The 224401-nt window shown below is 64.8% G+C and carries 203 protein-coding genes and 5 pseudogenes (1 of these 208 cut by a window edge); 92 read left to right on the top strand and 116 right to left on the bottom strand.

What is annotated here, in order from left to right; all coding sequences use genetic code 11:
- Both BRAGE_RS0107100 and BRAGE_RS0107095 read right to left on the bottom strand, forming a co-directional pair.
- Positions 1 to 1437, bottom strand: partial view of a pyrroloquinoline quinone-dependent dehydrogenase gene (locus tag BRAGE_RS0107100; protein ID WP_027560282.1) — the 5' portion only. It extends 603 nt beyond the left edge of the window; 1437 of the gene's 2040 nt are visible here — the first part of the coding sequence; the start codon lies at positions 1435 to 1437; its stop codon lies beyond the left edge, outside the window.
- A gap of 13 nt (positions 1438 to 1450) precedes the next feature.
- Positions 1451 to 1681, bottom strand: coding sequence for a hypothetical protein (locus BRAGE_RS0107095; RefSeq protein ID WP_027560283.1), 231 nt, complete (start codon positions 1679 to 1681; stop codon positions 1451 to 1453).
- Positions 1682 to 1834: 153 nt separating this feature from the next.
- Here BRAGE_RS0107095 and BRAGE_RS0107090 point away from each other — a divergent pair, with 153 nt between their 5' ends.
- Together BRAGE_RS0107090 and BRAGE_RS0107085 are read left to right on the top strand one after the other, a co-directional pair.
- Positions 1835 to 2239: a hypothetical protein gene (locus BRAGE_RS0107090; protein ID WP_027560284.1), complete on the top strand. Its 405-nt coding sequence runs from the start codon at positions 1835 to 1837 to the stop codon at positions 2237 to 2239.
- A 104-nt stretch (positions 2240 to 2343) separates the two neighbouring features.
- The gene (locus BRAGE_RS0107085) at positions 2344 to 2670 is read left to right on the top strand and encodes a hypothetical protein (RefSeq protein WP_027560285.1); all 327 of its coding nucleotides are present in this window, start codon (positions 2344 to 2346) and stop codon (positions 2668 to 2670) included.
- Positions 2671 to 2727: 57 nt separating this feature from the next.
- On the opposite strand, the gene BRAGE_RS0107080 is transcribed toward BRAGE_RS0107085, so the two are convergent.
- Both BRAGE_RS0107080 and BRAGE_RS0107075 read right to left on the bottom strand, forming a co-directional pair.
- Positions 2728 to 3195, bottom strand: coding sequence for a YeeE/YedE family protein (locus BRAGE_RS0107080; RefSeq protein WP_027560286.1), 468 nt, complete (start codon positions 3193 to 3195; stop codon positions 2728 to 2730).
- Between the two features lie 5 nt (positions 3196 to 3200).
- On the bottom strand, positions 3201 to 3629 hold the full coding sequence (locus BRAGE_RS0107075) for a YeeE/YedE family protein (protein WP_027560287.1): 429 nt from the start codon (positions 3627 to 3629) through the stop codon (positions 3201 to 3203).
- A gap of 169 nt (positions 3630 to 3798) precedes the next feature.
- On the opposite strand from BRAGE_RS0107075, the gene BRAGE_RS0107070 reads away from it, so the two are divergent.
- Positions 3799 to 4968 carry a GNAT family N-acetyltransferase gene (locus tag BRAGE_RS0107070; RefSeq protein WP_027560288.1) on the top strand — a complete coding sequence of 390 codons (1170 nt, stop codon included), beginning with the start codon at positions 3799 to 3801 and terminating at the stop codon, positions 4966 to 4968.
- Between the two features lie 5 nt (positions 4969 to 4973).
- On the opposite strand, the gene BRAGE_RS0107065 is transcribed toward BRAGE_RS0107070, so the two are convergent.
- Complete coding sequence (locus BRAGE_RS0107065; RefSeq protein WP_027560289.1) at positions 4974 to 5639, bottom strand: DsbA family oxidoreductase; 666 nt, start codon at positions 5637 to 5639, stop codon at positions 4974 to 4976.
- 81 nt (positions 5640 to 5720) lie between these two features.
- Positions 5721 to 6542 (bottom strand): helix-turn-helix domain-containing protein, encoded by an 822-nt coding sequence (locus tag BRAGE_RS0107060; protein WP_027560290.1) that lies wholly within the window; start codon positions 6540 to 6542, stop codon positions 5721 to 5723.
- A gap of 101 nt (positions 6543 to 6643) precedes the next feature.
- Between BRAGE_RS0107060 and BRAGE_RS0107055 the strand changes: the two genes are divergently transcribed.
- Both BRAGE_RS0107055 and BRAGE_RS0107050 read left to right on the top strand, forming a co-directional pair.
- Complete coding sequence (locus BRAGE_RS0107055; RefSeq protein WP_028146219.1) at positions 6644 to 6874, top strand: hypothetical protein; 231 nt, start codon at positions 6644 to 6646, stop codon at positions 6872 to 6874.
- 37 nt (positions 6875 to 6911) lie between these two features.
- Positions 6912 to 7310: a hypothetical protein gene (locus tag BRAGE_RS0107050; protein ID WP_027560292.1), complete on the top strand. Its 399-nt coding sequence runs from the start codon at positions 6912 to 6914 to the stop codon at positions 7308 to 7310.
- A gap of 149 nt (positions 7311 to 7459) precedes the next feature.
- Here the strand turns inward: BRAGE_RS0107050 and BRAGE_RS0107045 are convergent, their stop codons facing one another.
- The gene (locus tag BRAGE_RS0107045; protein WP_027560293.1) at positions 7460 to 8014 is read right to left on the bottom strand and encodes an SET domain-containing protein; all 555 of its coding nucleotides are present in this window, start codon (positions 8012 to 8014) and stop codon (positions 7460 to 7462) included.
- 159 nt (positions 8015 to 8173) lie between these two features.
- On the opposite strand from BRAGE_RS0107045, the gene BRAGE_RS0107040 reads away from it, so the two are divergent.
- Complete coding sequence (locus tag BRAGE_RS0107040) at positions 8174 to 8779, top strand: hypothetical protein (protein WP_027560294.1); 606 nt, start codon at positions 8174 to 8176, stop codon at positions 8777 to 8779.
- Positions 8780 to 8782: 3 nt separating this feature from the next.
- Here BRAGE_RS0107040 and BRAGE_RS0107035 read toward each other — a convergent pair whose 3' ends face one another.
- Complete coding sequence (locus BRAGE_RS0107035) at positions 8783 to 9397, bottom strand: DUF6321 domain-containing protein (RefSeq protein ID WP_027560295.1); 615 nt, start codon at positions 9395 to 9397, stop codon at positions 8783 to 8785.
- A 45-nt stretch (positions 9398 to 9442) separates the two neighbouring features.
- Entirely contained in the window at positions 9443 to 10174 is a 732-nt protein-coding gene (locus BRAGE_RS0107030) for a TetR/AcrR family transcriptional regulator (protein WP_027560296.1), read from the bottom strand.
- 106 nt (positions 10175 to 10280) lie between these two features.
- On the opposite strand from BRAGE_RS0107030, the gene BRAGE_RS0107025 reads away from it, so the two are divergent.
- From BRAGE_RS0107025 to BRAGE_RS0107000, 6 genes are all read left to right on the top strand, one after another.
- Positions 10281 to 11678 (top strand): carotenoid oxygenase family protein, encoded by a 1398-nt coding sequence (locus BRAGE_RS0107025; protein WP_027560297.1) that lies wholly within the window; start codon positions 10281 to 10283, stop codon positions 11676 to 11678.
- A 63-nt stretch (positions 11679 to 11741) separates the two neighbouring features.
- A complete protein-coding gene (locus BRAGE_RS0107020) occupies positions 11742 to 12005 on the top strand; it encodes a hypothetical protein (protein WP_027560298.1) in 264 nt (87 codons plus the stop codon).
- A gap of 76 nt (positions 12006 to 12081) precedes the next feature.
- Positions 12082 to 12657, top strand: coding sequence for a hypothetical protein (locus BRAGE_RS0107015; protein ID WP_027560299.1), 576 nt, complete (start codon positions 12082 to 12084; stop codon positions 12655 to 12657).
- 12 nt (positions 12658 to 12669) lie between these two features.
- Positions 12670 to 13224, top strand: coding sequence for an inner membrane-spanning protein YciB (locus BRAGE_RS0107010; protein WP_027560300.1), 555 nt, complete (start codon positions 12670 to 12672; stop codon positions 13222 to 13224).
- Between the two features lie 107 nt (positions 13225 to 13331).
- The gene (locus tag BRAGE_RS0107005) at positions 13332 to 13628 is read left to right on the top strand and encodes a hypothetical protein (RefSeq protein WP_027560301.1); all 297 of its coding nucleotides are present in this window, start codon (positions 13332 to 13334) and stop codon (positions 13626 to 13628) included.
- A 15-nt stretch (positions 13629 to 13643) separates the two neighbouring features.
- Positions 13644 to 14564, top strand: a complete 921-nt coding sequence (locus tag BRAGE_RS0107000; protein WP_027560302.1) for an SH3 domain-containing protein — start codon at positions 13644 to 13646, stop codon at positions 14562 to 14564.
- A 95-nt stretch (positions 14565 to 14659) separates the two neighbouring features.
- Here the strand turns inward: BRAGE_RS0107000 and BRAGE_RS0106995 are convergent, their stop codons facing one another.
- Positions 14660 to 16315 carry a fumarate hydratase gene (locus BRAGE_RS0106995; RefSeq protein WP_027560303.1) on the bottom strand — a complete coding sequence of 552 codons (1656 nt, stop codon included), beginning with the start codon at positions 16313 to 16315 and terminating at the stop codon, positions 14660 to 14662.
- 242 nt (positions 16316 to 16557) lie between these two features.
- On the opposite strand from BRAGE_RS0106995, the gene BRAGE_RS0106990 reads away from it, so the two are divergent.
- The 4 genes from BRAGE_RS0106990 to BRAGE_RS0106975 all read left to right on the top strand — a co-directional run bounded on the left by BRAGE_RS0106990 (position 16558) and on the right by BRAGE_RS0106975 (position 19741).
- Positions 16558 to 17031: a hypothetical protein gene (locus tag BRAGE_RS0106990; protein WP_027560304.1), complete on the top strand. Its 474-nt coding sequence runs from the start codon at positions 16558 to 16560 to the stop codon at positions 17029 to 17031.
- Between the two features lie 257 nt (positions 17032 to 17288).
- On the top strand, positions 17289 to 17462 hold the full coding sequence (locus BRAGE_RS55710) for a hypothetical protein (protein ID WP_167336486.1): 174 nt from the start codon (positions 17289 to 17291) through the stop codon (positions 17460 to 17462).
- Positions 17463 to 17867: 405 nt separating this feature from the next.
- Positions 17868 to 18989: a helix-turn-helix transcriptional regulator gene (locus BRAGE_RS0106980; protein WP_027560305.1), complete on the top strand. Its 1122-nt coding sequence runs from the start codon at positions 17868 to 17870 to the stop codon at positions 18987 to 18989.
- Positions 18990 to 19066: 77 nt separating this feature from the next.
- Positions 19067 to 19741: a methyltransferase family protein gene (locus BRAGE_RS0106975; protein WP_027560306.1), complete on the top strand. Its 675-nt coding sequence runs from the start codon at positions 19067 to 19069 to the stop codon at positions 19739 to 19741.
- 295 nt (positions 19742 to 20036) lie between these two features.
- On the opposite strand, the gene BRAGE_RS0106970 is transcribed toward BRAGE_RS0106975, so the two are convergent.
- The 10 genes from BRAGE_RS0106970 to flgB form a co-directional block, all read right to left on the bottom strand.
- Positions 20037 to 20744: a glutathione S-transferase gene (locus tag BRAGE_RS0106970; protein WP_027560307.1), complete on the bottom strand. Its 708-nt coding sequence runs from the start codon at positions 20742 to 20744 to the stop codon at positions 20037 to 20039.
- A 255-nt stretch (positions 20745 to 20999) separates the two neighbouring features.
- The gene (locus BRAGE_RS0106965; protein WP_027560308.1) at positions 21000 to 21680 is read right to left on the bottom strand and encodes a lectin; all 681 of its coding nucleotides are present in this window, start codon (positions 21678 to 21680) and stop codon (positions 21000 to 21002) included.
- A gap of 145 nt (positions 21681 to 21825) precedes the next feature.
- Positions 21826 to 22836 carry a Tim44 domain-containing protein gene (locus tag BRAGE_RS0106960; protein ID WP_027560309.1) on the bottom strand — a complete coding sequence of 337 codons (1011 nt, stop codon included), beginning with the start codon at positions 22834 to 22836 and terminating at the stop codon, positions 21826 to 21828.
- Between the two features lie 327 nt (positions 22837 to 23163).
- Positions 23164 to 25752 carry a cell cycle histidine kinase CckA gene (gene cckA / locus BRAGE_RS0106955; protein WP_027560310.1) on the bottom strand — a complete coding sequence of 863 codons (2589 nt, stop codon included), beginning with the start codon at positions 25750 to 25752 and terminating at the stop codon, positions 23164 to 23166.
- A gap of 154 nt (positions 25753 to 25906) precedes the next feature.
- Positions 25907 to 26986 carry a flagellar biosynthesis protein FlhB gene (gene flhB / locus BRAGE_RS0106950; RefSeq protein ID WP_027560311.1) on the bottom strand — a complete coding sequence of 360 codons (1080 nt, stop codon included), beginning with the start codon at positions 26984 to 26986 and terminating at the stop codon, positions 25907 to 25909.
- Positions 26987 to 26993: 7 nt separating this feature from the next.
- The gene (gene fliR, locus BRAGE_RS0106945; RefSeq protein ID WP_027560312.1) at positions 26994 to 27764 is read right to left on the bottom strand and encodes a flagellar biosynthetic protein FliR; all 771 of its coding nucleotides are present in this window, start codon (positions 27762 to 27764) and stop codon (positions 26994 to 26996) included.
- Between the two features lie 17 nt (positions 27765 to 27781).
- A complete protein-coding gene (gene fliQ / locus BRAGE_RS0106940) occupies positions 27782 to 28045 on the bottom strand; it encodes a flagellar biosynthesis protein FliQ (RefSeq protein ID WP_011088555.1) in 264 nt (87 codons plus the stop codon).
- Positions 28046 to 28161: 116 nt separating this feature from the next.
- Positions 28162 to 28470, bottom strand: coding sequence for a flagellar hook-basal body complex protein FliE (fliE, locus tag BRAGE_RS0106935; RefSeq protein ID WP_027560313.1), 309 nt, complete (start codon positions 28468 to 28470; stop codon positions 28162 to 28164).
- Positions 28471 to 28486: 16 nt separating this feature from the next.
- Entirely contained in the window at positions 28487 to 28912 is a 426-nt protein-coding gene (flgC, locus tag BRAGE_RS0106930) for a flagellar basal body rod protein FlgC (RefSeq protein ID WP_027560314.1), read from the bottom strand.
- 14 nt (positions 28913 to 28926) lie between these two features.
- Positions 28927 to 29331: a flagellar basal body rod protein FlgB gene (gene flgB, locus BRAGE_RS0106925; RefSeq protein WP_027560315.1), complete on the bottom strand. Its 405-nt coding sequence runs from the start codon at positions 29329 to 29331 to the stop codon at positions 28927 to 28929.
- Positions 29332 to 29689: 358 nt separating this feature from the next.
- Between flgB and BRAGE_RS0106920 the strand changes: the two genes are divergently transcribed.
- Positions 29690 to 30661, top strand: coding sequence for a flagellar biosynthetic protein FliO (locus tag BRAGE_RS0106920; RefSeq protein WP_027560316.1), 972 nt, complete (start codon positions 29690 to 29692; stop codon positions 30659 to 30661).
- Positions 30658 to 31416, top strand: a complete 759-nt coding sequence (fliP, locus tag BRAGE_RS0106915) for a flagellar type III secretion system pore protein FliP (protein WP_027560317.1) — start codon at positions 30658 to 30660, stop codon at positions 31414 to 31416. Before BRAGE_RS0106920 ends, fliP begins: the two co-directional genes overlap by 4 nt.
- Positions 31417 to 31523: 107 nt before the next feature.
- Here the strand turns inward: fliP and BRAGE_RS0106910 are convergent, their stop codons facing one another.
- From BRAGE_RS0106910 to fliL, 6 genes are all read right to left on the bottom strand, one after another.
- Positions 31524 to 31760 (bottom strand): hypothetical protein, encoded by a 237-nt coding sequence (locus tag BRAGE_RS0106910; protein ID WP_027560318.1) that lies wholly within the window; start codon positions 31758 to 31760, stop codon positions 31524 to 31526.
- 185 nt (positions 31761 to 31945) lie between these two features.
- Entirely contained in the window at positions 31946 to 35707 is a 3762-nt protein-coding gene (locus BRAGE_RS0106905) for a tetratricopeptide repeat protein (protein ID WP_416207763.1), read from the bottom strand.
- Between the two features lie 94 nt (positions 35708 to 35801).
- The gene (locus BRAGE_RS0106900) at positions 35802 to 36563 is read right to left on the bottom strand and encodes a MotE family protein (RefSeq protein ID WP_027560320.1); all 762 of its coding nucleotides are present in this window, start codon (positions 36561 to 36563) and stop codon (positions 35802 to 35804) included.
- Between the two features lie 9 nt (positions 36564 to 36572).
- On the bottom strand, positions 36573 to 37019 hold the full coding sequence (locus BRAGE_RS0106895) for a DUF6468 domain-containing protein (protein ID WP_027560321.1): 447 nt from the start codon (positions 37017 to 37019) through the stop codon (positions 36573 to 36575).
- The gene (gene fliM / locus BRAGE_RS0106890; RefSeq protein ID WP_027560322.1) at positions 37016 to 38218 is read right to left on the bottom strand and encodes a flagellar motor switch protein FliM; all 1203 of its coding nucleotides are present in this window, start codon (positions 38216 to 38218) and stop codon (positions 37016 to 37018) included. Before fliM ends, BRAGE_RS0106895 begins: the two co-directional genes overlap by 4 nt.
- 18 nt (positions 38219 to 38236) lie before the next feature.
- A complete protein-coding gene (gene fliL / locus BRAGE_RS0106885) occupies positions 38237 to 38737 on the bottom strand; it encodes a flagellar basal body-associated protein FliL (RefSeq protein ID WP_027560323.1) in 501 nt (166 codons plus the stop codon).
- Between the two features lie 379 nt (positions 38738 to 39116).
- Between fliL and flgF the strand changes: the two genes are divergently transcribed.
- From flgF to flgH, 4 genes are read left to right on the top strand one after another with little or no spacing between them, the layout of a single operon-like run.
- On the top strand, positions 39117 to 39878 hold the full coding sequence (flgF, locus tag BRAGE_RS0106880) for a flagellar basal-body rod protein FlgF (RefSeq protein WP_027560324.1): 762 nt from the start codon (positions 39117 to 39119) through the stop codon (positions 39876 to 39878).
- Positions 39879 to 39894: 16 nt separating this feature from the next.
- Positions 39895 to 40683, top strand: coding sequence for a flagellar basal-body rod protein FlgG (gene flgG, locus BRAGE_RS0106875; RefSeq protein WP_027560325.1), 789 nt, complete (start codon positions 39895 to 39897; stop codon positions 40681 to 40683).
- Between the two features lie 10 nt (positions 40684 to 40693).
- Positions 40694 to 41833: a flagellar basal body P-ring formation chaperone FlgA gene (gene flgA, locus BRAGE_RS0106870; protein WP_027560326.1), complete on the top strand. Its 1140-nt coding sequence runs from the start codon at positions 40694 to 40696 to the stop codon at positions 41831 to 41833.
- Positions 41834 to 41836: 3 nt separating this feature from the next.
- Positions 41837 to 42598, top strand: coding sequence for a flagellar basal body L-ring protein FlgH (flgH, locus tag BRAGE_RS0106865; protein ID WP_027560327.1), 762 nt, complete (start codon positions 41837 to 41839; stop codon positions 42596 to 42598).
- 262 nt (positions 42599 to 42860) lie between these two features.
- On the opposite strand, the gene BRAGE_RS0106860 is transcribed toward flgH, so the two are convergent.
- Entirely contained in the window at positions 42861 to 43640 is a 780-nt protein-coding gene (locus BRAGE_RS0106860) for a 2-keto-4-pentenoate hydratase (RefSeq protein ID WP_027560328.1), read from the bottom strand.
- An 85-nt stretch (positions 43641 to 43725) separates the two neighbouring features.
- Positions 43726 to 44754: an SDR family oxidoreductase gene (locus BRAGE_RS0106855; RefSeq protein ID WP_027560329.1), complete on the bottom strand. Its 1029-nt coding sequence runs from the start codon at positions 44752 to 44754 to the stop codon at positions 43726 to 43728.
- Between the two features lie 98 nt (positions 44755 to 44852).
- Here BRAGE_RS0106855 and BRAGE_RS0106850 point away from each other — a divergent pair, with 98 nt between their 5' ends.
- The gene (locus BRAGE_RS0106850) at positions 44853 to 45251 is read left to right on the top strand and encodes a winged helix-turn-helix transcriptional regulator (RefSeq protein WP_027560330.1); all 399 of its coding nucleotides are present in this window, start codon (positions 44853 to 44855) and stop codon (positions 45249 to 45251) included.
- 284 nt (positions 45252 to 45535) lie between these two features.
- Here the strand turns inward: BRAGE_RS0106850 and dksA are convergent, their stop codons facing one another.
- Together dksA and BRAGE_RS0106840 are read right to left on the bottom strand one after the other, a co-directional pair.
- On the bottom strand, positions 45536 to 45901 hold the full coding sequence (gene dksA, locus BRAGE_RS0106845; protein ID WP_008554760.1) for an RNA polymerase-binding protein DksA: 366 nt from the start codon (positions 45899 to 45901) through the stop codon (positions 45536 to 45538).
- A gap of 216 nt (positions 45902 to 46117) precedes the next feature.
- Positions 46118 to 46729: an NAD(P)-dependent oxidoreductase gene (locus tag BRAGE_RS0106840; RefSeq protein WP_027560331.1), complete on the bottom strand. Its 612-nt coding sequence runs from the start codon at positions 46727 to 46729 to the stop codon at positions 46118 to 46120.
- 146 nt (positions 46730 to 46875) lie between these two features.
- Between BRAGE_RS0106840 and BRAGE_RS0106835 the strand changes: the two genes are divergently transcribed.
- Positions 46876 to 47247: a winged helix-turn-helix transcriptional regulator gene (locus BRAGE_RS0106835; RefSeq protein WP_092213791.1), complete on the top strand. Its 372-nt coding sequence runs from the start codon at positions 46876 to 46878 to the stop codon at positions 47245 to 47247.
- A gap of 185 nt (positions 47248 to 47432) precedes the next feature.
- Here BRAGE_RS0106835 and BRAGE_RS0106830 read toward each other — a convergent pair whose 3' ends face one another.
- Positions 47433 to 47846 carry a flagellar assembly protein FliX gene (locus tag BRAGE_RS0106830; RefSeq protein WP_027560333.1) on the bottom strand — a complete coding sequence of 138 codons (414 nt, stop codon included), beginning with the start codon at positions 47844 to 47846 and terminating at the stop codon, positions 47433 to 47435.
- A 284-nt stretch (positions 47847 to 48130) separates the two neighbouring features.
- Here BRAGE_RS0106830 and BRAGE_RS0106825 point away from each other — a divergent pair, with 284 nt between their 5' ends.
- From BRAGE_RS0106825 to BRAGE_RS0106810, 4 genes are all read left to right on the top strand, one after another.
- A complete protein-coding gene (locus BRAGE_RS0106825; protein WP_027560334.1) occupies positions 48131 to 49255 on the top strand; it encodes a flagellar basal body P-ring protein FlgI in 1125 nt (374 codons plus the stop codon).
- Positions 49255 to 49626 (top strand): flagellar assembly peptidoglycan hydrolase FlgJ, encoded by a 372-nt coding sequence (gene flgJ, locus BRAGE_RS0106820; protein WP_027560335.1) that lies wholly within the window; start codon positions 49255 to 49257, stop codon positions 49624 to 49626. The genes BRAGE_RS0106825 and flgJ overlap by 1 nt, the downstream gene beginning before the upstream one ends.
- 12 nt (positions 49627 to 49638) lie before the next feature.
- Complete coding sequence (locus tag BRAGE_RS0106815) at positions 49639 to 50136, top strand: hypothetical protein (RefSeq protein WP_027560336.1); 498 nt, start codon at positions 49639 to 49641, stop codon at positions 50134 to 50136.
- A 159-nt stretch (positions 50137 to 50295) separates the two neighbouring features.
- Positions 50296 to 50655, top strand: coding sequence for a hypothetical protein (locus BRAGE_RS0106810; RefSeq protein WP_027560337.1), 360 nt, complete (start codon positions 50296 to 50298; stop codon positions 50653 to 50655).
- Between the two features lie 68 nt (positions 50656 to 50723).
- On the opposite strand, the gene flaF is transcribed toward BRAGE_RS0106810, so the two are convergent.
- The 3 genes from flaF to BRAGE_RS0106795 all read right to left on the bottom strand — a co-directional run bounded on the left by flaF (position 50724) and on the right by BRAGE_RS0106795 (position 56110).
- Positions 50724 to 51092: a flagellar biosynthesis regulator FlaF gene (gene flaF / locus BRAGE_RS0106805; RefSeq protein WP_027560338.1), complete on the bottom strand. Its 369-nt coding sequence runs from the start codon at positions 51090 to 51092 to the stop codon at positions 50724 to 50726.
- 291 nt (positions 51093 to 51383) lie between these two features.
- On the bottom strand, positions 51384 to 53624 hold the full coding sequence (locus tag BRAGE_RS0106800; protein ID WP_027560339.1) for a DUF1522 domain-containing protein: 2241 nt from the start codon (positions 53622 to 53624) through the stop codon (positions 51384 to 51386).
- 242 nt (positions 53625 to 53866) lie between these two features.
- Positions 53867 to 56110 (bottom strand): DUF1522 domain-containing protein, encoded by a 2244-nt coding sequence (locus BRAGE_RS0106795; protein ID WP_028146218.1) that lies wholly within the window; start codon positions 56108 to 56110, stop codon positions 53867 to 53869.
- 323 nt (positions 56111 to 56433) lie between these two features.
- Here BRAGE_RS0106795 and flbT point away from each other — a divergent pair, with 323 nt between their 5' ends.
- On the top strand, positions 56434 to 56859 hold the full coding sequence (gene flbT, locus BRAGE_RS0106790; protein WP_027560342.1) for a flagellar biosynthesis repressor FlbT: 426 nt from the start codon (positions 56434 to 56436) through the stop codon (positions 56857 to 56859).
- Between the two features lie 79 nt (positions 56860 to 56938).
- On the opposite strand, the gene BRAGE_RS0106785 is transcribed toward flbT, so the two are convergent.
- The 9 genes from BRAGE_RS0106785 to BRAGE_RS0106745 form a co-directional block, all read right to left on the bottom strand.
- Positions 56939 to 58435 (bottom strand): pyridoxal phosphate-dependent decarboxylase family protein, encoded by a 1497-nt coding sequence (locus BRAGE_RS0106785; RefSeq protein ID WP_027560343.1) that lies wholly within the window; start codon positions 58433 to 58435, stop codon positions 56939 to 56941.
- Entirely contained in the window at positions 58432 to 59685 is a 1254-nt protein-coding gene (locus BRAGE_RS0106780) for an ATP-grasp domain-containing protein (RefSeq protein WP_027560344.1), read from the bottom strand. The genes BRAGE_RS0106785 and BRAGE_RS0106780 overlap by 4 nt, the downstream gene beginning before the upstream one ends.
- Positions 59679 to 61310, bottom strand: a complete 1632-nt coding sequence (locus BRAGE_RS0106775; RefSeq protein WP_027560345.1) for a hypothetical protein — start codon at positions 61308 to 61310, stop codon at positions 59679 to 59681. The genes BRAGE_RS0106780 and BRAGE_RS0106775 overlap by 7 nt, the downstream gene beginning before the upstream one ends.
- A gap of 10 nt (positions 61311 to 61320) precedes the next feature.
- Positions 61321 to 62103, bottom strand: coding sequence for a hypothetical protein (locus BRAGE_RS0106770; protein WP_027560346.1), 783 nt, complete (start codon positions 62101 to 62103; stop codon positions 61321 to 61323).
- A 71-nt stretch (positions 62104 to 62174) separates the two neighbouring features.
- On the bottom strand, positions 62175 to 64076 hold the full coding sequence (locus BRAGE_RS0106765) for a flagellar protein (RefSeq protein WP_027560347.1): 1902 nt from the start codon (positions 64074 to 64076) through the stop codon (positions 62175 to 62177).
- A gap of 20 nt (positions 64077 to 64096) precedes the next feature.
- A complete protein-coding gene (gene flgK, locus BRAGE_RS0106760; protein WP_027560348.1) occupies positions 64097 to 65980 on the bottom strand; it encodes a flagellar hook-associated protein FlgK in 1884 nt (627 codons plus the stop codon).
- A gap of 35 nt (positions 65981 to 66015) precedes the next feature.
- Positions 66016 to 68301: a flagellar hook-basal body complex protein gene (locus BRAGE_RS0106755; protein ID WP_027560349.1), complete on the bottom strand. Its 2286-nt coding sequence runs from the start codon at positions 68299 to 68301 to the stop codon at positions 66016 to 66018.
- Between the two features lie 270 nt (positions 68302 to 68571).
- Positions 68572 to 69084, bottom strand: a complete 513-nt coding sequence (msrB, locus tag BRAGE_RS0106750) for a peptide-methionine (R)-S-oxide reductase MsrB (protein ID WP_027560350.1) — start codon at positions 69082 to 69084, stop codon at positions 68572 to 68574.
- 86 nt (positions 69085 to 69170) lie between these two features.
- On the bottom strand, positions 69171 to 70628 hold the full coding sequence (locus BRAGE_RS0106745; protein WP_027560351.1) for an NAD(P)/FAD-dependent oxidoreductase: 1458 nt from the start codon (positions 70626 to 70628) through the stop codon (positions 69171 to 69173).
- A gap of 195 nt (positions 70629 to 70823) precedes the next feature.
- Between BRAGE_RS0106745 and BRAGE_RS0106740 the strand changes: the two genes are divergently transcribed.
- Genes BRAGE_RS0106740 through BRAGE_RS0106730 form a run of 3 tightly spaced genes read left to right on the top strand, consistent with a single transcriptional unit; the run spans position 70824 to position 72320 of the window.
- Positions 70824 to 71360 carry a SixA phosphatase family protein gene (locus tag BRAGE_RS0106740; protein WP_027560352.1) on the top strand — a complete coding sequence of 179 codons (537 nt, stop codon included), beginning with the start codon at positions 70824 to 70826 and terminating at the stop codon, positions 71358 to 71360.
- A gap of 57 nt (positions 71361 to 71417) precedes the next feature.
- Positions 71418 to 71843 carry a universal stress protein gene (locus BRAGE_RS0106735; RefSeq protein WP_027560353.1) on the top strand — a complete coding sequence of 142 codons (426 nt, stop codon included), beginning with the start codon at positions 71418 to 71420 and terminating at the stop codon, positions 71841 to 71843.
- A gap of 15 nt (positions 71844 to 71858) precedes the next feature.
- Positions 71859 to 72320, top strand: a complete 462-nt coding sequence (locus BRAGE_RS0106730) for a hypothetical protein (RefSeq protein WP_027560354.1) — start codon at positions 71859 to 71861, stop codon at positions 72318 to 72320.
- A gap of 26 nt (positions 72321 to 72346) precedes the next feature.
- On the opposite strand, the gene BRAGE_RS0106725 is transcribed toward BRAGE_RS0106730, so the two are convergent.
- Complete coding sequence (locus tag BRAGE_RS0106725) at positions 72347 to 72583, bottom strand: DUF1127 domain-containing protein (protein ID WP_027560355.1); 237 nt, start codon at positions 72581 to 72583, stop codon at positions 72347 to 72349.
- A 186-nt stretch (positions 72584 to 72769) separates the two neighbouring features.
- Between BRAGE_RS0106725 and BRAGE_RS0106720 the strand changes: the two genes are divergently transcribed.
- Positions 72770 to 74113 carry a PLP-dependent aminotransferase family protein gene (locus BRAGE_RS0106720; protein WP_027560356.1) on the top strand — a complete coding sequence of 448 codons (1344 nt, stop codon included), beginning with the start codon at positions 72770 to 72772 and terminating at the stop codon, positions 74111 to 74113.
- Between the two features lie 13 nt (positions 74114 to 74126).
- Here BRAGE_RS0106720 and BRAGE_RS0106715 read toward each other — a convergent pair whose 3' ends face one another.
- Positions 74127 to 74708, bottom strand: coding sequence for a hypothetical protein (locus BRAGE_RS0106715; RefSeq protein ID WP_027560357.1), 582 nt, complete (start codon positions 74706 to 74708; stop codon positions 74127 to 74129).
- Between the two features lie 64 nt (positions 74709 to 74772).
- On the opposite strand from BRAGE_RS0106715, the gene BRAGE_RS0106710 reads away from it, so the two are divergent.
- The gene (locus BRAGE_RS0106710) at positions 74773 to 75207 is read left to right on the top strand and encodes a hypothetical protein (protein ID WP_027560358.1); all 435 of its coding nucleotides are present in this window, start codon (positions 74773 to 74775) and stop codon (positions 75205 to 75207) included.
- A 4-nt stretch (positions 75208 to 75211) separates the two neighbouring features.
- Here BRAGE_RS0106710 and BRAGE_RS0106705 read toward each other — a convergent pair whose 3' ends face one another.
- Together BRAGE_RS0106705 and BRAGE_RS0106700 are read right to left on the bottom strand one after the other, a co-directional pair.
- Positions 75212 to 77611, bottom strand: a complete 2400-nt coding sequence (locus BRAGE_RS0106705; protein ID WP_027560359.1) for a bifunctional diguanylate cyclase/phosphodiesterase — start codon at positions 77609 to 77611, stop codon at positions 75212 to 75214.
- Between the two features lie 105 nt (positions 77612 to 77716).
- Positions 77717 to 79135 carry an MFS transporter gene (locus BRAGE_RS0106700; protein WP_027560360.1) on the bottom strand — a complete coding sequence of 473 codons (1419 nt, stop codon included), beginning with the start codon at positions 79133 to 79135 and terminating at the stop codon, positions 77717 to 77719.
- 222 nt (positions 79136 to 79357) lie between these two features.
- Between BRAGE_RS0106700 and BRAGE_RS0106695 the strand changes: the two genes are divergently transcribed.
- Positions 79358 to 80599 (top strand): MFS transporter, encoded by a 1242-nt coding sequence (locus BRAGE_RS0106695; protein ID WP_108914456.1) that lies wholly within the window; start codon positions 79358 to 79360, stop codon positions 80597 to 80599.
- A gap of 49 nt (positions 80600 to 80648) precedes the next feature.
- Here the strand turns inward: BRAGE_RS0106695 and BRAGE_RS0106690 are convergent, their stop codons facing one another.
- Complete coding sequence (locus BRAGE_RS0106690) at positions 80649 to 81155, bottom strand: ferritin-like domain-containing protein (RefSeq protein ID WP_027560362.1); 507 nt, start codon at positions 81153 to 81155, stop codon at positions 80649 to 80651.
- Between the two features lie 426 nt (positions 81156 to 81581).
- Here BRAGE_RS0106690 and BRAGE_RS0106685 point away from each other — a divergent pair, with 426 nt between their 5' ends.
- The 8 genes from BRAGE_RS0106685 (at position 81582) to garD (ending at position 92980) form a co-directional block, all read left to right on the top strand.
- Positions 81582 to 82664, top strand: a complete 1083-nt coding sequence (locus BRAGE_RS0106685; protein ID WP_027560363.1) for a lysylphosphatidylglycerol synthase transmembrane domain-containing protein — start codon at positions 81582 to 81584, stop codon at positions 82662 to 82664.
- A gap of 95 nt (positions 82665 to 82759) precedes the next feature.
- A complete protein-coding gene (locus tag BRAGE_RS0106680) occupies positions 82760 to 84712 on the top strand; it encodes a hypothetical protein (RefSeq protein WP_027560364.1) in 1953 nt (650 codons plus the stop codon).
- A gap of 315 nt (positions 84713 to 85027) precedes the next feature.
- Positions 85028 to 86380, top strand: a complete 1353-nt coding sequence (locus tag BRAGE_RS0106675; protein WP_027560365.1) for an MFS transporter — start codon at positions 85028 to 85030, stop codon at positions 86378 to 86380.
- Between the two features lie 125 nt (positions 86381 to 86505).
- A complete protein-coding gene (locus BRAGE_RS0106670) occupies positions 86506 to 87411 on the top strand; it encodes a LysR substrate-binding domain-containing protein (RefSeq protein ID WP_027560366.1) in 906 nt (301 codons plus the stop codon).
- Between the two features lie 129 nt (positions 87412 to 87540).
- Positions 87541 to 88485, top strand: a complete 945-nt coding sequence (kdgD, locus tag BRAGE_RS0106665) for a 5-dehydro-4-deoxyglucarate dehydratase (protein ID WP_027560367.1) — start codon at positions 87541 to 87543, stop codon at positions 88483 to 88485.
- Between the two features lie 26 nt (positions 88486 to 88511).
- Positions 88512 to 89855: a glucarate dehydratase gene (gene gudD / locus BRAGE_RS0106660; protein ID WP_027560368.1), complete on the top strand. Its 1344-nt coding sequence runs from the start codon at positions 88512 to 88514 to the stop codon at positions 89853 to 89855.
- A gap of 21 nt (positions 89856 to 89876) precedes the next feature.
- Positions 89877 to 91325 (top strand): aldehyde dehydrogenase family protein, encoded by a 1449-nt coding sequence (locus tag BRAGE_RS0106655; protein WP_027560369.1) that lies wholly within the window; start codon positions 89877 to 89879, stop codon positions 91323 to 91325.
- A gap of 113 nt (positions 91326 to 91438) precedes the next feature.
- Positions 91439 to 92980 (top strand): galactarate dehydratase, encoded by a 1542-nt coding sequence (garD, locus tag BRAGE_RS0106650; protein ID WP_027560370.1) that lies wholly within the window; start codon positions 91439 to 91441, stop codon positions 92978 to 92980.
- A 3-nt stretch (positions 92981 to 92983) separates the two neighbouring features.
- Here the strand turns inward: garD and BRAGE_RS0106645 are convergent, their stop codons facing one another.
- Positions 92984 to 93724 carry a hypothetical protein gene (locus BRAGE_RS0106645; protein ID WP_027560371.1) on the bottom strand — a complete coding sequence of 247 codons (741 nt, stop codon included), beginning with the start codon at positions 93722 to 93724 and terminating at the stop codon, positions 92984 to 92986.
- A 3-nt stretch (positions 93725 to 93727) separates the two neighbouring features.
- Positions 93728 to 94615, bottom strand: a complete 888-nt coding sequence (locus BRAGE_RS0106640) for a MipA/OmpV family protein (RefSeq protein WP_027560372.1) — start codon at positions 94613 to 94615, stop codon at positions 93728 to 93730.
- A gap of 341 nt (positions 94616 to 94956) precedes the next feature.
- Between BRAGE_RS0106640 and BRAGE_RS0106635 the strand changes: the two genes are divergently transcribed.
- Both BRAGE_RS0106635 and BRAGE_RS0106630 read left to right on the top strand, forming a co-directional pair.
- On the top strand, positions 94957 to 95637 hold the full coding sequence (locus tag BRAGE_RS0106635) for a response regulator transcription factor (protein WP_027560373.1): 681 nt from the start codon (positions 94957 to 94959) through the stop codon (positions 95635 to 95637).
- On the top strand, positions 95634 to 96998 hold the full coding sequence (locus BRAGE_RS0106630; RefSeq protein ID WP_027560374.1) for a sensor histidine kinase: 1365 nt from the start codon (positions 95634 to 95636) through the stop codon (positions 96996 to 96998). The genes BRAGE_RS0106635 and BRAGE_RS0106630 overlap by 4 nt, the downstream gene beginning before the upstream one ends.
- A gap of 18 nt (positions 96999 to 97016) precedes the next feature.
- Here BRAGE_RS0106630 and BRAGE_RS0106625 read toward each other — a convergent pair whose 3' ends face one another.
- The gene (locus BRAGE_RS0106625) at positions 97017 to 98453 is read right to left on the bottom strand and encodes an outer membrane protein (RefSeq protein WP_027560375.1); all 1437 of its coding nucleotides are present in this window, start codon (positions 98451 to 98453) and stop codon (positions 97017 to 97019) included.
- Positions 98454 to 98609: 156 nt separating this feature from the next.
- Here BRAGE_RS0106625 and BRAGE_RS47945 point away from each other — a divergent pair, with 156 nt between their 5' ends.
- On the top strand, positions 98610 to 99659 hold the full coding sequence (locus BRAGE_RS47945) for an AraC family transcriptional regulator (protein ID WP_051377713.1): 1050 nt from the start codon (positions 98610 to 98612) through the stop codon (positions 99657 to 99659).
- A 198-nt stretch (positions 99660 to 99857) separates the two neighbouring features.
- Positions 99858 to 100127, top strand: coding sequence for a hypothetical protein (locus tag BRAGE_RS0106615; protein WP_027560376.1), 270 nt, complete (start codon positions 99858 to 99860; stop codon positions 100125 to 100127).
- 48 nt (positions 100128 to 100175) lie between these two features.
- Here the strand turns inward: BRAGE_RS0106615 and BRAGE_RS0106610 are convergent, their stop codons facing one another.
- Positions 100176 to 101402: an L-dopachrome tautomerase-related protein gene (locus BRAGE_RS0106610; RefSeq protein ID WP_084334463.1), complete on the bottom strand. Its 1227-nt coding sequence runs from the start codon at positions 101400 to 101402 to the stop codon at positions 100176 to 100178.
- Between the two features lie 122 nt (positions 101403 to 101524).
- Between BRAGE_RS0106610 and BRAGE_RS47940 the strand changes: the two genes are divergently transcribed.
- Positions 101525 to 101941 carry a winged helix-turn-helix transcriptional regulator gene (locus tag BRAGE_RS47940; RefSeq protein ID WP_084334465.1) on the top strand — a complete coding sequence of 139 codons (417 nt, stop codon included), beginning with the start codon at positions 101525 to 101527 and terminating at the stop codon, positions 101939 to 101941.
- A gap of 209 nt (positions 101942 to 102150) precedes the next feature.
- Positions 102151 to 104409, top strand: coding sequence for a TonB-dependent siderophore receptor (locus BRAGE_RS0106600; protein WP_027560378.1), 2259 nt, complete (start codon positions 102151 to 102153; stop codon positions 104407 to 104409).
- 106 nt (positions 104410 to 104515) lie between these two features.
- Here the strand turns inward: BRAGE_RS0106600 and BRAGE_RS0106595 are convergent, their stop codons facing one another.
- From BRAGE_RS0106595 to BRAGE_RS0106585, 3 genes are all read right to left on the bottom strand, one after another.
- The gene (locus tag BRAGE_RS0106595) at positions 104516 to 104863 is read right to left on the bottom strand and encodes a hypothetical protein (protein ID WP_027560379.1); all 348 of its coding nucleotides are present in this window, start codon (positions 104861 to 104863) and stop codon (positions 104516 to 104518) included.
- Between the two features lie 248 nt (positions 104864 to 105111).
- Positions 105112 to 105711, bottom strand: a complete 600-nt coding sequence (locus tag BRAGE_RS0106590) for a DUF2147 domain-containing protein (protein WP_027560380.1) — start codon at positions 105709 to 105711, stop codon at positions 105112 to 105114.
- 106 nt (positions 105712 to 105817) lie between these two features.
- Positions 105818 to 106846, bottom strand: coding sequence for an NAD(P)/FAD-dependent oxidoreductase (locus BRAGE_RS0106585; RefSeq protein WP_027560381.1), 1029 nt, complete (start codon positions 106844 to 106846; stop codon positions 105818 to 105820).
- 182 nt (positions 106847 to 107028) lie between these two features.
- Between BRAGE_RS0106585 and BRAGE_RS0106580 the strand changes: the two genes are divergently transcribed.
- Positions 107029 to 107496 (top strand): acyl-CoA thioesterase, encoded by a 468-nt coding sequence (locus BRAGE_RS0106580; RefSeq protein ID WP_027560382.1) that lies wholly within the window; start codon positions 107029 to 107031, stop codon positions 107494 to 107496.
- Positions 107497 to 107576: 80 nt separating this feature from the next.
- On the opposite strand, the gene BRAGE_RS0106575 is transcribed toward BRAGE_RS0106580, so the two are convergent.
- Both BRAGE_RS0106575 and BRAGE_RS0106570 read right to left on the bottom strand, forming a co-directional pair.
- Positions 107577 to 107897, bottom strand: coding sequence for a 2Fe-2S iron-sulfur cluster-binding protein (locus BRAGE_RS0106575; protein WP_027560383.1), 321 nt, complete (start codon positions 107895 to 107897; stop codon positions 107577 to 107579).
- Between the two features lie 178 nt (positions 107898 to 108075).
- Entirely contained in the window at positions 108076 to 108450 is a 375-nt protein-coding gene (locus tag BRAGE_RS0106570) for an Hpt domain-containing protein (protein ID WP_027560384.1), read from the bottom strand.
- 397 nt (positions 108451 to 108847) lie between these two features.
- Here BRAGE_RS0106570 and BRAGE_RS0106560 point away from each other — a divergent pair, with 397 nt between their 5' ends.
- Positions 108848 to 114499: a negative regulator of septation ring formation gene (locus BRAGE_RS0106560; protein ID WP_027560385.1), complete on the top strand. Its 5652-nt coding sequence runs from the start codon at positions 108848 to 108850 to the stop codon at positions 114497 to 114499.
- Between the two features lie 340 nt (positions 114500 to 114839).
- Here BRAGE_RS0106560 and BRAGE_RS0106555 read toward each other — a convergent pair whose 3' ends face one another.
- Genes BRAGE_RS0106555 through BRAGE_RS0106545 form a run of 3 tightly spaced genes read right to left on the bottom strand, consistent with a single transcriptional unit; the run spans position 114840 to position 117656 of the window.
- Positions 114840 to 115709 carry an MlaD family protein gene (locus BRAGE_RS0106555; RefSeq protein WP_027560386.1) on the bottom strand — a complete coding sequence of 290 codons (870 nt, stop codon included), beginning with the start codon at positions 115707 to 115709 and terminating at the stop codon, positions 114840 to 114842.
- Between the two features lie 25 nt (positions 115710 to 115734).
- Positions 115735 to 116520 carry an ABC transporter ATP-binding protein gene (locus BRAGE_RS0106550; protein ID WP_035729442.1) on the bottom strand — a complete coding sequence of 262 codons (786 nt, stop codon included), beginning with the start codon at positions 116518 to 116520 and terminating at the stop codon, positions 115735 to 115737.
- A 2-nt stretch (positions 116521 to 116522) separates the two neighbouring features.
- Positions 116523 to 117656, bottom strand: a complete 1134-nt coding sequence (locus BRAGE_RS0106545; protein ID WP_028146217.1) for an MlaE family ABC transporter permease — start codon at positions 117654 to 117656, stop codon at positions 116523 to 116525.
- Between the two features lie 134 nt (positions 117657 to 117790).
- Between BRAGE_RS0106545 and dgcA the strand changes: the two genes are divergently transcribed.
- Positions 117791 to 118786 carry an N-acetyl-D-Glu racemase DgcA gene (dgcA, locus tag BRAGE_RS0106540; protein WP_027560389.1) on the top strand — a complete coding sequence of 332 codons (996 nt, stop codon included), beginning with the start codon at positions 117791 to 117793 and terminating at the stop codon, positions 118784 to 118786.
- Here dgcA and BRAGE_RS0106535 read toward each other — a convergent pair.
- Entirely contained in the window at positions 118756 to 119952 is a 1197-nt protein-coding gene (locus BRAGE_RS0106535) for an MFS transporter (protein ID WP_027560390.1), read from the bottom strand. The genes dgcA and BRAGE_RS0106535 overlap by 31 nt on opposite strands.
- 75 nt (positions 119953 to 120027) lie before the next feature.
- On the opposite strand from BRAGE_RS0106535, the gene BRAGE_RS0106530 reads away from it, so the two are divergent.
- The 3 genes from BRAGE_RS0106530 (at position 120028) to BRAGE_RS47935 (ending at position 123402) form a co-directional block, all read left to right on the top strand.
- A complete protein-coding gene (locus BRAGE_RS0106530; RefSeq protein ID WP_027560391.1) occupies positions 120028 to 121404 on the top strand; it encodes a hypothetical protein in 1377 nt (458 codons plus the stop codon).
- 264 nt (positions 121405 to 121668) lie between these two features.
- The gene (locus BRAGE_RS0106525) at positions 121669 to 122424 is read left to right on the top strand and encodes an outer membrane protein (protein ID WP_035729441.1); all 756 of its coding nucleotides are present in this window, start codon (positions 121669 to 121671) and stop codon (positions 122422 to 122424) included.
- A gap of 168 nt (positions 122425 to 122592) precedes the next feature.
- Positions 122593 to 123402, top strand: coding sequence for a Hint domain-containing protein (locus tag BRAGE_RS47935; RefSeq protein ID WP_051395250.1), 810 nt, complete (start codon positions 122593 to 122595; stop codon positions 123400 to 123402).
- Between the two features lie 102 nt (positions 123403 to 123504).
- Here BRAGE_RS47935 and BRAGE_RS0106510 read toward each other — a convergent pair whose 3' ends face one another.
- On the bottom strand, positions 123505 to 123864 hold the full coding sequence (locus tag BRAGE_RS0106510) for a hypothetical protein (protein ID WP_035729440.1): 360 nt from the start codon (positions 123862 to 123864) through the stop codon (positions 123505 to 123507).
- A 263-nt stretch (positions 123865 to 124127) separates the two neighbouring features.
- On the opposite strand from BRAGE_RS0106510, the gene BRAGE_RS0106505 reads away from it, so the two are divergent.
- On the top strand, positions 124128 to 125816 hold the full coding sequence (locus BRAGE_RS0106505; RefSeq protein WP_027560394.1) for a Na/Pi cotransporter family protein: 1689 nt from the start codon (positions 124128 to 124130) through the stop codon (positions 125814 to 125816).
- Between the two features lie 145 nt (positions 125817 to 125961).
- Here BRAGE_RS0106505 and BRAGE_RS0106500 read toward each other — a convergent pair whose 3' ends face one another.
- Entirely contained in the window at positions 125962 to 126402 is a 441-nt protein-coding gene (locus tag BRAGE_RS0106500) for an RbsD/FucU family protein (protein WP_027560395.1), read from the bottom strand.
- A gap of 164 nt (positions 126403 to 126566) precedes the next feature.
- Between BRAGE_RS0106500 and BRAGE_RS0106495 the strand changes: the two genes are divergently transcribed.
- A complete protein-coding gene (locus BRAGE_RS0106495) occupies positions 126567 to 128408 on the top strand; it encodes a caspase family protein (RefSeq protein ID WP_027560396.1) in 1842 nt (613 codons plus the stop codon).
- 273 nt (positions 128409 to 128681) lie between these two features.
- Here BRAGE_RS0106495 and BRAGE_RS0106490 read toward each other — a convergent pair whose 3' ends face one another.
- From BRAGE_RS0106490 to thiD, 4 genes are all read right to left on the bottom strand, one after another.
- Entirely contained in the window at positions 128682 to 129665 is a 984-nt protein-coding gene (locus BRAGE_RS0106490) for a threonine/serine dehydratase (RefSeq protein ID WP_027560397.1), read from the bottom strand.
- Between the two features lie 64 nt (positions 129666 to 129729).
- The gene (locus tag BRAGE_RS0106485) at positions 129730 to 130773 is read right to left on the bottom strand and encodes a glycosyltransferase family 4 protein (protein WP_027560398.1); all 1044 of its coding nucleotides are present in this window, start codon (positions 130771 to 130773) and stop codon (positions 129730 to 129732) included.
- Positions 130774 to 130786: 13 nt separating this feature from the next.
- Complete coding sequence (locus BRAGE_RS0106480; protein WP_027560399.1) at positions 130787 to 131599, bottom strand: UDP-2,3-diacylglucosamine diphosphatase; 813 nt, start codon at positions 131597 to 131599, stop codon at positions 130787 to 130789.
- A gap of 216 nt (positions 131600 to 131815) precedes the next feature.
- Entirely contained in the window at positions 131816 to 132616 is an 801-nt protein-coding gene (thiD, locus tag BRAGE_RS0106475) for a bifunctional hydroxymethylpyrimidine kinase/phosphomethylpyrimidine kinase (RefSeq protein ID WP_027560400.1), read from the bottom strand.
- A 325-nt stretch (positions 132617 to 132941) separates the two neighbouring features.
- On the opposite strand from thiD, the gene BRAGE_RS47930 reads away from it, so the two are divergent.
- Together BRAGE_RS47930 and BRAGE_RS0106465 are read left to right on the top strand one after the other, a co-directional pair.
- Positions 132942 to 134921 carry a hybrid sensor histidine kinase/response regulator gene (locus tag BRAGE_RS47930; protein ID WP_231164080.1) on the top strand — a complete coding sequence of 660 codons (1980 nt, stop codon included), beginning with the start codon at positions 132942 to 132944 and terminating at the stop codon, positions 134919 to 134921.
- Between the two features lie 247 nt (positions 134922 to 135168).
- A complete protein-coding gene (locus BRAGE_RS0106465) occupies positions 135169 to 135414 on the top strand; it encodes an Lrp/AsnC ligand binding domain-containing protein (RefSeq protein ID WP_027560402.1) in 246 nt (81 codons plus the stop codon).
- 120 nt (positions 135415 to 135534) lie between these two features.
- Here the strand turns inward: BRAGE_RS0106465 and BRAGE_RS0106460 are convergent, their stop codons facing one another.
- Positions 135535 to 136461: a c-type cytochrome gene (locus BRAGE_RS0106460; RefSeq protein WP_027560403.1), complete on the bottom strand. Its 927-nt coding sequence runs from the start codon at positions 136459 to 136461 to the stop codon at positions 135535 to 135537.
- Between the two features lie 154 nt (positions 136462 to 136615).
- Here BRAGE_RS0106460 and BRAGE_RS0106455 point away from each other — a divergent pair, with 154 nt between their 5' ends.
- On the top strand, positions 136616 to 137032 hold the full coding sequence (locus BRAGE_RS0106455) for a CHRD domain-containing protein (protein ID WP_027560404.1): 417 nt from the start codon (positions 136616 to 136618) through the stop codon (positions 137030 to 137032).
- A gap of 163 nt (positions 137033 to 137195) precedes the next feature.
- Positions 137196 to 137570: a VF_A0006 family four-cysteine protein gene (locus BRAGE_RS0106450; protein WP_027560405.1), complete on the top strand. Its 375-nt coding sequence runs from the start codon at positions 137196 to 137198 to the stop codon at positions 137568 to 137570.
- Between the two features lie 7 nt (positions 137571 to 137577).
- Here BRAGE_RS0106450 and BRAGE_RS0106445 read toward each other — a convergent pair whose 3' ends face one another.
- From BRAGE_RS0106445 to BRAGE_RS0106415, 6 genes are all read right to left on the bottom strand, one after another.
- Positions 137578 to 138861, bottom strand: a complete 1284-nt coding sequence (locus tag BRAGE_RS0106445; RefSeq protein WP_027560406.1) for a cystathionine gamma-synthase family protein — start codon at positions 138859 to 138861, stop codon at positions 137578 to 137580.
- Positions 138862 to 139039: 178 nt separating this feature from the next.
- A complete protein-coding gene (locus BRAGE_RS0106440) occupies positions 139040 to 139828 on the bottom strand; it encodes a substrate-binding domain-containing protein (RefSeq protein WP_231164081.1) in 789 nt (262 codons plus the stop codon).
- Positions 139829 to 140004: 176 nt separating this feature from the next.
- A complete protein-coding gene (locus BRAGE_RS0106435; RefSeq protein ID WP_027560407.1) occupies positions 140005 to 140451 on the bottom strand; it encodes a c-type cytochrome in 447 nt (148 codons plus the stop codon).
- 132 nt (positions 140452 to 140583) lie between these two features.
- Positions 140584 to 142893 carry a xanthine dehydrogenase family protein molybdopterin-binding subunit gene (locus BRAGE_RS0106430; RefSeq protein WP_027560408.1) on the bottom strand — a complete coding sequence of 770 codons (2310 nt, stop codon included), beginning with the start codon at positions 142891 to 142893 and terminating at the stop codon, positions 140584 to 140586.
- Between the two features lie 337 nt (positions 142894 to 143230).
- Complete coding sequence (locus BRAGE_RS0106420) at positions 143231 to 144148, bottom strand: NADP-dependent oxidoreductase (RefSeq protein WP_027560409.1); 918 nt, start codon at positions 144146 to 144148, stop codon at positions 143231 to 143233.
- Between the two features lie 322 nt (positions 144149 to 144470).
- Positions 144471 to 144746, bottom strand: coding sequence for a DUF1127 domain-containing protein (locus tag BRAGE_RS0106415; RefSeq protein ID WP_027560410.1), 276 nt, complete (start codon positions 144744 to 144746; stop codon positions 144471 to 144473).
- Between the two features lie 39 nt (positions 144747 to 144785).
- Between BRAGE_RS0106415 and BRAGE_RS0106410 the strand changes: the two genes are divergently transcribed.
- Positions 144786 to 145589: a hypothetical protein gene (locus BRAGE_RS0106410; protein ID WP_084560360.1), complete on the top strand. Its 804-nt coding sequence runs from the start codon at positions 144786 to 144788 to the stop codon at positions 145587 to 145589.
- Positions 145590 to 145764: 175 nt separating this feature from the next.
- On the opposite strand, the gene BRAGE_RS56650 is transcribed toward BRAGE_RS0106410, so the two are convergent.
- The 5 genes from BRAGE_RS56650 to BRAGE_RS0106380 form a co-directional block, all read right to left on the bottom strand.
- Positions 145765 to 145887 carry a DUF2839 family protein gene (locus BRAGE_RS56650; RefSeq protein WP_231164082.1) on the bottom strand — a complete coding sequence of 41 codons (123 nt, stop codon included), beginning with the start codon at positions 145885 to 145887 and terminating at the stop codon, positions 145765 to 145767.
- Between the two features lie 76 nt (positions 145888 to 145963).
- Entirely contained in the window at positions 145964 to 146680 is a 717-nt protein-coding gene (locus BRAGE_RS52450; protein WP_084334471.1) for an IS5 family transposase, read from the bottom strand.
- A gap of 203 nt (positions 146681 to 146883) precedes the next feature.
- On the bottom strand, positions 146884 to 147249 hold the full coding sequence (locus tag BRAGE_RS0106390; protein ID WP_027560413.1) for a hypothetical protein: 366 nt from the start codon (positions 147247 to 147249) through the stop codon (positions 146884 to 146886).
- Entirely contained in the window at positions 147246 to 147653 is a 408-nt protein-coding gene (locus BRAGE_RS0106385) for a hypothetical protein (protein ID WP_027560414.1), read from the bottom strand. The genes BRAGE_RS0106390 and BRAGE_RS0106385 overlap by 4 nt, the downstream gene beginning before the upstream one ends.
- Before the next feature lie 88 nt (positions 147654 to 147741).
- Entirely contained in the window at positions 147742 to 149082 is a 1341-nt protein-coding gene (locus BRAGE_RS0106380; protein WP_231164392.1) for a metallophosphoesterase family protein, read from the bottom strand.
- Between the two features lie 523 nt (positions 149083 to 149605).
- On the opposite strand from BRAGE_RS0106380, the pseudogene BRAGE_RS52445 reads away from it, so the two are divergent.
- Together BRAGE_RS52445 and BRAGE_RS0106370 are read left to right on the top strand one after the other, a co-directional pair.
- Positions 149606 to 149761, top strand: a pseudogene (locus BRAGE_RS52445) (formylglycine-generating enzyme family protein); the annotation flags it as partial.
- The gene (locus tag BRAGE_RS0106370) at positions 149758 to 151473 is read left to right on the top strand and encodes an arylsulfatase (RefSeq protein WP_027560416.1); all 1716 of its coding nucleotides are present in this window, start codon (positions 149758 to 149760) and stop codon (positions 151471 to 151473) included. The pseudogene BRAGE_RS52445 and the gene BRAGE_RS0106370, both read left to right, overlap by 4 nt.
- Before the next feature lie 436 nt (positions 151474 to 151909).
- On the opposite strand, the gene BRAGE_RS0106365 is transcribed toward BRAGE_RS0106370, so the two are convergent.
- Complete coding sequence (locus BRAGE_RS0106365) at positions 151910 to 152935, bottom strand: IS110 family transposase (protein ID WP_027560417.1); 1026 nt, start codon at positions 152933 to 152935, stop codon at positions 151910 to 151912.
- A gap of 437 nt (positions 152936 to 153372) precedes the next feature.
- On the opposite strand from BRAGE_RS0106365, the gene BRAGE_RS47920 reads away from it, so the two are divergent.
- Both BRAGE_RS47920 and BRAGE_RS47915 read left to right on the top strand, forming a co-directional pair.
- Complete coding sequence (locus BRAGE_RS47920; RefSeq protein ID WP_063617187.1) at positions 153373 to 153849, top strand: DUF3302 domain-containing protein; 477 nt, start codon at positions 153373 to 153375, stop codon at positions 153847 to 153849.
- A gap of 116 nt (positions 153850 to 153965) precedes the next feature.
- Entirely contained in the window at positions 153966 to 155033 is a 1068-nt protein-coding gene (locus tag BRAGE_RS47915; protein ID WP_051377710.1) for an HlyD family secretion protein, read from the top strand.
- Between the two features lie 75 nt (positions 155034 to 155108).
- On the opposite strand, the pseudogene murJ (BRAGE_RS47910) reads toward BRAGE_RS47915, so the two are convergent.
- A pseudogene (gene murJ, locus BRAGE_RS47910) lies at positions 155109 to 156146 on the bottom strand (murein biosynthesis integral membrane protein MurJ); the annotation flags it as partial.
- An 88-nt stretch (positions 156147 to 156234) separates the two neighbouring features.
- On the bottom strand, positions 156235 to 157275 hold the full coding sequence (locus BRAGE_RS0106345; protein WP_027565189.1) for a glycosyltransferase family 2 protein: 1041 nt from the start codon (positions 157273 to 157275) through the stop codon (positions 156235 to 156237).
- A gap of 197 nt (positions 157276 to 157472) precedes the next feature.
- On the opposite strand from BRAGE_RS0106345, the gene BRAGE_RS0106340 reads away from it, so the two are divergent.
- Complete coding sequence (locus BRAGE_RS0106340) at positions 157473 to 158168, top strand: class I SAM-dependent methyltransferase (protein WP_027565188.1); 696 nt, start codon at positions 157473 to 157475, stop codon at positions 158166 to 158168.
- Positions 158169 to 158263: 95 nt separating this feature from the next.
- On the opposite strand, the gene BRAGE_RS47905 is transcribed toward BRAGE_RS0106340, so the two are convergent.
- The 6 genes from BRAGE_RS47905 to BRAGE_RS0106310 form a co-directional block, all read right to left on the bottom strand.
- Positions 158264 to 158482, bottom strand: coding sequence for a DUF1127 domain-containing protein (locus BRAGE_RS47905; protein WP_108914763.1), 219 nt, complete (start codon positions 158480 to 158482; stop codon positions 158264 to 158266).
- Between the two features lie 309 nt (positions 158483 to 158791).
- Complete coding sequence (gene murJ / locus BRAGE_RS0106330) at positions 158792 to 160318, bottom strand: murein biosynthesis integral membrane protein MurJ (protein WP_028146215.1); 1527 nt, start codon at positions 160316 to 160318, stop codon at positions 158792 to 158794.
- Positions 160319 to 160538: 220 nt separating this feature from the next.
- Entirely contained in the window at positions 160539 to 161726 is a 1188-nt protein-coding gene (locus BRAGE_RS0106325) for a DegT/DnrJ/EryC1/StrS family aminotransferase (protein WP_027564873.1), read from the bottom strand.
- 10 nt (positions 161727 to 161736) lie between these two features.
- Positions 161737 to 162741 (bottom strand): Gfo/Idh/MocA family protein, encoded by a 1005-nt coding sequence (locus tag BRAGE_RS0106320; protein WP_027564874.1) that lies wholly within the window; start codon positions 162739 to 162741, stop codon positions 161737 to 161739.
- Positions 162742 to 162923: 182 nt separating this feature from the next.
- Positions 162924 to 164336, bottom strand: coding sequence for a mannose-1-phosphate guanylyltransferase/mannose-6-phosphate isomerase (locus BRAGE_RS0106315; protein WP_027564875.1), 1413 nt, complete (start codon positions 164334 to 164336; stop codon positions 162924 to 162926).
- 7 nt (positions 164337 to 164343) lie between these two features.
- Positions 164344 to 165333, bottom strand: a complete 990-nt coding sequence (locus BRAGE_RS0106310; RefSeq protein ID WP_027564876.1) for an NAD-dependent epimerase/dehydratase family protein — start codon at positions 165331 to 165333, stop codon at positions 164344 to 164346.
- 191 nt (positions 165334 to 165524) lie between these two features.
- On the opposite strand from BRAGE_RS0106310, the gene BRAGE_RS0106305 reads away from it, so the two are divergent.
- Entirely contained in the window at positions 165525 to 166484 is a 960-nt protein-coding gene (locus tag BRAGE_RS0106305) for a lysylphosphatidylglycerol synthase transmembrane domain-containing protein (protein WP_027564877.1), read from the top strand.
- Positions 166485 to 166507: 23 nt separating this feature from the next.
- On the top strand, positions 166508 to 167512 hold the full coding sequence (locus BRAGE_RS0106300; protein WP_035730985.1) for an MraY family glycosyltransferase: 1005 nt from the start codon (positions 166508 to 166510) through the stop codon (positions 167510 to 167512).
- Between the two features lie 96 nt (positions 167513 to 167608).
- Here the strand turns inward: BRAGE_RS0106300 and BRAGE_RS0106295 are convergent, their stop codons facing one another.
- From BRAGE_RS0106295 to rfaD, 4 genes are all read right to left on the bottom strand, one after another.
- On the bottom strand, positions 167609 to 169522 hold the full coding sequence (locus BRAGE_RS0106295) for a nucleoside-diphosphate sugar epimerase/dehydratase (RefSeq protein ID WP_027564879.1): 1914 nt from the start codon (positions 169520 to 169522) through the stop codon (positions 167609 to 167611).
- 118 nt (positions 169523 to 169640) lie between these two features.
- A complete protein-coding gene (locus BRAGE_RS0106290) occupies positions 169641 to 170927 on the bottom strand; it encodes an O-antigen ligase family protein (RefSeq protein ID WP_027564880.1) in 1287 nt (428 codons plus the stop codon).
- The gene (gene rfaE1, locus BRAGE_RS0106285) at positions 170924 to 172408 is read right to left on the bottom strand and encodes a D-glycero-beta-D-manno-heptose-7-phosphate kinase (RefSeq protein WP_027564881.1); all 1485 of its coding nucleotides are present in this window, start codon (positions 172406 to 172408) and stop codon (positions 170924 to 170926) included. The genes BRAGE_RS0106290 and rfaE1 overlap by 4 nt, the downstream gene beginning before the upstream one ends.
- 13 nt (positions 172409 to 172421) lie before the next feature.
- The gene (gene rfaD / locus BRAGE_RS0106280) at positions 172422 to 173402 is read right to left on the bottom strand and encodes an ADP-glyceromanno-heptose 6-epimerase (protein ID WP_027564882.1); all 981 of its coding nucleotides are present in this window, start codon (positions 173400 to 173402) and stop codon (positions 172422 to 172424) included.
- Between the two features lie 158 nt (positions 173403 to 173560).
- Here rfaD and waaF point away from each other — a divergent pair, with 158 nt between their 5' ends.
- Entirely contained in the window at positions 173561 to 174628 is a 1068-nt protein-coding gene (gene waaF, locus BRAGE_RS0106275; RefSeq protein WP_027564883.1) for a lipopolysaccharide heptosyltransferase II, read from the top strand.
- A 140-nt stretch (positions 174629 to 174768) separates the two neighbouring features.
- On the opposite strand, the pseudogene BRAGE_RS0106270 reads toward waaF, so the two are convergent.
- Positions 174769 to 174963, bottom strand: a pseudogene (locus tag BRAGE_RS0106270) (arylsulfatase); the annotation flags it as partial.
- A gap of 274 nt (positions 174964 to 175237) precedes the next feature.
- On the opposite strand from BRAGE_RS0106270, the gene BRAGE_RS0106265 reads away from it, so the two are divergent.
- The gene (locus BRAGE_RS0106265; protein ID WP_027564885.1) at positions 175238 to 175636 is read left to right on the top strand and encodes a hypothetical protein; all 399 of its coding nucleotides are present in this window, start codon (positions 175238 to 175240) and stop codon (positions 175634 to 175636) included.
- A 186-nt stretch (positions 175637 to 175822) separates the two neighbouring features.
- Here the strand turns inward: BRAGE_RS0106265 and BRAGE_RS0106260 are convergent, their stop codons facing one another.
- The gene (locus BRAGE_RS0106260; RefSeq protein WP_027564886.1) at positions 175823 to 176860 is read right to left on the bottom strand and encodes a glycosyltransferase family 4 protein; all 1038 of its coding nucleotides are present in this window, start codon (positions 176858 to 176860) and stop codon (positions 175823 to 175825) included.
- A gap of 126 nt (positions 176861 to 176986) precedes the next feature.
- On the opposite strand from BRAGE_RS0106260, the gene galE reads away from it, so the two are divergent.
- From galE to BRAGE_RS0106245, 3 genes are all read left to right on the top strand, one after another.
- Positions 176987 to 178000, top strand: a complete 1014-nt coding sequence (gene galE / locus BRAGE_RS0106255; protein WP_027564887.1) for a UDP-glucose 4-epimerase GalE — start codon at positions 176987 to 176989, stop codon at positions 177998 to 178000.
- A gap of 118 nt (positions 178001 to 178118) precedes the next feature.
- Positions 178119 to 179921: an ABC transporter ATP-binding protein gene (locus tag BRAGE_RS0106250; protein ID WP_027564888.1), complete on the top strand. Its 1803-nt coding sequence runs from the start codon at positions 178119 to 178121 to the stop codon at positions 179919 to 179921.
- Between the two features lie 37 nt (positions 179922 to 179958).
- Positions 179959 to 180660, top strand: a complete 702-nt coding sequence (locus BRAGE_RS0106245) for a fumarylacetoacetate hydrolase family protein (protein ID WP_027564889.1) — start codon at positions 179959 to 179961, stop codon at positions 180658 to 180660.
- Between the two features lie 455 nt (positions 180661 to 181115).
- Here the strand turns inward: BRAGE_RS0106245 and BRAGE_RS0106240 are convergent, their stop codons facing one another.
- Positions 181116 to 181574 (bottom strand): YybH family protein, encoded by a 459-nt coding sequence (locus tag BRAGE_RS0106240; RefSeq protein ID WP_027564890.1) that lies wholly within the window; start codon positions 181572 to 181574, stop codon positions 181116 to 181118.
- Between the two features lie 136 nt (positions 181575 to 181710).
- Here BRAGE_RS0106240 and BRAGE_RS0106235 point away from each other — a divergent pair, with 136 nt between their 5' ends.
- Complete coding sequence (locus BRAGE_RS0106235) at positions 181711 to 182523, top strand: uridine kinase (RefSeq protein ID WP_027564891.1); 813 nt, start codon at positions 181711 to 181713, stop codon at positions 182521 to 182523.
- Positions 182524 to 182536: 13 nt separating this feature from the next.
- Positions 182537 to 183364 carry a molybdenum storage protein subunit alpha gene (locus BRAGE_RS0106230; protein WP_027564892.1) on the top strand — a complete coding sequence of 276 codons (828 nt, stop codon included), beginning with the start codon at positions 182537 to 182539 and terminating at the stop codon, positions 183362 to 183364.
- Between the two features lie 78 nt (positions 183365 to 183442).
- On the opposite strand, the gene BRAGE_RS0106225 is transcribed toward BRAGE_RS0106230, so the two are convergent.
- The 3 genes from BRAGE_RS0106225 to BRAGE_RS0106215 all read right to left on the bottom strand — a co-directional run bounded on the left by BRAGE_RS0106225 (position 183443) and on the right by BRAGE_RS0106215 (position 185741).
- Positions 183443 to 184372, bottom strand: a complete 930-nt coding sequence (locus BRAGE_RS0106225) for an aspartyl/asparaginyl beta-hydroxylase domain-containing protein (protein ID WP_027564893.1) — start codon at positions 184370 to 184372, stop codon at positions 183443 to 183445.
- Positions 184373 to 184515: 143 nt separating this feature from the next.
- Entirely contained in the window at positions 184516 to 184671 is a 156-nt protein-coding gene (locus tag BRAGE_RS55705; RefSeq protein WP_014493894.1) for a hypothetical protein, read from the bottom strand.
- Positions 184672 to 184817: 146 nt separating this feature from the next.
- Complete coding sequence (locus tag BRAGE_RS0106215) at positions 184818 to 185741, bottom strand: LysR family transcriptional regulator (RefSeq protein WP_027564894.1); 924 nt, start codon at positions 185739 to 185741, stop codon at positions 184818 to 184820.
- A 207-nt stretch (positions 185742 to 185948) separates the two neighbouring features.
- Between BRAGE_RS0106215 and BRAGE_RS0106210 the strand changes: the two genes are divergently transcribed.
- Entirely contained in the window at positions 185949 to 186659 is a 711-nt protein-coding gene (locus tag BRAGE_RS0106210; RefSeq protein WP_027564895.1) for an SDR family NAD(P)-dependent oxidoreductase, read from the top strand.
- 106 nt (positions 186660 to 186765) lie between these two features.
- A complete protein-coding gene (locus tag BRAGE_RS0106205; protein WP_027564896.1) occupies positions 186766 to 187989 on the top strand; it encodes an MFS transporter in 1224 nt (407 codons plus the stop codon).
- Between the two features lie 18 nt (positions 187990 to 188007).
- On the opposite strand, the gene BRAGE_RS0106200 is transcribed toward BRAGE_RS0106205, so the two are convergent.
- The 4 genes from BRAGE_RS0106200 to BRAGE_RS0106185 all read right to left on the bottom strand — a co-directional run bounded on the left by BRAGE_RS0106200 (position 188008) and on the right by BRAGE_RS0106185 (position 193791).
- Positions 188008 to 189468 carry a flavin-containing monooxygenase gene (locus BRAGE_RS0106200; protein ID WP_027564897.1) on the bottom strand — a complete coding sequence of 487 codons (1461 nt, stop codon included), beginning with the start codon at positions 189466 to 189468 and terminating at the stop codon, positions 188008 to 188010.
- 160 nt (positions 189469 to 189628) lie between these two features.
- Complete coding sequence (gene ahcY / locus BRAGE_RS0106195) at positions 189629 to 191050, bottom strand: adenosylhomocysteinase (protein WP_027564898.1); 1422 nt, start codon at positions 191048 to 191050, stop codon at positions 189629 to 189631.
- 123 nt (positions 191051 to 191173) lie between these two features.
- Complete coding sequence (gene metK, locus BRAGE_RS0106190; RefSeq protein WP_027564899.1) at positions 191174 to 192370, bottom strand: methionine adenosyltransferase; 1197 nt, start codon at positions 192368 to 192370, stop codon at positions 191174 to 191176.
- A gap of 65 nt (positions 192371 to 192435) precedes the next feature.
- The gene (locus BRAGE_RS0106185; RefSeq protein WP_027564900.1) at positions 192436 to 193791 is read right to left on the bottom strand and encodes a hypothetical protein; all 1356 of its coding nucleotides are present in this window, start codon (positions 193789 to 193791) and stop codon (positions 192436 to 192438) included.
- A 167-nt stretch (positions 193792 to 193958) separates the two neighbouring features.
- On the opposite strand from BRAGE_RS0106185, the gene BRAGE_RS0106180 reads away from it, so the two are divergent.
- The 3 genes from BRAGE_RS0106180 (at position 193959) to BRAGE_RS0106170 (ending at position 197633) form a co-directional block, all read left to right on the top strand.
- Positions 193959 to 195677, top strand: coding sequence for a caspase family protein (locus BRAGE_RS0106180; protein ID WP_027564901.1), 1719 nt, complete (start codon positions 193959 to 193961; stop codon positions 195675 to 195677).
- Between the two features lie 301 nt (positions 195678 to 195978).
- Positions 195979 to 196908 carry a DUF2167 domain-containing protein gene (locus tag BRAGE_RS0106175; protein ID WP_027564902.1) on the top strand — a complete coding sequence of 310 codons (930 nt, stop codon included), beginning with the start codon at positions 195979 to 195981 and terminating at the stop codon, positions 196906 to 196908.
- The gene (locus BRAGE_RS0106170; protein WP_027564903.1) at positions 196905 to 197633 is read left to right on the top strand and encodes a site-2 protease family protein; all 729 of its coding nucleotides are present in this window, start codon (positions 196905 to 196907) and stop codon (positions 197631 to 197633) included. The genes BRAGE_RS0106175 and BRAGE_RS0106170 overlap by 4 nt, the downstream gene beginning before the upstream one ends.
- A gap of 211 nt (positions 197634 to 197844) precedes the next feature.
- Here BRAGE_RS0106170 and BRAGE_RS0106165 read toward each other — a convergent pair whose 3' ends face one another.
- The 6 genes from BRAGE_RS0106165 to BRAGE_RS0106140 all read right to left on the bottom strand — a co-directional run bounded on the left by BRAGE_RS0106165 (position 197845) and on the right by BRAGE_RS0106140 (position 203665).
- Positions 197845 to 198963: a cobalamin-independent methionine synthase II family protein gene (locus BRAGE_RS0106165; RefSeq protein WP_027564904.1), complete on the bottom strand. Its 1119-nt coding sequence runs from the start codon at positions 198961 to 198963 to the stop codon at positions 197845 to 197847.
- 20 nt (positions 198964 to 198983) lie between these two features.
- A complete protein-coding gene (locus BRAGE_RS0106160; RefSeq protein WP_027564905.1) occupies positions 198984 to 199700 on the bottom strand; it encodes an ABC transporter ATP-binding protein in 717 nt (238 codons plus the stop codon).
- Positions 199693 to 200448 carry an ABC transporter ATP-binding protein gene (locus BRAGE_RS0106155; RefSeq protein ID WP_027564906.1) on the bottom strand — a complete coding sequence of 252 codons (756 nt, stop codon included), beginning with the start codon at positions 200446 to 200448 and terminating at the stop codon, positions 199693 to 199695. The genes BRAGE_RS0106160 and BRAGE_RS0106155 overlap by 8 nt, the downstream gene beginning before the upstream one ends.
- Positions 200445 to 201473: a branched-chain amino acid ABC transporter permease gene (locus BRAGE_RS0106150; RefSeq protein WP_027564907.1), complete on the bottom strand. Its 1029-nt coding sequence runs from the start codon at positions 201471 to 201473 to the stop codon at positions 200445 to 200447. The genes BRAGE_RS0106155 and BRAGE_RS0106150 overlap by 4 nt, the downstream gene beginning before the upstream one ends.
- 8 nt (positions 201474 to 201481) lie before the next feature.
- On the bottom strand, positions 201482 to 202351 hold the full coding sequence (locus BRAGE_RS0106145) for a branched-chain amino acid ABC transporter permease (RefSeq protein WP_027564908.1): 870 nt from the start codon (positions 202349 to 202351) through the stop codon (positions 201482 to 201484).
- A gap of 135 nt (positions 202352 to 202486) precedes the next feature.
- Complete coding sequence (locus BRAGE_RS0106140; RefSeq protein WP_027564909.1) at positions 202487 to 203665, bottom strand: ABC transporter substrate-binding protein; 1179 nt, start codon at positions 203663 to 203665, stop codon at positions 202487 to 202489.
- 522 nt (positions 203666 to 204187) lie between these two features.
- Here BRAGE_RS0106140 and BRAGE_RS0106135 point away from each other — a divergent pair.
- Positions 204188 to 204472: a hypothetical protein gene (locus BRAGE_RS0106135; RefSeq protein WP_027564910.1), complete on the top strand. Its 285-nt coding sequence runs from the start codon at positions 204188 to 204190 to the stop codon at positions 204470 to 204472.
- Between the two features lie 73 nt (positions 204473 to 204545).
- Here BRAGE_RS0106135 and purU read toward each other — a convergent pair whose 3' ends face one another.
- Positions 204546 to 205409, bottom strand: coding sequence for a formyltetrahydrofolate deformylase (gene purU, locus BRAGE_RS0106130; protein ID WP_027564911.1), 864 nt, complete (start codon positions 205407 to 205409; stop codon positions 204546 to 204548).
- A gap of 144 nt (positions 205410 to 205553) precedes the next feature.
- On the opposite strand from purU, the gene BRAGE_RS0106125 reads away from it, so the two are divergent.
- Positions 205554 to 206393 carry a uroporphyrinogen-III synthase gene (locus tag BRAGE_RS0106125; protein ID WP_027564912.1) on the top strand — a complete coding sequence of 280 codons (840 nt, stop codon included), beginning with the start codon at positions 205554 to 205556 and terminating at the stop codon, positions 206391 to 206393.
- 34 nt (positions 206394 to 206427) lie between these two features.
- Here the strand turns inward: BRAGE_RS0106125 and BRAGE_RS0106120 are convergent, their stop codons facing one another.
- Both BRAGE_RS0106120 and BRAGE_RS0106115 read right to left on the bottom strand, forming a co-directional pair.
- On the bottom strand, positions 206428 to 207108 hold the full coding sequence (locus BRAGE_RS0106120; protein ID WP_027564913.1) for a redoxin family protein: 681 nt from the start codon (positions 207106 to 207108) through the stop codon (positions 206428 to 206430).
- Between the two features lie 21 nt (positions 207109 to 207129).
- Entirely contained in the window at positions 207130 to 210438 is a 3309-nt protein-coding gene (locus tag BRAGE_RS0106115; protein ID WP_027564914.1) for an adenylate/guanylate cyclase domain-containing protein, read from the bottom strand.
- Between the two features lie 296 nt (positions 210439 to 210734).
- On the opposite strand from BRAGE_RS0106115, the gene BRAGE_RS0106110 reads away from it, so the two are divergent.
- Positions 210735 to 211997 (top strand): MFS transporter, encoded by a 1263-nt coding sequence (locus BRAGE_RS0106110; protein WP_028146213.1) that lies wholly within the window; start codon positions 210735 to 210737, stop codon positions 211995 to 211997.
- Here BRAGE_RS0106110 and BRAGE_RS0106105 read toward each other — a convergent pair.
- Positions 211994 to 212668: a Crp/Fnr family transcriptional regulator gene (locus tag BRAGE_RS0106105; protein ID WP_027564916.1), complete on the bottom strand. Its 675-nt coding sequence runs from the start codon at positions 212666 to 212668 to the stop codon at positions 211994 to 211996. The two genes, BRAGE_RS0106110 and BRAGE_RS0106105, sit on opposite strands and share 4 nt — an antisense overlap.
- 339 nt (positions 212669 to 213007) lie before the next feature.
- Between BRAGE_RS0106105 and BRAGE_RS0106100 the strand changes: the two genes are divergently transcribed.
- From BRAGE_RS0106100 to BRAGE_RS0106075, 7 genes are all read left to right on the top strand, one after another.
- Positions 213008 to 213829, top strand: coding sequence for an ABC transporter ATP-binding protein (locus BRAGE_RS0106100; protein ID WP_027564917.1), 822 nt, complete (start codon positions 213008 to 213010; stop codon positions 213827 to 213829).
- Complete coding sequence (locus BRAGE_RS0106095) at positions 213826 to 215757, top strand: long-chain fatty acid--CoA ligase (RefSeq protein WP_027564918.1); 1932 nt, start codon at positions 213826 to 213828, stop codon at positions 215755 to 215757. The genes BRAGE_RS0106100 and BRAGE_RS0106095 overlap by 4 nt, the downstream gene beginning before the upstream one ends.
- Positions 215758 to 215762: 5 nt before the next feature.
- Positions 215763 to 215879: an ABC transporter gene (locus BRAGE_RS54265; RefSeq protein WP_156950839.1), complete on the top strand. Its 117-nt coding sequence runs from the start codon at positions 215763 to 215765 to the stop codon at positions 215877 to 215879.
- Positions 215876 to 216769 (top strand): branched-chain amino acid ABC transporter permease, encoded by an 894-nt coding sequence (locus tag BRAGE_RS0106090; protein ID WP_027564919.1) that lies wholly within the window; start codon positions 215876 to 215878, stop codon positions 216767 to 216769. The genes BRAGE_RS54265 and BRAGE_RS0106090 overlap by 4 nt, the downstream gene beginning before the upstream one ends.
- A gap of 3 nt (positions 216770 to 216772) precedes the next feature.
- A complete protein-coding gene (locus tag BRAGE_RS0106085) occupies positions 216773 to 217846 on the top strand; it encodes a branched-chain amino acid ABC transporter permease (RefSeq protein WP_027564920.1) in 1074 nt (357 codons plus the stop codon).
- 44 nt (positions 217847 to 217890) lie between these two features.
- Complete coding sequence (locus BRAGE_RS0106080) at positions 217891 to 219174, top strand: ABC transporter substrate-binding protein (protein ID WP_027564921.1); 1284 nt, start codon at positions 217891 to 217893, stop codon at positions 219172 to 219174.
- A gap of 90 nt (positions 219175 to 219264) precedes the next feature.
- Entirely contained in the window at positions 219265 to 220104 is an 840-nt protein-coding gene (locus BRAGE_RS0106075) for an ABC transporter ATP-binding protein (protein ID WP_027564922.1), read from the top strand.
- A gap of 3 nt (positions 220105 to 220107) precedes the next feature.
- On the opposite strand, the gene BRAGE_RS0106070 is transcribed toward BRAGE_RS0106075, so the two are convergent.
- Positions 220108 to 221247 (bottom strand): AGE family epimerase/isomerase, encoded by a 1140-nt coding sequence (locus tag BRAGE_RS0106070; RefSeq protein WP_027564923.1) that lies wholly within the window; start codon positions 221245 to 221247, stop codon positions 220108 to 220110.
- Positions 221248 to 221333: 86 nt separating this feature from the next.
- On the opposite strand from BRAGE_RS0106070, the gene BRAGE_RS0106065 reads away from it, so the two are divergent.
- On the top strand, positions 221334 to 222557 hold the full coding sequence (locus BRAGE_RS0106065; protein ID WP_027564924.1) for a phenylacetate--CoA ligase family protein: 1224 nt from the start codon (positions 221334 to 221336) through the stop codon (positions 222555 to 222557).
- A gap of 400 nt (positions 222558 to 222957) precedes the next feature.
- Here BRAGE_RS0106065 and BRAGE_RS54260 read toward each other — a convergent pair whose 3' ends face one another.
- The 3 genes and pseudogenes from BRAGE_RS54260 to BRAGE_RS0106050 all read right to left on the bottom strand — a co-directional run.
- Positions 222958 to 223335: a hypothetical protein gene (locus BRAGE_RS54260; protein WP_141263084.1), complete on the bottom strand. Its 378-nt coding sequence runs from the start codon at positions 223333 to 223335 to the stop codon at positions 222958 to 222960.
- Positions 223336 to 223778: 443 nt separating this feature from the next.
- A pseudogene (locus BRAGE_RS0106055) lies at positions 223779 to 224042 on the bottom strand (NAD-dependent epimerase/dehydratase family protein); the annotation flags it as partial.
- Positions 224023 to 224400: pseudogene (locus BRAGE_RS0106050) on the bottom strand (GDP-mannose 4,6-dehydratase); the annotation flags it as partial. The pseudogenes BRAGE_RS0106050 and BRAGE_RS0106055, both read right to left, overlap by 20 nt.
- Position 224401: the final 1 nt, after the last annotated feature.

The raw sequence follows: 224401 nt of genomic DNA, 5'->3' as shown, positions 1-224401 counted from the left end.
GGGCGGCGGATTGAATCCGGCCGCCTCAGCGCGCGGGATCAGCTTGATGAGATGCACGGCGCGGCTGGTGTTGACATAGAGGATCTGACCAGCCGGATCGAACGCCGCGCTGCCCCAGTTCACACCGCCGCCGGTGAATGGAAATTCCAGCGTACCCTGCACCGAAGGCGGCGTGAACAGTCCCTCGTTGCGCGCCTCTGCGAACTGCCGTTCGCAAGACGAGCGGCCCAGCCCGGGCAAGAGCGAGAGCGCATCATCGGTCGAGATCGTTTGCGACGTCAGCGGCGGAACATGCGTTGGGAACGGCTGCGTCGGCGACAATGCTTCGCCTTCGGCGCCGCCCTGCGGCACGGCGCGCTCCTCGACCGGCCAGACTGGCTTGCCGGTGTCGCGGTCGAGCACGAACACAAAGCCCTGCTTGGTCGGCTGGATCACGACGTCGCGCTGGCCCTCGCCGGTGTCGAGGCGCGCGAGCGTCGGCTGCGCCGCCAGATCGTAGTCCCAGACGTCGTGATGCACGGTCTGGAATGCCCATACGAGCTCGCCGGTCTCGATGCGCAGCGCAACCACCGAATTGGCGTGCTCGTTGTTGCCCGGCCGCTTGCCGCCCCAGAAGTCCGGCGACGGCGATGTCGTCGGCAGGAAAACCAGCCCGCGGGTTTCGTCGACCGACATCGGCGCCCAGACATTGGCATGGCCGGCTTCGATGCCGGCGCGCTGGAGCGGCTCGAAGGTCCAGCGCGCCTCGCCGCTCCGCGCATCGAACGCGCGCACCCTGCCGCTCGGCGCATCGATGCGGCTGTTGTCGGCGATCGCGGAGCCGACCACGACGACACCGCGGCCGACTGCCGGTGGCGAGGTGATCTGGAATTCGCCCGGCCAATCCAGCCGCATGCCGATATCGAGCTTGATCTCACCGCCCTTGCCAAAACCGGCGCAGGGAATGCCAGTCTTCGCATCGAGCGCGATCAGGCGGATATCGTTGGTGCCCATGAAGATACGCGATCGGCAGGCGGCATCCGGCGGCGCCTGATCGTCGATCCACCAGGTGACACCGCGGCAGACATAGCGATTGGCAGGACGCTGATTGGTCGCGATCTTCGGATCATAGCGCCATTTCTGCGCGCCCGTGCCGGGATCGAGTGCGATCACCTCGTTGAACGGCGTGCAGAAAATCAGGCTGCCCTCGACGAACAGCGGCGTCGCCTCGAATTTGGTTCGTCGCATCACCTCGGGCGCGCGCGCGGCGAGATCGCCGGTGTGATATTCGAAGGCGCGGATGAGCTGGCCGACATTGTCGGGCGTGATCTGTCGTAGCGGCGCGAAGCGCGAGCCACCGGCATCGCTGCCCCAGCTCTCCCAGGCCCCGCACGGCGGCGCGGCAAACAAGAGCGCAATGAGCGCGACGACGATATGCAGGCGGGTGCGCAAACGCATCGCCCGCCACGCTTTATTTCGGCTTCTTGGTGGGCTCGGTGGGGCGAGCCCCGCCCCACGGGTCATACTTTTCCTTGGGCTCCGGAATGCGCTCGAGCGCGGCCTTGTAGGCCTTCTCGTCGACCTTGGGCTTGTTGTCCGCTTTCTGGCCGCCTTCATTGGGCTGACCTCTGCCGCGCCCCTGCGCCTCGGCCGAGACAGCCGTCAGTGCCAGCACGGCGGCCGCAATGACCAAAATCCTCATTGGAGCAATCCCCCACCTCTGGGGGTACAAACTAGCCTGCAATCCCGTAATAGCCAATGCCGCGACATCGCGGCCTTCAGCAAATCTTGATCGACCGGGACTTCGCCGGATCGCATTCGTGCCTATCTCTTGGCCCGCGGGGGACCTCCAGGGATGTTGCGGATCATTGCTCATGCGGCGCTGCTCGCCGGCGCGCTCGCGCTCGGTGCCTGCGGCTTTGCCGACAGCCGGGCGCCCGTGCCCGAGTTCATGCGCATGAAGGAAGCCGAGGTGCCGCCGCCCGAGGCGCCCCCTGACGTCAAGCGCGTGGTGCGCGAGCAGATCGACGTGGTCTTCCTCAACACCTCCTATCCGCGCGAGGTGCATGTGGCCCCACCCCATCATCAGGTGCGAGGACCCGGCTGGACCGCCTGCGTCCGCGCACAGCTCACCTCGGCGACCGGCACGGCGCTCGGCATGCAGACCTACATTGTGACGATATCAAGTGGAAAGGTGGTCGATCGCCGGCGTGCCGAAACCGACGACACCTGCGGAACGGAAACCTACGAGCCCATCTAGGACCGACACGCATAGCGCAGTTCCGGGAAAAACCTGTAAATGGGCCGGAACGATCCCCGCCTCCCCTTCTTGTTACCGCCGAGGGCAGTATCGAGGAGGACGTGATGAGGACGTTTACGATTGCACTGCTGGCTGGCGTCGGAGCCCTGGCAGCGGCGAGCGGCGCAAAGGCCGCTGACATCTATACGACCAGCGAATACACCAACCCGGATCTGATCCAGGAAGTGCGGCTCGTCTGCGACGATGCCGGCAATTGCTATCGCACCCGTGGCGGCGCGCGCGTGATCGTGCGCGACTCCTACGCCCGGATGCCGCGTGAGCGCTATTATGAGCGCCGCGCCTATCGCGACTGGGATGACGGTCCGCGTGGCGGCGTCGGCATTCACACGCCGGGCGTCAGCGTGGGCGTCGGTGTCGGCGACCGCTGGTAATCGATGAAGCGATGAAGGGCGGGACCGGGCGAGACAGCTCGCCCGGTCCCGTCGATGTCAGGTCTCGAGCGGATCGGTCGGCGCGGCGACGCGCGCCGATGACGGAAGGTTCGCGATGAAGCGCGCGAGCATCATGCCAGCGCACATCGCAGCGACGAAGACGAAGGCCGACCGCGAACCGAATCCGAGCGCGGTGAGCGCCGGACCGGGACAGAAGCCTGCCAATCCCCAGCCGATGCCGAAGATCGCGGGACCAACAACAATCCTGGGGTCGATGTCCTTTCGCGTCGGAACGTAGAAGCGCTCGGCGAAGAACGGACGCGGAAGCTTCAGGACATGGCTGAAGCCGATGAAGGTCACTGCGACCGCACCGGCCATCACGAAGGCGAGGCTGGCGTCCCAAGTGCCCGCAGGGATGCCGCCGACGTCCAGGAAGTTCAGCACCTTCGCCGGGTTGGACATGCCGGAGATGATGAGGCCGAGGCCGAAGATCAGGCCGATCGCGAATTGAACGAGGATTGTCATCGTCGTCAGCTCCAGTGACGGATCACAAAGACGGTGGCGATGCCCGTCGCCATGAAGGTGATGGTCGCAACCAGCGAGCGCACCGACAGTCGCGACAGGCCGCAGACGCCATGGCCGGACGTGCAGCCGCTGCCCCACACCGAGCCGAAGCCCACGAGCAATCCGGCGATGACCAGCACCGGCGTTGTCGCGGCGATCGTTTGCGCCGGCAGGCGTCCGGTCACAAGCAGAACCAGCAGTGGCGCGGCGACGAGGCCTACGACGAAGGCGAGCCGGCCGGCGAGCTCGCGGTCCTCGTAAGGCGGAAATAGCCGCGCCGCGATGCCGCTGACCCCGGCGATCCGTCCCGTCGCCCACATCAGGAGCACGGCAGACAGACCGATCAACGCGCCGCCAACGAGCGAAGCAACCGGCGTGAAAGATGTCGCGATCATGATGATCCTCCGGAGCGAGAGCAATCGTTCATCCACCGATACGGCCGGCGATCGTCCGCCCGGATGCTGAACGGGGTGTTAATATTACCACTCGAATTGAAGCGGCGTCCCAACGGTATTTTCCAATCTTTGCGCTAAGCATGACCTCCTGAACGGGGAACGACGGGACGTGGTCGATATCGCGCACCAGGCTGCGATCAATCCGGCATCGGCAAGGCATGCCGCGGCCATGGGCGCGCGCGTCCCGCTCACTGCGATCGACCCCGGCCAATGGCGTGCGCTGGCGCAGCGCGCGGTCGAGCCGAACGGATATTATCTGCCCGCCTGGGAGCTCGCTGTCAGCGCAAGTGCGCGCGGCCGCACGGATGCCTCCGCGCTTGCCGCATATGATGGATCCTCAGTGCGGCTGACCGGGCTGATGCCGGTGATCTCGCTCTGGCGCGCCCTGAAGATCCCCCTGCCCGCGCTGGTGAGCGCGCATCCCTACGGCACGCTGTGCAGCCCGCTGATCGACCGCGACGCTCCGGTCGAGGCGGCCGCGCGCTTGTTGCAGCAGGCACGCGAGGCCGGCGCGCATGCGCTCGTGCTGAACGACGTCGCCCTCGACGGCGCGGCGATGAATTCACTCCAGCAAGTTCTCAACCGCGACGGCCTGAAGCCGCGCGTGCTCGGTTCCTACATCCGCGCCAGCCTCGACGCGACGCAGGATGGCGAGACGCTGCTGCGCGAGGCGCTCGGCACCAAAAAGCTCAAGGAGCTGCGCCGCCAGCGACATCGTCTCGAAGAGCATGGGCCCGTCGCATTCGAAGTCGCGCGCAATCCTGACGAGATCAGGCTCGCGCTCGAAACATTCTTGCAGCTTGAAGCCAGCGGCTGGAAAGGCAAGCGCGGCACTGCGCTAATCCAGGATGCGGGTGACGCAACCTTCATCCGCCGCGCCGTGCCGGCTCTGGCAGAAACCGCACAGTGCGAGATCGTCAGCTTGCGCGCCGGCACGACGCCGGTCGCCGCCGGCATCGTGCTACGTCACCGGGACCGCGCCTTCTTCTTCAAGCTCGGCATCGACGAGCGTTTTGCAAAATATTCGCCGGGCGTGCAGCTCACGCTCGACCTCACCCGCCATCTCTGCGCCGATCCGGCCATTGCGAGCGCGGATTCCACCGCGAGTGCCGACCATCCCATGATCAATCCGATCTGGCGCGGACGCTTCGCGATCGGCGACGTGCTGATCCCGCTGCGGCGGAACGATCCGGTTGTGGCGCTCATTCACGGAGCGCTCGCAGCGCACGGCGCCGCCTACGCGGCGGCGCGCCGGGCAGTTCACCTGCTCCGCAAATAGGCCAGTTACTCCGCCGCCTGCGCGTTGATCTCCTCCAACACCTGGCGGATGGCACGGGCGAGCAGGTTCGGATCCTGCGCGCCGGAGACGGCATATTTCTGCGCGAAGACGTAGGTCGGCACGCCGGAGATGCCCTTTTCGGCGGCCTCCTGCGCGTCGGCAGAAACGCGCGCAACGTCCTCGTCGGTGGCGAGGCGCTTGCGCACGTCGTCGGCGTCAAGGCCGATATCGGCGGCCGCCTGCACCAGCACGTTGACGTCGGTGAGATCGCCGCCGTCGCGGAAGTACAGCTCCATCAGGCGCTGCTTCATCTCGGGCGCCTTGCCGATCGCCTCGGCCCAGAGGATCAGGCGATGGCAATCGGTCGTGTTGGGCTGCCGCGCCACCAGCTCTGGCTTGTAGACGAGGCCCTCTTCGCTGGCAGCCGCGACGACGCGCCCGGCAATGCCCTTGTACGCTTCGACCGAGCCGAACTTCTGGGTGAGATAGGCCTCGCGGCTGATGCCCTCGCGCGGCACCCAGGGATTGAGGAAGAAGGGACGGAAATTGAGCTTGACGGGAACGTCGGGCACGAGCGCCAGCGCGCTCTCGATCCTGTGCTTGCCGATATAGCACCACGGGCACACCACGTCGGAGACGACGTCGATCTGGAGCGGTTTGAGCGTGCTCATGTCAGGCGCCTCCTTCGGGCGGTGCGAGTTCGCCCCAAGATAAGCCGAACACGCCCTGAGGCAAGGGCGCCGGATATAGCACTAGGACATGGCTGCGGCCATCTGCTTGAGCCGCTCGGCCGTGCGTTCATCCGCCGGGAAGAACGTCTCCAGCGCCAGCTCGGACAGGGTGATGTCCACGGGAGTGCCGAACACCATGGTGGTGGAGAAGAAACTTAGTATCTCTCCATCATGGCGCAGCTTGAAGGGGATCGCGACGGCGTCGCTGGACAACGGCGCCGAGCGCGCTGGAATGGGATAGCTCTTGAGGTCGTGATAGAGCTTGATCAGCTCGGGATCGGCGCTGGCCTCGCATTGACGGTGCAGCCGCTCGAGCAGATGCGCGCACCATTCCGCGAGATTGACGGTGCGCGGCGCCAGCCCCTCCGGGTGAAAGGCGAGCCGGAGCACGTTGAAGGGCTGGCCGAGCAGCCGCTCCGGGATGCCCTCGAGCAGCGGCGCGACCATGCGATTGGCGGAGACCAGGTTCCAGTGCCGATCATAGGCCAGCGCCGGATTGGGCTCATGCGCCTTGAGGACGAGGTCGATCGCCTGGCGGGCTGATTTCAAGGCGGGATCCTCCAGCGGGCGCTGCGGGAACGCGGGCGCGAAACCGGCCGCGACCAGCAGCACGTTGCGCTCGCGCAAGGGCACATCGAGACGCTCCGCGAGCCTGAGCACCATGTCGCGCGAGGGTGCGGCTCGTCCGGTCTCGACGAAGCTCAAATGCCGCGCCGAGATTTCGGCCTCGCCCGCCAGATCGAGCTGGCTCATCCGGCGGCGCTGCCGCCATTCGCGCAAATGATCGCCGATATGGACCGGCTGGCTGCGTTCGGCCTGTGCCGTGGATGCGTGTGCGTTCATGGTCGAAAACCTAGCATGCGGATTTCAGCCCTTCCATTACCCGCGAGGTAATCGAATTGGGGCGCGGGCGCGCGCATCTTGGGTCGCAACAGGAGATGACCATGATCGCGCTGCTGCTCTACCGAACCGTCGTGGACCACCTTCTTCCATGGGCGATCGCGCTCGCCACCCGCATGCTGGCGCGCAGCCTCAACATGCCGGAGCCGCTGGTGCATTCGACCGGCGACTATGTCGTCGCCCAGGTTGTCGCCTTCGAGCACGGCGTCGGCAGGAGCCTCTGCCCGTACCGCATCGCCCGCTTGCTTCGCGCCTGGTGGCGCGGACTGCGCTGAATTCCACCCCGAGCCCAACCAGCCAAGGAGACCTACGATGATCGACGCATCCACCTTCCTGCGCCGCGCCCTGCTCGCCGATGCCATCTTCAGCGGCATCGCCGCCCTCGGCTTCACCTTCGGCGCAGGCGCGTTTGCTTCGCTGTTCAACCTGCCCGAAGCGCTGCTGCGCGAGACCGGCCTGTTCCTGATCGCCTACACCGCTCTGGTCGGCTGGCTCGCCTCGCGCGCCTGCCTTGCAAAGCCGCTCGTGCTGCTGGTCGTGATCGGCAACGCAGCCTGGACGATCGCCAGCATCGCGCTGCTGCTTTCGGGCGCGGTGTCGCCGAACCTTGCCGGCGAGCTCATGATCGTGGCGCAGGCGGTCGCAACCGGCGTGTTCGCCGAGCTGCAATATGTGGGATTGCGGAAGAGCGGGAGTGTTGTGGCGGCGTAAGGCCACATCCGCGGCTGTCGGCGCCCGGCCTTGTGCGCAACTGTGCACTGGACCGGGGCGACCCAGTATTCCAGAGACGCCGCGGATACGGAGAAGCTGCGGCGTACTGGATGCCGCGCTTTCGCGGGGCATGACACCTCGGTTAAAGGCTATGCCCCCGCGCGGGCCTTGACGAACGCGTGACCGTTCAGCTTCTTCTTTTTGGCGCCCTTGACGCGCGCCTTCTTGGCCTTGGCTTCCGTGCGCGCCTTCACCTTGGCGCGTTCGACCCGCGCCTCGGCACGCAGCTTCTTGCGCTTGTTCTCGCAGGAGGCGCATTTGCAGCCGATCGGCTTCAGATACGCCTTGAAATAGTCGGTACCGTAATCGTAGTTGATCTCGTCGCCGGGCTCGATGTTCTTGATGGCGCGGATGAACACCTTGCGCTCGCGCGGGCGGACATCCGACTCCGCGTTGGGCCGGCAGGAATGGTTGATGTAGCGTGCGAGATTCTTGCGCACTGAGCCGTCGATGGTCCAGCGGCCGTTGAGCTCGAACAGATATTTGTTCTCGATCTCGTCATGCGCGGGAATGCGCGAGTCCAGGATCGGCCCGAAATAGCGGATAATCCGGGTGCCCTTCTTGATCGGCATGGTGGCGAAGAGGCCAAGGCCGGTCTTGGAACGGCCGACGCGATAAGCTTTGCTGGAAGCGATGGCTGGCATGATCGAATGAGTGACGCGAACGAGATGCGGCAAGCGCGGGCGGAAGCCGCCCTTCTAGAACGATTCCGCGCCGCTGTCAGGTCTATCGCGCCGTTGTTTGAACCTTGCCCACAATGAAGACGTCTGATGGAAAGGTTCCCGCGACTTGAAGGTGTCATCATGAACCGTATGACCCGCACCGGCTTGGCCGTCCTGATCAGCTGCATCGGCCTCAATAGCGCAGTCGCCCAATCCATGGGCAGCTCCTACACGTCGACAGCGCCAAAGGACTGCCGTCAGGTCGGCAAACCCAGCGAGCTCGACGGCAGCACGACGCGAGTCTGCCCGGGCAAGGGCGGCCTGATCGTGCTGATCGACGAGGACGATCTGCGCGAGATCGTCTCGGTCGGCCGCAGCCGCAAGGTCGCTGCAGAGGAACCGGCGGCACAGACCTGGTTCGCCTCGTTCAATTCATCCGAGACCACCGTCGAATGGCGGACTGCGGGCGCAAAGCCGTTTGCGATCATCCAGCGCTGGCACATCGCCGACAACAACGATCCCGACAAGAAGGGACGGCCGAACACCAAAGCCCTGCTGGTCGTGACGCGGCTGCCGCCGGGCCCGGTCTGCCATGTCGCCTATGTCGATGCAGTCGCCAACCCCGACGCCAACAAGCTTGCGCGCAAGGCCGCCGACGATTTCGCCCGCAGCTTCACTTGCGGCAAGGACGAGGTGAAGATCATCGGCAATCGCGGCCGCGCTGTCGAGCTCGCAACGATGCGCTAGGCACTACCCCCTGGCCTTGGCGCGGCGATAGCGCGCCAGCAGACGCTCGCCCTTTGCCGCGATGCGCCGTGCCGCCGCAACCGTCCTCGGGACGGGCTCGCCCCAGGCATGCGCCGAGAGCGCGTGACGGGTCGGCTTCCCGTTTTCATCGACGAGAGGCGGCAGCTTCGCGCGGCCGTAGAAGCGAACTGCCCAGCTGCCCTTGCGCCGCATCTCCTGCGGCGTCATCTCGGACTCCTTCTTGGTGACGCCGGGCCGCAAGTGAGCGCCCTGCTTGCGCGCAAAAGCTTTGCGGCCGGCTGCGGTCAGGCCGCCGCGCGGATCCTTTCCCCGCGCCGGTGACTTGCGCTTGCGCGAGGACTTTGCCGTCTTCTTCGCGGTGCGCTTGCGGCTCTTCTTCGTTGATCTTTTCTTCGCTGACGTCTTTGCCTTCGAGGATTTGGAAGTCTTCTTCGCTGCCATGCGCATGTTGTCCACGAGGTTGGGATAGCGGCGGCCGGCGCGGCGGGCGCGCGTCTTCGCCGCCGATTTCTGCGCGGGCGTGAGGTGCTTGGATGCCTTGCCCGCGCGCTTGCGCGGATTGGGGCGTTTCCAGGGAGCGCGCGGTGATCTTGCCATGCGGCGTCAACGCCTGACCACGGCAAGGGTTGCCTCGGCCGTCGATCAGGGCCCTGGCAGCTTGCCCGTGATGGGCGCGGTCAGCATTGCCTCGAGCAGCCGTTCGGCCGTCGTGCCCTCGGGCAGACGCTCCAGAATGTCCTCGAGGCGCCCGTCGAGCAGCAGCATGGTGAAGCCGTGCACCATCGACCAGGCGCGCGCGATCGCCGCGCCCTGGTTCAACGTCAGCGCATCGCCGCTGATCTGCTCCTGGCGCATCGCGCCGATGGCATTGGCAAGTCCGGCAAACGAAGCCTCAGCCGCCTCTTGCAACGACGGTCTGGAATAATCGAGCCGCTCGGTCCGGAACATGATGCCGTACATGCCGGGATGCGCCTGCGCATAGGCGACATAGGCCTTCGGACGCGCCAGCGCGCGCTCGAGCGGCGTGGCGGCGGCCTCGCAGGACGAGGCCATCGCCGCGTTGAACTGGCGGAAGCCGACGGCCGCGAGCTCGCTGACGAGACCGGTGAGATCGCCGAAATGATGCGTCGGCGCGGCATGCGAGACGCCGGCCTCGCGCGCCACCGCCCGCAACGTCAGGCCGCCAAGCCCGTCGCGCTCCAGCACCCGTTCGGCGGCCTGGAGCAGCGCCTCGCGCAGGGCGCCGTGATGATAGGGCGTATCGGTCTTCGCACTCGCTGGGCGGCGCGCCGGGCGCGACGCCGCGGTCGACGTTGTTCGTCCGGGGGCACGTGGGTGACGCGCTGTTTCGCCCTTGGTGTCGCTCTTGGCCATTTGCAAGCTATATGACGCAATATTTACAGTGTAAAGATTTCACTTGACGGAAGCCGCGATCGGCCCTATCGAATCTTGACGATGTAAAGATATGGAGGGCAACGCCGTGCAGCAGGACGCTATCGCCGAGCGCCGCCATAACCTCGGCCCGATTCCATTCGAGGCCGACGCGCCCTTCCTCAAGATCGTCGGCGAATTGCCGCGCGAGCTGAACGGCACGCTCTATCGCAACGGGCCCAATCCGCAGTTCGATTCCCCCGGTGCGCACTGGTTCGTCGGCGACGGCATGCTGCATGCCTTTCATCTGGAGAACGGCCGCGCCAGCTATCGCAACCGCTGGGTCCGCACGCCGAAATGGCTCGCCGAGCATGATGCCGGCCGTGCGCTGTTCGGCGGCTTCGGCCGCAAGCTGCCGGATGCCCCGGCAAACCTCACTGACGGCGGCGTCGCCAACACCAACATCATCTTCCATGCCGGCAAGCTGCTTGCGCTGGAAGAAGCGCATCTGCCGACCGAGATCGAGCCGGGCACGCTCGCGACACGCGGCTATCACAACTACCAGGGCCGCGTCGCCGGCAGTTTCACCGCGCATCCGAAGGTCGATCCCGTCACAGGCGAGCTCGTGTTCTTCGGCTACAACGCCGCGGGGCCGCTGACGCCTGCCCTCTCCTACGGATCGATCGATCCCTCCGGCAAGGCAACGCGCTTTGAACGTTTCGAGGCGCCCTATGCCAGCATGGTGCACGACTTCATCGTCACCGCGAACCATGTGTTGTTTCCGATCCTGCCCATCACCGGCAGCATGGAGCGCGCGATGAGCGGACGGCCGCCTTATGCCTGGGAGCCGGACAAGGGCGCCTATGTCGGCGTGATGAAGCGCAGCGGCACGGCGAAGGACATCGTCTGGTTCCGGGCTGAAGCCTGCTACGTCTTCCACGTCATGAACGCGTGGGAGGAGGAGAACCGCATCATCGCCGACGTCATGCAGTTCGAGGAAGCGCCGCTGTTTCCGCATCCCGACGGACGGCCGACCGATCCGGAGAAATCGCGCGCCCGACACTGCCGCTGGACGTTCGATCTCTCAGGGAATACCGACCGCTTCCAGCAGACATATCTGGACGATCTCACCGGCGAATTCCCGCGCATCGACGATCGCCGCGCCGGGTTGAAGAGCCGTCACGGCTGGTACGCCTGCGCCAATCCAAAACTGCCGATGTTCGGCGCGCTCTCGGGCATCGTCCATGTTGACGGCAACGGCCGGCGGCTCGGCCATTATCTGCTGCCCACCGGCGATACCATCTCCGAGCCGGTGTTCGTCGAACGCTCGCAAGATGCGCCCGAGGGCGACGGCTGGCTGCTCGCCGTGGTCTGGCGCGCGCGGGAGAACCGCAGCGACCTCGCGGTGTTCAACGCCTCCGATATCGAGGTCGGGCCCGTCGCACTGGTGCAGCTCGGCCACCGCGTGCCCGATGGCTTTCACGGCAACTGGGTGGGAGCGGCGTAGCGCCCGGTCATTCCGGGCGCGACGAAGTTGCGAACCAGGAAACGACGGAAAGAGGAGTTTCCCATGCACATTTCCTCGGTCACCGCGGGCTGCCTTGCCGTCCTCGCCCTGACCGGCGCCGTGCTCGCGCTCCAGATGATCCGGCTGCGGCGACGGGACCATGCCATTTTCAACGGAGGCATCCTGCTGGCCGTCGGCCTCCTGGTTGCCTCCGCGCTGCCGGTCCTGTCGCGCCTGCCCTGGGCGGAATTGGCCGACGAGGCGTCCGACCAAGCCGTTGCAGCACTTCACTTTCTGGAAGTCACCTACACGATTTTGACACTGTAAAGATTTTGCTTGACCCAACGTCGCGCCTGGACTACTGATCTTTACATCGTAAAGATCGACCTGACCGAGGCGGCCCATGGCGATTTTCTTGATCCTCGCGCCCTACGGCGCCTTCACCTTCCTTATGCTGGTGACGTCGGCCGCGGTCAGCGTGTTCGCGGCATCCGCGATCTGCCTCGCCACCGTTGCGATCGACGTGGCGCGCGGCCGCTCGGTGAAGATCCTGGCCACGGGCTCGGCGATCATGTTCGCCGCGATCGGCCTCCATCTCACGCTGCTCGACCCCGCGCTTGGGACGCTCGGCGTGAAGCTGTCGGTCGATATCGGCATCTTCGTCATCTCGCTCGGCTCGATGCTGGTCCGCCATCCTTTCACGCTGCAATATGCGCTTGAATCGGTCCCGGCCGAGACCGCGGCGATGCCCGGCTTCCGCTATGCCAATTACATCATCACCGGCGCCTGGACCGCGGCCGCGCTGCTCATGGCAGGCGCCAATCTCGTGTTGCTCTACGTCCCCGGCCTGCCGCTCTGGTCGAGCCTTGCGGTGGCCTTCGCCGCCCGCAACAGCGCGATCTACTTCACAAAGTGGTATCCTGAGTATCGCCAGATCAAGTACGGTACGCCGTCCGGCGCACTGCCCGCCCCTCGCTGAACAGGACCGACGATGAAGGACGTATTCGCCCGCCTCGCCTCCGACTTCCTCTCCGCGATCATCTTCTTAGTCATCTATCTCGTCACCGACAACGTCATCCTGGCGACGTCGGTGGCGATTGCCGGCGCGGTCGCGCAGGTGATCTACGCCCGCATCAAGGGGCAGCAGTTGAACTTCATGACTTACGCGAGCGTCGCGCTCGTTGTCGTGTTGGGAGCCGTCACGCTTTTGACTAACGATCCCCGCTTCATGCTGGCAAAGCCCTCGATCGCGCATTTCGCGATCGGTGCCATCATGCTCAAGCGCGGCTGGATGCTGCGCTACATGCCGCCGATCGTCACCGAGACCGTCCCGGAATATGTGACGGCCGCAGGCTATGCGTGGGCGGCGCTGATGTTCGCGATCGGCGCGGGCATGATCTTCGTGGCTTCGACCGGCGATCTGAAGCTGTGGGCGTTCTACATCACAGTGGTCGCGGGTGGCGCCAAGATCCTGGCCTTTGCCGTGCAATATGTGGTTCTCAGGCTCATCGTCACCAGCCGCCGTCGCGCGGCCGCCCGCGCCTAAATGCCTCCAATGCAGGGTTAGGCAGGCCCCGCGAGTTGCGCTATACGCTCGACCCAGGACTGGCCGCGGATCGTCGCGGCCCGCCGAGATTTGTTCGGGAGACGGGAATGGCCGTAGACGGCAACTGGAATCTGACGATGACGACGCCGATGGGCGAGCGGCAGGCGACACTGACCCTGCTGAGCTCCGGCGGCACGCTGACGGGCACGCAGGGCGCCGATGGTAATTCCGCCGAGATCTTTGACGGCACCATCAGCGGCGACGCCATCAACTGGAAGGTCTCGATCACCAATCCGATGCCGTTGACCCTCGAGTTCATCGGAAAGGTCTCCGGCGATAGCATGAACGGCGAAATGGGCATCGGCCCGATGGGCAGCTTCCCGTTCACGGGCGCGCGGGCGTAAAGACCGCGCTGCATCATGCGTGCGCTCCGTCTCATCGCGGCAACGATCCTGTGTGTCGCGACACTGGCGGCGCGCGCGGATGACACCGAACCGGCGTGGCGTGCAAGCGCGCTCGCCATGGTGCCGGCGGGCTACGTCGCAGGCCTCGCCTACCGCACCGAAGGCTCGACCGGCTATCTCGCGATCTATCCGGCGCCATCAAACGATCCGAAGACGCCGGCAAGCGTGTTCGCCGCGCGCCAAGTCCTCGTCGTCACGCTGACGGCGGACGCGACGCGCGCGATCTCGGCCGCGTTGAAGCCGCGCACCGAGCAGGCGCCCGACAACGACGACGCCGACTTCGCAAAACTGCACGCCGATCTCGCCGCAAAACGCGCCAGCCTGCCCGAAGGCACCGAGCCGTGCGATCTCGGCGCCTGGTCCATCGACAAGGACCCGAGCGGCCTCAACGTGCGGGCTGAACCTTCAGTGAAAGCACGCGTGCTCGGCACGCTGCCGCCGCCCTACCGGCTCAAGCTCGGCGGCGCCGAGAACACGCCCGACGGCGGCTGGCTCACCGAATTCCGCATCGTCGGCTTCAGGGACGGCTGGTTCCTGATCGAAGGCGCGAGGGCCCCGGGCAAGGACTACGAGGACGAGAAGCGATATCCGCGCAGCGCGCCAAAACCCTATGCGGGCCGCGGCTGGGTCGCGTCGAACAAGGTCGGCGCGAATTACGCCAATGGCGCCACGCGCATGGGCGGACTTTTCCAGGCGCCCTTCGTCGATGCCAAATGGATGCCAGCTCAGCACGAGCTTGGCGGCCCGATTGACGGCGACGGCGGACCGAAGCGGCTCATGGCGTGCAGCGGCGTCTGGGGCCTCGTCGAGAGCTACGACGGCGTCCACGGCTGGTGGCGCGCGCTGTGCTCCAACCAGGTCACGAATTGTAGTTAGAGGCTTCGCCGATAATACATCTCGTCATACGCGGGCCTGCCCCGCGTATCCATCAAAGAACGATGGATGGCCGGGTCAAGCCCGGCCATGACAGCTCAGCCCAAATTCAATTCCTTGAAGAAGTCGTTCCCCTTGTCATCGATGATGATGAACGCCGGGAAGTCGACGACTTCGATGCGCCAGATGGCTTCCATGCCGAGCTCGGGATATTCGAGCACCTCGACCTTCTTGATGCAGTGCTCGGCAAGGTTCGCCGCGGCACCGCCGATCGAGCCGAGATAGAAGCCACCATACTTCTTGCAGGCCTCGCGCACCGCCGGCGCGCGGTTGCCCTTGGCCACCATCACCATCGAGCCGCCGGCAGCCTGGAACTGGTCGACGAAAGAATCCATGCGGCCCGCAGTGGTCGGACCGAACGCGCCGGAGGCGTAGCCCTCGGGCGTCTTGGCGGGGCCGGCGTAATAGACCGGATGGTTCTTGAAATAGTCAGGCAGCGGCTCGCCCTTCTCCAGCCGCTCGCGCAGCTTGGCATGGGCAGAGTCGCGCGCGACGATCATGGTGCCGGTCATCGATACGCGGGTCTTGATCGGGTACTTCGAGAACGTCGCCAGGATGTCCTTCATCGGCTGGTCGAGGTCGATCTTGACGACCTCGCCGCCGAGCGACTGCTCGACCTGCGGCAGATACTGCGCCGGATTGTGCTCGAGCTCCTCGAGATAGATGCCGTCCTTGGTGATCTTGCCCAGCACCTGGCGGTCGGCGGAGCAGGACACGCCAAGCCCGATCGGCAGCGAAGCGCCATGACGTGGCATGCGGATCACGCGCACGTCGTGGCAGAAATATTTTCCGCCGAACTGCGCGCCCACACCCAGGCTTTGCGTCATCTTGTGGATTTCCTTCTCCATCTCGACGTCGCGGAAGGCGTTGCCGTCAGGCGAACCGTGGGTTGGCAGCGCATCAAGATAGCGGGCGGAAGCGAGCTTCACCGTCTTCATGCAGAGCTCGGCAGAGGTGCCGCCGATGACGATGGCGAGGTGATAAGGCGGGCACGCGGCGGTGCCGAGCGTCAGGATCTTTTCCTTCAGGAACGCGAGCAGCCGGTCCTTGGTCAGCACCGAGGGCGTCGCCTGGAACAGGAAGCTCTTGTTGGCGGAGCCGCCGCCCTTGGCCATGAACATGAACTTGTAGGCGTCGTCACCCTCGGCGTAGATCTCGCACTGCGCCGGCATGTTGTTGGCGGTGTTCTTCTCCTCGTACATCGAGAGCGGAGCCACCTGCGAGTAGCGCAGATTGCGGCGCAAGTAAGCATCGCGCGCGCCTTCCGACAGCGCGGCCTCGTCGTCGCCGTCGGTGATGACGTTGCAGCCCTTCTTGCCCATGATGATCGCGGTGCCGGTGTCCTGGCACATCGGCAGCACGCCGCCGGCCGCGATGTTGGCGTTCTTCAAAAAGTCCAGCGCGACGAACTTGTCGTTCGGGCTCGCCTCGCCGTCTTCGAGGATCGCGCGAAGCTGCTTCAGATGGCCGGGGCGCAGATAGTGATTGATGTCGCCAAAAGCCGCCTCCGACAGCGCCCGCAGCGCTTCGCGCGACACCACCAGCATGTCCTTGCCCAGAACCTTCTCGACCCTGACACCCTCGGACGAAATCTTCTTGTAGGGCGTCTCGTCCTTGCCCAGGGGAAACAGCGGGGTATGCTTGTAGGGCGGAACGGGCTTTGACGGGTCGGGGAAGGCGGTGGGAGCGTTCATGGGGCAAATCTCGGGGTTTTGGAGCCCTGGCGGGCCCTAGCATAGAAGCGTTCTAAGCTTTTTTGACGCAAAGGGAAGGCGTTCCGGCGCGGCCGGGGCATCCGGATTCGGCAGCCTGACGGCCCTCTTTCTGCGATGTCAGCGGAGCCGCATGGCCATCATGATGCTCGGAAGACCTGGGTGCACCCCTTGCGCTCCGGGCGCGACAAAGGTTGAATGCGCGCCCTCAGGGGCTTTTCATCATGATTTTCAAACTGAACCTCCGCGGCGCGATTCTTGTCGCCGCCGCCGTCACCGGCCTTGTGACCCTCACCTCGCCCGCGCGCGCCGACCGCTGCGATGACAGTGCCAAGGAGCTGGCGAACCAGATCGATCGTCTCAAGGTGAATTTCCGCGCCGGCAACATCGTGTACCTGGCGCATCCCTCGGCCAAGGAGCTGTCGGTGGGTTGCCGCGGCGACAAATATTCGATCGAGCTCTATGCCAAGGGCGACCGCAAGCCAACGCCGGAGTTCTTCGCGCTGGTGGGGTCGATGGCGGCGATCGTCTTCACCGTGACCAAGGACGACACCACCACGGGCGCGACACGCTGCCTGAAGCGGATGGGTCTCTTGCGCGGTGACAAGATCACGATGCGTTACCGGCGGCTCAACATGGACTGCACCCGCACCAAGACGGATGCCTCCATCGCGATCACGCGCGGCAAGGACGAGTAGGCAAGCCTCGCTCTCTCCGCACGCTCCGTCATTGCGAGCGCAGCAAAGCAATCCAGAATCCCTCCGCGGAGGCAGACCGGATTGCTTCGCTGCGCTCGCAATGACGAGGAGAGGTTCGTACGCTTCCTTGCACAGCGCGATGAGGCGCGAAAAGGCGCATTCCACCGCACCATTCCTCGCATTTTAACAATTGCCTTGAAGGAAATTTCGCTCCTCCCGGGGCAGGGTCAATTGTTTCCATGTGTGAGGATTTGTGGATGAGCGTTTCTACCGTTGCGCCGCCGCCGATCGCGATCGTGGTGCCGAGCTACGACGCGATCAAGCAGCAGGACGATCAAACCAAGGCCAAGGACAACGACCCGACCTACAAGCCGCAGCCGCCCGCGCCGCTGCCGCCGGGCCAGGGCACGCGGATCGATCAGCTCGTCTGATCGCGTCCTTCTGAACTTGAAACGCCCGATCCCGGTCGATCGGGCCTTTCGTATGTCCGGTCGCATCTTTGCCGGTTAGCCGGGTCGATATCGTGCGCGGTTGACCCCGCCCCCCACGAGCAGAACGCGATCCTCTTCATCCCGGTGGCCCGCTGTTGTTCGCGTCCGCCGTGACCTCCATTGGCCACCGGCCCGGCTGTTCCTCGCCACGTCCGCCCTCCTCGCCGCCAGCACCCGGCCGGCCTCGTTTAGCATCCGCAAAGGCGGCGCTGAACCGAGCGGGCACCTGCCCAGTCACATCAAGTGTGATCCGGCTCATCAAGATTCCGCATCCGGCGTGCTCATCTGCGAGACCGACGAGCCCGTCCGGGCGCCCATGGGACGAGCCAATGGAACTGCAAGCCAATGGAACTGAATGACAAGCTGCTCTCGCTGATGACGGATATCTACGATGCCTCGCTCGACGATTCCCGATGGACGACCACGCTTGGCAGCATCGTCGATCTGGCGGGCGGTCAGAGCGGCGGCCTGGTCCGGATCGGGGCCGGCGGCGAGGCCGTGATTTCGCACGCCGTCGGTGTCGAGCCGGCCTATATTCAGTCCTACATCGAAACCTATGAGCCATTCGATCCATCGCGCGGCGTGCTCCACGCGCCGGTCGGCCAGATCCAGACGATCCGGGACTGGATCGACGTCGACGAATTCCGGACGACCACGTTCTACAACGAATGGACCCGGCCGCAGGGTCTCGAGGACGCCGCCAATATCCTGCTCGACAAGTCCGCCGACGGGATATCCCGCCTCTCGATCATGAAGGCCGGAGGTCCTGTCGATCGCAGGATGTACCAGGTGATCTCTTACCTCACGCCGCACATGCAGCGCGCGATGCTGGTCCGGCAGAAGCTCCAGCAGCAGAACGAACTCGGGACGGCGTCGGCCCGGACGCTCGACGCCCTGCGAACCGCCGTCCTGTTGCTCGATGCCAACGGCCATATCACCCATTCCAATGAAAGCGCGCGGGAGCTTCTCGATGGCGCCGACGTGCTTCGCTCTGTTCACGGCCGGCTCGTGACCTCAGACCTGAATGCCGATCGTGCGCTGCGCCAGGCGCTGGCGGGGACCGCTGTCGGCGACCGCGCGATGACGAGCGCGAGCATCTCGCTGCATCTGGCGGCCCGCGACGGCTCGCATTATGTCGGGCATCTCCTGCCACTCACCGCCGGGCGCCGGAAGATGTTCGGGGCCAGCTTTGAGGCCTGTGCCGTCCTGTTCGTCAGCAACGCAGCGATCGATACGATCGTCGCGCCCGACCTCATCCGCAAGCTGTTCAAGCTGACGCCGACCGAGCTGCGCGTCTTCCTCGCCATCGTCGAAATCGGCGGGGTTCCTGACGTAGCCAGAAGCATGGGCATCGCCGAAACGACCATCAAGACCCATCTCACCAGGATCTTCATCAAGACCGGCACCAAACGGCAGGCGGATCTGGTTCGGCTCATCGCAGCCTTTACACCGCCCATCAAGATCTGAAGCCGGCCCATCGCGCCGGCCGCATGTTCGCCGGAAAAAATCTCTATACAACAGTCCAAGATGGAGCCGGATCGAGCATGATCGCCCGACTGCTGTTGCAGAACATGATCTTCACCGTCGCGATGGGTGCATTGCTATTTGCTTGCGCCGGGACCTTGCACTGGCCTTCGGCCTGGGTGTTCCTCCTCACCTCTGCCTTGCTCGGCCCGCTCTGTGGCTGGTGGCTCTACCGGCTCGACCCGGCGCTGCTCGCCGAGCGTCTGCGTCCGGTCATCCAGCGGGACCAGCCGGCTGCCGACAAGGCGTTCATCACAGTGTTCATCGTTGCGATGCTGGCCTGGCTGGTCGCGATGGGGCTCGACCGGCGGCTGCTTGCATCCGACGTAGCGCTCGCCCTGCAGATCCTCGGCTTCGTGTTGTTCGTGCTCTGCATGCTGTTCACGATGTGGGTGTTCCGCGAGAACTCGTTCGCGGCGCCCGTGGTGAAGCTGCAAGCCGAGCGCGCACAGCGGGTGATCTCGACGGGTCCCTACGCTCATGTGCGCCATCCCATGTACAGCGGCATGGTCCTGTTCTTCGCGGGCCTCCCGCTGCTGCTTGGCTCGTGGTGGGGACTTGCGATGGCGCCCCTCTTCCTCGCGCTGTTTGCGGTCCGCATCGGAATCGAGGAGCGCACGCTGCGCGAGGGCTTGCCGGGCTATGCCGATTATGCGGCGCGAGTGCGCTACCGTTTGCTGCCGGGCGTGTGGTGAGCGCGCATCACGCCTCAGCACCCTAAACGGAAAAACGCTGCCCTCCTTCGATCGACTGACGTCGCCGGATGCGAGCCTCGCTAGAGGAAACGCGCACCCACACAACGAAAGACGCGACAATGTTCTGCGAGCCGCCCTGTCCCGACGAGCACGACCTTGCGCCCGATGAGTCAAGCGAGCGGGCTGGTCACGATCGCTCACAATTTGCCGGAAGCCATCAGGTTTTCGGGCGCTTGATCGCGCCCGAAACGGCCGGTCCGGAACGGGGGCTGCCGCCAGCTTCCGTCCGGACCGGCTAATTGTCGAGCTCGCGATAGCGGCGGAAGATGCCCTGCTCGTTGAAGGAAATGCGGCGCTCGCATGCGAGATAGGCTTTGATGTTCGGCCGCGCGGCGATCCGGTCGTGCAGGCCGACGAGACCCGGAATATCCGTCTCGAACGCCTTCATGCGCTTCGGAAACGCGTAGCGCAGCCCGGCGACGATCTGGAACAGCGAGAGATCGACGTAAGTCAGCCGACGACCCGTCACGTAGGCGCCACCATTGCCGGCGAGCAGTTGCTCGAAATAGCCGAGATATTTCGGGACGCGCTCGTCCCAAAAGTCGGCGGTGCGCTTCTTCGCGGCCGGCCGCGCGTCCTCGTAATAGAGCGAAGGTCCGAGCGGATGATGGGTGTCATGGATCTCGACCACGAGATCGGTGATGGTGAGCTGAAGCTGGTGCACCCAGAGCTGGCCTGCTTCCGTCTTCGGCGCGAGGCCGTGGCGGCTGCCGAGATAGAGCAGGATGTTCGCGGTCTGGCCGATGACGAGCTTGCCGGCTTTGAGGAACGGCGGCGCAAAGGGCGGCGTGCCGGCATCCGCGTCCATCATCTTCATCATCGCACTGGTGCCGCGCGGTCCCCGCGCGACGTCGACGTAAGCTGCCCCCGCCTCCTCCAGCGCCAGCCGCACATATTCGCCGCGGCCCTGGATCTCGGGCCAATAGTAGAGCTCGTATTTCATGGGAGGGGTCCGTGAGCGTGAATGCTGCGGAACCAATGTAGCATGTGGCTCGGGGTTCCGTCAGGGCGAGACGGAACAGCCGCGCCACAAGCACACTGTCATTGCGAGCCAACGGGTCCGCGCGAAGCGCGGCCGGATGACAGGCTCCGCGAAGCAGTCCAGAATCTTTCCACAGAGGCAGTCTGGACTGCTTCGTCGCGGAGTCTGTCATCCGGCCCGCCGAAGGCGGGACGGCTCCTCGCAATAACGGGAGTCTCAATTCGCCGCGAAGCAATACAGCAGCCCGTCGCCGCCGGTGCTCTTCAGATCGGCCTGCGAGCAGCCGCCGTCGGGACCACGCGAGGGGTGAGAGCTGTTCCAGGACTTTGACGGCTCGTCATCGCGCAGACCCTTGCGATCCGCGTGACCGACGACGGCCGCGCCCTGCGTGCTCGACGTCCAGTTCTTGCAGGTCTTGTCGTCGCCGGCCGAAAACGCCGTGCCGTCGGGTTGCGTTCCCGTGAGGATGTCGTGCCGGTTCGGCGTATCGCCGGCGCCGTTGTTGACCTCGCCCTTCTCGCTGAGTGCCGTCTGCTTGGTGAGATTGTTGGCCGGACCATGCAGGTCGGCAACGTCCTTGGCGATGACCGAGCCCTTGGCATTCTGCCACGGTCCCTTGCCGATGCGATCGCGGGCGTTGACGGCCGGCTTGCCGTCGGCGGCCTGCGTCGAGAGATAGGCGCGCCAGGTCTTGGCACCGGCGCCGGCCGCCTGAGCGAGCCTCGCGCACTGCGCATCGGCTCCTTCCAGGCCGCCAAGATCGGCGCCCTTGCCCGGGCCGCTGGAGGTCACGAAGAACGTCATGTCAGCTGACTGCGCGTGCACGGATGGCGCCGCAAGCAAGGCCAGCGTGAGCGCGAGCCCTGAAATCGTCACGGATCTCTCGATACGGATCATCTTGTCCTCCCAGGAGTGTTTTTGGTTCGCCGCCTGACTCCAACCCGAGCCGCACCCGCTTATTCCGATGCCGCGCTGCGGGACGCCCAAAAGAAAAAGGCGCCGTGCCGAAGCACGACGCCCTGATTTCTCATCTCGTCCGCGATCAGTTGGTCTGCTGGATCGCCGACAATTCCCAGCCGCCGCCCGGACGACGGGCGAAGGTCCAGATTTCGGTCGCCTCGCCCGGCTGCTCGCTGCCGGCGACGATCGCGCCGGTGTTGCGGTCCAGCGTCTTGTCGGTGAGCGCGAAGCGCAGCGCCACGGTGGCGTACTCGGTCTCGCCTTCGCGCCAGGCTTCCGCGAGGTCGCCCTGGAGCAGCTTCACGTTGGTGACCTTGTTCACGGCGTTCCGCGCACGGTTCTGGGCAAGGTCCTGCTCGAAATAGGAGACCATTTCCGGCGTCGCGAGCGTGTGCAGCTTGGCCACGTCCTCGTTCGACCAGGCGGTCTGGATATCGCCGAGCAGGCGCTCGAACGCCTCATAGTCGTCGGGCTTGATCTCGAGCGGCGCATTGTTGTTGGCGCCGAAGCCGAAGCCGCCGAGACCACCGCCAAGTCCGCCACCGAGGCCGCTGCGATAGTTCGTCTGCGGTCCGGGACCTGCGCCTGCGTCAGCATTGGCATAGGCCGCCTGCGGACTGTGGCGGCGCTGCCACCACGACATCGCCAGCCGCACCACGAACACCACGAGCACGATCTGGATGATCAGGCCGAGGATCGAGGACAGGCCGCCGAGGCCGCCGAACAGGCCGCCGCCGAACAGCATGCCGAGCAGGCCTGCGCCCAGGAAGCCGGCCGCAAGGCCGCCGAGGAAGCCGCCGCCGCGGCCGAACAGGCCGCCACGCGCCGGCGCGGCCGAATTCATGCCTGCGCCCGGCTGGGTGTAGGTGCGGTTGAACTGCGAGGTCGAGCCCGGCGCGGTCGTGGTTGACGGCGGCGCCGAATAGGTCCGCGAGCCGCGCGACCCCGACGACATGCCGCCGCCGACGCGCGCATCGGCAGACGAGATGGCGAGCGCGGTCGGCAGCGCAAGCGCCAGCACGACAGCGATCGTCTTGAAAAGACTGCGGGAGCGTTGCGAGAAATTCATGTGCGTTTCCCAAATCCCCGGCATGGGGACGTGCCCCTAAGATGGGCAGACTTCCCGAAAAGTGAAGACGGTTTCGGAACCCGCAGCTGCGGCCCTCAGTCGCGGGGATGTGGCAAAAGCCCATATTTGGCGGGGGTTTGCCGGGGTGGCGCGGGGGAACCGTGGTCGCGGGTTACCACTGGCTTAACGAGGTGAATTCCGCTTTTGCACGTGAGTGCGGACGAGCTCTCTCCTCCGTCATTGCGAGGAGCCCTTGCGACGAAGCAATCCAGAATCTTTCCGCGGAGACAGTCTGGATTGCTTCGTCGCTTCGCTCCTCGCATTGACGGAGAGCGTGGAGAGCGCGCGCCCTCACCCCTGCTTCGTCATCGTCTCCTTCACCGCCGCCACGAGCTGGCTGAGGGTGAACGGCTTTGGCAGGAAGTCGAACTGCTGGCCCTCGGGCAGGCTCTTCTCGAACGCGTCCTCGGCGTAGCCGGAGACGAAGATGAACTTGATGTCGGGATTCTTCTCGCGCATTGCCTTGAGCAGCGTCGGGCCGTCCATCTCTGGCATCACGACGTCGGAGACGACGAGATCGATCGCACCGCTCTGCTCGTCCAGCACCTCCATGGCTTCGACGCCGTTCTCGGCCTCGACCACGGTGTAGCCGCGCGAGCGCAGGCCGCGGGCGTTGAGCGCGCGCAGGCCCTCTTCGTCCTCGACGAGAAGGATGGTGCCCTGCCCGGTGAGATCGGTACGGGGCTTCGCCTCCGCGGCCGCGGGCGCGGCCTCCTTCGCGGCGCCATTGGTGGCGCTGACGGCCGTGGCCGGCGGCTGCTCCACCTGCACCTCCGCCTCGGGATGATGGCGCGGCAGGAAGATGTGGAACGAGGTACCCTGCCCCGGCTCCGAGTCCACGTAAATGAAGCCGCCGGTCTGCTTGACGATGCCGTAGACGGTGGAGAGACCGAGGCCGGTGCCTTTGCCCACCTCTTTCGTCGAGAAGAACGGCTCGAAGATCTTGTCGCGGATGTCGGCGGGAATGCCGGTGCCGGTGTCGGCGACCTCGATCCGCACATAGTCCGCGGCCGGCATGCCCTTGTAGGCGAGCTTGGCTGCTTCCTCGGCGGTAACGTTGGCGGTGCGGATGATCAGCTTGCCGCCGTCGGGCATGGCGTCGCGGGCGTTGACCGCGAGGTTGACGATGACCTGCTCGAACTGGGAGACGTCGACCTTGACCGGCCAGAGATCGCGGCCGTGGATGGTCTCGTGCTTGACCTTTTCGCCGATCAGCCGGCGCAGCAGCATGGCAAGGTCGGACAGCGCGTCGCCGAGATCGAGCACCTGCGGCCGGAGCGTCTGCCGCCGCGAGAACGCCAGCAGCTGCCGCACCAATGTGGCGGCGCGCGTCGCGTTCTGCTTGATCTGCATGATGTCCTGGAACGACGGATCGGTCGGCTTGTGCGCGTTCAGCAGGAAGTCGTTCGCCATCATGATGGCGGAGAGCACGTTGTTGAAGTCGTGCGCGATGCCGCCGGCGAGCTGGCCGACCGTCTCCATCTTCTGCGACTGGTTGATCTGGTTTTCCAGCGCACGCCGCTCGGTGGTCTCGAGCATGTGCACGATGGCCGCTTCCGCCTCGTTCTCGGCGGCGTCCACTGGCGTGACGAAGAATTGGCCCCAGCGCTCCTTGGTGCCTTCCAGCGCCACCTCAACCGGCGCGACGTCGGCCTGGCCGTCGGCGGCCTGGTTGATGGCCGCGATCAGGAGCTGGCGGTCGCGCGAATTGACCGCGCGGAAGATCGACTTGGCGGCGCTGTCGAGGCCGAGCGCCTGGCCGAGCTTGGCGTAGCGCGCGTTCGCCCGCACGACATTTCCGGCGCGATCGACGGTGGCGATCGCCATCGGCGTGTGGTCGAAGAAGCGCATGAAGCGCACTTCGGCGGCCCGATCGGGATCGCTGCGCTCGTCGCGGGCGCGGCTGATGACGAGCGTGCGCGACGGCCCCGGCCCACCGTCGGCGCCGAAGGCGAGCTTGTGATAGAGCCGCACCGGCATGGTCTTGCCGGTACGCATGCGCAGATCGATGTCGAAGACCTCGGTCTTCACCTCGCCCGGAACCGCCACGATCGCGGTGAGCAGCGAGGCGCCGTCGCCGGAGACGATGTCGGTGAGCTTCAACCCGCCGGAACCGATCTCGGCGAGGTCGTAGTCGAGCCAGTTCGCCAGCGTCGCGTTGACATAGGCAAGCTCGCCGGCCGGATTGACCGAGAAGAAGCCGCAAGGCGCGTGATCGAGATATTCGATCGCGTGCTGGAGCTCCTGGAACACGTCCTCCTGGCGCTCGCGGTCGCGGGTGATGTCGGCGATCGACCACACCGCGTATTTCGCCTCGCGCTTGCCGCTGCCGAGCGGACGTACCCGCATCCGCAGCCAGCGGCCCTGGCTGCCCTCGTGGCCGGAGATGCGCACCTCTTCCTGCTGCCGCTTGCCCTCGCGGGCAGCCTTCAGCAGGCGGAATACGGCCTCGGAAACGTCAGGGTTGCCGATGAAGACGCGCTCGACGGGCCGCACGTCCTGCGGACCGGCAGCGCCCGTCAATGTCAGATAGGCCGCGTTGGAATAGACCACATGGCCGCGCGGATCGGTCACGGCGAGGCCGTCGAAGGCATGATCGGAGATGCGGGCGATGATGGGATCGTCGAGATTTCGGTCGGCGAAGCGGATGATGCCGGCGGCGAAGGCGAACAGGTTGAACAGGCCGACCATCGCCAGCACGGCGAGGATGCCGAGGATGTAAGGCTGCGCCTGCGCGCGCCCGAGCGTCATCAGCCCGATGGCGACCGCAACGAGACCGGCGGCCACCAGCAGCACCAGCGCAATGCTGCCCGAGCGCGGCGACGGCTCGTGCGCCGCAACGGGCTCGCGTGTGAGGTCGTGGTCGGTCTCAGCAGTCATCTCAAGCTGGCGCAGCCTGTTGGCAGAGAATCAACGCGCCGCCGCGCGCACGGGGCCTTCCCTGCCTCAATCGGACCCGGAGGCGCAAGGGCAGCAGGGGCGAAAGGTACGCTGATTCCCAGATTACGGCCATTTCCGGTACTTTTCGGGTGTTTTATCCCCGCCCGGCGCCAAATCCGCGCTTCAGCCGCATGACGTAGCCGATGACTTCGGCCACCGCATGGTAGTGCTCGGTCGGGATTTCCTGGTCGATATCGACGGTGGCGTAGAGCGCGCGGGCCAGCGGCACGTTCTCGACGATCGGGATGTCGTGCTCGCGCGCGATCTCCCGGATCTTGAAGGCGAGGTTGTCGACGCCCTTGGCGACGCAGATCGGCGCCGACATGCCGCGCTCGTAGGACAGCGCCACCGAATAGTGGGTCGGGTTGGTGATGATCACGGAGGCCTTGGGAACCGCGGCCATCATGCGCTTCTTGGAACGCTGCTGGCGCAATTGCCTGAGCTTGCCCTTGATGTGCGGGTCGCCTTCGGACTGCTTGAACTCTTCCTTGATCTCCTGGAGCGACATCTTCTGCCGCTGGAACCAGCTGCGATACTGGAAGAAATAGTCGCCGATCGCGATGATCGCGAGCGCCGCGACCACCGCCCCGAGCAGATGGATGGTCATGCTGGTGGTAGCGCCCAGCATGGCGGCCGGATCGAGCTTGACCATCGCCTCCATGCGATGCCGCTCCGGCCATAGGACTATGGTCATAACCGCGCCGAGCACGACGAGCTTGCCGAGCCCCTTGAGGAAGTTCGCCGCCGCCTGCTTGCCGAAGATGCGCTTGAAGCCCTCGGCGGGCGAGAGCTTGCTGAATTTTGGCTTGAGGGATTCGGCCGACCACACCAGGCGGTGCTGGAGCATGTTGCCGGCAATCGCCGCCAGCACCAGCATCAAGAGCGGCACGCCGACCGCGGCGAGCACGGCGAACTCGATCTGCTGCATCAGCGCGAGCAGGTTCCTGCCGTCGGTCCTGATCATCCAGGAATTGGCGAGCAGGTTGCGCATCGGCGTCACCAGCCCGCTGCCGACCGATCCCGAAAAGGTCGAGACCACGAGCGTGCCGCCCGCGATCATGAACCAGGTGTTGATCTCCTGGCTTTTCGCAACGTCGCCGCGTTCGAGCGCTTCGTCGAGGCGCTTTTGTGTCGGGTCTTCTGTTTGACTTTCGGGATCGTTGTCTTCCGCCATCGATCACCTATTTGAGCGGCATCATCTGGTGCATGACACCGATGAAGTAATCCAGATACGTGCCCATCATCGCGGTGAGCACCACGGCGAGCACCAGGAAGCCCGCGAAGATCGACAGCGGCACGCCGACGAAGTAGACCTGCATCTGCGGCATCAGCCGCGCCAGCACACCGAGCCCGATATTGAAGACGAGGCCGAACACCAGGAACGGCCCGGAGAGCTGCAGGCCCAGGCGGAACGCGGCGGCGAAGGCGCGCGTCGCCAGCGAAGCGACATCGCCGCTCGACACGGTCTCACCAGGCGAGAAAATTGAGTAGCTGTCGTTCAGCGCCGCGATCACGAGGTGATGGCTGTCGGTGGCGAACAGCAGCGTGACGCCGAGCATGGTCAGGAAGTTGCCGACCAGCACGCCCTGCTGGCCCTGTGTCGGATCGACCGAGGTGACGAAGCCGAGCCCCATCTGCTGCGCGATCACGGAGCCGGCGACTTGCAGGGCCGACAGCGTCACGCGCGCAGTCGCGCCCAGCACGATACCGATCACGATCTCATGCAGCATCAGCACCAGAAGCGGCGCCAGCGATCCCATGTCGACATGATAGGCATTGCGGTGCAACGGCAGGATGATCAGCGTGAGCAGCAGCGCGATCGACAGTTTTATGCGCGTCGGGATGTTGGTCTCGCCGAGGCCTGGCAGCAGCATCACCATCGCGCCGACCCGGGCGAAGGCGAGCATGAAGGACGCGGCGAGCGCCGGCAGCAGCGAGACGTCGATGCGCATGACGGGCGCATTGTGCCTCAGCCGCCGATGATTCGCGACGAGATCCGCAGCATGTGCGCGTGGAGCGAGTCGGCCATGAATGGAAGCGCTAATAGCATCGTGGCAAAGATGGCGAGGATCTTCGGCACGTAGATCAGCGTCTGCTCCTGGATCTGCGTCAGCGCCTGGAACAGCGACACGATGACGCCGACCACGAGGCCGACCACCATCAGGGGCGACGACACGATCACGATGGTCCAGATCGCATCACGGGCGACGTCGAGGGTTTCGGGTCCGGTCATTTTGAATTCTCGCTTCCAGTAGTTTCCGTCATTCCGGGGCTCGCGAACCGAGACCCCGGAATCTCGAGATTCCGGGCTCGGTGCTTCGCACCGCCCCGGAATGACGTGCCCAAAAATCAGATCGGCATCTTCAGGATGTCTTCATACGCGGCGATCACGCGGTCGCGGACCGACACGAGTGTGGACACCGCAACGTCGGTGTCGGCGACCGCCGTCACCACGTCCATCACGTTGGCCTTGCCGGCGGCCATCGCCACCGTCTGCGCGTCGGACTTGCGGCCGGATTCCATGACGCTGCCGACGGCGTCTTTCAGCAGCGAGGCAAAGGACTGCCCGCTCGCTTCGCTGCCCTTGCCGGCGCCGCTGTTCTCCAGCACGCGGGCGAGGTTGGCGTAGGCATTGGCGGCGATTGTCGGTGATGCCATGGCTCAAATGTCCTGTTCAGCTCTTGAGGATGTCGAGCGTGCGCTGGATCATCCGGCGCGTCGCACTGATGATGTTGAGGTTGGCCTCGTAGGACCGCTGCGCATCGCGCATGTCGGTCATCTCGACCACCGAATTCACGTTGGGATATTTAACGTTGCCGGTGGCATCCGCCGCCGGATTGTTCGGCTCGTATTTGACGCGGAAGTTGGACTGGTCGGGCTTGATCTTGCCGAGGGTGACGACCTGGGCGTCGAGCGTGCGATCGAGCGCTGAGGAGAAGGTCGGCACTTTGCGCCGGTAGGGATCGCCACCTGATGTCTGCGAGGTCGAGTCGGCGTTCGCGATGTTTTCCGAGATCACCCGCATGCGCCCGGCTTGCGCGCGCAGGCCGGAGGTCGCGATCGCCATCGAGCGGGCAAAGTCGCTGCTGTCATTCGCCATGACCTACCCCTGCCCTAACCCTTGCCGATCGCGGTCTTGAGCAGATGCAGGCTCTTCGAATAGAGCGAGGTCGCCGCTGCGTAATCCATCTGGTTGCTGGCGGCCTTCATCATCTCCTCTTCGAGATTGACGGCATTGCCCGCGGGGCGGGTCTCGAAGCCCGCATTCTTGTTCTGGTCGAAGCTGGAGGCCGCGCCTGACGGCGTCATGTGCGAGGCGCTGGTCACGGTCATCGCCAGCGGGCCCATCGAGCCGGTCACCGCGGCTGATTTGTCGAGCTTCGGCTCGACCAGGTCGCGCGGCCGGAATTTGGGGGTGTCGGAGTTGGAGACGTTCTCGGACAGGACGCGCTGGCGCTCCTGATGCCACTGCATCTTGGTGCGAAGCGCCGACAGCACCGGGAGGTCGTTGATGGACATCGTTGCGGCTCCTTCCGCCGTCGGACCCGTGTCCGAAGCTAGGCAGAATTTGCCGCGTGTATGGTTAACAGGTGGTTAAGGATGCCGGGAACGCATGATGCTCGCTTGTCCCTTGCCGGGACACGAATTCGCTGCCCCGTGATTCTACGTTCCCAAAAGTGGTATTAACCCAACCGCTTGGCCGGGCGTGCACAGGCCAAGAAGTCGTTTTGGATCGGGCGATTCATAGGTTAATAAGAGTTGGGGACGGCAAAACTTGCCGTGGGACGTTAAGAGATCGCAGTTTGGGGCATCGTACGCCGGTGGTTGGCGCATCTGACCATGGGCGCAAGAGAAGCGCCATTTGTCGGGGACATGTATGCAAGGCAGCCCTATCACCTTCATCCTCGCGTTCATCGTCGTTCTGGCGTTGATCGGCGTCGCTGCATGGCTGGTGCGCCGATTCGCCGGTAACCGGCTCGGCGCCAACACCCAGCGCGGCAGGATGCCCCGGCTCGCCGTGATCGATGCTGCCGCGGTCGACGGCCGGCGTCGCCTGGTGCTGGTCCGGCGCGACAATGTCGAGCACCTCCTGATGATCGGCGGCCCGACCGATATCGTCGTCGAGCCCAATATCGTTCGCGCCGCCCCGGGCCGCGACCAGCTTCCGCAGCGTTCCAACGGCGCCGAACCGCCACGCCTCGCCCCGATGCCGGATGCCGGCGGCTGGGCCGATGAGGCTCCGCGGCCCGAACTGCTCGATCATCCCGAGCCGCCAATACCCGAGCCGCCGCCGCGGCCTGCGCGCCCCTCCTTCGCCGACGAAGTGCGCCGGCCCGCGCCCGCTTTGGCCGAACGCCGCAGCGAGCCGTCACTGCCCGGCTTTCCGCCGGAGCCGATCGCGCCGCGCCCCGAGCGCGAGTCGCGTCCCGAGCCGCTGCCGCCGCCGCGCATTGCCCGCAGCGAGCCGCCGCTAATGCCGCGTCCGCCGCGCCAGAGCGAGCCCGTAAAGGTGCCGCCGGTGCGCGCCGATCGCCCGGCCGCACCGCCGCCGCCCGTGCCCCAGGCACCGCCGGTTCCGCCGCCGGGCCCCGCTGCTGCGCCCTCGAGCGCAGAGCAGAATCTCGCCGAGATGGCGCAGCGTCTCGAAGCTGCGCTGCGCCGCCCGGGCGGCGAGACGGTCGCGCCTCCGGTTGCGCCCGAGCCGCCCGCGCCGCCGCCCCGCGCAGCCCGCAGTGAGCCGCCGGCGCCACCTGCCCCGCCGCCGAAGCCGGCCGCGGAGAAGACCAGCTTTGAGAATCTCGAAGACGAGATGGCCTCCCTGCTCGGCCGTCCGAAGCCGTCTTCGTGAGGCTGCCGGCCCTCCCGCGTAGAGTTGTTTTTCTATCTGTCCTGATCGGCGCGGCTTCGCTCGCGATGCCTGCCTATGCGCAGGACATCAGCATCAATCTCGGCGGCGGTGCTGGCGGCGGCGGCGTCACCGAGCGCGCGATCCAGCTGATCGCGCTTCTCACGGTGCTGTCGATCGCGCCGTCGATCCTGATCATGATGACGTCGTTCACGCGCATCGTGGTGGTGCTGTCGCTGCTGCGCACCGCGATGGGCACAGCGACCGCGCCGCCGAACTCGGTGATCATTGCGCTGGCGATGTTCCTCACCTTCTTCGTGATGGGACCGGTGCTGCAAAAGTCCTACGACGAGGGCATCCGCCCGCTCGTCGCCAACCAGGTCAGCGTCGAGGACGCGCTCCAGCGCGCCTCCGTGCCCTTGCGCGGCTTCATGCAGAAGAACGTGCGCGAGAAGGACCTCAAGCTGTTCCTGGATCTCTCCGGCGAACCGCCGCCCGCCACCCCCGACGAGCTCGCATTGCGCATCCTCGTCCCCGCCTTCATGATCTCCGAGCTGAAACGCGCCTTCGAGATCGGCTTCCTGCTGTTCCTCCCGTTCCTGATCATCGACCTCGTCGTCGCCTCGGTCCTGATGTCGATGGGCATGATGATGCTGCCGCCGGCGACGATCTCGCTGCCGTTCAAGCTCATCTTCTTCGTGCTGGTCGACGGCTGGTCGCTGGTGGCGGGGAGCCTGGTGCAGAGTTACGGGGGGTAGCGGCCGCGATCTCCGCTGTCATGCCCCGCCTAGTGCGCAAGTGCGCACAAGGCGAGCGATGACACCGAGAATGTGGCGCACAGCGAGACGACGTTTACAGTTCGCCCCTACCCCTTCACGTCATACTGCTTGCTGAGGTGATCGCCGATCTGCACCAGCATGGCGACACTTTCCGGGAAGCCTGGCTTGTCCCTCGTCGCCTGATCGGCGTCGGCGCGGAACTCCCAGCTGTCGCCGTCGCGGACGATGGAGATGGCGAGGTCGTCCGGGCCATCGGCATGGGCCTTCAGTTCGGCCCGTGCCATCGCGATGAGTTCGGCTTCGGTCTTGGCAGGCTTGCTCATTTCAACGCTCTCCCGGCATGAAGGGGTACAGGTTGCCGCCTTGCGCGGCACCTGTCGAGAGGCCGAGAGGTAGCAGGGTTCCTAAAGCATGATCCGGAGAAGTGCGAAGCGGTTTTCCGAGAAGATCATGCTCAAACAACAAGAAGCCAAAGCGCGATGACGATTTATCTCAATCTCATCGCGCTTTAGCGCGTCATCTTGATCTGCCGCACGACCGGGATCGTGGGCAGCGAGCCGGTGTGGTCGGTCTCGTCATGGGCCTGCGGCGCGGCCGGCGCGCGGGCGGTGGCGTCGGGGAAGCGCTGCTTCATCTCGCGCAGGAAGCCGTCGAGCGTGTCGACGCTGGCAGCGAGCTTCGCGATCTCGGCGAATTCGGCGCTGGAGGCCGCGGCCGGCTTGCTGGCAATGTCAAAGGCGACGCGGTCGGCGCTCTCGCTCATCAGCGGCGCGTATTTCTCGCGGAAGCGCGACAGGCCGATCGAATCGTCGGCGAGCGCATAGCCGACGGCGGCGCGGATGATGTCGCTCTTCTCCACCGCATTGAGCGGCTTGAAGTCGCGGAAGCGGTCGCCGTAATAGAGCTCGATCTGCTCGGCGGACTCGCGCCAGCGCCGCGCCGCCCAGAAGATGTCAGACCGCAGCCGCAGCACCTCGCGCCCGCTGACGTTGGAGACGATGTCGAGCGCGAGATCGTGGCGGCCGACGTCGCTCTGCGCCCGCGCTTCCAGGAGCAGGCGCTGCTGCCTGAGCTCGCCGGAGAGATCGCTGATGCGGCTCGCGCGCAGCGCCGTGATCGCCATGTCGGGCTTGCGGTTGGCGAGATAGATCATGGAGAGGCGCGCGGCGACCTGCGCGCGCGCGGCGCCCTCGAGGCGGTGGTCGACCTGGTATTGCAGCAGCTCGGCAGCCTGGTCGAGCAGGTCGATCGAGGCGAGACGATCGGCGAGCCGGCGGATCAGCTCGTCGCCGCGGCGGCCGATCGGCGTCAGCTCGCGGAACTCGTAGAACATCCCGAGCGCCTCGACCGGCGGCAGCTCGTCGCCCTTCAGTCCCAGGAATATCTGCGTGAACAGGTCGGAGGCGAGGTCCTGCGCCTGCCGCGAGGCTTCCGCGTTCGGCTGGAGCCTCGTTGCGGTGCGCGCCGCGGCGAGCGCGTCCCGATAACGCCCGTTCTCGGCATACATCTTCGACAGCATCTGGAGCGTCTTGACCTCGATCGAGTCGCCGCGCCAGGTCATCGACAGCGTCTCGAGATCGCGCAGCGCGTCTTCCTTGCTGATCTCGTCGCGCTTCTGGCGCAGCGCCACTTCCAGCTGCTTGGCCTCGGCCGCCGCCTGACGGTCGTTGGAGGCAACTGCAAATTTGTAGTCGTCGAGCGCGTCCTTGTCGTGGCCGAGCGCCTCGGCGAGCCGGCCGCGCAGCACGGAAAAGCCGGGCGCCGCCTCGGGCGGCACACCGACCACCTCGATCTCGCCGCGGCGCTTGGAGGCGCCGGCATAGTCCTTCACCTCGAGCGCGGCGCGCATCGCGTCCATCGTCACGATGCGCTGGATGTCCAATGGCAGCGAGGCGATGGCGAATTCGACGTTCTTGAATTTCTCGCGGGCGTCCGCCCATTTGCCCTGACGCGCATAGGCCAGCGCTTTCCAGAGCTGGGAATCGTGGCTGTTCCCGATAGCGGGATTGGCAAGGTCCTTCAGGCCCTGCGCCGGCCGGCCGATCAGGATGCTCGCGATCGCATGCATGATCAGCGCGCTGCTCTCCTCCTTGTTGAGGGGATCGCTCAGCATCACGTCGGTCACGGACTTGGCTTCGTGGTACATGGCGCGCGACATGTAGAACTGCGCGAGGTCGAGCCGCGGCAGCGAACGCTGCCCCGGCTCGACCGCCGAGATCGCCGTCACCAGATCGCTCTGGCGCGTCCAGAAATTCTCCGACTGGCCCTTGCGCCAGCCCTCGGGGCTGAAGATCGGGCGCACCGCGGTCGGCGCGCGCTCGGACGAGATGTCGACCGGCGACAGCGTCAATCCGCCCTTCTTGCCGAGGATGACCTTGTCGGACCCGACCTCGACGCCGACCTCGTCGGAGTTCGGCCGGATCGCGATGCCGTGCGCGGATTCCAGCAGCGACAGATCGACGAGATCCTGCCGTTTGATGAAGCCGCGCACCGGCCGCTGCGCGGTGACGACATAGAGCGTGTCGCCAGCGTCGGGATCGGTCAGCTTATGCAACAGGCCCGGATTGGCGAACGGGATCGCGAGATTGGCGAGCGCGGGATCGGTGATGTTGCGCGACATCATCAGCGGCAGCGGCGTCGCCTGGATCTTGTCGGCGAGCGTGAGCAGCCAGTTGGTCTCCTTGCCGACCTCCTCGCTGGTCAGCGAATAGACCAGCGGCCGGGTGAGACGGATGCGGACCGCCTGCCCCTTGTCGAGCGGCACGCGGCCGACCTCGCCGATCATCGCGCCGCCCTTGGTGCGGATCGCCTCGACATCGATCGGCTTCGGCGTGTCGAACACCACCCAGACCGTGTCGCCGCGGCGGAACGCCGCCGCAGCCGTTGCGACCTGAATCGGGAACGTCACGCGCAGACCGTCGCTGTCGCGGCGCGCATCGACGCTGGCAATCGCGGGCTGCGGCGCGGCCGGCGCCTCGGCTTTGACAGGCTCCGGAGCAGCTTCCTTGACGATCTCCTTGACGATTTCCTTGGGCGCCTCGGCGACTGCAGGCGCCATTGGCTTGACCGGAGCGACCGGTACGGCGGCTTCCGCCACGGGAGCAACAGGCTTCGGAGTTTCCTTCTGCAAGTCCTTGGGCGCTTCCGCAGCGTGCGCGGCTTCAGCCGCGGGAGCCGGCGCCGGCTTCGGCGCTTCGACGGGCGGCATCGCGGCGGGCGCTTCCGGCTTCACCTCGGGCTTCACTTCGATCTTGGCTTCGCGCGCGATCGTCTCGGACGTCGGCGGCGCGATTTCGCGATGGGCCTCCTTCGGCTTCTCGGCCACAGGCTTTTCCGGCGCAGGCGCAGGTCCATGGCCTTGGGCCGCGGGCTTCGCCTGCGCGATCACGGACTCGGCCGTCGCCGCGGTCTTGCCCTTCTCCGGCTGGAATGAGATGTCGACGACATAATTTTTGTCGTCGCGGAAGGAGTGCACGTCGGAATCGCCGATCAGCGCGATCTCGACATTGGTCTGGTCGATGTCGGCCTTCTGCTTGATCGAAGCGACGTTCGGCGGCGCCGCGACAACGGCATCCGCCAGATCGAAATTCAGGTTGGCATTGAAGGCGAGCGTGAGCTTCTGCTCGTTGAGTACGGAGGAGACACCGACGCCGTCGGGCATCTCGAACACGAAGCGGACGAAGGTCGGCTGGATCGAAGCGCGCACGCGGATCTGCGGACGCTTCTTGCTCTCGGCCGCGGCTCGCTGCGCACGCAGTGCGCGCTCGGCTACACGCGCGCGCTCGGCGAGCTCCTTGACCACGTCCATCGGCAGGCTCGGCGGCGGTCCCTTCCAGCCTTCCGGCAGAAGGTCGATGAAGGTGCGTTCGCCGGCATTCATGGTGTTGACGGTGACGCGCCGGGCCAGCGACATGCGGATGGCGCCGCCATCAGGATCGCGCCGGGCGGAATTGACGTAATCAGGCGCGCCTTCCGGAACGCGGTCGACGGGAACGTCGACCGGCCGGTCGAACCGGACGATGAGGATGGAGCCCGCGGTCGTCACCTCGGAGGGAACGTCCTCGCCGAGCTTGATCACGAGACGGGCAAAGCCGCCGCCGGCCGAGAAGGTCGCCTCGCCGCGGATCGGATCGGCGGCCCGGGCCATGCCGCCGAAGCCGACCATCAGGCAGACTGCCAGCACCGGCGCCTTGCTGACATGACGCGACAGCCCCCGCGCCAAAGCGCGGGCTCGCGACAACAATCCAGCCTCTCGCGCCATTGGCGGCATGTCTTCCGATTTCGACGATCCACGCCGGCGCTAAGGCCGGCCCCTGCCTTCGAATGTAGGTTTTGCCAATTAAGGACTTCTTAAGTATGAGCCTTCAATTCGGCTTTTGGGTCGGCTTGCCGTCGATCTTGGGCAGGTCACCGGCCGAAGCGGAGAGATCGCCGCCGCCATTGGCTCTTCGGGCCATCTCGACCGTCAGCCGCTCGGCGGCTTCCGGCGACATCAATCCGAGGATGTCCGACATCTTGCGCGGCGCAATGGCCGAGGCGATCTCGATCAATACGCCCATCTCCAGCCGGTCGAACACCCGCGCCGCGTCCTTGGGCTTCATGCCCTCATACATGGTCACGAGGCCCTTCATGCGCTGGGCTTCGGCGGCCTTCTGCTCGGCCTGCGTCGCGGAGATGCGGGTCTCCACCGCCTTCATCTCCTCGACCTTGTTCTCGATGCGCTTCTCGGCCGACTTGAGCAGGTTCTCGCGGATGTCGATCTCGCGCTGGCGGGCCTCGATCTCCTGGCGGCGCGCCTGCAAGCGCTCGAGGATCGCGCGCTCGGAGGCAGAGACCTGCGGCTGGGCTTCCTCCACCTTGACCACGGTGCCTTCGGGCTTGGTCTCGGGCGCAGCGGGCTTCGGCGCCTCCTTCGGCGCGCCATGGGTCGATCCCGTGATGTCGGGGTCCTCGCGGCCGGTCGGAAAGTTCAGATTCTCCTGCGCCCAGGATTTCTTGGCCGGGTTCGGCTGATAATCGAACACATAGCCGCCATTGATCACGAGACCCGCGACCTTCAGCGTGGCGAGACCTGCGACGGCGACCAGGACGACCGGAATGACGCGGATGTTACGAAAGGACTTCATACCCTGACTTCATGCGGCAAGGCCGTTGGATCGGCGGCGCTCGGAGAAGGCTTCGGCCGCCGCCGCCACGGCCTTCGCCGAGGCGGGCTTGGCTGCGGGCGCTGCGGCCGTTTCCGGACTGGTGACGGGGCGCGCGGCGATCGCGATCTTGGACAGGCGCCGCACCACGTTATCGGCCTCGCCGAGCTGCTTGTAGAGCTGGTCGGACATCTGCGTCGCCGCCGCGAGCTGGCTGCCGAGGTTCTCGTTGACGTCGCGCACTGCGAGCTTCAGCCCGCCGATCGCGCGCTCGGCGATCTCGGTCGCGGTGATCAACTCGGCGATGACGGCCTTCAGCGAATGCTCGTCGGCCTTCAGCCGCGTCAAGCGCTTGTTGAGCAGGATGCAGTAGCCGATCGTGAGCATCAGCAGGATAGCCACCAGCGTCTCGATCGCCATTCCCAGGGAGTGGTTCATGGGGCCTCCATCATCTTGTTCTGCTCGTCCACCTTCTCGAACATCGCAAGTGTCGTACTTGGCTTGCGCAAGGGTTTCGTCACGCGGATCGCGACGCGATCCCCGACCCGGCCCATCCGTCCCTCGGTCAGGGTGACGTCGCCGCAACGCACGGTGACGTTGGCATCGGCGCGCATGTCGAGCGGCAGGGTGTCGCCGACCTTGAGCCGCATCAGCTGCTTGAGCGGAATGTCGGCCTCGTAGAGCACGGCATCGACGGCGATCTCGGCCTGGACGATCTCGGTGGCGAAATGGCCCTCCCAGATCGGGTCACGGCCGAACTTTTCGCCCATGAACATCTGAAGCAGGACGCCCCGGATGGGTTCGATGGTGGCGTAAGGCAGCAGCAGCTCGATATTGCCGCCGCGGTCTTCCATGTCGATGCGCAGGCGCACCAGGATCGCAGCATTGGCGGGACGGCTGATCGCGGCGAAGCGCGGATTTGTCTCGAGCCGGTCGATGGTGAAGGTCACCGGCGAGAGCGGCCGGAACGCCTGCTCGGCGTCGGCCAGCACCACCTCGACCAGCCGCTTGACCAGCTCGGTCTCGATCGTGGTGTAGGGCCGGCCCTCGATGCGGAGCTGGCTGGTGCCGCGGCGGCCGCCCAGCAGCACGTCGATCATCGAGTAGATCAGGTTGGAATCGACCGTCGCCATCCCGAAATTTTCCCACTCCTCGGCCTTGAACACCGAGAGCACGGCGGGCAGCGGGATCGAGTTCATGTAGTCGCCGAAGCGCACCGACGTGATGCGGTCGAGCGAGACTTCGACGTTGTCGGAGGTGAAATTGCGCAAGGACGTCGTCAACAGCCGCACCAGGCGGTCGAAGACGATTTCGAGCATCGGCAGACGCTCGTAGGAGACCATCGCCGAATCAATGATCGCGCGGATGCCGCTGTGGTCGTCGAGCGTGACGTCGCCGACGGTGAAGCCGAGGAGATTGTCGATCTCCTCCTGCGACAGCACCCGCTCGCCGGAATTCTTGCCGGTGCCGAGATCGCGGCTGCCGTCCTCGACCATGGCCGCCCATTGCAGGGCCATGGTCTCCGATAGTTCGTTTTCGGCAGCGGCCTTCGCGGCCTCTGCGGGATCCTCGGAATCGAGCGACGCCTCCCATTGGGCGGCAATCGCATCCTGGTCCATCTGCTCGTTGCCGGCCATGGTGCTAGCCCATTACCCTCACTGGACCACGACTTCCTTGAACAGCACCGCGCTGACCTGGATCGGCGCGACCGCCGCGTTGACGCGCTTGGTCAGCTCTTCCTTGAGACGGAAGATGCCGGCGGAGCCGTTGAGGTCGGAGGGGCGCAGTTCGCGCACATAGGTCTGGAAGATGTCGGTGACGCGCGGCATCGTCGGCTTGATCGCCTCGATCTGCTTCTCCTCCTTCAGCTCCAGCACGATCTTAAGCCGCAGATATTGCACGCGCTCGCCCGGCGCGCCGGCGAGGTTGACCATCATGTCGGGCACGTCGACGAAGGCCGGCGGCTTAGGCGGCGGCGCCGCCTCGGCATGATGCTCGTCCTCGCCATGGCGGAAGAAGAAGAACCAGGTCGCAGCCCCGCCACCGAGGACGGCGAGCAGGCCGACGGCCATGATGATGAGCTTCAGCTTGTTCTTCGGCGGAGCGGCTTCTGCGCCCTCAGTGGCTGCGCCGCCTTCCGCTTCATTCTCTGCCATGGGTCGCCCGGCTCATCTCTCAAAGGAATCGAAAGAGCGAAGCCTCCTGGCAGACAGTGACGCGATACAAATGCCCCAGCGCAATGCGCTCCTCTTACACGCAAACGCTACGGTAATAATGGTTAACGGAACCTTTCGATTGGGCCTCTGCTAGGAAAAATCTGCCGGGCAAACATGGCTAACAGAACCTTTCTGCCGCCTGCCGGCGCGGCTGAAAAATCGATAAATCATTGTAATATCTAATTTTTATGAGTTGGCACGGCTTTCGCTGAGAGAGGGCCGGGACCGGAAGGTTTGGGAGAACCTGACAGTCTCGTTCACGGGTCCGCCAAGGCGCTTGGGAGAGCGAGGTGGCAGGCCCACTCAGGGGAGATTTCCGATGCAGAACGCGCTTCTGATCGGCCTGTCACGGCAGATGACGTTGGAACGGCAGATGGATGTCATCGCCAACAACGTCGCCAATGCCAACACCAACGGCTTCAAGGCCGACCATTCGCTGTTCGAGGAGTACCTCAACTCGAACGCGCGCGAGGACAATTTCGTCGGCTCCGACCGGCGCGTCTCCTATGTGCAGGACCGCGGCACCTTCCGCGACGTCGGCCAAGGGCCGATGGAGGAGACCAAGAACCCGCTCGACGTGGCGATCTCCGGCAACGCGTTCTTCGCGGTGCAGGCCAACGGCGCCGAGCGCTATACCCGCGACGGCAAGTTCACGCTCAGCAGCACCGGCCAGCTCGTCACCTCCGACGGCAACCTCGTGCTCGGCACCGGCGGACCGATCACGTTCCAGCCGACCGACCACGACATCAACATCGCGCCCGACGGCACCATCACCGTGCTCGAGGGCACCGCCAAGACCGACTCGATCCGCGGCAAGATCCGCATGGTGTCGTTCGACGATCCGGCCAAGCTGAGCAAGCTCGGCGCCAACCTCTACAGCGCGGGATCGGCGACCCAGCAGGCCGACACCAAGTCCACGGCGCAGCAAGGCTACATCGAGAAGTCGAACGTGAATGCGGTCGGCGAGATGAGCCGCATGGTCGAGGTCATGCGCAGCTACACCGCCATCGCCAACCTGCTCCAGCAGCAGAGCGACCTCCACAAATCGGCGATCGAGAAGCTCGCCGACGTTCCGGCCTGATTAGGAGAGAACTGACATGCAGGCGCTTCACACCGCAGCGACCGGAATGGCGGCACAGGAACTCAACGTTCAGGTGATCTCCAACAACATCGCCAACTTGCGCACCACCGGCTTCAAGAAGCAGACCGCGGCGTTCCAGGACCTGATCTACGAGCACGTCCGTCGCGTCGGCGCGCAGGCCTCCGATCAGGGCACCATCGTGCCTGTCGGCGTCGACATCGGCGGCGGCGTCAAGACCGTCGGCACGCCGCGCAGCATGACGCAAGGAACGCTGTCACAGACCGGCAACGATCTCGACCTCGCGGTCTCGGGCGAAGGCTTCTTCAAGATCCTGATGCCCGACGGCACCTACCAGTACACCCGCGACGGCACCTTCCAGATGGACAATCAGGGCCGAGTCGTCACCGCACAGGGCAACCCGGTGCAGCCGACGATCACAATCCCGAACAATGCCTCGGGCCTCGCCGTCAACGAGCAGGGCCAGGTCTCGGTGACGCTGCCGGGCTCGTCGACCTCGACCGTGCTCGGCCAGATCGGCCTCACCCGCTTCATCAACAAGGCCGGCCTTCAGCCGGTCGGCAGCAATCAGTTCACCGAGACGCCCTCCTCCGGTCCGCCGCAGGACGGCACCGCGAACTCCGAGGGCTACGGCAAGATCACGCAAGGCAGCCTGGAGCAGGCCAATGTCGACGTCGTCTCGGAGATGAGCGACCTGATCGCCGCGCAGCGCGCCTACGAGATGAACGCCAAGGTCATCAGCGCCGCCGACCAGATGATGCAATCGACCACGGCGCTGTTCCGCTGAGGTGATGACGATGATCCGCACCACAATCGCCACGATCTCCGCTCTCTTGATGCTGGCCCTGCCGGCGCAGGCCGCCGACGACGTCATCGCCGCGCCGATGCTGCGCGCCAGCGTCACCGTGACGTCGGACGTGGTGCGGGTCGGCGACCTCATCGACAATGCCGGCTCGGCCGCCCTGATCCCGGTCTACCGCTCGCCCGATCTCGGCACCACCGGCGCGCTGCCGGTCGCCCAGGTGCTGAGCGTGCTCCGCGCCAAGCAGGTGATCGGCGTGATGACCGGCGATATCAAGGAGGTCCAGGTCACCCGCCTCGCCCGCACGCTCGCGAACAAGGATCTCGAGATCGCGGTCGCCTCCGCGCTCGAACGCCGCTTCGGCCTTGGGGATGCCGCCAACATCGCCGTGACCTTCGACCGCGGCGTCTCCGACATGCGGCTGGATGCCTCCAACACCGGCGCGCTCCAGCCGGTGGCGACCCGCTACGACGCCCGCAGCGGCCGTTTCGACATCGCCTTCGAGGTCAGCAACGACAGCAATCCGACGCCGACCAAGCTGCGCTTCACCGGCACCGCGATCGAGACGGTGGAAGTGGCCGTGCTGACGCGCGACATCGACCGCGCGGACCTCCTCAAATCCTCCGACATCTCGCTGGAGCGGCGGCCCAAGGCGGAAGTCACCGGCGAGCCCGCCTCGCGCGAGCGCACCATCGGCATGCAGCTGCGCCGGCCGATGCGCGCGGGCACCCCGATCCACGTCGCCGACATCGTCAAGCCCGACTTCGTGCAGCGCGACCAGAGCGTCACCGTCATCTATCAGGTGCCCGGCATCTACCTCACCACCCGCGGCAAGGCGATCGAGAGCGGCGCCGAGGGCGACACCGTGAGCGTCCTCAACCTCCAGACCAAGCGCACCCTGACCGGTGTCGTCACTGGCCGCGGCCAGGTGACGGTCCAGGGCGCGAGCCAATCCGCGCCGATGGCACCTGCGGTCGAGCAGACCTCCTCGCTGAAGCGCGACGAAGCGCCCGCCCCCGTCGACACAGCAGCTCTCGTCCGGAACCTGGTCCAGGCTCCCGCATCACAGGCTCAGGTCGCGCAAGCCCAGATCCCGCAAACTCGCGTCTCGCAAGCTCCAGCCAAGTCAGAGTAAGTCATGTCCTCGTTCAGTTCGGCTTCCCGTCTTCGTCGCATCGCGATCTCGGCCCTGCTGTTGGCAGCCAGCGCGCTGGGCGGCTGCTCCTCGATCGACCGGCTGTCGCAGATCGGCGAGCAACCGAAATTGTCGGCGATCGACAATCCGACGACGCAGCCCGGCTACAAGCCGGTGCAGATGCCGATGCCGAAGCCGGAAGTCGCCTCCTACAATCCGAACTCGCTGTGGCGCAACGGCAGCCGCGCCTTCTTCAAGGACCAGCGCGCACACCAGATCGGCGACCTGCTCACGGTGACCGTGAACATCACCGACAAGGCCAACATCGCCAACGAGACCCAGCGCAGCCGCACCAACTCGGAAGATTCCGGCATTACCGATTTCATCGGGTCCAAGACCATCACGCAGGCGAACAAGATCCTGCCAGGCCGTATCCTCACCGCCGACTCGTCAGCCTCCAGCGACGGCAAGGGCTCGGTCAACCGCACGGAAGCGTTGCAGACCAACGTCGCCGCCGTCGTGACCCAGGTGCTGCCGAACGGCAATCTCGTGGTCGAGGGCAAGCAGGAGATCCGCGTCAATTACGAGATCCGCGAGCTCGTGGTCGCCGGCATCGTCCGCCCCGAAGACATCCAGAGCGACAACACCATCGATTCCACCAAGATCGCGCAGGCCCGCATCGCCTATGGCGGCCGCGGCCAGATCATGGACGTGCAGCAGCCGCGCTACGGCCAGCAAGTCATGGACGTGCTGCTGCCCTTCTAAGTCTCTCCCGAGCTCCCACATCGTGTTCGCGAACCTAGGCGCGAACGACGGTGTACTACGCGGCCCTCGCTAGCTCCCCTGGCGAGGGCCGCATGTGTTTTGGCGATCTATGCTTTGCAGCGCGTGACGTCAGCGCAATTGTAGCGACGTCGCCGCCTCACACCCCGTCATTGCGAGCGCAGCGAAGCAATCTAGTATCCCTCCGCGGAAAGACTCTGGATTGCTTCGTCGCTTCGCTCCTCGCAATGACGACGCGGAGAGCTCACGTAAACTCCACCTCGACCACGCCCAGCCCATCCAGCTCCATCCGCACCTTGTCGCCGGCTTTCAGCCACAGTGTCTTCACAAGACTGCCGGTCAGCACGAGCTGCCCCGCGTGCAGGCCCTTGCCTTCGGCGGCGAGATGATTGGCGAGCCAGGCGAGCGCGTTGTGGGGATGGCCGAGCACGTCGGCGCCGGTGCCGTGGCTGACCTCCTCGCCGTTGACGATGGCGCGGCCCTTGACCGCTTTCAGGTCCGGCACCGACGAGCGCGGCACCGCCTCGCCCAGCACGCAGCCGGCGGCGAAGAAATCGTCGGCGATCAGTGTCGGCGCGCCCATCGTCTCCCATTTCACATAGCGGTCGTCGACGATCTCGATCGCGGGTTGATAGGCCTCGACCGCCTCGCCGACCCATTCGGCCGTGAACGGCGCCTCGCCGGCGGCGAGGTCGCGCTGCAGCCGCACCGCGATCTCGCATTCGACGCCGACACGGACATAGTCCTTGGCGGCAAGCTTCGCGCCGCTGTCATGCACTCCCTTCTCGAACACGCCGCCACCGCAGGGGTGCGGGATGCCGATATAGTCCTGCATCACCTGGCTGGTGCAGCCGATCTTGTAGCCGACCAGCGGCCCGACATGCGGCAGCAGCAGATCGTGCAGCGCCCGCTGGACCCGGTAGCCTTCGGCCTCATCGGCGGGAGGACGCTCCAGCGCCGCCAGCGGCGCATGGTTGCGGCGCGCCAGCGCGATCGCCTTTGCGCCTGCGAGAATCTTGTCCATCGGCGCCGTCTCCCACGCTACCCAATCGAGGACGGCACTTCAGCATCCCCGCCCGGGCCTGACAAGCGCGCCCGGGCGGCCGGCCTCAACTCCTGACCAGGCCAAGCCGGATCAGGCTTTCGGCGGTGGCGAGGATCGCCTCGCCATTGGAGCGCGGCTGCCAGCCGAGCACCGACCTCGCCTTGGCGCTGGTGGAATGCCTGACACGTCCGAGCATCGGCACCACGGCGCGCAGCAGCGGGACCCGGGTCGCGGCCAGCCGCACCAGCCAATCCGGGGCCTGAAACCGCGGAACCCGCCGCGCCCGGGGTCCGAGTTCCCGCCGCAGCACCTTGCCTATATCGAGGATCGACATCGTCTCGCCGGAGACCGCGATGAAACGCTCGCCCTTCGCTTCAGGCGCCGTCATCGCCCGCAGGTGCAGCTCGGCGACGTCGCGCACGTCCACCACGCCGAAATAGACCCGCGGCACGGCCGGCATGGCGCCGTCGAGCAGTGATTTGACGATCTCGATCGAGCCGGAGAAATCCGGCCCCAGCACGGGGCCGAAAATGCCGGCGGGATTGACCACCGACAGCTCCAGCCCGCCGCCCTCACGCGCGATGAAATCCCAGGCCGCCCGCTCGGCCAGCGTCTTGGACTTGATGTAGGGCTGCACGTCGGTGCCCTCGAGATTGGTCCAGTCGGTCTCGTCGAACGGTTTTTCGCGCGGCAGATGGCCATAACCGATCGCCCCCAGCGACGAGGTGATGACGACCCGCCTGACGCCGGCCTCGCGCGCGGCGCGCAGCACCCGCAGCGTGCCGTCACGGGCCGGGATGATCATCTCGTTCTCGTCCTTGGGAACACTGGTCGACAGGGGCGAGGCGACATGAAGCACGTAATCGCAGCCGGCGGCTGCCTCGCGCCAACCGTCGTCCGCGGTGAGGTCGGCGGTGAAGAACGACAGGCTCTCCGGTGCAGCCGCCCCGCCCTCGCGGAGCATGGCCAGCACGCCGTCCCGCCGGTCCGGCCGACGCACCGTGGTCCGCACCTTGTGGCCGGCGGCCATCAGTTGCAGGACGACGTGGACTCCGACAAAGCCCGAGCCGCCAGTGACCAGAACAGTGCTCATTGCCAAACTTCCCTCGCTGCATAGGCCGGCGAATTTGGTTCCGCCATGGCCCTGCTCAAGGCCGCATCTGGTCACTATGTCCTGGGGGAACAAGTAGAATGGATTTCGAGACCGGTATGGAAAATCTGACCAGCGTTTGTGATGGCGACTGCGATTGCAGCCCGGACCCTACCCTGCTCGCCGACTTCAAGCGGGCCATCCATGCCCTCGGCGGCAAGTGGAAGCTGGAGATCCTGTTCGCGCTGATGAACGGCGCGGTTCGTTTCGGTGCGTTGCGACGATCGATCGGCGGCATCACCCAGCACATGCTGACGACGCAACTGCGCGAGCTCGAGCAGGATGGCCTCGTAACGCGAACCGTGTTCGCGGAAAAACCCTTAAGGGTCGAGTACGAGCTGACGGATGCGGCTTACGGCCTGTTGCCGGCGTTTAAGGAAATGTTGAGCTGGTCCAGGCTCTATGGCGATGCGCGCCTTGCGGCGTCGCGACAGGCCTGATTGCAGCGATGCGTGATGCAGCTCGTTCAGCGCCGCAAGCTTGGAGTCGATCTTGTTGACGCGACTCGCAAAATCTTCCCCCACCTGAAGTGAAGGCTGTTTCTCATCCGAACTCACGTGAGCTCGGAGGAAGTGACTCTAGCCCATTGATCGCGATTCACTTTTCGCGATTGCGCTCACACATTGACGTGCGCGGCCGCAGGCGACAGGCAAAAAGCTGGTCCCGGCGCGAAACGGCGCCTTGCGTCCCAAAAACAAAGAGCCGCAACTCTGCGGCTCGGGCTCTATTCGTCGCGATAGACCTTCTCGCGTTTCTCGTGGCGCTCCTGCGCTTCCACCGAGAGCGTCGCGATGGGTCGGGCTTCGAGCCGCTTCAAAGAGATCGGCTCGCCGGTGTCCTCGCAATAGCCGTAGGTGTTGTCCTCGATACGCTGGAGCGCGGCGTCGATCTTGGCGATCAACTTGCGCTGGCGGTCGCGGGCGCGGAGTTCGATGGCGCGGTCGGTTTCGGACGATGCCCGATCGGCAAGATCGGGGTGGTTGACGTTCTCCTCCTGCAACGCTTGCAGGGTGAGCTTGGACTCTTTGAGGATCTCATCCTTCCAGGCGAGGAGCTTCAAACGGAAGTACTCCTTCTGCCGGTCGTTCATGAAAGGCTCTTTTTCGGTTGGTCGGTAGTTTTTCAACTTTTCCAAGGGCGGCCCATCTGTCTAAGCAACGACTCGCTAACGGAACGGGGTCCGTTGAGCGGGGCCTTATATAGCTACGTCCTGTGACAGACAATATTGTCCTGATCGCCCAGGTGCCGCCCCCAAACCCTTGCACAGGAAGGTTTATCCTGGAGAGCCTGGGGGGCGGCCGAAGGCCTAGTAGCCGACCGTGAAGCGCTGCCTCAGATGGGCCGGGCGCTCGATCTCGTCGGCCAGTGCAATGGCGTAGTCGGCAAAGCTGATCCAGCTTTTCCCGTTCGCATCTGCGAGAAGCTGATCGGTCCCGAGCCGGAACTTGCCAATGCGCTCCCCCTCGACGAACAGCGCCGAAGGCGAGATGAAGGTCCAGTTCAGGTCTTTCTCCTGCCGCAGCAGGTCGAGGAAGTCGGAACCCTTCTCGGCCTCGGCCTTGTACTGGGCGGGAAAACCGGGGGTTGTGACCAGCTTCACGCCGGGAGCGACCTCCAGGCTGCCCGCGCCACCGACGACGAGGTAGCGGCTTACGCCGGACTGCTTCGCCGCACCGATCAGCTTGAGCGGGTCGCTGGCGAGGAAGTGCACGGAACTCACCGCAACGTCGTGCCCCGCCCACAGCATGGCGAGGCCGGCCTGGTCGAGCACGTCGCCCTTGGTCGGCGTGACATTCGGCAGAGCCGCGATCTTCTCGGGACTGCGGGCGATGGCCGTGACCGCGTGGCCGCGTCGGGACAGTTCCTTGGTGATCTCCGACCCTGCCCGGCCCGAGGCGCCGGCGACTGCGATTTTCATGGAGGGCTCCTTTGCTTCTATAGTAACTAGCGGTGACTAAATATCGCAAAGAATGCTGGTGTTAAGAGAGCACTTTGTGCTTACCTGATTACGCCGGAGTAACCCGCGTAACCGCCGGAACGGAAATGGATCTGAGGACCCCAATGATGAAACCCGACGTCTATGCAGCGAACTGCCCCACGCGCCAGATCCTCGATCGCGTCGGCGACAAATGGGCAGTGCTGATCCTGTTGCTGCTGCGCGAGGAGCCGATGCGCTTCAATCAGTTGCGCCGGACGATTGAAGGCATTTCGCAGAAGATGCTGAGCCAGGTTCTCAAATCGCTCGAACGCGACGGCCTGATCAAGCGCCGCGCCATCGCGACCGTGCCTGTGACGGTGGAGTATTCGATCACGCAGCTCGGCATAACCCTCGCCGCCGCAGTCGATCCCCTGCGCGACTGGGCCGAGCAAAATCTGAAAGACGTCCTCGCCGCCCAGCGCCGCTACGACGCGCAGCTGAAGGATGAAGCGGCTTAACAGGACGAGTGGCAGACCCGTCATCCTGAGGTGCGAGCGGCGCGATGCAAAGCGTCGCGCCGGGAGCCTCGAAGGATGTACGGCCGAGACTTCTCAGCGGGGCCGTCGCCCTTCGAGGGCCGCTGGAGAAGCGGCCACCTCAGGCGACAACGGCTTCGCCGTTGCGCGGGGGTGACGGATAACGATCAGGCCTGCCCGGCCTTGGCCAGCTCGACCTCGACGCGCAGCTCGATCTCGGCAAGCACGGCATCCAGTCCGGCATCGCCCGAGGACGATTTCAAATTCGCCGCCGCATCGCGCAGCCGCATCACGGTCGAGGCGTCGAGATTGCCGGAGAGAAGCCCCATCTTGAGATCGTCGAGCACGTCGAGCGCGGTCTTGCCGCGGGCGACCGAGCGCTTGCGGCGCTCGACCGGATCCTCCTCGATGCCTTGCAGCGCGATCAGCGCGTCGATATTACCGGCAGCCTTCGGTGCGGCGGCGCTCCGCGTCTCCTGCGCCGACGAGGTGTCGGGCAGCACGAAGGTGCCCGAGCCCGTTCGCCTGGCCTGGCTGGCCGGCGCTCCAAGCGTGGTGCCGTTCGGTCCGTAGATGCGCATCGGAAGCAATCCGGGTGATCGATGCCTCACCTTCGCTGTTTTATGGTTAACGGGACGTAAACAGCCCGGCAAAATCTGCCGACATGCGGCAGTTTCGCTCCTCAGAGACAACGGCCGCTGACACCGGTCGAAACAGATTTATTCAACCTATTCAGCGATCTAGCTCCACTGCGCCGGGTTGGCACAGCGCTCGCAAGGAAAGCGTCGGACCAGCTCGTCATGGGAGTGTCGCAGAAGGTCCTTCGATTTGAGGAGGCTTTTTGAGGGGCCTTGGGGAGCAGAGAATGCCAGGCGTTCGTTGGGTGAGGATTGTTGGGGTGGCCTGCGCCGCGCTGTCGGCGCTGGCGCTGTCGGTCAGTTCGGCGGCTGCGACCTCGCGCATCAAGGACCTCGCCAACATCGAAGGCGTGCGGCAGAACCAGCTCATCGGCTACGGCCTCGTCGTCGGCCTCAACGGCACCGGCGACACGCTCAACAACATCCCCTTCACCAAGCAATCGCTGCAAGCGATGCTCGAGCGCATGGGCGTCAACATCCGCGGCGCCACCATCCGCACCGGCAACGTCGCCGCGGTGATGGTCACGGGCAATCTGCCGGCCTTCGCCACGCAAGGCACGCGCATGGACGTCACCGTCTCCGCGCTCGGCGATGCCAAGAACCTTCAGGGCGGCACCCTCCTCGTCACCCCCCTGCTCGGTGCCGACGGCAACGTCTATGCGGTGGCGCAGGGCTCGCTCGCGATCTCCGGCTTCCAGGCCGAAGGCGAAGCTGCAAAAATCGTGCGCGGCGTGCCGACCGTGGGCCGCATCGCCAACGGCGCCATCATCGAGCGCGAGATCGAGTTCGCGCTCAACCGGCTGCCGAACGTGCGCCTGGCGCTGCGCAACGCCGACTTCACCACCGCCAAACGGATCGCAGCGGCGATCAACGACTATCTCGGCGTCAAGACCGCTGAGCCGATCGATCCCTCGACGGTGCAGCTTTCGATCCCGCCGGAGTTCAAGGGCAACGTCGTCGCCTTCCTCACCGAGATCGAGCAGCTCCAGGTCGACCCTGATCTGGCCGCCAAGATCATCATCGACGAACGCAGCGGCATCATCGTGATGGGCCGCGACGTCCGCGTCGCCACCGTCGCGGTGGCGCAGGGCAATCTCACGGTCACGATCTCGGAGAGCCCGCAGGTCAGCCAGCCCAACCCGCTGTCACGCGGCCGCACCGTGGTCGCGCCGCGTAGCAGCGTCTCCGTCACCGAGGACGGCAGGAAGCTGGCTCTCGTCAAGGACGGCGTCTCGCTCCAGCAGCTCGTCGACGGCCTCAACGGCCTCGGCATCGGCCCGCGCGATCTCATCAGCATCCTCCAGGCGATCAAGGCCGCCGGCGCGATCGAAGCCGACATCGAGGTGATGTGATGCAGACGAGCACGATCAACACCCCGCACCTCACCACCTACTCCCCGGCCTTCTCCGTCGAGAGCCGCAACGGCCGCCCCGATTTCGAGCTCGCCGCCGCGCTGCAGAAGGTCTCGCCGCAGCAGCAGGCCAAGGCGCAGAAGACCGCCACCGATTTCGAGGCGATGTTCCTCAACAGCATGTTCTCGCAGATGACCTCGGGCCTGAAGGGCGAAGGCCCATTCGGCGACACGCCGGGCACCGGCGTGTGGCGCTCGATGCTGACCGAGCAATATTCCAAGAACTTCGCCAAGGCCGGCGGCGTCGGCGTTGCCACCGAGGTCTACCGCACCCTGATCATGCAGCAGGCGAAAACCATCCGCACGGCATAAGGTCAAAACGAGATGAACCAATTCACCGCCGCACGTCAGCCGATGCCAGCGCAGCGCCCGAACACCGCGCCCGGCAGCATTGAAGCGCGCAAGCTCGCCGAGAACCTGATGGATGCGATGAACGCCCTGCTCGGCCTGATCGAACGCGAGACCGAGCTCGTCCGTGCCGGCAAGGTCCGCGAGGCCATGACGCTCGAGAGCAGGAAGCAGGAGCTGTCGAAGAACTATGTCGTCGCCGTCAGTGAATTAAAGGCCAACCAGGCCCAGCTGGCGAAATCCGCACCCGAGCTGCTCTCGACGCTGCATCGTCATCACGACGCGTTCCGCGCCATGCTCCAGGTCAATCTCACGGTGCTTGCCACCGCACATGCGGTCTCCGAGAGCGTCGTGCGGGGCGTCAACGCCGAGATCCAGAAGCGCAACGTCCCGAACACCTATACGGCCGCAGGACGCCGCGCCGCTCCCGGCCCGCGCCACATCACGCCGCTCGCGGTCAGCCGCTCGCTCTGAGCGCGCGCAACAACAAGCTACAATTTTACGAAAAACCGCGCGGCGATCTCGTCGCGCGGTTAGGCACGTTTCCTTACCCGGTCTTCAATCCTGGTGTTCCATGGTTGCGCATTGAGAGGGGTTGGGATTTGACTCGCGTAAGGCAACCAGGAGGCTGCCATGAGTACAGATTTCAGCATCCGGCCGGTGGGGATACCGGCCCCCGCGCAGATCGTGACGACGTCGAATTCGGCGGCGAACGAGGCCGTGCAAACTGATTTGCCGGTGAGCCAGACGGTCGCCGCGAGCGATACAAGCGCGGCCGTGCGCAATGATCTCCAGAACAATCAGAACATCTCGCGCCAGGTCGTGTTCGACCAGGCGGCCGCCTCGTTCGTTTTTCAGGTGGTCAACGAGAAGACCGACGCAGTGGTCAACCAGTTTCCCGACGAGGCGATGCTGCGCCGGCGGGCTTACTTCCATGCGGAGGATCTGAAGGCCCAGCCCTCGCGTCCGCTCAATACGGACCTCAGCGCCTGACGATCAGGTGTCGCGCATAGCAAGCGCGGTGCCGAGATAGGTTGAGCCGGTCGCGGGGAGCACCGTCCTTACGGGCGGCCGGACAGACCGGCGGCAATGTTGCGGTTGATCTCGATCAGCGGACGGAAGTGATCGAACTGCGGGCTCATCTGGAGCGCGGCGGTCTGGCTCAGCACGAACACGCTGATATTGGCGATCTTCTGCCGGACGTCGAGCGGCTGCGGATTGGTGTCGCGCATCGCCTCGCTGAGGAAGATCGTCCAGAGCTTGCGATTGAACATCAGCGCCTGCATGGTCTGCTCGCTGAGCGGATCGGCGCTGTTGACGGCATCCTGAAGCTTGTTGGCGGCCTTCAGCAGGGTTTGCGCTTCGATGTCCCGGGGAGAGGCGGTGGTCGTTGCGACACGCGCGTAAGCCGAGGCAGCGGAATTCGACATCAATCACACCTTGGAGGTTTACCTAGCCCGTTGAACGCGCTTAAGGATTTCTTTCCCAACCCTAGGCAGCACCGCTTAAGATTTGCTTACGTGTCTGCTTGGAAGCCCTCCGGACTATTACGGGTCGCGGAGTCCTTCGTCATCGCGAAGCTAGATGTGCACATGCGCGCTGTAAACACGTCTCGCATGATGCGCATCGATCTCGGCTAATCCTGCCTTAGCGATCTCCATAAAAACGGCGGAGCATGAGCTCCGCCGCGACGTTACGATTCAATTTCTTACGCCGCGAGACTAGCGGAGCAGCTGGAGCACGCTCTGCTGCGACTGGTTGGCGAGCGACAGCGCGGAGACCGCGATCGACTGGCGGGTCGACAGCGCCTGGCTGTTGGCCGCTTCCTCGTTGGTGTCGGCCAGCGTCAAGTTGGACGAGCCGGTCTGCAGCACGTTGATCAGGTTCTTCGAGAAGTCCTGACGCACCTGCACGATCGAGAGGTTGGAGCCGAGCGCGGAACCTTCCGAGCGCAGCGTGCTCGAGGCCGCATTCAGGCTCGCCAGCACCTTGTTGGTCGCACCGTTGTCGATGAAGTCGACGCCGTTGACGAGGTTGCTGAGGCCGAGGCCGGCCGCGTTGAACACCACGCCGTTGATGCTGAGCGTCGAACTGCCGGTCTCGTTGAAGACGAGCTTCAGCGTGTCGCCGTTGAGCAGGTTGACGCCGTTGAACGAAGCGTCCTGCGAAGTGGTGTCGATCTGCGCCAGGATGTTGTTGAACTGATTGACCAGATTGGAGCGCGCCGTCTGCGCCACGGGATCCTGGATCGGCGGCTGTGCGGTGGTGAAGGCAACCGTGCCGGTGATCGTGCCGCCGACGACGCCGCCGGCGGTCACCGAGCCGAGCGTCGAAGAGGCGTATTCGTTGACGGTGGTGATCGTGAGCACGCCGTTGGCGTCGATCGTCGCCGTCAGGTGGTTGGCTTGAAGCTGATTGTTGAGCTGGTCGAGCGTCTTGACCGTGCCGTTGGTGCCGTCGCCGAAGGTGACGTTCACGGGCGTGCCGCCGTTGAAGGAGGTGAAGGTCAGCGTCTTGCCCGAAATGCTGCCCGGACCCGGCGAGCGTCCCGCGGTGAAGGCGGTGCCCGTGCCGGTCGGACCGGTCAGCCCGAACGCGGACAGCGCGTTGCCCGTTCCGGTGATCGACAGATCTGCGGTGGTACCGGTGCTGAGCTTGAGAGCGCCGTTGACGACGGTGGACAGCGACGAACCGCTGGCCGCGACCACGGCGCCGCCACTGACGATACCGGCGCCCGACGCCAGATCGACCGCGTTGAGCGAATCCTGAACGGTTGCGCCCTGGAGGTAGACGACGGAGTTGCCATTGTTGTCGGTGACGATGTTGCCGATCTTGGTCGACCCGGTCGGCGCGGCAGCAGGCGCGGCCGCGTTCTTGAACGTGACCGTCTTGCCGTCGACGTTGAGCGTGGATCCGTCCTGAACGAGCGTGCCCAGCGTGGCTGGGGCGGTCAGACGCGCCTTGGTCACATTGACATTGCCGGAGCCGGTCGCGGTGGTCAGGCCCAGCGCCTTGAGGAAGTCGGCCTTGCCCGTGATGCTGAGATCGGCGCCGGTGCCGGTGGTGAGGGTGAGCTGGCCGCCGGCGATGGAGGCGTTGGCGCCCGAGGAGTTCGACAGCGTTGCGGTGCCACCCGTGATCGCCGCGGTTTGCACGCCGCTTGCGAGATCGATCGCGTCCATCACGTCCTGGACGGAGGCGGCCGGGGCGGCAGCTGTTCCGAGGTAAACCGTGGAGTTGCCATTGCCGTCGGTGACGACGTTGTTGTTCTTGCCTGAGCCGGCGGGAACGTTGGCGACCGCAGGGGCTGCCCCTGCCCGGAAGGTGATGGTCTTGCCGTCGACAATCAACACATCGCCGTCGGATGGTGCGCCGTTCGCCGCAATGGTGGTGGCGCTCGGCGTACCGAGCAACTTGAGATTCGGCGCAAGGCTGGCCGCCGTGCCCGCACCGTCGGGAGCGGCGTTACCGGTCAGGGCTTGCGAAACGCCGCCGAGCGTGGTGCCGGTGGTGATCGGAGTCGTACCGCCGCCCGTGCCGTTGGTGACGACGTTGCCGGTCGCGGTCGCATAAGTGTAGCTCGTGGTGCCGCGCAGATCCGCCGGCGTCGCGCCGGGGATCGTGGTCGAGATGTTCGACTTGGTCGAGTAGCCGACCGTGGTCTGCAGCGCCTGGTTGGCGATCGACTTGGCGCTGTCGATCAGCTTTTGCAGCGAGGTGATGCCGGTGTTGGCCGCCTGAAGCACCTGCACACCGTTGTTGATACCGTCGAGCAGGTTGCTGATGTCGCTTGCCCGGTTGTCCAACCCCTGCGCGGTGAAGAAGTTGGTCGGGTTGTCCAGCGCCGTGTTCACCTTCTTGCCGGTCGACAGTCGGGACTGGGTGGTGGCGAGCAGGTCGGCCGTTGATTGCAGCGACAACAGGTTCTGGCGAACTGACGCCGAGAGAACGATGTTGGACATTGGCGGTCTTCCTTTTGAACCGGATACGAATCGGGCTCGCCGATCTGGAAAGCGGGCTTTTGTCGAGTTTTAGGGGCTGTCCTTTAAAGTATGGTTAACGGCGACTTAAGGGATAGGGTTAATGCCGGGTTAGCGCCCTCCCCGGCCCGGAACACGGGCTCGATCGAGCCCCTGCACGAACGAAAAAAGCGGCGGGGCCGAAGCCCCGCCGCCAGTTTTAGTTCCGTGATTTCAGGCGCTTATTAGCGGAGCAGCTGGAGCACGCTCTGCTGCGACTGGTTGGCGAGCGACAGCGCCGACACTGCGATCGACTGGCGGGTCGACAGCGCCTGGCTGTTGGCCGCTTCCTCGTTGGTGTCGGCCAGCGTCAGGTTGGACGAGCCGGTCTGCAGCACGTTGATCAAGTTCTTGTTGAAGTCCTGACGCACCTGCACCACCGAGAGGTTCGAACCGAGCGTCGAGGCTTCCGAACGTAGCGTGCTCGACGCCGAGTTCAGGTTGGTCAGGACCTTGTTGGTCGCCGCGTTGTCGATGAAGTCGGTGCCCTGCACCAGCGAGGCGAGACCCAGACCCTTCGAGTTGAAGGTCACGCCCGTGATGTTCAGGTTGGACTTACCGGTCTCGTCGAACACCAGCTTGAGCTGGTCGCCGTTGAGCAGGTTGACACCGTTGAACGAGGCGTCCAGCGAGGTCGTGTCGATCTGGGTCAGGATGTTGTTGTACTGGGACACCAGGTTGGTACGGGTGGCCTGAGCAACGGCATCGGCAACCGGCGCGGTGGCGTTCGACCAGGTCAGGGCCGAGGTGATCGTACCACCGATCGTACCACCGGCGGTGGCAGATCCGATCGTCGAGGACGCATAGTCGTTGGTCGCCGAGATCGTGAGCAGGCCGTTGGCGTCGATCGTGGCCGACAGGTTGTTCGCCTGCAGCTGCGTGTTGAGCTGATCGAGCGTCTTGACCGTGCCGCCGGTGCCATCACCAAAGGTGACGTTGACCGCCGAGCCGCCGTTGAAGGAGGAGAAGGTCAAGGTCTTGCCCGAGATGCCACCCGACGCCGCGGAACGGCTCGCGGTGAAGGCGGTGCCGGTGCCGGTGGAGCCGGTCAGGCCGAGCGCCGACAATGCGTTGCCCGAACCTGTGATCGACAGGTCCGCGTTCGCACCGGTCGAGAGGTTGAGCGCGCCNGCCACGATCGACGAGTTCTTGGCGCCTGCGGTCGTCTGCAGGGCACCGGAAGCACCCGCCGTCTTGACGGTCTGCACACCGGTCGCGAGATCGATGGCGTTCAGAANGTCNTTGACGTTGCCGGCCTGAAGGTAAACGGTCGAGTTGCCGTTTCCATCCGTGACCAAATTGCCGACCTGGGTGGAACCCGTTGCGACTGTGGTGGGCGTCTTCGCGTTCGAGAATGTGATCGTCTTGCCGTCCACGTTCAGCGTCGATCCGTCCTGGATCAGGGTTCCGAGCGTGGTCGAAGTGGTCGAACGCGCCTGGGTGACGGTGACCTGGCCGCTGCCGGCCGCGCCCGTCAGGCCGAGGGCCTTCAGAAGGTCGGCCCTGCCGGAAATGCTGAGGTCAGCGCCGGTACCCGTGTTCAGGGTGACCTTGCCGGCGGCGATGCTGTTAGCAGTGCCGCCGCCGCTCAGGGTAGCAGTGCCACTGGCGATCGAGACCGTCTGAGCTCCGCTGGCAATGTCGATGGCATTCAGCAGGTCCTGCGCACTACCCGTGGCAGCCGTAGCGCCAAGATAGACGGTCGAGTTGCCGTTACCGTCCGTGAGGACATTGCCGACGGTGCCGGATCCCGACGGGATATTCGCGCCGGTCGGAACGTCCGCGGCCTTGAAAGTGATCGTGTGGCCATCGACGGTCAGCGTTTCACCGTCGGTTGGTGCCGCACCGGAAGCGATGGTCGTCGCACCGGCGGTACCGGCCAGCTTCAAGGCGCCGGTGAAGGCGGTCGTACCGTCGCCGGCCACTGCAGCCGAGCCGGTCAGGGCAGCGGTGACACCGCCGAGCGTCGTCGTTCCGGTCGCAACGGTCGCGCCACCGGACGCGCCGGAGAACAGCACGTTGGAGAGCGCGGTCGTGCTGGTGTAGGTCGTGGTGCCGCGCAGGTCGGAGGCCGTCGCGCCAGCAATCGTGGTCGAGACGTTCGACTTGGTCGAGTAGCCGACCGTGGTCTGCAGCGCCTGGTTGGCGATCGACTTCGCGGAGTCCAGCAGCTTCTGCAGCGAGGTGATGCCGGTGTTGGCGGCCTGCAGCACCTGCACGCCGTTGGCGATGCCATCGAGCAAATTGTTGATGTCGCTGGCGCGGTTGTCGAGCGACTGGGCGGTGAAGAAGTTGGTGGGGTTATCGAGCGCCGAGTTCACCTTCTTGCCGGTCGACAGACGCGACTGGGTGGTGGCGAGGAGGTCGGCGGTGGACTGGAGGGAGAGGAGGTTCTGACGAACCGAAGAGGAGAGAACGATACCGGACATACTGTTACCTTTCTGGTAGCTACGCGTCCTGTTTGACCGAGATTGATCAAACGACCGGCGGACGGTGCCTCCGAGCCTCTAACAATCCGTGAAATGAAACCGCCGGTTTGTCCGCGTCGGGCCCCAAGCGCCGTCCCGCACGCTTGCAGCGCAGCTCTTTGCAACCGCTCAAGCCATTGAGATCGTTACGCTCTTCAACACGACCGCGAATCTTTACGACCCGTTAACCACATTCAGCAAGGATTGGACCCAAATCAGGGTCGGCAGTTGTCATTCACCGGGACGCGCGCCGCTCGTTACAAAATAGTTGATGGAGAACAGGCATGGCTCTCAAGGTCGAGCTCAAACCGCACGAACGCATCATCGTCGGCAACTCCGTGATCACCAACACGGACCAGCGCGCCCGTCTTCTGATCGACGGCGAGAACGTGCCGATCCTGCGCCAGCGCGATATCCTCACGCCGGAGACCGCCGACAGCCCCGCCAAGCTCGTCTATCTGGCGGTCCAGCTGATGTACATCTCGCCGGATCCGCAGACCCAGCACGGCACCTACTTCAACCTCGTGCGTGACATCGTCACCGCAGTGCCGAGCTCCTGGCCGATCATCGAGGGCATCAACAACAACATCATGAGCGGCGACCTCTACCGGGCCCTCAAGGAGGCCCGCAAGCTGATCGCCTATGAAGACAAGCTGCGCGACCAGTACAAAGCCACCCATCCGAACGGCGACGTCAGTTCGGCCGCTTGATCGAGCCGTATCCTCCGCCTGAACGACAACGGCCCCGGATCACCTCCGGGGCCGTTCGCTTTTCATCGGCGTTTCGTGATCACTGCGCCGCGATTGGCGGCGCCTCGACCTCGATCACGCCGCCGCTGCGCTGCGCGCCGAACTTGAGCACGGCCGCAACCAGCGCATCGATGTCGGTCTCCTCGGTGCGATGATTGACGATCGCCGCGCGGATCGCGAACTTGCCATCCAGCGTCGTGCTCGACGGCGCCGCGATGCCGGACTCCTGGATGTCGGCGACCACCTCGCGGTTGACCGCGTCGGCGGCGCGATAGCGGAAGCAGACGATGTTGAGATTCACCGGCGCCAGCAATTCCAGCCGCGGCTCGGCCAGAATGCGCGCCTCCAGATATTTTGCCAGCGCACAGCTCCGCGCGATCACCGCGCCGAGCCGATCGGTGCCGAACGTCTTCAACGTGAACCAGGTCTTCAGCGCGCGGAAGCCGCGCGACAGATCGGGGCCGAGATCGCAGGGCCAGACCGTGCCGGCCGCAAGCCCCCTCGCCTCGCGGCTGAGATAGGCCGCCGGCTGCGCAAAGGCCTGCCGATGCTGCTCGCCGTCGCGTACCAGCAGGAAGCCAGCATCGTAGGGCACCTGTCCCCATTTGTGGAAATCGAGCGCGATGGAATCGGCGAGCTCGATGCCGCCGAGCAGTGGCGCGAGCTCGGGCGAGAGAATTGCGAGCGCACCGAAGGCACCGTCGACGTGAAACCAGATGCCTTCCTCGCGGCACAGCTGCGCAACCGCCCTGAGGTCGTCGATCGCGCCAATATCGACCGTGCCGGCGGAGGCGACGACAAGGAACGGCTTGAAGCCGATCTCGCGGTCCGCGGCGATCTGCGCGCGCAGCGCGGCGACGTCGATGCGATGATCGGCGTCGACATCGATCTTGCGCAGCGCATCGGTGCCGAGCCCTGCGATGTGCATCGCCCGCGAGACGCAGCCATGCGCGGCCCGCGACGTATAGGCGGCGAGCAGCGCGCCGTCATTGCCGATGCCGTGCTGTCGCGCCAACGTGCCGAGCGCTGCCGTGCGTGCCACCAGCACCGCCATCAGATTGGCCATCGACGTGCCCGTGACGAAGATCCCGCTGGCGCTGTCCGGGAAGGCAAACAAATTGCGCATCCAGCCGACGATCTGGCGCTCGACCTCGATCGGCATGTGGTCGCGCCCGCCGAGATTGGCGTTGAGGCCGGCCGCGAGCATCTCCGCAAGCATGCCGACCGCGGTGCCGCCGCCATGCACCCAGCCCATGAAGCCGGGATGGACGTTGCCCGTCGCATAGGGCGCGACGTGCTCTGCGAATTCGCGATAGACCTCGGCGAGCTCGCTCGCCCCGCGCGGCACGTCGCTCTTCAACGCCGTGCGGACCTCGTCGGGGATCGGTTGCCACACCGGACGCGAGCGAATGTTGGCGATGCCGTCGATGGTCTCATCCAGCATGCGATGGGCGAGCGCGCGAAATTCGCTCCAGTCCTGCGGATCGAGCGAGCCGTTCGTGATCGAGCTCTGCGTGTTGCGGATGATCTCGTTCATGCTGCACTCTCCGCGCCGGCGCTGGCGTGCCGCGACAGCATCGCGGTGAACGCAGCAAAGATCTTGCGCATCTGCGGCGGCTTGTAGGGAAACACGGCCGGCGGATCCATGTTGTGCACGACGGCGGTGTTGTCGGCTTCGAAGACCAGCAGCTCGCCATCGCGGTTCTCGGCGCAATCGACGATGAAATAGTCGAGGCCGACGCGCTTGCTCATCTCGGCGAGTGCGCTGCGATGACGCGCGGCGAAAGCGTTGTCAAAGTCGAGCATGAAGGTGGCTTCTTCAGCGCGCTTCTCCTCGCTGAACGCCATGTAGGCGTTGAGATACCAGATGTCCCAGCGGTCGGCGATCGCCATGTGGCAGGCGTAAGGCTTGCCGTCGACCATGGTGAGACGATATTTGCGGTAGAGCCCGTCGGGGTTCGCATAATCGACGAAACGCGCGACGAAGAAGTCCTGCTCCTGCCGCTCGGCGAGATAGGCCTTGAGCGCCGCTGCATCGTCGACCTTCGCGAGTCCGACACCGGCATGCGTGCCGCGTGGCCGCACGATCATCGGAAAGCGCAGCTCACCGGTGATGTCAGCGCAGGCGATCTTGCCTTCCAGCAATTCGGACAATTGCGCGCGCGTTGTGTGGACGGTCACGGGAATGTCGAGACCGGGGATATCAGCCAGCAACCGGTACAGCTTGTCGCGATCGAGATTGCCGATGAGCTCGGGGCGATTGAGCAGCGGCCGCGGCCAGCGCGGTGCAGCCTGCTCGATCACCGCGAGCGTCTCGCGGCATTCCTCGGAATCGGAGGCGACCACGATGGCGACGTCGTGATCGGGCAACGTCTCGGGCAGACCGACTCCCTTGACCACATACAGCGTCAGCAGCTCGATGTCGGAGCCTTCGAGCAGGAATTCGATCGGGGTGTTGCCGCCCATGTCGATATCGGCCGCGAGCGCGAGCACGCGCAGGCGCGGCTTGGCAACCGCGCACGGCGTGCGAAACAATTGATGGAAGGCGAGCACCTCGGTCTGGATCACGAGCCCGGCCTCCTTCTCACCGAGAAGCTGGGCAATCAACGACAGGTCGAGGCCCTCGCCCGCCTCCGCCGTTCCTTCCGCGATGCGCGCCAGCAGATGCTCGCGCAAAGGATGCAGATCGCCGCCCTCGAAGGCCCGCCGCGTCAACTGCGCAAAGCCGATGCGGTCGGAATAGTTCGGCGTGGTCACGCTATCAGGCGCGGAAACAGGATTCAGCATCTTTGGGCCTCGAGCACAAACTTCCCCGGCGCAGCCGTGACACGGTCAAGCAGCAGCTCGATCTTCACCAGGACGTGGGCGATGCGATCGAGCACATGTTGCAGATTGCGTTGCGCCTGTGCGGGATCCGCCGACCAGGCTTCGGTGACGAGCCGCGCGCCGACGCAAAGCCGCAATGCGGCCTGCGGCGCCTCGCCCTGCCGCTCGAGCCGGACCGGCTGGCCGACCAGGCAGCGTTGTGCGGCGACCTGCCGGTCCGCCGCGCTGCCGCTGAGCTCCTCGTTCATGTCGCGGGCGAGCGCCCGATGAACGGCGCTGGTCTCGGCGAACGAGACAGGTTTGCCGTCGCGCAGCAGCATGAACGGAAGGATCGTGGCGCGGGCGAATTCCTCGTCATCTGCACCGATGTTCTCGGTCGCTGCTGGAATGGAACGCAGCGACGGCGACAGCGCGATCATGCTGTCGATGCCGGCCGCAAGCTCGGCCAGCGCCCTGGCGCGGAAAGCGCCAGGCACTGCGTAGTACCTGCCGATCTCCGCGAGCGCGGCTTCCCACCGCAGCCACTGACCGAAATTCGGCCGGCGCTCGAACCGCGAGCGCAGCACCGTCCAGGCCGTCGGCCAGTCGCCGCGGCCGGCATAATCGAAAATGCCCGGCGCGATCGCGCCGATCCGGTCGATCGACCGCGACAGGCCTTTCGGCACCAGCAGCGCACCGCTGAAGGCAGGTCCGCCGAAGAACTTCGAGCCGGTCATCAGCACCATGTATCCGCGGTCGAGATAGCAGCGCAGCCGGCGGCGGCCGAGCCGCGCCTGACAGGCATCGACGACCACCTGAACCTTGCGCGGCCAGCGCCGCGCGATCTCATCGAGGCAGGCAGCACTCGGCGCGCGCCAGCCGAGTTTTGACGAATCCATGATGTGCAGAAGAACGCAGCGGCCTTGCGCGAGGCTGGTCTCAATGGCACGCATCACCGCAGCATCCGTATCCGCGCGCATCGCGATGCCGGAGGCGGCATCCATCAGCGGAACCGCGATGCTGTCGGCGGAAAGACCCGCAACCGCGGCATCCTTGCGCACCGCAACGCCGCTCGCCGTCATCGAGCTGAAATGGTGTCCACGCGCGGTATGAACCGTGCCGCTGCCGGTCTGATCCGTGCCGACCACGATCGTCACCGGCGGCGCGCCGAGCACCGCGCTCGCCAGGAACAGCGCGTGAAGCTGGGAGTCCGTGCCGGAGGGCGAGAACACGACGTCGACCCTCGGCGAGAGCTGAAGGTGGCCGCGCAGCTCCTCGCGCATACCCTCGCAGCGCGCGTCGAAGGCGATCTCGACCTCGTCGAACAGGCACCTGTGCATCAGCTCCTCGCGCGCCAGCGCGGCGCGGTCATAGGCCGCTTGCGAGATGGTCGACGCGGTCGAGGACGCGAAATTCCAGATCTCTGGCTCGGGCGAGGCCGCACAGCCATAGGCGTTGACACGATCCCGGGGATCGAGCACCAGGCGCGGGTCTCCGCCGGAGACCAGCAGCGTGTCCAATGGCGTGAAGAGATCGCGCAAGAGGTAGCGCGAACCGCCGTCGGGCGCGCGTTCCGAAGCTGACGGACGGGATGCGCCGGTGCTCATCCCGCAAGGCTCACGCCGCGTCGGCCGCCGCCGCAGGCGCGGCTGCGAATTGCGAGGCGATGTCGCCGTGAAACACCGATGGCCCGACATGGTCGAGCGAGCTCTGGATGTCGGCCCAGATCTCGCCGCCGATGTCAGTCCAGCGCTTGCAGAAGGCGAAGTCCTCGGAGAGATACGTGCCGGTCGCAGGATCAATCATGCATTCGAACAGCGCGAACCGGTTCTGGCTCGCCGCCAGCGTGTCGTGCGAATGCTCGCGGAAGAACTGCAGATTCGCGTAGGCCGGATGGCGACACATCGCCTCCAGCACGTGGCGGCGGATCATCAGGAAACCGGTGCCGGCGTAGCGCACGCGGGTGAAACCGTTGACGACCACGATGCGGTCGGGGTCCTCGACCTCGAGCACGTAGTCGAGCGCGGCGGCCGGCAGATCGATGCGGCGGGCCTCGATCGCCCGCTTCGCCTTGTCCCAGTTCACCCGCTTGATCGGATAGCAGCCGGCGACGACGTCCGCCCCGCACTCGATCAGCCGGAACACCCGCTCCGGCCTGAAGCCGATGTCGGCGTCGATGAACAGGAAATGCGTCGCCTTGGGATCGTCCAGGAACATCGCGACCAGATTGGCGCGCGCGCGCGTGATCAGCGCGTCGCCGTCGCGCAGGTGCACCTTGAGATCGAGATTGGACATGCCCTGCACGGCGCGCTGGAGCGCAAAGATCGAGCTGGCATAGATGCTCGAGACCTGGCCGCCGAAGCACGGCGTCGCCACCACCAGCTGCATCCTGTCCGACATCGGCCGCTCCGCCCCGCTCCAATCCTCACCAAGAGGTAAAGAAGCATGGTTAACGACGCCTTAACTTATCCTTACAGGAACTTGACGAGCGAGAGCTGGGCGAGGTTCGAGGTCACCTGATAGGACGCCTGAAGCGCGTTCTGGAGCGCCAGGATCTCGCTCGCCACCTGGTCCTGCGGGGCCGATTCCGCCTGGTCGATGATGGACTGGAGCTGCGCCTTGGCCTGGGTCTGGCGCGTGGTCGCGTCCTTCATCGTGTTCTGGGCCATCGCGATGTCGGTCTGGATGTCCTCAATGCGCTGCTGTCCGGGCTGCTGGGTCAGCGCCTGGGTCGTGCGCAGGCTCAGCGCGGCGACCTGCCCGCCCGAATACTGCCCGCCCGGGGTCGTCGAAAACGTGCCGAACACGGCAATCGCCTGCAACTGCCGGCGGATCGCGTCCTCGTCCGCCTGCGCGCCGTACTGCACCGTGACGGAATCGTCGACCCGCGCGACCGCGGTCGAACGCGGCGAGCCCGGTCCGTCATTGCCTTGGTACCATTTAATGGTGTTCGCCGAGCCATTGACCAGAGTGGTGGCCGAGCTCGCCGGAGAGGAGCCAACGCGCTGCGGCGGCTGCGTGGCGGTCACGGGCGTCGTGCTGAAACCGAGCGAGCCCAGCGCGGCGGTCGCGCCCGGGGTCGAGCCCGTGATGTTCAGGCTCGCCGCATCGTCGGTGTTGATCGTGATCACGCCGCCATGAATCGTCGAAGGCTTGGAAGTGCCGGTGATCTGGTCGATCTTGCTCATCAGCGTCTGGATGCTGTCGGTCACGTTGAGCTGGTTGCCGGTCGCCCCCGAATTGACGAAGGTCAGCGTGGTGCCGTTGACGGTGATGCTGTCGCCGGCGGAAAAGCCCGGCGTGATCGAGTCCGATCCACTTGCGCCGGACAGCGCCGTCGCGCCCGTGGCGATGTTCGAAGCCGGCGGGGCGACCTGATTGGTGACCGCCGTCGTCCCGGTCACCGAGCTTGCCGTGTTGAAGAAGTTGTCACCCGCGGTCACGGCCGAGGCCGCGACCAGCGACGTGTTGGCAAGCTTCTTGATGGCGGTGTTCAGCGCCGTGTTGAGATTCGCCGCGGTATTGTTCGGGTTGACCGGGACGCTCGCATCGATCGCGAAGCTGCCGAGCGGCGTCGGCGTCGCCGTGGACGCGGTCAGGTCGATCTGCTCGGTGGTGCCGTCCGGCAGCGTGAACTGGACGCTCAGCTTGTCGCCATTGTTCGGATTGACGCCGTTGAGATCGACCGAGAACGACACCGGCGAGCCACTTGGACCGGTGACGGTCGCCCCTGTCAGCGTCGAGGACACCGCCTTGATCTTGAGTCCGAACGGCGATCCCGCGGCGTCTTCCGACACCTTCACCGAGCTCGGCGTCGGCTGCGCCTGCACCAGGCGCCCCATGCCGTTGGCGCCGAGATCGGCGGCCTGGCGCTCGGCCATGACGGTCTTGAAGCCCGCCTGCGTCGTGGTGCCGTTGATGATGTCCCCGGCATTGGCGACCGGCTGGGTGTTGTACGCGGTCCCGGAAAACAGATAGCGGTTGCCGGACTGCGTGTTCAGCACGCCGACCATCGAGCCGAACTGGGCCGCGGCCGTGTTCTGCGCCACCGTCTGTCCGTTGACGTTGAGATCCTGCGCCGTGCTGGCCGAACCCGTCTGGGTGTTGGTGCGAATGGTCGTCAGCGACTGGAGCGCGGTATTGGCGAGGTTGATGTTGACGTTGACGTTGGTGATCGTGTCAGTATAGGCGGCGATGTTGGAGAGCTGCGAGCGCCCGGCGATCGCAAATCCCTCGTTGGTGCCCATGCCCGAATAGTTCTGCGACAGCTTGCCGGTCGAGAGCTGCGTCGACAGATCGGTGAGCTGCTGGTTGATGTTGCGGATCTGCGCGCCGAGAACCGACGAGGAGTAGTTGATGCTGCTGATCGACATCTTTCAGAGCCCTGTACTGGTTACGCTTGAGCCTGGATCAAAGTGTTCATCATGCTCTGCACCACCGACATGACGTGGGCGTTGGCGGCATAGGCATTCTGAAGCTGGATGAGGTTCGACATCTCCGAGTCGAGGTTGACGCTGGAGGTCGAGTTGAACTTGGCCTGGAGCGTCGAGACCACGACGCTCTGGCCCTGCTGGAGCTGGGTCGCCTGGGTCGAGGCGTTGGCCTGCACGCTCAGGAACTGCTGGAGATAGTTCGAGACGCTGCCGGTGAAGGGCTGGTTCGCGGAGCCGAGGCCGGTGGTCGGCGAATAGGAGAACACCGCACTGGTGAGCTGCGAGTAGAGATAGTCCGAACGCGTGGTGTCGCCCGGGGGCGTCACCGGCGAGGTGTTGTAGACCGACAGCTTGGTCGGATCGGCGACCAGCTGCGTGTTCACGGCGATGCGCCCGGCAAGGCCGGTCATCTGCGAGCCCGATGCAGTGATCGCGCCGGTGTAGAGCGCCTGCCCGCCGTCGGTGAACAGCGCCAGTTGCGGATTGCCCGAGGCCAGCGACGACATCGTCTTGGAGGTGGAAGCCGAATTGATCTTGGCAAGGCCGGTGTTGTCGTCGGTGACCCGCAGCGTCGTCGCGGTCGCCGGCGACGGCGCGGCGGAGAACGACAGATGCGAGCCTGCCAGCGCGGTGTTGAGCGCGGAGGCGATCGCACCCATGCCGCTAGAGAAATTGACGCCCACCCGCATCGGATTGGCGTTGGTGGCGTTCTGGAGCGGCAGCGCCGCCGGATCGGTCACGTTGACGAGCGTGACCTGGCGCTGGGTGTTGGTCGCCGTGTCCGTGTAGGTGATGTTGACCGTGTTGCCTGCTTGCGCGCCGGCAAGGTCGAGGTCGAAGCCGGCCGGCGGACCGGAGACCGTGCTGCCGGCGGTGGTCTTGTCGGACAGCGCGCTCGACATCGTGGCGGCGAGCTGGTCGATCTGGGTCTGCGCCTGCACCAGCGTCTGGTCGCGGAGCTTCAGATCGGCCGCGATCTGGCCCGAGGAAACCACGTTGTTGGCGACGACGTCGAGCTGCGAGCCGTTCGGCAGCTTGATGTTGAACGCGCCGACGCCGGACTTGGCGGGATCGCTGTTGTAGAGCGAGGTCGCCGACAACGCGCCGGCAGAGGCAAAGGAGAATTGCGAGGCGAGCCCGGCGCCGACCAGCTGGATGCCGGTGGTGGTGTAGATGTTGGCCTGATTGGAGCCGTCGGTGGTGACGCGGACGTCGACATATTTCGACAGCGTGTTGATGGCCTGGTCGCGCTGGTCCATCAGCGTCGCGGCGGAGGGATCGTTGGCCGACAGGCCCTGGAGCTTGGTGTTGATGTCGGCGACCTTCTGCATCGCCGCGTTGGCCGCCTGCGCCGAGGTGCCGAGATCCTGCTCGACATTGGAGCGCAGCGACTGGATGCCCTTGGTGGTGACGTTGAGCTGCTGCGCCAGCGCCTGCGCCGCGCCCAGCGCAACGGTCTGCGCCGACGAGGCGCCTGAGCTCGTCGACAACGCCTGCAGCGCCGTGGTGAATTTGTTCAGCGCGCTTTCGAGCGTGCCGTCGTTGCCGGGCGTGCCATAGACATTCTGAAGCTGCTTCAGAATGTTGGCCATCTGGTCGGCATAGCCGCTGCCGCCGGTCTCGGTGCGGAGCTGGTTCAGCACATAGGTGTCGAGCTCCCGGCTGACGCCGGTCGTCATCGCCGTCGAGCCGAAGTCGCCGGTGGTGACCTCGATCTGGTTCGCCGTCTGGACGACGTAACCCGGCGTCTGCGAGTTGGCGACGTTCGAAGAGACGATCGAGAGCGCGGCCTGGTTGGCACGCAGACCGCTCATCGCACTGGCGAGGGCTGAACTCAAACCCATGTGTACTTACCGCCTTTGGTTACGTCACGCGCCGATCAGCGCAACACGTTCAGGAGGTCCTGCACCATCGAATTGGCCGTCGTGATCACCTTGGTGTTGGCCGAATAGGCCTGCTGGGTCACGATCAGCTTGGTGAACTCGTCGGCGATGTCGGTGTTCGAGCCTTCCAGCGACGAGCCGCTGATGGTGCCCGAAGCGCCGTCGATCGCAGGTCCCGACTGTTCGGTCGCAGCGTAGGCGCCCCCGTCCAGCGCCTTCAAATAGTTGGTGCCGTTGAAATGCGACAACGTCACCTGGGCGAGATCGAGGTTCTGGCCGTTGGAGAAGGTTCCGACCACGAGGCCGCTGTTGTTGACCGACACCGAGCGGAGCTGGCCGGCGGCGTAGCCGTTCTGCGTGATGGTGTTGATGGTCACGGCGCCGCTCGTGCTGGCATATTGCGTCAGCCCGCCCTGGGAGATATTGAAGGCGACCGAGCCGAGCTGCTGGCCGCTGACCGTGACGTTGTTGATGGTGATGCCCGAGCCACTCGGCGAGGTCAGCGAGCCGTCGGCGGCGAAGGTGAAGGCCTGTCCCGTGTTCATCCACGCAACGTTCGTGCCGGTCGCGTTCGGGTCAGTCTGATAGAACAGATTCCAGGTGTCGGAATGACCGGTTCCCAGCGAGGCGCTGTCGGTCTTGGCCCAACGGAGCTGCAGATTCACCGGCGTGCCGGCCGCATTGTAGGCGGTCACCGCGCCACCGCTGATCGTTTCCTTGGTGAAGGTCGCGACGTCGTTGCCGATCACGGTGCCCGTGCCGGCCGTTCCGCCGCCGCCGCGAGGCTTGGAAACGGCTGAGGTGAAGCCGAGCGCCGCGAACGCATTGGGGTTGCTGCTGGAGACGTTCAAAGAGGGGTTTGCGGTGCCGGTATTCAGCGTGATCACTCCGTTGCTGATCGACGAGCCTGAAGTGCCGGCGAGAAAGTCGATCTTCTGAAGCAAGGTCGAGATGTCGTCGTTGACGCTGATCTGGTTCGCGCCGCTCGCAGCACCCGAGACGAAAGTGAGCGTCTGACCGTTCACCGTGATCGTATCGGGATTAACGACGGGCGGCCCCGCCGACCCTGCCTGGAAACCCGAGGAGAGAACTTCCGAAGCGCCGGGCATAGCGGCACCACCGAGCAGCGTATTGCCGGTGATCGCGGGCGTGGACAGCACGTTGCCACCGCGCGTCACGTTGCTGAGGCCGAGCGTGGTCGCCGCGCTACCGCTGATCGCAAGATCGACGAGGGTGCCGCCTGCGATCTGGATGTTGCCGGTACCGGTGATCGTGGCGGTGACGCCGTTGCCGGCGCCACCGGCCGTTTGAATCGCAGTGAGGATATCGTTCACCGTCGTCGTGGCGCCGGCCTTCACGCCGATCACGGTGCTGTTCGCAGTCGTCGTGATGCCCGTCGCGGTGTTGTCGAAGGTGATCGTATAAGGGCCGCTGCCGTTGTTGATGGTCAACGTCTGGCCGGCCAACGACACGCCGAGATGCGGGCTTGCGCTCGGGTCGAGGGACGTACCGGTGCTCGCTGCGGCCGATGCGCTGTTCAGCAGGGCCACCGAGCCGGTTACCGTCGTCGACGTGTAGGCCGAGCGCAGATTGCCGGTAGCGGCGGCGCCGGAGACCGTCGCGTTCACATAAGGCGGCGGCGGCGTGCCGACGATCAGCGGGTTGGCGGCGAAATCCGACGGGTTCAGGCCCCCGGCCGCCAGCAGCGTCTTGGCCGCCGCGGTCGAGCTCGCCGCCGTGTTCGGCTGCGACGGCAGGTTCGCGGCGTACTGGATCGAGGTTGTCGCCTGCGCCGGAATGAAGTTGTTCTGGAATTTCAGGACGGTGGCGACGTTGCCGGTCGGGTTGCCGGTCTTGGGGTCGACCGTGGTGCCCATCAGATAATAGCCGGCGCCGTTGACCAGGTTGCCGTTGGCATTGAGCTGGAAGTCGCCGCGGCGGGTGTAATAGGTGACGCCGCTGAACACCGGGACGTTGTCGACGATCCCGGTCGCCTTCTGGATCGAGAAGAAGCCGTCGCCGGTGATCGCCATGTTGGTGGCGACGGTGGACGAGGAGATCGTGCCCTGCGTCGTGATCGTCGCCTTGGCGTTGGCCGTCACGCCGCCCGCGACCTGCTTGCTGGGGACCGAGGCGTCGGGAATGAGATCGACGAAGCTGGTGCCGATGCCCTTGTAACCGGTGGTGGATGAGTTCGCGATGTTGCCGGAAATGTTCTGCAGCGCGTAGGACTGCGCCTGCAGGCCACCCACCGAGGTGTTCATTGCATCGAAGATACCCATAACTTTGTCTCCAAATCCGATCCCGGCGGCCGGTCGACCATGGCCGCAGTCGGAAGAGACAGTCGCAAGGGCTATGCCAATGCGGGTATCTTCAGGAAATCAATGACTTAAATAGACAGGCCCCGGTCGGGTGACCGGGGCACAATTGCCGGGCCGGCAACAATTGCCGGGACATCCTGTCGTTCCGGGGCGGTCCGCAAGACCGAACCCGGAAGTTCGAGATTCCGGATTCGATGCTCACGCATCGCTCCGGAATGACACCTCAACTCACTACGTCGCCGACGCCGCGGCCGGGTGGAAGACCAACCCGAAACCGTCGATGCAGTAGCGCAAGCCGGTCGGCTTCGGACCGTCGTCGAAGACATGGCCGAGATGGCCGCCACAGCGCCGGCAGTGCACCTCGGTGCGCAGCATGCCGTATGTGCGGTCCTCGGTCTTGCCGACATTGCCTTCGATCGGCTGGTAGAAGCTCGGCCAGCCGGTGCCGCTCTCGAACTTGGTGTCGGACGCGAACAGCGGCAGGTCACAGCCGGCACAGGCGAAAACGCCCTTGCGGTGCTCCTTCAGCAGCGGGCTGGAGCCCGGCCGCTCGGTGCCGTGATTGCGCAGGATCTCATATTGCTGCGGCGTCAGCTGGGCGCGCCATTCGGCCTCCGTCTTCTCGATCTCGAACTTTTCCGCGGCCTTCTCACCAGCCTCGGCGGGGGATCCTCTCAGCCAGCGGAAGGCGGAAAGGCCGAACAGGCCGGCGGCAGTCGTTAGCAGGATGCGGCGGTCAAACATCTCATTCTCCGTGCGCGGGAGTCCACGCCCTGAGATACGGGCTCTAACGGCCGACGTTACACTTCCGGGCGGAATTTTTCTCAGGGTTATTGCGAGACGCTGGCGTCCTGCGGAACCGGTTCCACGGCTTCCGGCGCAGGTTTCGGGGTCGGAGCGAGCCGAGGCCGCACGCCCGGCGGCGGACGGCGCGGGCCGGTGCCGGCGGCGCGGTTGGCTTCGGCCAGCCGTGCCTCGCGTTCCCGGTCCTTGACCCTGGCACGCTCGCGGTAGCGCGCGAGCGAGCCCGCGGCGGCGGAACTCGCCCTGCCCCAGAGCCCGACCAATTGGCCTGCGACACGACCGGTCGCCCCGCCCGCCCAGACCAGCTCGAACGGCGAGAACAGCTTCCAGCGTTCGTCGCCCCACAGGATACTGCGCGCGATCAGCTGCCCGGCCATGGCCGAGGTGTTCATGCCCTGGCGGCCGAACCCGCTCGCCACCCACAGGCCTTTGCGCAACTGGCCGATCTGCGGCATGCCGTGCACGGTCTGGCCGGTGGCGCCGCCGAACATGTCGGTGATCTCGACATCGCCGAGAGCCGGGAAGATGGTGCGGATTCGCCGCTTGACGCCGCCTGCGAAGCGCTGCGGCCGTGCGGCCCAGGTGGTCTCCGGGCTCTCCCACATCAGCCGGTCGCCGTCGACGATGCGGAAATGGTCGACGCCGTCGGTATCCATCACCGATCCCTTGAACGCGACGATCTCGTGCACGCGCTCGCCGAGCGGCGCAGTGATGCCGGCATAGCGCCAGACCGGCAGCAGCGTCTCCGACAGCCGCCGCAAGGGCGCGCCGAGATGGATGTTGCCGGCGAGCACGATGTGGGTCGCGCGCAGCCGCGCCGAGGGCGTGACGATGCGCTTGCGGATGCCGGAATGATCGATGCTGACCACCGGCGTGTCCTCGAAGATGCGGGCCCCTGCCCGCCGCGCCAGTGCCGCAAGGCCGTGCACATATTTGCGTCCGTCGACCTGGAACGCCCTGGGATAGTACACGCCGTGGAAGTAACGATCGGTCTTGAGCGCCTCGCGGACACGATCGACCTGCCAGCCCTCGACCTCGGTGTCGAAATCCTCGTTCAGCATCTGCAACCGGCTGATCAGCCGGTCGCCGGCATCGACATTGGAGACCTCCAGCACGCCTTCGCTGAGGCCGATATCCGGCATGTTCTCCTTGCTGGCATTGGCGCGGACGAACTCGGCGCCCTCCTTCGACAGCGTCCACAATTCGCTGGCGTCCTCGAAACCGATCCGCTCGATCAGGTCGGTGAGCGGCAGGGCAAAGCCCGGCATCACGGTGCCGAGCTGGTTGCCGGAGGCGTTCCAGCCGATATGGCGGCCCTCGAGCACCGCGACGCTGGCCCCGAGCCGGGCGGCCTCCAGCGCGATCGAGAGGCCGGCCAGCCCGGCCCCGATCACGCAGATGTCGGCGTCGAGATCGAACGACAGCCGCACGCGGTCGCGAAAGCCGGCTTCCTGCTGGGACACGCTTGTGAAAGTCTCGCTCATGCAGTTTTCTTAGAGCATGATCCGGAAAAGTGTGCAGCGGTTTTCAGAAAAGATCATGCGCAAAACAACAACTTAAATCGCGATGACGATTTGTTCTAAGCCTCGTCGCGCATTAAAGACCGATCGGGCGCCTGTCACCTTGTCCTCAACGGGCGCCTGTAGATTATTCTGGATGTGGAACGATTCGAGAATGCCATGCGCCGTTTGATGCTGCTGCGTCACGCCAAGACCGAGACTGACGCGCCGAGCGGCCGTGACCAGGACCGCCGGCTTGACGACCGCGGCCACAAGGACGCCGCCCAGATGGGCGACTGGATCGCCGCGCATCCGCCCGTCCCCGAGATCGTGCTGGTGTCGCACGCCGTCCGTGCCAGGCAGACCTGGGACATCGCCTGGGAGGCGATGAAGGACCGCGTTGCGGCGCCTGAGGTCGAGGTCCTTCCGGAACTCTACGGAGCCGATCCCGCGCAGATCCTGGAATCCATTCGCACTGCAACCGCCCCCGCCGACCCCAGGCGTTTGCTGCTGATCGGACACAATCCCGGCATGCATGAGGTCGCCCTGATGCTGATGGGCGGCGGTGATCCCGCCGGCGCCAAGGCGCTCGCCGACAATCTGCCCACCGCGGGACTTGCGATCTTCGACTTTGACGTGAAGGATTGGAGCGACGTGGCCTACCGCCGCGGCAAACTGGTGCTGTTCGTCAGCCCCAAGCTGCTTCGATCGGGCTAGAGACGCGCGGGCGCCGTCTCGACCGGTCGATCCAGCCTGGTTCCTAGGGAGGCGCAGATGTTCAAGTCCATCCTCGTGCCCATCGACCTCGCCGACACCGATCTCGCCAAGCCGGCGATCGCGACCGCGACAACGTTGTCGCAAAACTGGAGCGGATCGGTCCGGCTGCTCAACGTGCTGCCGATGACGCCGGTGATGCTCGCCGAATACGTCCCGGCCGATTTCGACGAACAGCAGCGCCAAACCTCGGAAGAGGCGCTCGCCATCGTCGCGCGCGAGTCCGGCATCGAGCCGGGACGCATTTCCAGCGTGGTGCGCCAGGGCGGCATCTATCACGAGATCCTGGAGGAGGCCGCGCACATGAAGGCCGACCTGATCGTGATGACCTCGCATCGCCCGGCAATGCGCACTTATTTCCTCGGCTCCAATGCCGGGCACGTCGTGCGCTACGCCAAGTGCTCGGTGCTGGTGGTCAGGCACTGAACGCGGAGCAATGCCGTGAAGAACTGGTGGCACAAGTGGAGCTATGAAATCCCGCTCGCGATCGGCGATGCGTTGTGGGAGATCCTGGTCGTGCAATTTGCGGCACTGCTGGACCGGCTGACCTGGCGAAAGGTGGCGGCCCTCGCCCCGGTGGCCGTCCTGCTGCTGGCCTATTACCACAGCGTGCCGCTGCCTCCCGCGCTGATGCTGATCGGGGACCTCGTCGCCTATATCGACATCTTCTCGGTGGTGCTGATGCTCAGCATCCTGAGCCGGGCCGCGACGATCGCGTTTCTCGTGAAGCGGGCGGCGATACGCGCCGCGGCACTGCTTGCGCGCCTTCGCACCGGCATGCGGCGGATCGACGCCAGGCAGCGGCGCGGAGCGGGTTCGGCGCCGAGGCCTCGCCGCAAGCCCAACCAGTCCGAAGATGATCGAGCTTTCGGCGGGATGTGGGGTCAGGCTGCGATTGCCTGAGCCCCGAAGTTTTCTAGAAGGCGCGCTTACAGATAGCGCGTCAGCTCGGCCTTGACCTGCCCGTACACCGCGTCCTCGATCTGGCTGCGGTTGATCCCGATGTCGCGCAGGGCGCGGTCGTCGAGCTCGTTCAATGTCTTGACGGCGGAGCGGCGCTCCAGGCGGTCGAACAGCGCATAGGCGGCGTTGGCGAGCGTTGCAAAAAATCCGCTCGACGAGGATGGGCGTAAGCTCCGCCCGGCAGTTTGCGAGATCGTGGTCATGTTTCTTCTCCGGCGTGTCATTCCGCGCGGCGAAGCAGGTGCCGTTGGCGCAGACGCGGTCAGCGCCTGCACCTCATTTGCCGTCGGATTGCTCTCGCTCTCCTCGGCTCAATCGCGGAACTTGATGGAACTTAAATGCTCCAGTACACTTCTCGGAGCAAGTAAAACATTGCTCTCGGTGCAATAATGTCCAAGTTCGAGTACGTGAAGCTTGCCGATGCCATTGCGGCCGATATCACTAACGGCACGTTAAGGCCCGGCGACCGGCTGCCGCCGCAGCGCAATTTTGCCTATGACCGTGGCATCGCGGTCTCGACCGCGAGCCGGGTTTATACGGAATTGCTCCGCCGCGGCCTCGTCGTCGGCGAGGTCGGCCGCGGCACCTTCATCTCTGGCGACGTCAGGCGCGAGGTCGAGACCATCAGCGAGCCGCGCGATGCGCGGATCGACTTCGAGGTCAATTATCCGCTATTGCCGCAGCAATGGGCGATGATCGCCAAGAGCCTTGCGGGGCTGGAGCGCGTCGATGCGCTCGAATCCGCGCTGCGCGTCTCCACCAGCACCGGCACCAAGAGCGCGCGCAACGCGGCCGCCGCCTATCTCGCGCGCAAGGATTTTGCGCCGCAGGCCGAGCAGATCGTGTTCACCGCCAACGGCAAGCAATCGCTCGCGGCAGCGCTCGCCGCGCTCGTGCCCACCGGCGGCCGCTGCGGCGTCGAGGCGCTGACCTATCCTTACGTCAAGAGCATCGCCGCGCGGCTCGGCATCACGCTGGTGCCGATTCCAATGGACGAATTCGGCGCGCGGCCCGATGCGATCCAGAAGGCCCATCGCGAGGCGCATCTGTCGGCGCTGTATCTCCAGCCCATCATCCAGAACCCGCTCGGCGTCACCATGAACGCGACGCGGCGCGCCGACATCATGCGCGTCGCCGAGAAGCTCGATCTCACCATCATCGAGGACACCGTCTACGGCTTCCTCGCCGACGACACGCCGCTGGCTGCGCTCGGACCGGACCGCTGCATCGTCATCGACAGCCTGTCCAAGAAGGTCGCGCCGGGCCTTGCCCTCGGCATCCTGGTCGCGCCGCCGCACTTGCGCGAGAGCGTGATGAGCGCGGTGCGCACCGGCGGCTGGACCGCCTCCGGCCATGCGCTGGCGGCCGGGCAGCGGCTGATGGCCGACGGCACGGTCGCCGAGCTGACGCGGCTGAAGCGCATCGACGCCACGCGCCGCCAACAGACCGCGGCAAGGCTGCTCGCGGGCTATCAGCACGCCGCCGATCCGCGCTCCTATCATCTCTGGCTGACGCTGCCGCCGCACTGGCGCTCGCAGACTTTCGTGGCCGCCGCAGCCCGTCGCGGCATCGCGCTGACGCCGTCCTCCACCTTCGCGATCGCGCATGGCCATGCGCCGAATGCGGTGCGCCTCGCGCTCGCCCCACCCAGCTTCGAGCAGCTCGATTCGGGCCTGCGCACGATCGTGTCGCTGCTCGGCACCAAGGAAGAAGATTTCGACTCGACGGAGTAGCGCGTCGGGGAGACTAAGGGAGCAGCGCCTTCGGCACGGAATCAAAACTGTAGCTCTGCGGCTGGTTGCGCCGCACGAAGCCGCCGACCTGCCAGGCGAACAGCGCGGCAAAGCCGAGGATGAACAGCACGCCCGCGAACTCGCCGATCATCAGCGCGCGGATCAGGAGTCCCGCCATCGCAACCGTCAGCAGCGCCAGGAACGCGAGCACCGCGGCATAGGTCTTAGCGCCGAGGCCCGCGGTGAGCGCCGCGCGACTGCCCGCCTTCGCCATCCGCGCATGCAATTCGAGGATGAAGTCGCGAAACCCGTTGTCCTGCGGCGCCATCAGCGCGGCGGTCTGCCAGCTCGTCGAGAGGATTGCGATGCGGCCGCCGCCGCTGTGGCTGACATCGGCGCGGAAGCGGTGCTGCTGCATCGAGACCGGGCGGAACGACAGCCTGACAGCACTGATCTCGTCATAGCGCCACAGGCCCGAGCGGCCGGCGATGTGCCAGGACAGCCCCTCCTGCGTCAGCTCGAAGCGATGCGCCGAGCCGATCAGCGATGCCTTGTAGGCGTAGCTCGTGGCCGCCTCGGCTCCGGAAACCTGCATCTCGAAATCAATCCCGTCCGCGATATGCTTGCGCGACCGCCCTCGCCCATCCTACAAGCGAGCCATGGCTGAGACGACCTTTTTTCCGCGTCGCCTGATTCTCGGCGCCGCTGTGATCTCCGGCGTGCTGCTCGCGCTCGCCGTGCACATGCTGGGCGCGCGCTATGGGCTCGACCTCGGCGGCCTCTGGCGTTCCGATACCCACGAATTCATGCCTGCGGGCGCGGCGATCGCCTGGTGGCTGATCGCAACCGTCGGCTTCTCCGGCGGCTATTTCACGGCGAGCCTGATGCAGAGCGCCGTCGACGGCCAGATCCCGCAGCGGATGCGGCAGTTCCTGATCGCGGTCGGCGTGCTCCTGCTCGCAGGCGCGGGCCAGGCGGCCTCGGCACCGAGCCCGATCCCGACCGTCTCGGTCGTGCTCGCCGGGCTCGCCGCCCTGTGCCTCGGCGCCGTGATGGCGTTCTGCGGCGCGCATTTCGCCCTGCGCCGCGGCTGACCGTTCAGGCGGTCGCCCGCAAACGCGGACGCTCCAGCATCAACGCCACGTCCGAGGCAGGCCGCGGCTTGCTGAACAGATAACCCTGCGCCTGGGTGCAGCCCTCGCGCCGCAGGAGCTCGAGCTGCGCATCGTTCTCGACGCCTTCCGCGGTGGTGACGATGCCGAGGCTGCGGCCAAGGCTCGTCACCGCGCGGATGATCGCCATGGAATCCTCCCGCGTTGCGAGCTCCGACACGAACGAGCGGTCGATCTTGATCTTGTCGAACGGGAAGCTGCGCAGATAGCTCAGCGATGAATAGCCGGTGCCGAAATCGTCGAGCGAGATTCGCACGCCCATGGCGCGCAGCTCGTGCAGCGTGGTCAGCGTCGCCTCGCTGTTCTGGAGCAGCACGGATTCGGTGATCTCGAGCTCGAGACGGCGTGCGCTCAGTCCCGAGGCGGCCAGCGCCGCGGTCACCGACGCAATCAGGTTCGGGCTCTTGAACTGCACCGGCGACAGGTTGACGGCGACGTCGATATCGTCAGGCCAGGTGGCCGCATCGGCGCAGGCGCCGCGCAGCACGAACTCGCCGAGCTGGATGATGAGACCGGTCTCCTCGGCCAGCGGAATGAAGTTGACGGGCGAGATCAGTCCGCGCTGCGGATGGTTCCAGCGCAGCAGCGCCTCGAAGGCGACGACGCGATCGCTGGCGACGTCGCGGATCGGTTGGTAGTGCACCTCGAATTCATCGCGTTGCAGCGCCGCGCGCAGATCCATTTCCAACAGCCGCCGCGCCTGCGCGCGCGCGTCCATGCCGGTCTCGAAGAAGCGATAGGTGCCGCGGCCATCGGCCTTGGCGCGGTACAGCGCGAGATCGGCGTTCTTCAAGAGCTCGTCCGGATTGTTGCCGTCCTGCGGCGACAGCGAGATGCCGATCGAGACGCCGATCACGATCTGGTGGTCGTCGATCTCGTAGGGCGCCGAGATCACCTCGACGAGACGGCCGGCGAGCGATCTGGCCGCGGCTTCCTCGGAGCGTCCGATCTGGACCACGGCGAACTCGTCGCCGCCGAGCCGTGCCACGGTATCGTTCTCACCGACGGTGGCCTTCAGCCTGCGGCCGACCTCCTTGAGCAGCGCATCGCCGATCGGATGGCCGAGCGAGTCGTTGATGTCCTTGAAATGATCGAGATCGAGACAGAGCACCGCGAGCTGGTCGCCAGACTTGGTGCGCCGCAGTCCCTGCTCGAGCTGCTCATGGAACAGCACGCGGTTCGGCAGGCTGGTCAGCGCGTCATGGCGCGCCATGTGCGAGATCTTGGCCTGTGCTTCCAGCCATTCGGTGATGTCCTCGAAGGTCGCGACCCAGCCGCCGCCCTGCATCGGCTGGTTGACGACGCGGATGGAGCGGCCGAGCCGGTTGACGACCTGGCTGGTCGTGCGGCCCTCGCGCGCATCGGCGACGAGACGCGCGAAGAACTCGCCCGCATCGCCCTGCCACTGGCCTTTCGCCTGCTCCTCCCGCAGCACGTCGACGAGCAGGCGCCCGGCGAGCGGAATGCCGGTGCGGCCGAGCATCGCGGCGTAGCGTTCGTTGAAGAGCTGGATCTTGCCGTCCGCATCGAACATGCACAGGCCCTGCGACATGTTCTCGAGCGCAGTATCCAGCACGACCTGCTGGCGTCCGAGCTCGCCCTTGGCACGACGGTCGAGCACGGCGGCCGCGAGCGCGATCGCGATGATGGCAGCCGCCGCGCTGGCGGTCAGGATCGACAGCGACGCCGGCGGGATCGAAAGGCCGCTGACCACGAGCGTGGGATCGGGCGTCAGCTCCAGCGCGCCCATGGCGGTGAAATGATGTGAGACGATGGCGACCGTCAGCAGGACCGTCGCGCCGAGGGCACCGGACACGCCGTCGCGCCGTCCCGCGACAAACAGAGCGAGCGAGCCGAAGAGGATGCCGAGCAGGATCGAGACGGTCACGGTACCGGTCGCCCAGCCGACATGAGCCGGAATCTCGAACGCCATCATGCCGGTGTAATGCATGGCGGCCACGCCGCCGCCGACAACGGCGCCACCGAGTGCAACCAGGAGCCCGCGCGTCGTCGACACCGAGATGCTGAGACCGATGAAGGTGACTGCGATCGCAAAGATCAGCGACAGCACCGTCACGGGGATGTTGTAAGCGCCGCCGGCGCCCGGCCCGTACGCCTGCATCGCGATGAAATGGGTCGCCCAGATGCCGCAGCCGGCAACGGCAGCATCGAGCGCAATCCACGCCACGCGAGCGCTCCCACGGGCCGCGCGGGCCCGGTGAAACAGGCTGATCGCTGCAGCGCTCGCGAGCAGACACACCGCGCCGCCAAGCGCAACAAGTCGCCAATCATGCTCGTCGGTGAGACAGTAGAGGACCTGATACATTGCCGATTCCTGTTCCACCCGACATCTGAACCGGCAGAGATGGATAGCAGGTAACCGGCTATTCAGCGGTTCGGAAAATGGTGAACAGACAATGTGTGCGGTCGCTCACATTGTCGGCCCCTGCGCCCTTGCGCCGAGGCCGATCACGGCCGCAGCAAGCAGCAGGACGGCGGCAGAAATGATCAGCGACAGGTGCAGCCCCGTCATGAACGTTGCTTCCGAGACCACCAGCGAGCCGAACAGCGCGACGCCGAGCACGCTGCCGGTCTGCCGCGTCGCGTTCAGGACTCCCGCTGCGATGCCGGAACGCGCTTTCTCGACGCTGCCCAGCAAGGTCGAGGTCAGCGGCGGCACCAGCAGGCCGAGCCCGCCGCTGATCGCAATCATCTGCGCAAAGATCGCGAAGTAGCTTGTCCCGGCTTCGATCCAGACCAGACCGAGGCAGCCGAGCGCCGAGACGCAGGCGCCGACGACGATGGTGGGACATGGGCCGATCCGTTCGGCAAGGCGCGGCGCCAGCAGGTTGACCGGCAGCACCGCCCCCATCATCGGCACGAAGGCCAGACCCGTCCACCACGCCGACAGCCCGTTGATCCGCTGGAAGTACAGGCTGAGCACGAAGATCAGGCCATAGATCGCGACATTGACGAGCAGGCCGACGATCGTGGTCAGGGTAAACAAGCGGTGACCGAACAGCGACAGCGGCAGCATCGGCTGCGCCGCGCGGCTCTCGCGCCAGATGAAGAGCGCAGCGAGAACGGCAGCTCCGACGAAGGCCGCGATCACCGCCGGATGGTCCCAGCCGAGCGCGCCGCCTTCGATGATGGCGCCGGCAAGCGCCCCGAGCGCACCGATCGCGGCAAGCTGGCCGGGCAGATCGATCTCACGCGAGGTCGCTCGCGTGGTCTCGGCCGCATAGCGCCAGCTCAGCCAGAGGCCGCCGAGCCCGATCGGCAGGTTGACCAGGAAGATCGCGCGCCAACCGACCAGCGTGATCAGCGCGCCGCCGACGAACGGGCCGGCGGTGAGTGCGAGACTCGCTCCGGCCGCCCAGACGGCGACGGCGCGGCCGCGCGCACGATCGTCCGTGTAGGCATGATTGAGCAGCGCGAGAGAATTCGGCACCAGGATCGCCGCCGCCAGTCCCTGGACCAGCCGTGCGGCGATCAGGACGATGGCGTTGGGCGACAGCGCGCAGGCCAGCGAGGCCGCGGTGAAGATCGCGAACCCCGCCATGAAGATGCGCTTGGCGCCGATGCGGTCGCCGAGCGCGCCGGCCGTCAAAATGAAGGCGGCGAACGCAATGGTGTAGGCGCTGACCACCCATTGCAGCTCGGCGACGCCGCCGCCGAGCGTCTTGCCCATCGCATCCAGCGCGGTGTTGACGATGGTGACGTCGAGTTGCACCACGCCATAGCCGAGGCTCATCGCCGCCAGCGTGAGCGAGGTCGCAAGAGGCGAGCGGGCTCGCGGCGCGCCGGCTCCGTCGTCGAAGGTTTGATATTTGATGGTGTTAGCTCGCATGCTGCACCTCGATTGCAGCCCCATGCGAAACATACGCTTTCACCGCGCCAACATGATTCGATTATGATCGAAACATCATCGCGCGAGGAATCGTATCCTTCAGCAACAACAACGAAACCTCGCGTCCTGCTCGCCGTGCAAGTCGCATACGCGCGGAAGCATGGGAACAGGGCGAGATTGTTTCTGTTGCCCCCTTCATGTTCCCCTCTCGGCAGTGATCTCATGGCAAGAGTTGGCAACACCTCGATTCCGTCTTGGACAAGATCGGAGTTCGGCAAGCCCGCAACCATCATTGTGGTCGGCTGCCTGATCGGCGTCCTGTTCGCCGGCAGCACCATCGCAACGCCGCTCTACGTCATCTACAAGCAGCAGTTCGGCTTCTCCCAGATCACCTTGACGCTGATCTATGCCGTCTACGTCGTCGGCAACCTAACCGCATTGCTGGTGTTCGGCCGGATGTCGGACGAGGTCGGGCGGCGGCGTACGGCGATCATTGCCATCGGCATCGCCATCACGGGCGCGCTGGTCTTCCTGTTCGCACACGGGATTGCATCGCTTTACGTGGCACGGGTGCTGAGCGGCCTCGCCATCGGGATCGGCGCCGGAACCGGCACGGCGTGGCTCGCCGAACTGATCGCCGAGCAGGACCGCTCCCGCGCCACCGTGATCGCGACGATCGCGAATTTCACTGGTCTCGGCCTCGGCGCGCTCGTCGCCGGCCTGCTTGCCGAATATGTCGCGCTTCCGCTGCGAACGCCGTTCATTGCCTACCTCGCGGTGCTGGTCGTTGTCGCGGCCCTGCTCGCCTTCGCACGCGAGACCGTGGATCGGCCGCTGGCCGCATTCACGCAGCTGTCGATCCGGCCGCGTGCCGGCGTTCCGTCGTCGATCCGGTCGCGCTTCGTGGCGCCCGCGGTGACAGGCTTTGGCGCCATGGCCCTCGTTGCCTTTTTCGCCGCACTTGCACCGAGCGTGCTCGCCAACGAGCTGCATGTCACCAGCCACGCCGTCGCCGGCGCAATCTTCCTCGAGCTTGCGGCAGCCGTGGCGCTGGTCATCGCGCTGACACGCTCACTCTCCAGCCGCACCGCCATGCTGTGGTCGCTCGGCCTGATGTTGCCGAGCCTTGCCCTGCTCGTGACGGCACAATTCGTGGGATCGCTCGGCGTGATGATCGCATCGACCGCGACCTGCGGCGTGGCGGCGGGCCTCGGCTATCGCGGCAGCCTGCAGGTGGTGAACCAGATCGCACCGGATGATCGCCGCGCCGAGGTGGTCTCGGCCTATTTCATCTGCTGCTTTCTCGGAAACGCGCTTCCGGTGATCGGGATCGGCGTGCTCTCGACCCTGACCAGCCTGACCGTGGCGAGCCTGGTGTTTGCCGCCACCATTGCGGCCTTCGCAGTGATCGCCCTGATCTTCGGGCTGAAATACCAGGGCGGGCAGGCCCCGCAAGGCGAATAGAAGGAGACGCCGCACAGCCGCGCGGCGTCTCCAGATCAAGACCGGATCGCTAGCTCGCTGCGCGGAGATTGACCTTGCTCTCGGCGAGCGTCGTCAGCTTCTTGTCGGTCGCCTTCTCCTCCTCCAGCGTCTTGGCCAACACGCTGGCGCAGTCGTTGCGGCCGAGCTGCTTGGCCCAGGCGATCAGGCTGCCATAGCGGACGATCTCGTAATGCTCCGCGGCCTGCGCCGCATTGATCAGCGCGGCGTCCAGCACTGCCTTGTCGGCGACTTCGCCGACGGTCTCATCGGCTTCCTCGATGATGCCGTCGATCGCCGGGCAGTCCACCGCCTTGACGGCGACGCCATGCATCTTGAACACTTCCTCGAGCCGCGTGACGTGCTGCTTGGTTTCCTCGAGGTGCGTCAAAAAGCCCTGCTTCAACTGCGGATCGGTGGCCTTACTTGCCATTTTCGGCAGCGCCTTGGTGAGCTGCTGCTCCGCGTAATAGATGTCCTGGAGCTGGTGCACGAACAGGTCGTTCATGGTCTTGATGTCTTTTGTGAACAGTCCCATCGTTCCAATCCTCTTTCGGTTTTGGGAACACGGAGGCATCGGCTTGCATGAAAAAGCCGCTTATTCCGCCATGTTCGATTGCTGATTGGGCGCTAACGGGTACGCAGCATCGGCGTTCCAAAAAAGCCCGCATCGCTTGCGGTGGAACAAGGACACGGGCGCCAGGATTTGAAACCATGTCAAAATCCGGACGCGCGATCCAAGCCGCGCATTACGACTCATATGCTTAACGCGCCCCGGATGTGAACCGCGTATGACAAAGGTCGCAGGTCCAAAGCAGAACCTATCGTTGTCAAGGGCTGCACAAGCCGCCGTTTTTGCCTTAAATGAGCTACATCATGCTAGCGATCGACGCCCACGGGCCGTGATCGCGGCCGACCGGCCAATGCCTGGCCCTATCGATCTTGCCCCCTGCCGGGAGGATGAATGCACGGACTGCTGACCGCGCTGAAGCGCGGCTTCAAACGATGGATCGGCTGGCGACGGCTCGGAATTGCCGCGAGCGTCTTCATCATCGCCTTCGCGGTCACCACGCTTGTGCGTACCCTCAAAGGCATCGATACCGGCGTCATCCTGACCGCGCTGACCGAGATTCCCCGGGAAAATATCGGGCTCGCGGCGATCTGCGTCGTCTTCGCGTTCTGTACGCTGACCTTCTACGACTTTTTTGCATTGCGAACGATCGGCAAGAAGCACGTGCCCTATCGCATCGCAGCACTGTCCAGCTTCACGTCCTATTCGATCGGCCACAACATCGGCGCCACGGTTTTTACCGGCGGCGCGATCCGTTTCCGGATCTATTCGGATTACGGGCTGAATGCGATCGACGTCGCCAAGATCTGCTTCCTGTCGGGACTGACCTTCTGGCTCGGTAACATCTTCGTGCTCTCGATCGGCATGGCGATCCATCCCGACGCCGCCTCGTACATGGATCAGCTGCCCTCCTCCATCAACCGGCTGATCGCGTTCGGCGGCCTCGCCTCGATCGGCGCCTATCTGGTCTGGCTCTGCATGGGCGAGAAGCGCCGCGAGCTCGGACAGAAGGGCTGGAAGGTGGTGCTGCCGTCGGCGCCCCTGACGCTGGTGCAGATCCTGATCGGCGTGGTCGATCTCGGCTTCTGCGCGCTGGCGATGTACCTCCTGGTGCCGGCCACTCCGCAGATCGATTTCCTCTCGCTCGCCGTCGTGTTCATCCTGGCGACGCTGCTGGGCTTTGCCAGCCATGCCCCCGGGTCGATCGGCGTGTTCGATGCCGCCATGCTGGTGGCGCTGCCCGAATTCGGCCGCGAACAGCTTCTGGCGACGCTGCTGGTGTTCCGCATCCTCTATTTCGTCATCCCGTTCGGCCTCGCCATCTCCATCATGGGCGCCCGCGAGCTCTGGATGAACGTGGTCGAGCCCTGGCAGGAGCGGCGGCGGCTGGCGGAGGCCTGCGCGCAGGCCAATCTGCCCAAGCAGGTGACGCCGATGGAGCGTGAGCGCCTGGTGCGGCAGGCCAGCAAGCGCTGAGCGGCGCCCGCCGCAACACAGGCAGACAAAGGTTGCAGGCGGGGGAGCAATGCTCTCTTATTTCCGCCTCAACTTTGCCGTTGAAGACGCGGGCCATGATCCGACCTTCCCTTCGCACCCTCTCCGCCTGCGCCCTGGTGTTTGCCGGGATTTTGACCGTCTGGCCGTCCGAGCGCGCTGCCGCGCAGGATGCCGGCGCGATGCAGGTCAATTGGGAGGTGCGCAACCGCTTCCGCCTGTTCCGCGAGGAGCGCGACTTCCTGCTCCATGTCGAGAATGCGCGTAATCGCAACATCCTCGCCGCCGAGCAATCGCTGGAGCTCCAGAGCGAGGGCCGCGGCTGGGCTCGCAACATGGTCAACCGGCTCTGCATCGACCTCCAGGGCCGGGTCAACCAGCCCTGCACCCGCGACAACGTCAAAGAGAACTACATCACCCCGATCGACCACCCCATCACCGTGCGCCTGACCGGCGCGGTGCCGGTCGGCGCCACCTGCGCCTGGAGCTTCGACGACGGCGACGGACCGCAACAATCGACCTTCGACTGCGCCGAGCCGGTCAATCTGCGCGTCCGCTACGGCAAGCAGACGGTCGCAACCGTCGACGTCTCCTCCGGCTCCGACCCGACCCAGCGCGTCCAGACCGAAATCCAGGTCCGCGATATCTTCATCGCCGGCCTCGGCGACAGCATCGCCTCGGGCGAAGGCAATCCGGACCGGCCGCTGGCGCTGTCGGACGAAGGCTTCTGCTTCCGCTCCTATCTCGGCACCGCCGGCGCGCAATACTACCGGCCGAGCCGCGCCGGCTACAAAGGCGGTCGCGCCTGCGAGGCGCCGGACACGCTCGCCAACTGGCAGCACTACAGCGCGTTGTGGTTCAATGCGCCGTGCCACCGCTCGCTCTACAGCTACCAGGCCCGCACCGCGCTGGCGCTCGCGGTGCGCTACACCCACATCGCCGTGACCTATCTACCACTCGCCTGCACCGGCGCCAGCATCGGCGACGGGCTGCTCGGCTCGCAGCGCGCCCGCGAATGCCCGCCCGGCAAGACCGGCGTCTGCAACACCAGCGTGAACGCGCAGGTCGCCGAGCTGCGCGAGGCGCTCACCGCGGCGAAGAAACGCCAGCCCGACCGCACGCTCGACCTCGTGCTGCTCTCGGTCGGCGCCAACGACGTCTATTTCTCCGGCCTCGTCGCCGACGTCATCGTCGACACCGCGACCGAGCGCGCGCTGTTCCGCCGCTCCGGCGTGATGGCGAGCGTCGACGATTCCCGCGACGCGCTGGCGCGCGAGCTGCCGCAGAATTTCGTTCGCTTGCGCGAGGCCTTGAAGCCGCTCGTCGGCGGCGACCTCTCGCACGTGGTCTATGTCTCCTACGCCAATCCGGCGCTCGCCGATGGCGGCGTGCCCTGCCGCGGCGGCCGCGCCGGCTTCGACATCCATCCGTCCTTCAACGCCGACCCGCAACGCCTCGCGCGTGTCTCGACCTTCGTCGACACCGAGTTTCTGCCGCAGCTGAAGGGACTTGCCACCTGCACCCGCGGCGCGCTGTGCCGCGATCCCGAATCCGACCGCATGACCTTCGTCGATGCGCATCAGGCCGCTTTCGCCGATCACGGCTTCTGCGCGCATTCGGGCAACGATCCCGAATTCGACCGCACTTGCTTCGCGGAGAACGGCCAGAGCTTCAACCCTGACATCGTGAGCGCGGCGAGCCAGCCGATGCTGTGCGGCCGCGGCGCCTCGGAGTACCGCGCCTACCTGCCCCGCGCGCGCTGGATCCGCGACGCCAATGACAGCTATTTTGCCGCGATGACCTATCCGCAGGGCCTGCCGGCCGCGAGCCAGCCGACCGACATCCACGATGCCACATGGGGCGTGCTCTCCGCGGTCTATGGCGGCGCCGTGCATCCGAGCGCGGAAGGCCATGCGGCGATGGCGGACGCAGCGCTGCCGGCGGCAAGTGCGGTGCTGGGTCTCGACGCCGTGCCGCCCGGCGTGACGAGCGGATTCCTGCCGCAGTTGCTGCCGAGCGCGCGGCAGTAGAAGCGACGCTACCTCCACACACGCCGTCATCGTCCGCCTTGTGCGCAATCGCGCACTGGAGCGGGCGATCCAGTACTCCGTGACAGCGGTGATTTGAATCGAGACGCTGCGGCGTACTGGATTCCCCGCCTTCGCGGGGAATGACAGTTGAGTGCGTGGCACGTGTTCGCCGTCACCACGCATCGTTCCCCCAACCCGCCGTTCCATCAATCCAAAAACGGCATCGATCGATACTCCCTTCAACTTGGACACTTTGCCGCGCGCGCCTCTAGGAGTCGCCTTGAGGAAACGTTTCGAGTTCTAAGGAGGCGCATGATGAGCGCAGTGGTGTCCGCAGCGGACGTGAGGAGGTCTCGCGTCAGGCTGTTCATCGTGACCATGTTGTTCCTGGTCACCACCGTCAATTATGCCGACCGGGCCACGCTGTCGATCGCGGGCCCTGCGCTTTCCAAGGAGCTGCATCTCGATCCCGTCGCCATGGGCTGGATCTTCTCGGCCTTCGGCTGGTCCTATGTCGTTGCCCAAGTGCCGGGCGGCTGGCTGCTCGACCGTTACGGCTCACGCCTCGTCTATGCCTTCAGCATCATCGTCTGGTCGCTGTTCACGCTGATGCAGGGCTGGGTCGGCTTCCTCAGTGCCGGCGCCGCCGTCGCCGTGCTGTTCGCGCTTCGCCTGCTGGTCGGCGTCGCCGAAGCCCCCTCCTTCCCCGCCAATGCCCGCATCGTCGCGGCGTGGTTTCCCGGCAACGAGCGCGGCACCGCATCGGCCTTTTTCAATTCGGGACAGTATTTCGCCACCGTGATCTTCGCGCCGCTAATGGGCTGGATCGCGCATGATTACGGCTGGCGCTATGTGTTCTTCGTGATGGGCGCGCTTGGCGTCGTCATGGGTCTCGCCTGGCTCAAGACCATCTACGGCCCGAAGGAGCACCCCTCGATCAACGAGGCGGAGTTCGACTACATCAAGGAAGGCGGCGCGCTGGTCGATCTCGACGCGCCCAAGGACGATCTGTTGCGCGAGCGTGCGCCCGAGGCTGGCTCCGGCTGGGACCACATCCGCCAGTTGCTCTCCAACCGCATGATGCTCGGCGTCTATCTCGGCCAGTACTGCATCAACACGCTGACGTATTTCTTCCTGACATGGTTTCCCGTCTACCTCGTCAAGGAGCGCGGCCTGTCGATCCTGCAAGCCGGCTTCGTCGCGACGCTGCCTGCGCTGTGCGGCTTCATCGGCGGCGTGCTCGGCGGCATCATCTCCGATGCGATCCTGCGCAGGACCGGCTCGCTGACCATGGCGCGCAAGATCCCGATCGTCGGCGGCATGCTGCTGTCGATGTCGATCATCGCCTGCAACTATGTCGACGGACAGGCGCTGGTGGTCGGCTTCATGGCGCTCGCCTTCTTCGGCAAGGGGATCGGCGCGCTCGGCTGGGCGGTCGTCTCCGACACCTCGCCCAAGGAAGCCGGCGGCGTCTCGGGCGGCCTGTTCAACACCTTCGGCAACCTCTCCTCGATCACCACCCCGATCGTGATCGGCTACATCCTGGCCGCCACCGGCTCGTTCAACGGCGCACTGGTGTTCGTCGGCGCCAACGCGTTGGTGGCCGCCTTCGCCTATCTCGTGATCGTCGGCAAGATCGAGCGGGTGGTGCTCAAACGTTCCTCCTGAGGGCTCCCCATGGGAGCTTGACCAGGCAACTCAACGGCGGCCCTCAAAAGCCGCCGTCTTTGTTTTGGGAGTGATCGATGCTAGAAGTGCCGGGGAAACGCCTTATCCATCTAAGGCATGTATCGATGTTCGACCTCAATCAGCTCCGCTGTTTTGTCACGGTGGCGGAGGAACTGCATTTCGGCCGCGCCGCCGCGCGGCTGAACATGACTCAGCCGCCGCTGTCCCGGCAGATCCAGGTGCTCGAGCACATCATCGACGCGCCGCTGCTGGAGCGCACCAGCCGCTCGGTGCGGCTGACGCCGGCGGGGCGCAGCTTCCTACCCGAGGCGCGGCGCATCCTCAAGCTCGCCGAAAGCGCGTCCCAGGTCGCCCGCCGCATCGCACTCGGCAAGACCGGCTCGCTCAAGATCGGCTTCACCGCGGCCGCCGCCTACGGCTTCCTGCCCGAACTGGTCGCCGCCTGCCGCGCGAAACTGCCCGAAGTCGATTTCTCGCTGAAGGAGATGGTGTCGGGCGACCAGTTCGAGGCGCTGACCTCGGGCCAGATCGACGCCGGCCTGCTGCGGCCGCCGATCGCGCGTCCCGAGCTCACCAGCCGCCGCGTCGTCGCCGAGCCGCTGCTCGCCGCGATCCCGAAGAAGCATCCGCTGGCGAACGCGGACAACATCACCATCAAGGACTTCGACGACCAGCCCTTCGTGATGTATTCGCCCTATGAGAGCCGCTACTTCCACGATCTCCTGGTGGCGCTGTTCACGCGGGCCGACGTGCTGCCGCGCTATGTTCAGCATCTCAGCCAGATTCATTCGATCCTCGCCATGGTGCGCGCGGGGCTCGGCCTTGCCATCGTGCCGGCTGCGGCCGCGAGCCTGAAGATCTCCGACGTGCGGCTGCGGCCGCTCAAGCTGCGGACCCGCGTTCCTGTCGAGCTGTTCATGGTCTGGCGCCGCGACGACGAGAATCCGCTGCTCTCGGCCCTGGTCAAAATCGCCGGCGAATTGTCCTCCGCGGAGGTGGCGGAGGATTGATGCTCAATCCGCATCGGTCGATATAGGCTTTGGCTTGGACGCGCATCGAACGGTCTCCTAAACCACGGCGCATGGACGCGCGGCCTTCTGCTTGCGTCCTCCACAACACGAGGCAAGGGAGCAGCGCCCATGAGCAAGATGACCCCGCAGGAGATGGCCCAGAAGATCGGATCGGGCCTCCTGTCCTTCCCCGTCACGCCGTTCAAGGCGGACTACTCCTTCGACGAGGCGACCTACCGCGCCAACATGGACTGGCTGTGCGGCTATGACGTCGCAGGTCTGTTCGCCGCCGGCGGCACCGGCGAGTTCTTCTCGCTGACCCCGACCGAGGTTCCGCAAGTCGTGAAAGTCGCCGTCGACGAGACCAAGGGCCGCGTGCCCGTGCTCGCCGGCACCGGTTACGGCACCGCGATCGCCCGCGAGATCGCGATTGGCGCGGAAAAAGCCGGCGCCGACGGCCTGCTGTTGCTGCCGCCGTACCTGACCCATTCCGAGCAGGAAGGCCTTGCCGCCCATGTCGAGGCGGTCTGCGCCTCGGTGAAGATCGGCGTCATCGTCTACAACCGCGACAACGCCATCCTCCAGCCCGACACGCTCGCGCGCCTTGCCGAGCGCTGCCCGAACCTCGTCGGCTACAAGGACGGCATCGGCGACATCGAGCTGATGACGCGTGTCTACACCAAGCTCGGCGATCGCCTGACCTATGTCGGCGGCCTGCCGACCGCCGAGACCTTCGCCCTGCCCTATCTCGACATGGGCGTGACGACCTATTCCTCGGCCGTGTTCAACTTCGTGCCGGAATTCGCCACCAATTTCTACGCCGCCGTGCGCAAGCGCGACCATGCAACGATCCACGCCGGGCTGAAGGATTTCATCCTGCCGCTGATCGCGATCCGCAACCGCAAGAAGGGCTATGCGGTCTCGATCATCAAGGCCGGCATGAAGGTGATCGGCCGCGATTCCGGCCCGGTCCGTCCGCCGCTCACCGACCTCACCGAGCAGGAGATCGCGGAGCTGGCCGCGCTGGTGAAGAAGCTGCCCGCCGCACGATCGTCACAACAGGCTGCAGAATAGCAGCAGACAACAGCGAGGAGCGTGCGATGGCCCAGACGGAAATCTCCGGCGCACCGGTCGTCACGGCGATGCAGGTGATCCCGGTCGCGGGCCGCGACAGCATGCTCCTCAACCTCAGCGGCGCGCATGCGCCGTTCTTCACCCGCAACATCGTCATCCTCACCGACAATGCCGGCCACACCGGCGTCGGCGAGGTGCCGGGCGGGCAGAAGATCTGGCAGACACTGCAGGACGCCCGCGATCTCGTGATCGGCAAGACCGTCGGCGCGATGAACAACATCCTGGCCGATATCCGCACCGCCTTCGCCGATCGTGATGCCGGCGGCCGCGGCAAGCAGACCTTTGACCTCCGCGTCATGATCCACGCGGTCACCGCAGTGGAGTCGGCGCTGCTGGACCTGCTCGGCCAGCATCTCGCGCTGCCGGTCGCAGCCCTGCTCGGCGAAGGCCAGCAGCGCAAGAGCGTCGAGACGCTCGGCTACCTGTTCTTCGTCGGCGACCGTCGCAAGAGCAAGCTCGACTATGTCACGGGCGAGACCGGCAAGGCGGAATGGTTCAACCTCCGCCATCAGGAGGCGATGACGCCCGAGACCGTGGTGCGCCTCGCCGAAGCCACCCACGACCATTACGGCTTCGCCGATTTCAAGCTCAAGGGTGGCGTGCTCCGCGGCGAGCAGGAGATCGAGGCCGTCACCGCGATCGCAAAGCGCTTCCCCAACGCGCGCGTCACGCTGGACCCCAACGGGGCCTGGTCACTCGATGAAGCGATCAGCCTCTGCAAGAACATGCACGGCATCCTCGCTTATGCCGAGGATCCCTGCGGCGCCGAGGCCGGCTTCTCGGGCCGCGAGATCATGGCCGAGTTCCGCCGCGCCACGGGGCTGCCGACCGCAACCAACATGATCGCCACCGACTGGCGGCAGCTCTCCCATGCGCTGCGCCTGGGCGCGGTGGACATCCCGCTGGCCGATCCCCATTTCTGGACCATGCAAGGCTCGGTGCGCGTCGCCCAGACCTGCCGTGACAACGGCCTGACCTGGGGCTCGCACTCCAACAATCACTTTGACATCTCGCTCGCCATGTTCACCCATGTCGGCGCCGCCGCCCCCGGCAAGGTCACCGCGATCGACACCCACTGGATCTGGCAGGACGGTCAGGCGCTGACGCAAGAGCCCCTCCAGATCAGGGGCGGCAAGATCGCGGTCCCGGACCGTCCAGGCCTCGGCATCGAGATCGACCGCGCGGCCATCGAGACCGCGCATGAGCTCTACAAGAAGCATGGACTTGGCGCCCGGGATGACGCTATGGCCATGCAGGACCTGATCCCCGGCTGGACCTTCGACGACAAGCGTCCGTGCCTCGTGCGCTAAGAGAAAATCTGGAGGAATGAGATGACAGAAATCCTGAGAAACTTCATCGGCGGCGAATGGATCGAGGGATCCGGCATCACGAAGAACATCAATCCCTCCAACACCAACGATCTCGTCGGCGAATACGCCAAAGCCGACAAGGCGCAGACCGAGAAGGCGATCGCCGCCGCCAAGGCCGCCTTCCCCGCCTGGGCGCAGTCGACCCCGCAGGTGCGCTACGACGCGCTCAACAAGATCTCGACCGAAATCCTCGCCCGCAAGGAAGAGCTCGGTCGCCTGCTCGCCCGCGAGGAAGGCAAGACGCTTCCCGAGGGCATCGGCGAGGTCGCGCGCGCCGGCCAGATCTTTGCGTTCTTCGCCGGCGAGGCGCTGCGCCTGATCGGCGAGAAGGGCGCCTCGGTGCGTCCCGGCCTCGACGTCGAGCTCACCCGTGAGCCGGTCGGCGTCGTCGGCATGATCACGCCCTGGAATTTCCCGATCGCGATCCCCGCCTGGAAGATCGCGCCCGCGCTCTGCTACGGCAACACCGTGGTGTTCAAGCCGGCCGAGCTGGTGCCGGGCTCGGCGCATGCGCTCTCCGAGATCATCACCCGTTCCGGCATTCCCGCCGGCGTATTCAACCTCGTCGTCGGCTCCGGCTCGGTGGTCGGCCAGACCCTGCTCGAACATCCTGACGTCGCCGCGATCTCCTTCACCGGCTCGGTGCAGACCGGCCGCAAGATCGCGCAGGCCTGCGTGCTCTCCAACCCGATGAAGAAGTTCCAGCTCGAGATGGGCGGCAAGAACCCGCTGGTCGTGCTCGACGACGCCGACCTGAAGACCGCCGTCGAGGTCGCCGTCAACGGCGCCTATTTCTCGACCGGTCAGCGCTGCACTGCCTCCTCCCGCCTGATCGTCACCGAAGGCATCCATGACCGCTTCGTCGCGGCGATGGCCGAACGCCTGAACAGCCTGTCGGTGGACGACGCGCTCAAGGCCGGCGTGCATATCGGCCCCGTGGTCGACCAGAGCCAGCTCGACCAGGACCTGCGCTACATCAAGATCGGCCAGGACGAGGGCGCCAAGCTCGCCTTCGGCGGCGAGCTGCTCAAGCGCGAGAACCCCGGCCATTATCTGCAGCCGGCGCTGTTCACCGAAGCCAACAACAGCATGCGCATCGCGCGTGAGGAAATCTTCGGGCCCGTCGCCGCCGTCATCCGCGCCAAGAACTACGAGGAGGCCCTCGCCATCTCCAACGACACCGAGTTCGGCCTCGCCTCCGGCATCTGCACCACCAGCCTGAAATACGCCTCGCACTACAAGCGCAACAGCGAGTCCGGCATGGTGATGGTCAATCTGCCGACCGCAGGCGTCGACTATCACGTCCCGTTCGGCGGCCGGAAAGGCTCGAGCTACGGCGCCCGCGAGCAGGGCTCCTATGCCCGCGAGTTCTATACGACGGTGAAGACGGCTTATACTTTCCCAGGTTGAGACATCGTAGGGTGGGCAAAGCGAAGCGTGCCCACCAGCTACGTTCGACGTGAAACAAGGTGGGCACGGCGCGTGGCGCCTTTGCCCACCCTACGACTTCTGAGGCAAAGCAGATGGACCAGGACGTCGCAGCGAAAGAACAGCCCCGCTACATCAAGCTCAACGAGCGCGACAATGTCGCGATCGTGGTCAATGATTTCGGGCTTCCCGCCGGCTCCCGCTTTGCCAGCGGGCTGACGCTGCGCGCCTTCGTGCCGCAAGGGCACAAGACGGCGCTGGTCGACATCGCGCAAGACGCCCCGATCATCCGCTATGGCGAGATCATCGGCTATGCGCTCTCGCCGATATCAGCCGGCGAATGGGTCGATGAAGCCCGCATCCGCATGCCGGAGGCCCCAGCCCTCGACAAGCTCGAGATCTCGACCGCCGTTCCCGCACCGCTGCCTCCGCTCGAAGGCTTCACCTTCGAAGGCTACCGCAATCCGGACGGCTCGGTCGGAACGAAAAACATCCTCGGCATCTCCTCCTCCGTGCAATGCGTCAAGGGCACGATGGAATATGCGGTCAAGCGCATCCGCGCCGAGCTGCTGCCGAAATATCCGAACGTCGACGACGTTGTCCCGTTGACGCACGCCTATGGCTGCGGCGTCGCGATTACCGCGCCCGACGCAGTCGTGCCGATCCGCACCTTGCAGAACCTCGCACTCAATCCGAATTTCGGGGGCGAGATTCTGGTCGTCGGCCTCGGCTGCGAGAAGCTCGCGCCGGAGCGGCTGGTGCCGGAAGGCGTCAGCGATGCCATCGTGCGCATGCAGGACGAGGCCTTCGACGGCTTTGGTGCGATCGTCGATGCGATCATGACCCAGGCCGAGGCACGGCTGAAGGTGCTCAACACCCGCAAGCGCGAGACCTGCCCAGCCTCCGATCTCGTCATCGGCCTGCAATGCGGCGGCAGCGACGCCTTCTCCGGCGTCACCGCAAACCCCGCCGTCGGCTTCGCCGCGGACCTCCTGGTGCGCGCCGGCGCCACCGTGATGTTCTCTGAAGTGACCGAGGTGCGCGACGCCATCCAGCTCCTGACCCGCCGTGCCATCAACGAGGACGTCGGCCGCGCGCTGGTGCGCGAGATGGCCTGGTACGATTCCTATCTTGCGCGCGGCGGCGCCGACCGCAGCGCCAACACCACGCCCGGCAACAAGAAGGGCGGCCTTGCCAACATCGTCGAGAAGTCGCTCGGCTCGATCGTGAAGTCCGGCTCGAGCGCCATCACCGGCGTGCTCTCGCCCGGCGAGAAGGCGACGCAGAAGGGCATGCTGTTCGCGGCAACGCCGGCCTCCGATTTCATCTGCGGCACGCTCCAGCTCGCCTCTGGCATGACGCTGCAGGTCTTCACCACCGGTCGCGGCACGCCTTACGGCCTTGCGGCTGCGCCCGTGATTAAGGTCGCGACCCGCAGCGAGCTCGCGCGGCGCTGGAAGGACCTGATCGACTTCGATTCAGGCAGCATCGCCACCGGCGAGAAGACCATCGAGGAATGCGGCTGGGACCTGTTCCGCCTGATCCTCGACGTCGCCTCCGGCCGCACCAAGCCGTGGTCGGACCGCTGGGGCATCCACAACGATCTCACGCTGTTCAATCCGGCGCCGGTGACCTGAGGGTCACTGGCTGTCGAGCAGGTGCATGTCGCCGAGCGTGACCGGCAGGCTGCGCGTGATGAGGTCCGCAATCGCCGCGCGCAGCCGTTCGCTCGAAGCCGGACCGTCAAACGTCGCGTCGACTGCGCCGCTCGGGCCGGCAATCCGCATCGTCGCCGTGTTGTCGAGCGGCGCGGCGGCCCGCTTCTCGATCACGTCGAACGACTTGCCATCGATGACGCGGACTTCGTACAGCGCGTGGATCAGGCCGTAATCCGCGAGCAGCGTCCGGTATTCGGCGAGCCCGACGCCCTCGACGTTGCGGCCGTTGCCGAGCTTCGACTTCGCCCGCGTGATCACGATGTAGGCGTCCAGGCCTTGCGGAGAGACATCGCTGCGAACCAGCTCCTTGAACGGATCGCTGCGCAGGAGATTGACGGGCGTAACCGGCGAATCCCTGACAGCGGCGAACGCGACGCGGCGATAGCTCACCGCTTGAACGCGAAAGCGTCCGCTGAGGAGCTTCGTCGCTTGCTGCACGATGAACTCGTCCAGCCCCCACGCGCTGATCGAAGCGCTTTGCCCGGTCTTGCCGAACCCGGTCAGGCCGGCCTGCGTCAGGCTCATCTCCTCGCCGATGGCCGAGATGATGCCGACGGTCTTGATCGCCTGGAGGCGGCTCGCGCGCGTCTCGAACGCGGCGGCGGCGCCGAGAACGGCGGAGGCAAACGCGAGGCCAATCCATAGAACAGCTATGCGGCGCATCGCCTATCGAATCCTGAAGTCGAAGGAATAGGACGCGCCCAGGCCTACCGTGGTCTGGTTCGACGATCCCCGCAGCTTGACCAGCGGACTGTCCGCGGCATCACCCAGCAGCTTCTCGTACTCGACATAGGCATGGACCTCCCATTGCGGATTGATGCGGTAGGAGATCTGGCTGCCGAAGCCGACCGAGTGCGCGCCGCCCCTGGCATCATATAGTGGCAATCCCGACGCTGCCGCCTGCACGGCATCGACGCCGAAATAGGGCGCGGTCGCCTTGGTGCTCTTCCAGGTGAAGCGCGGGCCCGCCGAGATCGTCAGCCTCTGGATCAGCGGCACGATGACGTCGGCGGAGACATCTGCCACGGCGCCGGTGTGGCCACCCAAGCCCTGGCGCAATTCGCTGCGCAGGCGCAGCCAGTCGACCGGATAATATTCGACGAAACCGCCGAGCTCATAGGCCGCCTTGACGTCGCCAAGGCCCGTCAGCTCGGCATATCTGTCGCTCTTGCGCGAGGAGACATATTTGAACGCGGGGCCGGCGCGAAAATTGCCGACGTCGAGCAGCGCAATGCTGGCGCTGTCGCGAGGTCCGCGAAACTGGTCGATGGATCCGGCACGACGGATGGTGAAGATCGGGATCGGGAGAAATCTCCCGTTCTTCGATCCGACGAAGTCAGGCGTGTATTCGCCACCGATGCCGACCATGACGGTCCAGTTGCCGGAGGGCGATGGCAGCATCGGCAGGTCGAATGGCGGCGCCGGCAGCGTGAATGCGGTCTGCGCCGATGCAGCCTGAGGAAGCGCGATGATCGTGCCGAGTGCGGCAAGCAAGGCGGTCGTCCGCCGCGCATTCGCCGTGAGGCGGAGAGCGGCTTCGTCAAGATAAGTCATTACGGGGCCCCGGACCGGCCTTGCTGGCCGAGTCGACTTGATGTGGTTCGGAGCCCCGCATGTGACCCGGCAAAATTGCCCCAAGATTGCAACGGGCGATCGTCGCCGCGACATTTCGCGCGGTCAGCCGTGCAGCCGGACCAACATTGCACGAACATTGCCGGCCCCGCTCACACTCTCAAATTTTGGCCGCCGCAGCCGGTGCAACTCCCCGGCTCCTGCCTTTTATTCGCCTAGCTCGCTGCCTTAATGGAACCTCGCGCACGAACCGAAATGCCGGAATTCGGCCAGGAAGCGTCATGGTCGGGGTTCGATTGCCCCAGCAGAGAAGGACGAGGTGCGTGCGCTCGCTCGTGATCGAAGACGAACCGCAGATCGGCGCCTATGTCAGCCGGCTGCTCGGACAATTGCACGGCGTCGTCGACGTCGTCGGCTCGATTGCCGATGCCCGCCAGGCGCTGGACAATTTCAAATATGATCTCGCGATCGTCGACCGGATGCTGCCTGACGGCGATGCGCTCGAGGTGGTCACCGCGCTGAGCCAATCGCCGGAACGTCCCGCGATCATCATGTTGACCTCCAAGGACGCCAAGGAGGACGTCGTCGACGGCCTCAACGGCGGCGCCGACGACTATCTCGGCAAGCCGTTCGAGCCGCAGGAATTGATCGCGCGCGTGCGTGCGGTCTTGCGCCGGCCTCGCCTGCTCGCGCCCGCGGTGCTGTCGCTCGGCAATGTCGAGCTGCATCTCGGCAGCAACGAGGCGGTGGTCGGCGATACGAAGGTCCTGCTGCGGCGGCGCGAGGCCCTGATCCTGGGCGCGCTGCTGATGCGCCGCGACCGCGTCATCACCCGCGACGCCCTGATCGAGGAAATCTACGGTTTCGACGACGAGATCGAATCCAACACGCTCGAAGCGCAGGTCTCGCGCTTGAGGAAAAAATTGGCGGCATACGGCGGCGACGTCGAGATCCGCAGCATGCGCGGCATCGGTTACATCCTACGGCTGGCCACGCCGCGATGACCTCGATCGCCCGGACCTTTGCGCTGTCGCTCGGCATCGCCGCGACGACGATCTTCCTGATCATGCTCGGCCTCTTCATGTGGCGCTATCCGATGGAGGAGCGCGAGTTCAGGGCGTGCCGGGTCGTGGTTGCCGTTCTCGACCGCGCCACCGAGATCGAAGGGCAGAACCTCACGGTGCGCCCGACGCGCGCTCTCGAAGAGCTCAAGGCGGACAGCCCGAACCTCTGGTACGTCGTGTCCGCAGGCGACATGGTCCGCGAGTACGGCAGCGAACGCCGGCCGGCCCTTCCCTTCGCGTTTCCCTATCACGGGCCCGTCGGCTCATCGGTCTTCAACACGCTCGACCAGAAGAGCACCTTCTGCCTCGCCGTCGTGCAAAGGGGCTCGTTGCAGCTCGCGATGATGATCGGCGAGCCTCAAGTCCGGTTCGGCCGGATTGCACGAAACTTTCTCATCCGCAGTGTCTTTTCGATCATGCTGCTGGCGCTGGCCTTCGCCGCGACCGTCGCCGTCGGCGCGGCGCTGGCCGCGCGTTTCGTCTCACGCGGCATCGAACGGGTGGCGCTTCGCGCGCTCGCGATCGACCCTGCAGCCCCGCAGGGTCTGATATCCCTGTCCGAGGTCCCTCGCGAGCTGAAGCCGCTGGTCGAGGCGCTGAACCGCGCCTTCGGCGAGATCGATGCCTATATCAGGATGCAGCGACGCTTTCTCGGCAACGCCGCCCATCAGCTTCGCACGCCGCTGACGCTGCTGCGCGCGAAGATCGAGGACGTGCCCGAGCCGGCCTTGAAGGCCGAGCTGGTGCGCGACGTCCGCCGCCTGACGTCGCTGGTGTCCGCAATGCTCGACCTGGCGCGCCTGCAAAATCATGCGATCGAAAAGCGGCCGATCGATCTTGCCGAGATCACGCTGGACGTGCTGGCCGATTTCGGTCCCTCGGCGCTGGACGCCGGCATCGAGCTTGCGCTGGAGCGCGCCGAGGAAGGCCCGGTGCTGGTGCAGGGCGTCGATGCCGCCATTCGCAGCGCGCTCGCCAATCTCGTCGGCAACGCGCTGATCCATGCCCATGGCGCCCGACGCATCGTCGTCACGCTCGCCTGCCGCAGCATCGCGGTTGAAGACGACGGCGCAGGCCTGCCCGACGGCGCCGAGCACAAGCTGCTGGAGCCGTTTCAGACCGGCAACACCGCAGGCGGCGGCGCTGGCCTCGGCCTGTCGATCGTCCGCGAGATCATGACCGCCCATGGCGGTGAGCTCGCCATCTTCTCCGCGCCCGGCCACGGCACGACGATGAGCCTGCGCTTTCCCGAACGAGCGGCGGCGACGAAATCTCCGCAGCTCGATCTGGAAGCGCGCTAGCGCGCCCTCGCCGCTCTCTCAATACTTCGCCACCACCGGCGTGTTGAAGTGATAGTTCAGCCCGCTGCGGAAGATGTGCTCCTGGAGGTGGCTGGTGTGGGCGAACGTCGCACCGAAAACGCTGGTGTACTGGTCGGTCACGCTGCCGAGGTCGACGAACAGATATTCCGTCTTCGCGGTCCAGTTCGGACCGAGCAAGCCGAACGGATTGACGGGCGACTCGAGGCCGCCACCGACGGTGTAGCCGCTCTTGGTGTGCCTGGCGGTGATCTGCTGCACGACGAACACACCGAAATTATTGGTGTCGACCAGGGTCGTCTTCACGTCGCCATAGGCGGCGCCGCCTGTCAGATAGAAGAGCGACGAGCCGACCGAATAGCCGATGCGCGCCCGCGCCGTGCCGAGCCAGGTCATCCGCTGGTCGAGGGTGAGATCGAAGCCGATCGGCGGGCCGCACCACAACAGGCAAACCTCGTTGTCGCGCTGGGTCGAGCCCTGGATGTCGGCTTCGAGACCGAACACCCAATTGGCGGCCTGCCAGTTGTAGCCGATCTGTCCGCCGCCGATGAAGCCTTTCGGGCTCAAGTCGTGCCGTCCGGGATCGGTCGAAGCGACGACATCATACGTGCTGGCATTGCGCGCAATTGCGGCACCCGCATTGCCGCCGACATAAAGCCCCGTCCAGTTCGCCGCCGGCTGCTCCCGATAGGGGGTGCCGCCGACACGATAGTTCACGCCGACACGGAAAATGTGCTCGCGGGTATCCGACGAGAAACTCGCAGGCGTGCCCAGCAGGGTGCCTGCGCCCGTCTGGGTGCCGAGATTGAGATAGAGATATTCGATCTTGCCGGTCCAGTTGCCCGCGAGAGCAGCCTCGACACCGCTACCGATGGTCCAGCCGGTGCGGACCTGGCTGATGCTGAAGCTGTCGGGGATCTCGGTGACGCTGGTCCGCACGTCGCCATACGCAAAGCCGCCGGTCACATAACTCAGCACGGGGCCATTGGCCAGGCCAACGCGGCCGCGCACGGTACCGAACCAGCCGAGCCGTTGCGAATAAGTGAGGCCCAGGGCGCTGCAGGCCGGGAGCGAGAAGACGCCGCAACGATCGTCCTTCAGGTCGGCGGCCTGGATATCCGTCTCAACACCGAGGACCACGTTGCCGAGACCGAGATTGCCGCCCTGCCAGTTGTAGCCGGCCTGCGCGCCGCCGAGCCCGCCCTGCGGCCCGAGGCGGTTGATCTCGGTAAAGATCGTGCCGGTAAATCCGGCACTGGTCAGATTGCGGCCAACGCCATAACCGGCATTGACGCCGAGATAGAAGCCGGTCCAGTCATACAGCGTGGCCTCGATCCGCGGCGCCTTGACGTAGGCCGGCCGGGTCAGGTCGGCCGCCCCTGCGGCAGCCGTTCCGCCGATGACCATCACCACGGCGACGAGAGACGCTTTCTTCACGACCGATTCCTTTCGCTCGACTTCAGCTGCGCAAAGCCTAGGAGGTCTCGCGGCACGACTCTTGGACCGATGAGAACAAGTCCGGACAATGATGAACTCGCCCGCCGATTGCCGGCTCAATGGTGCATTCCGACAACACGACGGAAGCGCCGCCGATTGAAAAATAGCGTCATCGGTGATATCGGCTCGAACCGCCGGACGATGGACTGCAACTATTCCTTCATGACACCGCCCAAGTCCCGCTCCACGCCCGTCCATGTCTCCACGGACGAATTTCCGGTCCAGCAACGCCTCGCCAAATGGCGGGAGATCTACGGCCGCAGCATCGCGAATGTGGACATCGAGCCGATCGGCGACGAGCCGTTTCATGCCAGCGTGACCTTCCAGAGCCTGCCCGGCATCGGCATCGTGTCGGGATCGCGGTCGCCGGCACATTACCACCTCACTCGCCAGCATCTCGCCGGCGCACGGGACGGCTTCGGTATCTCCGTGCTCATCAGCGGCGCTTCCACGACGAGACAGCTCGGGCGCGAGATCGTCGGGCGCCCCGGCACCGCCGTCGTGATCTCCGGGACCGATCCGTCGGTCAGCACGATGCACCGCATGGGGCAATTCCTGACCATCGTCCTGCCCCGGCCCGAACTCGCGGTGCTGCTCCGCGATCTGGACTCCGCCTATGCGCGGCAGATTCCGGCCGAGAACGGCGCGCTTCGACTGCTGGTGCAGTACGTGAACACGCTTCACGCGGCCGGCCCGCTCGATGCGCCGCCGCTCGCGCACGCCGTGGCGAGCCACATCATCGATCTGGCAGCGCTCGCGCTCGGCGCGGAGGACGACGTCGCCCATGAAGCGGAAGGGCGCGGCCTCGCGGCCGCCCGGCTTCAGGCCATCAAGACCGACATCCGCAAGAACCTCGGCGATCACGAACTGTCGGCAACGACGCTCGCCTTGCGGCACGGCGTCTCGCCGCGTTACGTGCACAAGCTGTTCGAACGCGACGGCACCGGCTTCTCGGAATTCGTTCTGGCGCGCCGGCTCGACTGCGCGCAGCAAATGCTGAAAGATCCGAGCTTCGCCACCCGCACCATCAGCGCCATCGCGTTCGAGTGCGGCTTCGGCGACATCTCCTATTTCAACAGGACGTTCCGACGCGCCTACAACGCGACTCCGTCCGACATCCGCTCTGCCGCTTTACGGCTCCGATGAACCTGCCGCGGGTCCGGTCGCGTGGCGCGGAACGGTCATGAAACCGAAGCGCGGAAATGTTTCAGGATTGCTTCATCGCTGTCGCCTGACGCAACCAAATAGATCGCCGGCCGCCGTCGAATGTTCGCATGCGAGCGAACCTGCTGCGGCATCGCCGCGACCAAACCTCCGATTGACATCTTCAACGGAGATTCTCCAATGCGTTTTCTTTCGATGATTGCCGTCGCCGGTGCGATGATTGCGAGCTCCACGGCTGCGTTCGCCGGCGAACTTCCCTCTTACGAAATCAAGTCGTTTCCGATCTCGACGACTCAGGTGCAGGTGCTCGGCGGTGCCGGCGTCGAGGAGCAGTCGGCCGCGCCCGCGATGATCGTCGCCGGCATGCCCGCCTCCCCCGCGCAAGTCTCGGTGCTCTCGCCGCGCGTCAAGCGGCTGGCGAGCGCGACCGCGGCGAGCGAGGAACGCTGAGACAATTTGCGACCCCGGCTGTCCTTGCCGGGGTCGTCGCTCTCGCCGTCAGCGTGAGATATAGCCCGATGCGATCGGCTTGAATCGATAGATCAGATACGGCGTCTTGTTTTCTGCTTTCCCGCCATGGAACATGGCGGCTGCGGAGACCTGTGACGCCGATACGTACATATAGCCGTCGGGAGAGGCCGTGATCCCGTCCGGCCACACCATGTCCGCATCGCTCAGATAGGTGCGAAACTTCCGATCGGTCCCGACGACACCAATCGATTTGGTCTCGACCGCAGTCAGGTAGATGTTGCCCGCGTAGTCGATCGACAGGCCGCCATTGTTCGGCTTGTCCGAGTAGCGTTCCACCCTCGCGCTCAGCTCTTCGGCGGGCAGCTTCTCGTTGGCGAGGTCGGCCGCCTTGATGCGGTACAACGAACCGCCGCTGAGCGGCGCGAAATAGACCCACTCGGACCTCGCATCCATCGTGATGCCGTCGCAGCCGACCTTGATGAGCGAAGGCTTGCCGTCCTTGCCGGGCACCGTCAGATCATTGCCATCCACGGTGATTGGCACATTCTCGGGGACCGTGGATCGATCGCCGTCCAGCACGCGCCGGGCGACGCCCGTATCCATATCGATGACGATGATCGCAGCGTGAGATCCGTCGCCACCAGGCCCGATGTTTTCGTCGGCGACGTAGAACTTCCGGTTCTTCTGGTCGATCACGATGTCCTGCGGCTGCGAGCCTTTCACCGTCACCGGCTCCGGCATGTAATAGATGCGTTCCAGCCTGTTGGTGCGCGTATTCCACCCCACCAGCTTCGGCGTGATCTGCGTCCGGAATCCCATGTCGATGATCCACACGACACCGCTTTCGTCGGAACGAAGGCCCAGCACATTGTCCAGGTACTGATCGGTGCCTTTTCGTGGCGTATTCCATTCGGCATTCGGGAACGGCTCGAACGTCGTCGGCGACGTCAGCCGCGCCACGCGTATGTCCGGACTGAAGAAGGGATGGTGGCTGAAGATCAGCTGGTTGTCGGGCGTAAACGCAATGTTGCCGACTGACTGAGGCAGCCTCGCGAAAACTTCAGCGTTGCCGCTTCCGCTTTCCGCACAGGCTGCGCCCGTGACGATTGCCGCCGACAGCAGAGTGACAAGTCGAATTCCTCTCCTCACGCTTCGCACCGTTCGCTCCCTGTGTTTTCTAAGGTTATTCCCGCGCGCGTTCGACCGGTCTTGCGCCGGTTGCCGCCGCAGGATTTTGAATGCAGAGACTTCCATCCAGGCCGAAGCTCGTTCATCACGGCGTCGCTGACATCAGTCTTTGCGAGAGCGACGATGCGCGCTAATTTGGCGACTGACAATTACGCACAGGCCGGTCCTCTAGTATCACGGAGTGAACTATGCAGAAGCTCGGCGGCAAGACGTATGATTGCGCCGTTGGATGTCCCGTCGAGGCCACCCTCGATCTGATCGACGGCAAGTGGAAGGGCGTGATCCTCTATCATCTGCTCGACGACACGATTCGCTTCAACGAGCTCAAGCGGCGCCTGTCCCGCATCACGCAGCGCATGCTGACGCGCCAGCTCCGCGAGCTCGAGGCCGACGGCCTCATTCATCGCGAGATCTACGCCGAAGTCCCGCCGCGGGTCGAGTATTCCTTGACGGCGCTGGGGCGCTCCCTCGAGCCGGTCGTTCGCATGCTCTGGACGTGGGGCAATCAGTATCTCGCGACGGAAGCTGCCCGTGCCGGCGCGGTCAACGGAGCCGTTCCACTCTCGCCGCGGGTCAGACGGAGCCTGCCGTCAGGCCACGCGTAGGGCGGCCCTGCGTCGGTCTACGCCGCGCCAAGGCACACCGCGCCATTTTCACAATCACCGATCCGCGCGCCGCCATCAAGCGGCGTGCGATCTCCTTACATGAATACTAATTCTAAATCTGATGATTGAGGGACCATTGAGTCCTTCCTGCACTTCAAGCCCGAGACTGCGCTTGTTAGTCGTCCGCCCCGCAAATGATGGGGTCGCGAATGACTACATGGCTGAGGACGACGGCAGGATTGATCGGCGGCACATTGCCGATGTTGGCAAGCTTGATGGACGCGGCGCCGGCCGCGGCGCAATCATCGTCGCAGGAGCTGCCCGCTGTCGTCGTCCAGCAATCATCGCCGCGACCAGCGGCGCGCGCCCATCCGCTTCGCTCACGCCAGGCTGTGCAAGCGGCAAGCCGTCGTCGTCAAGCCGAGCGGGCCGCTGCGAACGCCAACACCCCAGCCGCGGGCGCGAGTGCTGGCGCGGAGACCGCGACGGGCCCCGTCCGCGGCTACGTCGCGACCCGAAGCGGCACCGGCACCAAGACCGACACGCCGCTGCGCGAGACGCCCCAGTCGATCAGCGTGGTGACCGCCGATCGCGTCACCGACCAGGGCGTGACCACCGTGCAGGAGGCGCTGCGCTACGTCCCCGGCGTGTTCGCCGACGCATACGGTGCGGATTCGCGCGGCGACTTTCCACGCATCCGCGGCCAGGATCCGAACATCTATCTCGACGGCACGCGCGTGGTGAACACGTTCAACTTCAACGAATGGCGGCCGGAGCCCTACACGCTGGAGCGCATTGAGGTCCTGCGCGGTCCATCCTCGGTGCTTTACGGCGACACCTCGACCGCCGGCCTGTTGAACCTGATCTCGAAGCGCCCCCAAGCCGAATCCGAGAACGAGATCGGCGTGCAATATGGCAGCTTCAACCGCAAGCAGATGCAGCTCGACTCCACGGGCAAGCTGACCAAGGACGGCGAGTGGCTCTATCGCTTCGTCGGCGTGTTCCGCGACAGCAACATGCAGACCGACTACGTCAAGGACGACCGCATCCTGCTGGCGCCGTCGCTGACCTGGCGGCCGACCAACAACACCAGCTGGACCGTGCTCGGCACCTACCAGAAGGACACCACCGGCTCGTCGACGGCCTTCCTGCCGCATGAGGGCACGCTCTATCCCGGTCCCAACGGCTTCATCCCTGTCAACCGCTTCACCAGCGAGCCGGGCTGGGACCGCTATCAGACCGAGACCGGCGCGGTCTCCAGCCTGTTCGAGCACCGCTTCAGCGATGCGCTCGTCGTCAGGCAGAACATGCGCTATACGCATGTGGAGGGCATCTATCACGGGCTTTATCCGGACGTGTACTCCAATCCGGACAATCCGTTCCTCGATGCGGACCGGCGCACAGTGGCGCGCTATATCTGGGCTCGCGACAGCGTCAAGGACAACTTCACGTCGGACAGCAATGCCGAGCTGAAATTTGCAACGGGCTCCGTCCAGCACAAGACGCTGTTCGGCGTCGACTACCGCGGCTACAAGGAGCGCGCTTCGTCCGGCGGAGGTTACGATGCAACGCCGTTCGATCTCTACGCGCCGGTCTACACCGGCGTCACGCCGCCGGACATGTCGGCCGAGCCCGATCTCCGCCAGAGCCAGCTCGGTCTCTACGGTCAAGATCAGCTGCGGCTGGGACCGTGGCTCGCTGTGCTCGGCCTGCGCCACGACTACGTCACCAGCGACACGCAGGGCTCACCGGTCGAGCATTACCAGGCGACCACGGGCCGCGCCGCGCTGATGTACGAGCTGCCGTTCGGCGTAACGCCTTACGTGACCTATGCACAGTCGTTCAATCCTGTGTTCGGCAGTGGTGTCTGCGCGGCGGGTGTCTGCGCGCCGCAGCGCGGCGAGATGGTGGAGCTCGGCTTCAAGTACAATCCGGCGCCCGGCAACGCGATCAACGGCGCGATCTTCGACACCACCGAACGAAACCGCCTGGCCAGCGATCCCGACAATCCGCTGCTCTCGGTCCAGACCGGCAAGGTGCGCATCCGCGGCGCCGAGCTCGAGGTGCTGGCGCGCCTCACGCCGGATCTGGATCTGATCGGTGCCTACACCTATCTCGATGCGCGCGTGGAAAGCGGCGACAACGCCGGCAAGCATGTCGAGACCGTGCCGGATCACCAGGCTTCGCTCTGGGCGAAGTACCGCCTGTCGCTGATCGGCCTTCCCGGCGTCACGCTCGGCGGCGGCGTGCGCTACATCGGCGCCTCCTGGGACGGCACCGACACCATCCGCACGCCCGACTACACGCTGTTCGATGCGATGGTCCGTTACGAGACCGGTCCCTGGCGCCTTCAAGTCAATGCCAGCAACCTGTTCGACAAGCGTCACGTCACCACGTGCCTTGCGCGCGGCGACTGCTTCCTCGGCATCGGCCGCACCGTGCTGGGCAGCGTGACCTATAAGTTCTAGAGCATGATCCGAAAAAGTGCGCAGCGGTTTTTCGAAAAGACCATGCTCAAACAACAACCTGAAGCGCGATGACGATTCATCCTGATCTCATCGCGCCTTAGAGATGCTATGTCATGCTGCCCGGCATGAAGCAGCGCACGCGCGGATGGCCGTCGATATAGTGCTTCCACACCATGGTGCGGCCGATCTTGTTCGGCACGGTGATCACGGCGCCGTCAGGCACCACGACCCATTCGTCGTCGAGATGGACGCGGTACCGTCCCTTGTCGGATTCCCAATCGACATCGGCAACGACATAGCCGTCGGCATCCGAGCAGCACTGTCCGTATTCGCTGTGCAGGCTCTCGAACCAGGGCTTGAGCGGCGAGTTGGCGTAGCGGCCGTCGTCGCGCGCCAGCGCCGGGCTGGTCAGCAGCACTAGCAGCGCTGCCGCACATGGTTTTGCAAATCGCATGTCGTCTTCCCGCGGATCACAATGGCGCCGCGAGGGACAGACGATGTCGCCCGCCGGCCACGCCGTCAGGCAGGCATGGACATGGCGACTCGTTCCCCCAGCAGCTTTGCGACAGCTATGCAAATCCGGCGCCAACGCGCATTCCGGGGAACTACGGCAGAAAGGTGCAACGGTATGCGCCTTTCGACGGATATGGCCGTCGGGACAAGACCGCCGCGGCGACGACTCTCAGGGGATGCGAAAACCGCCTACTGCTTCGGAGCGGGCGCCATCATCGCGCCGCCCTTCTTCGCTGCAGGCGTGGGCGCCGGCTTGGTCGCGGCGGCCTGCGCGGGCAGATACTTCGCGACGATGGCGGGATCGACCTGGGCGATGTTGGCGTCCGGCAGGCGTTGCCAGGTCTCGTCCTTGCCGAACAGGGAAATGCCGAGGAAGCCGCGCATGGTCAGGGTCTGGCCATCGGGACTCACCGTCATCTTGGCCTTCCAGATGTTGCCGTCGCGCGGATTGACGACGTTGCCGCCCTCGTACTTCAAGCCGTCACGCTTCATGTCGCGGATGAAGGAGAGACCGAGCACCGGCTGGTTCTTGCGATCGTCGGTGCACTTCGTGCAGGCCTCGTTCGGATCGTCGCCGGGGCGCGGGAAGGTCTTTGCGATCACGCCTTCGAAGATGCCGTTGTGGTCGATGAAGAGGAACCATCCGACTGTCTTGCCGTCCTCGACCTTCTGCCACAGGCCCGCTGCGGTCGGCTGCTGCGCCTGCGCCGCAGCCGGGCTCACCGCGCCGATCGACAGTGCGAGCGCGAGCAGCGAGAGCAGCCGAAAGCTGGAAAAGAGATTCCGCATTATGATCACCTTGCTAAGCGGCAACTGGAATGGCCGCAGACTACGGCGATTTCGCGAACGGTTCCAGCACCAGAAACATGGGGCATGGCGTTCCCGCCCCTCGCCCTCAGTTGACACCAAGCTTCTTTTGCAGGCTGGAGGACGAGGTCGTGTACTGGAACACCAGCCGCTTATCCGGATAGACGTAGCGATGGGCTTTTTGCGACATCAGCGCGCCCTCATGGAAGCCGCACAGGATCAGCTTGATCTTGCCGGGATAGGTGTTGATGTCGCCGATGGCAAAGATGCCGGGCACGTTGGTCTCGAACGCGGATGTCTCGACCGGCACCAGATTGTTCTCGAGCGCAATGCCCCAGTTCGCGACCGGGCCGAGCTTCATGGTGAGACCGAAGAACGGCAGCATGGTGTCGCAGACCACCTCGGTGATGCTGTTGTCGTTGCCCTTGACGGTGGCACCGCTCAGCTTGCCGTCGGCGCCCGAGAGCGCGGTGACCTGGCCGAGTCTCAGATCCATCTTGCCGCCGGCCACCAGCGCGCGCATCTGCTCGACGCTGTGCGGGGCTGCGCGAAACTCATCGCGCCGGTGCAGCAGCGTGATGCGCTTTGCCACCGGATGCAAATTGAGCGTCCAGTCGAGCGCGGAATCGCCGCCGCCGACGATCAGCACATTCTTGTCGCGGAACGTCTCCATCTTGCGCACGGCGTAATGCACCGAGGTGCCCTCATAGACCTCGATGCCCGGCACCGGCGGACGCTTCGGCTGGAACGAGCCGCCGCCGGCCGCGATCACCACAACCTTGCATTCGAACACCTTGCCGGCATCGGTGGTGCAGCGAAACAGGGGATCGCCGATCTTCTCGACAGTCTCGACCATCTCGCCGAGATGGAATGTCGGATGGAACGGCTTGATCTGCTCCAGCAGCGCGTCGGTGAGGCCTTGCCCCGAGACCTGCGGAATGCCGGGAATGTCGTAGATCGGTTTTTCCGGATAGAGCTCGGCGCACTGGCCGCCGACCTTGTCCAGGATGTCGACGAAATGCGCCTTCATGTCGAGAAGGCCGAGCTCGAAGGCGGCAAACAGGCCACAGGGGCCGGCGCCAATAATCAGCACATCGGTTTTGATCACGTCGCTCATGTCGTCTCTTTATCGGTCGTTATCGGTTGGACGGCGCCCGTTGGGCAGAGGTGACCCTGCCTGTCTAGCCAACGGGGATGGATCAGGGAAGGCATAAAAGCGGGAGCGCCCCGCAGCCGCGCCCACTTGCCGGGTCAGGATAACTGGGCTGTAACGGGCTGCGATATGACGGAGATCAATCGGTGAACGCACCAAGCCGCCTCGACACGACGCCGCGCCTTGAGGACTACCCCTACCGCCTCAGCGACAACGTGCGCTTCGGCGATCTCGATCCCAACCAGCACGTCAACAACGCGGTCTACGCCACCTATTTCGAGACCGGCCGTGTCACGCTGATGAAGCTTCCCGAATACGGGCTGACCCCGCCGGGCCTCGCCTGGATCATGGTGCGGCTCGACATCCATTTCCGCGCCGAGCTGCATTGGCCGAACACGATCGAGCTCGGCCTCGGCGTGGTGAAGCTCGGACGGACGTCAGTAACCTTCGAGCAGGTCGTGTTCTCGCAAGGAAAGTGCATTGCCTCGGCGACGTCCGTCGGCGTCCTGCTCGACGAGGCGACGCGGCGTCCGGCGCCGCTGACTGCAGAGGTGATCGAGAAGCTCAGGCCCTGGCACAAGCGCGGCATCGAGGTCGTGCCGCCGGGCTCATAGTGCATGATCCGGACCCGCAGGGCCCCGACAGCGCAAAGTGTGTAGCGGTTTCCGGGATCATGCACTCCTAGAGTGAAAGATCAGGCCTGGCGTTCGGGCGTCGCAACGACCAGCCCGTCGAGCTCGTCGGAAACCTTGATCTGGCAGGACAGGCGCGAGTTTGGGCGCACGTCGAAGCCGAAGTCGAGCATGTCCTCTTCCATCGGCGTCGGGCTGCCGACCTTCTCGCGCCAGGCTTCGTCGACATAGACATGGCAGGTCGCGCAGGCACAGGCGCCGCCGCATTCGGCCTCGATGCCGGGAATGCTGTTGCGGATCGCAGCTTCCATCACGGTCGCGCCGTTCTCGACTTCCACCGTACGGGTTTCGCCCTTGTGGTCGACAAAGTGAATCTTGGCCATGTGTGCTCGTGCTGCCGCGATGTTGGGGAAAAAGGAGTATCCGGGCTGTCCTATAACGGGTCGGTCAGGGCCGCGCTATAGCGTTTTCAAGCGAAGTGGGCCCCGTTTCGCGCGGAGGAAAACGCGTTCAGACAGAAGGCCAACGCGCAAGGCCCCCGCACGAATCGGGCTTGCGAGCCTAGTGCTTGAGGATCGCCGCGATCGCCGCGCGGACCTCGGCCACGGCCACCTTCAGCGCGGCGAAGGCGTGCGGCCGGTCGTGGCCGGTCCGGATCGCCATCTCGAGGCTGGCGGCCGCGTCGGCAACCGCAAAGGCGCCGATCCCCCTCGCCGAGCCCTTGAGCTTGTGCGCGAGCGCGCCGGTCTCGGCCGGCAACGCAGTCATTGCGGCGAGTAGGCGGACCGCCTGCTCGGCGAACATCGCGAGCACTTCCTGTTCCAGCTCGGCATCGCCGAGCGTCATGCGGGAGAGGTGGTCGAGGTCGAGCGGGCTGTCGATGGGCGCAAGCGGGGGCGAGGGCATCCAGTCCATCCGTTGCAGTTCAGGCGTCATGGCGCAGGCCCCGGCATCGCGCGATGGTTCCGCCGGTTCGGCGGTGACTTCCCCTCCACCCAAGCATGGAAATGGTTAACGAAATGTTTGGGCCGTTTTACGCAATTCTGCCCGTTTATTGACGAAAAGTTGCCGCAATCGACCAAGTTCGGTGGAGAATTGCATTTATTGCTAAGGCTTTACGGCGCGATCCTGTTAACGATGATTAAGATTGTCTTAATCGCGGGCATTTCATTCGCGACGCTCTGCCAATAGGATGTTGCGGAAATTAGCGGACAAGCCGTCCGGGTGGGGACGGCTCGGAGATCCGCGCAAGCGGCATGATCCGGTCTGTGAGCTTGCGTCGCGCGCAGGGCTCGCGGGGGGCGTGTACAAGTAACGAGGGCTCAGACTGAACATGGCGAATACTCCCAAGAAGGTCAAAGACCCGACAGAAGTTGCGCTTTCTGCGATCCAGGAAGCCCTGAACATCAGCGATACGGCCGCGGACACCAGCCGCAACGCCGCAATGCGCAACGAGACCGCGCCTGCGATGACACCGCCGGCGCCTCCCGTGTTCGACGACGAGCCGACCTTCGAGCCGCGCCCGGCCGCCAATGAGCGCGCCACCGTGTTCGATTCGATCGAGGAGCCGCGCACCGCGCGCCGTGCCGCCAATGACGACCGCGAGACCATCGGCCAGCTGCTCCAGGCGCTTCAGAAGGGCCGCCCCGCCCGCAGCGTCTACACCTTCGCCACCATCTTCGCCGGCGTCTGGCTTGCGGCCTGCGCCGCGCTGACCGTCGGCTTCCTGCCCTCGATCCAGGCCGCCATGGGCCAGAGCGGCGGCGTGCTGGTCATCGCCGGCCTGATCGCGATGTTCTTCGCTCCGATCATGCTGTTCTATTTCCTGGCGAGCCTCGTCTGGCGCGGCCAGGAAATGCGCATGATCGCGCAAGCGATGGCGCAGGTCGCGATCCGCTTCTCCGAGCCGGAAGGCTCGGCCTCCGATTCCATGGTCACGGTCGGCCAGGCCATCCGCCGCGAGGTCGCGGCGATGGGCGACGGCATCGAGCGCGCGATCGCGCGCGCCGGCGAGCTCGAGACGCTGGTCGCCAACGAGGTCGCCGCGCTCGAGCGCGCCTATAGCGACAACGAGGTGCGCATCCGCGCCCTGCTCCAGGACATCGCGCATCAGCGCGACAACCTGGTCGGCCAGGCCGAGCAGGTCCGCAGCGCCATCTCCGGCGTGCAGATCGATCTGCGCCACGACATCGCGCTGATCTCGGACGCGATCGCCTCGCGCGTCGACGAGGTCGCAAAATCCATCACCGGCGCGCTGGAAGAGCGCGGCGCCCACATCACCAGCGCCTTGAGCAATGCCGGCGACAACATGATCCTGGCGCTCGGCGAGCGCGGCGGCGACCTGCTCGACCGCCTCGAGGAAGCCAGCAACGAGACCACGCGCGCCGTGCTCGATGCCAGCGAGCGGCTGACCACCAGCCTCAACTTCAAGACCGGCCACGTCCACGACGAGTTCGTCGACCTCGCCGACCGCGTCCACGAAATGCTGAACGAGCGCATCGACCGCATCACCGGCGAGTTCGAGCAGCGCTCCGCCGCCATCGTCGACGGCATCTCCGAGCGCACCGAGCAGGTGCACGACAGCCTGAAGAACTCGTCGGATTCGCTGCTGCTCGAGCTCGAGCTGCGCTCCAACGACCTCTCCGCCAAGATCGACGACGCCGGCAACCGCCTCGCCGGCCACATCATGACCAGCGGCGACAAGGCGAGCGAGGCGCTCGACGCCACCGTCAACGCCCTCGTCGCCAAGGTCGTCAGCCAGACCGAGACCGCGCACGACTCGCTGTCGCTGCAGATGAGCGCGTTCGACGAGCTGGTGAAGAACCAGGGCTCCGAGCTGGTCGAGAAGTTCGCCCGCGACTCCGGCACGCTGGGCGCGCTGATCACCCGCCACATCTCCGAGTTCGACCGCACCGTGAAGACGTTCGGCGGCGAGATCGTCGAGCGCATGGGCCAGCGCACCCAGGACATCCATGAGTCGCTGAAGACCTATGTCGACAATTTCGACACCCGCTTCACCGCCAACGGCGGCGAGATCACGGCCGTGCTCGACCAGCGTCTGGTGCAGTTCGAGACCACGATCGGCGACCGCGTCAGCAATTTCGACGCCTCGCTGAACGGCAAGATCGCCAGCCTCGACGGCACCATCGAAGGCCACATCAAGACCTTCGACGAGCAGCTCGGCGGCCGCGTCAGCTCGCTCGAGCAGTCGTTCGATACCCGCGCGCGGTCCGTCACCGAGACCATCGACGGCCGTCTCAACACGCTCGCGACCTCGCTGACCGACGGTGCCGCGCAGGCGATCCAGTCGATCGACTCGCGCCTCACCCACCTCACGACGTCGCTGACCGACGGCGCATCGCAGACCATCCACACCATCGATACGCGCCTGACGCATCTGACCACCACCCTCACCGGCGGCGCCTCGCAGGCGCTCGAGTCCATCGACACCCGCCTCACCTACCTGACGACCGCGCTGACCAACGGCGCCTCGCATGCCATGCAGTCGATCGACACCCGCCTCGGTCTGTTGACCTCGACGCTGACCGACGGCACCGCGCAGGCGATCGAGGCGGTCGACCGCCGCATCACCGGCGTCACCGAGATCATCGACAGCCGCAGCACGCATCTGACCGACACGGTCACCGCGCGCTTCCAGGACGTCCAGCAGGCCATCGAGACCAAGGTCGGCTCTGTCGCGAGCGACATCGACGTGCGCGTGGCGCAGTTCGAGGACCTGCTCGGCTCGCGCGTCGAGGCCGTCGCCGGCCGCATCGAGAGCAGCGGCCGCCAGGCCAGCGAGGACATGATCTCCCGCGCCGAGATGATCTCGACCGCGATCCGCTCGCACGTCGAGGACGCCGAACGCTCGCTCACCAACCTCGTCGTCAACACCAGCGAGACGATCCAGACCGGTGCGCGCACCGCCCAGCAGTCGCTGATGACGGTCTCCTCCGACGTCAACGCCCAGCTCAAGATGACCTCCGCCGAGGTCGAGCGCGCGCTGACCGCGGTCGGCACGGGAGCAGCGAACTCGATCCTGAGCAGCGCCCGCGAAGCGCAGTCGTCGCTGGTCGCAGCATCCGGCGATGCATCGAACCAGATCAAGGGGCTCGCAGCCGACGTCGAGCGCACGCTGTCGGCGGCCGGTTCCGCCACCGCAGCCTCGATCCTGGCCGGCGCCCGCGAGGTGCAGACCACGCTCGTCACGGCGTCTTCGGACGCGGCCAATCACGTCAAGACGCTCACCGCCGACGTGCAGCGTTCGCTGTCGCTCGCCGGCACCACCACGGCGGAATCGATCACGGCCGGCGCCCGCGATGCGCAGACTTCGCTGATCGCCGCCTCGAGCGAGACTGCCAACCAGATCAAGGCACTCTCCTCCGACGTGCAGCGCTCGCTCTCGATGGCGGGCACTGCGACGGCCGAATCCATCATGGCCGGCGCCCGCGAAGCCCAGAGCACGCTGGTCACGGCGTCCTCGGACGCGGCGAGCCAGGTCAAGTCGCTTGCGGCCGAAGTGCATCGTTCGCTCTCGCAGGTCGGCCAGACCACCGCCGAGACGATCACCACCAGCGCCCGCGACGCCCAGAGCACCCTGCTCTCGGTCTCCGCCGAGCAGACCAGCCAGGTCCGCTCGCTCGCGGCCGAGATGCAGCGCGCGCTGGCGACCGCCGGCGGCGCCACCATCGAGGCGCTGACCAGCGGCGTGCGCGAAGCGCAGGGCACGCTGATCTCCGCATCGACCGATGCGGCGAGCCAGATCAAGTCGCTGACCACGGACATCGAGCGCACGCTGACTGCGGTCGGCGCCGACACCGCCTCGACCATCCTCAACAGCGCGCGTGAGGCGCAGACCTCGCTGACCTCGACCTCCGCGGATGCCGCGAGCCAGATCCGCACGATCTCGACCGAGATCGAGCGTGCACTGAGCGCGGCCACCGCGAATGCGACCAGCGACATCCAGAGCAGCGCGCTCAACGCCCAAAACGCGCTGATCTCCGCCTCCAACGAGGCGAGCTCGCGGGTCAAGTCGAGCTCGGCCGACATCGAGCGCTCGGTGCTTGCCGCCTCAAGCAGCTTCGGCCAGGCCATGACCGGCAAGACCGACGAGATCGTCACCTATGTGCAGCAGCAGGCCGACCGCCTGTCGAACATGATCGACGCCAAGCGCGGCGCGCTGGTCGACGCGATCGGCTCGAAGACCAGCCAGCTCACGCTCGACATCGACCGCGTCACCTCCGACGCGCTGAAGTCGATCGAGACGCGCGGCCACGCCTTCTCGCAGACCATGATGGGCAACGGCTCGGAAGTCGCCCGCACCATCAATGCGGCGAGCGAGATGGCCACCGGCGCGGTCGGCAAGTCGCTCAAGGACCTCGAGCAGGCCTCGCGTTCCGCGATCGACCAGTCGCGCCAGGTCTCGATCGCGGCCGTCACCGAGATGCAGGAGACCAGCAAGATCCTGCGCACCGACACGGTCGCCCTGTTCGAGCGCCTGCGCGAAGGCAACATCCTGCTGCAGGAGGTGCTGACCGGTGCGCACGACAACCTCAACTCGCTCGAGCGGGCGCTGGTGACGCGCGTCGCCGACTTCGTTTCGGCGATGAACGACGTCACCTCGCGCAACGGCGCTGCGACGCAGAACCTCGAAGACCAGCTCAACGTCTTCAACAGCAAGACCACGAAGGCGCTGCAGGATCTCGGCGAGCTGTCGACCCAGTTCGACGCCCACGGCAAGGCGCTCGTCGATGCCGCCCAGGTCGTCGAGCAGAGCAACAAGAACACCACCGCCTCGCTCGCCGAACGCAAGCAAGCGCTGGAATCGCTCGTCACCACGATCGACCTGCGCACGACCGATCTCGACCAACGGCTGTCGCGCTTCACCGGCCTGCTCGATGAATCGCTGGCCGCCGCCGAGGAGCGTGCCCGCGACATCGCCCGCGTCGTCGCGGAGACCGCCGGCGCCGGCTCGGCCGCGATCACCCGCCAGTTCGAGGCGGTGCGATCGGCCTCCGAGGAGGAGCACCGGCAGACCATCGAGGCCATGCACGACATCTACCGCCAGACCACCGACGAGGCGGATGCGATGTTCAAGCAGTCGACCGAGAAGTTCACCAACCTCGTGTCCAGCATGAAGCAGATGGCGTTCGAGATGCACAACGAGCTCGAAGCCACCCGCAACGAGCTGCGCCGCGGCGTGCTCGAGATGCCGCAGGAGGCCGCCGAGAGCACTGCGCAGATGCGCAAGGTGATCGTCGACCAGATCGAGGCCCTCGCCGAGCTCAACCGCATCGTGGCCCAGCACGGCCGCGGCCTCGACGTCTCGACGACGGGCCGCGCCTCTGCCGCCGTCCAGCGCCAGGATGAGCCGTTGATGGCAGCCGCGGGCGGTCGCGGCACCGAGACGCGCATGCGCGACACCGGCAGCGCCTCGACGCTGCCGCCGCCGGACCTCGGCATGCCCGCCCCCTCGCGTCGCACCGAAGCGCCGTCGGTTGCGCCTTCCAGCAACGACCAGAACCGTGACGGCTGGCTGTCGGATCTGCTCAACCGCACCGACGCCAACCAGGGCGCCCCGAACGGTCGCGAGGCTTCCCGTGGCCGCGCTGCACCCGCGCCGCAGCCGCAGGCGCCGCAGAGCAGCAGCAATCCGCTGGAATCGCTGTCGCTCGACATCGGTCGGCTGATGGACCGCAACCTCGCCGCCGAGATGTGGGACCGCTACCAGCGCGGCGAGAACAAGGCCTTCACCAAGCGCCTGTACACGCCCGCCGGCCAGAAGGCCTTTGACGAGGTCGCCCGCAAGTATCGCGCCGACCGCAACTTCAAGGGCACCGTCGACCGCTACGTCGCCGAGTTCGAGCGCCTGCTCGACGAAGTCGCCCGCGACGGCCGCGGCCCGCAGGAACTGCGCAGCCACCTGACCTCGGAGACGGGCCTGGTCTACACCCTGCTCGCGCATGCGGCGGGCCGGCTGGGGTAAGCGGCAATCATCGCGAATAGAAAACGGAGGCCTCACGGCCTCCGTTTTTGTTTGCGATCGTCGTTGCGATGGTAGGAAAGGCCACGCCCTGATCTATCACCGTCACCCTGAGGCGGACGCGCAGCGGCCCTCGAAGGGCAACGGCCCGGCTGCTTCCGGGCCGAGCATCCTTCGAGGCTCGCTGCGCTCGCACCTCAGGATGCCGGGACCAAGAGCGAGGTCGACGTAGCGATCGTCATTGCGAGGAGCGAAGCGACGAAGCAATCCAGACTGTCTCCGCAGAGGTAGTCTGGACTGTTTCGCTTCGCTTGCAATGACGAGTGGAGAGGTCCGTGTCCGCCTACTGCCGCCTCGGCGCCGCTACCGGCTTCGGCGGCTCGGGCGGCGGGGCGGCTTGCGATGAGTTGCTGGCGCCGAACAGCACGCGGGTGGGGTTGCGGTCAAAATTGTTTACGGCGCGGCTGATGTCGCCGAGGGTGCGGCGGCCGTCCGTCATCAGCGCGCCGGAGCGCTTGTCGAAATCTTCGGCGAGTTCGCGGATCGACTTCACCGCCTGGAACAGCTCGCCGCCGTCCTTGCCGCCGGCGAGCGTGTTGAGGCCGAGCATGAGATTGTCGGCCTTGAGCATCACGCCGTCGACCTTGGCCATCACGCCGTCGATCTTCTCGGAGTTGCGGGCGAGCGAGTTGGTGAAGGTCTCCAGGTTCTTCAGCGAGTTCTTCACCGACTCCTGATTGTCGGCGACGATCTTGTTGATGTTCTGGAGCGTGGCGCGGATCGCCTCGGTGACGTCCTGGAGCTTGTTCGGATCGGCCGTCAGCGTGGGAATGCCGTCCTCGTCGAGCGGCGGCGCCGGTGCCGCCTCCTCGCCGCCCTTGAGCGAGATCGCGGCAACGCCCGTCAGGCCCTGGAATTCGAGGCCGACCAGCGTGTCCTTGCGGATCGGCGCGTTGTTCTCGACCATGGCGAGTGCGACAACCCGCCGCGGGTTATCGAGCTTCACCGAGACCACTTCACCTACCCGGATACCGTTGAAGTTGACGCTGCCGCCGTTGCGCAGGCCCGCGGCCGGGCCCTCGAACACGACGCGCAGCGGGCTGCGCTGCTTGGTGGTGTGCAGTGACTGGAACCACAGCACGAAGCCGATCGCCGCGGCAATCACCGCAAGCGTGAACGACCCGATCAATACGTAATTCGCCCGCGTTTCCATCAGGTGCTCCGGCTACTCAACCCAGCTACGAACCCATGACCGCGCGGGCGCGCTTGCCATGGAAATACTGCCTCAGCCAGGGATGCTGCGAGGCCTGCATGTCGGCCATCGACCCTGCAGCAATGATCTTACCGTTCCCTAAAACGGCGATGCGGTCACATGCTGTGTAGAGGCTGTCGAGGTCGTGCGTTACCATGAAAACCGTCAGCCCCAAAGTGCGCTGGAGCGTCCTCACCAGTTCGTCAAAATCGCCGGCGCCGATCGGGTCGAGGCCCGAGGTCGGCTCGTCCAGGAACACGAGGTCAGGATCGAGCGAGAGCGCGCGGGCCAGCGCCACGCGCTTGATCATGCCGCCCGACAATTCCGACGGAAAGCGCTCAGCAACCTCGGGCTTGAGGCCCACCATCGTGAGCTTGGCCATGGTGATCTCGTCCATCAGCCGCTGCGACACGCGAAGATATTCGCGCATCGGAAACTGGATGTTCTGCCGCACGGTGAGCGAAGAGAACAGCGCGCCCTGCTGGAACAGCACGCCCCAGCGCCGCTCGACATTGCGGCGCTGCGATGTGCTGGAGGAATCGAGGTCGACGCCGAAGACCTCGATGGAGCCTGCGACCTTCGGCACGAGGCCGATGATGGTGCGCGTCAAAACCGATTTGCCCGCGCCAGAGGGGCCGACGAAGCCGAGGATCTCGCCGCGCTTGACGTCGAGGTTGAGGCCGTCGAGCACGCGCGTCGATCCGAACTGCACGGTGATGTCGCGGACGCGGATGATCGGGTTTTGAACAGCGTTTTGGATGTCTTGCGCCATCGTCACATCCCGATCGAGGCGAAGAAGATGGCGAACACGCCGTCCATGACGATGACGAAGAAGATGCCCTTCACCACCGAGGCTGTCGTGTGCTGTCCGAGCGATTCCGCGCTGCCCTGCACCGCGAGCCCTTCGACGCAGGCGACGATGCCGATCACGGCGGCCATGACAGGTGCCTTGACGATGCCGACGATGAAATGGTCGATCGAGATGGCGTCGCGCAGCCGCAGCAGGAAGGCCTCGGGATCGACACCGCCATAGAGCCAGGCGACGAGCCCGCCGCCATAGAGCGCGGCCATCGCGCCGAGGAAGGCGAGGATCGGCAGCGCCAACACCAGCGCCAGCATGCGCGGCAGCACCAGCACCTCGATCGGATCGAAGCCCATGGTGCGCAGTGCGTCGATCTCCTCGCGCATCTTCATCGAGCCGAGCTCGGCGGTGTAGGCGCTGCCCGAGCGGCCCGCGACCATGATCGCGACCAAGAGCACGCCGATCTCGCGCAGCACCAGCACGCCGAGCATGTCGACCACGAAGATGTCGGCGCCGAAACGGCGGAAATGAAAGATGCCCTGCTGGGCTATGATGCAGCCGATCAGGAAGGTGATCAGCACGATGATCGGCACCGCGCGCCAGCACACCTGCTCCAAATGGTGCACGGTCGAAGTCAGGCGGAACGAGCGTGGATGGATCAGCACGCGAAAGCCTGCGGCGAGCACCGCGCCAAGCATGTCGATGAGGCCGGTCATCGTGCCGGTAAGGCCGGCCACGGCGCGGCCGATCTGCTCCAGCATGCCGGTGATGGTGATCGTGCTGCTCTCGATCACGGGGGTCGCCCTGACCCGCCGCACCTCGTCGACGAGGCTGGAATAATTGGCGGAGAGGCCGGCGATCTGCGCCTCGACCGGCCCTTGCGTCAGGCTGCGGCGCAGCCGCTCGATCAGCCAGGCGCCGAAGGTGTCGAGCTTGGCGACCTCGGAGACGTCGATGAAGATGCTTTGCGGGCCGCCGGCGAGCTTCTCGGCGTCAGCCACCATCCGCTCCAGCACCGGCGCGAAGCTCGCGGTCCAGGTTCCGGTGGCGCAGAGGGCCAGCGCGTTGCCTTTGGCAATCCGCTCCAGCTTGGGATCGCCGTTCAAGATGTCCGCTCCCTTGCCGAGGCGGAGAAAATCAGATCGTTGCGCACGCGCCCTTACCTAGAGAAGGTACCCCCAACTGGCCATTGTTAGTTGCTAGAGGTAACTAGCAGGTTCAGATTTCGCCAGAGTTCAAAATGACTTCCAGCAAAGTTCCGGCACTTAGGGCGCAAATCGAGCGCTTTCCGATTGCCGGCAGTTTCACCATCAGCCGGGGCGCCAAGACCGAGGCGGTGACCGTCGTGGCCGAGGTGAGCCGGGACGGCCTGACCGGCCGCGGCGAGTGCGTGCCCTATCCCCGCTATGGCGAGACCCCTGAGGCGACGCTAGCCGCGATCCAGGCCATGGAGGACGCGATCCGGGGCGGTCTCGACCGGGAGGCCCTCCAGGCCGCCATGAAGCCTGGCGCGGCCCGCAACGCCCTGGATTGCGCGTTCATCGATCTGGAAGCCAAAACGGCGGACCTGCGGGCCTGGAGCCTGCTCGGCCGCCCCTCGCCGGGCGAGCGCACCACCGCCTTCACGATTTCGTTGGGTACGCCCGAGGCGATGGCGGCGGCGGCCGCCAAGGCCGCGCACCGGCCCCTGCTCAAGATCAAGCTCGGCGGCGATGGCGATCCGGAGCGCATTGCGGCGGTGCGCAGGGCCGCCCCGGAGTCCGAGCTGATCGTCGACGCCAACGAGGCCTGGGCCGAGGCCAATCTGGAAGCCAACCTCGCCGCCTGCGCCGCCGCCGGCGTCACGCTCGTGGAGCAGCCGCTGCCAGCCGGCAAGGACGACGCGCTGGCGCGGATCGAGCGGCCGCTCGCGGTCTGCGCCGACGAGAGCGTGCATGACCGTGGTTCGCTCGCGCCATTGCGAGATCGCTACGACGCCGTGAACATCAAGCTCGACAAGACCGGCGGCCTCACCGAAGCCCTCGCGATGGCCGATGACGCGCAGGCGCTCGGCTTCGAGATCATGATCGGCTGCATGGTCGCAACCTCGCTGTCGATGGCCCCCGCCATGCTGGTGACGCCGCAGGCGCGCTTCGTCGATCTTGACGGCCCGCTGCTGCTGGCGCGCGACCGCGATCACGCCCTGCGTTACGACGGCAGCCTGGTCTATCCGCCGGAGTCCTCGCTCTGGGGGTGAGCGATCAGCCGATGCCGCGCCGACCAGATCACGAGCGCGCCGGCCGCGGCCATTGCGGCCATGACGTAATAGAGGCCGTCGCCGATGCGGGCGTAGATCGCGCCTGACGCGATCGAGGTCGCAGCACCGAGCAGTCCGTTGCAGGCGGCGTAGTAGCCCTGCCCGCGCGCGATCTGGTGCGAGGGCACACGCTGCACCAGCAGGCTCATGGTGCCGAGAATGGTCATGCCGAAGGTGAATCCGTGGCCGAGCTGCGCGATCGCGAGCAGCGCGAGCGGCGGCTCGTTGGCGGTAACGATCCAGCGCAGCACGGCGCTCAGGCCCCCGATCGCGATCATCGTGGACGGATGCAGCGAGAAGCGCGGCGACAGCGCGAACACGACAATCTCGGCGATCACGCCCAGCGTCCACAGCCCCGCGATCGTCAGGCCGCCGAGACCATGGAGCTGCCAGTTGATGGCCGAGAACGTGTAATAGGCGACGTGGCTGCCCTGGATCAGCGCGGCCGAGGCGATCACGGCCCAGAAACCGAGATCGCGCAGCAGCGCCGTGTCGGCACGCGGCTCGGCGCTCTTGCGCCTGACATCATCGAGCGGCTGCAGCAACAGGCTGGCGAGGATGGCAACGACGGCCCAGGCGACGATGACCCAGATCAGGTCGCGCGCCGCGATGACGTCGACGAGATAGCCGCAGGCGAGCGAGCCCGCGGCGAACGCCGCCGAGCCCCACAGCCGCAACGGGCCGTAATCGAGCCCGTAGCGCGCGACGCCGCGCAGCGCATAGGCATCGGTCAGCGGCATCGTCGGTGTCCACATCATGCAAGTCAGCGCATAGATCAGGAACAGCGCCAGCGGCTGCTGCTGCAAGCCCACGGCCGCAAACCCGATGGCGGTCGCCAGCACTGACACCATCATGCCGGCGCGGATGGCGTGCCGCTTTTCGGCAAAGGCGGTCACTTGCGGCAGCGTGGTGAAGCGCGTGATCGCCGGCAGCGCGTTGATGAGGCCGATCCAGCTTGCGTCGATGCCGATCGCCTTCAGCCAGACCGGAAAGAACGGCAGATGCGTTCCCGATACCGCGAACACCGCCGAGTAGAACAGCGCGAGGCTGACGGCGAATCGCCGCTTCACGGCTGCTGGCGTGGGGATTTGTGATTCGGACTGCATCAAACCAATTGCGATTCGGTCGATATCGTGGTGATCGTTAGTGTAACGCGTGGTGATTTGCGCGACGAGATTGTCATGGCCAACGAAGCATTCGCCCTTTCGCCCATGTCTGCCCGCGCGGCCGAGCCGAACGAGCAGGATTACGACGCGATCCGCGAAGCCTTCATGGAGACTGCGCGCGGCCGCTGGTTCCTCGGCGAATATGCCAAGCGCAACCGCAATGCCGACACCCGCATGGTGCTGGATGCGGTCGCGAAAATCGAAGAAACCCTTGCGGCACAGCGACAACCCGTCGTCGAAGACCGCCTGCCCGAGGCGCTGGTCGAGATCCGCCGCGCCATCCGCGAGGCCGAGACCATCGCGATCGCGGCGTGCGATCCCGCCGCGATCGAGGCCAGCCTCGCCCCGATTCCGCGCGGGGTGCGCATCATCAAGGAGATCTCCTGGCGCTGGCGCGAGATCGGCGCCGATGGGCGAATCTGCGACCTCATTGATTCGCAGCTTGCCTCGATCGAGGCCGCCTGCGGGCAGATTTCGACCATCGACCCCCGCGTCGAGCTCAAGGCCGCATTCGATCTGCTCAGGGAACGCATCGAGCAGACCGAGGGCGGCGCAACGCCGCAGGCCGCGCATCCCTCGCCGGTGCCTGCGCAGGACACACCGCCACCGGCCACAGAGACTCGGGCTGCCGAGCCCTCCGCGATGGCGAGCGACGCACCGGTGGCTTTTCCGGAGACGCAGCCGGACATCGCGGCGGCTCCCGAGCCCGAAGCAGTGGCGGAGACGACCGGGACGGCTGAGGCGTCCGCGATCACCGAGCAGGCCATCGATGCCGCCGTCGCGCCGGAGATCGCAGCCGAGAGCGAAAGCGCGCCCGACGACGTCGCGGTTGCGGATATCGCTTTTGAAGAGCCCGTCGCCGAGCCTGCCGCTATCGCGGAGGTGACCGACGAGTTCTCACTCGACGCCGCCGCGGACGCCGAAGACGAAGCCATCCTCGAAGCCATCGCGCTGGAGATGGCCGCGCCCGATCCGGAGTTCGACGAGATCATCGAGCCGGTCGAGATCGCAGCCGCTCCGGAGCCGATGGCCGCCGAGGCGGCGGCGCCCGTCACCATCGAGGTCGAGGTGCCGGCTGCCGCTGTACCGGTCGCGGAGGAGCCCGCAGAAGACGCGCCGATCGCGATGGAGTCGCTCGCGCGCCTCACCAATGCGATCGCCGAGGCCGCCGCCGAGGTGATGGAGCAGCCGGCCCCCGCCATGGCCGCCGCCGCAAGCTTCGGCGCCGCGCCGACCGCGACGCTGCCGATGCCCTCGCCCTTGTCCGAACCCTCGCTCGGCGCCACCATCCTCGCCAGCGGCATGCTGCAAAAGCCCCGCGCCGCCGCCAACGATCCACTGGCCCCGATCCGCCGCATGACCCAGGCCGAGAAGATCGCGTTCTTCTCGTAACGGGGCGAAGGTTCCCTCCACATCGTCAGCTTTAGCCTCGTCACCCTGAGGTGCGCGCCCGCGCGATTGTGACGCGCACGCGTCGATCCCATGACGCACGCCGAAAGATGCGTGGAAATATTTGCGCGGAGAAAGCCCTCGGCAATCGTCTACATCACGAGGGCATGCGGTCCGTCGCGTGCCGCTGTCCGCGAACGCGTGCGCGAGACGCCATTGGTCCCGCGCAGCGGTTCTGCGACCGCAGCAAGCCAGAGACTCTGTCCGATGACATCTTCTCTCCCGATCACGACGGCAATCCTCGGCGTCACAGCCATCGTCTTTGCTGCCAACGCCTCGGCCGCCGACCTGCCGCCCTATCCGCACGATGCGCCGGTCATTCGCGGTGCGCCGGTCTATGGCTGGCAAGGCGCGTATGTCGGCGTCGCGGGCGGCGGGTCGTGGGGACGCAGCAAGCATGTCGATCGTGTGACAGGCCTCGACGACACACCGGTGTTCAACGTCAATGGCGGCGTGTTCGGCGCGACGGCGGGCTACAATTGGCAGCTGATGAGCTGGATCTTCGGCGCCGAGGGCGACTTGTCATGGGCCGGTCAAAAAGGCAGCTCGCTGGACAGCGGTCCTGCCGGCAACGTGGATTTCTCGAGCTTCACAAAACTGCAATGGCTGGGCACGCTTCGCGGGCGCATCGGATACACGCCCGGCAATGTGCTGCTCTATGCGACGGCGGGTTATGCAGCCGCAGGCGTCGAAGCCGGCGTGAAATCGTCCGCAACCGGCGCGGTCTTCGACAGCGCATCGTCGTGGCGATCCGGATGGACCGCGGGTGCAGGTGCCGAATGGGCATTCGCGCCTGCTTGGTCGGCAAAAGTCGAATATCTCCATGTGAAACTGGAAGATGGCGGCTTCACCACGCCCAACCTCGGCGCGGCGTTCGATCGCAGTCACGTGTCATTCGACGATCACATTGTTCGGATCGGCGTGAACTACTATTTCAGCGGCCTTCCGATCCGACACTACTAGTCTGAAATTCTCTCGAGTGACTCTTCGTCACTGCATGAAGTTTTGACTCATCGTCGCGCGAACTTTCTGCTATATGCCGCGACCAACAGGCGAAGCTCGGCTGCAACGATCCTGATCGCGTTGAAGCCGATTGCATATAAGCCGACGGTAGATACAGGGAATTTTGCGATGTCAGAGATCACGACCCCGTCGTCGGGTGCCGCCACGCGGCGTGCCGTCATATCGAGAGGCCTTGGTGCTGCGGCAGCAGGCGTTGCCGCAAGCGCGATGACCACGCGCTCCGCAATGGCGGACGGCAAGAGCAACGGAGCGGCCAGTTTCGTTGGTGGAGGCGGCGCCGCCAGCGGTGGCAATTGCTTCCTGAAGGGCACCCGGATTTCCACAGCGGCGGGCGAGCGCAGGATCGAGGATCTCGTCGTCGGTGATCTCTTGCCGACGGTGTTCGGCGGAATGCGCGCGGTGCAATGGATCGGCCGGTTCAGCCGCACCAGGAGCGATCCGAACAAGCCGTGGGTGAAGAGCGCACGGCCGGTCCGCATCGCGCGCTCAGCGCTTGCTCCCAACGTGCCGCATGCCGACCTCTACGTGACCCAGGGTCACGCCGTGCTACTCGACGGCCTCCTCATCCCCGCCGGCAACCTCGTCAACGGCACGACGATCACGCTCGACGCCGCGGATGAGCATGACGCACTCGAATTCTTCCACATCAAGCTCGAATCCCACGACGTGATCTACGCCGAAGGTGCGCCTTGCGAGACGCTGCTGCGGGTCGACGAGACCATGAGCAATTTTGCGGACTACCTGCGCAAGCACGGCGAGCAGGACGCGCGGGACGTCCATTGCGCGCCGATCACCGGCCATGGCCGCCGCAGCGCGATGATGACGAGAGCGCGGCGCCTGGTCTCGCCCTTCCTCGGCCCGCAAAAGGTCGACATCATCAGCGCTCGCCTCGGCTCGCGGGCGGCTGGCATCATCTGAGCCCGCGCACAGAGATCGACGACATCGAGGACGATCAGGCAGCCGGCGCACCGGCTGCCGCGACATGAGCGCTCGCGACCGGCGAAAATCCTGCCCCGTCGACTAGCCGCAATTCCAGACCGCGCCGATCGGCGTCCGCGTCCAGCACGGGCCGAAACTGCCGCCATTGTAGCGGCCGCCGCCAAAGCCGGGCCGGCCGAAATAGTGCCACTCGCCGTCCCAGCGGTAATACTGCGGCACCGGGTCGATGTACCAGTGACGCCGCTCGCTGCGCGCAAGGCGCCGCATCGCGTCCTTCTGCTTGTAGAGCGGAATGCTGTTGCTCAGCGGCTGACGATAGCCCGGCAGGAAGCCGTAGCCATGCCAGACCGGCTTGGGGCGCTTTTGCGTTGACGCAGCGGACGCGATGGCGGGCAGCAGCGACAGGACGATAGCAACAGACAGACACATGAGGCGCGACATGGATCGACCATAGAGAGTCGCTTGCGGGAAGGCCATTCAAATCAGGGTGCGGAGCTGCAACAAATGGGCGGTGCCGAATGCAAAGCCGATCAAGCCTCACGCATCGCATGTCGATCTCCAAGCTACACCGTTTACGACAAGAGCGCCGATCCGGCGAAACGGGCCGAGGGCGGCTATCGTGCCATAATTGATCCCACTCATCGGGGCTTTGTTGCTGTACTGTCGACCTCGCTAGTCATGGTGCCCTGACAGAAGGCGCGCGCATGTCCACGGCGATCTCGACGCTCGGCGGGATAGGTCTCTTCCTGCTCGGCATGACCGTGATGACGGAGGGCCTGAAGACGCTGGCCGGTACTGCGTTGCGCGTGGTGCTCGGCAAGGCGGCTTCGACGCCCCTGCTCGGCTCGTTCTGGGGGGCGATTGTCACGCTGCTGGTGCAGTCCTCCAGCGCAACGACCATGACGACGATCGGCCTCGTCAGCGCGGGCCTGCTGACGTTCCAGCAAGGCTTGAGCCTCGTCTTCGGCGCCAATATCGGCACCACGGGAACCGGCTGGCTGGTCGCACTGATCGGCGTCCGCGTCTCGCTCACGGCCGCCGCGCTGCCAATGATCTTCGTCGGCGCTCTGACCAAGCTTCTCGCCAAGGGGCGGATCTCCGGCGTCGGCGCCGCGCTCGCAGGCTTTGGACTCGTGCTGTTCGGTTTGACGACCCTGCAACAGGGCATGGGCGGGCTAGCGGAACGATTGCACCCGGCAGACCTGCCCGCGGTCCTCGGCAGTCCAGGGGTGCCATGGTGGTCGGGGCTGTTCGGCGTACTGGCGCTGGTGGTGATCGGATTGGTCATGACCGCGCTGATGCAATCGTCGACGGCCGCCATCGCGGTGACCTTGTCCGGCTATTTCGCGGGCGCGATCGGGTTGGACCAGGCCTGCGCGCTGATCATCGGCCAGAACATCGGAACGGCGACGAGCTCCGCGCTCGCCGCGATCGGCGCCAGCGCCACCGCAAAACGCCTGGCCATCGCCTACGTCCTGTTCAAGCTGATCGCTGCGCTCATCGCGATCGTGGTGTTCCCCGTCGTGACGCCCTTGCTGCTGCGCGCCGTGGACACGATCGACGGCGTCACGCTGCTGGCCGGATATCACACGGCGTTCAACGTCGTCGGCGTCGCGGTCCTGCTGCCGTTGATCACCCCGTTCACACGTTTGGTCGAACGGATTCTGCCCGACCGTGGCTCGCCGCTGACGCGCTGCCTCGATCCCTCGGCGCTTGCGACCCCGATCGTGGCGGTGGAGGCGGTAAGGCGCACGATCGCGCGTGTGCTTCTGACGGTATGCGGTTCGGTCGAGGCGCAACTGGTTGGCCGCGCTGGACCGATACGAATGGGCAAGGACGTCGTCTCCACGCAGGAAGCGGCCGATGCCGTGAGCCGGGCGCAAATATTCCTGTCGGATGTCGCCGGACCTCCTGATACCGACGATGAGCAACGTCGTCTCACGAGCACGCTGCACGCACTCGACCACGCATCTCGACTGACCGAGCTCGCCAACGGACGAGACAATCCTGGCGCGGCGGCCGGCGGACCTGAGGACATCCGCGCCCGAGAGCTATGTGCAGAAGTCATGCGAAGCGCAGCCGCGATTGCGCGCGGTGTGGCGGTGTCGACCGGCATCGATGGAGCGCCGCACCCCGTGGCCGCCGCGCATGCCGGCGATGCGATGGCCGGTCCGCGCGCGAATCCGCCCGACGAGGCGATCGCCGAGCTCGAGCGCTGCATGGCACAGCTCGGTGAAATGCTGCGGGTCCACCGAAGTGGGACGCTCGGCGCTGTCGCCAATGGAAGCCTGACCGCCGACGCTGCCCTGCTGCGTGTCGAGGCGGTTCGCAACCTCCAGGCACTGTCGCAGCACGCCTGGCGCTCGGCGGCTCATCTGGTCGGTCGCGGCTAAAGCGCGATGAGATTGGGGTGAATCGCCATCGCGCTTTAGGTTGTTGTTTGAGCATGATCTCCGCGCAAACGCGTTCCGCGTTTGTCGCGAGGGAAAACCGCTTCGCACTTTGCGCTAACGCGGCCCTGCGGGTCCGGATCATGCTTTAGATCACGCCCTTGCGGATCAGAAAGCAGCCATAGCCCCTGCTGTCGCCGACCTGCACCACGCCGAAGCCGGCAGCCGCCGCGCGATAGAAATCCGGACGCGAGAGCTTGCCTGGCGCAACAGCGCGGCCGGCAGCGCGCTCGATCTCGGCCAGCACCGCGCGCTGCACATCGGGGACGCGATCGGGATCGTCGACGGGCGCCATCACGCGCACCGGGTCTGGATCGAAATCGTCGAGCGGATAGACCGACATGATCGCGCGGATGGCGGTCTCCATGCTCATGCCCGGCAGCTGGATCAGGCGCTGCGACGTGGTGCTCTGCGCGATGCGGGTGGCCGGATGGTTGGCATCGACGAAGACGAGGTCGTCGCCATGGCCCATCGAAGCCAGCAGCCAGAGCAGGTCAGGCGTCAGGATTGGATCGATCGATTTCAGCATGGGGCGGACTGTCCTCTCAAGCGATTTTTCACCATAGCAGATTCCAGCGTGATTCAGATCACGCAGCCTATCATGGTGACCGCGGTCACGGACCCCGAACTCGAACGCGGCCAGTCTGCCCCGCAACCAATCTCGCATCGAGATCAGTGCCAGAGGAGCACGCCATGTTCCGCCTAAAGCCTTTCCTGATGACGGCTAGCCTCGTGGGAAGCCTGTTCGGCTTTCTCGGCGGCCCTGTTTCCGCGCAAGTCGCTCCCGTGGAGCCCGCCCCCACCGCGCTGCAAGGCCCGGAGCAGCGGGTCGCGCTGGTGATCGGCAATTCGAACTACCAGAACGCGCCGCAGCTGCAAAATCCCGACAATGACGCGCAGTCGATGGCGCAGTTCCTGAACTCGGCCGGTTTCGAGGTGGTTGCCGCGACCGACCTGACCCAGAACGACATGCTTCGCGTGGTCCAGGACTTTTCCGCCAAAGTGTCCGCGCGTGGTCCGAACACCGTGGCGATGGTCTATTACGCTGGCCACGGCGTGCAGCTCGCCGGCGAGAACTACCTCGTGCCGGTCGATGCCAAGGTCTCCAGCCCCAACGAGCTCGTCAACAATTCGGTGCGCCTGGTCGACGTGATGTCGACGCTGGAGTCGATCCCGAGCCGCATGCGCATCGTCATCCTCGATGCCTGCCGCAACAATCCGTTCCCGAGCGTCAACGACGCCGGCCGCGGCCTTGCCATCGTCGACGCGCCGAACGGCTCGATCGTCGGCTATTCCACCGCGCCCGGCGCTGAAGCGCTCGACGGCACCAATGGCCACAGCCCCTATACACAGGCTTTCCTGAATGTCGCGCACGAGCCCAACGTGCCGATCGAGCAGTTGTTCAAGCGCGTGCGTCTTCAGGTGAACCAGACCACCAGCGGCGCGCAGATCCCCTGGGAGAGCTCGTCGCTGACGAGCGACTTCACCTTCTTCGGCGACACCGCCATTGCCGCCAACCGCGCGCCGCTGAATGCGCCTGTGGTGCAGATGGCCTCCAACCTGCCCAGCCGCTCGACGCGCCAGGCCTATGACTACGTCCTGTCCGAGGGCCGGCCGGAGTACTATCAGGAGTTCATCCAGATGTACCCGCACGACCCGCTGTGCGACCATATCCGCTGGCTGCTCAACAACCTGCTGCTCACGCAGGCCTGGCACAAGGCGGTGCTCGCGAACTCGCCGATCGGCTACCAGAGCTTCTACGACAGCTACGGCAACAGCCCCTATGGCTCGTCAGCACTGAAGCTTGCAGCGCAGCCGAAGCTGATCCCCCTGATGCAAGCGACCAAGTTCCTGGCGCCGCAGAACATTGCCCCGACGTTCAAGGCCGGCAATCTCGGCCAGCCCAAATACATGCCGCTGATGCAGCAGGGTAATGGTGGTGGCCAGATGAACGCCAACCTGCCGGTCGTGCAGAAGCCGATCGACGGCAACGTGATCGGCAAGCTCGGCAATGGCGGCCAGGTCGTCAACCTGCCGGCGGGTAACAACCAGCCGAACGGCACGCCCTCGCAGAACCCGGGCAAGATCGTCACCCTGCCTGCGCCGACCAACACGACCAACAATAGTGGCGGCACCGGCAAGATTATCACCCTGCCCGCGACCAACAACGCGCCGAACGCCGGCAATGGCACCGGTACTGGTAAAGGCACTGGCAACGGCAACCCGGGCAAGATCGTCAGCATGCCGGTGAACGTCGGCAAGGGCGGCACGACTGTCGACACCAAGCCGGTCGTTCAGACGCAGACCAATCCGATCCGCGTCAACAACGGCAACACCGGCATCGTCAAGCTCAACAACAATCCGGTGAACAAGGTGCAGGTGCAGAACAACCAGCAGAACAACAACAATCGCCCGCAGCTCAATACGACCAACCGCATGGTCAACAACGGCGGCAACAACTTCCGCCAGTCGATGAACCAGGCGCCGAGCATGAACAATGGCGGCAACAATCGCCGCGGCGGCTTCATGCACTGATCGCGATCAGCGCAACAGCAGAAGGGGCAGAGCGGCGACGCTCTGCCCCTTTGTCGTGTCGGGGAACACGGGTTCTCGCAGCCCTTGCAGGCTTGGAAGAGGTCGTCATGCCCGGGCTTGTCCCGGGCATCCACGTTCTTCGTGCCGTCAGAAAAGGCGTGGATGGGCGGGTCAAGCCCGGCCATGACGCCGTGGACGCATCAGCGCGCCCAACACTCATCTCACATGCGATTGCTTCCCGACGGGAAGAGGCGGATCATGTCGATTAGAGGATCAAGCCACCAGCTCGGCAAACAGATCCGCATCGACATTGCCGCCGGAGAGCACGATCACGACGTTCTTCCCGGCAACATCAAGGCGTCCCGCCAGCAGCGCGGCAAGACCCACCGCGCCGCCCGGCTCGACCACGAGCTTCAGCTCACGATAGGCAAAGCCGACGGCCGCGCCGACTTCCTTGTCCGATGCGGTGACGCCACGCGCCAGCAGCTTGCTGTTGATGGCGAACGTCATCTCGCCAGGCATCAGCGCCATCAGCGCATCGCAAATGGTGCGGCCCGCAGGCGGATGCGGCTCGCGATGGCCGGCGGTGAGCGAAATGCCGTGATCGTCGAACGACTCGGGCTCGGCCACGACGATCTCGGCCTGCGGATAACGCGCCTTCACGGCGGTCGCAACGCCCGCGATCAGACCGCCGCCAGAGGCCGGCGCGACCACGATATCGGGAGCAAGGCCGAGTGCCGCCATGTCCTCTGCGATCTCGCGGCCGGCGGTGCCCTGCCCTGCGATCACGAACGGATCGTCATAGGGTTTGACCAGCGTCGCGCCGCGCTTCTCGGCGATGCCGCGCGAGATCGCCTCGCGGTCGTCCTTGTCGCGATCATACAGCACGACCTCGGCGCCGTAGGACTTGGTGCGCTCGCGCTTCGACAGCGGCGCGTCCGCCGGCATCACGATGGTTGCCTGCATGTCGAGGATTTTGGCTGCCGCCGCCACGCCCTGGGCGTGGTTGCCGGAGGAGAACGCGACGACGCCGCCGGCGCGCTTGTCCTGCGGGATCGAGAACACCTTGTTGAAGGCGCCGCGGAACTTGAAGGAGCCGGTGCGCTGGAGCATCTCCGGCTTCAGGAACACTTTGGCACCGACACGCTCGTTGAGCACGGGAAAGGACAACAGCGGGGTGCGGATGGCGTAGGGCGCGATCACGCGCGCTGCGGCATCGATATCGGCAGGGCCGATCGGAAGGAGCTGTTCGGTCATGGCCCGAACTTATCGCGGCAGCCTGAGCGCGGGCAAGACACCTCCGCGCGATGAATCCCGGTTTTCAGGCTACGAAACTAACCGGATCTGCCCCATTCCTGCCTGATAGCACAGCGCCGACCGCCTGGATGCTGTCGATGAAGACCCGGGCCGAGGCCTCCCAGGTGTAGTTGGCGGCGAACTCGACGCAGTCCTGCCGGGAGATCCCGAGCGCCGCGAAACACGCGCTGCGTAGGTCGTGATCGAGCGCGCCGACCGGCGCATCACCGATCACGTCGCGCGGGCCCTTCACCGGAAAGGCCGCAACCGGCAGGCCGCTTGCGAGCGCCTCCAGCAGCACCAGGCCGAACGTGTCGGTCTTGCTGGGAAAGACGAAAACATCGGCGGCGGCATAGATCTCCGCCAGTGCCTCGCCGTGCTTCTCTCCTAGGAAGATCGCATCGGGATAGGCGTCTTCCAGCGAGGCGCGCGCCGGGCCGTCGCCGACGACCACCTTGGCGCCAGGCAGGTCGAGCTCAAGGAAGGCTTCGAGGTTCTTCTCCACCGCGACGCGGCCGACCGAGAGGAACACCGGCGCCGGCAGGCACAGGTCGATGGCGCGGGGATGGAACAAGTGAGTGTCGACGCCGCGCGGCCACAACACGACATTGTCGAAACCGCGCTCGGTCAATTCGCAGGCGAGTGCCGGCGTCGCCGCCATCACGGCGCGGCTCGGCGCGTGAAAGCGGCGCAGCGCCCGCCAGATCAGTGAGCCCGGCACCGGCACGCGGGCGCGGACATATTCGGGGAAACGGGTGTGGAAGCTGGTCGTGAACGGCAGCTTGCGCTGGCGGCAATAGCGGCGGACCATCAGGCCGATCGGCCCTTCGGTCGCGATATGGATGCTGTCGGGGCGCGCTTCCTCGATCAGCTTCGCGATCCGCGCCGGACGCGGCATCGCCAGCCGCACGTCGCGATAGCTCGGCATCGCGAAGGTGCGGAACGATTGCGGCGTCAGGAACGTGAACTCGACACCGAGCCCCTTGGCGGCCTCAGCGAGCTTGGTCAGCGTCCGAACCACACCGTTGACTTGCGGGTGCCAGGCGTCGGTCGCGACCAGGATGCGCATCAAGCCGCCTCTGTTACGCAGCTCTGGCTGCCACCTGCGGAACTTGTGCCGGCTTCCGCAGCTGGTCGGCCCAGGTGATGATCTCGAAATTGCCGTCGTCGTGCTCGACCAGCGCGGTGCAGCTCTCGACCCAGTCACCGCAGTTCATGTAGCGGATGCCGTTCTCGTCGCGGATCACGGCGTAATGGATGTGGCCGCAGATCACGCCGTCGGCGTCATGGCGCCGTGCCTCGGCGGAGAGCGCCTGCTCGAACGCGCCGATATAGTTGACCGCGTTCTTGACCTTCTGCTTGGCCCATTGCGATAGCGACCAATAGGGCACGCCGAACATGCGGCGGAAGAAGTTGACGAAGCGATTCATCTGGATCGCGAAGTCGTAGGCCTTGTCGCCGAGATGCGCGAGCCAGCGCGCGTTCTGCACCACGAGGTCGAAGATGTCGCCGTGGATGACGAGGTAACGCTTGCCATCCACGCCGGTGTGGACGGTGTTCTCGACGACGTCGATGCCGCCGAAATGCGTGCCGTAATAGTTGCGCAGGAACTCGTCGTGATTGCCGGGCACGTAGATGATCTTGGCGCCCTTGCGCGCCTTGCGCAGCAGCTTCTGGACGAGGTCGTTATGCGATTGCGGCCAGTGCCAGCTCGATTTCAGCGCCCAGCCGTCGACGATGTCGCCCACGAGATAGATCGTATCGGCATCGTGGTAGCGCAGGAAGTCGAGCAGAAGGTCGGCTTGAGAACCGCGGGCTCCGAGATGAACGTCGGAGATGAACAACGTGCGAAAGCGCCGCTCCGGGCTCTCGTCACTCACATCGTAACTTCCCATGCGACCGCCCGTAACAATTTCCCGTGACAGGGGGATGACGATTGAACCTTTGAGGCACCCTCACTTACGAATCAAACCTTGCCTCGCCCTCCCCGCGAATATCAGTCGCATGCGACAATCAGGCGACATGAAGCGGCGATGACCGCCCGCAAAGCTACGGAACCCCAAGGCGTTATTGGTTAACGCCGGGAGCCGCCGTGCCGCGCGAGGCCGGCGTCAATAGAACTTGTGGAAATGATGGATCGGGCCGTGGCCGTGGCCGACGCTGAAGCGGTCGGCGGCGGCGATCGCCGCGCTGATCCAGGCCTTGGCGCTCTGCACGGCGCGCTCGAGATCCTCGCCCCTGGCGAGCCCGGCCGCGACCGCCGACGACAGCGAGCAGCCGGTGCCATGGGTGTTGCGTGTGGCGACGCGCGGGGCGGCAAGTGATATCGTTTTTTCCGAATTTACGAGATAGTCGATGCTCTCGGCCCCCTCGCCGTGGCCGCCCTTGATCAGCACCGCGCCGCAGCCGAGCGCCAGCAGGCGGCGGCCCTGACGCTCGATCTCCGCCTCGCTGGCCGCAACGGGCTCGTCGAGAAGCGCGGCGGCCTCCGGCAGATTGGGCGTGATCACGGAGGCGAGCGGCATCAGTCTTGTGCGCAGCGCGTCCACGGCTTCGGACGCCAGCAGGCGATCGCCGGAGGTCGCGACCATCACGGGATCGAGCACGATATGGCGGGGCTTCCAGCGCGTCAGCGCGGCCGCGATCGCATCGATGCTGGCGGCCTGGGCCACCATGCCGATCTTCACCGCGCCGACCTCGAGATCGGAGAACACCGCGTCGATCTGCGCGGTGACGAAATCGGCCGGCACCGCGTGGATGCGGGTGACGCCGCGCGTGTTCTGCGCCGTCAGCGCCGTGATCGCGGAGGCGCCGTAGACGCCGAACGCGGCAAAGGTCTTCAGGTCCGCCTGGATGCCGGCGCCACCGCTCGAATCCGAGCCGGCGATGGTGAGTGCGACCGGCGTCGTCATCGCGGGACACATCTGCTTGATAGGAACTGCGCCATGGCCTGTCCTAGCGCGGCCGTGGAACGCCAGCAAGCGTTGCGGGCCGCGGCCAGCCGTGATTCGCTGTGCTGACGGCCCCGCGAATCAGGTGGAGCCGATCCGGCGCGGCACCGGCGGCCCGCAATCGTGCGGGCTTGCAAAATGCAACCGCGCCGTCCCCTTGGTACGGTCTCGCGTTCGGCGTGTGTGTCCATGCGTGAGACGTTGGGCGGCGGGACCCGTCCAACGGCAGCAGCGATGCGGGCCGCCCCGGCCCGCGAAGCCTCGAATGCCAGCTTGGGGTGGAACCATGTGGGCCTTTCTCGAACGTATCCTCGACCCCTCGATGTTCTCGCCGCACGGCATCTGCCTGCTGTGGGAACCCGAACTGATCTGGCTCCATGTCGTCTCCGACGCGATCATCGCCGCCGCCTATTTCTCGATTCCGTTCGCCCTCGCCATTTTCGTCACCAAACGGCGCGACCTCAAATTCGGTTGGGTCTATTGGGCGTTCGCGATCTTCATCATGGCCTGCGGCCTGACCCATGTGCTGGCGATCTACACGCTCTGGGTCCCGATCTACGGCATCGAGGGCCTCGTCAAGGCGGTCACGGCCGCGGCCTCCATCTTCACGGCCGGCGCGCTCTGGCCGCTGCTGCCGAAGATCCTGACGATCCCCTCTCCGTTCGAGCTGCGGCAGGTCCAGGCCGCGCTCGAGGAGGAGGAGATCAAGCGCCGGGACGCGACGCTGCTGCTCAAGCAGGTCGGCGAAGCCCAGCGCGCGATGCGCGAGAGCGTGGTGCGCCTCACCGCGATCGTCGAGACCGCGGTCGACGGCGTCATCCTGTTCGACGCGCAGGACCGCATCCTGCTGTTCAATCCGGCCTGCGAGCGCCTGTTCGGCTATCAGGCCGGCGAGGTGATGAACCGGAACGTCAGCATGTTGATTTCAGGCGCGGACGCCGCGCCCGACAGCCGCGCGAGGCATTTCGCGACCGGCGGCGAGGCCGTCGGCCTGCGCAGGAACGGATCGACCTTTCCGATGGACCTCTCGGTCGGCCAGGCCCGGCAGGACGGCGAGTTGATCTTCGTCGGCATCGTCCACGACCTCACCGCGCGCAAGCTGACCGAGCAGCAACTCCAGCAGGCGCAGAAGATGGAGACGGTCGGCCAGCTCTCCGGCGGCATCGCGCACGACTTCAACAACCTCCTCACCGTCATGATCGGCAACGCCGAGCATTTGAGCGAGCAGCTCAAGGCAAGGCCCGACCTGCGACGGTTTGCCGACGACATCTGCCTGTCGGGCGAACGGGGCGCCGAGCTGACGCAGCGACTGCTCGCGTTCAGCCGCCGCCAGCTGCTCCAGCCGCAGACGATCGATTGCCGCAACCTGCTCGAGTCCATGTTCAAGCTGCTCAAACGCACCTTGCGCGAGGACATCGAGATCAGGACCGCTTCCGGCCCCGGCACGATCCTGGCTTTTGCCGACCGCGCCCAGCTCGAATCCGCCGTGCTGAACCTTGCGCTCAACGCGCAGGATGCCATGCCGTCAGGAGGACACCTGACGCTGAGCACGGAGCTGGCTGCGATCGACGAGGACTATCGCGCCCTTCACCCCGAAGTCGCATCCGGCAGCTACGCCATGATCGCGGTCACCGACGACGGTGAAGGCATGACGCCTGGTGTCATCGAACGCGCCTTCGAGCCGTTCTTCACCACCAAGGAGGTCGGCAAGGGGTCTGGCCTCGGCCTCAGCATGGTCTATGGCTTCGCCAAGCAATCCGACGGCCATGTCGCGATCTACAGCGAGCAACGCCTGGGCACGACGGTCCGGATCTATTTGCCGCGCGCCGACGCGGGACCATCTGCGGGCGACCTTGCCGACGGCGAGGAGGCGGCGCCGCGAGGCTACGAAACCATCCTGATCGCGGAGGACGATCCGTTCGTCCGCTCCTCCGCCATTCGCAGGGTGGAGGCACTCGGCTACAGCGTCGTTGCCGCGGTCAACGGCAAGGAGGCGTTGCAGCGGCTGCGCGCCGAACCCGGTATCGACATGCTGTTCACCGACATCGTGATGCCCGGCGGCATGAGCGGCTGGGAGCTTGCCGAGCAGGCGCGGCGGATTCGCCCGGGCCTGCCGGTCCTGTTCACCTCCGGCTACGCGCTGGAGACCCTGGTCGAGCAGGGCCGCGCGCATGCCCAGGCGATCCTGCTGACCAAGCCCTACCGCAAGGCCGAGCTCGCACAGCGGCTGAGGGAAGCGTTTGCCGCGGCCGCCGTAATCTCGTAGGCCCCTCGATCGGAGGCTACCGAACTTGGTCGGGCCTGCATGGTTCGAGACGCCCCGCTTTCGCGGGCTCCTCACCATGAGGGTCTGATATCTCGTCGTGAAACGGGACCCCATCCTGAGGGGCCGCCGCAGGCGGGCATCACGAACGATGGCCGCGGGCGGCAAATCCCCGCGGCCAGCAAGTTCGCTTGCCAATCCCGACCGGTTTTGGCCTATTAGCGGCAGATATGCCTTCGGAGTGACTGCAATGGTTCCTTTCTTCGTCCAGATCAAATGCAAGCTCGGCCAGTCCTACACGGTGGCCAACGCGCTTGCCGAAGCCGAGATCGCCTCCGAGATCTACTCCACCGCAGGCCATTACGATTTGCTGGTGAAGTTCTACGTCGACAAAGACACCGACATCGGCCACTTCATCAATGAGAAGGTGCAGGTGCTGCCGGGCATCCAGGACACCCTCACCATCATCACCTTCAAGGCCTTCGGCACGAGCTAGAGCTGATCCGGACCCGCAGGGCCGCGTTAGCGCAAAGTGCGAAGCGGTTTTCCCTCGCGACAAACGCGGAACGCGCTTGCGCGGAGATCATGCTCAAACAAGAGCCTAAAGGGGCTTTCGCTAGCTTGCCGCCTTGCGCTTGGGCGGCGTCGGTCGGTCCACCGGCGGCAACGATTTGATGTACTCCGCCATCGCCGCGATATCCTCGTCCGGCAATTGCGAGGTGTTCTTGATCACGCGTGTCATCGCGCCGCCGACGCTGTCGCCGTCGGGCAATTCGCCGGTCTTGAGGAAATAGGCGATGTCCTTGGCGCTCCATTCGCCAAGGCGCTTCTGCGTGATGTTGGGCACCCAGCCCTCGCCTTCCGGATTGGGGCCGCCGGCAAAGCGCTCGCCGGAGATGATGCCGCCGAGCGCGTTGCGCGGGCTGTGGCACTCGGCGCAATGGCCGAAGCTGTTGACGAGATAGGCGCCGCGATTCCACTGCGGTGACTTGCTGCTATCGGCGACGAACGGCTTGCCGTCCATAAACAGGAATTTCCAGATGCCGATGTTGCGGCGGATGTCGAAGGGAAAGCCCACGTCATGGTCGCGCACCTTGCCTGCAACTGGCGGCAGCGTTTTCAGATAGGCGAAGAGATCGAGCACATCCTCGTGCTTGGCATGCTGATAGGAGGTGTAGGGAAACGCCGGAAAGTAATGCTGCCCGCTGGGTGAGACCCCGTGCATCACCGCGTTGACGAAATCGGCCTCTCGCCATTTGCCGATGCCGTCGGTCGGATCGGGCGAGATGTTCGGCGCGTAGAACGTTCCGAACGGCGACTTGATCGCGACACCGCCGCCGAGCTTGAGACGATCGTCCTGGCCGGGAACGGCATGGCAGGACGCGCAGCCGCCGGCGTTGAACATCACCTCGCCATTGGCAAGGTTCGGGACATGGGCCGGCGCGGTGCTCACGGCGGCGATCACCGGTGCGCTGAGCCACCAATAGACGCCACCGGCTGCGATTGCTGCGAGCAGCGCCGCGATCATTGTTCGTTGCAACATCAGGTCCATCCACGCGGTTGCGGCAAGCCTATGACCTCTCTCCGCGCGGCTCCAGCCACGAAGAATTTAGTCCGTCCCCGGCGGCAACGGGAATAAACTGAAACGGCGGCTGTTGAAAGTTTGGCAGTCCAACGAGGTCACCAGGGAGAATGTCATGAACAAGACCGTGATCGCCGTGTTCGCACTCGGCACTTTGGCTTTTGCAGGCTCGGCCAGCGCCGAAAAGCTGAAAGCAACACTCGACGGCAAGGCCGAGGTGCCGGCAACGACCAGCAGCGGCACGGGGACGGCCGATCTGGACTATGACGCCGCCAGCAAGAAGCTGTCCTGGAAGGTCACCTATTCCGGCCTGTCCGGCCCCGCCACCGCCGCGCATTTCCACGGCCCGGCCGAAACCGGCAAGAACGCCGGCGTCATGGTCCCGATCCCGAATGCAGCCTCGAGCCCGGTCGAGGGCTCGGCGACGCTGACCGACGCCCAGGCCGCCGATCTCCTCGCCGGCAAGCTCTACGTCAACATCCACACCGCAGCCAATCCGGGCGGCGAGATCCGCGGACAGGTGACGAAGTAAGAGACTGCTTCATCGGCAAAGGCCGGGTGCGCGGCAAGCGCGTCCGGCCTTTTCAATTTGAGCGAAGATGTCGCAGTCCGCCAATTTGCGGCCTCGCGCCTTGCCAGCCCTCCGATTTCGGCCATAAAGTTCGGCGCGATTACCCAATCCGAAGAGTGACACCGTGCGCCTCGTTTCCAGCGTTCTCGGTCGGCCCAACGTCGCAGGCATCCGCAGACGGAACAGCACGCCGTCATACGTCCTGGCCGGCGCTGTCGCGGCCGCTGCGATTGTTGCGTTCTCCGGACCGGTCGCAGCGCAAAGCGACCAGGAAAGGCAGGCGCAATGCGAGCTGTCCGCGCTCCGCGACACGCGATCGCCCCTTGCGGTCCAGTATATCCGTTCGGCCTGCAACTGGCTTGTCGTTAACGGCGACTCGCTGCTGAACGCATCCAGCAAGGGCTATTATGTCTGCCTCGTGCGTCAGCTCTCCGGCGCGCAGAGCAACGAGGCCGCCGCGGCGATCATGTCGGCCTGCCGCGCGTCCAATCCACTTTGAAGCGCGCTCAGGCGGCGTTCAGCGCCTGCCCGAGATCGGCGATCAGGTCCGCCGGATTCTCGATGCCGATCGACAGCCGGATCGTGCAATCGAGCACGCCGATCTTCTGGCGGATGTCGGCGGGAACGCCGGAGTGAGTCATCGTCGCCGGCAGGCTGGCGAGCGACTCCGTTCCGCCGAGACTCACCGCGAGCTTGAAGATCTGCAGCGCGTTGAGGAATTTCACCGCCGCGTCCTTGCCGCCGGCGATGTCGAACGAGAACGTCGATCCGGCGCCGAGGCACTGCCGCGCGAACACGCGCCCCGCGGGCGATGCCTCTTCGTGATGGCCGAGGTAATGCACCTTCGCGACCTTGGCATGGTCGCGCAGAAAATCAGCCACGAGGCGCGCATTCGCATCGGCTTTTTCCATGCGCAGGCTGAGCGTCTCCAGCGAGCGGTTGATCATCCAGCAGGAATGCGGATCGAGCTGGGTGCCGATGGCGCCGCGCAGCGCCTTGATGCCCTTCATGATCGCCTTGCTGCCGAGCGCGGCGCCCGCGATCAGGTCGGAATGACCGCCGACATATTTGGTGAGAGAATACAATGAAATATCCGCGCCATGCTCGATCGGCCGCTGAAACACCGGTCCCAGCAGCGTGTTGTCGCAGGCGATGACCGGAACAAGTCCCTGCGCTTTTCCGATCGCATCTGCAACGCGCCGGATCATCGCGATGTCGACGAGGCCGTTGGTCGGGTTGGCCGGCGTCTCGATCAGGATCATCGCAACGCGGCCCTTGCCCATCGCCTCTTCCGAAGCCTGCCTGACCGCCGTCTCGTCGACACCGTCTGCGAAGCCGACGGCGCCGATCGACAGGCGCGCAAGCGTGTTCGTCAGCAGCGTTTCGGTCCCGCCATAGAGCGGCTGGGAGTGCAGGATGACGTCGCCCGGCCGCACGAAAGCGAGGATCGTGGTTGCGATCGCCGCCATGCCGGACGAGAACAGCGCGCAGCTTTCGGTGCGCTCGTAGACCGCGAGCTTGTCCTCGACGATCTCGCTGTTGGGATGATTGAAGCGCGAATAGACGAGGCCCGCGCCCATCCCTTCCGGCGGCTCGCGCCGGCCGGAGACGAAATCGAAGAAGTCCTGCCCGTCCTCGGCCGTCTTGAACACGAAGGTCGAGGTCAGGAACACCGGCGGCTTGATGGCGCCTTCCGAGAGCTGCGGATCGTAGCCATAGGTCAGCATCAGCGTTTCCGGATGCAGCATATGGTTGGCGATGTGGGTCTTCGACGGGAACGGTTTTGCCATGGCTTGCCTCGCTGGTCCTGATCGAGATGCGCGCCGCACCTGAGCTTTCGCGATGCTGAAGCAATCGGAATCGGAGGCGCCGGTTCCGGCGGCTCGCATCAAAGAAAGCGGAGTCCGCTACTCATCGCACGCAATGTACGGCCTTCAGATCACGCAAAGACGACGCGCCGGCCCGCCTTCAGTGCGCCGGCAACGGCTTCAACCCGGCTTTGATGATGGCAGCTGCTGCGTCCGCGGAGGACAGGAAATTAAGCAGGGCGATTGCGGCCTCGGGATGCTGCGAATTCTTCGGCAACGCGCCGACGTAGTAAGTCGGCGGTTGGATCTCGGCTGGCACCGTGCCCGCGAGATCAACGCCCGGAACATGCATCAGCTCGGCGACCTGCTGGAATCCGATCTCCGCCTCGCCGCGGGCAACGACCGCAGCCACCGGCTCGCCCGAGGGCGGACCCGGCACCTTGCGGGTCTTGCCGGCGATCTCGTCGGCAACGCCGAGCTTCCTGAAGCCGACCGTCGACAGATAGGTGCCGCTCGAACTGTCCGAATAAGCGATGGATTTGGCCGCAAGCAGTGTCTTGCGCAGCGAGTCCATCGTGCTGATGTCGGGCTTGGGTTGACCCGCGCGCACCACCATGCCGATGAACGATTGCGCGAGCTGAATCCGGCTGCCGGGGCGCGTCAGCTCGCGCTTGTCGAGGAGATCGACGCCGACGCCATCCATGATCACGACATCGGCGTCCTCGCCGCGCGCGAGGCGCGTCGGGATCGCCTCTGGCGAATCGCCGATCGAAGGTCCGCGCGTGGTGACGAGTTTGTGTCCGGTCGATGCCTCGAACGCGGGACCGAGCTCCTTGTACACGTTGAAGAAGCCGGCCGAGATCATCACCTTGAGATCGGCCGCTCTCGCGCCGGGCGCGAACAGGACAGCGATCAGAACGGCAAACAGGCAGAGGACATGGCGCGGCACGATACGACTCTCAAGAAGCATTTCGCTTGCAGTGTCCTACGAAAGTCGGCCTGCGTCCAGCCGCGACATGCGAGGCAACGAAAAAGGGCGGCTGCTTGCGCAGCGCCCTTCGTTGCTAGTAGCCCGGATGGAGCGGCTTGTCCGCCGAAGCGCGAAGAGCGAAGGCGAAAAGCGCCTCAGCTGTTCTTGATTCGGAACGTCTCGTGGCAGCCGCCGCATTCCTTGCCGACCGCGGGGAAATTCGCCTTGAGCGAATCCAGATCCTTGATCTTGCCCTTGGCCTCGCCGACGACCTTGGCGAAGCTGGCGACCTTGGCCTCGAAGCCGGCCTTGTCCTCCCAGATCTTCGGCGAGGCCGAGTAATCGCCGTCGAGCTTCACGCCCTTGGCGCTGGCCGGAAACAGGCTCGGCAGCTTCTTGGCGGTGTCCGCGAACTGCGTCAGCGCCGCGTCCACCGTGGCCTGATCGTAGGGCTTCTCGCCCTTGACCATCGCAGCCACCGCGCCGGCGTTCTTGCCATTGCCCTTCATGAGCGTCTGGACCTCCTTGACGGTCTCATGCTGCGCCCAGACCGCGCCCATGCCGAACAGCAGCGCGCCCGCAACTACCAACACTCGCTTCATTCGCAAAATCCCTTTCCTTGAGACAGGATCGTGCTGACCCCACAATGGGGCCAACACCGCTTGGCAGATTTCATTCCGTCCCAAGCGCGGCGATTAATCGTCGCACTTGGGATGATTTGGCTCGGCTTGAACTTACAGGCTGTGACGGCGGTGATGCTCGTTGATGGCGATCCACACCCGCTCCGGCGTCGCCGGCATGTCGATGTGGTCGATCTTGTATTCGCGCCAGAGCGCATCGACGATGGCGTTGACCACGGCCGGACAGGAGCCGATCGCCCCGGCCTCGCCCGCGCCCTTCACCCCCATCGGATTGGTCTTGCAGGGGACGTTGTTGGTCTCGAACACGAAGGCCGGACCATCCGCCGCGCGCGGCAGCGCGTAGTCCATGAAGGTCGCGGTGATGAGCTGGCCGTCGCCCGCGCCATAGACCACCTGCTCCATCAAGGCCTGGCCGATGCCCTGCATGGCGCCGCCATGCACCTGCCCCGCCAGCAGCAGCGGATTGAGCGTCTTGCCGAAATCGTCGACGATCACGTAGTTGACGATCTTGATGATGCCGGTCGCCGGATCGATCTCGATCTCCGCCAGATGCGTGCCGTTCGGGTAGGTGCCGTCGGCGCTGGCAAAGGTCGCGCTGCCATTCAGCTTCGACGGATCGACGCCGGGCCGCTTGGTGAGATCGGCGAACGAGATCGAGCGGTCGGTGCCGGCGATGCGCACCATTCCTTCCGAAATCTCGAGGTCGCCGGCGCTGGCTTCCAGCGCCTGCGCCGCGATCTCCTTCAGCCTCGAGCCGAGCTCGCGCGTAGCACGCTCGACGCTGACACCGCCTGACGGGATCGATGCCGAGCCACCGGTGCCGAGGCCGGTCGCGATCTCGTCGGTATCGCCTTGACGGACGTGCACGCGCTCCGGCGCGAGGCCGAATTGTTCTGCGACGATTTGCGCATAGGCGGTCTGGTGCCCCTGCCCGCTCGACTGCGTGCCGATCAGGACGGTGACGTCGCCATTGGGATCGAGCCGCACATTGGCCGTCTCCTCACCCATCACACCGCAGATCTCGACATAGCTGGCGAGCCCGATGCCGCGGATCAGGCCACCCTTCTTGGCCGCCTTGGCGCGCTTTGGAAATTCCTTCCAGTCGGCGATCTCCATCGCGCGCTTGAGATGCGCGGCGAAGTCGCCGGAATCATAGACCTTGCCCGTGGCCGTCTTGTAGGGCAGCGCCTTTGGCGGGATGAAATTCTTGCGGCGGATCGCGTCCGGCGTCATGTCGAGCTTTCGCGCGCAGGCGTCGACCAGGCGCTCGATGACATAGGCCGCCTCGGGCCGGCCCGCGCCGCGATAAGCGTCCACCGGCACGCTGTTGGTGAAGATGGTGCGCACCCGGCAGTGGAAGGCCTGGATGTCGTAGAGGCCCGGCAGCATGCCGGCGCCGCCATGCGGGATGTAGGGCCCGAAGGTCGAGAGATACGCACCCATGTCGCCCATGAGGTCGCAATCCATCGCGAGGAATTTGCCGTCTTCAGTCAGCGCCATCTTCGCGGTGGTGACGTTGTCGCGGCCCTGCGCATCGCCCATGAAATGCTCGGAGCGATCGGCCGCCCACTTCACCGCCTTCTTCAGCTTGCGCGCGGCGACCGCCATCAGGGCGTATTCGCGGTAGGGAAACAGTTTTGTGCCAAAGCCGCCGCCGACGTCGGGGCAGATCACCCGCATCTTGTCGGTGGGGATGTTGAGCACGTTCTGGCAGAGGATGTCGCGCAGGCGGTGGCTGCCCTGGCTGCCGACCGTCAGCGTCAGATGGTCGCGCTTGGCGTCGTATTCGCAGACGGCGGCGCGCGTCTCCATGAAGCTCGCGACCACGCGCGGATTGACGATGGAGATCTCGGCGACCGCATGCGCCTTGGCAAAGGCGGCTTCGGTCGCGGCCTTGTCACCGATCGAGACGTCGAACAGCACATTGCCTGATTTGTCCGGCCAGACCTGCGGCGCGCCCTTCTTCACGGCGTTGACGACGCCGGTCACCGCCGGCAGCGGGCTCCATTTGACCTCGATCGCCTCGATCGCGTCGCGGGCCTGGTCGATGGTCTCGGCGACGACGAAGGCGACGGCATCGCCGACATGGCGCACCTCGTCCCCAGCCAGGATCGGGTAAGGCGGGCCGGTGAACGGATCGGTCTCGAGATTGAACAGGCAGGGCAGATTGCCGAGATCCTTCACGTCATCGGCAGTCAGGATCAGCGCGACCCCGGGCAGCCCGCGTGCGCGGCTCACATCGATGGTGTATTTGGCATGGGCATGCGGCGAGCGCAGCATCAGGCAGCGCAGCGCGGCCTGCGGCGCATAGTCGTCAGTATAGCGGCCCTTGCCGCGGATGAGCGCGTCATCCTCCTTGCGCAGCACGCTTTGGCCAACGCCGAACTTGATGGGAGCCGCCATTGTCTTTTCCCGTTCTCATGGTTGTTTTGCGAACCATATTGCCGTGGAAAAAGTGGCAAGGCAAATGGGTTTGGGCGGGCATGGTCCGCGAAAGATCGCCCCCTGCCCAGCCTGTCATAGCGGCATGGGACGCAAGGGCCGCAGCTCGCTCATTTCCCTGTGAGATCGACAATCGGGCGGACATCCCTGGCCCGCTCAAACCTCCTTGCGGCCGTTGGCGGCAAAGCGACGTTTTGCGACGCTTTGAGAGGGCGATTATCGACCCGCTCCGACATTCCCAACAGCCGGCCGACCTGGACGCGCCGGCCGGCTGCGCACATCAATGGACGTGCTTCGGTCAGGGACGAACGCGGATAATCGTATTCCCCTTACGCCGCTCGGTCGGATTCAAGGCGGCGACGGCATCGTCGAAGGTCGAGACGTTGCCGATGTTGATCCGCAGTCGTCCGTCCCGCACCCGCTGGACGATCTCGCTCAGTTGGGCACGATCAGCCTCGACGACGAAATCGATCGCCAGCCCTTGGGAAGGCCGAGCCTCCACCGGCCCGACGATGGACACCAGTGTTCCTCCGGCTCGAATGAGTGCTGCAGACCGCTTCTGGATGTCGCCACCGATGACATCGAACACCAGATCGACTTTGCCGACGTCCTCTAGTGCGTCGTTGTCGAGGTCGACGAACTCCTTCGCGCCGAAGTCGAGCACGGTCTGACGATCGGCGGCACGTCCGGAGCCGATGACGTAGGCTCCGGCCTCTCGTGCGAGTTGCGTCACCATGGACCCGACTGCGCCTGCCGCACCGTGTGCCAGCACACTCTGTCCCGCCTGAAGGCGACCGTGCTGGAACAGCCCTTGCCACGCGGTCAGGCCCGAGATCGGCAAGCTCGCGCCCACGGTGAAGTCGACGTCGCCCGGCAGCGGCGCAAGGTTGCGCGCCTCGATCGCCACGTACTCGGCCAGCGTGCCGTCGCGATACCAATCCGCCAGACCGAACACCCGTTGTCCCACCGACAGCCCCGTCGTTCCATATCCAAGGGCAGAGACCACTCCGGCGAGCTCGTGCCCGGGGATCGACGGCGTTCGGTTGCGATCAAGGCGATCGGCCCAGGTCGAGGGCCACTCAAGCTCAGTCGGGATAAATCGCGACGCATGAATCTGGACGACGACATCGTTTATTGCTGCCTGCGGCTCGGGCCGATGCACCAGCTTCATCCCGGCAGTTCCCGCGGCTTGCTCCGTTACAACGATCGCCTTCATGGGATTCTCTCCTTGGTCATTTGTCTCTTCGGTTGAGATGCGAGGGAGCGCGCACGCGCCGGAGTTCCACACACGTCAGGCAGTGTGGAACTCCTGTCTCTGTGTCGGCGACTGAGCTGTCTGCATTGACCGCGACTCCCGCCGAGCCCGATGGATCTGGCTCGCTCCGATCCATGGTCGTAGCGAGTAGATGCGTTGCGCCTGACTACAAAAAAAGTACCAAGATTGACGATTCTGGCTGTACCAGCCGATGCCGTGACGTCGGCCTTGAGACAGCGAGCCGACGAGAAGCGCGCACGAGGATCACCGCACGGTCGATCGCTTACATCCCACCGCGCCCCCATAGATCCGCGGCGCGATCCCTCAGCGTATCGATCGCGCGCTCAGGCGTGAAGTAGTCGACCTCGCCGCGCGTCAGGCCGATGTCCATCAGCTCCCTGTCACTCAAGTCCTGCAAGGTGACTCGCTGACCCAAGCGCTGCTGCTGAAACACACGCCAGTATCGTCTAAGCAAGCTCAAGACCATGGAGAGGTCGAGGCCGCGCCTCGCGGCATCGCCCTCCGTCTCGCATGTGCTGTTCGTCAGTTGAGGTGGCATCGCACGCTCCTGCTGTTGTGCCGGCAGGGAGCGTGGCCAATGAAAAGGCCCCGTCCGATGCTGGCGGGGCCCTGGTGGAAAGATGTCGTCGTCGAATTCCTAGCGCGCGACTCCTCCCACGGCCCAGCCGAAGCGGGTCATGTGCATCGAGTTCACTTTGCGCACGGATTTGATCATGAGGTGCCACTAGCACGCGAATCGCACGAAATCAAGAGATGTGCGGACATTGGTTGCACCCTGGAGGCGAGCCCTCGCGCCGGCACTGTTCGAGCCGATGCGAACGTGCACCAATTTCTGCCCAAATGCTCACCTCCAGTCGTGGAGATCGTCTTCTGGGGGATCATGATCAGCTTTCGAATAATCGCTGCCGCCGTGGCTATCGCGGTGAGTGTGCCTGCGGGTGCCGATCCCTGGGTTCAGCGCCCAGTTCTTAGAATTGGCCAGCCCATGCGGATAGCGTTGCCTGACTTTGCTGCAGCCGGCCCTTCGGAGACTGAACTAGGTAGTTCACTCTCGCGGGCCATTGCCTCTGACCTCAAGCAAAGCGGCGCGTTCGAGTTGGTTGATCAGGTGGCGTTCCTGGACAAGAACGTGAATGTCGACGCGCCGCCCGAATTTTCCGATTGGCGCAGAACCCGCACACAGGGATTGGTCGTCGGACGCATCACCCGTCAGCCCGACGACCGGATCAAAGTTGAGTTTCGGCTTTGGGACGTCTCCAGTGGCGCACAACTTGCGGGCCAGCAGTTTATCGGCAGTCCCGGCGATCTCAGCGGCATTGGCCATATGATTTCAGGCGAAATCTACCAGAGCATAATGAACGAGAAACATACTTTCGAGTAGGGCTGGCTGTGCACTCTCGTTCGCTGCTGGACCGCCTTCGTAGCCGGAGCGGGCAAAACGAGCTTATCGATACGCGCCTAGCCGCGCACCAGCGAAACCAGCCGGCTCCGGCCGAGCAGCACGAGGATCGCGAGCGCGTAGCCGATCGTCCCTCCGACCGCCAGCAGGACCAGCGTCACGTCGTCCCGAAAGTGTACGCGCCCAGCGCAGGGCCGCTGAAGCGCACGATCAGCCAGAAGGCGGCGGTGAGAATGATTCCGGTCAGCACGAATTTGGCGAGCGACAGCAGCCAAGGCACGGTTCAGCACGAGAAAGCCGCGCAATTGATCTCGCCTAGTCCCCCACAAGAACGCCCATAAAAAAGAGAACGCTGACTAGGGCGCGGACTCATTAAGGCGCTGCCATAGCCTGATTGACGCGAGTTGAACGAATGCGAAGTAGTTGGCGGCGAGCCTATCGTAGCGCGTCGCCACCCGACGACATTGTTTGATCCTGTTGAAGAACCGTTCCACCTGGTTGCGAGCGCGGTAGAGATAGGGGCTGAAGCAGATCGGATCGCTGCGGTTGCTTTTCGGCGGGATGTTGGCCCACGCGCCCTTCTTCATGGCAAGGTCCCTGATCCAGTCCGCATCGTAGCCACGGTCGGCAAGCAACATTGACCCGGATTTCAGACGAGACAGCAGTTTTCCGGCGAGTCGAACGTCATGGGCCTCACCCGGGCTCAGCGCCAGCCGTACCGGCAGACCATTGCCATCGACCACCGCATGGATTTTGCTCGTCAAGCCGCCGCGTGACCTCCCCATCGATTGGCGCTGGTTTCTTGTGATGCAGGCTCCATGCTGATGCACGCGGACAATGGAGGTGTCGATCATCTGGACGGCGGCATCATGGGCAGTGGCAAGCGCTTCTATGATGCGGCCCCAAACACCGGCCCGCCGCCACCTAACGAAGCGGTTGTAGCAAGTGGTGTATGGGCCAAACGCGGTCGGTAGGTCACGCCAGGGTGCTCCTGATCGGAGTACCCAGAAGATGCCATTCAGGACCCGCCTGTCGTTCACCCGAGGAACGCCACGCGGTTTGTTCGGCAGCATCGGCTTGATGGCGGTCTATTCATGGTCGGCAAGTTCGTAGCGCATGATTCGAGCCCCCAGTTCGGGAGTTTGAATCACGGCAGTCCGGCCAAACGCAATGCTCCTGGCCCGAGCTTTTTACGGCGCTTACGGACAGCGGTCATCAACCAGCCCTCAATCTCTGCCAAATGCGTCGAAAATGACCCATTGCGGGAGCACCCGAGTCAGAGCCGAAACCAAGGCAGGGTGAGATAGACGCAAGCGATCATCGAAAGCGCAGGAATTAGCCATACCCATCCCGGCCAAATGTAGCGCGCCAGACGTTGGGCAAACGAGGCAGCGACGAGGGCGACGATCAGTGCCCCGAGAGCAGCCGTCGCGGCCCACCCGTACCAGTAGATCGCTGGAGCTAGAAATCCCATCGCAGGGTCAGCCACGTCGCGCGAATGATGCGTGCCCGCCAGCACGATGCCGAGCGACGGAAAAACGGTGAAAAGAGCGACGTCCTTTGCGAGTGCGACCACGTAGAGAACCGCGAACGTGGTCCCGAATGCGAATGCAAAGCGGCGGAACGAGGCTGATGATGTCATGAGCCGAAACCCATGATGTTGTTGGCGACATGACCGGACAGAAAGCCCCACCAAACGATAAAGGCGAGTATCGAGGTGAGCGCCGTGCGCGTCCGAGCAGGTTCGTTGGCTAGCGGCCGCCGCCAGCAAACCCAGTAGGCGGGCAGCAACGCCAACCCGATTGCTACGAAATGTTCCTTGAGGTCGAAGAAGCCGAGGACATGCCAGTGCCCCGCACGCTCCAGTTCGGGCCTGACGTCCACACGGAAATAAAGGTAGATGATGCCACCCAGCAGCGTAGAAACGGCATACAGGACGACCACGGCGTTGGCGAACGAGGCCGCCGGTATCGAACGAAAGCGACCAAAGAACGATTTGGGTCGCGCGTCCGCCGATCCCCATGCCGCTAAAGCCTGGTGTGTCATCGCACCAAGCAGTGCGACTGCAACCAGGCCGTGAATGATCAGTATGGCTGTCGCCAGAACCTCACTCCCGTAACCACCGGCATCCGGCTCAGTTGAACAGGTCCTCAGTCCCGAATGGCTCTGCCGACCACGGCCGGAAACGATTGAGGGTGAATTTCGTCTTCTGATCGGGCTGGACATCGACAAGCACGTAATTGTACTCCTCTTTTGGAGCCTGTCCCTTCCAGTAGAGGTCCGGCGGATAGTCAGCGGGTGCCTTGATGCTCGTTCGACCGGGAAGAATTGGGTCTTGTTCCGCGCCCCCACCGCCCAGCATCAGATACTTCACCCCATCTACCTCGTAGATTTCCGTGGTATGGACGTGCCCGTTCAGCACGACCACCTCCATGTCTTTGGCATACGACGCAATCACCTTGTGCGGGTTATCGGGAGCCGGGATAGGACCTAGGCCCGAGCGCGCAAAAACCGGATAATGGAAGACGATAAAGGCCTTCCGAATTCCACTTGCCTTCGCCTCGTCCATCCACTTCTGAAGTTGGGTCATCTGCTCCGCATACTTCGGCCGATCAGCGTCCCATAATGACGGCGAACGGTAGTCGTACTTGCCGCTCCACAGATAGATGAAGCGGGTGCCCTTGAAGTCGAATTTGTAGATGAGGTTTTCCGGCGTGACACCGAACTTCTTTAGATAGGGCACGGCCGAAAGAACGCCCTCGATTTTCGGATCGGCCCATACCTCATGATTGCCCACGCTCATGAAAAATCGCCCATCCAACCCGGCTGCGCGCATCTCATCATCTGGCGCGGGTAGCTTCTTCAACATCGTATCGTTCACGCGCTTCCAGTATGGGCTATCACTGACGGTCAAGCCCTGATTGCCCCACCATACGGCGTCGCCGCTATTGATCACGAATTTGGCGCGACCGGATTGAACGTCCTTGACGATTTCACGGGTCACCCATTCGCCGCCCTGAAGCCGGAACATCGTTCGATGCACTCCGGGAAGCAGTTTCACGTCTTCCACGGCCGCCTCGGTGACCCAACCGTTATCTACCGTTAAGGTCATAACTTCCGTCTTGGACGCGAAAGGCATGACTACTTTGATCAGGTCCTTTGTGACCGGATCGAAGATCATCTTCACATCCTTCGCTACGATGGCCTCGGCAACCTTTTCCGGCATGACCAAGCCGAACATCTCGACGAAGAACCTATTGAGGTGCGGCTGCCCTTCTTTCAGCGGCAGATACATCATTGGTCGGGTATCGCCGACCGCAGCGAACGAAAATCCAGCTGCTGCGGGAAGCGATGCTTGCGCGGTCGTTGTTTGTGTCTGGGCGCTGGCAGCGAGTGGCACGGATAACGCGGGCAGTGCTGCGAGTGCGCCTAGAATGAGGCGACGACTGGGTTCGTTGGGCCGGCAGAATTGCATAATGATCACCCCTACTTCGAGGAGAGAAAATGAGCCGCCGCATACGGTCCAGAAACGGCCCGATAGCATCCACCATCGTAAACCCTGCGTTGGGATGCTTGATATAGATCAACCGTGCCGCCGACGAATAATATAGGGGCCACTTCTGTTATTGGCGCATCGCGAGAAATCTGCGCCCCGATGAGTTGTCGCAAGTATTAGGATCGTGCCCCTGAGCGGACTACTGAGATCCGCCGGGCCACAAAGAATGTCGTCTCGGATCCCAAGCACCCGCAAGTTTGAAGGCTATACGCACCACGAAGACGGCTGCTTTGTTCTGGGTGAGCCGCGACGTCGGTGTCCTCGCATGACGCAACCTACTGAAGGCGCATAGTGGGCGCGGCACCAGCAGTGTGCTAAGGTACGTGATGGCCCCTTAGCGGACCTGCTCTCGGCTCTCGCGTAGCCAAGACCCAGCCCCGACATCCTTTGATCCAGATCAACCCCGGGCGGAAACCGTTCCGATTTGGTCGCCTATAAGGAGCGAAGCGTGCGCGAGGTGTTTAAAGGCGGCAGGCATCCTTGCGCTCTTGACTACTGCCGCCGCTATCGCCCGGCCGCGCCCAATGCCGAGCCGATCGACACCTTGGGAAGCCATGTCGGCTTCAGGTGCACCGCCAGGAAAAGGATCATGTCATGAGTAGCGATACGATTCCGGCAAAGCCCGCGATGAGCACGGGACCAACCGGCGCAGGACTGAAACGCCGCGATCTCCTGTTGAGCGGTAGCTCTCTGGTCGCAGCTTCAGCACTCTCCGCCGTTGGTGCGACAAGCTTCGCGCAAGCGCAGCAACCAACGCCGGCCCCGGTACCTGCGCCGACTGGGCAGCGGCCCAATATCGTCGTCATCATGGGGGACGATATTGGAATCTGGAATATCGGTGCTTACCATCGAGGCATGATGGCTGGCCGGACTCCGAACCTCGATAAGATCGCGGCAGAGGGCATGCTGTTTACCGACTATTACGCCGAGGCGAGCTGCACCGCGGGTCGCGCCAACTTCATCACCGGCGAGCTACCGATCCGTACCGGCATGACCACGGTCGGCCAGGCCGGCGCCCCCACAGGCTTGCCGGCGGAGGCCGTGACCATCGCCACCGCGCTAAAGGGCATGGGCTATGCCACCGGCCAGTTCGGCAAGAATCACCTTGGCGACAAGAACGAATTTTTGCCGACGGTGCATGGCTTCGACGAATTCTTCGGCTACCTGTATCACCTCGATGCGATGGAAGATCCGGCCCACCCCGGCTATCCGCAGGACCTGTTGAACGTCGTCGGTCCGCGCAACATGCTCCATACGTGGGCGACCGATGTCGACGATGGCACCGTGGACCCGCGCTGGGGCAAGGTAGGCAAGCAAAGGATCGAGGACGCCGGCACGCTCTATCCGAAGCGGATGGAAACGGTGGACGACGAAATCCGAGACCTTGCCTTGAAGTTCATTGAAAAGGCCAAGGCCGACAACAAGCCGTTCTTCCTGTGGCTCAATCCAACCCGCATGCACATCGTCACGCACTTGTCGCCAAGATACCAGGCGATGCGCAATTCCAAGAACGGCTGGACGATTCATGAAGCCGGCATGGCGCAGCTCGACGACGATGTCGGCATCGTCATGCAAAAGCTCAAGGACATGGGCGTGGATGACAACACCATTGTAATCTTCACTACCGACAACGGCACAGAGGTCTTCACCTGGCCGGATGGCGGACAGACGCCTTTCGCGCAGAGCAAAGGCACGGTCATGGAAGGCGGTTTCCGTGCGCCGGCGATGATCCGCTGGCCTGGCAAGGTGCCGGCTGGCAAGGTCGAGAACGGTATCATCTCCGGGCTGGACTGGTTCCCGACCTTGCTAGCCGCAGCCGGCAACCCGAACATTGTCGAGGAGCTGAAGAAGGGCAAACACATCGGGGACCGCACCTACAAGTGCCATCTGGACGGTTACAATCAGATGGACATGATCACCGGCAAGGGGCCCTCGAACCGGCACGAAATCTGGTACTTCGGCGAAAGCGAGCTGGGAGCCGTGCGCATCGACGACTTCAAGTATCGCTTCATCGACCAGCCCGGGGGATGGCTAGGCGAAAAGACCAAGGTTGACGTGCCTTACCTGATTAACCTTCGCCTCGATCCGTTCGAGCGAACGGGCTGGCCCGATAGCGGGACCAAATACGGCGCGCAACAATACTTCGATTGGTTCAAATATGAATTCTGGCGCTTCGTGTTCGTCCAGCAGGAGGTCGAGAAACTGGCCATGACCGCGATCGAGTTTCCGCCAATGCAGAAGGGCGCGAGCTTCAACCTCGATGCAGTGAAGGCGAAAATCGAGGCCGCAAGGACGGCGATGGCCAAATAACATGAATTCATGATCAGCATGGTGGGGCGGCCTGTAGATCGCCCCGCCTAGCGCCGAGGAAACGTCTCCTCTTGGCCCATCACGACATAACGCGCTGCCGCCCGAAGTCGGTCGCTATAGGGGCAAAGCAGACATTTCTTTAGTCGCATCACGCCGCCGGGTTTATGGGTACACGGCCTTCTGTAATGGGCCCGATGATGTCAAGCCTCCCGAGTGAACGTCTCGTCGCCGGGCTCATGCTTCTGTCCGTGGTCAACGCCTGGCCGCCACATCATGCTGTCAGAGGGAGCGGTGAGCCTATCTAGATACGCGTGGTTCATCAGATGACGACCACTGGCCGTGTAACGGCTTCACCGGATCCACCGTCCCGGCGACGGGACTTCGGGCACCGGGATTCAGATTATCCCGGTTGCGTTCTTGATCTCCTCCACGTCTTCTATGCTGCGATCGAGCCGACGTCAGTCCATCGATAAGTTGTGCCGTCGACCCAGATCCGATGCAGGATCACTGCGAGCTTGCGTGCCAGGGCGACTTTTGCGCGCTTCGAGCCACGCCGCTTGGCGATGTCCATTCCCCAGCGCTTCAGTTTTGAGAACCGCGTGATGCGCGATAGCAAAACGTTGGCGGCTTCATACAACACCGCGCGCACCGTTTTGTCGCCGGCCAGCGTGATCCCGCCTGTGACGTCCTTTTCGCCCGATTGGTATTTCTTTGGCGTAAGCCCGAACAGTGCGCCTGCCGCCTTCGACTTTACGATGCGACGAGGGTCATCAATCGCCGATTTGTAGGTAGCAGCCACCAGGGGACCAACGCCTGGCACTGTCATAAGCCGGCGGCAGACTGCATCGTCACGCACAATTGCCAGCACAGCCCTGTGCAGCCTTCCGTACTCTGCCGTCAAGGCCGATCGTGCCGAAAGCATCGCACTGGCAATGCGCTCCAATGTCGACTGACCAGCAACCAGCTCTCGGATCCGGGCTTCGAAATTCCTCCGCGTCAACGGGCCAACCTTGAGCCCGAAGCCGCGCAAAATCCCTCGGATACTTAATTCAATATCGATCAGCCGCCCGAGAAGCTGTTTGCGTGCGATCAGGAGTGCCCGGATCTCTTGCGCATCAACCGACTTTGCGTGTACCGGCCGAAACCATCCCATCCGGATCAACTGGGCGATCCCGCGGGGATCCGTCTTGACCGTCATCGCCGACAGTGCGGCCTTCACGTGCCGCGTTTCCAGCAGAACCGTTTCGAATCCTGCACTTTTCAGGCCCGCATGCAGCCATTGCGACAGCGGCCCTGCCTCCAGCCCGATCCGCTTCACTGCAAAGCCGAGCGTCTCAAAAAATTCGACTAAGGCGTCGGGTTCGCTGGCGACCTTCGCCTCCTTTAGGATTTTACCCTGTGCATCCACAACGCACACGCTCGACAGTTCCAATGAAACGTCGATTCCGGCATAATTCTCCACGGCTTTCCTCCGTCTCCAGATGCTTGGGGCCGACTCAAGTCGTGACCCCGTTTGATCATCTATCGGGGGACAGCCACCATCATGACCCTTGCTCGGAGCAGGGCCCATTACCGCATCTAGAAACGCCACAGCCCCCGGAAAGTAGATAACACCCTTCGCTCTTCCGAAGACGGTAGAGGGTCAGGACCGCCCGAGATCGGGCTCGCCTGGTTCGAATAGCGTCATCACCGTATCTCGCGCACATCGGCGCCGATCTCGATAAGCGCTGAGGACATGCCCCAGGCCCTCACCTTACGGCCGATTCTCCGGCGACCTTGACCTATCTCAAGACTCCCGGGGATTGTTTTGGCAGTTTTCAGCTAGGCGCGCCGTCCCAAGACTACCTGCGCAGCCTGACGGGTGGGATTCGACCTCACGCCTTACCGGGAGGAGAATTCATGGAAGATCCGTTCCTGAATTACTTCGCATTGGGTCTGCTGTTCTTCGTGGTGATCGTACTGGTCTACGGCATCATCGCCATCCATGACATTCCGGCCCGGATAGCGCACGCGCGTAACCACCCGCACCAGGACGCGATCCACGCCGCCGGCTGGATCAGCCTATTCATGCTGCACTTGCTTTGGCCGTTCCTCTGGATTTGGGCGATGATGTATCAGCCGGAGCGGGGCTGGGGTTTCGCTCATAAGCCGGGCGAGCCAGCCTCTCCGAAGGAGGCGGTCGACCAGTTGGAGGAACTCCGCCATCGCATGGCCGAGATCGAAGCCAGGCTCGAATCCGGAAATCGATCGGATCAATCGAGCAAGGAGCAGCGCAGGCCCGCGATCGATGTGCCCGGACCGTTGGTTTTGAACGCCGAGGAAAAGACTCCTGCGATGAAAGTGGCAGCTTCGGAAGGCCATGCTGCTCCACGGTAGCTGGTGCATTTCGAGGCACCGGTTGGGAGGCTGCTGATGGAAATATTGCTGACACTGACCTACGTCGCACTCTGCTATGCCACGTTCAAGATTTTCAGAATCCGGTCAATCAAGGGATGCTGGCGACGGCGGCTCTCGGCGGCATCTTCGGGCTCTCGATGCTGTTCATCACAATGGCCTACAACCACCCGTTTTCGACCAATGCCCGCATTTACTTCTCGGTGACGCAGATATTTCCCGCGGTTAAAGGCCGGGTGATCGAAGTGCCGATCGCTAACCGCACCAATCAGCACCTTGAGGCTGGAGAGGTTCTCTTCAAGCTCGACCCCAAACCTTACGAATATATCGTCGCGGAAAAACGGGCGGGGCTGGCAGATGCGGAAGCCAATGTCGCCCAGCTCAAGGCATCGGTTGATCAGGCGGCAGCTGCGACCGCGAAGGCGAAGGCCCAGCTAGAGCTTACGCAGGCGACCTACGATCGGCAAGCCGAGCTGTTCCAGAAGAACGTCGTCGCGCAGGCTACGCTCGACACCGCAAGGCGCAATCTGGATGCGTCCAAGGACGCGACGACCGAGACGATCGCCGCGGAAGACCGCGCACGGCAGGCGTATGGCGCGACGGTTGACGGTGAACACTCGGTCATCGTGCGCCTGCGCAACGAACTCGCCGACGCCCAATACGATCTGGATCAGACGGTGGTACGAGCGCCGACGAGTGGCTTTGTTACCCAGCTGGCTTTGAGGCCTGGCGTGTACGTGGTTCCAGCTCCGCTCTTCAACTCGGCCCTGATTTTCTTCAACGACAGCCCGAGCGACCGTGCATTGGCGGCGGCGTTCCAGCAGAACGCCCTTCAGCGCGTTCACGCCGGCGATGAAGCCGAAGTCCTTTTCAAGGGGATTCCGGGTCGCGTCTTCAAGGCCAAGGTCCGCGTCGTAATCGATGCGATTGCTGCCGGCCAGCTCAAAAGCGGAGGCACGCGTGTGAGTGTCGGTGGGGCACTGCCCGAAGACCGCGCGCTGGCCGTCCTTGACATCGTCGAGGATGTTTCGGCCTATCAAATCCCGCTCGGTTCGGCAGGCGAAGCCGCCATCTATACCGAGCACGTACATGAGCTGTCGTTGCTGCGAAAGATTCTTCTGCGTATGCGCAGCTGGCAGAACTACATATTCCTGGAAGGAATCTAGGAAACGTCTGCTGTCCGTCGCCTCCGGGCGGCTCCTGCACCAAAGGAGCAGGCAAGGCCGGCGTTCGGTACTCGCCTAGCCGCGCACCAGCGAGACCAGCCAGCTCCGGCCGAACAGGATGAGGATCGCGAGCGCGTAGACGATCGTGCCGCCGACGGCGAGCAGGACCAGCGTCAATTCATCGTGGAAGTGAATCGAGCCCAGCCAAGAGGCGCTGAAGCGTGCGATCAGCCAAAATGCAGCGGCCAGGATGACTCCAGTCAGCAGGAATTTGGCGAGCGACAGCAGCCAGGCGCGGTCGAGCACGAGGAAGCCGCGCCGCACGGCGAAGAACAGCACCAGCAAGAGATTGGTCCAGACGCCGACGGCAGTCGCCAGCGCCAGGCCGATCTGGGCGAGCGAACCCATCAAGGCGACCTTCAGCGCGACGTTGACCGCGATGCCGGTCAGCGACGCCCGCACCGGCGTCGCCGTATCCTTGCGCGCATAGAAGGTCGCGACCGCGCTGCGGATCAGCACGAAAGGAATGAGGCCGATGGCATAGGCCGCGAGCGTGCTGCCCGCGGCAACCGCATCGGCCTTGGAGAACGCGCCGTGGGCGAACAACGCGCGCATGATCGCGTCCGGTACGGTGATGAAGGCCGCGACGAACGGGATCGAGAACAGCAGCGTGAAATCGAAGGCGCGGCGCTGCGCCTTCATCGCGCCGTCGTGGTCGTTGGCGGTGATCCGCCGCGACATCTCGGGCAGCAGCACCGTGCCGATGGCGATGCCGATCACACCGATCGGCAATTGATTGAGACGGTCGGCATAATAGAGCGCCGAGAGCACGTCGGCGGGCAGGAAGGCCGCGATGATGGTGTCGGCAAACAATGCCACTTGCGTGCCCATCGAGCCCACCGTCGCCGGCCCGAGCGCCCTGAAGAAGCCGCGGACGTCTTCGTCGAGCTTCAAGGGCGCAAAGCGCGGCAGGCCGCCGTGGCGGGCAAGATCACCGCCGAGGAGGAAATATTCCAGGAAGCCCGAGATGAGAACGCCCCAGGCGGCGGCATGGCCCGCGGTCGGAAACCAGGCGGCCAGCGCCAGCGTCATCATCATCGCGACATTGAGGAAGGCGGTGCGCTGCGACCCGGGCACCGGAAAAATCCACCGATGTTCTGGTAGACCTAATCAGAGACGGAACGGTTGAGGAGCACCTTCATCAGGGTATTGGGTCGTGAAGTTGGCCACGCACCTCCGGTCCGGACTGCGCGAGCAATGTCCTGAACGGCGCCCGCTCCAGATCGGTTGCCGCTTCCGCACCGTGCGGCAGACGGCCGCGGCGGTGGATGTGCGAGATCAAGAACAGTGGGCGGTTCTTCGACTGGATATAGATGCGGCCGATATATTCGCCCATCAAGCCGAGCACGAGAAGCTGCACTGAAGAGATCATGATGACCAAGAGCGTCAAGCTGGTCCACCCGGGCACAGTGCCGGAGAACAGCCAGCCTACCACCGCGACGATGCCGACAAAGGTCAGCAAAGTCGTCAACAGCGCGCCGACATAGGTCGCGATCCGCAACGGCACCATCGAAAAGCTGATCAGCGCGTCGGCAGCAAATCCGATCATCTTCACTAGGGGATATTTGGTGGCACCGGCGAATCGTGGATGGCGATCGTATTCGTAGGCGACCTGCTTGTAGCCGAGCCATGCCACCATGCCACGGATGAAGCGGTCATGCTCCGGCATCTGCACGAGCTGGTCGGAGATCCGCCGGCTCATCAGGCGGAAATCGCCGGTGTCGACGGGAATATGGACGCGGGTGACTTTAGCGAGCAGGCGGTAGAACGCTTCCGCCGATTTCTTCTTGAAGCGGGTTTCGCCGGCGCGGCTGCGTCGCATGCCGTAGACGACGTCGGCGCCCTCGCGCACCATCATCTCATACATCGGCGTCAGTAGTTCCGGGGGGTCCTGCAGATCTGCATCGATGACAAGCACGAGATCGCCGCGCACGTTCGAAAGTCCGGCCGTGAGCGCGAGTTGATGGCCATGATTGCGCGCGAGCCGGACCGCGACGACGTTGCGGTCCTCCGCCAGAAGTTCGTTGATGATCTTCCAGGTATCGTCAGTCGACCCATCATCGACAAGAATCAGCTCGAACTTCGCGCCACATAGCGCGCGCGCTGCCGAAACCATCTGGCGATGGAATTCGCGCAGCCCCTCTTCCTCGTTGTAGCAGGGCACAACGATCGACAGAAACATCTTTCCAGGTCGCGGCATCTCGTCCTGAAGGTCCATCTGTCAGCCAGTCTCTGTCCGAGGGTGGGTCGGTCCAAACTCCCGCCCCCGATCTTCGGCCAAGTCCGGTTAATTGTTCATCAATTTTTAGACCCGTTGATGCATGATACGAGCGGATGAATACCGATATCTAATTAATCGCTCGATAGCTGGATCGCCGTATGGACAAGGCCGAATTCGATCGCTTCGCCGAAGCTTATGAGGACCAGCATCGCGAGAACATCGCCCTTACCGGCGAGGGCCCGGAATATTTCGCGGAATACAAGGTCAGGGCGCTCCGCGAGATCGTCAATCGCGCCTGTATCGAGGCGAAGCGGATTTGCGATTTTGGTTCCGGGATCGGCAATTCGATTCCGTATTTCCAACGCTATTTTCCTGAAACGGCACTGACTTCCTCCGATGTTAGCGAGCGGAGCCTCGCATTGGGCCGGCAGCGATATCCCGAAGCTAGCAACTGCGTGCTGATCGAGAACGACCGGATTCCCGTCGAGGCCGACAGCTTCGACGTGGTGTTTTCGGCCTGCGTTTTCCACCACATCCCGCACGGCGAGCACCTGACGTGGTTGCGGGAATTGCATCGCATCACGCGGCCGGGCGGACTAATTGCCATCTTCGAGCATAATCCGCTGAACCCGCTGACGGTGCATGCGGTGAACACTTGTCCGTTCGACGAGAACGCCAGGCTGATTTACGCCCGCGATCTCGCGAAGCGCATGCAAGCCGTCGGCTGGGCTTCATCCCGCATCCAGTACAATCTCTTTTTCCCTCGCGCCCTCGCACGGCTGCGGCCGTTTGAGAACAAGCTCGGTTGGTTGCCCTTGGGGGCGCAATACGTCGCCACTGCGCGCAAGGTTTAATGCTGCGGCAATAGGACGAACCACCGCATGTGGGAAGCAGCCATGCCGACACCGCTCGCTCTCGAAGCGCGCGTCCGTGTCTGGCGGTGAATCCTCTACATCCCTCGACGGCTCCAGAGATCCGTCGCGCTATCCCTCAGCACGTCGATCTCGCGTTCAGGCGTGAAGTAGTCGACCTCACCGCGCGTCAAGCCGATATCCATCAGTTCCCTGTCACTGAGGTCCTGCAAGGTGACCCATGGGATCTGGCGCCAGAAATGCACGCCAATGTCGCTTGAGCGGGTTGGAGAGGTGAAGGTCGCGCCTCGCGGCATCTCCCTCTGTTTCGCATGTGCTGTTCGTCAGTTGAGGTGGCATCACACGCTCCTGCTATTGTGCCGGCAGGGCGCGTGACCAATGAAAAGGCCCCGTCCGACGCCTGCCGGGCCCTGGTGAAAAGATGTTGTCGTCGAACTCCTAGCGCGCGACTCCTCCCACGGCCCAGCCGAAGCGGGTCATGTTCATCGAGTTCACTTTGCGCATGGATTTGATTATGGGTCGTTAGCACCACGCCAATCGCATAAAATCAAGGGATGTACGTAGGCTGGTTGCATCCTGGAGGCATGCGCGTCCCGCTGCGGCGCCTAGCCGCGCACCAGCGAGACCAGCCAACGGCGGCCGAACAGAGCGAGGATCGCGAGCGCGTAGACGATCGTGCCGCCGACGGCGAGCAGGACTAGCGTCAATTCATCGTGGAAGTGAATCGAGCCCAGCCAAGAGGCGCTGAAGCGTGCGATCAGCCAAAATGCAGCGGCCAGGATGACTCCAGTCAGCAGGAATTTGGCGAGCGACAGCAGCCAGGCGCGGTCGAGCACGAGGAAGCCGCGCCGCACGGCGAAGAACAGCACCAGCAAGAGATTGGTCCAGACGCCGACGGCAGTCGCCAGCGCCAGGCCGATCTGGGCGAGCGAACCCATCAAGGCGACCTTCAGCGCGACGTTGACCGCGATGCCGGTCAGCGACGCCCGCACCGGCGTCGCCGTATCCTTGCGCGCATAGAAGGTCGCGACCGCGCTGCGGATCAGCACGAAAGGAATGAGGCCGATGGCATAGGCCGCGAGCGTGCTGCCCGCGGCAACCGCATCGGCCTTGGAGAACGCGCCGTGGGCGAACAACGCGCGCATGATCGCGTCCGGTACGGTGATGAAGGCCGCGACGAACGGGATCGAGAACAGCAGCGTGAAATCGAAGGCGCGGCGCTGCGCCTTCATCGCGCCGTCGTGGTCGTTGGCGGTGATCCGCCGCGACATCTCGGGCAGCAGCACCGTGCCGATGGCGATGCCGATCACGCCGATCGGCAATTGATTGAGGCGATCGGCGTAATAGAGCGCCGAGAGCGCGCCGGCGGGCAGGAAGGTCGCGATGATGGTGTCGGCAAACAATGCCACTTGCGTGCCCATCGAGCCCAGCGTGGCAGGTCCGAGCGCCCGGAAGAAGCCGCGGACGTCTTCGTCGAGCTTCAAGGGCGCAAAGCGCGGCAGGCCGCCATGGCGGGCGAGATCGCCGGCGAGCAGGAAATATTGCAGGAAGCCCGAGATGAGAACGCCCCAGGCGGCGGCATGGCCCGCGGTCGGAAACCAGGTGGCCAGCGCCAGCGTCATCATCATCGCGACATTGAGGAAGATCGACGCGGCGGCGGCGCTGGCAAAGCGCTGCATCACGTTGAGCATGCCGCCATAGAGCGTCACCAGCGTGATCAGCAGCAGATAGGGAAAGGTGATCCGGGTCAGCTCGATCGCGAGCTTGCGCTGCTCGGCATCCTCGGAAAAGCCCGGTGCCAGAATGCTCATGGCCTGCGGCATGAACAGCCAGGCCAGGATCAGCAGCACCACTTGCGAGGCCAGCAGCAGCGTGAAGATGCGGTCGGCGAACAGTTTTGCCGCCCCCTCCCCGCGCTCGCCATGGACATGGGCATAGGCGGGCACCCAGGCGGCGTTGAAGGCGCCCTCGGCGAAGATCGCGCGGAAATGATTGGGCAGCCGCAGCGCCACGAAAAAGGCGTCGGCCACCGGGCCGGCGCCGAGGATCGCCGCGAGCATGATGTCGCGGGCAAACCCCGTCAGCCGCGAGAGCAGCGTGTAACCACCGACAGTGAAGATACGTCCGAGCATGCGGACTGTTCTAGAGGCTTATCGGACGGAGGTCGATTGCATCTTGCGATGCGCATTGCTGCGCCCTCTCCCCTTGTGGGAGAGGGCAGCTCCACAGGTAGCTACGAACTCAATCGGGTGAGGGGTATCTCTCCGCACCTTCCAAGCAGAGAGATACCCCTCACCCGTCTCGCCGCTCTGCGGCGAGCCACCCTCTCCCGCAGGGGGAGAGGCGAAGAACTCAGCCCGCGAGCGCGCCTTGCACGGCGGCGATGATTCGCTCCTGGTCGGCTTCGGTCAAATAGGCGTGCATCGGCAGGCTGATGACGTCCTGCGACAGGCTCTCGCAACCCGGCAGGCCGCCTTCGGCGACCGGATACTGCTTGTAGGCGGTCTGCTGGTGCATCGACTTGCCGTAATAGATCGCGGTCGGCACGCCCTGGGCCTTCAGCGCAGCAGCAAAGCCATCGCGGTCCGTGCCTTTGGGCAGGCGGATCGTGTACTGCGCCCAGACCGACGTATTGCCCGGCGCCAGACGCGGCACGGTGACCACGTTGGACAGCCCGCGCGCGTAGCGCTCCGCAACCCTGTTGCGGGCGGCGATCTCGTCGTCGAAGATCTTCAGTTTCTCGATCAGCACCGCGGCCTGCATGGTGTCGATCCGGCCGGTGAGGCCGAGGCGGACGTTGTCGTATTTGTCGGCGCCCTGCCCGTGCACGCGGATGCTGCGCAGCGTCGCTGCGAGGTCATCGTCATCGGTGAAGATCGCGCCGCCATCGCCGAAGCAGCCGAGCGGCTTTGCCGGGAAGAAGCTCGTCGCGGTGGCGAGGCCGAAGTTGCCGAGCTTGCGGCCCTTGTAGCTCGCGCCAAAGCCTTGCGCGGCATCGTCGAGCACGAACAGGCCCTCGTCCCTCGCGATCTCCGCAATGGCGTCGTGATCGGCGGGCTGGCCGAACAGATCGACCGGGATGACCGCGACCGGCTTGAGACCGGCCTTCCGCGCGGTCGCGATGCCGCGCTTGAGCGACTCCGGGCTCATGTTGAAGGTCGTCTCGTCGACGTCGACATAGACCGGCGTCGCGCCGGTCCGCGCCACCGGCGATGCGGTCGCGATGAAGGTGAAGGACGGACACAGCACGGCATCGCCGGGCCCGACATTCTTCGCCATCATCACCATCAGGATCGCGTCGGTGCCGCTGGCGCAGCCGATCACATGCTTGGCGCCCGCGTAGGCCGCGAGCTGCTTCTCGAGCTCGGCGACTTCGGGGCCATTGACGAACTGGCAATGGTCCATCACGCGCTTGACGGCTGCATCGAGCGAGGCGCCGAGCCGTAGGCGCTGCGAGGCGACGTCGATGAAGGGAATGGGTTCGGAACGTAGGTGCTGGTTCATGGCCTGCTTCTTGGCGCCTTCTTGCGCGGTCGACATGGAAAGGGTTTTAGCCGGCGACGCGGCGCGGGCCCTTGCGGGCAGCCGACGAGGCCGCCGGCCGCGATGGCGTTTCGAGGCAGCGCGTTGCAATCTCGAGGCTGGCGACGCCCTCGTCGCCGGTGACCGCCGGCGTCTCGCCGTGGCGGACGGCCTTGAGAAACGCGATCAGCTCGGCGCGGAGCGGCTCGTCATGGCCGACCGGCAGGTGCCGCATCGAATAGCTGCCGTCGGGCTTGAAGCCGAAGCATTCGGTGACCTGGCGCGTCAGCAGATCGCCCATCACGTATTTGCCGCGGGTCGCGACCGTGACACTGCGCGCCTTGAACGGCGTCAGCCAGTTGGTGTTGATGTGCGCGAGCACGCCGTTGGCGGTACGGAACTGCAGGAGCGCAATGTCCTCGCGCTCGGCGACCGCGCTCGAGAGTTGCGGCTGCACCTCGACGATGTCGGATTCGGTGAACCAGCGGATCAGGTCGATGTCGTGCACGGCGAGGTCGATGACGACGCCGACATTGGACATGCGCGGCGGGAACGGGCCGACGCGGGTGATCGCGATGGAGAGAATGTCCTCGCCCGCGATCGCCTGCTTGACGGCGGCAACCGCCGGATTGAAGCGCTCGACATGGCCGATCATCAGCGTCACGCCGGCCTTTTGCGCGGCGGCGACGATCTCGTGGCCTTCTTCCACCGTGGAGGCGATCGGCTTCTCGACCAGCACGTGGATGTTCTTGGCGATGCAGGCGAGCGCGATCTCGTGATGCAGATGCGTTGGAGCAGCGATGGTGACGGCATCGACGCCCGCCGCGAAGAGCTGGTCGAGCGTCTCAAAACCCTGGCAGCCCGCAAGCTCGATGGTGCGGGTCAGGTGCGTCGGCGACGGATCGACCACGCCGACGAGGCTGACGCCGGGAAGACCGCTCAGCACGCGCGCGTGGTTGCTTCCCATCACGCCGGCGCCAATCACGCCGACGCGCAAGCCGGCCTTTGCCGGTTGAGACACTTTGGAACTCATCTGATCGAACCCCGATTCAACGCAAATCCCCGGGCCGCTTCTAGCACGGACGTCACATTTGTGGCGAATGCCGGGTAAGCCACCCGGACACGATTTGATTCAAAAAATTACACGTTTCCCGGGCCTTAGGCCGCCAAAAGAGGCCGGTTTCGGCCCGGGTCGCGTGATTCGGAGTTTGCTGATTACGACCTTTGATAGTCGTCTTCAATCCGGATGATGTCGTCTTCCCCGAGATAGGAGCCGGTCTGGACCTCGATCAGTTCCAGCATGATTTTACCGGGATTCTCGAGCCGATGGACGGCGCCCATCGGAATGTAGATCGACTCGTTCTCATGCACGGTCTTCACCATCTCGTCGACGGTGACCTGGGCGGCGCCGCGGACCACGATCCAGTGCTCGGCACGGTGGTGATGCTTCTGGAGCGACAGCCGCCCGCCCGGCTTCACGACAATGCGCTTGACCTGATGGCGCACGCCGTTGTCGACGGACTGATAGCTGCCCCAGGGACGATGCACCTTGAGGTGCTCCTCGGTGACCTTCGGCGCAACCGTCTTCAGCTTGGTGACAAGGCGCTTGAGGCCGTTGGCGTCCTGCTGGCGCGAGACTAGCACCGCGTCCGCCGTCGCGACCACGACGAGATCGTCGACGCCTTCGAGCGCGACCAGCGCGTGATCGCTGGTGACGTTGCAGTTGCGGGAATCCTCGAACACCGCGGTGCCATGCGCCGCGTTGCCTTGCGCGTCCTTGTCGGATAACTCCCACACCGCGCGCCAGGAACCGACGTCGGACCAGCCGCAGGACACCGGCACCACGGCGGCGCGCGAGGTCTTCTCCATCACCGCATAGTCGATCGAGATCGCCTTGGCCGCGCCGAATGCCTTCGGCTCCAGCGTCACGAAGCCGAGATCGCGGCCGGCCTTGGTGACGGCACTAGAGACAGCCTCGACGCTTGCGGCGTCCACCTTGCGGTATTCGTCGAGCAGCACGCTCGCCGGGAACATGAAGTTGCCGCTGTTCCAGAGATAGCCCGAATTGACGTAGTCGGCGGCCTTCACCGCGTCCGGCTTCTCGACGAAGCTCGCAACCGCGTGCACCGTGCCGGAGATCACCTCGCCCGGGCTGACATAGCCGTATTCGGTCGCCGGCCGCTCCGGCTTGACGCCGAAGGTGACGATGCGGCCGGTGCTCGCGGCAGCAAGGCCCTCGCGGCAGGCGGCGACGAAGGCGGCATTGTCCTGCACCACGTGATCGGCGGCGAGCGCGAGCACGATCGCCTCCTTGGCGCGCGCTTGCGCGAACACCGCGCCGGCCGCGATCGCAGGACCGGAGTCGCGCCGCATCGGCTCGAGGATGACGTCGGCCTCGATGCCGATCTCGGCGAGCTGTTCCAGCACCATGAAGCGGTAGGAGGCGTTGGTGATGACGATCGGACGATCGAACAGCGCAGCATCGGACACGCGCAGCAGCGTGTCCTGGAAGGTCGAGCGCGTGCCGAACAGCGGCAGGAACTGCTTTGGCCGCACCTCGCGCGAGGCGGGCCACAGCCGCGTGCCGGCACCGCCGCACATGATCAGGGGGATAATGCGTTTGTCCATTGTCATCTCAAACCTTGTGGTAGTCCCGATACCAGGCGACAAAATTGCGGACCCCCTGCTCGATCGGCGTTGACGGCGCAAAGCCGGTGTCGCGCATAAGGTCCTCGACATCCGCGAACGTTTCCATAACATCTCCCGGCTGCATCGGCAGCAATTCTTTGATCGCCGTCCGGCCCAGGTCGCGCTCCAGAAGTCCGACGACATGCATCAGCTCCTCCGGGTGGTGATTTCCGACATTGTAGACCTTGGACGGCGCATTTGCGGCAGCCGGGTCATCCGCAGGCACCAAATCGACCAACCTCGATACTACGCGGCTGACGTCGTCGATATAGGTGAAGTCGCGGCGCATTTTGCCATGGTTAAAGAGCCGGATCGGCCGGCCCTGCATGATGGCGTTCACAAACAGAAACATGGCCATGTCGGGCCGGCCCCACGGGCCGTAAATGGTGAAGAAGCGCAGGCCCGTGACCGGCAGTCGGTAGAGGTGGCTGTAGGACTGCGCCATCACCTCGTTCGCCTTCTTGGTCGCAGCATAGAAGCTCACGGGATGATCGGTCCGGTCCTGCACGGAGAATGGCAGTTTAGTGTTGGCGCCATAAACGGAGGATGACGAGGCGTAGACGAGATGACGACAGCCATTACGGCGGCAGCCCTCGAGCACGTTGAGAAAGCCTGCCAGATTGGAATCGACGTAAGCTCGCGGCTGCTCGATCGAGTAGCGCACGCCGGCCTGGGCCGCGAGATGCACGACCTGCGCAAATCCGTGCCGCGCAAACAGCGCGGCGATGGTGTCGCGGTCGGCAAGATCGGCCTCGACGAAGGAGAAGCCGGCCTCGTTCCGCAACAGCGCGAGGCGCGCCTGTTTCAGTCCCGGATCGTAATAGCTGTTGAGATTATCGAGCCCGATGACGGGCCGGCCTTCGCCCAGCAGCTGCCGGGCGACGTGAAAGCCGATGAAGCCGGCGACTCCGGTGACCAAAATCGCCTGATCCGTCATCATGTTCCCGCGGGATTCCCAGCTCACGGCGCCTCTTTAGCCGCGGTCGCGAGGGGGTCGCAATAGCCACCCGCCGTTCATGGCGCTGCAAATCACCGCTATTGCAAGATCGGCGCCAAAACCATACCAAAGCGGCCAAATTCGGCGCCTGGCGTCGGGTAACCTTCGCAAACCCTGTTAATGCGGGCGAGATGCGCCGAATCCTGCTTTCTGCGGCCAAGATTCTGATTTCCGCAGCGCTGCTCTATCTGGCGCTGCGCAAGGTCGAGCTTTCCGAACTGTTGTCGCGCTTCAACGCAAGGAGCCTGTTCTGGATTGCCGCGGCGATCGCAGTCACGTTCCTGCAAATCTTCGTCGGCGTGCTGCGCTGGCGCGAGATCAGCGCCGAATGCGGCGCGCCGCTCGAGCTCGGCCGGGCCATGCGCTACAACGTGATCGGCGCGTTCTTCAACCAGACCCTGCCGTCCGCGATCGGCGGCGATGCGGTTCGGCTGTGGCTGGTCGCGCGCGCCGGCGCCGGCTGGCGCGCGGCCACCTACTCGATCTTCGTCGACCGCGCGATCGGCCTCATCGCGCTCGCGATCCTCATCGTCGCGAGCCTGCCCTGGAGCTACAGCCTCATCACCGATACGCACGGGCGCTCGGCGCTGCTGCTCCTCGACCTTGTGGCGCTCGCGGGCGGGCTCGGCTTCCTGGTCTTCGGCGCGCTGAAATGGCGCTGGCTGAAGACCTGGTGGGCCACCCATCACATCCACGCCTGCGCCGTGATCGCCAACCGCGTGATCTTCAACGCCAAACGCGGACCGATCGTCGCGATCCTGTCGCTGTTCATTCACGTGCTCGCCGTCGTCATCGCCTGGTGCGTGGTGCAGTCGATCGCCGCACCCGTCAGCTTCGGCCAGACCTTCCTGCTCATTCCGCCGGTCATGCTGATCACGTTGATGCCGATATCGATCGCCGGCTGGGGTGTCCGCGAGGCGACCATGGGCCTGGCCTTCGGCTTCGCCGGCCTTGCCGCCAATGAGGGCGTCAATGTCTCGCTGCTGTTCGGCGCGGTCTTCTTCATCGTCGGCGCATTCGGTGGCCTCGTCTGGATCTTCAGCGCGGAGAAAGCCGCGCAAGGGTCGGCCCCGATCGGGGTGCCGGAGTGACGACGTTCGTCGCCGGCCCGGAAATGGCGGTGGGACTGGTGCTGTTCGCCCTCGCACCGGCCGCATTGGCCGCGCTGCTGTCTGCCTGCATCACCTGGCGGAGCATGCCGCTGCTGCAGCGCTACGCGCTGGCCCGGCCAAACGCGCGCTCTTCGCATCGGGTTCCGACGCCGCAGGGCGCGGGTATCGCGGTCGTCGCGGCCACTCTGCTGGTCGCTGCGCTCTGGGCCAGCTGGACCTATGGCGCGTTTCCCTTGCCCCTTCTCGGCGCCACTGTGCTGGTCGCACTGGTCGGGCTTGTCGATGACATCAAACCCCTACCGGTCGTCGTGCGGCTCTTGCTGCAAGCTTTGGCCGTGACCACCACCGTGTTCTCGGCGCCGGATATGCTGCGCATCGTGCCCGCCCTGCCGCTTGCCTTTGAGCGCGTCCTCATCGTCATCGCCGGCGTCTGGTTCGTCAACCTCGTCAATTTCATGGACGGTCTCGACTTGATGACGGTGTCCGAGGTGGTTCCGACGACGGCCGCGCTCGGGCTGCTCGGATGGCTTGGCGAGGTCTCTCCATCCACCGGGCTGCTCGCGACGGCACTTTGCGGCGCCATGCTCGGCTTTGCGCCCTTCAATCGCCCCGTCGCCAGGGTTTTCCTGGGCGATGTCGGCAGCTTGCCGATCGGACTGTTGCTGGGTTGGTGCCTGCTGGAACTCACCTGGCGCGGCCAGATCGCTGCGGCGCTGTTGCTGCCCGGCTACTATCTCGCCGATTCCACCATCACGCTGTTTCGACGCATCGCAAGGCGCGAGCCGTTCTGGTCGGCGCACCGCACGCATTTCTATCAGCGCGCCACCGACAACGGCTTCAAGGTCCCGCAGGTGATAGGCGAGGTGTTCGCGCTCAATGTCATACTCGCGCTGCTCACCATCGTCACGATCCGCGCCGGCTCGACCATGATCACCGCGCTTGCGCTGATGGCCGGAGCGACCGGGATCGGCGTCGTGCTGCGGCGCTTCTCCCGCCCGCGGGCATGATCCGGAAAAGTGTGCAGCGGTTTTCCGAAAGGATCACGCTCAAGCAATAACCTAAAGGCGATGATCTCATCGCGCTTTAGGGCATCCTGACGCTCGTCAGGCGGCGGTCGAGCCGAATTCCGGCACCGCATCCTTCAGGATGGTCCTGATGGTGGCCCGATCATCGCGCGCGATCGCCTGCTCCAGCGCGGTGATCCATTTGCGCAGGGTCTGCATCGGCGGTTCGTTCGGCTGCGCGGCCATGATGCCGGCGATACCGATTTCGGCCGTCGGCTCCTCGGAGGCGAACAGGATCTCGTGCAGGCGCTCGCCCGGCCGCATTCCCGTGAACACGATCTCGATGTCATGGCCGGGCTGGAGGCCGGACAGGCGAATCATGCGCTCGGCCAGATCCACGATCTTGACCGGCTGGCCCATGTTGAGCACGTAAACGGACACGTTTGAACGCTGCGTGCCGAGCGCGTGCGTCGCCGCCGTGACGACGAGGTCGCAGGCCTCGCGGATGGTCATGAAGTAGCGGACCATGTCGGGATGAGTGACCGTCACTGGGCCGCCCGCCTCGATCTGGGCCTTGAACTTCGGCACCACCGAGCCGTTCGACGCCAGCACGTTGCCGAACCGGACCGAGATCAGCCGCATCGGCGGCTTGCCGCTGCCGGCCTCGACCGCGAGGTCGTGATCGAGCGCCTGGCAGTACATCTCCGCGAAGCGCTTGGTCAGGCCGAGCATCGAGACCGGCTCGATCGCCTTGTCGGTCGAGATCATCACCATGGCATCGGCACCGGCGGCCAGCGCTGCGTCGGCCACGTTGATTGAGCCGAAGATGTTGGTCTTGACCCCTTCGCTCCAGTCGCGTTCGAGGATCGGCACGTGCTTGAGCGCGGCGGCGTGGAACACGATGTCCGGCTTGAACTCGGCCATCACGCGCATGATGCGCTCGCGGTCGCGGATGTCGGCGATCCGGCCCTCGATCGCCGCAATGGCACCATGGGCCGCGAGCGCTTCCGTGACCGCGTAGAGCGCCGGCTCGGAGTTCTCGATGATGAGAAGACGCGCGGCACCGAAGGCGACGAGGCGCTCGCAGATCTCGGCGCCGATCGAGCCGCCGCCGCCGGTGACGATGGCCGCCTTGCCCGCGATGAGGGCTTCCAGGCGCGCGTAGTCGATCTTCTCGCTGGGCCGCAACAAGAGGTCCTCGACCGCAACCGCGGTGAGGCGCGGCGTATCGCCGCTCTCGAGCGAGGGCATGCGGTTGACGATCATGCCGAGCTTGCGCGCCCGCATCAGGATCGATTCCGGATGAGACTCGGGCTCGAAGGCGGACGGCGTCATGACGACGCGGGTGATCGCCTTGTTGCGCTTGGCGAAGTCGTTGTTGATATCCTCGAGATCGTCAAGCCCGCCCAGCACCGGCACGTTGCGGATGGTCTGGCCGCGGTCCGCGCGCGACGGCGACAGCACGCCGACGGGCCAGAGCCGCTTGATGGCGCCGCTCTCGATACCGCGCAGAAGCACCTCGGCGTCCGCGGCGCGGCCGATCAGAAGCGTCGGCGCGGCATCGTCGATCCGGGCGTGACGGCGCACGCGGGTATAGCGGAAGTAGCGATAGGTCAGGCGCAACGCGCTAAGGAAGGAAATTTCAAGGAACCAGTAGAGGACGATCGTCACCTTGCCGAGGAAGAAGGAGCCGCGGACGTTGGGGGAGACGAAGATATAGTCCAGAACCAAAAGCGCCACCGTCAGCACGGTGGCGACGCGGATGATGTTGACCGCGTCGGGCAGCGAGATGAAGCGCCACTTCGTATCGGTCAGGTTGAAGATGAAGAACACGACCACGCTGAAGGCGAGGAAGTAGGGCAGGATCTGGAACAGCAACGGCAGGCGGTGGAAGAAGCCCTCGCTGCCCTCGAAGCGGAGATAGAAGGCGACGAACAGCGCCGCCGTGGTCGCCAGGAGGTCGTGGAGCGCGATGAGGAGTTTGCGCAATGTGAGATGCGAAAGACGCGTCATCCGCCGACCGATGAATATCCAGTTTGATGCAACCTGCCCGCGCTGATAGCCCATCTCGGCGGCACTTGCCAGCGTAAGACTTGCGAGCACAGGATTTGCTTGCCGGCAGCGCGGCGGGTCAGGAACCGGCTTCTTTCACCTTCGGCGCCTCGCGCCGCGCTCCCAGCACCATGCCGCCGGCAACGCCGACGCCGAGGACGTACACCCAGCCTTCGTGGAAGTCGAACAGGTGGGAATTGAACAGCGATGTGAAGATGTTCTGCACCACGACCAGTAGTCCGATCCAGTTGGCCAGTCCATCGCCGCGGAACAGGAGAAGATGCAGCATCCAAGTCGTGTAGAGAACGACGATGCCGATGACGCCCCACTGCACGGCGACATTCAGCGTCTGGTTGTGCGGGTTGCCGATCACCTCGCCGGAAGCCTTGTTGGGGCCTCCGACCGCGACCTGTTCGAACAGTCCGCGCGTCGCACCGGTGCCGTGGCCCTTGATCGGCGCCTCCGCGAAGAAGCCGAGGGATTTCCGCCAGAATTCGAGCCGCAGGCCGATCGAGGTCGCCGCCCCACTCTCCTTGTAGAGATGATATTCGCTTGAGAAGGTGTCGGCCGTGCTGCGCAAGTACGGCGAGGCCTGCCAGGCGAGCAGCGCGACGGCAACAAGGCCCGCGGCGATGATCAGGATGCTGCGCCACCTCAAATGGAGCAGCGCGAACACCCCAAGCATGATCGGGATCGTGACGAGCGCCGTGCGCGACACCACCACGAAGGCCATGTTGGCAAAGAAGCTGATCGCAAGCGCGGTGAGCAGGCCGGCGAGCCAATACCGCTTCTCGCGCAGCAGCATCACGATCGGATAGCCGAGCGCGACCGCGCACAGCGTGAATTCCTGGCCCTGGTCGATGTGATTCTTGACGATGATGCCGCGCTCGATACCGCCCGGCTTGATCGTGAGGTTCGGATAGAAGGCGACCAGCCAGGACGCGACCGCGAGCAATGCGCAGGAGACGAGGAAGGCGATGAACACCCAATGTCCGCGTGACGAACGCTCGAAATGATAGAGCAGGATCGGAAGCACGAGCAGCTTGACCGTGGGATTGACCGCATAGAGCCGCGCGCCCCAGGCCGCATCCGACCACAGCGTGCCCACCAGCGCGAGCAGGAACAGCGCGATCGGCGCCGCGCAGATCGGACGCTTCAGGTGTTGCAGGAATGCCTTGAGATCGAGAAACGGCACCATGCAGACGAGCATCAGGGCATTGAAGATGGCCACGAGCGACGTCGACCACGGCAGCGAGGCCGCGGTCAGGACCGCGAGCACGTCGACCGTCTCGCTCCAGGCCGCCGGTCTGCGCAGCCGCCGCTGCAGCAGGGCGCTCGTCGACTCCTTCCGCGCGAGTGCCGTCACTGGCCCCCTCCCCGCGCGCGGTGGACCAGCGCCGTCGTGCTGAAACCCTGGAGGATGTCGACCAGCACGACCACCCCGCCCGCGGCCTCGACGACCTCATGGCCGACCACCTGCTCGCGGGTGTAGTCGCCGCCTTTCACCAGCGCGCTCGGCTTGATGCGGGTGATCAGGTCGATCGGCGTGTCCTCCTCGAAGATGACGACGAGATCGACGGCTTCGAGCGCGGCCAGCACTTCCGCGCGCGCGCGTTCGTCCTGCACCGGACGATCGGCGCCCTTCAGCCGCCGCACCGAGGCGTCGCTGTTGAGGCCGACGATCAGGCGATCGCAGGTGGCGCGCGCCGCAGTGAGCACCTTGACATGGCCGGGATGCAGGATGTCGAAGCAGCCATTGGTGAAGCCGATCCGCTGATCCTGCCGCCGCCATTCGGCGAGCTGCGCATCGAGCGCGCCCGGCTCGAGCACGATCTTCTCCTCGGCCGCAAGATAAGCATGCGGCAGGATCTTGCGCCGCAGCTCGGCCGTGCTGACGCTGGCGGTGCCCTGCTTGCCGACGGCAACGGCCGCAGCCGCATTGGCCATGCGCAGCGCCGTATCCCAATCCGCGCCCGCGGCAAGCGAGACCGCAAGCGCCGCGGCGACGGTGTCGCCGGCACCGGAGACGTCGCGCACCTTCACCGGGAAGGCCGGAACATGAACCGCCTCGCCATTGCGCGGCACCAGCGTCATGCCGCGCTCGCCCTGCGTGACCAGGATCGCCTCGCAATCGGCGAGCCGCATCACGTCCTCGCTGGCATCGACGATGTCTTGCGGCGCGTCGGCTCGGCTTCGCGTCGCCTCCGCAAATTCCTTGCGATTGGGCGTGAGCAGCGTCGCGCCGCGATAGATCGCCCAGTTCAGGCTCTTGGGGTCGACGATCACGGGCTTGCCGGCTTGTCGCGCCGCATCGACGGTGTGGCGGATCACGCGCGCGGTCAGCACGCCCTTGGCGTAGTCGGAGAGCAGCACGATGTCGGCGCGCGCGATCAGCGGCAGGATCGTTTCGATCAGCCTGGTCTCGATGTCATCGGAGGCAGCTAGCGCCTGCTCCCAATCCGCACGCAGCATATGGGTGGAGAAATGCTCGGAGACGAAGCGGACTTTTCGCGTGGTCGGCCGCGACGGATCGCACACCAGCGCGCTTTCGATGCCGGGATATTCGGCCAGCGCGGAGGCGAGCCGTTTGCCGGCGTCATCCTCGCCGACGAGGCCGACGAAGACGCAGCGCGCGCCGAGCGAGGCGACATTGCGCGCGACGTTGCCGGCGCCGCCGATATGGATCTCGCTGCGCTGTGCCGCGATCACGGGCGTCGGCGCTTCCGGAGAAATCCGCGACACCTCGCCATAGACGAACTCGTCCAGCATGATGTCGCCGATGCACAGCACCGTGCGGCCTGAGATGGTTTGCGCGAGGGCATCGAAATCGAGAATGGGCGTCGCCATGGGTCCTGAAATCTCAGCGGAAGCGGTCGGGCCGGTCGAGGTAGTCCCCGACATAGGCCTTCACCGCATCCTCGAGCGGCGTGAAGCCGCCGTTGTAGCCGGCGCGGTGCAGGCGATCGACCTTGCTCTGGGTGAAGTACTGGTAAGCGTTGCGGATGCTTTCGGGCATGTCGACATATTCGATGTTGGGCCTGCTGCCGAGCGCGGCATAGGCGGCCAACATCAGATCCCTGAAGCTGCGCGCCTTGCCGGTTCCGACGTTGAAGAGGCCGGACACCGATGGCGTCGCCAGCAGCCACATGACGACGCGGACGACGTCGTCGACATAGATGAAGTCGCGGCGCTGGTCGCCGTCGGCGATGCCCTCGCGGTGTGACTTGAACAGCTGCACGATGCGGCCCGCTTTGACGTCGTCGAATCGGCGCGCCAGCACGCTCATCATCGTACCCTTGTGGTACTCGTTCGGGCCGAACACGTTGAAGAATTTCAGCCCTGCCCATTGCGGCGGGAGCGGATCGCCGTTCGCTACGCGCCCGGCGACCGCGAGATCGAACATGTGCTTGCTCCAGCCGTACAGATTCATCGGCCGTAGCTTTTTCAGTGCCGGCAACGAGGCGTCGTCGTCAAAACCGGCCTCGCCATCGCCATAGGTCGCCGCCGAGGACGCGTAGATGAACGGCACAGCGCCGGCCGTGCACCAGTCCAGAAGACGCATCGACATGCGGAAGTTGGTCTCGAACACGAGATCGCCGTCGGTCGCGGTGGTCTCGGAAATGGCCCCGAGATGGACCACGGCGTCGAGCTTGCGGCCCTTCAGCCAGTTGAGCAACTCGACTGGGGGGACGATATCCACAAGCTGGCGCTTGGCGAGATTCCGCCACTTGCCGTCATTGCCGAGCTGATCGCAGACCACGACGTCGCTGCGGCCGGCTTCATTGAGCGCGGCGACGACATTCGATCCGATAAAACCGGCCCCGCCGGTCACCAGCAACATTCCACCTACCTGCCCGATTTTTGCGGCCCGATCCTGCCCTAGCGCATGATCCACCAAAGTGTAAGCGGTTTTGGATCGGTGCTGTCCTCGGCTTTACCTGCCGGCCTGGAGCGGCTAACCGAACCGCCATACCAAGCTCGTCCCGGTCCTATTAACGAATGAACATTGATTCGCAACTTAGTGGAGATGCAGATCCGGACGACACGCGCCCGATCCTGATCATTCCCTACATGTGGATCGGCGATTTCGTCCGGAATCACACCGTGGTCCGGGTGCTGAAGGAGCGCTGGCCGAACCGGCCGGTCGACCTCCTGACCACGACCCTGTGCGCCCCGCTGGTGGATTACATGCCCGGGGTCCGCCGCGGCATCGTCTGGGACCTGCCGCGCAGCCGGCTCGCGGTGCGCCGCCAGTTCGGCCTGGCAAAGCTGCTGCGGGCGGAAAACTACGGCACGGCCCTGGTGCTGCCCCGAACCTGGAAGGCGGCCATTGCGCCGACCCTGGCCGGCATCCCCGAACGAGTGGGCTGGGTCGGCGAGTTCCGGTTCGGACTGATCAACCACTGGCGCTGGGGTGAAAGAAAGCTGCCCCGTTTCATCGACGAGAATGCCGCCCTGGCCCAGCCCGACGGCGCGCCCCTGCCCCCGGAATGGCCGGTGCCGCAATTGCGGGTCCCGGCCGAGGAGATTGCCCGCTGGCGCGAGGCCAATGGGCTGAGCGCCGGCGCCGCCGTGGCGCTGGCCCCCGGCTCGGTCGGCGTCTCCAAGCGCTGGACCTACTATCCGGAAGCCGCCCGGCTGCTGGCCGAGCGCGGGCTCGAGGTCTGGGTGGTCGGCGGCCCCGCCGAAAAGGGCCTCGCCCAGGAGATCGTCGCGGCGGGCGGGTCTGGCGTCCGCGACCTCACCGGCAACGATCTGCGTAACGGCGTCCTCGCCATGGCCGCCGCCGGCGTCGCCATCACCAACGATTCCGGCCTGATGCATATCGCCGCCGCCTTGGGTACGCCCACCATGGGCATTTTCGGCCCAACCAGCCCCTATCTCTGGGCCCCCCTGAACGGCCTTGCCGCAACCGTGGTGCAGGACAAGAGCGTGTTGTCCTGCCAGCCCTGCCAACGCACGATCTGCAAGATGAACGACCACCGCTGCATGCGGGACATCGCGGCGAGCGAGGTGGTGGAGATTGCGCAGCGGGTGCTCGGGGATCGTGCTCAAACAGCAAACTGAAGCGCGATGACGCTCCACCCTGATCTCATCGCGCTTGAGTCGGGACCGCCTGGCTCCCAGCCAACATTGCTGCACGTCGCCTCAGGGCGCTGGCCGGCCCGTATCCGGGCCGCCCCATTCATGACGATCGTCAACACAGCTCATTTTGCCATCGCCGTTCTTGCAGCCTCGATTTTGGCCTTGACGGCATCGAGGTTGAAGCTCGCGCCCTTCTGCATCGGCGGAAATGTAATCGCGGTCATTGCCAACTTCTCGACCTCGTGCTGGACGAACACGAAGCGCCAGAACTCGTATTTGAACCAGTCGAAGTATTGCCGCGCGCCATATTTGGTGCCGTAGCAGACAGGCAACTTCAGGATTGATCCAGATCAAGAGAACACAGGCTGCGGCGCATAGTCCTTGCCATGATGATCGAACGCCCGTCAGTTCGGAAGACACCGAGGCGCAAAGACATTCGAGCGCATGGCGGAGAAAGGGCAGCGCAGCTGTCACTTGCCGGGGCTGAACCGGGGTCACATCGATCACGCCCGATACGAAGGACCACGTCTTACTGCGCGCTGCATCGAAGAGGCTGATTGTGCGACCTTGCCCCTCTAGTCGGAGAGTTTCATGAGGACCTTCAATCCCCTGGTGACGGTATTACTTCTCGTGACGCAATCGGCCGCGATACAGGCTGCGGATTTGAATGGAGCCTGGTCGATCGACGCCTCGGCCTGTGGCCAAATGTTCACCAAAGAGAACGACAAGCTCGCCTTCAAGAAAGATGCCGATCTCCACGCCGGCGGCTTGATCGTCCAGGGCAAGCAAATCACCGGCACATTTGAAAAATGCACCGTCAGATCATTGCGCGAAGATGGGCCAAACATGCGGCTGATCGCGTCGTGCTCGGACGGCGTCTCGATTTCAGACGTGACATTCGATCTGACATTCTCCGGCGAAAACAACATCACGCTCAGCTCAAAGGACCCGGTGCCGGTGCAAATGCCGTATGTGCGCTGCCCAATGTGAAGCTGACTGCGCACGGCCGTCGAGGCGGTGCCGATGATGACATCATGCCGGTGTTTTGCCCGACGAGTCAACGGGATTTCGTAAAATCCGCATTCGCCGATCACGAGCCATTGATTCTGCTGGCACCGGCTACTGTGCATGGGGTTGTTTTCGAACTTCTCGTTTGCGGCCGGTGAAAACGATGGCTCACAGCAGCGGCCGATAGACCTCGCCGATCCGCTTTGCTTCCGCATCGAGGCTGAATTGATCGAGCACCCGTGCCCGCCCACGCTCGCCCATCGCCGTTGCGGCCGCCACATCGCGCATCAACGGCTCCACGGCCGCAGCTAACGCATCAGCGTCACCCGTCGGGATCAGCACGCCGGTCACGCCATCCTCAACCACGAGCTCGGCGGCGCCGGCGCGGGCGGCGACCAGTGCGCTGCCAGTCGCCATCGCCTCGATCAGGGTCAGGCCAAAGCCTTCGTTGCGCGAGGTGAAGGCGTAGATGGTCAGCCGCTGATACCAGCGCTGCACGTCCTCGATCGGCAATTCGCCGGTGATGATGATGCGCGATTGCAGGCCGGCGGCCTCGATGCGCTTCTTCAGGTCATTTGCGAACGGCGTCTGCTCCGGCGTGATCTGGCCGACGATGACGGCGGTGAAATCCGGATAGCGCGGCAACAGCCGGCACATCGCATCGACGAACAGGTCGGTGCCCTTCTGCGCGCGGACGCGGCCGAAGCAGCCGATGGCGTAACGGCCCGGCAGCGCGGCTTCCGCGAACGCAGCGGCGCGATCGATCGGCGGCGCGTAGACGTCGGTGTCGACGCCATGCGGGATCACGCTGGACTTCACCTTCAGGAACGAGGCCGAGATGTCGCTCGTCGCGATGATCGCGTCCATGCGGCGGATCAGCCAGCGTGTGATCCAGGTGTGATGCCGCTGCGCGGCCGAGGTGAAGACGAGCTTGAGCGGCCAGCCGAGCGCGCGCAGCACGACGCCTGCGATCATCTCGTTGTTGCGCCGCGCGTGCCAGATCAGCGGCCTCCTGCGCCGCCACAATTTCAGGAGATCGGCACTGCTCATCCGTGCGATCCCCTCCGGCGCGTCGGTGCCGAACCAGGCCGCACGAAACAGCTTCGCCAGCCGCGGCGCCACCATTCGGTTGGTCGCGGTGACCCCGGAATAGCGCCTGTGCAGATTTGGCACGATCAGTTCGAGATCGCCGGGGGAATTCGCCACGTCACACTCCGTTTCGCAAAGTCCCTATACGCAACATTAAGCATAGTGACCAGTTCGGCCGCGCCGATACCCCCTCTTCACCACGCAAACGCTAGCATCCCGCGTTGATCGAAGACGGGTGAGATCATGACTGTGCTAGTCACCGGCGGTGCCGGCTATATCGGAAGTCACACGGTTCTGGCGCTGGCGGAAGCCGGCGAGGATGTCGTCGTGATCGACGATCTCTCGACCGGTTTCTCCGCTTACCTGCCCGAAGGCGTGCCCCTGTTCATTGGCGATGCCGGCGACGAGAACCTGCTCGAAGGCGTGATCGCCCAGCACGACATCGAGAGCATCATCCATTTCGCCGGCTCGGTCGTCGTGCCGGATTCGATGCGCGATCCGCTCGGCTATTACCGCAACAATTTCATGACCGCGCGCAATCTGCTCAACGTCGCGGTCAAGCGCGGCATCGGCCGCTTCATCTTCTCCTCGACCGCCGCGGTCTACGGTAATCCGGACCAGGTGCCGGTGCCCGAGCACGCGCCGACGCGGCCGCTGTCGCCTTACGGCTCCTCGAAGCTGATGACCGAGATCATGCTGCACGACGTCGCCGCCGCCTTCGGCATGCAGTACGTGACCTTGCGGTACTTCAATGTCGCCGGCGCCGATCCGCAGGCGCGCATCGGCCTTGCCACCGTCGGCGCCACGCACCTGCTCAAGATCGCGGTGGAGGCTGCGACCGGCCAGCGCGCCAAGATCGACGTGTTCGGCACCGACTATCCGACTCCGGACGGCAGTTGCATCCGCGACTTCATCCACGTCAGCGACCTCTCGCAGGCGCATCGCTCGGCCCTGGCGTACCTGCGCAATGGCGGCGCCTCGACCACGCTGAATTGCGGCTATGGCCGCGGCTATTCGGTGCTGGAGACCATCGACGCGGTGCGCCGGGTTTCAGGCCGCAGCTTCGCCGTGCAATACGCCCCGCGCCGGCCCGGCGACATCATGACCATGGTCGCCGACACCAGCCGCATCCGCGGCCTGCTCGACTGGAAGCCGCAATATGACGACCTCGAGACCATCGCGGCCCACGCGCTGGCCTGGGAGGACAAGCTGTTCCGCGAGCGCCATGGCGAAGTCCGCCACGCCGCCTCGGCCTAAAATCCATCCCCGCACAAGTCCTTAATTGGACTTGAAAAGCGGAGCTTTAGCGGGCACAGAGGCCATTCGATCCCTGACGCGCAGGCAGGCTTTTCCCTGCGCCGTCAATGGACACCGGATGGCCCAGTTTCCAAAGAAAATCACTGACGATCCCTATGCGGCAGCGGTCCTGATTCGCCGCCTGGTCATGGAACAGGGCGTCGTCTACTGGCGGCGCTACCTGGTTGCCTTTTCGCTGATGGCGCTCGCCGCCGGCGCGACCGCGGCTGCGACCTATGTGCTCGGCCAGGTCATCAACCAGGCCTATGTCGACAAGAACGTCCCGGGCATCGCGATGTTCTCCGGCATCACTGTGATCCTGCTCTTCATCAAGGGCGTGGCGACCTACGGCCACATGGTGATCCTGACCAAGATCAGCAACGCGATCCTTGCCACCAACCAGCGCCAGCTGTTCGCCAAGTTGATGCGCGAGAGCGTCGGCTTCTTCTCCGAGCGGCATTCGTCCGAATTCCTGGCGCGGCTGACGGCCGGCGCCAAGTCGATCACCGACGTGCTCAACATGCTGGTCAACGCCGTCGGCCGCGACTTGCTGATGCTGCTCGCCATGATCGGCGTGATGGTGTGGCAGGATCCGCTGATGACGTTCATCGGCCTCGTCGCAGTGCCGCCGGCGATGCTGGTGCTGCGCAAGCTGGTCAAGCGCATCAAGGGCCTCGCCTACAACCAGTTCACCGGCACCGCCGACATCATGGAGACGATGCAGGAATCGCTGCAAGGCATCCGCACCGTCAAGGCGTTCACGCTCGAAGAGACCATGCAGAGCCGCATCGACGAGAACATCGCGATCGTCGAGCGCAATGCCAACAAGATGGCCCGCGTCGCCAACCGCTCGAACCCGCTGATGGAGATGCTCGGCGGCTTCGCCGTCGCCGGCTGCCTGATGTACGGCGGCTATGCCGTGGTCGCGCTCAACGCCACGCCCGGCGCGTTCTTCTCATTCATGACTGCGTTCCTGATGGCGACCGAGCCGGCCAAGCGGCTGGCGCGGCTCAACATCGATCTCAACAGCCAGCTGGTCGGCGCACGCATGCTGCTCGAGGTCGTCGACAGCCCGGCGAGCGAGCATTCCGACGACGACAAGCCGGCGCTGAAGCTCACCGACGCCCGCATCGAGCTGCGCGACGTCAGCTTCTCCTATCGCAACGGCGAGACCGTCCTCAACCGCATGAGCTTTGTGGCCGAGCCCGGCAAGGTCACCGCGCTGGTCGGCCCCTCCGGCGGCGGCAAGTCGACCGTGCTGGCATTGCTGCTGCGGTTCTACGAGGTGACGCAAGGCGACATCGTGATCGACGGCCAGTCGATCGGCGCGGTCTCGCGCAAGTCGCTGCGGGCGCAGACTGCCTATGTCGGCCAGGACGTCTATCTGTTCCGCGACACCATCCGCAACAACATCGCCTTCGGCAAGCCCGGCGCGAGCGAGACCGAGATCATCGAAGCTGCGAAAGCGGCCTGCGCGCATGATTTCATCATGAGTTTCCCGCTCGGCTACGACACGCCGGTCGGCGAGCACGGCACACAGCTCTCCGGCGGCCAGCGTCAGCGCATCGCGGTGGCGCGCGCGTTGATCAAGAACGCGCCGATCATCCTCCTGGACGAAGCCACCGCCGCGCTCGATTCCGAATCCGAGCGGCAGGTGCAGGAGGCGATCGAGCACCTCTGCCAGAACCGCACCACCATCGTGATCGCGCACCGCCTGCACACCATCATGCACGCCGACAGCATCCTGGTGGTCGAGGGCGGCGAGATCGTCGAGCGGGGCCGTCACGACGAGCTCCTGCGCCGCGGCGGGCGCTATGCCTCGTTCTTCCGGCTGCAACATCACGATGCCGGCGCTCTGGCGCCGATCAGCGCAACCGCATAGAGTTCCTCATCAACCTCAAGAGCAGCGAGATCGCTCCATGAACGCCGCCTCCTATGTCATCCCGCTTCCGCCCCAGGCTTCGCTTCCCGTCGTCGGCGAGGCCGGCCGCTATCCCGTGCGCCGCATCTGGTGCGTCGGCCGCAACTATCTCGAGCACATCCGCGAGATGGGCAATGACGAGCGTGCCCCGCCGTTCTTCTTCGCCAAGCACGCGGACATGCTGGTGCCCGACGGCACCACCATCCCGTATCCGCCGCTGACCAAGGATTTCCATCACGAGGTCGAGCTGATCGTCGCGCTCAAGAGCGGCGGCCTCAACATTCCCGCCGACAAGGCGCTCGATCACGTCTACGGCTATGCCGTCGGCATCGACCTCACCCGCCGCGACCTCCAGATCGCCTCGCGCAAGAAGGAGCGTCCGTGGGAGATCGGCAAGTCGTTCGACGGCTCCGCGCCCGCCTCTGCGGTGCAGCCGGCTTCGAAGATCGGCCACCCCTCGCAGGGCAAGATCTGGCTCACGGTCAACGGCAAGGAAGCCCAGAAGGGCGACCTCAATGAGATGATCTGGAACGTGCCCGAGATCATCTGGCAGCTCTCGCAGCAAGTGAAGCTCGCCGCCGGCGACATCATCATGACGGGTACCCCCGCCGGCGTGTCGCAGCTCCAGCCCGGCGACAAGCTCGAATGCGGCGTCGACGGCGTCGGCACGCTGAAGGTGAACATCGGCCAGGCGGAATAGCGCCACACTGCGGCTTCGAACGACAAAGCCCCGGAGCGCACCTCCGGGGCTTTTACATGCATCGTCGCGAAAGCATCGCAATCGACTTCACGGCGATGCCTGTTTTCACTCCTTGTACTGACCGCTAGAGCATATCCACCAAGTATTGGTGCCGGCCCCGGTCCGTTCCCTGATTAATTTAGTGCATTCATTATAGGTTGTGACACCCGGCAATCTGCACGGGCGTGGCGAGAGACCGGGCCAACTTGTCCCCGAGCATCCCGAGCCGCTATCGGTGGCCTCCTGGATCGCGTGCTTTGGCGCGGCACTTACCATTGCAGTTGTGGCTGTCGCGAGCACCAGGCTCGCAACTATGTACGATATCGCCTTCATGCCCCCCAACAGTTGAGATGAAGACATACCACAACCACGTGCGATCGTCATCAGTAAGAGCGCGCGCGGGGATTGGATTTCCGCTACCAGGCCTTCACGGACCGGTTGGCGTGAGACGTCTGGGGGACACCGCGATTGAGCGACATGTGCGAATGGACGCACAGCCACCCATCGCCATTTTTCGAAAACACCATGGTCGCCCGGCCCGGACGCGGGAACGCGCTGCCATCGGGGTGATAGCCCGTGCTCGTCCACGGCGCGATCACCGTCGCCATCGTGCCGTCGGGGGATGCCAGGATCGAGACCTGCTCGAGGATGAATCGAAAGTCGGTCGTCTTCGGCCAGACGTTGTCCCATTGCGTTTTGACCCATTGGTCGAGGCCGGGGATGACGTCGTTATGCGTGCCGAAGGCCAGCACGTCCGGATGAAAGAGCGGTCGCGCCGAGGCGTAGTCGACCTCGCGGACATAGCCGGCGAAGGTTTCCAGCCACTGGCGGAAGAACTGCGTGATCTCGGGGGTCGCGGTTGGCAAGGAGGCCATTCGCCTGCTCCAAATTCAGCCGTAGAATGCTGGCAATCTTGTTGCCATGGGCCGAACTATCCAGCAAGACTCGCCCCAGCGGTCAGGACCGACGAGGCCACCGTAGAGAACGCATTGACAACGAGAGGTGTCTCTGATGTCGACGACGACCACCGAGCTCGAAGCACTGCTGATGCAGCGCTCGCTCGCCGACCCGCAGCTTGTGGCCGCAACGGAGAAGGCTTCGGATTTCCGCATCCTCCCGGATGCGACCGTCATCAAGATCGGCGGCCAGAGCATGATCGATCGCGGCCGTGCCGCGGTCTATCCGGTCGTCGAGGAGATCGTCGCGGCCCGCAAGGCGCACAAGCTGCTGATCGGCACCGGCGCCGGCACGCGCGCGCGGCATCTCTATTCGATCGCGGCCGGGCTTCGCCTGCCGGCCGGCGTGCTGTCGCAGCTCGGCGCTTCCGTTGCCGACCAGAACGCCGCGATGCTCGGACAGCTGCTCGCCAAGCACGGCATCTCCGCCGTCTCGAGCGCGGGACTTTCGTCGGTGCCGCTGTTCCTTGCCGAGGTCAACGCGGTGATCTTCAGCGGCATGCCGCCCTACAGCCTGTGGATGCGTCCCGCGGCCGAAGGCGTGATCCCGCCCTACCGCACCGATGCCGGCTGCTTCCTCGTCGCCGAGCAATTCGGCTGCAAGGCGATGATCTATGTGAAGGACGAGAACGGCCTCTACACCGCCAACCCGAAGACGTCGAAGAACGCGACCTTCATCCCGAAAATCTCTGTCGCGGAGATGAAGGCGAAGGGCCTGCAGGATTCAATCCTCGAATTCCCGGTGCTCGATCTGCTCACCGCCTCGCGCCATGTCCGCGAGGTGCAGATCATCAACGGCCTCGTCCCCGGCAATCTCACCCGCGCGCTCGCGGGCGAGCACGTCGGTACCATCATCACCGCGAGCTGAAGAGCACCCCGTCATGGCTGACACCAACCAGATCAAGCACGTCGCCTCGCCGCTCGCGCGCCAGACTCTTCTGGACAGCGACCTCACCCGTCCCGTCGCCGGCAACCGCCCGATCAAGCTGCTACCCTGGCTGCAGGTGATCAAGATCGGCGGCCGCGTCATGGACCGCGGCCACGAGGCGATCCTGCCGCTCGTCGACGAGCTGCGCGCGCTGCTGCCCGAGCATCGCCTCCTGATCCTGACCGGGGCCGGCATCCGCGCCCGCCATCTCTACAGCGTCGGCCTCGACCTCGGCCTTCCCGTTGGCTCGCTCGCCCCGCTCGCGGCCAGCGAGGCCGGCCAGAACGGCCATATCCTCGCAAGCCTGCTCGCGCCGGAGGGCGTCTCCTATGTCGAGCATCCCACCATCGCGAGCCAGCTCGCGATCCACCTCCAGGCGGCCCGCGCGGTCGTCGGCAGCGCCTTCCCGCCCTACCACCATCACGAATTCCCGACCACGCGCATCCCGCTGCATCGGGCCGATACCGGCGCCTTCCTGCTGGCGGACGCACTCGGGGCTGCCGGTCTCACGATCGTGGAAGATGTCGATGGCGTCTACACCGACGACCCCAACGGCGCCGATGGCAAGAAGGCTGAGCTCTTGAAGGAGACCAGCTTCATCGAGCTTGCCAAGCTCAAGGGCACGCTGCCGTTCGATCCCGCGCTCCTCGAGGTGATGGCGAATGCACGCCACATCGCGCGCGTGCAGGTCGTCAACGGCCTCGTGCCCGGCCGCATCAGCGCGGCGCTGCGCGGGCAGCATGTGGGCACGATCATCAACACCGGCGCCAAGCCGGTGTGATCACGACCAGAGCCCATCCATAATAAGAAAGCCCCGGAAAATCACTCCGGGGCTTTTTGAGTCCGCTCGTAGGGCGGATTACCGCAACGCCGACAACACGATCAGGCCGAGGATCAGCGCCGTCAGCGAGTACTTCAGCGTGTAATAGACGTTGCGGTTCCACTCCTTGACCTTGCGGCTGCCGAGATGGATCTCGTAGAGCTTGCCGAACACCTTGTTGAGCACGCCGACATTCTCGCCCTCGACGTTTTGGGTCGCCGACGCCTTGACGATGTGATGGCTGACCCAGCGGTTGATCGCGGTCATGAAGCCGTACTTCATCGGGCGCTCGACGTCACAGAACAGGATGATGCGGTTGACGTCGGTCTGATTCTCGGCGCTGTGGATGAAGGTTTCGTCGAACATGAAGGCCTCGCCGTCACGCCAGACGCATTCGACGCCGTCGACCAGGATACGGCACTTGTTCGAGTTCGGCGTAACGAGACCGAGGTGATAGCGCAGCGAGCCCGCGAACGGATCGCGGTGGGCGCCGAGCTTGCCGCCTGGGGGCAGCATCGCGAACATCGCGCCGTGCACGCTCGGGATCGACTTGAGCAGCTCCACCGTCTTCGGGCACAGCGTGTTCGCCGACGGCAGGAAGTCGTCGTACCATTTCAGGTAAAACCGTTTCCAGCCGCTCTTGAAGAACGAGTAGAAGCCCCAGTCGTTGTTCTTCGCCGCCGCGCGGATGAAGCCCTCGTCGAACAGGCGCACGGCCTCGTCGCGAATGGTCTCCCAGTTCTCGCTGAGCGGCTTCAGCTCCGGAAACTGATCGACCGAGATCACCGGCTTGTTCGGCACGGCGGAGCCCGCATACATCAGCACGTTGTAGGGTGCGAGATAGGTCGAGTGGTCGCCGAGCTGGCGCGCGAAGCGCAGCCGCTGCTTGCCGCGGAAGTGAACGTAGATTGTCGATGCCGCAAGCACATACAAAATGACAAGTTGCGGCGCAAAAAGCTGTCTCAGCATTTCCCCAAATCCCAAGTGACCCAGCCGGATTGTCGTGTAGCCCGACGCGGCCCGAGCGGCAAGATATTCGCCGGTGGGTTGCAATCACGCTGGGGAGAGCACTCGTACGGAATTTGGGGCTGAAAGGGCCGAAACCGGACGAATCAAGCCCGCGACAGCGCCTGGAGGCCTTTGAAAGTGAGGCGCTTGGGGTCGGTGACGCCGGCGAGATAGAGCCGGCGGATGAAGGCGATGACGGCGTCGCGGTCGCAATCGGTCAGCGCGACGACGGCGTCGACCGCGATCTTCTGGGCTTCCATTGGGCTCACCTCGGCCTTGCGAATAACCCCGGCCGAGGCAGGCTAGGACTCATCCGTAAAATCGGCGTTAACCGTTCCGGAACCATCGCCGATTCGACCGGGCCGCCGTATACGCAAAACAGCGCATTGCGGAGGCGCGAAGCAGCTCAGCGCGCCTTGATGCTCTCCTTCAGCAGCGCAAACTGCTTCTTCAGCCGGGGCACGGCGAAGTCGGTGAAGGCCCGCACCTTGGGCACCGAAAGCCGGCCCTGCGGGCAGATCAGATGTGCCGGCATCTCCGGATCCTCATCGCCGGCCAGCACGATCTCGAGCTCGCCGCGCGCGACCTGCTCGGCCACCTGGTACGAATACATCCGCACCACGCCGCGCCCGGCGACCGCGGACGCCACGGCCGCATAGGTGCTGTTGACGACAAGCCGCGGCGTGAACTGCACGGTGCGGGCGGCGGGCGACCCGGCCTGCGGCGCAAAGGTCCAGGAATTGGGCAGGTGCGCCATCGCGACGATCTGATGTTTGGCGAGATCGCCGGGCTCGGTGATGCGCGGATGCTGCTTCAGATATCGCGGCGCGGCCACCACGATGCGGCTGATCCCGCCGACCCGCATCGCCACCATCGCCGAGTCCGCGAGAGGACCGATGCGCAGCGCGATATCGACCCCCTCCTCGATCAGGTTGACCGCGCGGTCGAACAGCAACAGCTTTGCCGACACGGTCGGATAGGCGTCGAGAAACGCGTCGAGGATCGGCCGCAGCACCATCTCGCCCGAGACAACGGGAGCGGTGATCGTGAGCAGGCCGCGCGGCGCCGTGCGCGGTCCGGCGGCGATGTCGTCGGCTTCCTCCAGCTCGGTGAGCACACGGCGGCAGATTGCGACATAGCGTTCGCCCTCCTCGCTCAGCCTGATCGACCGCGTGGTCCGGTGCAGCAGCTCGGCGCCGACGCGCTCCTCCAGGAAGGCGATGGCGCGGCTCACCGCCGCCGGCGAGCGGCCGAGCTTGCGGCCTGCGGCAGCCAAGCTGCCCTCGTCGACCGCAACGACGAACACCTTCATCGCATCCAGACGATCCATGCCTTCGCGCCGCCCCTTCACATTCCGGTGACAGGCTAGGCGTTCGCCCCCGCCGCGACAACCTCCGTCGGGCGCCGATCCGGCATTCCCTCGCACCGCGTAACAGTGTCTGCCGGACAACGTGTATTCGCGGCCGGGGCACTGCGGCGTAACCCAGCGGGCAAGCCAGCCGCTGCTGGCGCAGGTCTTCAACAACAGGAGCCCGTCATGGGTATCGAGCAGAAGGTCGCCATCATCACCGGTGCATCGCAGGGCATCGGCGCCGCCCTGGTCCAGGGTTTCCGCGATCGCAACTATCGCGTCGTCGCAACGGCACGCTCCATCAAGCCGTCGGGCAACGATGATGTCCTCGCCGTTGCCGGCGACATTGCCGACCGCACCACCGCCGAACGCGTTGTTCAGCAGGCCGTCGCCCGCTTCGGCCGGGTCGACACGCTGGTCAACAATGCCGGCATCTTCGTCGCAAAGCCGTTCACGCAGTACACGGCCGAGGACTATGCGGCGGTGATGGGCACCAACGTCGCGGGGTTCTTCAACGTCACGCAGCTTGCCATCGCCGAGATGGAGAAGCAGGGTTCGGGTCACATCGTCCAGATCACGACCACGCTGGTCGATCAGGCCAATTCCAACGTGCCCTCGGTGCTGGCCTCGCTGAGCAAGGGCGGATTGAGTGCCGCGACCAAATCGCTCGCGATCGAATACGCCAGGCGCGGCATCCGCGTGAACGCGGTGTCGCCCGGCATCATCAAGTCGCCGATGCACCCCGTCGCGACGCACGCGCAGTACGGCGCGCTGCATCCGATGGGCCACATGGGCGAGATGTCCGACATCGTCGATGCCGTGCTCTATCTCGAGGGTGCCTCCTTCGTCACCGGCGAGATCCTGCATGTCGACGGCGGCCAGAGCGCCGGCCACTAGGGCCTGACGAGGACCACAATGCCGGCCTGCCCGCGCTGGAATTCCGGCGCCGCCGCGCAGCCCGGACCGGATGATCCGCGTGCCATCGTGCGCGCAGGAGGATGACATGACACAGACGAAGCAACACATGGAGACCCGGCTGCATCAGCAGCCGGGGACAGATTCGCAATCAACCTGGCGCTATGCGATGGCCGGCTTGTCCGCATCACTGGTCGGGCTTGGCCTCGCGCGGTTTTCCTACACGCCGCTGATCCCGGCCCTGATCGCCGCAAAGTGGTTCAGCGCCTCCGACGTCGTCTATCTCGGCGCAGCGAACCTCGCCGGCTATCTCGCCGGCGCGCTCACGGCGCGCGCTGTGGCCGCACGCATCGGCGCAGTCCGCGCGCTGCGGGCGATGATGTTGCTCGCGACCCTCTCCTTCTTCGCCAGCGCAACGCCGGTATCGTTCACCTGGTTCTTCGCGTGGCGCTTCCTCTCCGGCCTCACCGGCGGCATCATCATGGTGCTGGCGGCCTCTGTCATTCTGCCGCACACGTCAACCGCGCGGCGCGGAATTGTCGGCGGCGTGATCTTCGCAGGGGTTGGCCTCGGCGTCGCCGCATCTGGCACACTGGTGCCGCTGCTGCTGCAACAGGGCTTGCAGCAGAGCTGGTATGGTCTCGGCGTGCTCTCGGCGCTCCTCACCCTCGCGAGCTGGTGGAACTGGCCTGCGGAAGCCAAGGCCGATGCCGCACCTTCGCATCAAGCAAAGCACCACCCCACCTCGCCCGCCGCCCGCGCGCTGCTGGTCCAATACGGCCTCAATGCGGTGGCCTTGGTGCCGCACATGGTCTTCATCGTCGATTTCGTCGCGCGCGGCCTCGGCCAAGGCATTGCCGCGGGCTCGCGCTACTGGGTGCTATACGGCCTCGGCGCCATCGTCGGACCGCTGGTCACCGGCCATCTCGGTGATCGTTCGGGCTTCGGGCCGGCGCTACGCGCGGCGTTCCTGGTCGAAGCGGCCGCCGTGCTGCTGCCCACCGTCAGCACCGCGCCGCTCTCGCTGATCGTGTCGAGCGTCGTGGTCGGCGGTTTCACGCCGGGCATCGTGCCACTGGTGCTCGGACGCATCCATGAGCTCGTGCCGCACTCCACCGGGCAGCAGCGCGCGACGTGGAGCCATGCCACCACGAGCTTTGCGCTGTTCCAGGCAGCCGCCGCTTACGGCTTCTCCTGGATCTACGCGCAGACCGGCGGCGACTATCTCGTGCTGTTCGCCCTCGGCGGCGGCGCCGCGGTGCTCGCGCTCGCGATCGACCTTGGCCTCGCGCTCACCATGCGCAAGGCATAGAAGCGGACGGCGGCGTGATCAGGAATACTGCATCACGCCGTCGTCGATCCGGCCGAAACGCAACGAGACGATGTCGAGCGCGTAGTTCTGGTAGAGCCGCCACGGCCGCTTCGAGCCCTGCTTGGGCATTTTCGCGACCGAGCGCTGCACATAGCCCGAGGTGAAATCGAGCGACGGCTGGGCGGTGATATCAGGGTCGTCATTGTGCGGCATGCACTGGCGGAAATTCTGCCGGTCCATGTAGTTGATGAGCCGGCAGACATATTCGCAGGTGAGATCGCATTTCAGCGTCCAGGACGCGTTGGTGTAGCCGAAGGCCGAGGCCATGTTCGGCACGTCGGCGTACATCATGCCCTTGTAGGTCAGCGTTTTGGCGAAATCGACCACGCGGCCGTCGACGCTGACCTCGAGGCCGCCGACGGCCTGGAGCACCAGTCCCGTCGCCGTCACGATGATGTCGGCTGCGAGCTCGCTGCCGTCCTTGAGGCGGATGCCGTCGCGGATAAAGGTGTCGATCTCGTTGGTCACGACGGCGGCGCGCTTTTCGCGGATCGCCTTGAACAGATCTCCGTCGGGCACGAGGCACAGCCGCTGGTCCCAGGGATTGTAGCGCGGCGTGAAATGGGTCGCGACGTCGTAGTCGGGCCCAAGTGCCATTTGCACGCCCTTGAGGATGAGGTCCTTCACCTTGGCGGGCCGTCGCCGGCTGAGCTGGAAGAAGAACATCCCCCACATCACGTTGCGCCAGCGGATGACATGATATGCCAGCCGCGTCGGCAGGTTGCGGCGCAGTCTGTTGGCGACGGGATCCTGCGCCGGGCGGGACACCACATAGGTCGGCGAGCGCTGCAGCATGGTGACCTGCGCCGCTTTCTTGGCGAGCGCCGGCACCAGCGTCACCGCGGTCGCACCGGAGCCGATCACGACGACGCGCTTGCCCGCATAGTCGATGTCCTCGGTCCATTTCTGCGGATGCACGATGCGGCCGGCGAAATCGGCAACGCCCTTGAATTCCGGGGTGTAGCCCGCCTCATATTTGTAGTAGCCAGAGCACATGAACAGGAAATTGCAGGTGAAGCGCACCAACTCGGTCGCGCCCTCACCCGTGATGCGCTCGGCCTCGATGGTCCAGCGCGCATCCTGCGTCGACCACGCCGCGCGCTTGACGCGATGACGGAAGCGGATGTGCTTCTCGATGCCGTTCTCGCTAGCGGTCTCGCGCACATAATTCAGGATCTGCGGTCCGTCCGCAATCGCCTTCGGATCGGTCCACGGCTTGAAGGAATAGCCGAGCGTGAACATATCGCTGTCGGAGCGGATGCCGGGATAGCGAAACAGGTCCCAGGTGCCGCCGATGCAGTCGCGCCCCTCCAGGATGACGTAGCTCTTGGTGGGGCACTTCGTCTGCAAATGATAGCCCGCGCCGATCCCTGATAGCCCGGCACCGACGATCAGCACGTCGAAATGTTCTTGTTGCATGGTTTCCTCCGCCGAGGAGGATTGTCCGCCTGCCGCTGCGGGCCGTCAATCGGCAATCAACCGTGCTGCAACTGCAAAGCGAGTTGAATTCCACGTGCCGAAACAACGAAGCCCCGGATCGCTCCGGGGCTTCGCGTCGATCGTCTATCGAACCAGTCAATCAGTAGCGGTAGTGGTCCGACTTGTACGGGCCTTCCTGCTTCACGCCGATGTAGTCGGCCTGGTCCTTGCGCAGCTCGGTGAGCTTGACGCCGATCTTGGCGAGGTGCAGGCGCGCGACCTTCTCGTCGAGCGACTTCGGCAGCACGTAGACTTCCTTCTTGTACTTGCCGTCCTTGTTGTTGGCGAACAGCTCGATCTGCGCCAGCGTCTGGTTGGTGAACGACGCCGACATCACGAAGGACGGATGGCCCATCGCGTTGCCGAGGTTCACGAGCCGGCCTTCCGACAGCAGGATGATGCGGTGCTTGTCGGGGAACTCGATCTCGTCGACCTGCGGCTTGATGTTGGTCCACTTCAGGTTACGCAGACCCGCGATCTGGATCTCGTTGTCGAAGTGGCCGATGTTGCAGACGATGGCGCGATCCTTCATCGCGCGCATGTGGTCGATGGTGATGATGTCCTTGTTGCCGGTCGCGGTGACGAAGATGTCGGCGCGGGGCGCGGCGTCTTCCATGGTCACGACCTCGTAGCCTTCCATCGCGGCTTGCAGCGCGCAGATCGGATCGACTTCCGACACCATCACGCGGCAGCCGGCCTGGCGCAGCGAGGCGGCCGAGCCCTTGCCGACGTCGCCGAAGCCCGCGACCATCGCGACCTTGCCCGACATCATCACGTCGGTGCCGCGGCGGATGCCGTCGACCAGCGATTCACGGCAGCCATAGAGGTTGTCGAACTTCGACTTGGTGACGCTGTCGTTGACGTTGATGGCGGGCCACAGCAGCGTGCCGGCCTTCTGCATGTCATAGAGACGATGCACGCCCGTGGTGGTCTCTTCGGAAACGCCCTTGATGCTCTTGGCGATCTCGGCGAAGTAGCCCTTCGGCTTTTCCTTGAGCTGCTTCTTCAGCAGCGCGAAGAAGACTTCCTCTTCCTCGGAGCCGGGCTTGTCGAGGAAGGCGGTGTCGCCGTTCTCGGCGCGCAGACCGAGATGGACGTACATGGTGGCATCGCCGCCGTCATCGAGGATCATGTTCGGGTGACCGCCGCCGTGCCAGTCGAACAGCTTTGCGGTGTAGTCCCAGTAATCCTTCAGCGTCTCGCCCTTGACGGCGAAGACGGGAATGCCGGCGGCCGCGATCGCCGCCGCGGCATGGTCCTGCGTCGAATAGATGTTGCAGGAGACCCAGCGGATGTCGGCGCCGAGCGCGGCCAGCGTTTCGATCAGCACGCCGGTCTGAATTGTCATGTGCAGCGAGCCGGCGATGCGCGCGCCCTTCAGCGGCTGCTTCGGGCCGAACTCCTCGCGGGTGGCCATCAGGCCGGGCATCTCGGTCTCGGCGAGCGAGAGCTCCTTGCGGCCGAAATCGGCGAGCGAAATGTCCTTGACGATGTAATCGGTGAAGCCGGGCTTCGCGTTCATAGGGGGTTCCTGTTTGTTTGGCTCGTCATTCCGGGGCGCTCGTGAAACGAGCGAACCCGGAATCCGGTGGTTCGAGATTCCGGGTTCGCCGCTGTCGCGGCGCCCCGGAATGACGCAAGTGACTTAGAGCGCGCGCTTGAGCGGCTCGACGAGATCGGTCTTCTCCCAGGAGAAGCCGCCCTCGTTGTCCGGCGTGCGGCCGAAATGGCCGTATGCCGAGGTGCGCGCGTAGATCGGGCGGTTGAGGTCGAGATGAGTGCGGATACCGCGCGGGGTCAGGTCCATCGCCTTGGCGGCAGCCTTCTCGAGCTGATCCTCCGACACCTTACCGGTGCCGTGGGTGTCGATGTAGATCGACAGCGGACGCGCAACGCCGATGGCGTAGGCGAGCTGCAGCGTGCAGCGGTCGGCAAGACCGGCCGCGACGATGTTCTTGGCGACGTAGCGGGCGGCATAAGCCGCCGAGCGGTCGACCTTGGTCGGGTCCTTGCCGGAGAACGCGCCGCCGCCATGCGGGGCCGCGCCGCCATAGGTGTCGACGATGATCTTGCGGCCGGTCAGGCCGGAGTCGCCGTCGGGACCGCCGATGTAGAACTTGCCGGTCGGGTTGATGTGCCAGATCGTCTTCGGCGTGATCCAGTCCTTCGGCAGCGCTTCGCGCACATAGGGCTCGACGATGTCGCGGATCTGCTTCGACGAGAGATCCTCGACCAGATGCTGATGCGACACCACGATCTCGCGCACGCCGACCGGCTTGCCGTTCTCGTACTGCACGGTGACCTGGCTCTTGGAGTCCGGACCGAGCACCTTCTCCTTGCCGGAGTGGCGGGCTTCGGAGATGAGACGCAGGATCTTGTGGGCGTAGAAGATCGGCGCCGGCATCAGGTCAGGCGTCTCGTTGGTGGCGTAGCCGAACATGATGCCCTGGTCGCCCGCGCCTTCTTCCTTGACCTCGCCCGGCTGCAGCGCATCGACGCCCTGCGCGATGTCGGCCGACTGCGGATGCAAGAGGATCTCGATGTCGCAGGTCTTCCAGTGGAAGCCGTCCTGCTCGTAGCCGATGTCCTTGATCGCGTTGCGGACGACGCTTTCGATGTGGTCATTGGTGACCGACTTCGGGCCGCGGGTCTCGCCGGCGATCACGACCTTGTTGGTGGTCGCCAGCGTCTCGCAGGCGGCGCGGATCTGCCAGGGGTCGATGCCAGCCTTCGGCCCTTCGCGGTAGAACAGATCGACGATTTCATCGGAGATCCGGTCGCAGACCTTGTCGGGATGGCCTTCGGACACGGACTCGCTGGTGAAGAGATAGGACGCGCGCATCAGTAACCCCTTGTTCCGCCGCCGCTAAGCTGGCGGGTGTTTGCGATGTTTAGACTTGGATTATGTCAATCACGCCGTCGCGAGATGACGTAGGATTCGTCGAGAAACCAGAGCCCGTTGTACTTGCGCAGCACGTCCCGGGCGGCATCCAGAGTGCGGCCGTTTTGAGTCATTTCTGTCAACCGGTCGTCCTCGATCTGCGCCACATACACCGCCGCATTCCACGCTGCAAAGGCCGTCGAGGTTCCGATGGTACCCGTTACCTCGTTGGGCAGCGCTTCCATATCATACCTGAAGATCGAGCGGTTGTCCGCATAAGCATTAAAATTTAGGTCGCGGCCCAACGACCCGAGCTCATACTTAACCGCGCGCAATATCTCATGCCGGCTGACCGCGAAAGGGTTTTCTCCAGGCCAGATCGCCTGGATCATTTCCATGCCCGGATCCTGGCCATGGGAGTGGATTCCGATCAGTCTCCCGCCGGGCCGAAGCGCCCGCGCCAGGGGCGCGATGATCCGTTTTGCCCGGAAATTAACCGAAGATAGGGCCCGGTATGGCTGGGATGCAATAACGAGGTCGAAATTGGCCTCGGTCTGGCCCGGCCGCGGAATGGTCGAATCCAGCAGGAAACGGTGGTCCTCGCGATAGAGCACGAGGACGACGGGCCGCTCATAGAGTGGCATGGCCGTGCGCGGGCTGATGGCAGCGCGCCAGTTTTGCTCCAGGAACGGCCTGAGCTCGGCGATCTGCTGCTCGAACTCGCCCGATGAGGCGCCGCGCAGCGGGACCTCGTGCCAGACGGTGGCGGCGGCCGCCGCAGGCGACGCCGGCGTCAGCCAGGGCGCCTCCGAGTAGAACATGTTGGTGAAGACGAACACCGACGCCGGATGCTCGAAAATGCGGTCAGGCACCTTCTCCAACGTCAGGCGCAGATCCTCGAGGCTGAGCTCCTTGCCGGCGACATAGAACGGCATGTGCGGATAGCGCTGGTGCGTCGCGCGCAGCACCCGCGCCAGCACCGTGCCATCGCCGACGCCTGCGTCGAAGATGCGCAGGGCCGGCGGGCGCGGATGGATGCTGGAGAGTTCCAGCGCCACGCGCTCGGCGATCACCCGCTTCTCGCTGCAGGTGTGGACGAACAGCAAATATTTCTGCCGGTTCTCGAAGAAGCGGAAATTGCCGCGCGGATCGCGCTTTTCGGGGGGCACCTGGAGGCCCCGCGGCGGCGGCAGGCCGCCGGTCGTCGATGCCGCGATATAGGCCTGGATCCGCTCCAGCGTGTCGATGGTGATGCGCTTGCCCTCGCGCAGGCGATGCACGAGCTTCCCATCGTTCACCGCGCGGCGGCCGAAGGTCGATTCCGCCATGTCCGCCTTGCGGCAGAACTCGGTGATCTGGCTCAGGATTTCGTCGTTTTTCATCGGTGGGAAGGCAGTGGGCAGCGGCGTTGGGCTTCCACCTCGTAGCAAATTCTGCCCACCGAGGGAATAGCCCTCCCTGCTGTACTCCACGTCCAATGACGAGAGCGTGAACCCCGGGGCACCGCCGGGCAACAAACAGGCGCCGCTCCTCTTATGGGACCACCGCCATGCGTCGCCTGCTCGCCGCACTCTGCCTGCTCACTGCCGCGCTGTGGGCCGCGCCCGCCGTGGCGCAGACACGCAGCCAGCTTGGCCCGCTCTGCACCACGGAGACCACGCCGGCGGACCAGATGGTCGACGCTTGCACCAAAATCATCGCTCTGAAGGTGTTCAAGGGCGAGCAGCTCGCGACCGTCTATTTCTGGCGCGCGGTGGGCTGGAACAAGAAGGGCGACTACGCCAAGGTCATCGCGGATACCACCGAAGCGATCCGGCTGAAGCCGAGCCAGGCGGTCTACAACTTGCGGGGATCGGCCTATTACGACAAGGGCGACTACGACATCGCGATCGCCGACTTTGACGATGCGCTCAAGCTCGGTCCGCCCAGCGGCATCATCTTCCACAATCGAGGCAATGCCTGGCGCGGCAAGCGCGACTACACCAGGGCGATCGCCGACTACGATGCCGCGATCAAGGCCGATCCAAAATCGGCGTTCTCGTTCCAGAACCGCGGCATCTCGAAGGAAGCGCTCGGCGATCTCGACGGCGCGCTCGCCGACATCAACCAGGCAATCCGGCTCGATCCGACGCTGCCGCAGCCACTGATCAACCGCACATCGATCTGGCGCGCCAAGGGCGAGCTCGATCGCGCCATCGCCGACGGCAGCGAGGCGATCCGGCTCGCCAAGGAGAAGCCGCCGGTCAACATCATGACGCCGCCGAACAGCGTGCTGATCTCCGGCTACACCCATCGCGCGCTGGCCTATGAGGCGAAAGGTGACTACACCCACGCGCGCGAGGACTACAACGCGACGCTGGCGATCGTGGCTTCCGACGCCATCAGCAAAGCCAACCAGGCCACCGCAAAGGTGCGGCTGTCGCTGGTGACCGATGCCACCGCGCCGATTCCGCGCGATGCACCCTCACCCGCAACGCAGCCGGCGGCGGCCCCTGCTCCGCAGCAAACCGGCACCGCACCCGCGCCTTCGCCTGATCCGGCTGTTCGCGGCACGCGCGTGGCGCTGATCATCGGCAACGGCGCCTATGCGCATGTCAAGGCGCTGCCCAACCCGCCCAATGACGCGCGCGCCGTCGCCAAGAGCCTGCGCGACATCGGCTTCGCGGTGTCGGAGGGCGTCGATCTCGACCGCGCCGCGATGCAGAAGATGACGCGCGACTTTTTGCGAGACGCGGCACGGGCGCAGGTCGCATTGGTCTACTATGCCGGCCACGGCGTGCAGGTCGATGGCCGCAACTATCTCATTCCCGTCGACGTCGAGCTCAAGCCGGGCGCGAACATGACGGAGGCGATGATCGATATGGACACGATCATGGCCGGTCTCGACGACCAGGTCCGAACTAACATTCTGATCTTCGATGCCTGCCGCAACAATCCTATGGCGCAGCAGGTGGCGAGCGCCGGCACCAATCGTGCCATCGAGGGCGCCTCGGGCCTCGCAGCGCCGACGAGCCTGGGCACTGGCGCGACGCTCGGCGCCGGCACGTTGATCGCCTTCGCCACCGCACCGGGCCAGGTCGCGCTCGACGGCGAAGGCGCCAACTCGCCGTTCTCCGCCGCGTTGTCGCGCCATATCGGCACGCCGGGCCTGGAGGTGCAGCAGATGCTGACGCGGGTGCGGGCCGAGGTGGTGTCGAGCACGAAGAACAAGCAGGTGCCATGGTCGAACTCGTCACTGCTGGGCGAAGTCTATCTGGCCGAGAAGTGAGTGCGGGCTTACGCCACCACGTCAGGATGGCGGTGCCATCGGCTACACACTCAGTGTCATCGCCCGGCTTGACCGGGGCGATCCAGTATTCCGAGACATCAGTGATTCACCGAGAAGCCGCAGCGTACTGGATTCCCCGCTTTCGCGGGGAATGACGACGGAGGACGAGCCGCCGCGCCAAAATTGCAACAGGCCGCGAGATAGTCGAACGCAACCTGCGGCTGCTCTATTTTGTCGCATATCGTTATCCTACAGTGCCGGCAACACCGATCATCGGTGGACTGGTTGCTGGGGAAATCTGGTGCAAAAATTCATTGCCGCTGTCGGCATTATTCTGTCTGTCATATTTGGGTCGCAGCCTGGCCTCTCGCAAAATGCTCCGTCCAGTGAGGCTGCGCGCAAGGCAGAACTCGCGGCTGCGTGGCAGGCGGCCGGCAATGCCGGCACGGCCGGCCCCGCCGACATTCCCCTGATCGACCAAGCGACGCTGAAAATCCCGACCGGCGACTTCTTCGTGCCGAAGGCCGAAGGGGCGCGGGTCATGCGCGCGCTCGGCAATGTCGTCCACGACACGACGTTCGTTGGTCTCGTGCTCGGCACCCGTCAGAACGACCGCTGGCTGGTGGTGATCAACTACATCAAGGAAGGCTACATCAAGGACGATGCGGCCAAGGACTGGAACGCCGACGACCTCCTGAAGAACCTCAAGGAGGGGGCCGACGAGGCCAACAAAGACCGTGTCGCCCGCGGATTTCCCGAGATGGAAGTGATCGGCTGGATCGAGCCGCCGAAATATGATGCCGTGTCGCACCGGCTGGTCTGGTCGATCCTCGGCAAGGACAAAGGCACACCGGACAACTCTCGCAATGACGTCAACTACAATACCTACGCTTTGGGCCGCGAAGGGTATTTCAGCCTGAACCTGCTGTCGGATTCGAGCCGGATCGCGACAGACAAGGGGGCGGCGCACGAACTGCTTGCCAACCTCACCTATCAATCCGGCAAGCGCTACGAGGATTTCAGCGCCTCCACCGACCGCATCGCCGAATACGGCCTGCTCGCGCTGGTCGGCGGCGTCGCCGCCAAGAAGCTCGGCCTGTTTGCCCTTGCGCTCGCTTTCGTGCTGAAATTCGCCAAGGCGATCATCTTCGGCCTCGCAGTGGCTGGCGCCGGCGTCATGAAGTTCTTCCGCCGCAAGCCACGTGACGATTCCGCCGGCGGCACGGCATGAAGACGCTCTTCCTGCTGCTGTTCTCCGGCCTCAAATGGGGAAAGCTCGCCACCAGCGGCGGCACCATGCTGCTGTCACTGGCGGTCTACGCAACGATCTGGGGCTGGCGCTACGCGGCAGGCATCATCGCACTCCTGTTCGCGCACGAAATGGGGCACTACGTCGCCGCACGGCAGCGTGGCCTGGACGTCGGCGCGCCCACCTTCGTTCCATTCGTCGGTGCGTGGATCGCGCTCAAGGACAAGCCTGTTGACGTCGAGACAGAAGCCTACGTGGCGATCGCGGGTCCAGTCGTCGGAACGATCGCGGCGCTCGCGGTCTATCTCTGGGCAAGATCAGAGGACAGCGCCCTCCTGCTCGCGATCTCCTATGCCGGGCTGTTCCTCAACCTGTTCAACCTGCTGCCGATCTCGCCGCTCGATGGCGGCCGGGTGACCGCGGTCCTCAGCCCGCGAATCTGGTTCGTCGGCGTGCCGATCCTTGTCGCGGTGATGCTGTATCGGCCGAGCCCGATGCTGCTCATCGTGGCGATCCTGGCGGCCCCGCAGCTCATCAGCGCGTGGCGGTACGATCCGCACGCGCCGGAGAACGTCGCCTATTACGGCGTACCGCTCCAGACCAAGCTCGAATATGGCGGCGCCTATCTGGCACTCGCAGCCCTGCTCGCGGTCATGACGTATGACGTGCATGAGATGCTGGGGCCGATGATGCGGACGGCGCAGTAGCCGAGTTCGGCCCAAAAACGCGATGTCGTCCCGGACAAGCGAAGCGCAGATCCGGGACCCATAACCACAGGACGATGTTTGGCGAAGACTAGTGGTAACGAGCTTCGCGCAACAACTTCTCCCTGCGGTTATGGGTCCCGGCGTTCGCCGGGACGACACCGAGTGTGTGGCGAAGACCTACTGCCACTCACGGGGCCCGCGTGCGCGGGGCTCAGTTGCCCCAAACTTCCTTCGCGATCTCGACCGCGAGGCCGAGCTTGGCCCACTGCTCTTCCTCGGAGAGGATGTTGCCCTCTTCGGTCGAGGCAAAGCCGCATTGCGGCGAGAGCGCTAGCTGCTCCAGCGGGGCGAACTTGGCGGCTTCTTCCAGACGGCGCTTGATGTCGTCCTTCTTCTCGAGCTCGCCGAACTTCGAGGTGATGACGCCGACCACGACGACCTTGTTGCCCTTGGGCAGGAAGCGCAGCGGCTCGAAGCCGCCGGCGCGGTCAGAATCGTATTCGAGGAAGTAGCCGTCGTAATTGGTGCCGGCGAGCATGGTCTCCGCCACCGGTTCGTAGCCGCCCGAGGAGATCCAGGTCGAGCGGAAATTGCCGCGGCAGACATGCGTCGTCACCACCATGTCGGCGGGCTTCTCGGCCAGCGCATAGTTGATGATGCGGGCATAGATCTGCTGGAGACCGTCCGGATTGTCGCCGCGCTCGCGCGCCTTCTGCAACTCGTCCTGCGAGCAGAGATAGGCCCAGACGGTGTCGTCGAACTGGAGATAGCGGCAGCCGGCGTCGTAGAACGCCTTGACCGCCTTGCGGTAGGTCTTGCCGAGGTCCTCGTAGAAGGCGTCGAGATCGGGATAGACGTCCTTGGAGATCGACTTGCGGCCGCCGCGGAAGTGCAGCACCGCCGGCGACGGGATCGTCATCTTGGCGGTGACGTGGGCCTGGTCGGCGACCTTCTTCAGGAAGCGGAAGTGGTCGAGCATCGGGTGGGCGTCGGGGAAATCGAGCTTGCCGATCACACGCACCGCGTCGTGACGGGTCTGCACGCCCGTGAACTGGATGCCGGTGTCGGGGTGGAACAGCTCACAGCCGGTGAGCTTGGCGAGGAAGTCGAAATGCCACCAGGAGCGACGGAATTCGCCGTCGGTCGCGAGCTTCAGGCCGACCGAGGCCTGCTTGTGCACGACCTTCTCGATCTCCATGTCCTCGATCTTGCGCAGATCGTCGGCCGAGATCTCGCCCTTCTCGAGCTTGGCTCGGGCGTCCTTGATCTTGGCGGGACGCAGGAGGCTGCCGACCTCGTCGGCGCGGAAGGGGGCTTTGGTTCGCTGCATTTGGTACTCCCGGGTATTTTCTAGTGGGCCGCCGCCCCTGCGACACCGAGGTGGCGCTCCAGGACCGACGGGTCGGCCTTCAGCGCGGCGCTCGGGGCGTCGTGGACGATCGTTCCGCGCTCCAATATCACAACGCGGTCGGCCAGCCCCAGAATCTTTTGGGCGTTCTGCTCGACGATGATGGAGCAGATGCCGCCGGCCCGGGTGATGGTCCCGATCGCCTTCAGCAGCTCCTCGACAATGATGGGGGCCAGGCCCTCGGTCGGCTCGTCCAGCAGCAGGACCTTTGGGTTGAGGGTCAGCGCACGGCCGATCGCCAGCATCTGCTGCTCGCCGCCGGAGAGCTGGTTGCCAAAGTTGCTCCGCCGCTCCTTCAGCCGCGGGAACATCTCGTAGACCTTCTCGACCGTCCATGGGCCGGGCTGGGCCACCGCGGTCATGTTCTCCTCGACCGTGAGCGAACGGAAGATGTTGCGCTCCTGCGGCACCCAGCCGATGCCGGCGCGCGCCCGCTGATCGGGCCGCAAGGTTGTGACATCGGTGCCGGCGAGCCCAACGGTGCCGGCGAAGCGGCGGGTGACGCCGACAATGGAGTTGATCAGCGTGGTCTTGCCGGTGCCGTTACGGCCGAGCAACGCCAACACCTGCCCCTCTGCGAGGCGCAGGCTCATGTTGGGCAGCACCACCGCCTCGCCATAGCCAGCGCGCAAGGCCTCGATCGCGAGCAGGTCAGACATTGACCGCCTCCTCGCCGAGATAGACCGCCTTCACTTGCGGATCGCGCGCGACCTGCTCGGGCGGCCCTTCGGTCAGCAGAGCGCCGGAGACCAGCACCGAGATGCGGTCGGCAAACGAGAAGACGAGGTCCATGTCGTGCTCGATCAGGAGCACCGTGACATCGCGCGGCAGGCTGCCTACGACGGCGAGAATGTCGTGGCGCTCGCTCTCGGGCACGCCGGCGGCGGGCTCGTCCAGCAGCAGCACACGCGGCTTGGCGGCGATCGCGACCGCGATCTCGAGCAGGCGCTGCTTGCCGTAAGGCAGCGTGACGGTCTCTTCGTTCATGACGTCGAGCAGATGGAAGCGCGTCAGCAGGTCGGCGATCTCGTCATTGACGTCGTTGCGCGTGCCCATCCGCCGCCACCAGTCGCCGCCATGGCCGAGACGCTCGGAGACGGCAAGGCCGATGGTCTCGAGTGGCGTCAGGTCGGGATAAAGCTGGTTGATCTGGAAGGTGCGCGACAGGCCGCGCAGCACGCGCTTGTGCACCGGCAGGTCGGTGATGTCCTGGCCTTCGAGCAGGATGCGGCCGGAGTTCGGCTTCAGCACGCCGGTGAGCTGGTTGATCACGGTGGTCTTGCCGGCGCCGTTCGGGCCGATCAGCGCGTGACGGGCGCCCTGCTTGACCTTGAGCGACAGATCGCGCGTCACGCGCAGGCCACCAAAGGTCTTTTCGAGGTTCTGGGTCTCGAGCGCGATGGTCATGCGTCGCTCTCCGGCACGGCGACGACGGCCTTGCGCCCGGCCACCTGCTTGATGACGAGGTTCGGCACAAACAGCACCCAGCGATGCAGGCGCTGGCGGCCGACCAGCACGATCACGACCAGCACGAGGCCGATCCAGAACTGCCAGTATTGCGGGGTGATGGTGGAGAACACTTCCTGGAGCATGCGGAAGATCACCGCGCCGATCAGGCCGCCATAGAGATAGCCGGTGCCGCCGATCACCAGCACCAGCATCAAGTCGGCGGAACGCTCGAAGGCGAACACGTCGAGCGAGGCGATCGCGGTGGTCTGGGTGAACAGCGCACCGGCGATGCCGGCATAGAACGCAGCCAGCGTGTAGATCGCGATCAGTCGACGATTGACGGGGATGCCAATCGCGGCGGCCCGCAGCGGATTGTTCTTGATCGCGCGCAGCGACAGGCCGAACGGGGAATGCACGACGCGGCGGGCGAACAGGAACAGCAGGAACAGGACGGCGAGCGAATAGAAGAAGCCGGCCTTGCCGAACATGTCGAACGGGATCTCGCCGAAGATCGGCTGCATCTCGATCCCCTGGAGACCGTCAGTGCCGCCAGTGATGTTGGAGAAGCGCTCGGCAAGCGCCTCCAGCAGCAGCGCGATACCGAGCGTGACCATCAACCGCGTCAGGTCGACGCCGCGGATCACGAGAAAGCTGGTGGCAAAGCCGAGCACCATCGCGGCAAGGCCGGCAACGATGAGGGCCAGCACGGGCTCCTTGACGATGCCGTGCAGCGCAAGCAGTCCCGCCGCATAGGCGCCGACGCCGAAGAAGGCGGCATGGCCGAGCGAGACGATGCCGGCATAGCCGAGAATTAGATCGAGCGACATCGTGAACAGCGCGAGGCGCAGGATGTCGGTCATGATCAGATAACGCGTGGGGAACAGGAAGCCGCAGGCCAGCACGATCAGCCAGAAGGCGACTTCGCCATAGTGCCAGCGCGCCTGGCGCTGGGCGTGATAACCGACGTCGGAAGAAGCGCTCATCGGCAAACTCAACGCGCGGCCGTGCGGCCGAACAGGCCGTTCGGGCGCCAGATCAGGATCACGATCATCATGGTGTAGATCACGAAGGGGCCCATCTTCGGCACGTAATATTTGCCGGCGACGTCGCCGATGCCGAGCAGAAGCGAGGCCAGGAACGGGCCGGTGATCGAGGACGAGCCGCCGACGGTGACCACGATCAGGAAGTAGATCATGAACTTCAGCGGGAAATACGGATCGAGGCCGAGGATCTCGGCGCTGAGCGCGCCGCCGAGACCGGCAAGCCCACATCCGAAGGCAAAGGTGAAGGCGAACACCTGCGGCACGTTGATGCCGAGGCCGCTGGCTGCACGGGGATCGTCGACCGCGGCGCGCAGGCGGCTGCCGAAACGCGTCTTCGCCAGCACCATCTGCAGGCCGATGGTGAGCAGGCCGCAGATCACGATGATCATCAGCCGGTAGCGGCCGATGCCGACGCCGAACACGTCGAACTGGCCCTGGAGCGCGGCCGGCAGGTTGATGAAGACGCGCGAGGAGCCCTGGATGTAGTCGACGGCTGCGACCGACATGAAGGTCAGGCCGATGGTGAACAGCACCTGGTCGAGATGGCTGCGCGTATAGAGGTGACGGTAGAGCGTGCGCTCGAGCAGGATGCCGATCGCGGCCGAGGAGACGAAGGCGAGCGGCAGCGCGGCGAAGAACGGCCAGCCCATCCGGTTGACCAGCACCATGCAGACATAGCCGCCGGCCATGGCGAAGGCGCCGTGCGCGAGATTGACGAAGTTCATCAGGCCGAGCGTCACCGCGAGCCCGCAGGCGAGCACGAACAGCAGCATGCCGTAGGCAACGCCATCGAACAGGTTGGTGAGGATTGCGGTCATCGAGGCTGGACTAATCCTGGTAGTCGTTCGTCATTCCGGGGCAGCGCGCAGCGCTGAACCCGGAATCTCGTTTCAACAATCTCGAGATCCCGGGTTCGCGCTAATGCGCGCCCCGGGATGACCCGCTTTCGCGGGTCACTTCTTGGTCTTGCCGAGATCCTTGACGGCTTCGAAGGTCGCGAACTCGACGTTGTAGAGCTCGCCGTCGACCTTCTCGACCTTGCGGATGTAGATGTTCTGCACGATGTCGCGGGTCTCGGGGTCGATCGAGATCGGGCCGCGCGGGCTCTCCCACTTCTGGCCCTTCATCGCCTCGATCAGCTTGTCGCCGTTGGTGTCGCCATTGGTCTTCTTCAGCGCCTCGTAGATGAGGTGGATGCCGTCATAGCCGCTCACCGCCATGAAGCCCGGACGATTGCCGAACGCCTTCTTGTAGGCCGCGACGAAGTCCTTGTTCATCTGCGAGGGATGCGCCGCCGAGTAGAGATGCGCGGTGACCGTGCCGAGCACGGCATCGCCCATGTTGTTGAGCAGATCGTCGTCGGTGACGTCGCCGGGTCCGATCACCTTGATGCCGGCCTTGTCGAGACCACGCTCGGCATATTGCTTCATGAAGTTGCCGCCCTGGCCGGCCGGCACGAACACGAAGATCGCATCGGGCTTGGCGTCCTTCATGCGCTGCAGGAACGGCGCGAAGTCGGGGTTGGCGAGCGGGGTCTTCACCTCTTCGACCACTTCACCGCCGCCCGCGGTGAAGTTCTGCTTGAAGAAGTTCAGCGCGTCATTGCCCGGCGCGTAGTCCGAGGTCAGCGTCGCCACCTTCTTGATGCCGTTCTTCACCGCCCAGTCCGCGATGATGGTCGAGGACTGCGCCAGGGTGAAGCTGGTGCGCACGATATAGGGCGAGCGCTCGGTGATGATGGAGGTGCCGGCCGCCATCACGACTTCCGGGATCTTGGCCTGGGTCGCCAGCGGCGCCGCCGCGAGCGCGGCGGGCGTCACGCCGAAGCCGGCGATGAAATTGACCTTGTCGTTGACGATCAGCTCCTGCGCGGCGGTCTTGGTCTTGTCGGGAATCGCAGCGTCGTCCTTGAGGATGATCTCGACCTTCTTGCCGGCGACGGTGTCGCCCTTCTGCTGCATGTAGAGCTTGATCGCGTTTTCGATCTGCTTGCCGGTCGAGGCCTGGCCGCCGGTCATCGGCAGGATCAGGCCGACCTTGACGGTGTCCTCGGCCTTGGCCGGCGCGATTGCCGCAAGGCCTGCGATAGCGGCCGCTGCTGCGGTCCGCGAAAACATTTTGCGCTCGAACATCAAATGTCCCTCCCCTTCATTCCTGACCTCTTGTGCGCCGGACCGAGTGCCCGGTCCTTGCCTCAGTTTAGCTCACGCACGCGCGATATCGCGCGCCACATGGCGTCTTTCGCGCCCTCATTGTCAATCGGACGTTTGGCGACCCTTCGGCGCAAGCCGAACGTTCCGATTGCCGACGGCGAGGGACGGTGTTGCGGTTACGTCGGGGTAACCCGAGCTTCCCGACCGCGCCCGCCTCCATTTGTACGATTGTACAAATAAAATGGACCTGTCAACGAAAAAGCCCCTTCCGCTGCCCAAGCCAATTTGTCGCGAGCCTGCTGTAGCAGTCTAGGAACGCGACCGGCGGAGTGGATGGAGGATTTCGTCCATGTTTTGCAGGATTCGGACATCGGCGAGGTCGTGGTGGTAAGACTAGGTAACAAATTACCTACCTCGAATAAGCCTATTTTACCTTGTTGAAGGCTACTCTCCCGACGTCAGCCTGAGCTGGCGCCCCATGACAGAAGCCGCGCCCCCACAATGCCCAAGTCTTTCTGCTCCGTCCTTGCCCTCGTTGCGCTCGCTGCGGGACTGTGCGGCTGCGGCACCGTCAACGAAAAGCTCTCGTCCGGCATGGGCGACTACATCCCGCAATGGGCCGGCGGCCTGCCGGCGGATGCTCCGCCGCGGCCGGGCACGCCGCAATACGACGCCTACATGAAAGAACGCGAACGCAAGCGGCTGTTGCCGGCGGCCGATCGCGAGAAGGAAGAGCAGGCGCAGAAGGGCGCGACGGGGACGACGTCAGGCGGCGCGGTGCGTTAACGGGGCGAATGGCGAATAGGGAGTGGCGAATATCGCCCCCTCCGTCCATTCGCCACTCCCCACTCACTATTCGCTAATCCACAAACACCACGGTCTTGCGCCCGTTGAGGATGACGCGATCGTCGAGATGATAACGGATCGCGCGGGCGAGCACGCGGCGCTCGATGTCGCGGCCCTTGCGGACGAGATCCTCCGGCGTGTCGCGATGACTGATGCGCTCGACGTCCTGGTCGATGATCGGACCTTCGTCGAGGTCGCGCGTGACGTAGTGGGCGGTCGCACCGATCAGCTTGACGCCGCGCTCATGCGCCTGGTGATAGGGTTTTGCGCCCTTGAAGCCCGGCAGGAACGAGTGGTGGATGTTGATACAGCGCCCGGACAGCTTTGCCGAGAGATCGTCGGACAGGATCTGCATGTAGCGGGCGAGCACGACGAGATCGGACCCGGTCTTGGCGACGAGATCGAGGATCTGCGCCTCCTGCTCGGGCTTGCTCTCCTTCGTGATCGGCAGATGGTGGAACGGGATGCCGCCGAAATCGAGCCCCGCATAGACCTCACGCGGGTGGTTGGACACGATCGCGGCGAGCGTCATCGGCAATTCGCCGGTGCGCCAGCGATAGAGGATGTCGACCAGGCAATGATCCGATTTCGACACCAGCAGCATTACCTTGCGATGCGCGGCGCGGTCGCGCATCTGCCACTCCATGCCGAAGCGCTCGGCGATCGCGGCAAAGCCGGTCTGGAGCGCAGACAGTTCCACGGCGAGATCGGCGGCGGTGAACACCACGCGCATGAAGAACTTCTTTGTCTCGACGTCGTCGAACTGCTGGGCGTCGAGAATGTTCTGTCCGGAATTCGCCAGGAAGGTCGACACCGCCGAGACGATGCCGGGGCGATCCGGACAGGACAGGGTCAGCACATATTGATGGTCGGGCATGGCTCTTGATGAAGGTTTGTGCAAGGGCCGCGGAACGGTCCGCGATTTGCGCCCTGCTCTAGCACCGACCCTGCCCTTGCGCCAATCCCGACCGCGGAGTCAGGATGAACGTAACATTGCGATTTGACTGACCGGAGCACGCCCATGGCCGACCGTTTGAACGGCACCCGCATCCTGATCCTGGAAACCCGCGAGGAGGCACAGTTTTCCAAGCTTCTGGCCGAGCAAGGCGCCGAGGTCGTGCAATGTCCGATGTTCACCATCGAGGATGCGCCGGACCCCGCCCCGGTCGAAGCCTGGATCCGCCGCGCGATAGACAAGCCGTTCGACGATCTCGTGCTGATGACCGGCGAAGGCCTGCGGCGGATCATGAAGCTCGCGCGCGCTCGCGGGCTCGACCAAGCCCTTGTCACGTCGCTCGCCAAGGCACGAAAATTCACCCGCGGCCCGAAGCCCGGCAAGGCGCTGCGCGAGGTCTCGCTCGAGGCGCAGCAGACCACGGAGAAGCCGACCAGCGAGGGCGTGATCGAGATGCTGGGCAAGCTCGACCTGAAGGGGCATCGCCTTGGCCTCCAGCTCTATCCGGACAAGGACCACAGCACGCTGACCGGCGCGCTCGCCGCGCAAGGCGCCGAGGTCGACAGCGTGCTGCCCTATGTCTACGATTCCAAGGCCGCGGATGCCAATATCGTCGCCGCGATCGACGACATGGCGGAGGGACGGATCGATTGCATCGCTCTGACCAATCTCGGCCAGGTCCGCCGCCTGATCGAAGCGGCGAAGGCCCATGGCAGCGAAGCGAAATTGCGCAAAGGCTTCGAGCGGACGCTGATCGCGTCGGTGGGACCCGCGGTATCCGGCGAACTTGCCGGACATGGCTTGCGCGCCGACATCGTTCCGGCGGAGAACGCCTATTTCATGCGGCCACTGATCTCCGCGATGGCGGTCAGGCTTGCCGAGAAGTTGCCGTCACGAGAGACCTGAGAGTCCGACACGCGCAAGACAGGATACGCGACGCCTAGCCTGCTACCTGCGAAGCAGCCGACATCAGCTCCTTCGGGCTCGGCATTCCGAACATGCGCTGCCCGCCTTCGGGTACCTCGGTAAAGCTCCAGCGTACAATTCCCTCCCGATCAAGCAGGAACTGGCCGAACAGCTGGCCATGGCCGGTTGCTGCCATGCGCTGATCGGCTTCCATCATCTCGTAGCCATCCTTGTTGTTGAGCTGCTCGGCAGCAGCCAGGCGATTCATGGGCCCGGGCAATTCTCCGGGAATGTCCACCTGCATGCTCATGATCACGTCCATGCCCACCTTGCGCGGCCACTCGGTTTCGTTCTCGGTGAACTCGAGATTGGGCAAACCGAACGCACGGTGCGACACCCGCTCCGGATCAGACGCGGCGAGCAGATTGGGCAACGGGTGATATCGGAAGTAGAGCCGCGCCCGATCGGTCGGCGTATTGACGACGGTGAGACTTTCGACACCCTTGTCACGCAGGGCTGCGTCAAGCTGCGCCTGTGCCGCAATATGGCGGCGGCAGAACGGGCAATGCAAACCTCGAAACAGGCCTACCAATATCGGACTGTGCCCGCGAAAATCCTCGAGTGCGACCTTCCCTTCGCGCGTGATGGCGTCCAGCACGATGTTGGGCGCGCGATCGCCCGGTTGAAGCGGTCCATCGACATGACGTTCTGACATGGTTGAACTCCTTCACATGACCTAGTCAAGAAATGGCAGTACAATCAGTCCGGCGGGATCAAGCCCGTGCCTGGTGCAGACATCATCGGCCAGCGCGAAATAGCGCTCGGCTTCAGCCATGTCGCCGCGATCAAGGTTCAATGTCGCTAGGCCATCGTAGCATGGAAAGAGCTGTTGCGGCTCGCCGGTTTCGCTCGCGACCTCGATGGCCTCATTGTAGCAGCGAGCAGCCTGATCGGGCCGGAAATGGCATTGATGGATCTGCCCGAGTACGATCAGGGGTACGGGGAGATGCTCGCGCTGATCGAGCGCCCGGTCGATCTCGATCGCCTTTTCGGCGGCGGGCACGCCTTCGTCGGTGCATTTGTCCGTGAAGGTGCAACAGGCGACGGCAAAATTGGCAAGAAGGCGCGCCTGGAACCCGAGGTCGCCAATACGATGCGCGACATCCAGCCCGCGCCGACAAACCTTCATGGCCTGCGCCGGGTCGACAATCGTGTAGAGCACCGCGAGATTGGTGTAGCCGCGGCATGCCACGTTGAAAAGGCCGGCGGCTTCGGCTGCTTCGACACTTTGCTCCACTTCGCGCACCGCATCCTGGTGTCGTCCAAGCCGCGCCAGGGCAACCGCCTTGGTATTGAGGGCCTCGGCAATGGCGCGCGCCGCCTCGAGTCCGGCCTGTTCGTCCGCGGCGGCAGGCGCGGATCGGGCGTAGCCAAGCGCCTGGTCGGCCCATCTCGCGGCGGCCATATGATCGCCCATGCGAAAGGCCAGGCGGCCGCGTTCTTGCGACAGGTGCGCCCGCTCGATGGGCGCTTCGACCCCTCCAAGCCGTTCAGCCGCCTCGGCGTAATGCGTCTCGGCCTTGATCCGCTTGCCGGCGTCCCACAACAACCGGCCAAGCTTGCGAAGAATTCGCGCTTCGCCGATGCAATCCGCTGCGACGCGGCACCCCTCCAGCGCACTCTGGTAGTGCTCCTCGGCCGTGTTGCGACGGCCGGCCGCACCACAGAGATCCGCGATCTGCTCGTACAGAACCAGCCGCTCCGGGTCGCATTCACCACCGGTCAACAGCACGGCGAGGGCCTGTTGGTAGAGACGGATGGCATCGTCATTGGCATAGGTTGCGCGCGCGCGATCGCCGGCCGCGCGCAGATAGCGTGCGCCTTTCGGCTTGCGCGCACTGAGGCTGAAGTGATGTCCGAGCAGGATGAGGTCTTCAAGCCGCTCGGGCTCGTTGCCATAGAGCTGCTCCAGCGCGGCACCAATGCGTCCATGAAGCTCGATCCGCCGCTGCAAGAGCAGGTTTTGATAGATCACGTCCTGAAGCATGGTCTGCGTGAAACGGTAGCATCGCGGCGAAATCGAATTAGCGCCCGCGACTTCCTCGACAATCTCGGCGTCGCACAGAAGCTCTACTCCCACTTCGACCTTCGCCTGCCCGGTTGCTACCGCGCCGAGCAGAGCCACATCGAAGCGGGGGCCGATCACCGCGGCCTCCTGCGCCAACCGACGCACCTCATGCGGCAGCCGATCCAGGCGCGCCAACAACAGAGCTTGAATGCTCGCAGGGATATCGGCGGCGACTTCATCCGACTTGATCCGCCATTGCGAGCCGTCACGTTCCAGGCCGCCAGCTTCGATGAGACCGCGGATGATCTCCTCGAGGAAAAGTGGATTGCCGCTCGCGCGCTCCAGGATCCGGCTAAACAGACTTCCGGGCGGCTCACGCCAACCGAGACTGAAAAAAGCCGCGAGCAGCTTTTGTCCGTCGGCGTCACCGAGTGGAGGCAAGCGGATGGTTGTGTGGCTGATCCGACCCGAACCGAACTGATCCAGCTCCAGCATTGGTCGATGCGTAAACAACAGCATCAGCCGCGTGCGCTCCAGCCGATCCATCAGGAATCGCAGCGCTTCGAGGGATACGGCATCCGCCCAGTGCAGATCCTCGACAATGATCAGAAGCGGCGACAAGGCCAGGCGCCGTTCGAAGACGGTCCGGATCGCAAAGAATATCTGGCGCCGGAGCTGTTCGGGCTCGATATGCTGCAATACGGCGTCCGCGCCCCCGAGACCGAGAACGTGGACATAGAGCGGCATCAACCGCTCCGCCTCCTCGGCCGCAAGGCCAAGCTCTGACAGCGCTTCAGTCAGCTTGGCCTCAGTCTCCGCGGCGCTGGCCTTCTGTGCGATGCCATAGGCGCTGCGCAGCACTGCGGCGAGCGTACCGTAGGATTGTTCGCCGAGCGGCGAACAGACCGCCTGCCGGATCGCCACACCCTCGAAGCGCTCTTCATCGCGGATACGGGCGACGAATTCGTTCACGAGGCGCGTTTTGCCGATGCCCGCTTCGCCGACCAGCCGCACCAGTTGCGCCGCCCCGCCGCACGCGCGATCGAGACTGCCGATCACGCGGGAAAGTTCGGCGTCGCGGCCGATCAGGGGCGCACTGAGGCCCAGCGTGTCGAGGCCTCGTGCCGCGCGCGGCATGTCGAGCAGCCCTTTGAGACGATGGACCAGGACGCTGCCCATCTTGCCTTTGAGCGAGATCTCGCCAAGCGATTCATACGCGAATGCGTGCCGGGTCAGACGGTAGGTCAACGGCCCGACCAGCACCTGGTCCGGGGGCGCCATCGACTGCAACCGCTGAGCGGTATTCACCGTGTCGCCGGTCACCGAGTAGGATTTGGCAATGCCCACACCCAGCCCGCCCGCGACCACGTGCCCGGTGTTGATCCCGACATGGAGCAGCAGGGGTGAACCGGCAAACGCCCTCACTCGTTCGCTGAGCTGCGCCGTCCGCTTGATCATGTCGATGGCAGCGCGGACTGCCCGCTCCGGATCGTCCTCGTGCGCAGCCGGCGCACCGAACAGCGCCAGCAGCGCATCGCCGATGAACTTGTCCACGAAGCCGCCAAAGCCTTGCACGGCCGCCGTCAGCTCCTCGAACAACTCGTTCTGAAGCGTCTGCATGACCTCGGGGTCGAGGCGTTCGCTCATCGCGGTGAAGCCGCTGAGATCCGCAAACAGCACGGTGATGGTGCGGCGATTGGCTTCGCCGTCGATCTTGTCCGGCTGCGGTCGAAATGCCTGTTGAGGGTCTGTTGTCGGCGCCAGTGGCGGTGAGGATACCCTGACCGGCGCCGTCGGCCGCGCCTGTGCTCCGGACTGAGGGACCTCGCCGACCAGGGCGCCGCATTTCGGGCAATACGCGAAATCCGGTGCGCATGGAAAGCCGCAGCCGGGGCACGCGTTCGGCTGCTTCGTGCCGCACTTCGGGCAGAAGGCAAAGCCGCTCTGAACCTCGAAACCGCAGCCGGAGCAGTTCATGGCTCAAGACCTCGCGGAAGCCGCGATGGCGCGATCCGTTGGCCCTATCAAATGGGCCTCAGAATGCGGACCAGAATGGGCTTTGTGCGCCAGAAGAGCAAGCGGTGGCTCGTCTGCCTCTTCGTATCGGCTGGGTAACGAGGCAATGCTGCAGACGCACAGACGCACCGTAGATCATTGGCAAGCATGGCGGCATGCGGTAGCGCCAATTGACAGACGCATCGCCTGGACTACCCTGCCGAACAGAAGAACAAATAATAAGGACCGGGAATCGTCCTGAAACCCGTCAACGCATCTTGAGCACACCCACGAGACCTTCCGCGCTCGCGCCGTTCCGCATCCGCAATTATCGCTTCCAGTGGCCGTCCGACCTGCTCACCTCCTGGGCGTTCGAGGTCGAGACGCTGGTGCTTGGCTGGTACATCATGGTCGAGACCGGCTCGGTGCTGCTGCTGACCGTGCTTGCCTCGCTCCAGTTCGTCGGGACGCTGGTCGCACCGGTGTTCGGCATGATCGGCGACCGCATCGGTCATCGCGATCTCCTGGTCGTGATGCGTCTTGCCTACACCGTGCTCTCGTCGACCATCATGGCTCTGGCACTGACCGGTCATTTGTCGCCGCTGAACGTCATGATCATCGTTGCGATCATGGGTCTGATCCGTCCATCGGATCTCGGCGTGCGCGGCGCGCTGCTCGCTGACATCATGCCGGCCGAGCACCTCGTGGGCGCCATCAGCGTGGCAAGTACGACCCAGGACAGCGCCCGCATCGCCGGAGCGCTGACGGGCGCCGGACTGTTCGCCGTGCTCGGCATCGGCCTCGTCTATGTCGCGATCGCCTGCCTCTACTTCGTGGCCGCGCTTCTCATGCTCTGCCTGACCCGGCCCAAAAGGACCGTCACCACGAGCGATCTTCCGGCAAACAGCCACGCGGTGTCACGATTGCTGGACGATCTGAAGGAAGGGATCGTCTACGCCTGGAATGGCCCGGGAATGCGCGCTGCGCTCTGCGTTGCCTTCCTGGCCAATCTCACCGCGTTTCCCTTCACCGGTGGACTGTTGCCCTACATTGCGCGGGAGATCTTTCACACTGACCAGACCGGCCTCGGTTACCTCTCGGCGAGCTTCGCTGTCGGCTCGCTGATCGGCTCGATCACGCTCAGCCTCGTCAGCGGATTGCGCATCGCCCGGCTGCTGATCGGGGCGACGCTGGCCTGGTACGCCATGCTGCTGGTGTTCGTCGAGATCAGGACCATGCCGGTGGCGATGGCCTGTCTCGTGCTCGCCGGCATCGCCCAGAGCATGTCGATGATCTCGGCGGCCGTGATCCTGATGCGCACCGCGAGCGCGCATCTGCGCGGCCGCGTAATGGGCGTACGCATGATGGTGATCTACGGCCTGCCGATCGGCTTGCTCGCGGCCGGCAGCCTGATCGACGTCATCGGCTATTCTGCGACCGGGTCGCTCTACGCCGCCGCCGGCTTCGTCGCGATGCTGGCGATCGCGATCCGCTGGCGCGCCGACCTCTGGCCTGTCCACGCTCCCGCCAACGCGCGCTAATCCCCATACCCGCGCAGCCGCTCGATATCGAGGATGGTGACGCCACCATATTCAAGCCGCAGCAGACCTTCTTTCTCCAGCCGGTTCAGCGCGCGATTGGCGTTCTGGCGCGACATGCCCGAGAGCGCGCCGATCTCCTCTTGGGTGATCTCCAGATGCCGGGTCGATTCCGGATACAGGATCGGATTGAACAGCGAGGCGATGCTGCGGGCGAGACGCGCGGTGGCGTCCAACGTGCGATTGACCTCGAGCATGCCGATGAACTGGCCGAGCCGCTCGTTGAGTTGGCGCACCAGGAAGCGGTTGAAGCCGACGCTGTTCTCGAACAGCCACATAAAGGCGCTGCGCTCCATCAACGCGACGCGGCTGTTGCGCAGCGCGACCACGTCGTAGCGGCGCGGCTCATTCTTGAGCACGCTGCCCTCGCCGAACCAGGCCCCCGCCGTCAGCCCGGCAAGGCTGGTCTCCTTGCCATCGCGCGAGACCCCGCCCATCCGCGCGAGCCCGCTGACCATGCCGGCCCAATAGGCAAACGTGTCGCCACGCATGAACACGGTCTCGCCGGTGCCGTAGGACCGCTCCGTGATCCCGGCGCGAGCGACCTCGATCTCCGCTGGCGTGAGCTCGCGCGACCAGGCGGCGACGCGCTTCAGATGATCCTCTGAAATCATGATCCCCGGGCCAGCCGCACCGTCTTGTCACTCCGCCCTTCTGTTGCATTGCAACATGATTGATTAATTCCGCTGCCATCCGACGAAAGATGGAGGCCGCCTCGGTCCGAAAAACTTTGTCGCAGAATTGTCAGGCCGGAGACATTTCAAAATAGCGCTTTCCCCTATTGAGAGCCACCTTGGGCGATGCGGCTTTTGATCCCGTTCGGGATCAGAGTGGCGCGGCTCCGGTCGGGACCAATCGCTGCATGGCCTCGCCGGCTCGGCCGTACTAGGATCGCACCGACGAACGGACGAAGAGCGCCACTGAATGCGCCATCACCGGGAGGGATTTGTTTGGTGGCTACCAGTCTCGAAGTGCGCGGCGTGTCCTTGCGATTCGGCGGCGTCCGTGCGCTGACCGATGTCAGCTTCGCCATCAGGGAGGGCGAGCTGTTCTCGATCATCGGCCCCAACGGGGCCGGCAAGACCTCGATCGTGAACTGTATTTCCGGTCGCTACAAGCCGACCGAAGGCCAGCTGTTCTACCAGGGCCGCGACATCACCGGCCTGACGCCGAACGCGCGTCCGACGCTCGGCATCGGCCGCACCTTCCAGAATCTGGCGTTGTTCCACCACATGAGCGTGCTCGACAACATCATGGTCGGGCGCCATCACCTCCTGAAGAACAATTTCCTCACGGGATCGCTGTACTGGCTCACCGGCGCGCGCAAGGAAGAGCTCGAGCATCGCCGCAAGGTGGAAGAGATCATCGATTTCCTCGACCTCCAGTCGGTGCGCAAGGCGACCGCCGGCACCCTGCCCTACGGTCTGCGCAAGCGCGTGGAACTCGCCCGCGCCATGGCGCTGGAGCCGCGCCTCATCCTCCTCGACGAGCCGATGGCCGGCATGAACTTCGAGGAGAAGGAGGACATGGCTCGCTACATCGTCGACCTTAACGAGGAGTTCGGGATGACGGTGGTGATGATCGAGCACGACATGGGGGTGGTGATGGACATCTCCCACCGCGTCATGGTGCTGGATTTCGGCCGCAAGATCGCCGAGGGCGATCCGGCCACCGTGCTCGCCGATCCCCACGTCAAGCGCGCCTATCTTGGTGAAGAAGACGAGGCGCTGGTCGATCCCGATGATGCCCCGCCCGCACAGGAGAGCGCGGCATGATGGATTATGCAGGCCGCGTCGCGCAGGCCGACACCTATCCGAAGATGCTCCGGCTCAACGCGAAGGAACATGGCAACGAGATCGCGCTGCGCGAGAAGGATCTCGGGCTCTGGCGCCTGTTCACCTGGAACGACTACCAGACGCGGGTGCGCGATTTCGCGCTCGGCCTCATCGAGCTCGGCCTCAGCCGGAGTGACGTGATCGGCATCATCGGCGACAACCGGCCGGACTGGGTGGCGGCGGAAGTCGCCACGCACGCGATCGGTGGATTGAGCCTCGGGCTCTATCGCGACGTGCTGGATGAGGAAGCCTCCTATCTCCTGAACTACGGCGAGGCGCAGCTCGTCTTCGCCGAGGACGAGGAGCAGGTCGACAAGCTGCTGACGCTGGCCGACCGCGTGCCGAAGCTGAAGCACATCATCTATTCCGATCCTCGTGGAATGCGGAAGTACGACGACCCGCGGCTGATGTCGGCGGAGAAATTTGCCGAGCTCGGCCGCGCGCGGGCCGCACGGGAGCCGGAGCTTTACGACAAGCTCGTAGATGCGACCAAGGGCGAGGACGTCGCGATCCTCTGCACCACGTCGGGCACTACCTCACATCCCAAACTCGCCATGCTCGCCGCCGGCCGCGTGCTCGGCCATTGCGCGACCTATCTCGCCTTCGACCCGAAGGGGCCGGACGACGAATACGTCTCGGTGCTGCCGCTGCCCTGGATCATGGAGCAGGTCTACGTGCTCGGCAAAGGTCTGCTCTGCCGGATGAAGATCAACTTCGTCGAAGAGCCCGACACGATGATGAACGATCTGCGCGAGATCGCGCCGACCTTCGTGCTCTTTGCCCCACGGGTCTGGGAATCGATCGCCGCCGACGTCCGCGCCAAGGTGATGGACGCGACGCCCTTCAAGCAGCGGCTGTTCGACATCGGCATGAAGTCGGGTCTTGCCGCGCTCGAACAGGGCAAGCGGTCCGGCTTGGCCGACGCGATCCTGTTTCGCGCGCTGCGCGACCGCCTCGGCTTCACCCGGTTGCGCTCGGCCGCCACCGGCGGCGCGGCGCTCGGGCCTGATACGTTCAAGTTCTTTCAGGCCATGGGCGTGCCGCTGCGCACGCTCTACGGCCAGACCGAGCTATTGGGCGCCTACACGCTGCACCCCGAGGGCAAGGTCGATCCTGACACGACCGGCGTGCCGATGGCCGACAGCGTCGAGATCCGCATCGACAATGCCGATGTCCACGGCGTCGGCGAGATCGTGGTGCGGCATCCCAACATGTTCCTCGGCTATTACAAGAACCCCGAGGCGAGCGTTGCCGACATCAAGGACGGCTGGATGCTGTCGGGCGATGCCGGCTATTTCAATGCCAACCAGCAGCTCGTCGTCATCGACCGCATCAAGGATCTCGCCGAGACCTCGCGCGGCGAGCGCTTCTCGCCGCAGTTCATCGAGAACAAGCTGAAGTTCTCGACCTATATCGCCGAGGCCGTGGTGCTCGGCGCCGGCCGCGACGCGCTCGCGGCGATGATCTGCATCCGCTACTCCATCATCTCGAAATGGGCTGAGAAGAACCGCCTCTCCTTCACCACCTACAGCGACCTCGCCTCGCGGCCCGAGGTCTATAAGCTGCTGCAGAGGGAGGTCGAGACCGTCAACGCCACGCTGCCGCCGGCCCAGCGCATCTCGCGCTTCCTCTTGCTCTATAAGGAACTGGACGCCGACGACGGCGAGCTCACCCGCACCAGGAAAGTGCGCCGCGGCGTCATCAACGAGAAATACGAAGGCATCATCGACGCCATCTATCGCGGCGATGCCGACATCCCCGTCGACACCGTGATCCGCTTCCAGGACGGCACCACGCAGAGGGTGCGCACCACGCTGCGCGTGGTGGATCTCGGCGGACACGGGCACATGGCGGAGGCTGCGGAGTGACACAAATGGCCGTCATGCGCGGGCTTGACCCGCGCATCCATCCTCTTCCGAACAATCTTCTTTCCGCATCGATGGATTGCCGGGTCAAGCCCGGCAATGACGAGCTGGGTCAACCGACATGAACAGCGCCTTCCTCATCCAGCTCCTGGTCAACGGCCTCGTCGTCGGCACGCTCTACGGCGTGGTCGCGATGTCGTTCGTGCTGATCTACAAGGCGACGCAGGTCGTCAATTTCGCGCAAGGTGAATTGCTGCTGGTCGGCGCCTGGGTGTGCTGGGCGCTGCTCGCCAAATACCAGGTGCCGTTCTGGATCGGCATGCCGATCACGCTGGTGTTCATGTTCGTGTTCGGCATCGCGGTCCAGGTGCTGATCCTGCGGCCGATGATCGGCGAGCCGATCATCTCGGTGATCATGGTGACGATCGGCCTCTCCACCGTGCTCCAGGCGACGCTGAAATGGATGTTCGGCGTCAACCCGCAGCCGTTCCCGCGCGTGTTCGAGAGCCAGTCGGTGAGCCTGTTCGGCCTCCAGATCCAGACCGTCTATGTGATGAGCCTCGTGGTCTCGGTCGCGATGATGATCGGCATGGCCTGGTTCTTCCGCGCCTCGAAATATGGCCTGGCGATGCGCGCCACCGCGTTCAACCAGCAGGTCGCGCAGTCGCTCGGCATTTCCGTCAAGAGCGTGTTCGCGATGGCCTGGGCGATCTCAGCGACGGTGTCCGCGGTCGCAGGTGTCGTCGTCGCCGTGGTGAACGGCGTATCCTCGGGCCTCGCCGCCTACGGCATCAAGGTGTTTCCGGCGGCGATCCTCGGCGGGCTCGATTCGGTCGGCGGTGCCGTGCTCGGCGGCATCATCATCGGCCTGCTCGAAAACGTCGCCCAATATGTCGACAGCCAATATCTGCATTGGGGCAATCTCTACGAGATCGCGCCGTTCTACGTGCTCATCATCGTGCTGATGATCAAGCCTTACGGCCTGTTCGGCACCCACGACATCGAGCGGATCTGACCTATGGCCGGCCCTGCCCTCATCCCCGCTGGTGATTTCCGCACCTCCTATGCCGCGGACACCACGATCTTCCCGACCACGACCAGCCGCAACTTCGCGATCGCCGGCGTGTTGCTGCTCTGCCTCGTGCCGCAATTCCTTGGCGGATACTGGCTCAGCATCCTGATCCAGATTGGTATCTTCTCGATCGCAGCACTCGGCCTCAACATCCTGGTCGGCTTCACCGGCCAGATCTCGATCGGGCATGCCGCCTTCTTCCTGCTCGGCGCCTTCACCTCGGCCTACATCTCCAACAATGCGCCGATCCCGGTGTTCTTCGCGATCCCGCTCGCAGGAATCGTCACCGCGCTGGTCGGGCTGATCTTCGGCATTCCGGCCGCGCGGCTGAAGGGCCTTTACCTCGTCATCGCGACCCTGGCCGCGCAATACATCCTGCTCGATTTCTTCTCCCGCGCCGAATGGTTCTCCGGCGGCTCGGTGCCGGCGAGCGCCGAGCCGTTCTCGATCTTCGGCTACACGCTGCGCGGGGATAAGCAGTATTTCTACGTCGTGCTGGCCTATGTGCTCGTGAGCTACATCCTCGTCACCAATCTGATGCGCACGCGCGATGGCCGCGCGCTGGTGGCGATCCGCGACCATTATCTCTCCGCCGAGATCATGGGCATCAACCTCACCAAATACCGCACGCTGTCGTTCGGCCTCGCCGCCTTCTTCGCCGGCATCGCCGGCGCGCTCTATGCGCACTATCAACTCGTGGTCTCGCAGGAGGGTTTCGGCATCGAGCGCTCGATCCTGTTCCTGGCCATGATCATCATCGGCGGCACCGGCTCGATCATGGGCACGCTGATGGGCACCGCCTTCGTGGTGCTGCTGCCGGAGACGATGGAGTTCATCAGCCTCTATCTGAAGGGCGGCGCGATCGACAAGGCGCTGTCGCTCAACAACAACATCACCTTCCTGCGCGAGATCGCGATCGGGGTGATCATCATCGCATTCCTGATGTTCGAACCCGACGGGCTTGCGCATCGCTGGCGGCAGATCAAGGCGTATTGGAAACTCTACCCGTTCTCGCACTGAGCGCGGAAACTCACGAACCAACGAATAAACAGGAGGAGCAACCAATGAAGACAAAATCTCTTTTGAGCACCGCATCGCTCGCGATCGCGATTGCCGCATTCTCGGCGGGCGCGCAGGCGCAGATCGCGATCGGCCACCTCGCCGATTACTCGGGTGGCACCTCGGACGTCGGCACGCCCTACGGCCAGGCCGTCGCCGACACCTTCGCCTGGGTCAACAAGAATGGCGGCGTCAACGGCAAGCAGCTCAATGTCGACACCAACGACTATGGCTACCAGGTTCCGCGCGCGATCGCGCTGTACAAGAAATGGTCGGCGCCGGACAGCAAGGTCGCGGCGATCATGGGCTGGGGCACCGCCGATACCGAGGCGCTGACCGGCTTCCTCGCCCAGGACAAGATTCCCGACATGTCCGGCTCCTATGCTGCCGCGCTCACCGATCCCGAAGGGGTCAGCGGCAAGGCCAAGCCCGCACCTTACAATTTCTTCTATGGCCCGAGCTATTCGGACTCGCTGCGCGCGATGCTGATGTGGGCCGCCGAGGACTGGAAGGCCAAGGGGAAGTCCGGCAAGCCCAAGTTCGTGCACATGGGTGCCAACCATCCCTATCCGAACGCCCCGAAGGCGGCTGGCGAAGCCATGGCGCAGGAGCTCGGCTTCGAGGTGCTGCCGCCGCTGGTGTTCGCGCTCTCCCCGGGTGACTACAGCGCGCAGTGCCTCAGCCTGAAATCCTCGGGCGCCAACTACGCCTATCTCGGCAACACCGCGGCCTCCAACATCTCGGTGATGAAGGCCTGCAAGACCGCCGGCGTCGACATCCAGTTCCTCGGCAATGTCTGGGGCATGGACGAGAACGCCGCCAAGACCGCAGGCGACGCCGCCAATGGCGTCATCTTCCCGCTACGCACGGCGGTGAGCTGGGGCGGCGATGCGCCCGGCATGAAGACGGTGATGGAGATCTCCAAGATGTCGGACCCCACCGGCAAGGTCTATCGACCGGTGCACTACATCGCCGCGGTCTGCTCGGCGCTGTACATGAAGGAGGCGCTCGACTGGGCCGCCAAGAACGGCGGCGCCACCGGCGAAATCGTCGCCAAGGGCTTCTACCAGAAGAAGGACTGGGTGCCGGCCGGCATGGAGGGCGTCTGCAATCCCTCGACCTGGACCGACAAGGACCACCGCGGCACGCTGAAGGTCGACCTCTATCGCACCAAGGTGTCGGGCGCGACCGACGGCGACCTTAACGACCTCATGGCCAAGGGCACGATCAAGCTCGAGAAGGTCAAGACCGTCGAGCTGCCGCGCAAGCCGGAGCTGCTGGGCTGGTGAGCTCGGTCCGTTCGTCATTCCGGGGCGATGCGAAGCATCGAACCCGGAATGACGGACAAAGCTGTGACGACAGCGGAGAATTGAAGACGCATGTCCCAAACCATTGAAGCAACCCGCACCACTCCCACAGCTGTGGCGCCTGGCGCCCTCCTCGCCGTGCGCAACATCGAGGTCGTCTATGACGACGTCATCCTGGTGCTGCGCGGCCTCAGCCTCGACGTGCCCAAGGGCGCGATCGTGGCGCTGCTGGGGGCCAACGGCGCTGGCAAGTCGACGACGCTGAAGGCGATCTCGGGGCTGCTCAAGACCGAGGACGGCGAGGTCACGCGCGGCGAGATCCTGTTCGAGGGCGAACGCATCAACGGCATCGATCCCGACAAGATCGTCCGCCGCGGCATTTTCCAGGTGATGGAGGGCCGGCGCATCGTCGCCGACATGACCTCGCTGGAAAACCTCAGGCTCGGCGCCTTCACCCGCAGGGACCGCGAGGTCGATGCCGATCTCGACATGGTCTTCAATTATTTCCCGCGCCTGAAGGAGCGCACTGGTCTTGCCGGCTATCTCTCCGGCGGCGAGCAGCAGATGCTCGCGATCGGCCGCGCGCTGATGGCGCGCCCGAAGATGATTTTGATGGACGAGCCGTCGATGGGCCTGTCGCCGCTGCTGGTGAAAGAGGTGTTTTCCATCATCCAGAAGATCAACCGCGACCTCGGCGTCACCATCCTGCTGGTCGAGCAGAACGCGCGCGCCGCGCTGTCGGTGGCGAGCCACGGCTACATCATGGAGCAGGGCAAGGTCGTGCTCGACGGCACCGCCGACGAGCTCCGCGACAACGAGGACGTCAAGGAGTTCTACCTCGGCGGCGCCGGCGACCAGCGCAAAAGCTTCAAGAACCTCAAGAGTTTCAAGCGCCGCAAGCGGTGGCTCTGAAACTCACTCGAGCACCTGCTCCGCTTCGGTGACTGCGCAGAGAACATGATAGAACGACGACGCAGGAATGGTGTCGACCAGCGATTTGCCGTCGCGATCGAACTGGTCGTACCAGCCGCCCTTGACGGGATGGCTGAGGTAATGCCGTTCGAGCAGCACCAGCGCCGCACGCGCTTCGTCCGCGGCGCCCGCCTCGCCGGACTCGGCCTGCGCGATCCACGCCTTCGCCATCTCGGTCTGCGGCCACAGCCGGCGCGTCGCACGGCGGATGTTGCCGACAGCATCGCCCTCGTCAGTGAGGCAGCCGGTCGCCTCGTCGCGATAGCGCAGCGCGGTCGCGAGCAGCTCGGCGCGGCGCTGCCCGGTCGGGCATCCCGTGATGCGTTCGAAACCCTTCAGCAGCCAGACCCATTCCGCCTGATGGCCGGCCTCAACGCTGACCGGCTCGATCTTCGACCAGTCCTCCTCAAAATACTCGGTCAGGATGTGCTTCTGCTTGTCGTAGAGATTGGCGAGAAACAGCGCGAAGAACTCGCCGGCGCGGTTCTGGAACGACAGATCGTGGGTCGCGTCGAAGCACGCGATCATCGCCTCGAACAGGTGCATGTGCGGGTTCTGCCGGCGCGGCAGCGAGACCGGCAGGCTTTCGTGGACGCCGCCATGCGGCGAGCGCAGGTGGCCATCGAGGAAAGCGAGCAGCGCGTCGATCTCGGCGCGCACCTGGGCGTCCTGGTCGAGGGTGTAGACGGTCGCGAGCGCAAACAGGATGAAGGCGTGGTCATAGGCATCGCGCCGCGCGTCCAGCACCGCCCCCTCCGGCGTCAGTCGGTGCACATAGCCAGGCTTGCCGTCGGGCGCCTTCGCCTTGGCCAGGAGGTGCTCCAGCCCCTTCAGCGCGATGGCGCGCCCCTGCGGGTACCAGCCCATCTGCGCCGCCTTGGCGTAGCACCAGATCTGGCGGGCCTGGACGAACACGCGCCGCGGCGCGGCCGTGTCCGCTGTGCCGTTGCGGTGCAGCCGGTCGATGAAGCCGCCTGCGGCGTCATCCCAGCCGATCATCGACCACAGCGGCAGCGCGTCCTCGATCATGCGGCGCTTCAGGCGCGCGACGACGTCCGCCGCAATCATTCCTTCCTCCGCCATCGCGTCCTCTTCAAGCCGAGTCAATGGCCGTCTGATACCCATGCCGGCGGCGGCGCGCAACGGATGCCAACCCGGAAAGACCCGCCATGACCGCCCATTACGACGCCCGCGAGACGCGCGAACCGGGCGCGCGCGAGACCGAGCTGTTTTCCCGCCTGCCGGAGGTCCTGCGCAGCGCGATGGCAGCGCCAGCCTATGCCGAACGGCTGAAGGGCATTGACCCCACCGCCGTGACCTCCCGGGCGGCGCTGGCGGGCTTGCCGGTGCTGCGCAAGTCGGAGCTGCCGGCCCTGCACAAGGCCTCCCAGCCCTTTGGCGGCTTCGTCGCGGCGGCGCCGGGCTCGTTCGCCCGCCTCTTCACCTCGCCCGGCCCGATCTTCGAGCCGGAGGGGCGGCAGGCCGACCCCTGGCGCGGCGCGCGGGCGCTGTTTGCGGCCGGATTCCGCCCCGATGACGTCGTGCTCAACACATTCAGCTATCACCTCACCCCTGGCGGCTTCATCTTCGACACCTCGGCGCGCGCGCTCGGCTGCGCGGTGATCCCGGCCGGCCCCGGCAATACCGAGCAGCAATTCGAGCTGATCGAGGCCTATCGTCCGGTCGGCTACAGCGGCACACCGGATTTTCTGAAGATATTGCTCGATGCAGCCGCGACCGCGGGCCGCGACATCTCCTCGATCAAGCGCGCGTTGGTTTCGGGAGCGGCCTTCCCGCCCTCGCTCCAGGCCGAGATCAAGGCGCGCGGCATCGACGCCTACCAGGCCTTCGGCACCGCCGATCTCGGCCTCATTGCCTTCGAGACCGAAGCGCGCGAGGGCATGGTCGTGAACGAGGATCTGATCCTGGAGATCGTCAAGCCCGGCACCGGCGATCCCGTGGCTCCGGGCGATGTCGGCGAGATCGTCGTCACCTCGCTCGACCCGCACCACCCCTGGATTCGGCTTGCGCTCGGCGATCTCACCGCCGCGCTGCCGGGCACCAGTCCCTGCGGTCGCACCAACATGCGCATCAAGGGCTGGATGGGCCGCGCCGACCAGACCACCAAGGTCAAGGGCATGTTCGTCCGGCCGGAGCAGGTCGCCGAGATCGGCAAGCGCCATTCCGCGCTCGGCCGCCTGCGGCTCGTCGTCACGCGCGAAGGCGAGACCGACGCCATGACGCTGAAAGCGGAAACGGCCGTCGCGAGCGATGCACTACGCGAGGAGATCGCCGCCAGCTTGCGCGCGGTGACGAAGCTCGGCGGCAATGTCGAGCTAATCGGCCCCGGTGCGCTGCCGAACGACGGCAAGGTCATCGCGGACGAGCGGTAAGATCCCTCCCCAACGTTTTGCCTCTCCTTTTTCGTTCCTTACCAATAGGAAAAAGAACAGTGAATTTGAGAAACACCGGCTCTCGATTTTGGTTGGAAGGTCCAAATCGCTTGCAAGACTTTGCGCTTCGGCGCCTCCATAGGCATAGCAAAAGCAGGAATTTTGCGGGCGGTGAACAAGGAAAAGGTCATTGTCGTCACGCGCGAAAACGGATGCAATATCGTGCGATGCCTATGAGTCTTTGCTCGCATCCTGACGCTAGGTTGCGCGCCGTAGGCGTCGCCCAAATAAAAAACCAAAGCGGGATGGGATTAATTTGAATCGATTTGGGGTTACCAAATCGGCTTGTTTCTGATTCTCCATGCTGGCTGGGTAGGAGGCCAGCCTGGATGCGCAAGCGCTACTCTCCGGATCTTCGCGAGCGCGTCGTTGCCGCGATTGAAGGCGTGATGTCCCGTAACCAGCCGCCAAGCAATTTGGAGTTGCGATCAGCACGGCAATTGACTGGACGAAGCGGGTCGAAAAGACCGGCAGCGTTGCTACCGGCCAGATAGACAGTTACAAGCCGAAAGCTGTTTCGGGAGACCATGCGATCTGGCTGTCGCAGCGAATTAAGGATGTCGATTTCACCATACCCGGTCTCGTTGCTGAACTTGCAGGCCGCGGCCTGAAGATCGACTACCACCGGGGGTGGGATTTCGTGCATGCAGAAGCTCAGCTTCAAAAAAACGCGACGGATGACGAACGCGATCGTCCCGACGTGGCGTCGCGCGTCCAATGCACAAGTATCAAAACAGCGTCGAGGCTGAGCAACTGGTCATAATCGACAAGACCTGGGCCAGGACGGACATGGCACCCTTGAGGGGATCGGCGCTCCGCGGGCACAACTCCCCATCAAGGTTCCCACGGCCGCTGGAAGACCATGACTTTCCTGGCGACATTGCGCCATGTCGGATCGGTGCGCCGCGGTTCATCAACTATGAGATGTGAGGAAAGACACAGTATCGCTGCTGCCATGGGTCTATCGCAATCAAGCCGTCAAAGCCGTGGCTCGAAAAGGCTTCACGAACGGCATCGACTACAGGAATAGCGCTATCAATGGGTCACAGAAGAGGAATCATGCCGCTTCCGCGATCCGGATGCTTCCGCGGCCGTTGGCCCCAAAAGATTCTCACGCGAACGAAGGTGTATGCGCTGAGACGGAGACTGCTAGTTGGCCCAATCGTAGATGAACTCGGCGCGCAGCGTGTTGTTGGCGACGATGCCGCCGACCTTGGCGGCGGCAAGGAAGATCACCTGCGGCCGCACGCGCGCGAACCAGTCGAACACGGCGGCCTGGTTGCAGAGATCGAGCTCGCGGCGGTCCACCGTGACGAGCCTCGCATCCTCCCGTTCGAGCCGGCGCACCAGCGCGGCTCCGACCATGCCGCGATGGCCGGCGACGTAGACGCTTTTGCCTTTCAGCTCAAACGCTGTGCTTGCCACGGCCGGCGTCCCGTCTCGCATCCGCCAGATCGCTCGCCACCATCTCCTCGACGAGCTGTGCAAACGTCCGCTTCGGCTTCCAGCCGAGCACCTGACGCGCCTTGCTGGCGTCACCGACCAGGAGATCGACCTCGGTCGGGCGGAAATAGGTGGGATCGATTCTCACCACGGCCTTGCCGCTCGTCTCGTCGACGCCGGTCTCGTCAACGCCCTGCCCGCGCCATGCGATGCGGCGGCCGATCTGCGCAAAGGCCAGCTCGACCATCTCGCGCACCGAACGCGTCTCGCCGGTGGCGAGCACGAAATCATCAGGCTTGTCGGCCTGGAGGATCATGTGCATGCCTTCGACGTAGTCCCTG

The organism is Bradyrhizobium genosp. SA-4 str. CB756, from assembly GCF_000473125.1.
Taxonomy (GTDB): Bacteria; Pseudomonadota; Alphaproteobacteria; order Rhizobiales; family Xanthobacteraceae; genus Bradyrhizobium; species Bradyrhizobium arachidis.
Note: the sequence above shows the minus strand (reverse complement) of the source record. Positions and strands in the feature narration are given on the sequence as shown.

What these genes read in the sequence shown, in the direction of transcription:
- BRAGE_RS0106800 (WP_027560339.1), bottom strand. Translation starts at nt 53,624, where the DNA reads ATGTCCAACATCGTTCTCTCGGCGTCAGTTCGCCAGAACCTGTTGTCG.
- BRAGE_RS0106345 (WP_027565189.1), bottom strand. Translation starts at nt 157,275, where the DNA reads ATGTTTCTGTCGATCGTTGTGCCCTGCTACAACGAGGAAGAGGGGCTG.
- BRAGE_RS0106415 (WP_027560410.1), bottom strand. Translation starts at nt 144,746, where the DNA reads ATGCCACCTCAACTGACGAACAGCACATGCGAGACGGAGGGCGATGCC.
- BRAGE_RS0106980 (WP_027560305.1), top strand. Translation starts at nt 17,868, where the DNA reads ATGGAACTGAATGACAAGCTGCTCTCGCTGATGACGGATATCTACGAT.
- BRAGE_RS0106185 (WP_027564900.1), bottom strand. Translation starts at nt 193,791, where the DNA reads ATGAAAAACGACGAAATCCTGAGCCAGATCACCGAGTTCTGCCGCAAG.
- BRAGE_RS0106235 (WP_027564891.1), top strand. Translation starts at nt 181,711, where the DNA reads ATGTCGACGACGACCACCGAGCTCGAAGCACTGCTGATGCAGCGCTCG.
- BRAGE_RS0106200 (WP_027564897.1), bottom strand. Translation starts at nt 189,468, where the DNA reads ATGCAACAAGAACATTTCGACGTGCTGATCGTCGGTGCCGGGCTATCA.
- BRAGE_RS0106135 (WP_027564910.1), top strand. Translation starts at nt 204,188, where the DNA reads ATGCCCAAGTCTTTCTGCTCCGTCCTTGCCCTCGTTGCGCTCGCTGCG.
- BRAGE_RS0106325 (WP_027564873.1), bottom strand. Translation starts at nt 161,726, where the DNA reads ATGTCGACCGCGCAAGAAGGCGCCAAGAAGCAGGCCATGAACCAGCAC.
- flgB (WP_027560315.1), bottom strand. Translation starts at nt 29,331, where the DNA reads ATGTCCATCAACGACCTCCCGGTGCTGTCGGCGCTTCGCACCAAGATG.
- BRAGE_RS0107000 (WP_027560302.1), top strand. Translation starts at nt 13,644, where the DNA reads ATGCGTGCGCTCCGTCTCATCGCGGCAACGATCCTGTGTGTCGCGACA.
- BRAGE_RS0106505 (WP_027560394.1), top strand. Translation starts at nt 124,128, where the DNA reads ATGTCCACGGCGATCTCGACGCTCGGCGGGATAGGTCTCTTCCTGCTC.
- BRAGE_RS0106245 (WP_027564889.1), top strand. Translation starts at nt 179,959, where the DNA reads ATGAACGCCGCCTCCTATGTCATCCCGCTTCCGCCCCAGGCTTCGCTT.
- BRAGE_RS0106965 (WP_027560308.1), bottom strand. Translation starts at nt 21,680, where the DNA reads ATGATCCGTATCGAGAGATCCGTGACGATTTCAGGGCTCGCGCTCACG.
- BRAGE_RS0106610 (WP_084334463.1), bottom strand. Translation starts at nt 101,402, where the DNA reads ATGGAAGTCTCTGCATTCAAAATCCTGCGGCGGCAACCGGCGCAAGAC.
- BRAGE_RS0107030 (WP_027560296.1), bottom strand. Translation starts at nt 10,174, where the DNA reads ATGGCCAAGAGCGACACCAAGGGCGAAACAGCGCGTCACCCACGTGCC.
- BRAGE_RS0107015 (WP_027560299.1), top strand. Translation starts at nt 12,082, where the DNA reads ATGGCGATTTTCTTGATCCTCGCGCCCTACGGCGCCTTCACCTTCCTT.
- BRAGE_RS47940 (WP_084334465.1), top strand. Translation starts at nt 101,525, where the DNA reads ATGCAGAAGCTCGGCGGCAAGACGTATGATTGCGCCGTTGGATGTCCC.
- purU (WP_027564911.1), bottom strand. Translation starts at nt 205,409, where the DNA reads ATGCCCGACCATCAATATGTGCTGACCCTGTCCTGTCCGGATCGCCCC.
- BRAGE_RS0106165 (WP_027564904.1), bottom strand. Translation starts at nt 198,963, where the DNA reads ATGCAGCGAACCAAAGCCCCCTTCCGCGCCGACGAGGTCGGCAGCCTC.
- flgC (WP_027560314.1), bottom strand. Translation starts at nt 28,912, where the DNA reads ATGGCGAATGACAGCAGCGACTTTGCCCGCTCGATGGCGATCGCGACC.
- BRAGE_RS0106070 (WP_027564923.1), bottom strand. Translation starts at nt 221,247, where the DNA reads ATGGCGGAGGAAGGAATGATTGCGGCGGACGTCGTCGCGCGCCTGAAG.
- BRAGE_RS0106630 (WP_027560374.1), top strand. Translation starts at nt 95,634, where the DNA reads ATGACCTCGATCGCCCGGACCTTTGCGCTGTCGCTCGGCATCGCCGCG.
- BRAGE_RS0106905 (WP_416207763.1), bottom strand. Translation starts at nt 35,707, where the DNA reads ATGCCGCCAATGGCGCGAGAGGCTGGATTGTTGTCGCGAGCCCGCGCT.
- BRAGE_RS0106550 (WP_035729442.1), bottom strand. Translation starts at nt 116,520, where the DNA reads ATGGCGCAAGACATCCAAAACGCTGTTCAAAACCCGATCATCCGCGTC.
- BRAGE_RS0106215 (WP_027564894.1), bottom strand. Translation starts at nt 185,741, where the DNA reads ATGGATCGTCTGGATGCGATGAAGGTGTTCGTCGTTGCGGTCGACGAG.
- BRAGE_RS47935 (WP_051395250.1), top strand. Translation starts at nt 122,593, where the DNA reads ATGTCAGAGATCACGACCCCGTCGTCGGGTGCCGCCACGCGGCGTGCC.
- BRAGE_RS0106700 (WP_027560360.1), bottom strand. Translation starts at nt 79,135, where the DNA reads ATGCGAGCTAACACCATCAAATATCAAACCTTCGACGACGGAGCCGGC.
- flbT (WP_027560342.1), top strand. Translation starts at nt 56,434, where the DNA reads ATGGCTCTCAAGGTCGAGCTCAAACCGCACGAACGCATCATCGTCGGC.
- BRAGE_RS0106145 (WP_027564908.1), bottom strand. Translation starts at nt 202,351, where the DNA reads ATGACCGCAATCCTCACCAACCTGTTCGATGGCGTTGCCTACGGCATG.
- BRAGE_RS0106250 (WP_027564888.1), top strand. Translation starts at nt 178,119, where the DNA reads ATGGCCCAGTTTCCAAAGAAAATCACTGACGATCCCTATGCGGCAGCG.
- BRAGE_RS52450 (WP_084334471.1), bottom strand. Translation starts at nt 146,680, where the DNA reads ATGCTGCCGAACAAACCGCGTGGCGTTCCTCGGGTGAACGACAGGCGG.
- BRAGE_RS0106430 (WP_027560408.1), bottom strand. Translation starts at nt 142,893, where the DNA reads ATGGCGGCTCCCATCAAGTTCGGCGTTGGCCAAAGCGTGCTGCGCAAG.
- BRAGE_RS47905 (WP_108914763.1), bottom strand. Translation starts at nt 158,482, where the DNA reads ATGCCGCGAGGCGCGACCTTCACCTCTCCAACCCGCTCAAGCGACATT.
- BRAGE_RS0106570 (WP_027560384.1), bottom strand. Translation starts at nt 108,450, where the DNA reads ATGACGCCTGAACTGCAACGGATGGACTGGATGCCCTCGCCCCCGCTT.
- flhB (WP_027560311.1), bottom strand. Translation starts at nt 26,986, where the DNA reads ATGGCGGAAGACAACGATCCCGAAAGTCAAACAGAAGACCCGACACAA.
- BRAGE_RS0106305 (WP_027564877.1), top strand. Translation starts at nt 165,525, where the DNA reads ATGCGCCGAATCCTGCTTTCTGCGGCCAAGATTCTGATTTCCGCAGCG.
- BRAGE_RS0106155 (WP_027564906.1), bottom strand. Translation starts at nt 200,448, where the DNA reads ATGACCATCGCGCTCGAGACCCAGAACCTCGAAAAGACCTTTGGTGGC.
- BRAGE_RS0106075 (WP_027564922.1), top strand. Translation starts at nt 219,265, where the DNA reads ATGTCCCAAACCATTGAAGCAACCCGCACCACTCCCACAGCTGTGGCG.
- BRAGE_RS0106485 (WP_027560398.1), bottom strand. Translation starts at nt 130,773, where the DNA reads ATGCGCATCCTGGTCGCGACCGACGCCTGGCACCCGCAAGTCAACGGT.
- BRAGE_RS0106300 (WP_035730985.1), top strand. Translation starts at nt 166,508, where the DNA reads ATGGCGGTGGGACTGGTGCTGTTCGCCCTCGCACCGGCCGCATTGGCC.
- BRAGE_RS0106170 (WP_027564903.1), top strand. Translation starts at nt 196,905, where the DNA reads ATGAAGACGCTCTTCCTGCTGCTGTTCTCCGGCCTCAAATGGGGAAAG.
- BRAGE_RS0107090 (WP_027560284.1), top strand. Translation starts at nt 1,835, where the DNA reads ATGTTGCGGATCATTGCTCATGCGGCGCTGCTCGCCGGCGCGCTCGCG.
- BRAGE_RS0106435 (WP_027560407.1), bottom strand. Translation starts at nt 140,451, where the DNA reads ATGAAGCGAGTGTTGGTAGTTGCGGGCGCGCTGCTGTTCGGCATGGGC.
- BRAGE_RS0106970 (WP_027560307.1), bottom strand. Translation starts at nt 20,744, where the DNA reads ATGAAATACGAGCTCTACTATTGGCCCGAGATCCAGGGCCGCGGCGAA.
- flgG (WP_027560325.1), top strand. Translation starts at nt 39,895, where the DNA reads ATGCAGGCGCTTCACACCGCAGCGACCGGAATGGCGGCACAGGAACTC.
- BRAGE_RS0106455 (WP_027560404.1), top strand. Translation starts at nt 136,616, where the DNA reads ATGAACAAGACCGTGATCGCCGTGTTCGCACTCGGCACTTTGGCTTTT.
- gudD (WP_027560368.1), top strand. Translation starts at nt 88,512, where the DNA reads ATGGCCCAGACGGAAATCTCCGGCGCACCGGTCGTCACGGCGATGCAG.
- BRAGE_RS54265 (WP_156950839.1), top strand. Translation starts at nt 215,763, where the DNA reads ATGGCCGTCATGCGCGGGCTTGACCCGCGCATCCATCCTCTTCCGAAC.
- BRAGE_RS0106065 (WP_027564924.1), top strand. Translation starts at nt 221,334, where the DNA reads ATGACCGCCCATTACGACGCCCGCGAGACGCGCGAACCGGGCGCGCGC.
- BRAGE_RS0106510 (WP_035729440.1), bottom strand. Translation starts at nt 123,864, where the DNA reads ATGTCGCGCCTCATGTGTCTGTCTGTTGCTATCGTCCTGTCGCTGCTG.
- BRAGE_RS0106085 (WP_027564920.1), top strand. Translation starts at nt 216,773, where the DNA reads ATGGCCGGCCCTGCCCTCATCCCCGCTGGTGATTTCCGCACCTCCTAT.
- BRAGE_RS0106735 (WP_027560353.1), top strand. Translation starts at nt 71,418, where the DNA reads ATGTTCAAGTCCATCCTCGTGCCCATCGACCTCGCCGACACCGATCTC.
- BRAGE_RS0106995 (WP_027560303.1), bottom strand. Translation starts at nt 16,315, where the DNA reads ATGAACGCTCCCACCGCCTTCCCCGACCCGTCAAAGCCCGTTCCGCCC.
- BRAGE_RS0106715 (WP_027560357.1), bottom strand. Translation starts at nt 74,708, where the DNA reads ATGCAGGTTTCCGGAGCCGAGGCGGCCACGAGCTACGCCTACAAGGCA.
- BRAGE_RS0106210 (WP_027564895.1), top strand. Translation starts at nt 185,949, where the DNA reads ATGGGTATCGAGCAGAAGGTCGCCATCATCACCGGTGCATCGCAGGGC.
- BRAGE_RS0106670 (WP_027560366.1), top strand. Translation starts at nt 86,506, where the DNA reads ATGTTCGACCTCAATCAGCTCCGCTGTTTTGTCACGGTGGCGGAGGAA.
- BRAGE_RS0106780 (WP_027560344.1), bottom strand. Translation starts at nt 59,685, where the DNA reads ATGCTGAATCCTGTTTCCGCGCCTGATAGCGTGACCACGCCGAACTAT.
- BRAGE_RS0106695 (WP_108914456.1), top strand. Translation starts at nt 79,358, where the DNA reads ATGGCAAGAGTTGGCAACACCTCGATTCCGTCTTGGACAAGATCGGAG.
- BRAGE_RS0107005 (WP_027560301.1), top strand. Translation starts at nt 13,332, where the DNA reads ATGGCCGTAGACGGCAACTGGAATCTGACGATGACGACGCCGATGGGC.
- BRAGE_RS0106495 (WP_027560396.1), top strand. Translation starts at nt 126,567, where the DNA reads ATGTTCCGCCTAAAGCCTTTCCTGATGACGGCTAGCCTCGTGGGAAGC.
- BRAGE_RS0106555 (WP_027560386.1), bottom strand. Translation starts at nt 115,709, where the DNA reads ATGGAAACGCGGGCGAATTACGTATTGATCGGGTCGTTCACGCTTGCG.
- flgK (WP_027560348.1), bottom strand. Translation starts at nt 65,980, where the DNA reads ATGGGTTTGAGTTCAGCCCTCGCCAGTGCGATGAGCGGTCTGCGTGCC.
- BRAGE_RS0106465 (WP_027560402.1), top strand. Translation starts at nt 135,169, where the DNA reads ATGGTTCCTTTCTTCGTCCAGATCAAATGCAAGCTCGGCCAGTCCTAC.
- BRAGE_RS0106900 (WP_027560320.1), bottom strand. Translation starts at nt 36,563, where the DNA reads ATGAAGTCCTTTCGTAACATCCGCGTCATTCCGGTCGTCCTGGTCGCC.
- BRAGE_RS0106380 (WP_231164392.1), bottom strand. Translation starts at nt 149,082, where the DNA reads ATGCAATTCTGCCGGCCCAACGAACCCAGTCGTCGCCTCATTCTAGGC.
- rfaE1 (WP_027564881.1), bottom strand. Translation starts at nt 172,408, where the DNA reads ATGGCGACGCCCATTCTCGATTTCGATGCCCTCGCGCAAACCATCTCA.
- BRAGE_RS0107045 (WP_027560293.1), bottom strand. Translation starts at nt 8,014, where the DNA reads ATGCCAGCCATCGCTTCCAGCAAAGCTTATCGCGTCGGCCGTTCCAAG.
- BRAGE_RS0106390 (WP_027560413.1), bottom strand. Translation starts at nt 147,249, where the DNA reads ATGACATCATCAGCCTCGTTCCGCCGCTTTGCATTCGCATTCGGGACC.
- BRAGE_RS0106080 (WP_027564921.1), top strand. Translation starts at nt 217,891, where the DNA reads ATGAAGACAAAATCTCTTTTGAGCACCGCATCGCTCGCGATCGCGATT.
- BRAGE_RS0106615 (WP_027560376.1), top strand. Translation starts at nt 99,858, where the DNA reads ATGCGTTTTCTTTCGATGATTGCCGTCGCCGGTGCGATGATTGCGAGC.
- BRAGE_RS0106745 (WP_027560351.1), bottom strand. Translation starts at nt 70,628, where the DNA reads ATGAGCGAGACTTTCACAAGCGTGTCCCAGCAGGAAGCCGGCTTTCGC.
- fliL (WP_027560323.1), bottom strand. Translation starts at nt 38,737, where the DNA reads ATGGCAGAGAATGAAGCGGAAGGCGGCGCAGCCACTGAGGGCGCAGAA.
- BRAGE_RS0106895 (WP_027560321.1), bottom strand. Translation starts at nt 37,019, where the DNA reads ATGAACCACTCCCTGGGAATGGCGATCGAGACGCTGGTGGCTATCCTG.
- BRAGE_RS0107095 (WP_027560283.1), bottom strand. Translation starts at nt 1,681, where the DNA reads ATGAGGATTTTGGTCATTGCGGCCGCCGTGCTGGCACTGACGGCTGTC.
- BRAGE_RS0106990 (WP_027560304.1), top strand. Translation starts at nt 16,558, where the DNA reads ATGATTTTCAAACTGAACCTCCGCGGCGCGATTCTTGTCGCCGCCGCC.
- BRAGE_RS0106225 (WP_027564893.1), bottom strand. Translation starts at nt 184,372, where the DNA reads ATGCTGAGACAGCTTTTTGCGCCGCAACTTGTCATTTTGTATGTGCTT.
- BRAGE_RS0106675 (WP_027560365.1), top strand. Translation starts at nt 85,028, where the DNA reads ATGAGCGCAGTGGTGTCCGCAGCGGACGTGAGGAGGTCTCGCGTCAGG.
- BRAGE_RS0106835 (WP_092213791.1), top strand. Translation starts at nt 46,876, where the DNA reads ATGAAACCCGACGTCTATGCAGCGAACTGCCCCACGCGCCAGATCCTC.
- BRAGE_RS0106765 (WP_027560347.1), bottom strand. Translation starts at nt 64,076, where the DNA reads ATGTCGATCAGCAGCATCAACTACTCCTCGTCGGTTCTCGGCGCGCAG.
- BRAGE_RS0106115 (WP_027564914.1), bottom strand. Translation starts at nt 210,438, where the DNA reads ATGAACTGCTCCGGCTGCGGTTTCGAGGTTCAGAGCGGCTTTGCCTTC.
- fliM (WP_027560322.1), bottom strand. Translation starts at nt 38,218, where the DNA reads ATGGCCGGCAACGAGCAGATGGACCAGGATGCGATTGCCGCCCAATGG.
- BRAGE_RS0107080 (WP_027560286.1), bottom strand. Translation starts at nt 3,195, where the DNA reads ATGACAATCCTCGTTCAATTCGCGATCGGCCTGATCTTCGGCCTCGGC.
- BRAGE_RS0106340 (WP_027565188.1), top strand. Translation starts at nt 157,473, where the DNA reads ATGGACAAGGCCGAATTCGATCGCTTCGCCGAAGCTTATGAGGACCAG.
- BRAGE_RS0107040 (WP_027560294.1), top strand. Translation starts at nt 8,174, where the DNA reads ATGAACCGTATGACCCGCACCGGCTTGGCCGTCCTGATCAGCTGCATC.
- BRAGE_RS0106490 (WP_027560397.1), bottom strand. Translation starts at nt 129,665, where the DNA reads ATGACCGAACAGCTCCTTCCGATCGGCCCTGCCGATATCGATGCCGCA.
- BRAGE_RS0106740 (WP_027560352.1), top strand. Translation starts at nt 70,824, where the DNA reads ATGCGCCGTTTGATGCTGCTGCGTCACGCCAAGACCGAGACTGACGCG.
- BRAGE_RS0106855 (WP_027560329.1), bottom strand. Translation starts at nt 44,754, where the DNA reads ATGAGCACTGTTCTGGTCACTGGCGGCTCGGGCTTTGTCGGAGTCCAC.
- BRAGE_RS47920 (WP_063617187.1), top strand. Translation starts at nt 153,373, where the DNA reads ATGGAAGATCCGTTCCTGAATTACTTCGCATTGGGTCTGCTGTTCTTC.
- BRAGE_RS0106785 (WP_027560343.1), bottom strand. Translation starts at nt 58,435, where the DNA reads ATGAACGAGATCATCCGCAACACGCAGAGCTCGATCACGAACGGCTCG.
- BRAGE_RS0106770 (WP_027560346.1), bottom strand. Translation starts at nt 62,103, where the DNA reads ATGTCGGACAGGATGCAGCTGGTGGTGGCGACGCCGTGCTTCGGCGGC.
- garD (WP_027560370.1), top strand. Translation starts at nt 91,439, where the DNA reads ATGGACCAGGACGTCGCAGCGAAAGAACAGCCCCGCTACATCAAGCTC.
- BRAGE_RS0106645 (WP_027560371.1), bottom strand. Translation starts at nt 93,724, where the DNA reads ATGCGCCGCATAGCTGTTCTATGGATTGGCCTCGCGTTTGCCTCCGCC.
- BRAGE_RS0106720 (WP_027560356.1), top strand. Translation starts at nt 72,770, where the DNA reads ATGTCCAAGTTCGAGTACGTGAAGCTTGCCGATGCCATTGCGGCCGAT.
- dgcA (WP_027560389.1), top strand. Translation starts at nt 117,791, where the DNA reads ATGACTTCCAGCAAAGTTCCGGCACTTAGGGCGCAAATCGAGCGCTTT.
- dksA (WP_008554760.1), bottom strand. Translation starts at nt 45,901, where the DNA reads ATGAACGACCGGCAGAAGGAGTACTTCCGTTTGAAGCTCCTCGCCTGG.
- BRAGE_RS0106160 (WP_027564905.1), bottom strand. Translation starts at nt 199,700, where the DNA reads ATGTCTGACCTGCTCGCGATCGAGGCCTTGCGCGCTGGCTATGGCGAG.
- fliE (WP_027560313.1), bottom strand. Translation starts at nt 28,470, where the DNA reads ATGGCATCACCGACAATCGCCGCCAATGCCTACGCCAACCTCGCCCGC.
- metK (WP_027564899.1), bottom strand. Translation starts at nt 192,370, where the DNA reads ATGCGCGCGTCCTATCTCTTCACCAGCGAGTCCGTGTCCGAAGGCCAT.
- BRAGE_RS0106910 (WP_027560318.1), bottom strand. Translation starts at nt 31,760, where the DNA reads ATGAGCAAGCCTGCCAAGACCGAAGCCGAACTCATCGCGATGGCACGG.
- BRAGE_RS0107035 (WP_027560295.1), bottom strand. Translation starts at nt 9,397, where the DNA reads ATGGCAAGATCACCGCGCGCTCCCTGGAAACGCCCCAATCCGCGCAAG.
- kdgD (WP_027560367.1), top strand. Translation starts at nt 87,541, where the DNA reads ATGAGCAAGATGACCCCGCAGGAGATGGCCCAGAAGATCGGATCGGGC.
- BRAGE_RS47915 (WP_051377710.1), top strand. Translation starts at nt 153,966, where the DNA reads ATGCTGGCGACGGCGGCTCTCGGCGGCATCTTCGGGCTCTCGATGCTG.
- cckA (WP_027560310.1), bottom strand. Translation starts at nt 25,752, where the DNA reads ATGACTGCTGAGACCGACCACGACCTCACACGCGAGCCCGTTGCGGCG.
- BRAGE_RS0106230 (WP_027564892.1), top strand. Translation starts at nt 182,537, where the DNA reads ATGGCTGACACCAACCAGATCAAGCACGTCGCCTCGCCGCTCGCGCGC.
- BRAGE_RS0106265 (WP_027564885.1), top strand. Translation starts at nt 175,238, where the DNA reads ATGAGGACCTTCAATCCCCTGGTGACGGTATTACTTCTCGTGACGCAA.
- BRAGE_RS0106600 (WP_027560378.1), top strand. Translation starts at nt 102,151, where the DNA reads ATGACTACATGGCTGAGGACGACGGCAGGATTGATCGGCGGCACATTG.
- BRAGE_RS0106960 (WP_027560309.1), bottom strand. Translation starts at nt 22,836, where the DNA reads ATGCCGGGGATTTGGGAAACGCACATGAATTTCTCGCAACGCTCCCGC.
- BRAGE_RS0107050 (WP_027560292.1), top strand. Translation starts at nt 6,912, where the DNA reads ATGATCGACGCATCCACCTTCCTGCGCCGCGCCCTGCTCGCCGATGCC.
- BRAGE_RS0106810 (WP_027560337.1), top strand. Translation starts at nt 50,296, where the DNA reads ATGAGTACAGATTTCAGCATCCGGCCGGTGGGGATACCGGCCCCCGCG.
- BRAGE_RS0106310 (WP_027564876.1), bottom strand. Translation starts at nt 165,333, where the DNA reads ATGACGGATCAGGCGATTTTGGTCACCGGAGTCGCCGGCTTCATCGGC.
- BRAGE_RS0106420 (WP_027560409.1), bottom strand. Translation starts at nt 144,148, where the DNA reads ATGAAGGCGATCGTTGTAACGGAGCAAGCCGCGGGAACTGCCGGGATG.
- BRAGE_RS0106705 (WP_027560359.1), bottom strand. Translation starts at nt 77,611, where the DNA reads ATGTATCAGGTCCTCTACTGTCTCACCGACGAGCATGATTGGCGACTT.
- BRAGE_RS0106725 (WP_027560355.1), bottom strand. Translation starts at nt 72,583, where the DNA reads ATGACCACGATCTCGCAAACTGCCGGGCGGAGCTTACGCCCATCCTCG.
- BRAGE_RS0106205 (WP_027564896.1), top strand. Translation starts at nt 186,766, where the DNA reads ATGACACAGACGAAGCAACACATGGAGACCCGGCTGCATCAGCAGCCG.
- BRAGE_RS0106460 (WP_027560403.1), bottom strand. Translation starts at nt 136,461, where the DNA reads ATGTTGCAACGAACAATGATCGCGGCGCTGCTCGCAGCAATCGCAGCC.
- ahcY (WP_027564898.1), bottom strand. Translation starts at nt 191,050, where the DNA reads ATGAACGCGAAGCCCGGCTTCACCGATTACATCGTCAAGGACATTTCG.
- BRAGE_RS55710 (WP_167336486.1), top strand. Translation starts at nt 17,289, where the DNA reads ATGAGCGTTTCTACCGTTGCGCCGCCGCCGATCGCGATCGTGGTGCCG.
- BRAGE_RS0106860 (WP_027560328.1), bottom strand. Translation starts at nt 43,640, where the DNA reads ATGGACAAGATTCTCGCAGGCGCAAAGGCGATCGCGCTGGCGCGCCGC.
- BRAGE_RS0106525 (WP_035729441.1), top strand. Translation starts at nt 121,669, where the DNA reads ATGACATCTTCTCTCCCGATCACGACGGCAATCCTCGGCGTCACAGCC.
- BRAGE_RS0106690 (WP_027560362.1), bottom strand. Translation starts at nt 81,155, where the DNA reads ATGGGACTGTTCACAAAAGACATCAAGACCATGAACGACCTGTTCGTG.
- BRAGE_RS0106685 (WP_027560363.1), top strand. Translation starts at nt 81,582, where the DNA reads ATGCACGGACTGCTGACCGCGCTGAAGCGCGGCTTCAAACGATGGATC.
- BRAGE_RS0106295 (WP_027564879.1), bottom strand. Translation starts at nt 169,522, where the DNA reads ATGACGCGTCTTTCGCATCTCACATTGCGCAAACTCCTCATCGCGCTC.
- BRAGE_RS0106125 (WP_027564912.1), top strand. Translation starts at nt 205,554, where the DNA reads ATGGCCGACCGTTTGAACGGCACCCGCATCCTGATCCTGGAAACCCGC.
- BRAGE_RS0106755 (WP_027560349.1), bottom strand. Translation starts at nt 68,301, where the DNA reads ATGGGTATCTTCGATGCAATGAACACCTCGGTGGGTGGCCTGCAGGCG.
- BRAGE_RS0107020 (WP_027560298.1), top strand. Translation starts at nt 11,742, where the DNA reads ATGCACATTTCCTCGGTCACCGCGGGCTGCCTTGCCGTCCTCGCCCTG.
- waaF (WP_027564883.1), top strand. Translation starts at nt 173,561, where the DNA reads ATGAACATTGATTCGCAACTTAGTGGAGATGCAGATCCGGACGACACG.
- BRAGE_RS0106500 (WP_027560395.1), bottom strand. Translation starts at nt 126,402, where the DNA reads ATGCTGAAATCGATCGATCCAATCCTGACGCCTGACCTGCTCTGGCTG.
- BRAGE_RS0106090 (WP_027564919.1), top strand. Translation starts at nt 215,876, where the DNA reads ATGAACAGCGCCTTCCTCATCCAGCTCCTGGTCAACGGCCTCGTCGTC.
- fliQ (WP_011088555.1), bottom strand. Translation starts at nt 28,045, where the DNA reads ATGACCGGACCCGAAACCCTCGACGTCGCCCGTGATGCGATCTGGACC.
- BRAGE_RS0106180 (WP_027564901.1), top strand. Translation starts at nt 193,959, where the DNA reads ATGCGTCGCCTGCTCGCCGCACTCTGCCTGCTCACTGCCGCGCTGTGG.
- BRAGE_RS0106370 (WP_027560416.1), top strand. Translation starts at nt 149,758, where the DNA reads ATGAGTAGCGATACGATTCCGGCAAAGCCCGCGATGAGCACGGGACCA.
- msrB (WP_027560350.1), bottom strand. Translation starts at nt 69,084, where the DNA reads ATGTTTGACCGCCGCATCCTGCTAACGACTGCCGCCGGCCTGTTCGGC.
- BRAGE_RS0107065 (WP_027560289.1), bottom strand. Translation starts at nt 5,639, where the DNA reads ATGAGCACGCTCAAACCGCTCCAGATCGACGTCGTCTCCGACGTGGTG.
- BRAGE_RS0106590 (WP_027560380.1), bottom strand. Translation starts at nt 105,711, where the DNA reads ATGCGGAATCTCTTTTCCAGCTTTCGGCTGCTCTCGCTGCTCGCGCTC.
- BRAGE_RS0106815 (WP_027560336.1), top strand. Translation starts at nt 49,639, where the DNA reads ATGAACCAATTCACCGCCGCACGTCAGCCGATGCCAGCGCAGCGCCCG.
- BRAGE_RS0107010 (WP_027560300.1), top strand. Translation starts at nt 12,670, where the DNA reads ATGAAGGACGTATTCGCCCGCCTCGCCTCCGACTTCCTCTCCGCGATC.
- BRAGE_RS0107085 (WP_027560285.1), top strand. Translation starts at nt 2,344, where the DNA reads ATGAGGACGTTTACGATTGCACTGCTGGCTGGCGTCGGAGCCCTGGCA.
- BRAGE_RS0106140 (WP_027564909.1), bottom strand. Translation starts at nt 203,665, where the DNA reads ATGTTCGAGCGCAAAATGTTTTCGCGGACCGCAGCAGCGGCCGCTATC.
- flgA (WP_027560326.1), top strand. Translation starts at nt 40,694, where the DNA reads ATGATCCGCACCACAATCGCCACGATCTCCGCTCTCTTGATGCTGGCC.
- rfaD (WP_027564882.1), bottom strand. Translation starts at nt 173,402, where the DNA reads ATGTTGCTGGTGACCGGCGGGGCCGGTTTTATCGGATCGAATGTCGTC.
- BRAGE_RS0106445 (WP_027560406.1), bottom strand. Translation starts at nt 138,861, where the DNA reads ATGGCAAAACCGTTCCCGTCGAAGACCCACATCGCCAACCATATGCTG.
- BRAGE_RS0106120 (WP_027564913.1), bottom strand. Translation starts at nt 207,108, where the DNA reads ATGTCAGAACGTCATGTCGATGGACCGCTTCAACCGGGCGATCGCGCG.
- BRAGE_RS0106920 (WP_027560316.1), top strand. Translation starts at nt 29,690, where the DNA reads ATGCAAGGCAGCCCTATCACCTTCATCCTCGCGTTCATCGTCGTTCTG.
- flaF (WP_027560338.1), bottom strand. Translation starts at nt 51,092, where the DNA reads ATGTCGAATTCCGCTGCCTCGGCTTACGCGCGTGTCGCAACGACCACC.
- BRAGE_RS0107060 (WP_027560290.1), bottom strand. Translation starts at nt 6,542, where the DNA reads ATGAACGCACACGCATCCACGGCACAGGCCGAACGCAGCCAGCCGGTC.
- BRAGE_RS0106850 (WP_027560330.1), top strand. Translation starts at nt 44,853, where the DNA reads ATGGATTTCGAGACCGGTATGGAAAATCTGACCAGCGTTTGTGATGGC.
- BRAGE_RS0106710 (WP_027560358.1), top strand. Translation starts at nt 74,773, where the DNA reads ATGGCTGAGACGACCTTTTTTCCGCGTCGCCTGATTCTCGGCGCCGCT.
- BRAGE_RS0106385 (WP_027560414.1), bottom strand. Translation starts at nt 147,653, where the DNA reads ATGACACACCAGGCTTTAGCGGCATGGGGATCGGCGGACGCGCGACCC.
- BRAGE_RS0106830 (WP_027560333.1), bottom strand. Translation starts at nt 47,846, where the DNA reads ATGCGCATCTACGGACCGAACGGCACCACGCTTGGAGCGCCGGCCAGC.
- BRAGE_RS0106840 (WP_027560331.1), bottom strand. Translation starts at nt 46,729, where the DNA reads ATGAAAATCGCAGTCGCCGGCGCCTCGGGCCGGGCAGGGTCGGAGATC.
- BRAGE_RS0106480 (WP_027560399.1), bottom strand. Translation starts at nt 131,599, where the DNA reads ATGGGAAGTTACGATGTGAGTGACGAGAGCCCGGAGCGGCGCTTTCGC.
- BRAGE_RS0106535 (WP_027560390.1), bottom strand. Translation starts at nt 119,952, where the DNA reads ATGCAGTCCGAATCACAAATCCCCACGCCAGCAGCCGTGAAGCGGCGA.
- BRAGE_RS0107075 (WP_027560287.1), bottom strand. Translation starts at nt 3,629, where the DNA reads ATGATCGCGACATCTTTCACGCCGGTTGCTTCGCTCGTTGGCGGCGCG.
- BRAGE_RS0106315 (WP_027564875.1), bottom strand. Translation starts at nt 164,336, where the DNA reads ATGGACAAACGCATTATCCCCCTGATCATGTGCGGCGGTGCCGGCACG.
- BRAGE_RS0106775 (WP_027560345.1), bottom strand. Translation starts at nt 61,310, where the DNA reads ATGAGCACCGGCGCATCCCGTCCGTCAGCTTCGGAACGCGCGCCCGAC.
- BRAGE_RS0106585 (WP_027560381.1), bottom strand. Translation starts at nt 106,846, where the DNA reads ATGAGCGACGTGATCAAAACCGATGTGCTGATTATTGGCGCCGGCCCC.
- flgJ (WP_027560335.1), top strand. Translation starts at nt 49,255, where the DNA reads ATGCAGACGAGCACGATCAACACCCCGCACCTCACCACCTACTCCCCG.
- fliR (WP_027560312.1), bottom strand. Translation starts at nt 27,764, where the DNA reads ATGCGCATCGACGTCTCGCTGCTGCCGGCGCTCGCCGCGTCCTTCATG.
- BRAGE_RS0106105 (WP_027564916.1), bottom strand. Translation starts at nt 212,668, where the DNA reads ATGATTTCAGAGGATCATCTGAAGCGCGTCGCCGCCTGGTCGCGCGAG.
- BRAGE_RS0106595 (WP_027560379.1), bottom strand. Translation starts at nt 104,863, where the DNA reads ATGCGATTTGCAAAACCATGTGCGGCAGCGCTGCTAGTGCTGCTGACC.
- galE (WP_027564887.1), top strand. Translation starts at nt 176,987, where the DNA reads ATGACTGTGCTAGTCACCGGCGGTGCCGGCTATATCGGAAGTCACACG.
- flgH (WP_027560327.1), top strand. Translation starts at nt 41,837, where the DNA reads ATGTCCTCGTTCAGTTCGGCTTCCCGTCTTCGTCGCATCGCGATCTCG.
- BRAGE_RS55705 (WP_014493894.1), bottom strand. Translation starts at nt 184,671, where the DNA reads ATGGAAGCCCAGAAGATCGCGGTCGACGCCGTCGTCGCGCTGACCGAT.
- BRAGE_RS0106530 (WP_027560391.1), top strand. Translation starts at nt 120,028, where the DNA reads ATGGCCAACGAAGCATTCGCCCTTTCGCCCATGTCTGCCCGCGCGGCC.
- thiD (WP_027560400.1), bottom strand. Translation starts at nt 132,616, where the DNA reads ATGACGACGCCGGTCGCACTCACCATCGCCGGCTCGGATTCGAGCGGT.
- BRAGE_RS0106095 (WP_027564918.1), top strand. Translation starts at nt 213,826, where the DNA reads ATGATGGATTATGCAGGCCGCGTCGCGCAGGCCGACACCTATCCGAAG.
- BRAGE_RS0106655 (WP_027560369.1), top strand. Translation starts at nt 89,877, where the DNA reads ATGACAGAAATCCTGAGAAACTTCATCGGCGGCGAATGGATCGAGGGA.
- BRAGE_RS0106680 (WP_027560364.1), top strand. Translation starts at nt 82,760, where the DNA reads ATGATCCGACCTTCCCTTCGCACCCTCTCCGCCTGCGCCCTGGTGTTT.
- BRAGE_RS0106975 (WP_027560306.1), top strand. Translation starts at nt 19,067, where the DNA reads ATGATCGCCCGACTGCTGTTGCAGAACATGATCTTCACCGTCGCGATG.
- BRAGE_RS0106560 (WP_027560385.1), top strand. Translation starts at nt 108,848, where the DNA reads ATGGCGAATACTCCCAAGAAGGTCAAAGACCCGACAGAAGTTGCGCTT.
- BRAGE_RS0106825 (WP_027560334.1), top strand. Translation starts at nt 48,131, where the DNA reads ATGCCAGGCGTTCGTTGGGTGAGGATTGTTGGGGTGGCCTGCGCCGCG.
- BRAGE_RS0106240 (WP_027564890.1), bottom strand. Translation starts at nt 181,574, where the DNA reads ATGGCCTCCTTGCCAACCGCGACCCCCGAGATCACGCAGTTCTTCCGC.
- BRAGE_RS0106640 (WP_027560372.1), bottom strand. Translation starts at nt 94,615, where the DNA reads ATGACTTATCTTGACGAAGCCGCTCTCCGCCTCACGGCGAATGCGCGG.
- BRAGE_RS0107055 (WP_028146219.1), top strand. Translation starts at nt 6,644, where the DNA reads ATGATCGCGCTGCTGCTCTACCGAACCGTCGTGGACCACCTTCTTCCA.
- BRAGE_RS0106150 (WP_027564907.1), bottom strand. Translation starts at nt 201,473, where the DNA reads ATGAGCGCTTCTTCCGACGTCGGTTATCACGCCCAGCGCCAGGCGCGC.
- murJ (WP_028146215.1), bottom strand. Translation starts at nt 160,318, where the DNA reads ATGCTCGGACGTATCTTCACTGTCGGTGGTTACACGCTGCTCTCGCGG.
- BRAGE_RS0106575 (WP_027560383.1), bottom strand. Translation starts at nt 107,897, where the DNA reads ATGGCCAAGATTCACTTTGTCGACCACAAGGGCGAAACCCGTACGGTG.
- flgF (WP_027560324.1), top strand. Translation starts at nt 39,117, where the DNA reads ATGCAGAACGCGCTTCTGATCGGCCTGTCACGGCAGATGACGTTGGAA.
- BRAGE_RS0106410 (WP_084560360.1), top strand. Translation starts at nt 144,786, where the DNA reads ATGAAAAGGCCCCGTCCGATGCTGGCGGGGCCCTGGTGGAAAGATGTC.
- BRAGE_RS47930 (WP_231164080.1), top strand. Translation starts at nt 132,942, where the DNA reads ATGTGGGCCTTTCTCGAACGTATCCTCGACCCCTCGATGTTCTCGCCG.
- BRAGE_RS0106320 (WP_027564874.1), bottom strand. Translation starts at nt 162,741, where the DNA reads ATGAGTTCCAAAGTGTCTCAACCGGCAAAGGCCGGCTTGCGCGTCGGC.